This window comes from Erwinia aphidicola (genome assembly GCF_024169515.1).
Taxonomy (GTDB): Bacteria; Pseudomonadota; Gammaproteobacteria; order Enterobacterales; family Enterobacteriaceae; genus Erwinia; species Erwinia aphidicola.
Genome location: NZ_JAMKCQ010000001.1, coordinates 3493916 through 3720290 on the forward strand (window position 1 = coordinate 3493916; position 226375 = coordinate 3720290).

Below are 226375 nucleotides of genomic sequence, written 5' to 3' on the forward strand. Positions count from 1 at the left end.
ATTCCGGCGCGGCGAGCCGTTACGTGCAGACATGGACCCGCAGAACGCTCTACCAACTCAATACCGATCCTGGCTATGACACGGATGAGAATCGTCTGCTGTTAGACGATGACATCCGAGCCGCGATGCTGCTGCTTATCGGTCACTGGTACTCAAACCGTGAAGCGGTAGTCATAGGCCAGGCGCCTTCTTCAGTGCCCCTTGCTGTAGAAGCACTTCTACAACCATACAAAATTTATGGAGTCTGACGTGGCATGCTCAGGCTGTCAGCGCCGCCGCGAGTGGCTCAAAAATTGGATGAGGATTGCACATGAACGAGCAACAGGTAAACGCACTGCTGGAAGCGATGCAGAAGCAGACGCAAGCGCAGATCGACCAGACAGCAGCGCTAAGTCGCCTGGCAGAGTCGAATGAGTCTCTGGCTGCTGTTCTGTATCAGACCTTTGCCGATGAAATTGAAGCCACTTCGCCAGATTCTCCTGTACCAACGTATCTGAGTGGTAAGGTCAGGGGGTAGCGATGCAGGCAGGAAAACTACGGCACCGGATCACGCTGCAGCACAAAGTTAACGTTCAGGATCAGTTATCAGGCGCAGTCAATCCTGAGTGGCGCGACCTAGCTACGGTGTGGGCTGACGTGGTGCCATTGTCTGCGCGGGAGTTTATCGCGGCTCAGGCCACCCAGGGTGAAATAACTACCCGAATTACAATCCGGTATCGCGCCGGGCTGACGAACGCGAACCGGATTGTTTTCCGTGACCGGATTTATAACGTTGAAGGTGTTCTTCCTGATGCAGTAAGCGGCAGGGAATATCTGACCCTGCCATGTTCGGAGGGGGTTAATGATGGCTGATGGCGTGAGCTTTAAGCTGACTGGTATCGATACGCTGCTGGGTCGGCTGGATACCCTTAGCGATGACATGCGGAACAAGGGCGGACGTGCCGCGCTGCGTAAGGCGGGCAATGTCATTGTCGCCAGAGCGAAAGCGAACGCTGCGAGAATCGACGACCCAGGCACCGGGCGCAGCATCGCGGATAACATCGCTCAGCGCTGGGACGGCAGGCGATTTAAGCGCACTGGTGACCTCGGGTTCAGGGTCGGCGTGATGTACGGCGCGAAACTTAAAAACCATCCTTCGCTCAGCAAAAATTCACCCACTCCGCACTGGAGGCTTATCGAGTTCGGAACCGAGAACATGAGGGCCCAGCCGATTATGCGCCCGGCGGGTGATTCCAGCATTAATGAAGTTGTGGCCACATTTGTCAGCGAGTATGACCGGGCGCTTGACCGGGCGATCGCCAGAGCTAAAAAGAAAGCGGGGGGCGGATGATTGCACCAATTTTCACAACCTGCGCAGCGAGCGCTGATGTCCGGGCGCTGCTGGGCGACACCACAGTGAGACTTTACCCATTCGGGAAAAACCCCGAAACACCCACCTATCCCTACGCGGTGTGGCAGAACATAACCGGCGGACCAGAGAATTACCTTGGAACGCGCCCTGACGCGGACAATTACACGCTGCAGGTTGATATCTATGCCAACACCGACAGTGAAGTGATCGCCGTGGCGCGCGCGCTGCGTGATGCCATTGAACCCCGCGCCTATATCACCCGATGGGGGGAGCAGGAGCAGGACAGTGAAACCAAACGGTACCGCTATTCATTCGATGTCGACTGGATAGTGTTGCGATAACAAAAACCCTTAACAACAGACCCGCTCCGGCGGGTTTTTTATTACCTGGAGAAAACTATGTCAGTCGTGACACAAGGTACTCAGCTCTATGTTCTCGCCGCGGGCGTGGTCAGAGAGGTCGAATGCATTACCGCGTTCTCACCGGGCGGGAACCCCGCCGATCAGATTGAGGACACCTGCCTGAGCGAGCGAAGCACGCGCACTTACAAAAAGGGCCTCCGCACTCCCGCACAGGCTTCCGCAACGCTCAACGCTGATCCGGCAAACGCCAGCCACCTGATGCTCAGTAACCTGGCTGAATCTTCCGATCAGGATGATTTGACCTTTGCTATCGGCTGGGCGGATGGCGAGGACGAGCCAACCGTTGGCGCTGCTGGCGCATCTGGCGCAGTTGATGGCCTTATTCTGCCGGATACGCGCACCTGGTATGTCTTCAAAGGCTATGTTGCTGACTTCCCGTTTGACTTCCAGGCCAATACGGTTGTGCAGACGACCGCCACTATTCAGCGCTCAGGTGCTGGCGTGTGGATTCCGAAGGCTGGCGCAGGCAGCTAAACAACAATCGGGCGTGACATGTCACGCCTAATCTTATCTCGCAGGAAGGCACATGAAACTGACCCTCGATTCACTGAAAAAATCCGGCGCATTCACAGGTCGTCCGGTGGAAAAACAAATCACCTGGAAGCAGCGTGATGAAGAATTTACAGCCACGGTGTTCATCCGACCGCTGGGTTACCACAGCGCCACATCTGACGTACTGGCCCATGTGGGCAAGGTTGACGGCATTGCCGGGCGTATTGCAGCCAGTATCTGTGATGAAGATGGTCACCCGGTCTTCACGCCTCAGGATATTACTGGCGAGGCTGACCCCGATCGCGGCGCGCTTGATGGCGCACTGACTATCGCGCTCCTGGTTGCCATTCAGGAGGTGAACGATCTGGGAAAGACCACCAACTCAGCGCCGAAGATGAATTCTGGTGCGAGCTCGTCCTCAATGGAATCGGCGGAAGAACCATCGCCGAAGCCAGAGAAAACCTCAGCTTCCGGGAGTACCAGCTCTGGGTTAAGTACCGAGCCGCCTACGGCAATCTAAACCCGATGATGCGTACTGAGTGGGGGGCGGCGCTGGTGGCCAGTACGCTGGCTAATGCCAATCGGGACCCAGAAAAAAGTGAGCCTTTCAGTATTGCTGACTTCGCACCTCACATGCAGAAAGAGGCAATAAGCTTGAAAGAGGCTATGGAAACCTGGGTCTAAATGCGGATTTTTTTGCTAGCATATTATCTCTATTTGCCTTCAAGGATGGTTAATGTGAAAAAGTCCATTTTATTTGGAATATTGTGCCTTACATCTCAGGTTTCGATGGCTGCTATAAATCCAGTATACCTGCAGTGCCCAAATTTTGACGAAAGAGCTTCAGACCTCATAATTGTATTAAATGAAGCCAACGGTACCGCTGCACTTCAGTCTAAGTTAGGAGGTTCCGGGTTCAATTTCTCAGAGCCCGCCTCCTTTGGACCAAATGAGGTGGTTTGGAGTAAGAAGTCTGGCAATTTTAAGCATACATATTCAGTTAACAGGTCATCGCTAACATTTGAAAGAAAGACTTTCAGTGGCATGACAGGAGAAACGTACTCTACAAAAACTGAGTGCAAAATTTCCAAAGCAAAAGCATCTAATAAATTCTAAAGCCAAACTATATCAATAGCCCCATCCGTGGGGCTTTTTTTCGCCCGGAGAACAGAAAGTGGCAAGCAAATCTCTCGGAACATTGACTCTAGACTTGGTCGCAAAAGTTGGCGGTTTTGTCTCCGGTATGGACAAAGCCGAAAGAGCATCAGCTAAATGGGGTAAGCAGGTTCAGGATGATGCACAGAAAACATCTGTTGCTCTGGCGGGAATTGGTGCAGCAGCCGCAGCAACCGCTGCAGCTGTGGGTGTTGCTGGCTTTAACCTTCTGAAATCCACTTCACAGCAGATTGCATCAACGGATCAGTGGGCGAAATCCCTTAAGATGTCCACTCAGGAGTTGCTGGCTTGGCAGTTCGCCGCAGAGCGCGCGGGAGTAGCTGGCGATAACATGGCTGACGTCTTCAAAGATCTTAGCGACAAAATTGGGGACGCGGTACTGAATAAGTCAGGTGAGGCCGTTGGTGCGCTTGATTCCCTTGGCTTATCAGCTGAAAAACTGTCTAAGGTCTCTCCTGATAAGCAGATGCTCGCAATCGGCGAGGCACTGGGGAAAATTAGCACAAATGCCGGAAAGGTCACCATCCTTGAAAGCTTAGGCAATGATCTATCAAAACTCCTGCCGCTGTTTGACAATAACAATGAAAAGCTGAAAAACTTTATCCGTATAGCCAAGGATTATGGAGTTGCGCCTGATCCTGCTTCTATTGATGACTTGGTCAAAGTAAACGACATTTTCTTGGATATGGAGGCTCAGGTTAAGGGTCTTAAAATGGAGATTGCTGCCGGGCTGGCGAAAGCCGACCTTTCACCGCTTCAGTCTTCCCTTAATGAGGTAAGAAAGGTTCTGACGGATCCGTCGGTAATACAAGGTATCGTTTCGCTCGTAGGGGGCGTGGCAGAACTAGCCGCCTGGCTGGCAAAAGCGGCTGCAGAAGCTGGCAAACTTGCAACAAATTCCAGTAATAGGATGGCCGCACTGGGTGGCAATATTGATATAAATAACGTTGGTCAGGTTCAGGAGCGTATTAACTGGCTGGAAAAGAACCAAAGTAGCCGTTCCAAAGATATGTATGGCTCCGGCCAGTCAATGTTCGGGTGGATCGTAGGTAAAGACGACAGCATCAAAGCCGTGAACGCTGAGTTGGACACGCTTTATCAGCAGCGCGATAAATTAAGCAAGCAGAAGCCGTTAAAAATTGCGGACTCTGTTGGCAGTGGCACTGCCGATAGCCTGATGAACTTCAGCCTTCCAGCCGGAGGAACTAACGGCAAAACCACGGTCAAGCCTGATGCAGCAGCAAAAAAACTGGAGAGCGCCTTTAATTCTCTTGAGCTCAGTTATCAGAGACAAATCGCGCTAATTGATACTACTGGAAAAAAGACGACTGAACTAACTGAGGCTCAAAAGCTGCAATTCGATATTGCTGAAGGAAAGCTGGCAGGAATCAACGAGAAACAGAAAACCCGCTTAGCAGGGCTGGCGGCCGAGGTAGATCGCCTCAACGCGGTAAAAAAAGCCAACATTGAGATGGCTAAGGTAGCAGAGTTCATCGCCAACCTTAAAGCCGGCAACCAGAACGCAAGAGAAGACCTCAGTGTTGATTTTGAAGGTGCGGGGCTCGGGGAAAAAGAACGTGACAGAATGAAGGAACGGCTGAGTATTGAACGCAGCTTCCTTGAACAGCAGCGGCAGCTTCAACTTTCCTACCAGTCTGGCGATATCGATAAATCTCTCTACGACTCAGAATCCAGCGCGCTTAAGAGCGCTATGGGCGAGCGACTCAGCATTCAGGAAGATTATTACAAAAGCGTCGATGCGATGCAGTCAGACTGGATGAGCGGTATGAGTGATGGCCTGGCCAACTGGATGGATGAATCATCCAACTACTCAGCATCAGCAGCCAGTGCAGTAAGCAATGGTCTGGGCAGCGCCCTGGATAATGTCGCGGACATGCTGATCGGCAACAAAGCCAGCTGGAAGGATTGGATGACCTCAGTGCTGTCGATGATTGTGAAAATCGGTCTTCAGATGGCAGCTGTAAATCTTATCAGTGGGTTCGTGAGCTCCGTGGGCGGTGCAGCGGGAGGTGCGGCGGCGGGGGGAGCAGCTGCGGGGGCCGGTTCTACCGGGGCGTTAGGCATGAGCACCGGCTATCAGGCTTATGCTGGCGGATTCGATGGAGGCGGCTACACCGGGCAGGGGGGCAAATTCGACCCGGCGGGCATTGTGCATAAAGGGGAATTTGTCTTCACCAAAGAAGCGACTGAGCGAATCGGCGTGGAAAACCTTTACGACATGATGCGCGGCTATGCCAGCGGTGGCCTGGTGGGGGCAATGCGCACCGGGAGCAATCCCAACACTGCCATCAACCGCAGTTCCAGCAGCAGCCCGAGCATTTCAGTTAGCGTTCCTATCACAATCGAGGGAGGCGGCGCTGGAGAAACCAGCACGGCAAATACCACGAATGCAGCCAAGCAACTGGAAGGAATGATGAAAAAAACCATCAATGACTGGGCACGCACACAAATGTCGCCCGGCGGCCTGCTCTACAAGGGGTAAGTATGGCAATTGACGAATTTGGGTGGTGCGTAAGAACAGGGGCTTCGGAAGAACTGACGGTTTCCACTTTGGAGGCGCAGTTCGGTGATGGCTATAAGCAAGTCGCCGGAACGGGCATCAACAGTGCCCGCGAGTCCTGGCCAGTAACATGCAGCGGCAGAAAGTCGGAGATGGCTAAAATCAGGGCATTCCTGAAATCACACGTCACCGTGTCGTGCTGGTGGGTTAATCCGTGGGGAGAGAAAAAGCTCTATCGCGTTAAATCTGACTCCATCCGGCCAATCTTCACCAACGGAAACTTTGTGGAAATCGCCTTCACCTTTGAACAGTCTTTCGCACCGTGACACGTCACGATAACTAACAGGGCGCTTAGCGCCCTTTTTTATTGGGTGAAATATGCCTTTTTTACAGGATATACAGCAGCTGGAGCCTGGTAGCCTGGTACAACTGATAGAGGTCGATGGTACCGAATTTGGCATGGATAACGTCCTCAGGTTTCATGCTTACAACATCCCCTCAGGCGGGTGGAAATCCTTCGCAGCGGATAACCTTCCTTCCATCGTGTGGCAGGGGAAAGAGTACGATCCTCACCCTTACGAATTGTTCGGTATGGAGATGAGCAGCGCTGGTGCTCAGCCAACCCCCAGGCTGTCTGTCAGTAATGTGGGGAATTTCGTCGCGGCACTCTGCCTTCAGTTCGACGATCTGGTGAAGGCCAAAGTGAAAATTCACACCACGATGGCTAAGTATCTTGATGCAGCAAACTGGATTGATGGCAACCCTAACGCGAACCCCCAGGAGGAACGCGTCCAGCTTTTTCTGGTCAATGCCAAAACTGCAGAGACGCGCTCCGTTGTTGAGTTCGAATTGTGCTCACCTTTTGATATTCAGAGCCTGCAACTGCCATCCCGGCAGATTACGCCAGTATGCACCTGGTGCATACGAGGCTGGTACCGCACCGGAACAGGGTGCGACTACGCCGGGACCCGGTATTTTACCAAAGACGGAACGGCAATCAGTGACCCGTCAAAAGACGAGTGTGGAGGGCGCATGGCTGATTGCAAGGCACGGTTTGGGGAAGAAAACCCGCTACCTTTCGGGGGATTCCCAGCGGCAAATTTACAGGGGAAATAGCGATGCGAGAAAAACTACTGGCCGCCATACGTAAACACGTTGCCTCGGAATACCCGAAAGAGGCGTGTGGGCTGATTATCCAGTCAGGCAGGACCCAGACCTATATGCCTTGCAGGAATATTGCAGACGATCCCATGCAGGACTTCACCTTGTCACAGGAGGACAAGCGAGCAGCTGAGGCGCAGGGCGATATTCTGATGGTGATTCATTCGCACCCCGATGTGCCGCAGCTTATCCCGACAGAATTTGACCGGGTGCAGTGCGATCATTCTGGCGTTGAGTGGGGGATTATGTCATGGCCTGACGGTGATTTCTGCACAATCAGCCCGCGCGGTGAGCGGGATTTTGTCGGGCGGCAGTGGGTGCTGGGCTATGCGGACTGCTGGACGCTCATCATGGATTACTACCGCCAGGAGTACGGCATTACCCTGAACAACTGGTCTGTCGATTATGAGTGGTGGCATGACGGCAAAGAGAGCCGCTACGACGACAACTGGGAGGCTGAAGGATTCGTGCAGATAGACCCGGCGGAGATGCGGCCGGGCGACATGATCATGATGCGCGTGCAGTCTCCGGTAACCAATCACGCAGCCATCTATGTCGGTGAAAACCTGATGCTGCATCACAACTCAGAGAGTCTGTCCACGCGCGCCCCGTATGGGGATTACTGGCGCAACCGAACCGTGCGCGTTGTGCGCCGCAGGGAGCTGATGAATGCTTAAAACGATGCGATTAAAAGGCGTCATGGCTAAGAAGTTCGGATCCTTACATCGATATCACGCCGCAGACCTGCGCGAGCTTATCCGCGCGATGTGTTCTCAGGTGCCGGGATTCAAAAAATATGTGTCCAACGCCCATCTAAACGGCGTGCGCTTCGCCTTTTTCAGCGGTAAAGAAAATATCGGCCTGCAGGAATTCGACATGTCCTCAGCGTCCACTGAGTTTTGCATGGAGCCGATTATCGAGGGGTCCAAGCGCGGCGGCATGCTTCAGATAGTGATCGGTGCAGTAGCTTTGGTAGCGGCTTATTTTACCGCCGGTGCATCGTTTGCTGTCCTCGGGGTTACAGCATCCACCGTGACTACGGCGCTAACCGGATTGGGTTTAAGTATGGCACTGGGTGGTGTTATTCAGATGCTTACCCCTCAGCCAAATTACAACATCGGCGTATCATCAAGCACAGATAACAAGCCGAACTATGCATTCGGTTCACCTGTAAACACGGTTGCGATGGGATATCCGGTGCCCGTTCTGTATGGCCAGCGGGAAGTTGGCGGCGCGGTTATTAGTGCAGGCAGCTTTACCAGCGATCAGCAGTAACAGCATTCAGGCAGACAAGCCACCTTATGGTGGCTTTTTTTATGGGTGATATATGCGACTTCTTGACGGTGAAATGATTTATCAGGGAAGCAAGGGCGGCGGTGGAAATCCGCGAACTCCAACCGAACAGGCTGATGACCTGCTTTCCGTAGCAAAACTGAAGCTACTGTTGGCAATCTCAGAGGGCGAGATACAGGGCGACCTGACTGCTCAGGAGATTTACCTAAACGATACACAGCTCGCCAACGACGATGGCACTTATAACTTCACTGGCGTGGTGTGGGATTACCGGAAGGGTACCCAGGACCAGACTTATATTCAGGGCATGCCCGAGGTCGATAACGAGCTGTCGGTGGGTGTAACGGTAACTCAGCCCGTCCCCTGGACTCGCCAGTATACCAATTTGTCCCTTGATGCCGTGCGCATCAAACTCAGCCTGCCAATTCAGTATCAGTACAAAGATAACGGGGATATGGTGGGCACGGTTACGCAGTATGCTATTGACCTGTCTACTGATGGCAGTTCATGGGTGCAGGTTGTGGACGGGCGATTTAACGGGAAAACCACGTCAGAATACCAGCGCGATCATCGTATTGATTTGCCGAAAGCGACCACAGGATGGACGATCCGGGTCCGCCGTATTACTGCAGACTCTAACTCGTCCCGCCTGATTAATGCCTTCAAGGTTTTTTCATTCGCTGAAGTTATCGACAGTAAACTGCGTTATCCAAATACTGCTCTACTTTATGTCGAAGTGGATGCATCGCAATTTAATGGCCAGGCACCAAAGATCACATGCAAGCCGAAAGGCAAGCTGGTACGCGTTCCGACGAATTACGAACCTATCAGCAGAACTTACAGCGGCACTTGGCAGGGCGACTTTAAATACGCTTACACCAATAATCCGGCATGGATTTTTTACGATCTGGTGCTGGATAAAATCTGTGGTATGGGCACGCGCGTTGATGCTTCCATGATTGACAGGTGGGAGCTGTACTCAATCGCGCAGTACTGCGATCAGATGGTGCCAAACGGCGCTGGCGGCACTGAGCCGCGCTTTACCTGCAATGTGTTTATCCAGAGCCAGCAGGATGCCTATACAGTCCTGAAGGACATTGCGGCGATATTCCGGGGAATCACGTTCTGGGGTAACAGTCAGATTTTTGTGAACGCTGACGTGCCGCAGGTTGATTCTAACGGCAACGTGGACGTGGACTTTGTGTACCACGCGGCTAACGTGGTAGAGGGTTTATTCACGTATGCCGGGGGAAGTTACAAAAACCGCTATTCATCGTGCCAGACCAGCTACTCCGATCCCGCCAATCACTATTCCGACACCGTTGAAAGCGTTTACGATTCAGAGCTGGTGGCGCGGTATGGCGTCCGGGAGTTGACATTAACGGCGATAGGTTGCACGTCGCAGAGCGAAGCACACAGGCGCGGGCGCTGGGCGCTGCTGTCTAATGCTAAAGATGGAACCGTGTCATTCGGTGTGGGGCTGGACGGCTACATCCCGGTACCAACTGAGATTATCGGCGTGGCTGATCCGTTCCGCAGCGGCAAGCAGAACGGCGGCCGCATCAGCGCAGTGAATGGTCGCAGCGTGAAGCTGGACCGCGCCATCGAATATTCAGCAGGGGATCGGCTGGTGGTTAACCTTCCAGACGGAACGGCTCAGACGCGCACTATAGCCACTGTCAGCAGTGACAAGCTCACCGTGACAGTCTCGACCAGTTTCCGAATGGACCCTGTAGCGGGAGCGGTATGGGCCATCGATAGCGATAATTTGGCCATTCAGTACTTCCGTATTACCTCGATTTCGTCTAACGATGACGGCACGTTTACTGTCGCTGGTGTGCAGCACGACCCGAATAAGTACCGCTATATCGATGATGGCGTGCGCATTGAACCGGCACCGATCACCGTCACGCCAATCAGTGTACTGAAGCCGCCTGCCAACATCAGCATTGAGGAGCTCAGTTATGTTGAGCAGGGGCTGTCCGTGGCCAGCATGCAGGTTAAGTGGGGCAAGGTCGAAGGTGCGATAAGCTACGTTGCGCAGTGGCGCAAGGATAAAGGCGACTGGATTAACGTCAGCCAGACCAGCGCACAGGGCTTCAGCATCAGCGGGATTTACACGGGCGTTTACGATGTCCGCGTGCGGGCCGTCAATGCTGCTGAGGTTTCGTCCCCATGGGGCTATTCCGACTCAACGCCGCTTAAGGGTAAAGTCGGCAAGCCGGGCACGCCTGTCAGCCTGTTCGCCACCACTAACGTTGTGTGGAACATCGATCTCACCTGGGCTTTCCCAGCTGGCTCCGGTGATACGGCGTATACAGAACTGCAGGTGGCCACTACGGCAGACGGGCAGAACCCGCAATTTCTGACATATGTCCCATACCCCGGCGTCAGCTATCAGCACGGGCCTATGCCTGCTGGCGTTCGCCGCTGGTATCGCGCGCGGCTGGTGGACAAAATCGGTAACGTGGGTGACTGGACTGCATTTGTGGGCGGCGCAACAAACTCCAGCGCAAGCGAGCTGATTGATGATGTTGTCGAAGAGTTTTTGACCTCACCGGACGGCCAGGCGTTGCTTGACCCGCTCATTACTGACCCGGAAGCCGCCATGAAGGATATTCTGGCGGGCTACGACAACGTGAATCAGCAGTGGTCGCAGTATGGTGAGAACCGCGCTGGCATCATTGAGGCGAGCAAGGTGGCAACGGATGCGCAGTCATCTGTCGCCAATCTGGCCACGGTTGTAACTGCCAACTACAACGACCAGCAGGCTGCAATCCAGCAGAAGTTCGACGCATACGCGGATGTCAGCAACCCCTCAGCCATTTACACGCTGAAGACTGGCATCAGATACAACGGCACAAATTACGATGCTGGGCTGTCTGTGGCTGCAACAGTCAATGGCACCAGTGTTGATACCCGCGTGGCTGTGAATGCTAATCAGTTCGTTGTCATCAGTGGTTCGGAGGGTAATTATTATTCCCCGTTTATTATTAAAGACGGGCAGGTACTGATTAACCAGGCGTTCATTGGCACCGCTTGGATCGGGCGCGGAAATATCACTGACGTTCTTCAGTCAGATAATTACGTGGCGGGCCAGTCCGGTCTTTCTCTCAACTTTAAAACCGGGGTCATTGAGAACTATGGTTCAGTGGCAGGAGAAGGAAAGATGAAACAGACCAATACTACAATCAGTATCGCTGACGGCAGTAATGTATTACGTGTTCAGATCGGACGCCTTACGGGGTCATTCTGATGGCGCAGTGGGGCTTCAGAACGTGGGATGCAAACGGTGTTGATAACAATACCGGGATTGTCAGGGTGCTGGTAGTTGGCTCCCTGGCTATGACCAGCGGGCAGCAATCCGCGTCTGCGACCTTTACCGTGCCATCTGGTTTTACGCTGGATTACTTATTTCAGTCGACGCAGGGTGAGTATGTTTATAAACGGCGAAAGGTTGTGGTGTCAGGAGGGAGAGTAACAATAAGCGCGGTTGCTGATGGCGATTACAGCACAGGAACAGCATCGTCTGCTGCCGGATATTACCTATTTTATTTAAGGAAATAGTATGGCTTTTGGTGCCATTGTTTCGGACCCCGCAGGCAATCCATTTTACATTGATGGGACTTTGCCCTTAAGGCTCGTGAATAAAGTGACAAAAAGCGTTGACGGCTCTACGTTCGTGCCCGTTCACAAGACTGATAATGTTATGCGTTTTATATTTTGTGAAATAAGCGCAACTGGTACGGGTAGCGATAACGCTTATGTCTATTACGAGAAGCTATTCAACACTGATGATTGGGGTATCACCGCAGGTTACTATTCTCCAAACGGCCCCGGATTAGTTACTGTTTATGTATTCGAGTACCAGTATGAAACGGTTATCCCCAAGTGGGGCGTTGCGTTCTGGGACTCAGCTGGACGCTGCGTACTGACCAATGAGACCAAGGTGTTGAGAGGTGTCACGGCCTTTGGTGTTGAAGGGCAGGACTCAGCCGGATACAACATCAACACCACCCTTAACGGGCGCTGGGCTGTACTTCCTGTCTCGACCGGAATCATTACAGGAGTAATCAACTCAGGTGGTACGCGACCATTCATGTCAACATTTTATGCGAATGCTTATTACAACGGCTCCACTACGCGAATCAGCTCAGGAGGAACCGGGGGGTATCCAGGCGGCGGCGTTAGTAACGTTACTTACACTAATGCAAAAAACAGGATTATGGCTATTGATGTAAGCATGTACTAATTCGATCGAAACGATCGAACATTCAAATCATTCACCAACATAAAATTGATTAATCTGTATGAAACATATTTAGAGGTTTCATAATGTATAAGTTATCAATTATTCTCGGAGTTATTTTGGTGTCCGGCTGTAGCGGATTACTTGAAAAGCAGGAGCCAGTTTGTGAAGGTGTAGCTTTGCTTTCTGGTAAAGAAACTACTGTACAAATTTATGCTGTACGCCATCAGGCAAATCAGACCCAGTACAAAGCCGGATACCCATTTAACTGGCAGTGGGTCAGTAAAAACAATTTCAGCAGAACATCCTGCGACAAATAACTCGCTTTAATATCAATGACCCGGCCACCGTGCCGGGTTTTTTATTGCCCGGAGATAACTATGCCAGCAGGCACTATTGCGTTAACCAATAACTCAACCACCGTTGGTGGCACCGGAACTGCGTTCACCACAGAGCTGAAAGCAGGTGACTTCATTGGCGTTACTGTCGGCGGTGCGCCCTATACCATGATTGTCGCGTCGATCGCTTCAAACACGCAGCTCACCATTGCGCAGGCGTACAACGGACCAACGGCCAGCGGATTGGCCTGGTACGGCGTTCCGGCAACACTGAAGTATGCAATTACTCAGCAGGTGCTGAATGACATGGCAACGAACCAGCGCGGTATGATTGCGCAGTTGGCGAACTGGCAGAAGATTTACAGTGACGCCGCATCGGTTACCGTAGAGCGACCTGACCGCAGTTCGTTCACCGGCCCGAGCTGGGGCTACATGTCGGCGCAGTACGCGAACAAGGCGGCAAAAGGGGCTAACTCTGATATCACCTCGCTAACAGGCCTGACCACGGCGCTTAGCGTGGCTCAGGGTGGTACAGGGGGAAAAACGCAGGCTGATGCGAGGAGCGGTTTAGGGTTGGCGGATAGCGCCACACGTCCCTTGGTTACAGGTTATGTTGATGCTCTACCTAACGCTGTTATGGTCGTTGGATCATATGGCGTTGGTTCAACAACAGGCCCTGGTGGATTATTTTCTCGCATTGATGGTGGTAATGGATTTTACAACGGGAATGGGAATACGTGGGGAAATCCAGGCGGCCTGACGACAACCGGATGCGGGGTTATACAAATGCCAGGTAACAGTGCCGCCTTCAGAACGCAGCTACTAACCTCTGACTCGCTGGGAGGACGAATATTTGTGCGTTCTTTTGATGGCTCTGCACCGACAACGTGGAAAGAAGCCTACACCACTGCGAACACAACTGTGGACACAAACAACTTTATTAAAAAGGCGTCGCCAATAGCCCGCCTGACAAATGATGCCACTCAAATGCAGCCAGATTTTGCTGTTGATGACATGCATGAAATTGCGGGGCTGGTTTCTGTAAATGATGAGGCTGAAGGTGTTAGTGCGGAGAAATTATCCACTGGTGTTTATCAGGTTACGGGTGCGGTCGGCCTTGCAGATGAGGGCTGGACGCTGGAAGTGCCACAGGACATCAACGGTAACCGCCTGTGCTTCGTCGAGCTGGCCACAGACAAAGAAGGCGTTATAACGGTGTCGGTGTTTAAGCGCCGCTTTGACGTCGACAGCGCGATGATTGTAGCCGGTGAGCCAATGGATATACCTGATGGCCGCTGGATTGACCTTCGCCTGCAGATGCCCGAAGACTCAGCTTGGAACACTCGCATGCGAGAAATGGAACAGGCAGCAGAGGGCGATGAAGCAACAAGCTAAATATCCCGGCAGATCATCATACTGACAAATATCTTCACTCCAGCCAGTTGATCATTCACGCCACATGATCAAATAATACTGTATATAAAAACAGTGTATAGGTGAGTCATGGGCAGAAGAGACGACATCCCGGCAGCGTTCCGGGCGAGCATACAGATAGCGGCAAACGGGCGGCGCACAGTGAAAACGGTCGACTTCGTAGACGCACTGGCGCAGGTCAACTATGAATGGACACTGGCTGAGGCTAATCGTTGGATTGAGCACTACCAGAGCACGTTCAAAGACGTGTCGACTGCGGAAGGTGAGCGCCGTACGTTCCTGCTGTTTAATCCAAATAACGGAGGCTTCTGATATGGGGTTCCCATCTCCGGCAACGGATTACATCGAAGACAGCATATGCCTGAACCGCCTGTTCATCCCGCATCCGTCATCAACTTCGCTCGTCGAGTTCGGCGGGCTGCAGTATGTTGTTGACTCGTCCATGGCACCTGCCAACGGATCGGAAATTTACTATGAAATATTTGGCGAAATAGGCATCGGAAAACTGATGGGTAAGTCGATCATCACGCCGGAGGGTGAGGCACTGGAAGGTCAGGTTATGGAAGAGGTAATAGTGCTTGGGACGGTGGTATTAACCATTACCTCTCATTACGATTGGAACGGTCCGACGATATGATATAAAGCTCATATAATAAGCTAAAATCCATCATAATATTCAAAGATATCTGTTTCTAACATACTGATATTTCTAGGCATGCAAAGTTGAATATATTATGAAATTAATGGATAAGTGTTTGTAGTTATAGGTAATGACGCAGGATTTAAAATCCCTCGGCTTATGGCTGTGTGGGTTCAAGTCCCACCCCGGGCACCATCTTCGAACTACCGATTAAAACGAATAAAAACAAGCTGTAAGCAATGTCGTAACCGCCCCTGAAAGGCGGTTTTTTTATGCCTGAAATTCCTCTTCCCCACTATTTCTGCTTTGCCCACGTTAATAACGGGCGACTGGCGCAGTGGCTAAGAATTATCTAAACTCTCTGGCAGTAGCTTCCATTCTTTATCTGAGCGTGCTTATAATTGCCGGATAATTTTAGTTAGACCTCTAATCATCAGGCATCGATACATTGAACTCTCAGGAACTAAACTTTTCCCGTTTACTGCATCTGACGGCTCATGCCTGGCGTCAGGCGATCGACCGTCGTATGAAAGACAATGGGTTGAGCATGAGTAGCTGGATGGCCGTTGCCACCATTGCTATTCAGGATCAACCCATGAGTCAAAAAGAGCTGGCGCAGGCGCTGGGGCTGGAAGATGCCAGCGTAGTCCCGCTGATCGATCGGCTGGTGAAGCAGCAGCTGGTTGAGCGCGTTCAGCCTGCGGAAGATCGGCGTAAGCGGCTGCTGCACGTCACCCCGAAAGGGGAGCTGCTCTATCAGCGTTTAAAAACACAAGCCGACGCGCTGCGTAATGAACTGCTGTCAGGGGTTAATCCCGCCGAGCTGGCGGTCACCCAGCGCGTACTGCAACAACTGCTGGCGGCAACTGAGGTGAAGTAGGGTGCGTCGCAATAAATCCAATCCTTATGCACCGGTTGAGTGGGCGCCCGGTGAAAAACCGATGCTGCCTGGCTCCCCCTCCACGCCAGTTCATCCCACGCATAAACGTATTGCTTTTGGTATTGTTGGCCTGCTGATCTGTATCACCGGGGCGTTGAGTAATGCGCTGGTAACGGCGAATCTGACCAATTTACAGGGCGTATTCGGTGCTTATAACAACGAAATTGCCTGGCTTCCCGCCGTCTATGTGATGGGCAATATTTCGATCAACCTGCTACTGGTCAAGTTTCGCCAGCAGTTCGGCCTGCGCGTGTTTACCGAAGCCTTCCTTGTCCTGTATGTGCTGGTGGCGTTTTTCCATCTGCTGGTCAACGATCTCAGCTCGGCCATTATCGTGCGTGCCGCGCACGGCATGGTGGGCGCGGCGCTCAGCTCGCTGGGAATTTACTATCAGGTGCAGGCATGGCCCGCAAAGCACCGGCTGAAAGCGCTGGCGATTGGCCTTGGCGCATCCCAACTGGCGATCCCCCTGGCGCGCCTGTTCTCCACCGAGCTGCTGCAGCTTGACGAGTGGCGCGGACTCTACCTGTTTGAGCTTGGCCTGGCTCTGATGGCGCTGGGCGCGGTATTAATCCTTAAGCTACCGCCCGGTGAGCGGACCAAAGTTTTTGAGAAAAAAGATTTTCTCACCTTCTTCCTGATGGCGCCCGGCATGGCACTGTTCTGCGGCGTGCTGTCGCTCGGGCGTATCGAATGGTGGACCAGCACGCCGTGGCTGGGGATCTGTCTGGCGCTGGGGCTGGTGCTGGTCACCGCCGCGGTGCTGGTGGAGCACAACCGCAGCAACCCGCTTATTAATACGCGCTGGCTGGGCAGCGGGGCGATATTCCGTCTCGGCATTGTGATGATCCTGCTGCGTATCATGCTGGCTGAACAGAACACCGGGGCGATTGGCTATCTGCAGCAGCTGGGGATCCAGAATGACCAGATGCAGGGGCTGGCGCTGGCGATCCTCGCCGGTGTCGCCGCCGGGATCGTCTGCAGCGCGCTGACCATCAATCCGCAGCATCTTAGCTGGCCGATTGTCATGTCGCTAATTATTGTGATGGTCGCCTCGTTGATGGATGCGCAGTCCAGCCCGCTGACCCGTGCCAATAATATGTACTTCAGCCAGTTTCTGCTGGGTTTCAGCACCTCATTCTTTATTGCACCGGCCATGCTGCTGGGCGTTGGTAGCGTGGTGACGCAGCCGAAAAATTTGGTCAGTTTTGTGGTGCTGTTCGGCATGAGCCAGAACCTGGGTGGCCTGATGGGTTCCGCGCTGTTAGGGACCTTCCAGACGTGGCGTGAGAAATATCACTCCAGCCTGCTGGGCGATCAGCTCTCCCTGCTCGACCCGAATGTCACCGATCGGCTGGCGCAGTACAGCAATCTGTTCACCAGCCTGCTGGGCGACAGTACGCTGCGCGGCGCAGAAGGCACCTTGCAGCTGCAAACCGTTGCCACCCTGCAGGCCAATGTGCTGGCGTATAACGATGTTTACATTCTGACCGCTGTGATGGCAGGGGTCACTTTACTCTGGGTGTTATGGCGGCTGTCGCGCCTGCGCTACCTCAACTGGCAGCAGGCGAAACGCGAAGCGGAAGCGGAACAGCGAGCTATGCAAAATACTAATATTGCGAACGTAGGTAACTAATGAGTCAACAGGACCAGCAGCTCCAGGAGCGCCAACGAAATAACAAGCTGCGTATTGTCTCCATTGCCCTTGGCTCCGGCATCGCGCTGGTCGGGGTGCTGGTAATCCTTTATGCCTGGCAATTGCCGCCTTTCACCAGTGAGACGCAGTCAACGGAAAACGCCTACGTGCGCGGCCAGGTGACCTTTATCAGTCCGCAGGTGAGCGGCTATATCACCTCGGTGGACGTGCTGGACTTCCAGCCGGTACATCGCGGTGACGTGCTGATGACCATTGATGACCGCATCTATAAGCAGCATGTGCATCAGTCTCTCGCCCAACTGGAGATGAAAAAGGCCGCGCTGGCCAACAACCTGCAGCAGCGTCGCAGTGCTGAAGCGGTGATCAAACGCAATGAAGCGGCACTGATCAATGCCAAAGCTCAGGCGGTGAAAGGCGGGCTGGATCTTAAGCGGGTAGAGAACCTGGTGGCGGATGGTTCGCTGTCGCTGCGCGAGCGTGATGCATCGCGCGCCAGCAACAGCCAGACGCTGGCCGATGTGCAGCAGGCGCAGGCTACGCTGGAAGTGTCGAAGCAGGATCTGCAAACGGTGATTGTTAACCGCGCCTCGCTGGAGGCGGACGTCGCCAGCGCCCAGGCGGCGCTGGAACTGGCGCAGATCGACCTGGACAACACCAAAATTATTGCCCCACGCGACGGGCAGCTGGGGCAGATTGCCGTGCGCGAGGGCGCATATGTCTCCGCCGGGACGCGCCTGACGTCGCTGGTTCCGCAGCAGATGTGGGTGATCGCCAATATGAAAGAGACGCAGATGGCGCGGGTTAAACCGGGCCTGCCGGTGGTGTTTACCGTTGATGCTCTCGATGGCGAGCGCTTCAGCGGCGAGGTTGAGTTTATCTCACCGGCGGCAGGTTCCGAATTCAGCGCGATCTCACCGGATAACGCTACCGGTAACTTTGTCAAAATCGCCCAGCGTATTCCGGTGCGTATCAAAATCACCAGCGATAACGCGACCCACCTGCGACCGGGCATGTCGGTGGAGGTGAATATCGATACCGCAGCCAAACCACGCGACGGGGAGCAGCAATGATGGCGGCCAGACAAACGCTGCTGGTGGTCATGATGACGGCAGCCCTGGCCGGGTGCGCCACCCAGGTGGAAAAAGCGCCTTCCTCGTTGCCCATTCCCGCGCAGTGGCGCAGCCAGGTCGGGCCGGGTGCAGCGGTGGAAGCCAGCTGGTGGCGGGCGTTTAACGATCCCTCTCTCAATCAGCTGGTTGAGCAGGCGCTGCGCAACAACCCGGATATTCTCACCGCCCGCTCGCGTGTCGATCAGTACCGCGCCCAGCTGCGCGGAGCAGAGGGGGATGACTTCCCGACGCTGGATGCTGGCGTGGCGGCGACGCGCGCGCGTGCTATCTCAGCGGTGACCGGTCAGCCTTATCAATATTCGGTATTCCAGGGGCTGCTGCAGGCTAACTACAATGTCGATTTGTGGGGTGAGCGCAGCAGCAGCGTCGATGCGGCGAAAGCCTCGCTGGCGGCACAGCAGGCAGCGGCCAGCGCCGCAGAGCTGACGATTGCCAGCTCGGTGGCATCCGGCTATATGACGCTGGTGTCGCTGGATGAGCAGCTGCGCGTGACCGAGGCGACGCTGGCCACGCGTGCCAACTCGCTGAAGCTGGCGCAGCGCCAGTATGAAACCGGCTATACCTCTAAACTGGAGTGGGTGCAGTCGCAGTCTGAATACCAGACGGCGAAAGCGCAGATCCCGCTACTGCAGCATCAGATCGCCCAGCAGGAGAATGCGCTCAGCATCCTCGTTGGCATGAACCCGCGCCAGATCGCGCGGCAGAACCACTTCGAGCACCTGGCGCCGCAGACGCTGCCGTCGGTGATGCCATCGCAGCTGCTGCAGCGCCGCCCGGATATTGTGCAGGCCGAGCGCCAGCTGCTGGCCGCCGATGCCTCACTGCAATCCTCGCGCGCCGCGCTGCTGCCATCGCTTAACCTGACGGCGAGCGGCACCCTGCAGAGTTCCATCCTGCACGATCTGGTCAGCGATCCGTTCCGCCTGTGGAGTATTGGCGGCAGCGTGCTGGCCCCGATACTCAATCGCGAAGCGCTGACGGCGCAGGTCGATGTTTCGATGGCAACGCGCAATCAGGCGCTGTACAGCTATGAGAAAGTGGTGCGTAGCGCGTTTAGCGAAGTGAATGACGATCTGGATGCCATCGCCCGTTACCGCGAGCAGCTTGGCGAACTGCAGGCGCAGGAGAAGGTGGTGCAGGAAGCACTGCGCATTGCCAGCAACCGCTACCAGAATGGTTACGCTTCCTATCTTGATGAGCTGGACGCACAGCGCACGCTGTTCAGTACCCAGCTCAGCGTGGTGCAGGCAAAAAACAACCTGCTGCTGGCGCAGATCGATCTGTATCGCGCACTGGGCGGCGGCTGGCAGCCTGAATGATTGCCGGGTCGGGCATGCCCGACCCGCTTTACCCGCCTCTGATAACCAACAGCTTTAGCTTGCCCGTGAGCTTGCGCCGCGCGTTTGCTGGTCAATGAGAGCTGCTATTACTTAGGATTTACCGGGGGAAGTATAAGTGAAAGTTGATAATCATTTGCTCTGACTGTTCACGGGCTAAAGCACTGTTTTGCCTGATTCTGCATACCAATACGCTATATCTTATTCCCTTTTCAGCAGCCTGAAATCAATTTATTACGTTAAACAACTGCGCCATTGTGCTACTCTTTAGCGCGATAATCAGACAGTTTCTTTCTGCTGGCAAGGTCACCCTTGTGCCTGCGACAAGCTGAGTTTTCGTTAGTATTCCTTATTTTTATTCATGAAATGGATGTCTTTCATATTTTTACTGGCGCCTTTACAGGAACGTTTTGCCGGTATGCTGTGGCTGATAATGAAAAACCGTTCTAAACCCGACCCTGAAAAAGAGAGCCGGGTCCCATTAGATGATGCACAGTTTGCGATTGTCGTGCTGGCAATCACCTCTTTTACCCTGATCATTTTCGTGCTGACTATCACGCTGTGGATGTCCTGACAGGCTCCTGCTTCAGTTTGATCTGCTGGCTGCGTAACGCCAGGGCAAACGGCTCATTAACGGTGCGGTTGCCGTTGGCATCCGGCAGGCCAAACAGCCCGGCGGGTGAACGGCGGTCATCGTCCCAGGCGGGATAGTCGACCAGCGGATAGATCGATACCCCCTCCAGCGCTACCCCGGCCTCCAGTGCCAGCGCAGCCTCCTGACTGACCCGATTAAACCAGTCCGTACATTTACCGATCTCTGCCCCGGTTTCAGCTATCAGCAATGGGCGTTGATAACGTTGCCAAACTTGCTGTAAAAGATGATGCAGCGGCAGGTAGTCGGGGTGATGGGGTTCCAGCGGGTCACCATTGTGGAACCACTCATTGTCCGGGTACCAGGTGAATCCGATAATATCCAGTAACTCCTCTGAACCTCCCAACTCCGCCGCGCTGCGTCCACTGATCCAGTCCCAGACTTCAAACTGTGCCTGATGCTGCTGCAGTGCCTGCTGCTTTGCGCTGCTGGAGTAACCGGAAGCCGCAACATGGACCAGCGGGTCGGTAATGACGAAACGCACTCCGGGCAGCTCTTCACGCATTGCGCGCATGGCGGCGATACTGGCTGCGACCAGCTGACGCTTCAGTTCAATACGGCGCCCGGTAACAAAGGGGTTAAACCAGGCAATATCGGCGCCTGCCCACGACCAGAAAGAGATTTGATTCATCGGGCTGATAAAGGGGGCGGCCTGTCCTCGCGCGCGCAGCAGGCAGGCAAAAGCGCGGGCGAAGGCGGCAAAGCGCTCAACAAATTCTGGCTGCCAGATATCCAGCCAGTCCGGCCAGCCAAAGTGCGCCAGCTCCCAGATCATTTCGATATGGTATTTTTCGGCTGCTTCCAGCTGCGGCAAGAAACTTTGCCAGTTATATTCACCTGCCTGTTTTTCAACCAGATACCAGCGTGCGCCATCGCGCGCTGTCAGTAGCTGATGCTGCTGTAACAGGGCATAATCTTTCTCCAGCAGGGTATCATGTCCGCTGCTGAGCATCAGATCCGCACGTTTCCCCGGGGTGCGGCAGGCGGTGGAGCAGGCAAAACTGCCCTGATAAAAGCTGTTAAACAGGCTGGCCTGGTGGCGTTTCTGATTGTGCTGGCTGCCAACATGCATGATGCTCTCCTGGTCACTGGGACTGTCGCAGGGCGATGGGCTAAGTCTAGACTATATGTCTGGTCAGACGGGGAGAGATCGTCGGAAGATACCGGATGAACAACCGTAAACCTGTTAAGGATAGTTGATGACCGACACGCTTCACTCGCCGCAGGAAGAGAGCCTGGCCGGCACGCGACTGGCTCATGCCATTACGCCTCTGGTTGAACAACATCCTGAGCACAGCGGGGTCTATCCGCTGGCGGAGGGGCTGGATGCCTTTGCAGCACGCTATCTGCTGATTTCTCTGGCGGAGTGCACGCTGGATATCCAGTACTACATCTGGCAGAACGATATGTCAGGCCGGCTGCTGTTCAGCGCCCTGCTGGAGGCGGCCGCACGCGGGGTAAAAGTGCGCCTGCTGCTGGACGACAACAACACCATGGGGCTGGATAAGACGCTGAGCGAGCTGAATCGCCATGAGAATATTGAAGTGCGTCTGTTTAACCCGTTCTCATTTCGCAGCCTGCGCATGCTCGGCTATCTGACCGATTTTGCCCGCCTTAATCGCCGCATGCACAACAAGAGTTTTACCGTGGATGGCATGGCGACTATTGTGGGCGGGCGCAATGTCGGCGACGAATATTTCGGTGCCGGTGACGAACCGCTGTTCTCCGATCTCGACGTGCTGGCCGTCGGCCCGGTCGTGCATGATGTGGCGCTGGATTTCGACCGCTACTGGCAGAGCCGCGCCGTGGCTCCCCTTAACAGCGTGGTGGAGGATGAGCAGAGCAGCCCTTCAGCCGTGGTGCTGCCCGAGGAGTGGCGCGCCAGCGAGCAGGTGGTGCGCTATCTCGATCGGGTGGAAGCCTCCAGCTTCGTTAGCCAGCTGGAGAGCCGCAGCCTGCCGTTTACCTGGGCTGATACCCGCCTGCTGAGTGATGACCCGTGCAAAGGGCTGGGCCGTGCCCGCAGCAGTACGCTGCTGCCTCAGCGCTTGCTGGAGGTTATTGGCCAGCCGCAGCAGCAGTTCGATATCATCTCGGCCTATTTTGTACCGACCCGGGCAGGGGTGGCGCAGCTGCTGCGGCTGGTGCGCAAAGGCGTCAAAATCTCGATTTTGACCAACTCGCTGGCGGCGAACGATGTCTCTATCGTGCACGCGGGCTATGCTAAATGGCGCAAGAAGCTGCTGCGCCACGGCATTCACCTGTATGAGCTGAAGCCGCACATGGCTGCACGTGAACCGAGCCACGACCGTGGCCTGACGGGGAATTCCGGTTCCAGCCTGCACGCCAAAACGTTCAGCGTCGATAATCAAAAAGTCTTTATCGGATCGTTTAACTTCGACCCGCGCTCCGCCGTGCTGAACACCGAAATGGGGCTGGTGATTGAGAATGAGGGCCTGGCAACGCGAATTCATCAGCGCTTTATCAGCAGCATGCGCGAACGGGCCTGGACGCTGCGTCTGGATAAGTGGGGGCGGGTAAACTGGGTGGAATACCCGGGGGAGGGGGCGAATGAGGTGGTACACAAGCACGAGCCGCGCACCCGGCTGATGCAGCGGATCCTGGTGCGGCTGGTGTGGCGTTTACCGATTGAGTGGCTGCTGTAGGGGCCGGTCAGGCCCAATCCGGGGCGAGCCGGGCCATCGGCCCGACCACACCCGATGGCTCAGTTTGCTATGTGCGCTGTGGCTTGCCAGAAAACAGGAAGCGCAGCAGCGGAATGCGCAGGTGGATCTCATACAGCAGGAAAGAAATCCCGAAGACAAATAGCAGCCCGGCGAAAAAGCCCAGCGTGTTACTGCCAATCACCGGCACAAAAAGGATGCCGTAGATAATGGTTAACGGATGGTGGACCAGATAAATAAACAGCGATGCATTCACCAGGTAGGTGACGCGCGGCGAGTGGGAGTTCAGCAGGCGATGCCCAAGGGAGAACACCACGTTAACCATCCACAGCCCCATCAGCATCGATACCAGGGTATCAATCTCATACAGCCAGCCTTCACCCTTGTTCCAGGTTTGGTTAGCAACATAGGCAGCGAAGGCCAGTGCCGAACCGACAAAGGTCCAGGGCACCGGGCGCACAAACAGCGCTTTAATCGCCGGGTACTTAAAGGCCATCCCACCCAGCATAAAGAACGGCAGGTAAACCAGGGTTTGCATCACGGCCATATTGAACAGGGCATCACCCAGGATCTGCGGCGCAAAGATAAACATCAGGCGGCGGAAAATACCCCAGGCGAGGCCGCAAAGCAGGATCCACAGCGTTAATTTCCCCCAGGTTAGCTCGGAATAGTCTGTTTTTTCCCGCTGGCTATCGCGCAAAATACGGAACAGCCAATAGCCCGCCACAGTCAGTATTACCAGAACCAGCAGAAACCACAGGTGTGAAATCAGATCCCAAACCAGCGCGTTGTACTTTTGATAGGGCGTTAATTTGCTCCAGTCGCCAATCTTACTGGTCCACTCCTTCAGCAGGAAAAACTGCGGCAGGGTGATGAGCGGGATCGCGGTCAGCATTGGGATGCCAACCCGCTCCAGGCGCACCTTCAGCCAGTCTGACGGGCGGTAGCGCAGGAATAGCATGTAGGAGAAATAGCCTGAAATGACGAAGAACACTTGCATGCGAAACGCATGGATAAAATCATTAAACAGGGTGAGCCATTCAGAAGGGTGCAGGCTGTTTACTGACCACGTCTGAGTGGAATAAATGAGCGAAACATGGAATGGCACGCCTAATAACATCAGATAGGCGCGAATAGAGTCGAGAAAATATTCTCTTGGCTGCGTTTTTTTAGTCATAAATGTCCGATATTCAACATGTTAATGTCTTGATTCACCCTGAACCAGACTAAAGTTTAGCGCTTACTTTAATAGTTGAAACCCGGGTATACTATCAGCCAAATCTGTTTCCGTTAACCGCTTGAGAATAGGGCGCTTAACACGATCGGATTCATGGAACAAAAACGTGGTCAGGCTGTCGGAATGCTGGATTATCCTTTAAGATGGATGCAATTGATTTAAGCACCCGAAAGGGGGGGAAGTGCGGAATAAAATGAACAATAAACCAGAACTGATGAAATTGCGCTGGCTTGGCGCAGCAGTTTTGCTTTCAATGTATGCCAACACCAGTTGGGCGTTTAACATTGATGATGTGGCAAAACAGGCGCAGGAGTTAGCCGGGAAAGGCTTCGAAGCGCCTAAGAGTAACCTGCCATCACAGCTGCGTGATATGAAATATGCTGACTATCAGCAGATCCAGTTCAATCACGATAAAGCGTACTGGAGCAATCTTAAGACCCCTTTCAAACTTGAGTTCTACCATCAGGGAATGTATTTCGATACCCCGGTGAAACTCAATGAAGTCACGGCGACCAGCGTGCGTGAGATCAAGTACTCCCCGGACTATTTCAACTTCGGCAACGTTAAGCACGACCCTGATACCGTCAAAAACCTCGGGTTTGCTGGCTTCAAGGTGCTTTACCCGCTGAACAGTAAAGATAAGAAAGACGAAATCACCAGCTTCCTCGGCGCGAGCTACTTCCGCGTTATCGGTGCCGGACAGGTTTACGGTCTCTCTGCCCGCGGCCTGGCCATTGATACTGCGCTGCCGTCCGGGGAAGAGTTCCCGCGCTTTAAGCAGTTCTGGATTGAACGCCCTAAACCCCAGGATAAACATCTGGTCATTTATGCGCTGCTGGATTCACCACGTGCGACCGGTGCTTACCGTTTCCTGATCACCCCGGGTAAAGACAGCACGGTCGACGTGCAGTCTAAAGTTTACCTGCGTGACAAAGTGGGCAAGCTGGGCGTGGCCCCACTGACCAGCATGTACCTGTTTGGCGCCAACCAGCCATCGCCAGTGCCAAACTATCGTCCGGCGCTGCATGATTCTAACGGTCTGTCGATTCACGCCGGAAACGGTGAGTGGATCTGGCGTCCGCTGAACAATCCAAAACACCTGGCTGTCAGCACCTTCACCGTGGAAAACCCACGTGGTTTCGGTCTGCTGCAGCGGGGGCGCGATTTCGATAAATATCAGGATCTCGACGATCGCTACGATATGCGTCCAAGCGGCTGGATTGAGCCGAAAGGCGACTGGGGCAAAGGCCGCGTAGAGCTGGTTGAGATCCCAACGTCCGACGAGACCAACGATAACATCGTGGCCTTCTGGACCCCGGAAAGTCTGCCAGAGCCAGGAAAAGTGATGAACTTCTCCTACCGCCTGCACTTCACGCGTGACGAAAGCGCGCTGCATTCACCGGAAACGGCGTATGTGAAAAGCACCCTGCGTTCAACCGGTGATGTGAAGCAGTCGAACCTGGTGCGTCAGCCTGATGGCACCGTGGCATTTATCGTCGACTTCGTTGGCCCGGAAATGAGCAAGCTGCCGCAAAACACCCCAGTGACCCCTCAGGTCAGCATCGGTAACAACGGTGAGCTGGTGGAAAACAGCGTGCGCTATAACCCGGTCACCAAAGGCTGGCGTCTGGTGCTGCGCGTGCGCGTAAAAGACAACAAACAGCCGACGGAAATGCGTGCTGCACTGGTTAACGGTGACAAAACGCTGACTGAAACCTGGAGCAATCAGCTGCCTGCCAATGAATAAGTCTACCGTAATACCCGATGAGTATATCGACGCGCTGCCCCTCTCCGCTGAGCGGAAAGGGGAGCTGCGCTCGGCACTGCCGCCTGAATCTGACGACGCCTTTGGCCAGCTGCATCACCTGCTGGCCGAAGAGGGTCCGGTTGAAACGCGTGCCGATGACGCACCGCAGGAGTCGGTAAAAACACGCGTCGAACAGAGCTGGCCGGATTCCGTTGATGACGGCAAGCAGTTCGATAAAGATGCGCTGGACCGCACCACGCTGAAAGCGATGCCGAAGCATACCCGCTCTTCCATGTACCCGGAAGAGTGGCGTACCAACCCGGTGGCGCGCGCGTGGGATTCCGTGCGTGGCCGTAAAACCACCCCGCGTTTTGCCAGCCGCGAAGAGCAGAAAAGTGAAGATAAGTGGCGCCATGTCGGCTCCATCCGTCGTTATATTCTGCTGTTCCTCTCTGTTTTCCAGACGGTTGTCGCCACCTGGTATATGAAGACCATTCTGCCTTACCAGGGCTGGGCGCTGATCGACCCAATGGAGATGATCAACCAGAACTGGCAGCAGTCGGTGCTGCAGATCCTGCCTTACGTGCTGCAGACCGGGATCCTGTTCCTGTTTGCCGTGCTGTTCCTGTGGGTCTCCGCCGGTTTCTGGACTGCGCTGATGGGCTTCCTGCAGCTGTTGATCGGTAAGGATAAGTACAGCATCTCCTACCTGACCAACGGTGACGAGCCGATCAACCCGGATCACCGAACCGCGCTGATCATGCCGATCTGTAATGAAGACGTTGAGCGCGTGTTCGCCGGCCTGCGTGCGACCTGGGAATCCGTGGTGCGTACCGGCGAGCAGGACAATTATGACGTCTACATCCTTAGCGACAGTTACAACCCTGATATCTGCATGGCCGAGCAAAAGGCGTGGATGGAGCTGGTACGTGATGTCGGCGGGGAAGGGCGCATTTTCTACCGCCGCCGCCGCCGTCGCGTAAAACGTAAATCCGGTAACATCGATGACTTCTGCCGCCGCTGGGGTAGCCAGTACAGCTACATGGTGGTGCTGGATGCGGATAGCGTAATGAGCGGCGAGTGTCTCAACGGGCTGGTGCGTATGATGGAAGCGAACCCGAAAGCGGGTATCATTCAGTCTTCGCCGAAAGCATCCGGGATGGATACGCTGTATGCGCGCTGCCAGCAGTTTGCTACCCGCGTTTACGGCCCGCTGTTTACCGCTGGTCTGCACTTCTGGCAGCTGGGCGAGTCGCACTACTGGGGCCATAACGCCATTATCCGCGTTAAGCCGTTCATTGAGCACTGTGCGCTGGCACCGCTGCCAGGTGAAGGCTCATTCGCCGGTTCAATCCTGTCGCATGACTTTGTGGAAGCTGCACTGATGCGTCGTGCGGGCTGGGGCGTGTGGATCGCTTACGATCTGCCGGGTTCTTATGAAGAGCTGCCGCCAAACCTGCTGGATGAACTGAAGCGTGACCGTCGCTGGTGCCACGGTAACCTGATGAACTTCCGTCTGTTCCTGGTAAAAGGCATGCACCCGGTGCACCGTGCGGTGTTCCTGACCGGCGTGATGTCTTACCTGTCTGCTCCGCTGTGGTTTATGTTCCTGGCGCTGTCGACCGCGCTGCAGGTGGTGCATACGCTGATGGAGCCGCAGTACTTCCTGCAGCCGCGCCAATTGTTCCCGGTGTGGCCGCAGTGGCGCCCTGAACTGGCGATAGCGCTGTTCTCAACCACCTTAGTGCTGCTGTTCCTGCCGAAGCTGCTGAGCATCGTGCTGGTGTGGTGCAAAGGGGCGAAGCCTTACGGCGGAGCGCTGCGCGTGCTGGCCTCCCTGTTCCTGGAGATGCTGTTCTCGGTGCTGCTGGCGCCGGTGCGCATGCTGTTCCACACCGTATTCGTGGTCAGCGCGTTTCTTGGCTGGGAAGTGGTGTGGAACTCGCCACAGCGTGATGATGATGCCACACCGTGGAGCGAAGCGTTCAAACGCCACGGCTCGCAGATGCTGCTGGGCCTGGTGTGGGCGGGCGGTATGGGCTGGCTGGACCTGAACTTCCTGTGGTGGCTGTCGCCAATCGTGTTCTCGCTGATCCTGTCGCCGTTTGTCTCGGTGTGGTCAAGCCGTCGCACGCTGGGTCAGGCTTCGAAACGCGGCAAACTGTTCCTGATCCCGGAAGAGTACGATCCGCCGAAGGAGCTGCTGGATACCGACCGTTACGTTGAGCTGAATCGTGAACGTGCGCTGGAAAATGGCTTTATGCACGCCATGTTCCATCCGTCGTTCAACGCACTGGCCAGCGCAATGGCGACCTCGCGTCACCTTAACAGCGATATTCTCGACTATGCCCGCGACCGCCGCATTGAGCAGGCGCTCAGCGAGTCACCCTCTAAACTGGATCGCGATCAGCGCCTGGCGCTGTTCAGTGACCCGGTGACGCTGGCGCGTATGCACTACCGCCTGTGGCAGAATGCGGATAAGTACCACGACTGGTTAGATTATTACCATTCGCTGGAACTGAACCCGAAGGCGCTGAATAACGCCAACTAGTTTGCGGGGCGGGCATGCCGCCCCCGACGACGCGATAAGCCGGAACTCAGGTTCCGGCTTTTTTTTACGTTTAATTTGCAGTTGCCGCTCTGGTCAAAACTGGACCAGACTGTAGAATAGTGCGTTTTTTACTCTGGGGCAGCGATGGTGACAATGATAGTGCGGGGATTAGCGGTGGGGCTGTGCGTGCTGGTGCTGAGCGGCTGCGGCAGTATTATCAGCAGAGCCGTGCCCGGACAGGGGCACGGCAATCAATACTACCCCGGCGTACAGTGGGATATTCGCGACAAGCCGTGGCGTTTTCTCGCCATTATTGACCTGCCGCTGTCGCTGGTGGTGGACACATTACTGCTGCCGGTTGATGCCAGCCACGGGCCTTACGAGTAATTATTGTCGGCGTCGGTGTTATCGTCTTCCCACTCTCCCGCTGCCGCGTCGGCCTCTTCGCTGCCGGCAGGCGGTTCCAGCTGGAATTCGCCCTCATCCCACTCGTACAGCGTCTTCTCCGGCAGCCACTCCTGACGCAGTTCAACCTCATCGAAATCATCTTCAAAGATGGCCTGCGCCGCATCTCCACTGCGGAAGGCCAGTAGCTCTCCTTCATCACTGTCATCGGTGAGAAACTCCGCCTGCCACATGATATCCCCATCCTGCATCACAAACTTCTGCAGATTGAACTGGTTAACAGAGGCTTCACCCTCGTCCAGCTCCGGGTTATCGGCAAGGTACTCTTCACGTGCCATCTCAATCGCTTCTTCCAGCGTGGCATACATGCTCATGGCATCTCCTCAGGTCAAAAATGACTAAAGAGTAATTGTTGTCGCTATGGGCAAAGATGCAAGGCGGGGGAGGAGAAATATTTTCGTGGTGATTTATTGCACGGGTATTGTCAGGGTTTATCCCTGAACCCCCATCCACTGCTTCAGCTTGGCCACCGAGGCAGGGGCCTGATAAACCAATCCACGCCCATCTTTGAGCGAACGCAATAAACCGCGAGCGGCCAGTGTCTTCAGGCGACTTCTGGCGGTGTTATCCGAGAGTGACAGACGCTGGCTGACGCCGGCGGCGCTCAGCAGAGAGCCGGGAGCGTTTAGCGCGAGTGCCAGAATATCCTGCGCGGTTTTATCCAGCATGAAGATATTTACTGTCGCTGGCGCTATGCTGCGCCAGTAGTGCAATAAGCTCCTCAGCGCTAAGTTCAGCCTCAGCCACTGAGGGCGGCGTTTTGATTCTCATCTCAGACAATCTCAAAAAGGCTATTATTTGAGATTACTTGAGATGAGCCGCCACCGCAATTCCCTTTACTCTGCTTCCGATAGCGGGCGCTGTTCTTCTTCCCGCACCACCATTCTTTCGGTTCGTTTTCTCAGCGTGTACCAGGTGTACCCCACGTTGAACAGCACGATGCAGGCGGTGACCAGAAACACCGCACGGAAACCGTAATGGGCCGACACCGCGGCGCCCATCAACGGGCCACTGACGTTGCCGATGTCGCGGAAAGACTGGTTATAGCTGAAGATGCGCCCGGCGACCTGATTGCTGGCGTTGTAGATCAGCAGCGACTGCACCGCTGGCAGTAATGCACCGTCGGCGGCGCCGAGCAGAAAGCGCAGGATCCCCAGCTGCCACGCACTCTGCACAAAAGCCATCGGGATCAGTAGCACGACTGAAATCAGCAGCATGGCAACGAGGATTCGCTCCGGGCCGATGCGATCCCCCAGCCTGCCAAGGCGTGGCGCACTCATCAGCGCCGCCACGCCAGGCACCGAGGCAATCATGCCGCTAATAAAGGCCAGATTCGCCACGTTGCCCGCCAGCTCGCGCACGTACAGCGTCAGAATGGGGGCAATCGAACCGGTAGCGACCTGGATTATCAGCGTGGTGACGAACAGTGCCAGCACCAGCCGGGGATTTTTCAGCGAGGAGAACACCTGGCGGGCGTGCAGCAGATCTTTTTTCTGCACCGGGGTGAAGCTCTCACGGATGCAGAACAGGGTCATCAGGAAGCAGGAGAACAGCACCGCCGCAGTAATATAGAACACCGGGCGCAGGCCAAAGCTGTCGGCCAGCAGGCCGCCGATTAGCGGGCCGATCAGCGCGCCGCTGACCGCCCCGGTTGACAGCCAGCCCATCGCCCAGCCGGTTTTATTACGCGGCACCTGGGTGGCGATCAGCGCGTTGGCATTGGGCACAAACCCCCCGAGCAGGCCGAGCAGTGCACGCAGCGCCAGAAACTGCCAGACGGAAGTGGCCATACCCATCAGCATCATCACAATTGCCATGCCCAGGGCGGAGCGCAGCAGCATGATTTTGCGGCCTTTACGGTCGGCAAGTCCGCCCCAGAAAGGGGATGCAATAGCAGAGAACAGGAAAGTGATGCTAAAAACCAGCCCGGACCAGATGTTCAGCGCCTGGGGATCGGTAATGCCCAGCTGCTCGACATACAGTGGCAGAAAGGGCATAACCAGGCTGAAACCGGCGCCGGTGAGGAAACATCCCACCCAGGCGACAAAGAGATTTCTCTGCCAGTTGATGACAGTTGAGGGCGTATCGGCCGTAGACATAGCGTGTGCAGTAACCTTAGAAGTTAACGTCGCAAATTAACCATTAGCTGGCTAAGTATGCGCCTTTAAATGCTCACTGCCTAGCCACTGCAGAAATAAATGAAAAACGGTTTCAAATAGTGGAACAGGCCGGATAACCGGCCTGTGGAGAGGGATCAGTAAAGGGAAGGTTGACCTTCCGGGCGGGTCTTAAAGCGGCGATGCAGCCACATATACTGATCTGGCGCCATCAGTACGCCGTGCTCGACCACGCGGTTCATCGCGGCGGCTGTGGCGACTTCATTGTCCAGTGGGATATCCTGAACTTCCGGCAGGATCACCATCTCATAGCCTTTACCCGACGGCAGGCGGCGTGGCACAAAAGGGATCACTGCCGGATTGCCGCTGCGGATCAGCAGGTAGCTGCCTTTAGTGGTTGCCGCCTGGTCAACGCCGAAAAACGGTACAAATACGCTGCTGCGCGGACCGTAGTCGTGGTCCGGAGCGTACCAGATAATATCGCCGTTTTTCAGGGCGCGGATCATGCCTTTCAGATCCTTGCGGTCCAGCATGCTTTTATTGGAACGCATACGGCCCCAGGTTTGCAGCCAGTCAATCAGCGCGTTGTCGTTGGGGCGGTAAACGCCAATACCCGGGTTGTGGATGCCGAAAATACGCGCGCCCAGTTCCAGGGTTAAAAAGTGCATGCCAATCAGCAATACGCCTTTACCGTCGGCAGCTGCTTTGCTGATGTGCTCCAGGCCGCTGACGCTGAACCATTTTTTGATGCGCCAGTCAGGCCAGAACCATGCCATGCCGGTTTCTATCAGGCCCATGCCGAGCGATTCGAAGTTGCGTGTTACCAGAGCTTCACGCTCGGCGGCAGGCATCTGCGGGAAACAGACTTCCAGGTTGCGCCGGGCAACCTCCACACGGCGCTTCAGAAAGTGCATTGACAGCCGACCCAGCCCGCAACCAATGTAGCGGAGCAGGGGGTAGGGCAGCATCACCAACAGGTAAAGCAGGGCAATACCCAACCAGGTAAACCAATAACGGGGATGCAGCAATGCGCGACGAAATTGAGGCAGCTGAGTCATGATTTTCCAGATCGCAAAAAAAGGGGGAACATTATAGTGCCCGTTTAAAATGAGTTATGGCCTATTGTGCCATTTTATTCGCATCAGATGAAATAAGCGCCTGTTCAGATTAGGTTTTCACGGGCAGGTAGGTCAGGTGTGCTGCTAATAGCATAGTCATAATGCGCATATTGCGCATCGCTTTTTGCGCCGACTGCTGCTATTTACAGCGTTCATGCACGACAAACCCCGGGTCTCTCAGGTATGATAGCGCCGCAAAATTTTCCCTCTCTTTAGAATTCAGGAACGTACACCATGCCAGTGTTACATAACCTTGTTTCCAATGAAGAGCTGAAGGCACGCATGCTGGCCGAAACCGAGCCGCGTACCACAGTCTCTTTTTATAAATACTTCACTATTGACGATCCGCGTGCGTTTCGCGACGCGCTCTACGTTACCCTCACCAAACTAAACGTGTTTGGCCGCGTCTACGTCGCCGCCGAGGGAATTAACGCGCAGGTCAGCGTTCCCGCCAGCCAGTACGAGCAGATGAAAGCCGCGCTGTACGCTTTCCACCCGGCGCTGAATAACCTGCGCATGAACATCGCGCTGGATGATGACGGTAAATCTTTCTGGGTACTGCGTCTGAAAGTACGTGAGCGCATTGTGGCTGACGGTATTACCGACGACAGCTTTGATGCCAGCGATGTCGGCGCCTATCTGAAAGCGGCGGAAGTGAACGCCATGCTAGACGATCCGCAAGCGGTGTTTGTCGATATGCGTAACCACTATGAGTATGAAGTGGGCCATTTTGAAAACGCGCTGGAGATCCCGGCGGATACTTTCCGCGACCAGCTGCCGATGGCAGTTGATATGCTGCAGCAGGATAAAGACAAAAAAATCGTCATGTACTGCACCGGGGGGATCCGCTGTGAGAAAGCCAGCGCCTGGATGCGTCATAACGGTTATGAGAATGTCTACCACATCGAAGGCGGAATTATTGAGTATGCCCGCCGCGCGCGCGAGCAGGGCTTACCGGTGCGCTTTAAAGGCAAAAACTTTGTCTTCGATGAGCGAATGGGCGAGCGGATTTCAGACGATGTGATTGCCAACTGCCACCAGTGCGGAGCGCCCTGTGACACCCATGTAAACTGCCTGAATGACGGCTGCCATCTGCTGTTCATCCAGTGCCCAAGCTGCGCCGAGAAGTTTCATAACTGCTGCAGCCCGCTCTGTATGGAAGAGCTGGCACTGCCGCCGGAAGAGCAGCGTGCGCGTCGTGCGGGCCGTGAAAACGGCAATAAGATTTTCAACAAGTCGCGCGGCCTGCTGAGCACCACCATGCATATTCCTGAAGAGTAACAGGCTGAACTCACCGGGCTCAGGCCCGGTGAGTGTGATGGCTACTGGCGCACGCCTTCCACCGAGATCATCAGCTCCACTTGCTGCGATGCCGGGCCCAAATCCTTATCAATGTTGAACTCTTTCAGCGCGATAGTTCCCGTTGCTTCAAAGCCAGCACGGTAGCCACCCCACGGATCTTTACCTTCCCCCGTCAGTTTTGCCGCCAGTTTTACCGGTTTAGTCACGCCGTTCAGCGTCAGGTCACCGTCTACGATCAGACCATCGCCCTGTTTGCTGACCTTGGTGGAAACAAACGTTGCCTGGGGGAACTTCCCGGCATTGAGGAAATCAGCGCTGCGCAGGTGCTTGTCACGCTCGGCGTGGTTAGTGTCGACGCTGCCGGTATTGATAGTCACGTTAACTTTGTCTTTGCCAGGGTCGGCCTGGTCAAAGGTAAAGCTGCCGTCGAAATCTTTAAACGTGCCGTAAAGCCAGCTGTAGCCCAGGTGCTTGATGCGGAACTGCACGAAAGCATGCTGCCCCTCTTTATCAATTTTGTAGTCGGCTGCGGCGGCTGTCCCCGCCGTCATCAGCAGGGCGGCGGTAGTGATGGCCAGAATACTTTTCTTCAACATGGTGTTCTCCATTCCAGAGGTTAATGGATGCGGCGGCCCAGCATCCTTTTCAAGGTAATATCACGATCGATAAAGTGGTGTTTTAGCGCGGCCAGGGCGTGCAGCCCGGAGAGGATCACCACGCTCCACGCCAGCCAAAGATGGACTTCCCCCGCCAGATCCGCCTGCTCGCCCAGCCCGGAAAACAGCGCAGGAACCGGCAGGATACCGAAGACATTGATCGGTTTGCCCTCTGCGGTAGAGATCAGATAACCGGTAATCAGAATGGCGAACAGCACGCCGTACAGCAGCAGATGCGCGGTGATGGCGCTATAGCGTACTAGCGGGGAATAGCTGCTGAGCGGTTTCGGCGGCGGCGAAACAAAGCGCCACACCACGCGTACAATCATGACCGCGAACAGCGTGATGCCGATGCTTTTGTGCAGTTCGGGAGCTTTGTGATACCAGGTATCATAATAACCGAGGGTGACCATCCACAGTCCGAGGGCAAACATTCCGTAGACCGCAGCCGCGACCAGCCAGTGCAGGGTGATGCTCAGTGAGCCATATTTTGCAGCGCTATTTTTTAACGGCATCCTGGGTTCCGCCAATAAGAATTTTAAGTCAGACTGACGGCGACAAGGGTGAAAATCAACAAATAAATTAACTGATTACTAAATTAAATCTCATCATGAAATATTTTGAATAAAATAATGGCTTATCACCAGTAAATCAGAAAGCGGGTGGCCTGATATGGCTCTGTGCTCGATTTTGTCGAGAAGATTTGCCATGGTGAGGGCAGGATCATGTTCTGTATTTTTGTCTTTAATTTCAATAAATGTCATTTTTATGTCACGTTATGTCAATAATACCTGCGGTGTAATAGTTATTTTGCTTAATGAATAGGGCGGGCGTGATAGCCGCCGGGGGCCGCCTGCCAGTGGACTCTATTAACCAGGGCGGAGAGGGTGGCGAATACGGCAGGTTTGCTCGCCAATGGCAGCGATTAGTATGGTTAACTTGAAAAATCACCGAATCTTGTATAGATTAAATTTGTGTAAGCAGCGGCAGTCTAAGATTTACCGTTCATTACCATCCGCATTTTCGCTGCGTTATAGCTTTCTTCCCCTCTGTTATTCCCCACTATTTTTCAGGCGACGAAAGCTATAAGGCTGCTCACTCACTACTAAAGGGAGCTGCTATGAGCAATACATCTGAAGGGCAACAGCCGCAGAAGAAGCATTTCTGGAACAAGAACAAAAGCGCGAAGAAGGAGCTGAGCGTCGATGATATTACTATCGTCGATAAAGACATGCTCAAGCGTGCGGTCGGCGCGGCCGCGCTGGGTAACGCCATGGAGTGGTTCGACTTCGGGGTTTACAGCTACCTGGCTGTGACTATCGGTAAAGTCTTCTTCCCCGGTGGCAGCCCGGCAGCGCAGCTGCTGGCGACCTTTGGGGCATTTGCCGCCGCCTTCCTGGTTCGCCCGGTGGGTGGACTGGTGTTTGGCCCGCTTGGCGACCGCATCGGACGCCAGAAGGTGCTGGCGATTACCATGATTATGATGTCGATCGGCACCTTCTGTATCGGGATTATTCCTGGCTATCACTCCATCGGGATTATGGCGCCCGTGCTGCTGCTGGCAGCGCGTCTGCTGCAGGGGTTCTCCACCGGCGGTGAATACGGCGGTGCAGCCACGTTTATTGCTGAGTATTCAACCGATGAGCGCCGCGGCTTTATGGGCAGCTGGCTGGAGTTCGGCACGCTCGGCGGCTATCTGCTGGGGGCGGGGCTGGTAACGGGCCTGACGGCGGCGATGCCGGAACAGGTCCTGCTTGACTGGGGCTGGCGTATTCCGTTCTTTATCGCGGCGCCGCTCGGCCTGTTTGGCCTCTATATTCGACTGAAGCTGGAAGAGACGCCGGCATTCCAGAAGCATATGGAAAAGCAGGAAGCGCTGGAGCACAGCAAACCGCGCCTTGGGTTGTGGCAGATGCTGAAGAAGTACCGTGCCTCAATGCTGAAATGTATTGGTCTGGTGCTGCTGTTTAACGTCTCCAACTATATGCTCACCTCGTATATGCCAAGCTACCTGACCGGGATCCTGGGTCTGAGCGAGCTGAGCAGCCTGCTGCTGATTCTGGTGGTGATGTTTGTCATGATGCCGCTGACCCTGTTCTGGGGCCACTGGAATGACCGTTTGGGCCGTCGTCCGGTGATCTGGGCCGGTGCCATCGGCCTGATCGTTATGGCAGTGCCGTGTATGATGCTGATTGGTACGGGCAACCTGTGGCTGGTGTTCCTGGGGCTGATTATTCTCGGGGTGATCCACACCTGCTTCAGCGGCTCAATGCCGGCGACATTACCGGCGCTGTTTGCCACCGATATTCGCTACAGCGCGCTGGCAATCGGCTTTAACCTGTCGGTTTCACTGTTCGGCGGCACCACGCCGCTGGTGACCACCTGGCTGGTGGAGAGCACCGGCAATCTGCTGATGCCGGCTTATTATCTGATGGGGGCGGGCGTTATCGGGGTGATTACGGTGTTCACGCTGCGTGAAACGGCGCGTAAGCCGCTGCGCGGCTCTGCACCCTCGGTCGGTAGCCGTGCCGAAGCACACCGCCTGGTCAATAAGCTGCGTCTGCGTCGTAAGAAAGAAGACGATGCCGCCAAAGCCGAAACGCTGACCAACAAATAACGGCCACTGACTGCCATTTAAAAAGGCTCACAGTTGAACTGTGAGCCTTTTTTTATCGTTTAATATTGCTGACGAACGTCAGGCGAAGCGCGATAAAGAGAACGGGGTTAAGTCGAACTCGCTGCTTTTACCCTGAGCAAACTGTGCGGCGATCTCACCCAGCACGCTGGCGAATTTAAACCCGTGCCCGCTCAGGCCGGTAATGATCATGCGATCGGTTTCACCAGGGAAGCGGTCGATAATAAAGTCTTCATCCGGTGAGTTATCGTAGGTACAGGCTTCACCGCGCAGGCAGACGCCGACCCCGGGTAAGAACTGACGCAGGAAGCCAAACAGTTCGTTGCCGTCCGCCGCCACGCTACCAAACGGCTTGCGGCCTGCCGGGGAGTCGATCGGCTGTCCGCCTTCATGCTTTCCGATTTTAATGGCGTTATTATCCGCCGGGAAGCCGTAATAGTGGGTGCCGTCCGGCATCTGCGCGGTAAATGCCGGAAATGTGTTGTTCTCGCTGTAGCGGCCGTCAGCCTGATGCCAGGCAAAGACCTTGCGCACCGGCGCGACCGGCAGAGCAGGGTAGAGCGTTTTCACCCAGGTGCCGGCACTCAGCAGCAGCTTGCGCCCCTGGTAAATCCCGTCTGCCGTGGTGACGGTTTGCAGGCCGTCCAGCGTGTCGATCTGGCTGACCGGGCAGTTAAACAGCTGCGCGCAGCCGGCTTCTTTCGCCAGACGGATCCAGCTTTTAATCGCCACTTCGGATTTCAGATAGCCGGAGCCGGGTTCAAAAACGCCGATATAGCCCTGCGGCACGCTGATTTGCGGCCAGCGCTGCACGATCTCGTCGCTGTTGAGGATCTGCACTTCAAGCTGGTACTGCTGCGCGCTTTGCATCACGTTCTGAATAAATTCGGACTCCTGCGGCGCGAAGTTGAGCACGCCGCTGCGCTGCATGATGCGTTCACCGCTCTGCTGCTCCAGCTCATCCCACAGCTGCTGGGCACGCAGCACCATCGGTACGTAGCGCGCACCTTCACCGTAAGCGTGACGAATTAAGCGGCTTTCACCATGATGGCTGCCTTCGCGGTGCGGCGGATGGTGACCGTCGATCATCAGTACCTTCAGGCCGGCCTGGGTGGCATACCATCCGGCGGCAGCCCCTACGGAACCACTGCCGACCACAATTAAATCGTAAACCATTTGCAGCACTCTTTTTTTTCAGGAGAGGGCAGCAGAATAGCAAATTATTGCGGGCATGAAAAAGGCACCCTGTTGTGGGTGCCCTTAGGCGAAACGTTGAGCGAATTAGTGCTTCTTGTAATCACGATCCTGGTAATCGGTCGCTTCAATCTTGGCAATGCCAGCTTCGAGAATGGAGATAAATTGTCTGGCAACATCAGTGGTCAGCCAGTAAGTCTGGCCTACATCGGCATCTTCGGCTTGCTGCTGATTAGAAGAGAGCGAATGCAGACGGATCATCATGGCATCATAGCTGTCTACAGTACTGATATCCCATCCGATGAGGGGATGTGTCTGGATGACTTCTTTGCTTCTGTCCATTAAAACCCCCTATAACTCGTGAATAATGACGATACCGGTCATACTTCAAGCTGCAGGTGCCTTGGCTTCTCTGGCTCACCCGAATCACTGACTGATGCAGGCTCATCGGGATTTGCTCATTTTCCGCCTTACTGCAACTCGAATTATTTAGGGTAACCAAGTGATTTTTCGAGGTTCAATGCGGCTTTTTTTCCATGGAGCACTGTCATTATAACAGCAATTCTCTCTTTCGCAGGATTAAATTTTAGCCTGGGTTAATATCGGGTGTTATTGGCACGCTTATTAAGCCGGGAGCCTGGGAAATAATCAACGTTAAGAGTAAAAGAAGGATTATTCAGGGCTGACTATCAGATTGTACTGATGGTGAACCCAAACGTTTTTCCAGCTCCTGCGCCAGCCGAATGAAATGCTGCTGTAGCTGTTCATCACGATTCTGGTTTTGCCCTTCAAGGCGTAAGCTGTGGATTAACAGCTGGTTAGCTTTGTCATCAAGGCAAAATGACAGCGTAGAAAACGCGTTTTCTAATACGGTCAGGCGGCGCTGTTGCTCGGCGATCATTGCCAGCAGCTCACCAAATGTCATTGCCTCTTCTGGATTATCGGCAGCCATGAAAAAAACCTCAGTAATTAATCACCGCCTCAGAATAGGTTATTCTGCCTGCGCCGTCTATCGGTGTTGCGGGGTAATAATTGGGCATAAAAAAGCCGGATAGCGTATCCGGCAAAAACGGCACAAGCGGTCGAAAGCGCAGCGCTTAATCGGTAATAAACCAGTCGTCGGCGCTTTCCCAGGTTTCCTGCAATATATCGGTGATGCGATCTTTGGCTTCTTTACCACCGCCCATCACCGTCAGGTTATTAGCGCTGGCGTAGCGTACCGAAATGGTATTGCTGCCATCCGGAAAATGCTGATCGATTCGTTTGCTAAGCTCCTGCGTCAGCGCGTCAATCGCGCCCGCAGGCAGGGATGTGGTTTTTGCTACAGTGACTTCAATACGCATGATAGCCTCCGGTTGAATTACTGTAAATATATACAGTAATACCAGCGTAAGCAAACATTATTACTGGAGCAGTGAAATGCCGGGGACGCCCGCTGAGGGATCGCCATAAACATCGATCTGAATATCATCGCGGGATGACAGGCGTCAGGTTTCATGAGGGAGGGCTGCTTTCCGCACCGGCATGAATACATCCCTGTAGCCTGGCTCACGGCCATCCCTGGCCGTAGGCCTGCTGCAATCAGCCCTCCCTCCTGCCACCCAAAGCCTCAGCGTCGCGGTTTAGAACCCACAGCGAGCACGATGATAGTGGGGGATGAGCCTGGCCTGAGGTAAGCCGGACGTCACGCGGCAGGGATGCCGCGTGCCGAGGCCCGCAGGGAGCGTCTTTTGCCGTTCCGGCGTGCTCAGGTTGAGCTCAGACCGGTTAGCGATAGCAGTCATTTCAGGGGATCCCCAGAGGACGACTGCTTTTCTGGTCGTCCCGCTGGACAGGTTAACTCTCGACGCGCCAGTTCAGCGTCTCGCCGGCCAGGAACGGCACCAGCGTATGGCCATCGTTACCGACCTGCACGCTTTCCGGCACGGTCCACGGCTGGCGCACCAGCTTGAGGGTGCCTTCATTCAGCGGCAGCCCGTAGAAGTTAGGGCCATTTTCGGAGCAGAAGGCGGCAAAATGCGCCAGCGCGTCGATCTCTTCAAACACCGTGGCATAAGCGCTCAGCATAGACGGGGCGTTGAACACGCCGGCACAGCCACAGCTGGTCTCTTTACGGTCGCGGGTATGAGGTGCGGTATCCGTACCGAGGAAAAAGCGTGAGTGCCCGCTGGCAACCGCATCGCGCAGCGCCTGCTGATGGATGTTGCGCTTAAGGATTGGCAGGCAGTAAAGATGCGGGCGAATGCCGCCAACCAGCATGTGGTTGCGGTTAAACATCAGGTGCTGAGGGGTAATAGTGGCCGCAAGAAAACGATTGCCTTCCAGCACATAAGCAGCGGCTTCTTTGGTGGTGATGTGCTCGCACACCACCTTCAGCTCCGGAAACTGCTGGCGTAGCGGGTCAAGCACGCTTTCAATGAAACGCGCCTCACGGTCAAAGATATCGATATGGGCATCGGTCACCTCGCCGTGGATCAGCAGCGGCATACCGATCTTCTGCATGCGTTCCAGCACCGGAGCAATCGCCGCGATGCTGGTAACGCCATGCGCGGAGTTGGTAGTGGCATGCGCCGGGTAGAGTTTCGCCGCGGTAAACACCCCTTCATGAAAGCCCGTTTCGATTTCGTTCGGATCCAGGCCGTCGGTCAGGTAGCAGGTCATCAGCGGCGTAAAGGCGTGCGCGGCCGGAACGGCAGCCATGATGCGCTCGCGGTAGGCGCGGGCAGTGGCCACGCTGGTCACCGGCGGAACGAGGTTAGGCATCACAATGGCGCGGCCACAGACCTCACTGGTAAACGGCACCACGGCCTCCAGCATCTCACCATCGCGCAGATGGATATGCCAGTCATCAGGGCGGCGAATAATCAATTCTTGAGGTTGTGCGGTCATGCGATCTGCTCCGGCAAAGGGGTGGAATAGCTGTTTTTAGCCGGGTATAAAGATTAATGATAAAGCGCGGTGAATGCACCTGCTTTATACGCAGCGGGGAAAAAAACGCTGCGCGCAAGCCGCAGCGTTATCAGACGATCAGTCAGTAAATGGGATAATCAGCTCGCCCGGCTTCACTTCCAGCCCTTTGGCGAACCGTTTGGCCAGCGACTCGGCCTTACTGCGGTCGGTACTCAGCACGTAAGCGGGTTTCTGGTTGAAGTAACTTTTCAGCGACTCATTAAGATACGGCGTCAGGGTTTTCAGCACGCCCTGCATTTTTTCCGGCTGCACTTGCACATCCACCAGCTCCATATCTTTCAGATAGATAGCCCCTTCCTGCTGGTTAAACACCGGCTGTGCTTTCATTGTCAGCTTCATATCCGCTTTTTGCGGGCCAAACAGGGAAGTGATATTCACTTTGGCATTGCCGATCAGCGTGACTTTATTCGGCTCCTCGCGGCCAATCTGGCTGCTGAGGTCCGTCAGGGTGATATGGGCATCGGCCAGCCCGGCCACGCCAATCTGCTTCTCATAATTGTTGTGTTTCGCCAGCGCCTGATTAATTTCCTGCTCGCTGATGGTGTATTGGGCAATCTGATTACAGCCGGTGACTAAGCCTGCTAACAGCAGCGCACCAAGACCAAAAAGTGTCTTCTTCATGTTATTCCTCTGTTTTATTCACCGGTCGACCCTACCGGGCAGCGAATAGCATGCACCACCGGGCGGCATTCGTCACCAGGACAACGCTTAACCGGCAGGGGGAAAGCACAACGGAATGTGTCGGGCCAGCAAAAACTGGCCCGGCAATATCAGGAAGCGACAGAGGATAACAGGTTGATTTGCGTCTGTTTAGCCATGTTATCGCGGTAATCCGCCACGCGGGAAGGGTACTCAATACCGGCTACCAGCGACAGCGAACGCAGCAGTGGGAACAGATGGATGTCGTCCAGCGACAGCTCGCCGCTGACGGCATTCGGCTTAACGATCAGCTTATCCAGCTTGCGCAGGTCATCATTGACGTTTTTAATCCAGCCCGCCGAGTGTTCGCGCAGCTCGGAAAAATCACCATAAGTGCCCTGCTTTTTGTTTTTGAAGTAGTCGCGCGCTTCCGGCGTGGCGAACTCGGCAAACGGCGCTTCCGCCACGCGCGGGATCAGCAGCTTGTTAACATAGCTGTTGATATGGCGCAGCCAGTCGGTGATGGCCGGATTGGTTTTTCCGGTCAGCAGCGGCTCGCGATCGATACGATCGATATAGTGCACGATATCCAGACTTTCCGGCATGCAGCTGCCGTCTTCCTTCATCAGAATCGGCGCCATTTTCTGACCAATCAGGCGGGTGGGCGTCGCTTCGTCATCGTTCAACATCACCACCAGCTCAACCGGAAGGTTTTTCAGGCCGAAGATCATGCGGGCTTTTACACAGAACGGGCAGTGTTCATAGATATAGAGTTTCACTATCAATTCCTTCTTTTGCGATATCGATGAATTAACATCAATTATCTGAATGTATTATGAAAGTATGGAAGAGAACCCGCAGAAGGGCAACCGCAGGGGCGGGTATGGCGAGGTTTTAAGCTTAATTTCGTGGATTATGCCATTTTTTATGCGGCAGCGTATTACCGGCAAACGGGATGGCGGTTATAGTGAAACGAGTAGAGTGACGCGCCGTGGTGCGCGGTCTCACTCCCCAACTCACAATGCTTTCCAGACACGTGTTTCAGGAGAAATGATGTTTGGCTATCGTACTGCTGCACCTAAAGTGCGCCTGACTACCGATCGTTTGGTGATTCGTCTGGTCAACGAACGTGATGCCTGGCGGCTGGCTGATTACTATGCTGAAAACCGTGCTTTTCTTAAACCGTGGGAACCGGTGCGCGATGAGAGCCACTGCTATCCCTCCGGCTGGCAGGCGCGGCTGGGGCTGATTGCTGAGATGCAGAAGCAGGGCAGTGCCTTCTACTTTGCGGTGATGGACTCGGACGAGAATGAAGTGCGCGGCGTAGCGAACTTTAGCAACGTGCTGCGCGGTTCGTTTCACGCCTGCTACCTCGGCTATTCGCTGGGGGAGAAGTGGCAGGGGCAGGGGATGATGTTCGAAGCGCTGCAAAGCGCAATTCGCTATATGCAGCGGCAGCAGCGCATGCACCGCATTATGGCTAACTATATGCCGCATAATCAGCGCAGCGGCAATTTACTGGCGCGCCTCGGTTTCGAAAAAGAGGGTTATGCCAAAGAGTACCTGCTGATCGATGGACGCTGGCAGGATCATGTCCTGACGGCACTGACCTCCCACGAATGGACGCCGGACCGGCGCGGAGTGTAATTTCACATGATCAAATCCCCTTTTACCGCCGTTGAAGCGCGGGTGATCGGCTGCCTGCTGGAAAAGCAGGTCACCACCCCGGACCAGTATCCCATGTCGCTGAACGGCGTAGTGACCGCCTGTAACCAGAAGTCTAACCGCGAGCCGGTAATGTCGCTGAGCGACAGCGAGGTGCAAAACACACTCGACCTGCTGGTAAAAAAACATCAGCTCACCGCGCTAAACGGCTTTGGTAGCCGGGTGGTGAAATATGAGCAGCGTTTCTGCAACTCGGAGTTTGGTCAGCTGAAGTTCACTCCTGCAGAGGTGGCGGTGATCGCCACGCTGCTGCTGCGCGGCGCCCAGACGCCGGGCGAGCTGCGCACGCGCAGTTCGCGCATGCATGACTTTGCCGATATGAACGAAGTGGAGCAGACGCTGGAGCGACTGACGCAGCGCGAAGACGGTGCGCTGGTCGTGCGGCTGGCGCGCGAGCCGGGCAAGCGTGAAAGCCGCTATATGCACCTGTTCAGCGGAGAGGTGGATGAGAGCCTGGCCGCCAGCCCGCAGCCGGAAACGGACAGCGGGCTGGAAGCGCGGGTACAGCTGCTGGAGCAGCAGGTCGCCACGCTGCAACAGCAGCTATCCGCGCTGCTGGCAGAGGGGGAGGGCACATGAGCGGCTTGAAAGTGGGCATCGTCGGGCTGGGCGGCATTGCGCAGAAAGCCTGGCTGCCGGTGGTGACCCGCACCGACGGCTGGCAGATTGCCGGGGCATTTTCGCCCAATCAGCAAAAAGCGCGCCCGGTCTGCGACAGCTACCGCATTCCGCTGCACGCATCGCTGGACGATCTCGCCGCCGCCAGCGATGCGGTGTTTGTCCACAGCAGCACCGCCAGCCACTATGAGATCGTTAATCGCCTGCTGCGCGCGGGCATCGATGTCTGCGTTGATAAGCCGCTCGCCGCTACGCTAAGCGAGGCCGAGCGGCTGGTGGCGCTGGCGGAAAAGCGCGGGCGCAAGCTGATGGTGGCGTTTAACCGCCGCTTTGCCCCGCGTTATCTGCAGCTGCAGGCGGCACTGCAACAGCCTGCGTCACTGCGCATGGATAAACATCGCAGCGACAGCGTCGGGCCCAACGATCTGCTGTTTACCCTGCTGGATGATTATCTGCACGTGGTGGATAGCGCGCTGTGGCTGTGCGGCGGGGAGGGTAAGCTGCAAAGCGGCACGATCCAGACTAACGACAGCGGGCAGATGCTCTACGCCGAACACCATTTTAGCGTGGGGGGGACGCAGGTGACCACCTGTATGCATCGCCGCGCCGGAAGCCAGATGGAGCGAGTGATGGCGGTCGATGATGGCGCAGTCTACCAGCTGAGCGAGATGCGTGACTGGCAGCAGGAGCAGGCGGGCGTCGTGACCATCGACCCGATCCCCGGCTGGCAAACCACGCTGGAGCAGCGCGGATTTGTCGGCGCGGCGCACCATTTCATCCGCTGCGCAGAAAATCAGACAATGCCGCAAACCAGCGGCGAGCAGGCGCTGATGGCGCAGCGGCTGGTGGAGAAATTATGGCGTGAAGCCGAGCGGGAATAGGGTACAGGGGCGGAGGGCGGACCGAAAAAGAGGGTCCGCCCCTACAACATCCTGTAGGGGGCGACCGCTTTTTGGGTCGCCCCGCGTTCATCGGGGATATACCCGGTAACAAACCGCTATGGTTATTTCCTTTTACTTCAGTAGACTATCCGCATCAAAAAACGATCGGGGTTCCCCGGTCCGTTATCCAGAACCAGGAAAGACATGAACCTGTTGAAATCACTGGCAGCGGTCAGCTCAATGACCCTGTTTTCACGCGTGCTGGGATTTGCCCGCGACGCGATTGTCGCGCGCGTATTTGGCGCCGGGATGGCAACCGATGCCTTTTTCGTCGCGTTTAAGCTGCCTAACCTGCTGCGACGCATCTTTGCCGAAGGGGCGTTCTCCCAGGCGTTTGTTCCTATTCTCGCCGAATACAAAAGTAAACAGGGTGAAGAAGCCACGCGCGTCTTTGTGGCTTATGTTTCCGGCTTGCTGACGCTGGCGCTGGCGATTGTCACGATTTTGGGGATGTTTGCTGCCCCGTGGGTGATCCTCGTCACTGCCCCCGGCTTTGCAGATACCGCCGATAAGTTCGCACTGACCTCATCGCTGCTGCGCGTGACCTTCCCGTATATCATGCTGATTTCACTGGCTTCGCTGGCCGGGGCGATCCTCAACACGTGGAACCGTTTTTCGGTCCCGGCGTTTGCCCCGACGCTGCTCAACGTCAGCATGATTGGTTTTGCGCTGTTTGCCGCACCGCACTTCCACCCGCCGGTGATGGCGCTGGCCTGGGCGGTCGTCGCCGGCGGCGTATTACAGCTTGGCTATCAGCTGCCGCATCTGAAAAAAATCGGCATGCTGGTGCTGCCGCGCCTTAACCTGAAGGATGCGGGCGTGTGGCGCGTGATGCGCCAGATGGGGCCGGCGATCCTTGGCGTGTCGGTCAGCCAGATCTCGCTGATCATTAATACCATTTTCGCCTCGTTCCTTGTTTCCGGCTCGGTGTCGTGGATGTACTACGCTGACCGCCTGATGGAGTTTCCCTCCGGGGTGCTGGGCGTGGCGCTGGGCACTATTTTGCTGCCGTCGCTGGCGAAGAGTTTTGCCAGCGGCGACCAGGCAGAGTATTCGCGCCTGATGGACTGGGGCCTGCGCCTCTGTTTCCTGCTGGCGCTGCCGAGCGCCGTGGCGTTAGGGATTCTGGCAAAACCGCTGACCGTTGCGCTATTTCAGTACGGCAAATTTACCGCCTTTGATGCCGCAATGACCCAGCGTGCGCTGGTGGCCTATTCGGTCGGTTTGATGGGGCTGATCGTGGTGAAGGTTCTGGCTCCGGGCTTCTACTCGCGGCAGAACATCAAGACGCCGGTGAAGATTGCTCTCTTCACGCTGCTGGCAACCCAGGCGATGAATCTGGCATTTATTGGTCCACTGAAGCATGCCGGTCTGTCGCTGTCGATCGGTCTGGCGGCCTGCCTGAATGCCGCGCTGCTTTACTGGCAGCTGCGCAAGCAGGATATTTTCCAGCCGCAGCCGGGCTGGGCGAGTTTCCTGGTGCGTCTGTTCTTCGCCGTTGTGGCGATGGCGGCGGCGCTGGTCGGCGTGCTCTATCTGATGCCCGACTGGGCTACCGGCAACATGCTGTGGCGGTTAATCCGTCTGGCAGCGGTCTGTGCGGTGGGTGGCGGCGTCTACTTTGCCGTGCTGGGCCTGTTAGGTTTCCGCCCGCGTGATTTTGCCCGCCGCACCGTGGCATAAACAGAAAAACCCCGCAGCGCAGGCGCGGCGGGGTAAAGTCTGACAATAATTACGCTTTACGGCTGACGGGCGCGCTGTGGATCGCCTGGCCGTCGGGGCCATAAAATTTTTGTGACTGATAAGGCTTCAGTACCTGCAACGCATGCTCGTTATGACTGATTTGATGATTGAGCAGCATACCGTTGTGTAGATTGGTATCGCGTAATTTTACCGTGTGATCCTGAATCGATGACCAGCGTCTCGCCAGTTCCGCGTAGCGGCTGTAGGGCACGTGCAGCCCGGCCGCTTTTTCTTCATCGCGGCGCATTTTTTCCAGGAAGTCCAGGGTCGCAAGCAGCGAGCTTTTATCCTCGGTAATTCGCTGCAATAAGCTGCTGTTGACCTGACCCGCCGAGAGCTGTTCTTGCTCCGCATTCATCACATCGGCCAGCGACGAAAGAACTTCCAGCATTTTATCAAGCGTGTTGAGCAGCTTATCCATTGAGTTAATTACCTTGCAGTGAGTCTTTAGCTTCCTGAATCAGTGCGTCGGCGATTTTGCCGCTGTCCATCTTCAGTTCGCCGTTACGAATAGCGGTTTTCAGCTCTTCCACGCGGGCAGTATTAATGTCCTGTGAGCTGGCCTTGGTCAGCTGTGACTGTGCGCCACTCAGTACCACCTGGGTGCCGGCGGTTTCAGTGGTTTTGCTTTCCGCTGCGCGAGCCTTCGGCTGGGCAACATCATTAGTATCGCGTTGTTGAACGGTGCTGGCCGGGTTCAGTGGCTGGGTTCTGTCGATGCTCATATCTGGCTCCTGTTAACTCAGGTGTGACTACGCCTGATGCTCAATATTCTAATAGTACTACGGCTGTTATTAACACTATCGGCAGAACTGATGCCTTCTTTAGTGGTTTATAGCGATATCAGAATATTCCCATCCGAGTCGACTTTGCCCATCACAATCTGGCCGGAGCTCATGCGTACCCTGACCGACTGCAGGGCCGTTGCGTTGTTCATTGCTTTGCCTTCGCTGCTGATATTGAAGCCGTCGCCGCTGGCGGTCACGGTGACCATCTGCCCGGCTTTTACGCGCCACGGCTGGCGCATCATCATCTGGGTTACCGGCTGGCCGGGATTGATATCGCGCAGGGTGATGGCACCTACCGCATCTTCAGCTTTCATCAGCGTGCGGGCGGGCAGAGTATCTAAGCGGCCCTGCTGCATACGCAGATCGCCAGCGGCGATAGCGGTTCCGCGCGGCACCTGGCGGGTGGCCACCAGATAACTGCCGCTGACCTGCACCTGCACCTGAATATAGCGGCGGTTCTGATCGCAGTTGGCCGCGACGCTGATATTGCCCCACATGCGGCTGTTGCCCGGCAGGGAGAACTGCGGCGCATCACAGGCAGGCCACATATTCTGCGGTGTCTTCACCACCACGCTCAGGTTATCGGCACCCTGGCCGTTTTCCCCATAGCGGTTTTTAAAAAACTGGTTGAGCTGTGCGTTGAGATCGCCAGCAGTGGCGGTGACGCTCGCCAGGCTCAGCAGCGCGCTTAACAGCAGTGTGGCTCCACGCATGGCGCCCCCTCTTTTTTATCAACATGGCAGCGATTCTACCCTCGCGGGTGCGATGTCAAGGCGCAAATTAGCGACCATTTTTAGCGCTATTCAAACGATAGGCCTTCCCACCCCGAGATTATGCTGTCAGCTCTAAATTCTCACTTGCGGAGGACGCATGCTCGACAAACTGGACGCAGCACTACGGTTTAACACCGAAGCTCTGAACCTGCGCGCACAGCGGCAGGAGATCCTGGCATCCAACATCGCGAACGCAGACACGCCAGGCTATCAGGCGCGCGATATCGATTTCGCCAGCCAGATGAACAAGGTGATGGAACAGGGGCGGGCGCAGGGTTCCGGGCTACAGCTTGCGGTCACGTCGGCACGCCATATTCCTGCAGAAACGCTTCAACCCCCATCCATGGATTTGATGTACCGCATTCCTGACCAGCCTGCACTGGACGGAAACACGGTTGACATGGACCGGGAGCGTACCGAGTTTGCAGATAACAGCCTGAAATATCAGACCGATCTCACCATGATCAGCAGTCAGATCAAAGGCATGATGTCCGTGCTACAGGGGCAATAAGTTATGGCACTTTTGAACATTTTTGATATTGCCGGTTCGGCAATGGCTGCACAGTCACAGCGTCTGAACGTCAGCGCCAGTAACCTGGCCAACGCCGACAGCGTCACCGGGCCGGATGGTCAGCCCTACGTCGCGAAGCAGGTGGTTTTCCAGACTAACGCGATGCCGGGTTCACCGACCGGTGGCGTGAAGGTCGCTCAGGTGATCGACGACCCGGCGCCCGCGCGCCTGGTGTACGAGCCGGGTAACCCGATGGCGGATGCCAAAGGCTACGTGAAGATGCCGAACGTGGATGTCGTAGGGGAAACGGTGAACACCATGTCAGCTTCGCGCAGCTACCAGGCCAACGTTGAGGTTTTAAACACCGTTAAACAGATGATGATGAAAACCTTAACGCTGGGCCAATAAGGAGCTTCCCAATGAGTATTGCTGTAGGCGTAAACGAAAAACAGGCGACCACCACGCTAACGAACTCTTCATCCAGCTCTGATACCTCAGCAGCGGATCTCCAGAGTAACTTCCTGACGCTGCTGGTCACCCAGCTGCAGAACCAGGATCCGACCAATCCAATGGATAACAGTCAGCTGACCTCTCAGCTGGCGCAGATCAATACCCTGAGCGGGATTGAGAAGCTGAACACCACGCTGGGTTCCATTTCCGGGCAGATCACCAGCGGCCAGTCGCTGCAGGCATCGACCCTGATTGGCCACGGTGTGATGGTAGACGGTTCGCAGATCCTGGTCGGCAGCAGCACCACCACGCCGTTTGGGGTGGAACTGACTCAGGCCTCAACCAGCACCACCGCCACCATTAAAGATGCCAGCGGCGCAGTGGTTCAGACCATTGACCTTGGCGCACAGACTGCAGGGGTTCATACCTTCCAGTGGGATGGCAAAGCGGCAGATGGCACCACCGCGGCAGACGGCAAATATACCGTGTCTATCGCTGCCAGCAACGCCACCGGCCAGCTGGTCGCACAGCCGTTGAACTACGCCTACGTCAGCGGTGTAACCACAAATTCTACCGGTGCGGTGCTCGACCTCGGCACCATGGGCACGACAACCCTGGCTAACGTTCGTCAGATCGTTTAATCCACTAATTTTGCTTCAGGAGTGACAACATGGGCTTTTCACAGGCGGTCAGTGGCTTAAACGCTGCGTCCAGCAACCTCGACGTTATTGGTAACAATATCTCCAACTCCGCCACCGCGGGCTTTAAATCCAGCACTATCGCGTTTGCCGATATGTTTGCCGGTTCTAAAGTCGGCCTCGGCACCAAAGTGGCTGCTGTGGTGCAGGACTTTGGTGACGGTACCACCACCACCACCAGCCGCGGTCTTGACGTGGCGATCAGCTCTGCAGGCTTCTTCCGTATGGCCGACACCAGCGGCGCGGTCTATTACAGCCGTAACGGCCAGTTCACGCTGGACGCGGATCGCAACATCGTGAACATGCAGGGCCTGAAGCTGACCGGCTACCCGGCATCCGGCAACCCGGCCACCGTGCAGACCGGTGCTAACCCGGTGGCGCTGACCATTCCTGAAGCGTCCATGCCGGCCAAGATGACCAGCACCGCGTCACTGACTGCCACGCTGAACTCTTCCTCTGCCGCGACCACCGGTGCGTTTAACGCCTCCGACACGTCGACCTATGACAAAAAAACCTCGCTGACCGCGTATGACTCGCAGGGCAACGAGCACACCATCAACATGTACTTCGTCAAAACTGCGGACAACAGCTGGACCGTTCACGCGCAGGATGCCTCTGCTACTGACCCGTCCACCACCGACACCACCACTAACCTGGTGTTCGATACCAGCGGCGCCCTGACCACCGCCAGCGCCAAAGCGATTAGCGTGACCATGGACAACAAAGGTGGCAGCGTCACCGCCAGCCCGTTCAGTGTGGATATCACCGGCAGCCTGCAGCAGAACAACGGTGGGTCCACTTTTGGTAACCCAACGCAGAATGGTTATGCCCCGGGTGACCTGACCAGCTACCAGATCAATGACGACGGTACGCTGGTCGGTAACTACTCGAACGAAAAAACCCAGGTACTGGGTCAGATCGTGCTGGCGAACTTTGCTAACCCGGAAGGGCTGAAGTCGGAAGGCGACAACGTCTGGTCTGCCAGTGCTTCCTCTGGCCAGGCGCTGACCGGTATCGCCGGTACCGGTAACCTCGGTACGCTGACGGCGGGTGCGCTGGAGTCCTCCAACGTCGACCTGAGTAAAGAGCTGGTGAACATGATCGTGGCGCAGCGTAACTACCAGTCGAACGCGCAGACCATCAAAACTCAGGACCAGATCCTCAACACGCTGGTCAACCTGCGTTAATACGGTTAACAGGGGAGTTCAATGGATCACGCGATATATACCGCAATGGGGGCTGCCAGTCAGACCCTCGATCAGCAGGCAGTGACGGCGGCCAACCTCGCCAACGCCTCTACGCCGGGCTTTCGCGCACAGCTAAATGCCGCGCGCGCGGTGCCGGTGGAAGGCTTATCTCTGCCTACCCGTACGCTGGTCACGGCTTCAACGCCGGGATCGGATATGAGCCAGGGCGCGCTGGATTATACCGAGCGCCCGCTGGATGTGGCGATGCAGGGTGACGGCTGGCTGGCGGTGCAGACCGCTGACGGCACTGAAGCCTACACCCGCAACGGCAATATGGAAGTCAGCCCGGCCGGGCAGCTTACCGTGCAGGGCAACGTGGTGATGGGCGACGGCGGGCCGATTGCGGTGCCGCAGGGTTCGGAAATCACCATCGCGGCTGACGGTACCATTACCGCGTTGAATCCGGGCGATGCACCAAATGCCACGGTACAGCTGGGCAAGTTGAAGCTGGTGAAAGCCAGCGGTAGCGAACTTCAGCGCGGTGATGACGGCATGTTCCGTCTCACTGCCGCTGCCCAGACTACCCGCGGCGCAACGCTGCCGCTGGACGCGACGATGAAAGTGATGCCTGGCGTGCTGGAAGGTAGCAACGTCAGCACCACCCAGACCATGGTCGATATGATCGCCAACGCCCGTCGCTTTGAGATGCAGATGAAAGTGATCTCAAGCGTTGACGAGAACGAACAAAAAGCCAACCAGCTGCTGTCAATGGGCTGATCAGAGGAATAAACAGATGATCCGTTCTTTATGGATTGCCAAGACCGGCCTTGACGCTCAGCAGACCAATATGGACGTTATCGCCAACAACCTGGCCAACGTCAGTACCAACGGTTTCAAACGTCAGCGTGCGGTCTTTGAAGACCTGATGTACCAGACCATGCGTCAGCCGGGTGCGCAGTCATCCGATCAGACCACGCTGCCTTCCGGCTTGCAGATTGGTACCGGTACGCGTCCGGTTGCCACCGAGCGCCTGCACAATCAGGGCAACCTGTCGCAGACCGACTCGTCTAAAGACGTGGCGATTAACGGTCAGGGCTTCTTCTCGGTCCTGATGCCGGACGGCACCACGGCGTATACCCGCGATGGCTCTTTCCAGACTGACCAGAATGGCCAGCTGGTGACCAACGCCGGATTCCCGGTGCAGCCAGCCATCACCATCCCGGCTAACTCGCTGAGCATGACCGTCAGCCGTGACGGCGTAGTGAGCGTCACGCAGCAGGGCCAGACGAACCCGGTGCAGGTCGGTCAGCTGACCCTGAGCACCTTTGTCAACGATGCCGGCCTGGAAAGTATGGGTGAGAACCTGTACCAGGAAACTCAGGCCTCCGGTGCGCCAACCGAAAGTAACCCGGGCAACAACGGGGCCGGTACGCTGTATCAGGGCTACGTTGAAACCTCAAACGTTAACGTCGCAGAAGAGCTGGTAAGCATGATCCAGACCCAGCGCGCCTACGAAATTAACAGTAAGGCCGTCAGTACTTCCGACCAGATGCTGGCGAAGCTGACCCAGCTGTAATACGACGGAGAGCTTGACCGTCGCAGGTGCCGGGCTTTACTGCCCGGCCCGTTAATAAAATATTCACGTAATGAAAGGTTCATTTCCATGGCGCAGCAGATCTCATTGCCTGGACGTTTGTTAGTAGCCGCGATGCTGCTGACGCTTAACGGTTGTGCGTTAGTTCCCCGTAAGCCTCTGGTAGAAGGTTCGACAACGGCTCAGCCGCTGCCTGCTTCTCCGCCGGTGGTCAACGGCTCTATTTTTCAGGGTGTGATGCCAATGAACTACGGCTACCAGCCGCTGTTTGAGGATCGACGCCCGCGTAATATTGGCGACACATTAACCATCACGCTGCAGGAAAACGTCAGCGCGAGTAAGAGTTCTTCTGCCAATGCCGGACGTGACGGCAGCAGCAGCTTCGGGCTGACTGCCACGCCGAACGCGCTGGCTGGCCTGCTGGGCGGTGACAAAACCACCTTCGCCGGGGCCGGTAAAAATGATTTCGCCGGTAAGGGGGGCGCAACGGCCAATAACACCTTTACCGGTACGATTACCGTTACCGTCAATCAGGTACTGCCAAACGGCAACCTGAGCGTGGTCGGTGAGAAACAGATTGAGATTAATCAGGGAACTGAATTTATCCGCTTCTCCGGGGTGGTTAACCCACGCACGATTAGCGCCAGCAACAGCGTAGTATCAACCCAGGTGGCGGATGCGCGCATTGAGTACGTCGGTAACGGCTACATCAATGAAGCACAAACCATGGGCTGGCTGCAGCGGTTCTTCCTGAACATATCACCGATGTAAGAGGTTTTCATGCGTAATGTACTGATTCGATTTGCTTTGCTGCTGACGGTGGGGATCAGCGCCCTGGCGCAGGCCGATCGTATTCGCGATCTCACTACCGTTGGCGGAGTGCGCGATAACTCCCTGATCGGCTACGGCCTGGTGGTGGGGCTGGACGGCACCGGTGACCAGACTACCCAGACTCCGTTTACCACTCAGAGCCTGAGCAACATGCTGTCGCAGTTGGGGATCACCGTCCCCGCCGGCACCAATATGCAGCTGAAAAACGTCGCGGCGGTGATGGTTACCGCCAAGCTGCCGGCCTTTGGTCGCCAGGGGCAGGTGGTGGACGTGGTGGTTTCCTCTATGGGTAACGCCAAAAGCCTGCGCGGCGGTACGCTGCTGATGACTCCGCTGAAAGGCGTGGATAACCAGGTGTATGCGCTGGCGCAGGGTAACGTGCTGATCGGCGGAGCCAGTGCCGCCGCCGGTGGCAGCAGCGTGCAGGTCAACCAGGTGAACGGCGGGCGCATTACCGGTGGCGCCACCATTGAACGTGAGCTGCCAAACAACTTCGGCAGCACCAACGTGATTAACCTGTTCCTTAATCAGGAAGATTTCAGCATGGCGCAGCGCATCAGCGACGCCATCAACAGCCGCGGCGGCTATGGCATGGCGCAGGCGCTGGATGGCCGCACCATTCAGATCCGCAGCAGCGCTAACAGCACCTCGCAGGTGCGCCAGCTGGCCGATATCCAGAATATCGACGTCTCCGTGCCGATTCAGGATGCCAAAGTGATCATCAACTCGCGCACCGGCTCGGTGGTGATGAACCGCGAAGTGATGCTGAGCCAGTGTGCAGTGGCGCAGGGCAACCTGTCGGTGACGGTGAATCAGACTCAGAACGTCAGCCAGCCGAACACGCCGTTTGGCGGCGGTCAGACGGTGGTGACGCCACAGACGCAGATCGATCTGCGCCAGAGCGGCGGAGCGTTGCAGAGCGTGAATGCCAGCGCCAATCTCAACAGCGTGGTGCGCGCCCTGAATGCGCTGGGTGCAACGCCAATCGATCTTATGTCCATTCTACAGTCGATGCAGAGCGCCGGTTGCCTGCACGCCAAACTGGAAATTATCTGATGAGTGACAACAGCCAGTCGATGATGGGCGCGGCGTATGACAGCCGCTCGCTCAACAACCTGAAGCGCCTTGCCAGCAGCGATCCGAAAGCGCATGCGCTGCAGGTTGCTAAGCAGGTGGAAGGGATGTTCGTGCAGATGATGCTGAAAAGCATGCGTCAGGCGCTGCCGCAGGACGGCATGCTGAGCACCGAACAGACGCGGCTGTACACCTCAATGTATGACCAGCAGATCGGCCAGCAGATCGCCTCGAAGGGGTTAGGGCTGGCCGATATGATCGTCAAGCAGATGGAAACGCAGAAAGCCCCGGACGAAAAAGCCGGAACGGTGCCTATGCCGTTGGATAAAGCCTTTATCAACACGCTGCCGCCGCTGGCGATGGAACAGATGGTGCGTAAAGCGGTTCCGCGCTTCAACGCCAGCGAAATGCCGCTTTCCGGCGATAACAGCGACTTTATCGCCCAGCTGTCGCAGCCGGCAAAAGCCGCCAGCGAGCAGAGCGGAATTCCGCATCACCTGATCCTCGCCCAGGCGGCGCTGGAATCCGGCTGGGGGCAGCGCCAGATCCTGACGCGTGACGGTAAGCCGAGCTATAACGTCTTTGGCATCAAAGCTACGGGCAGCTGGCAGGGCAAAACCACCGACGTAATGACCACCGAATATGAGAACGGCGAAGCGAAGAAGGTGAAGCAGAAGTTCCGCGTTTATGACTCCTACTTCGACGCGCTGACCGACTACGTCAAGCTGCTGAGCAACAACCCGCGCTACGCCGCCGTCACCACGGCAGCGTCACCGGAGCAGGGCGCCCAGGCCTTGCAGGCGGCGGGTTACGCGACCGATCCGAAATATGCACAGAAGCTGGTGGGGATGATCCAGCAGTTCAAAAACATGGGTGAAAAAGTGGTGAAAGCCTATGGTCAGGATATAAAAGATATCTCCACGTTATTCTGATTTTTTTGGCTTTTGGTCTCAAGTTTACCCCGGTTGTACCGATAACCTTTTCAGGCCGGATTTGAGTTAACCCAACTTACCGGCAAACGATTCGTCAATGCTGGCTCTGCAGTTGCCGGTTAACAAGGACCCGAAATGGCAAACTTAATTAATACCGCGATGAGCGGATTGAGCGCCGCCTCCGCCGCGCTGAATACCACCAGTAATAACATCACTAACTATGCCGTTAGCGGTTATTCACGCCAGACCACGGTCCTTGCCCAGACCGCCAGCACCCTGAGCGGCAACAACTACTACGGCAACGGGGCCAGCGTCTCGGCGGTGTATCGCGAATATGACCAGTTCATCACCAATCAGCTGCGTGCCGCCAGCACTCAGGCCAGCAGCATCAGCACGCAGTACAGCCAGATGTCGAATATCGACGATATGCTGTCCAGCACCACCAATACCCTGTCGAGCAACATCCAGGACTTCTTCAGCTCGCTGCAGAGTCTGGTCAGCAATGCCAGCGACTCCTCGTCGCGTACTGCCGTGCTGGGTAAAGCGGAAGGGCTGGTAAACCAGTTCAAGGTCACCGATACCTATCTGTCCAATCTGGACAGCAGCGTCAATACCTCTGTCACCTCGACCGTTGATCAGATCAATAACTACGCTAAGCAGATCGCGAACGTTAACCAGCAGATCGGCAAGCTGAAGGGTGCAGGAGCGGGCAGCGAACCGAATGACCTGCTGGATCAGCGCGATCAGCTGGTGAGCGAGTTGAATAAGCTGGTGGGTGTTACCGTCAATCAGCAGGATGGCGGCAGTTACAACATCTCCATCGGCAGCGGCGTCTCGCTGGTGCAGGGCAGCAGCTACAGCCAGCTGGCGGCCGTGCCGTCCAGCGCCGATCCGTCGCGTACCACTATCGCTACCGTGGATGCCACCACCGGCGCAAAAAGCGAACTGCCTGAATCACAGGTGACCAGCGGTTCACTCGGGGGCCTGCTGGCGTTCCGTAAAGAGCTCGACGGTGTGCGTAACCAGATTGGCCAGCTGGCAATGGCGCTCGGCACCAGCCTGAACACCCAGCACCAGGAAGGTGTGGATGCCAACGGCGATGCGGGCGGCGCGCTGTTCAGCCTCGGCAGCCCGGCGGTGGTCTCGAACACCAAAAACAGCGGTGGGGCATCGTTAAGCGCCACCTGGGCGGACACCACGAAGGTACAGGCCTCCAACTACACCGTCAGCTATGACGGCACTAACTGGACGGCAACACGCCTTTCCGACAACAGCAAAGCCGCTATCACCGTTGACAGCACCGCGCAGACGCTCTCTTTTGATGGTCTGACGCTCAGCTACGATAAGCTGCCTGCTGCCAAAGACAGCTTCACGGTCAAGCCGGTTGCCGACACCATTACCGGAATGAGCGTGCTGATCTCCGATGAAGGCAAACTGGCTGCCGCCAGTGCTGTCGGTGGCGCAAGTAACAACGAGAATGCGCAGAAGCTGCTGAATATCCAGACCGCCGGTGTGATTAACGGCAAAAGTACCCTGACTCAGGCCTATGCCAGCCTGGTGGCGGATGTGGGAAACAAAACCAGCACGCTGAAAACCACCAGTACCACGCAGACCGCTGTGGTGACGCAGCTGACCAATCAGCAGCAGTCGGTTTCCGGCGTCAACCTTGATGAAGAGTATGCCAATCTGACGCGTTACCAGCAGTACTACATGGCGAATGCCCAGGTACTGCAGACCGCTTCCACCATTTTCCAGTCGCTGATGTCCGCAGTCAGCTGATTTTGCAGAGGAATTAAACCATGCGTCTCAGTACCAGCATGATCTATGACCAGCAGGCCCGCGGCATTGCCAACTCGCAGCAGAGCTGGTTGAAAGTCGGTGAGCAGCTGTCCAGCGGTAAACGCGTCGTCAATCCGTCGGATGACCCGGTAGCAGCCGCGCAGGCGGTAGTGGTTTCCCAGGCTCAGGCCCAGACTGCGCAATTTTCCACGGCGCGCGTGTTTGCCACGCAAAACCAGTCAACCGAAGACACCACGCTGAAGCAGGTTGCCGATGTGGTGATCAGTGCCCAGACTACTCTGGTGGCGGCATCGACCGGCACGCTGTCTGATGATGACCGCGCCTCTTACGCTACTCAGCTGGAGGGCCTTCGTGCACAGCTGCTGAACCTGGCTAACAGCACTGACGGTAATGGCCGCTATGTGTTTGCCGGCTACAAAAGCGATACTGCCCCGTTTGTCACGGACGCCACTACGGGTGAAACGACTTATGCAGGTGGCACCACGCCTATTACTCAAAAGGTAGATGCCAGCCGTACGCTGACGACCAACCACACCGGTGCACAGATTTTCGACTCCTTGACCAGTAACGCCACGAAAGAGCCGGATGGTTCGACCGGTGAAAGCAACATTTTCACGACGCTGGACACCGCGATTAAAGCGCTGAAAACGCCGCTGGCTGACGCCGATCAGACCACCGTCGATTCCGCCTCCGCCGATATGGAAAAATCGATCCGCGGCCTTAAGAACTCGCTGAATAATGTCTCTACCGTGCGCGCCGAGGTGGGGACCAACCTGCAGGAGCTGACAAACCTCGACTCCAAAGGGGATGACACTACTCTTAACCTGAAAACTCAGCTGAGCGGGCTGGTAGATGCCGATACTACCGAAACTATCTCCAGCTACACCATGCAGCAGGCCGCTTTGCAGGCTTCCTATACCGTGTTCCAGCAGATGTCCAAGCTGTCGCTGTTCAAGCTGAATTCCTGATCCCATATTAAATTTTGAGCATGCTTAAACCGGGTGTGCTCAGTTTCCCCCGCTGTCGGTATTTACCTGCCGACAGCGGGATTTTTTTTGCCTGCCATTTACGCCCGGTGGCGACCTCCCCGAGTGTACCTTGCGCGCGCACCGGGGCAGGTTTTGTCGCCTGGGTTGAGCGGGCGGTTGCCGCCGGTGTGCGAGCAGGCAATAGACGACATTGTGCGGGTGTGGGATTCACTGGCCGTTCAGGCATAAAAAAAGCCCCGGTCATCAGACCGGGGCTTTTTACTCAGCGGGACAGTTACGGACGCGTTGCCGGTGCCGTCGCCTGATGAGTGGCAGCATGACCGCCTGCGGAGCCTTTACCTTCAAAGTTGAAGTCAGGGCGCACCCAGTCGCTTTGGCGAGCAGGTTCTGGCTGGTAAGCCGGAGCCGGCGCTTTAGTCATTGGCGCGGTAGCATGGTGCTTGAAGCTGCTCTGCGCTGGCGCAGCAACGGCGGCAACGGCCGGCTCGTCACGTGCCGGAACCGGTGCGTGCGGCTCGCTGATGGCAGCTGGCTGCTCAGCGGCAGCTTCTGGTGCGTGCAGCACTTCGGCAACCTGCTGTTCAACTTCCGGGCTAACGTCAGCGACAGTTTCATGCGCCAGTTCGCTGGCCGCTTCAGTAACCTGAGGCTGTTCAGCGTGCTGGGCTTCTTCCACCATTTCTGCCACGGCATCAACCGCTTCGAAAGCTGGCGCAGGCTGCGCCGGGACCGCTTCGGCTGCCGTTTCCTGTGCAACAACTTCGTCAGCGCTGGAGATCACCGCCGGCTCTTCGTTCACCGCAGCATCGATAGCTGAAGTGTCCGCCGCTTCCACCGGAGCAATCTCCGGCTGCATTTCCGGCTGTGGTTCTGCGATATGCACAGGTTCAGCTTCTGATATCGGCGCCGCTGGCGTTTCCGCAACCGGGGCTTCTGCCACGGCTGCCGGTGCAGTCACTTCCGCCGGAGCCGATACTTCAGCGGGGGCCTCAACCGCAGCAGGGGCCTCAACCGCAGCAGGGGCCTCAACCGCAGCAGGGGCTTCGATAGCCGCAACGGTTTCAACAGCGGCAACGGCGGCAGCGGTTTCCACGGCGGCAGGTTCTGCCACATCGGCGTGACCGTAAGCGGGAACCACAGACTGATGCTCAGCATGAGTTTCGTGATCGTTAGCCTGCGCAACCGGATAGGAGACCCACACTTTCCCGGATGCCATCTCTGGCGATGCAGCAGCGTTAGCCAGCGGCATTGGGGATTGTGTTGGGTAACGCTCATCACGGTAACGACGACGACGCTGACCGCTGACGCGCAGGTGGCGCGGCGAACGGCGTGAACGGCGCGGCATGTTGTTGCTTTCGCGATCTTCGCTGTCATCGGCTTCAGCTGCAGCTGGCTCATTCACCGCAGCTGCTGGTGCAGCGGCTTGCGGTTCGAATGAACGCGCGGCAGTCTGCTCGGCGGTTTCGATACGCACTTTCTGATTCAGCTGGCGCGGTTTACGGCGCGGCATCACCTGTACGTTCTCTTCCTGCGCATCCTGATTTTCATCTACCGCGGCGACGATCGGTTCAACAATTGCCTCTTCCTGCACAACCGGGCGTTTTTCTTCCTGGTTCTGAGCCGGGCGACGACGCTGACGTTCCTGACGCGGCTGCGGCTGTGAAGGCTCGCTGCGCTCGAATTCGTCCGGCACCATGCGCTCGCTGCGTGAGTCGTTCTGCTGCGAGTTGCGCTTGTTATTGTTGCGACGGTTGTTATCACGGCCTTCACGCGCTTCATTGTTACGCTCGCGCGGGGCACGATCGTTACGTTCAGTACGCTCGCCATTGCGATCCGCATTACGATCGTTACGCTCTGCGTTACGGTCGTTATTACGCTCACCACCGCGCTCGTTGCGCTCACCGCTACGTTCGTTGCGGTCACCGTAACGCTCATTGCGCTCGCCGTTGCGGTCACCATTACGGTCGCGACGGTTATTCTGGCGGCGATTGTTGCGGCGTTCACCACGCGGTGCAGCGGCTTCTGGCGCTTTCTCTTCTACTACCGGCTGTACTGGCTGCGCTGGCTGTTTCTCTTCAGCGGCAAACATTTTCTTCAGCCCGCTGAAGAAGCGGCTCATCAGGCCCGGCTGAGCGGGGGCCGCAGGGGCTTTCGCTTCCGGTTTTGCAGGGGCGGCAGGGGCAACAGCTGCGGTAACTTCTTCTACCGGCGCCGGTGGTGCATCTGGCATCACGAAGGCGGCCAGAGCGGGCTGTTCAGGGCGCTTACGCTCGGAATGCTCTTCTTCAGACGGCAGGGCCATTTCGGCTTCGTGCAGCTTCGGCAGATGGTAGCTCAGGGTCTGAGTCTCTTCGCCGTTACGCACGCGCAGCACGGAGTAGTGCGGAGTCTGCATCTGATCGTTTGGCACGATGATAGCTTTGACGCCACCCTGACGCTTCTCGATGGCGCTGACCGCTTCGCGCTTCTCGTTCAGCAGGTATGACGCTACCTGGACTGGAACAATGGCGTGAACTTCTTTGGTGTTCTCTTTCAGCGCTTCTTCTTCAATCAGACGCAGGATAGAGAGCGCCAGCGATTCGTTATCACGGATGGTGCCGGTACCGCTACAGCGTGGGCACACGTGATGGCTGGATTCACCCAGTGACGGGCTGAGACGCTGACGCGACATTTCCAGCAGGCCGAAGCGTGAAATATGGCTAATCTGAATACGCGCACGATCCTGGCGAACCGCTTCACGCAGGCGGTTTTCAACCGCACGCTGGTGACGTACCGGGGTCATATCGATAAAGTCGATAACGATCAGGCCGCCGAGGTCGCGCAGGCGCAGCTGGCGGGCGATTTCGTCAGCCGCTTCCAGGTTGGTGTTGAAGGCGGTCTCTTCGATGTCGCCGCCGCGGGTTGCGCGCGCGGAGTTGATATCGATAGCGGTCAGGGCTTCAGTGGTGTCGATAACAATCGAGCCGCCGGAAGGCAGACGCACTTCACGCTGGAAAGCGGACTCGATCTGCGACTCAATCTGATAGTGGCTGAACAGCGGGATTTCACCGGTGTACAGTTTAATTTTGCTGCTGAAATCCGGGCGGCCCAGTGCGGCGATATGCTGGCGCGCCAGTTCGAGCACTTTCGGGTTGTCGATCAGGATTTCGCCGATGTCCTGGCGCAGATAGTCACGGAAAGCACGCACAATCACGTTGCTCTCCTGGTGGATCAGGAACGGGGCAGGGCGACTGTCAGCGGCTTTCTTAATGGCGTCCCAGTGCTTCAGGCGGAAACTGAGATCCCACTGTAGCGCATCGGCCTGCTTGCCAACGCCCGCGGTGCGTACGATCAGGCCCATGCCGTCTGGCAACTCAAGTGCCGAAAGGGCTTCTTTCAGTTCGGTGCGGTCGTCACCCTCGATGCGGCGTGAAATTCCGCCTGCACGTGGGTTATTCGGCATCAGAACCAGATAGCTGCCTGCCAGGCTGATAAAGGTGGTCAGGGCAGCACCCTTGTTACCACGTTCTTCTTTATCAATCTGTACGATCACTTCCTGGCCTTCACGCAGTACGTCCTTAATATTCGGGCGGCCGTGTGCGTTGTAGTTAGCAGGGAAGTATTCGCGGGAGATTTCTTTCAGAGGTAGGAAACCGTGTCTTTCAGCGCCGTAGTCAACAAATGCGGCTTCCAGACTGGGTTCAATGCGGGTGATCTTGCCTTTATAGATGTTGGCTTTTTTCTGTTCGTGTCCAGGGCTTTCAATATCCAGATCGTACAGACGTTGTCCGTCCACGAGGGCAACACGCAACTCTTCCTGCTGAGTTGCGTTTATCAGCATTCTTTTCATCGTAACTTACTCATTATTCTTACATTAGTGACAAAGCTGCGGGCAAAGTAACGCTGGACGTGAAAGACCGATGACCCCGTGTCTCATCGCAAAGCCGTCAACCTCACGGATGTCGGCTGCTCTTGGGGCGCAAATACTCGGTAGCCTGTTTTACATATGGAAAAACAGCGCTTTGATAGGGAGAACCGCCAGTATAATACCAGGTGAACCAATCCCGTTTTCGTCCAGGCTGCAACCCGCAGCCCGCTAAATGCCTGATTGCACAATACGTCTTACGCCATTGCTGCGTGTATGGGCTATCCGGCAAAATTTCGTATTACACCCTTATCTTTCAACTGCCATATAAAGGAAGGCTGAAAGCTATCGGGTAAACGCTTTTTTCTCGCATTCACAAGTCTTAGCGTCAAAACGGAAACATTATTCCATTGCTAAGCGGGTGATCGCAAGATGACTTTCTCCGCGTTGAGAAGTTTCTCTCAGCTTTTAGAGCGAATTGCAGTGCTTTTCAGCAGATCGTCTAAAAACCGATCATAACCTTCTGCGAAACCGTCCAACTCAGTTAAGCACAGAAAAAGAGGTGGCGCTATCACAGCGCACTATTTAGAATCGCCAACCATGAAAACCAATACTCCAGCCGTACATTTTATTGCTATTTCTGCCGATGAGGCAGGACAGCGCATCGATAACTTTTTGCGCACCCAACTAAAAGGGGTGCCGAAGAGCATGATTTATCGCATTTTGCGTAAGGGCGAAGTGCGGGTGAACAAAAAACGCATCAAGCCTGAATACAAGCTTGAGGCCGGGGATGAGGTGCGTATTCCGCCGGTGCGCGTGGCTGAACGTGAAGAAGAGAACGTGTCGCCGAAGCTGACCAAGGTGGCTGCGCTGGAAGGCGCGATTGTTTATGAAGATGACCATATTCTGGTGATGAACAAGCCTTCCGGTACCGCGGTTCACGGCGGCAGCGGTCTGAGCTTTGGCGTGATTGAAGGCCTGCGCGCGCTGCGCCCGCAGGCCCGCTTCCTTGAATTGGTGCACCGCCTGGACCGCGATACGTCCGGCATTCTGCTGGTGGCGAAGAAGCGCTCGGCGCTGCGCTCGCTGCACGAGCAGCTGCGGGAAAAGGGCATGCAGAAAGATTATCTGGCGCTGGTACGCGGGCAGTGGCCTTCGCACGTGAAGGCGGTGCGTGCGCCATTGATGAAAAATATTCTGCAAAGCGGCGAGCGCATCGTCAAAGTGAACAGCGAAGGTAAGCCGTCCGAGACGCTGTTTAAAGTGGAAGAGCGCTACGCAATAGCCACGCTGGTGAAAGCCAGCCCGGTTACCGGGCGTACTCATCAGATCCGTGTGCATACGCTCCATGCCGGGCATCCGATTGCGTTTGACGATCGCTATGGTGAGGCCGAGTTTGACATGCAGCTGAGCGGCACCGGGCTTAAACGCCTGTTTCTGCATGCTGCAGCGCTGCGCTTCACCCATCCAGCAAGCGGCGAAGTGATGCGCGTGGAAGCACCACTGGACGACCAGCTCAAGCGCTGCCTGGATATCCTGCGGAAGCAGTACCCGGCAACGTAACCTGTTATTTAACGGGGTCAGGCATGCCTGACCCGCATCACCGTCGCGCTATCATCCTAGCGGATCCACCCCTGCCTTTCTTAACATCTCACACAGCGCTATCAGCGGCAGCCCGACCAGCGTATTGGGGTCGCGCCCCGATAAACGGTCAAATAGCGTGATGCCCAGCCCCTCACTTTTAAAACTGCCTGCGCAGTTTAGCGGCTGTTCTTTGCCAACATATGCCGCAATTTCACTGTCGCTTAATTCACGGAAATCAACGCTGAATGGCTCACAGATAAGTTGCGTTGTTCCTTCGCGGCTGTCGTGCAGTGCCAGGCCGGTGTAAAACACCACGCTGTGCCCGCTGGCGGCACGCAGCTGGGCGCGGGCATTCTCCTCGGTATGCGGTTTGCCGCAAATTTTGCCCGCGACCACGCAGACCTGATCTGAGCCGATAATCAGGTGATCGGGGTATGCAGCCGCCAGTGCCAGAGCTTTCGCTGCCGCAAGGCGGGCCACCAAATCTGTCGCGGATTCCCCGGCGAGCGGGGTTTCATCAACCTGCGGTGCCGCAGTGATAAACGGCAGCTGAAGCTTGGTGAGCAGCGCCTTTCGGTAGGTGGACGTAGAGGCTAAAACCAGTTGGCGCATAATTTTTTCCAGAATATATAGCGAATCGGTGGCAGGCATTTTAAACTATGCGCCGCACAGGATGCGAATCATGGCTGAAAGATGCCGTTTTACGGCCTTTTTCTTTGACTCTATGTCGTTACAAAGTTAATATGCGCGCCCTATGCAAAAGGTAAAATTACCCCTGACTCTCGATGCGGTCCGAACCGCTCAAAAACGCCTGGACTACCAGGGTGTTTACACCCCTGAACAGGTTGAGCGTATCGCCGACTCGGTGGTTAGCGTGGACAGTGATGTTGAATGTGTGATGTCGTTTGCGATTGACGAACAGCGCCTGGCGGTACTGAAAGGTACGGCTGAAGTTTCTGTGACGCTGTGCTGCCAACGCTGCAATCAGACATTCCCGCATCATGTCCACGTATCGTACTGTTTCAGCCCGGTCGTCACTGACGAACAGGCCGAAGCATTGCCGGAAGCGTACGAGCCGATCAACGTCAACGAGTTTGGCGAAACCGATCTGCTGGCATTGGTTGAGGATGAAATCATTCTCGCCCTGCCTGTCGTTCCGGTGCATGATTCTGAACACTGTGAAGTGTCCGAGGCGGACATGGTCTTTGGCAAGTTGCCTGCAGAGGCAGAAAAACCAAACCCATTTGCCGTATTAGCCAGTTTAAAGCGTAAGTAATAGGAGTAAGGTCCATGGCCGTACAACAGAATAAACCAACCCGTTCCAAGCGTGGCATGCGTCGTTCACACGATGCCCTGACCACTGCAGCTCTTTCCGTAGACAAAGTTTCTGGCGAAACTCATCTGCGTCACCACATCACTGCGGATGGTTACTACCGCGGTCGCAAGGTCATCGTTAAGTAATTCCGCGGCTAGCGGAGCTATTTTGACACGATTGACCCTGGCGATAGATGCCATGGGCGGGGACTTCGGTCCCTGCGTGACAGTGCCTGCATCACTGCAGGCACTGGCATCTAACCCACATCTGCATCTTCTATTAGTCGGCGATCCCGACAAAATCACGTCATTACTTACCACAGCTGATTCTGCCCTCAGGGCGCGTCTGCAGATTATTGCTGCCGAATCGGTTATTGCCAGTGATGACAGCCCTTCAAAGGCGATTCGCGCCAGCCGCGGGTCATCCATGCGAATGGCGCTGGAGCAGGTGAAAGAAGGGCAGGCTCAGGCCTGCATCAGCGCGGGCAATACCGGGGCGCTGATGGGGCTGGCCAAACTATTATTAAAACCGCTGGACGGCATTGACCGCCCGGCGTTAGTGACCGTGTTACCGCATCAGCAGCACGGCAAGACCGTGGTTCTGGATTTAGGCGCTAACGTCGATTCTGACAGTGCTATGCTGGTGCAGTTTGCTGTTATGGGTGCGGTAATGGCGGAAGAAGTGTTAGCCATTACGCGCCCAAGAGTGGCACTACTTAATATTGGTCAGGAAGAGACCAAAGGGTTGATTTCGATTCGCGATGCGTCAGCCAGGCTGCGTGAAACGCCAGAAATTAACTATATTGGATACCTCGAAGGCAACGATCTTCTTACCGGTAAGACAGACGTGCTTGTCTGCGACGGTTTCGTGGGCAATGTCACGCTGAAAACGATGGAAGGCGTGGTAAGAATGTTCCTTTCGCTGTTGAAATCACAGGGCGAAGGTAAAAAGACGGTCTGGTGGTTGCGAGTGCTGGGGCGCGTTCTACAAAAGCGCCTGGCGAAGAAATTCGGCCATCTCAACCCCGACCAGTACAATGGCGCCTGTCTGTTAGGATTACGCGGCACCGTGATTAAGAGTCACGGTGCCGCGAATGAACGCGCATTTGCGGTGGCTATCCAACAGGCAGAGCAGGCGGTGCGGCGGCAAGTACCCGAGCGGATTGCTGCCCGCCTTCAAGCTGTATTACCTAAGAGTGACTGAGCGTACATGCATACGAAAATTATCGGTACGGGCAGCTATTTGCCCGAACAGGTGCGGACTAACGCCGATCTGGAAAAAATGGTGGATACGTCAGACGAGTGGATTGTCACTCGTACCGGTATCCGTGAACGTCGTATCGCCAGCCCGGATGAAACCGTGGCAACCATGGGTTTCCACGCCGCAGAACGTGCGCTGTCCATGGCCGGAATTGATAAGAACGACATTGGCCTGATCGTGGTTGCGACCACCTCCTCAAGTCACGCATTCCCAAGTTCCGCCTGCATGATCCAGCAAATGCTGGAGATTGATGATGCGGCATCTTTCGATCTGGCTGCCGCCTGCGCGGGTTTCACCTATGCGCTTAGCGTGGCCGACCAGTACATCAAAAACGGCGCAGTAAAACATGCCCTGGTGATCGGCGCTGACGTGCTGGCGCGCATGCTTGACCCTGAGGATCGCAGCACGATCATTCTGTTTGGTGATGGCGCAGGCGCAGTGGTACTGGGTGCCAGCGAAGAGCCGGGTATTATCTCGACTCACCTGCATGCCGATGGCCGCTATGGCCAGCTGCTGACCCTGTCAAATCAGGATCGTGAGCATCAGGATCAACCGTCCTATGTGACCATGGCGGGTAACGAAGTCTTTAAAGTCGCCGTGACTGAGCTGGCACATATCGTTGACGAAACCCTTCAGGCCAATAATCTTGACCGCAGCGCCATCGACTGGCTGGTGCCGCATCAGGCTAACCTGCGTATCATCAGCGCCACCGCCCGCAAGCTGGGTATGGATATGGATAAAGTGGTGGTGACGCTCGATCGTCATGGCAACACCTCGGCGGCCTCGGTGCCGACGGCGCTGGATGAAGCGGTGCGCGATGGTCGTATTCAACGCGGCCAGTTAATCCTGCTGGAAGCCTTTGGCGGCGGGTTCACCTGGGGTTCGGCGCTGGTGCGCTTCTGATTATCTTTTTTGATTAATAAGAATTTTATTAATAAGTCATCGCGACTAACAGGAAATCACAATGACGCAATTTGCAATGGTTTTCCCTGGACAGGGATCTCAGGCGCTGGGCATGCTGGCCGATTTGGCGAGCGAAAACAAGCTTGTGGAAGAAACCTTTAGTGAAGCCTCTGCTGTGCTCGGTTATGACCTCTGGCAGCTGGTTCAACAAGGACCTGCTGAAGAGTTGAACAAAACCTGGCAAACTCAGCCCGCTTTACTGGCCGCATCTGTTGCCATTTTCCGCGTTTGGCAGGAAAAAGGCGGAAAAGCGCCGTCAATGCTTGCAGGCCACAGCCTGGGTGAGTACAGTGCGCTGGTTTGTGCAGGTGTCATTGCTTTTGCCGATGCGATCAAGCTGGTTGAGCTGCGTGGCAGACTGATGCAGGAAGCCGTTCCTGAAGGAACGGGCGCGATGCAGGCCATTATTGGTCTGGACGATGCGTCTATCGCCAAAGCCTGTGAAGACGCTGCGCAGGGGCAGGTTGTTTCTCCGGTAAACTTTAACTCCCCTGGCCAGGTCGTGATTGCCGGCAACAAAGAAGCCGTTGAGCGTGCGGGTGCTGCCTGTAAGGCCGCCGGCGCTAAACGCGCGTTGCCACTGCCAGTGAGCGTTCCGTCGCACTGCGCGCTGATGAAGCCCGCTGCGGATAAGCTGGCGGTAGCGCTGGAGCAACTTACCTTCAACGCCCCCGCCTTCCCGGTGGTGAATAACGTTGATGTGAAGTGCGAAACATCAGGCGAAGCGATTCGCAGTGCGCTGGTTCGCCAGCTGTACAGTCCGGTACGCTGGACAGAATGTGTAGAATTTATGGCTCAGCAGGGCGTCACTTCGCTGCTGGAAGTGGGCCCGGGTAAGGTTTTGACCGGGCTGACTAAACGTATTGTTGACACTCTGACGGCGGCGGCGGTAAACGACCAGGCCAGCCTGTCAGCGGCGCTTGAACAATAAACGAGGATGAACATGAACTTCGAAGGTAAAATCGCGCTGGTCACCGGTGCAAGCCGTGGAATTGGCCGTGCTATTGCAGAAACTCTGGTAGCTCGCGGTGCCAAAGTTGTGGGTACTGCAACCAGCCAAAGCGGTGCCGATGCTATCAGCGCCTATCTGGGTGATAACGGTAAAGGCCTGCTCCTGAACGTTACCGACTCAGCCTCGATTGAGAGCGTGTTGGAAAATATTCGTGCCGAATTTGGCGAAGTTGACATTTTAGTCAATAATGCAGGCATCACGCGTGATAATCTTCTGATGCGCATGAAGGACGATGAGTGGCAGGATATTCTGGACACCAATCTGACTTCCGTATTCCGCCTGTCGAAAGCGGTAATGCGTGCCATGATGAAAAAACGCGCGGGCCGAATTATTACCATTGGCTCCGTAGTTGGAACAATGGGTAATGCGGGCCAGGCAAACTACGCGGCAGCAAAAGCGGGTTTGATTGGCTTTAGCAAGTCACTGGCGCGTGAAATCGCGTCACGTGGCATTACCGTTAACGTCGTGGCACCCGGTTTCATTGAAACCGACATGACGCGTGCGCTGAGCGAAGATCAGCGTGCGGGCATTCTGGCGGAAGTGCCTGCAGGTCGCCTCGGCGGCGCGCAGGAAATCGCCAATGCCGTTGCATTTTTAGCCTCTGACGAGGCTGCGTACATCACTGGTGAAACGCTGCACGTCAACGGCGGAATGTATATGGTCTGATCATCACGAAAGTATTTGCGTTATTTGGGGTAAAAGCCGCAAAATAGCGTAAATCGTGGTCATACCAGCCGGGATTTAGTTGCATCTTTTTCAACATTTTATACACTACGAAAACCATCGCGAAAGCGAGTTTTGATAGGAAATTTAATAGTATGAGCACTATCGAAGAACGCGTTAAGAAAATCATTGGCGAGCAGCTGGGCGTTAAACAGGAAGAAGTTGTTAATACTGCCTCTTTTGTAGATGATCTGGGTGCTGATTCTCTTGATACCGTTGAGCTGGTAATGGCTCTGGAAGAAGAGTTCGATACCGAGATTCCGGACGAAGAAGCTGAGAAAATCACTACCGTTCAGGCTGCCATTGATTATATCAATTCAGCTCAGGCATAAGTGAACATCTCCAGGCGGTCATTCGACCGCCTGAGTTTTATCTGAACTTCCCACACAGTGTCAACTTTTCCCTCCCTGGAGGACGAACGTGTCTAAGCGTCGTGTAGTTGTGACTGGTCTTGGCATGTTATCTCCTGTCGGCAATACCGTAGAGTCCACCTGGAATGCTCTTGTTGCCGGTCAGAGTGGCATCAGCCTTATCGACCATTTTGATACTAGTGCCTACGCAACGCGTTTTGCTGGCTTAGTAAAAGATTTCAATTGTGATGAATTTATCTCGCGCAAAGATCAGCGCAAGATGGATGCTTTCATCCAATATGGCGTCGTCGCTGGCATTCAGGCCATGCACGATTCCGGCCTGGAGATCACCGAAGAGAACGCCGACCGTATTGGTGCCGCTATTGGTTCCGGTATCGGCGGGTTAGGTCTGATTGAAGAAAACCATGCCTCTCTGGTGAATGGTGGCCCGCGTAAAATCAGCCCGTTCTTTGTGCCTTCGACCATTGTGAACATGATTGCGGGTCATCTGACCATCATGTTTGGTATGAAAGGTCCTAGCATCTCTATCGCTACCGCCTGTACTTCCGGTGTGCATAACATCGGTCACGCTGCCCGTATCATCGCGTATAACGACGCGGATGTGATGCTGGCAGGCGGTGCTGAGAAAGCCAGTACCCCGCTCGGCGTCGGTGGATTCGGGGCGGCACGTGCGCTCTCAACCCGCAACGAAAACCCGCAGGCGGCAAGCCGCCCGTGGGATAAAGACCGTGACGGTTTCGTCCTCGGCGACGGAGCAGGGTTAGTGGTGCTGGAAGAGTATGAGCACGCGAAAAAACGCGGCGCGAAAATCTATGCAGAAGTCGTTGGTTTCGGCATGAGCAGCGATGCTTATCATATGACTTCGCCACCTGAAAATGGTGCAGGTGCCGCCCTGGCGATGGTTAATGCGTTGAAAGATGCACAGCTGTCTGCGGAGCAGATTGGTTATATCAACGCGCACGGTACTTCGACGCCGGCCGGTGATAAAGCCGAAGCTCAGGCGGTGAAATCCGTGTTTGGTGCTTCAGCGCACAGCGTTATGGTCAGCTCGACCAAATCCATGACCGGGCATCTGCTCGGCGCGGCGGGGGCGGTGGAGTCTATCTTCACTATCCTTGCGCTGCGCGATCAGGTTATCCCACCCACCATCAATCTGGATAATCCGGATGAGGGTTGTGACCTGGATTTTGTCCCGCATACCGCACGTCAGGTGAAAGGTATGGAGTACAGCCTGTGTAACTCCTTCGGCTTTGGCGGAACTAACGGCTCGCTGATCTTCCGTAAAATCTGATCCTGCACGTACTTATCTAAGGCCCGCACCCAGCGGGCCTTTTTTATTTGTGGCCGTTGCGGGCCGGTTCTATACGCTTCATTACCTGGAATCAGATGATTCTGGCGCGCCGGACAGGTAATCTGTTCGGGTGAAAATTACGGAGAGCAAGCATGATGTGGGTGAATGGCCTGGCGCAGGAGAGCATTGACGCACGCGACCGTGCCGTGCAGTTTGGGGACGGCTGCTTTACGACCGCCCGTGTTCTGCACGGCAGTATGCTACGACCGCAAGCCCACCTCCAGCGGTTGCAACAGGCCTGCGAGCGCCTGAGGATCGCCGGGGTTGACTGGCAGCTCCTTGCGCAGGAAATCACGGCTATCGCCAGCACGATAGATGATGGCGTGCTGAAAGTGATTATTACGCGCGGTAGCGGCGGGCGTGGCTACAGCGCCAGCGGCTGCCAGCAGCCTGCTCGAATTATTTCACTCTCCGCCTGGCCCGCGCACTACCTCAGGTTGCGCCAGACCGGGGTGCGTCTGGCGCTCAGCACGGTCCGGTTGGGGAAAAATCCGCTACTGGCCGGGATAAAACACCTCAACCGCCTTGAGCAGGTGATGATCCGCACAGAGCTTGAGCAGACCGCCGCGGATGAGGCGCTGGTGCTTGACAGTGACGGCATGCTGGTGGAATGCTGTGCGGCAAATTTATTCTGGCGCGTGGGAAAACAGGTATTTACCCCCGATCTCAGCGCCTCCGGGGTGAATGGCATCCAGCGCCAGCAGGTGATGCAACAGGTCATCGCACTTGGTTATACCCTGAGCGAAGTGCGCCAGGGCTATGAGGTGTTGGCCGATGCGGAAGAAGTGCTGATTACCAACGCGCTGATGCCGATATTGCCGGTCAGCCAGATTGAGGCGTGGCGCTATACGTCACGCGACCTGTTCAGCCAGCTCAACCCTGATAATGAATGATGTGGAAACTTCATGACTAAAATCCGAAAGATACTCGTCGCGCTGCTGGCTATCGCCGTGCTGGCTGCCGCATTCAGCTACTGGAAAACGCGTCAGTTTGCCGATTCCGCCCTGACTATTGACAGTGAAACTCTCTTTACGCTGCCGGCCGGTTCCGGGCGAGTGGTACTGGAAGCGCAGCTGGAATCAAAACACATTATCAGCAGCACGCCGTGGTTTGGGATGTTGTTGAAGCTGGAACCGGAGCTGTCGAAATTCAAAGCCGGGACCTACCGCTTTACGCCAGAAATGACCGTGCGTGAGATGCTGCAACTGCTGGCCAGCGGTAAAGAAGCGCAGTTCCCGCTGCGTTTTGTTGAAGGTACGCGCATGCAGGAGTGGCTGAGCCAGCTACGCAGCGCGCCCTACATCAAGCACACGCTGAGCGACGATAAGCTGGCGACGGTGGCCGCTGCGCTCAAGTTAGAGGGCGAGCAGCAGGGCGTGGAAGGCTGGTTCTATCCGGATACTTACCTGTATACCGCAAACACCACCGATGTGGCGCTGCTGAACCGCGCCCATGAGCGCATGGAAAAACTGGTGGATAGCGTCTGGCAGGGCAAAATGGATGATCTGCCGTATAAAAGCAAAAATGATATGCTGACCATGGCCTCAATTGTTGAGAAAGAGACGGCGGTGAGTGAAGAACGCAGTAAAGTGGCCTCGGTGTTTATTAACCGCCTGCGCCTTGGTATGCGTCTGCAAACCGACCCAACCGTGATCTACGGGATGGGCGACAGCTATAAAGGCACTCTGACGCGTAAAGATCTGGAAACGCCGACCGCCTATAATACTTACACCATCAGCGGCCTGCCGCCAGGCCCGATTGCGATGCCGGGTAAGGCCTCCCTGGAAGCAGCAGCCCACCCAGAAAAGACCAACTTCCTCTATTTTGTCGCCGATGGGAAAGGGGGGCACACCTTTACTACCAACCTGGCGAGCCATAACAAAGCCGTGCAGGTGTATCGCCTCGCGCTGAAGGAAAAAAATGAACAGTAAATTTATCGTTATCGAAGGGCTGGAAGGCGCAGGAAAAACCACGGCACGCGATGCGATAGTCAGTGAACTGCAGCGCCACGGCATTAACGATATTGTTTTCACCCGCGAACCGGGCGGCACGCCGCTGGCCGAGAAACTGCGCGATTTAATCAAACAGGGCATTGAGGGGGAGCAGGTTACTGACCAGGCCGAGCTGCTGATGCTCTACGCCGCACGCGTGCAGCTGGTGGAAAACGTGATTAAACCTGCGCTGGCACGCGGTGCATGGGTGGTGGGCGATCGTCACGATCTCTCTTCTCAAGCCTACCAGGGGGGCGGACGCGGTATGGACAGCAACCTGATGAGCAGCCTGAAGCAGGCCGTGCTGGGCGATTTCGCACCGGATTTGACCCTGTACCTTGACGTGACCCCGGAGATTGGCCTGCAGCGCGCGCGCGCGCGCGGTGAGCTCGACCGTATCGAACAGGAGTCGCTGAACTTCTTTACCCGCACGCGTGAGCGCTATCTTGCTCTGGCCGCCGCCGATAGCCGTATCCGCAGCGTGGATGCCACCCAGCCGCTGGAACAGGTCAGCGCCGCGCTGAAGGCCACGCTCAACCAGTGGCTACAGGAACAGCAATGAACTGGTATCCGTGGCTGAACCACAGCTATCGCCAGATCCTCAGCCAGCACCAGGCACAGCGCGGGCATCATGCCCTGCTGATTCAGGCGCTGCCCGGTATGGGGGATGATGCGCTGGCCTGGGGCATCAGCCGCTGGCTGATGTGCAAACAGCCGGACGGACTGAAAAGCTGCGGCGAGTGCCACCCCTGCCAGCTAATGCAGGCGGGGACGCATCCGGACTGGTATCGGCTGGAAGCGGAGAAGGGCAAAAGTTCGCTCGGCATTGATGCGGTACGTAACGTGACCGAGAAGCTCTGGCACCACGCGCAGCAGGGCGGGGCAAAAGTCGTCTGGCTACCGGATGCCGGGCAGCTGACCGAAGCGGCGGCCAATGCTTTACTGAAAACGCTGGAGGAGCCGCCGAAGAATACCTGGTTTCTTCTCAGCAGCCGTGAACCGTCGCGCCTGCTGCCAACGCTGCGCAGCCGCTGCCTGTTGTGGCACCTCGCGCCGCCGGATGAAGCACAAAGCCTGCAGTGGCTGCATAAGCAGTGTGCCGCCGGGCTGAATGAGCGCACCGCTGCGCTGCGCCTTGCCTCCGGGGCACCGGCGGCCGCGCTTGAACTGCTGCAAGAAAAAACCTGGCAGCAGCGCCAGCAGGTTTGTCAGGCGTTGCCTGCCGCCCTGCAGGGCGATACGCTGGGCCTGCTGCCTGCACTCAACCATGATGACGCTGCACGGCGCATCGGCTGGCTCTGTTCGCTGCTGGTGGATGCCGTCAAGTGGCAACAGGGCGGCGGGCAATATATCAGCAATGTTGACCGCCAGGCTGAAGTGATTCACCTTGCCAGCCTGCTGCCCTCGGCGGCGATCGATGCCAGCCTGCGCCAGTGGATGCAGTGCCGCGATCGTCTGCTCAATGTGGTCGCGGTTAACCGCGAGCTGCTGCTAACCGAACAGCTGCTGAGCTGGGAAGCTATTGTTAAACCGGCTGCGGCCGCTTCACCGAATTAGAGAGTAATGCGATGTTTTTAGTCGATTCCCACTGCCATCTTGATGGCCTGAATTATGAAACCCTGCATCAGGACGTGTCCGACGTGCTGGCCAAGGCCGCCGCGCGCGATGTGAAATTTATGCTGGCAGTGGCGACCACGCTGCCAGGGTACAAGGCCATGGTTGACCTGATTGGCGAGCGGCCAAACGTGGCCTACTCCTGCGGTGTGCATCCGCTGAATCAGGAAGAGGAGTACGACTTCGCCGAGCTGCGCGCCCTGGCAGCCCATCCGCGCGTGGTGGCGATGGGGGAAACCGGGCTGGACTACTTTTACCAGAAAGAGACCAAAGCGCGTCAGCAGGCCTCCTTCCGCGAGCATATCCGCGTAGGGCGCGATCTGAACAAACCGGTGATCGTCCACACCCGCGATGCGCGTGAAGACACGCTGGCGATCCTGCAGGAAGAGAAGGCCGACGAGTGCGGTGGCGTGCTGCACTGCTTTACCGAAGATCGTGAGACGGCCGAAAAGCTGTTGGATATGGGCTTTTACATCTCGTTCTCCGGCATTGCCACTTTCCGTAACGCGGAGCAGATCCGTGACGCGGCGCGCTACGTTCCGCTCGACCGCATGCTGGTCGAAACCGACTCGCCTTATCTGGCCCCGGTGCCGCATCGTGGTAAAGAAAACCAGCCGGCTTACACGCGCGATGTGGCGGAATATATGGCGGTGGTCAAAGGGGTGAGTATTGAAGAGATGGCCCAGGCCACTACGGAAAACTTCTCACGCCTGTTCCACGTCCCGATGTCGCGCCTCGCCGATTAATGATTGAGCAGCTATTTCTTTTATAGCTCGTAATTAATAGGCAGAAGTCGTAAAGTGCAGCGCCATTAAAGGCTGCTGCACTTTTTTTGTGCCGGAAAACGGCCCTTTTTTGCCGGAATCTTCTAAAGAAATGGCCCACGTTCAACGAAACGTGATAGCCATCAAACAAATTTTAACGGATTTATTTTACTCTTCGTAATAAATACCGAGAGCGCAAAGCGCTCCACCCGCAGCGGGTCCTCCCCCCTCTGCAACGCAGGCCGATCTCTCAGCCTGCGATAAAAAAAGCACTCATACTCAGGAGCTTTACACTATGTTCAAAAATGCATTTGCGAACCTGCAAAAGGTCGGTAAATCGCTGATGTTGCCCGTATCGGTTCTGCCGATCGCGGGTATTCTGCTGGGCGTTGGTTCTGCCAACTTCAGCTGGCTGCCTCTGGTAGTTTCACACGTTATGGCGGAAGCCGGTGGTTCGGTGTTCGCCAACATGCCGCTGATTTTTGCTATTGGTGTGGCGCTGGGCTTCACCAATAACGACGGCGTTTCAGCACTGGCGGCCGTAGTGGCCTACGGTATTATGGTGAAAACCATGGCCGTGGTCGCCCCGCTGGTATTACATCTGCCAGCCGAAGAAATTGCGGCGAAACACCTGGCGGACACCGGGGTACTGGGCGGTATTATTGCCGGTTCCATCGCCGCGTATATGTTTAACCGCTTCTACCGCATCAAGCTGCCTGAGTATCTGGGCTTCTTCGCCGGTAAACGCTTTGTGCCGATTATCTCCGGTTTCACCGCCATCTTCCTCGGCGTGATCCTCTCCTTTATCTGGCCACCGGTCGGTACCGCCATCCAGACGTTCTCACAGTGGGCGGCTTATCAGAACCCCGTTGTGGCCTTTGGTATCTATGGGGTGGTTGAGCGCTCGCTGGTGCCGTTTGGTCTGCATCATATCTGGAACGTACCTTTCCAGATGCAGATCGGTGAATACACCAACGCCGCGGGCCAGGTGTTCCATGGCGATATCCCTCGCTACATGGCGGGTGACCCGACTGCGGGCATGCTGTCCGGCGGCTTCCTGTTCAAAATGTATGGTCTGCCAGCGGCGGCTATCGCCATCTGGCACTCAGCGAAGCCTGAGAACCGCGCAAAAGTGGGCGGCATCATGATCTCCGCTGCGCTGACCTCGTTCCTGACCGGGATTACCGAACCGATCGAGTTCTCGTTCATGTTCGTTGCGCCAATCCTGTATGCCATCCACGCTATCCTGGCGGGCCTGGCCTTCCCAATCGCTATCCTGTTAGGCATGCGTGACGGCACCAGCTTCTCACACGGTCTGATCGACTTTATCGTGCTGAGCGGCAACAGCAGCCGCATCTGGCTGTTCCCTATTGTCGGGGTGGTTTACGCGCTGGTTTACTACACCGTGTTCCGCGTGCTGATTGTCAAACTGAACCTGAAAACCCCTGGCCGTGAAGATACCGCCAGCGAGCAGAGCACCAGTTCAGCCAGCGAAATGGCCGGTAACCTGGTGGCGGCATTTGGTGGCAAAGAGAACATCACCAACCTCGATGCCTGCATCACCCGTCTGCGCGTGAGCGTTGCCGACGTGGCAAAAGTTGACCAGGCTGGCCTGAAGAAACTGGGCGCTGCAGGGGTGGTTGTGGCAGGCTCCGGCGTTCAGGCAATTTTCGGCACAAAGTCCGATAACCTGAAAACCGAAATGGATGACTACATCCGTAACATGTAATTCATGACGTGAGTCGGGGACGGGCAATGCCCGTCCCTTTTTTTTATCTACAGCTCGATGAAGCGACTACAAATAGACCCGCAGATACTCCGTCAGGCACAGCAGCGCCATCGCCTGGCCGTAAGGCATCGAGGTCAGCGGTACCTGGCGATAGTAGTCGAGGTCATTGCCCATCGCGGTGCCGAATGAGACCTGCGTCAGCTCGCCTGCATCATTAATGCGCTCAATCACTCCCTGTAACGCCCGTTCCGCCACCGGCGTATAGTCGCGGCTGATATAGCGTTTGCGTATCGCTTTCAGTATCCCGTAGGCAAACCCGGCGGTAGCGGAGGCTTCCAGATACGAGTCGCTGTCGTCGAGCAGCGTATGCCACAGCCCGCTTTCATGCTGGCACTGCGCCAGCGCCCTGACCTGAGTCTCCAGCACCTGCAACAGATAGCGGCGCGTGGCGTGCTGTTCCGGCCAGTTCATCAGCTCGATAAAATCGGGGATGGCAATCGTCAGCCAGCTATTGCCACGCGCCCAGCGCGCTTCGGCAAAATTGTGCTGGCCGTCGAAGGTCCAGCCGTGGAACCACAGGCCGCTCTTACGATCCATCAGATACTGGGTGTGCAGCAGGAACTGATAGGTGGCTTCCTCGACGAATTCGGGGCGGTTCAGCAGCTGGCCGATCTTTGCCAGCGGCATCACGCTCATCATCAGCGTGTCATCCCACATCTGCTGGTGGTTCTCATTGTTATAAACCAGGTGCTGAATACCGTGATGTTCGGTGCGCGGCATCTCATACATCACCCACTCCGCCCAGCGCTCCAGCACCGGCAGCAGCGTCGGGTCGCGCGTCTCCTCATAGCGGCAGGCCAGCGTCAGAAACGGGCAGGCGGTGTTGACGTTTTTGGTCGGCGTGCCTTCTGCCAGCCGGGCGCGGAACCAGTCGTCAATACGTTGCAGCGTCAGCGGGTCCCCGGTCTGCTGGTAATAGTGATACATGCCGTACAGCCCGATGCCATGCGTCCACTCCCAGCCCGCCCAGCCTTTGGTGTCAATCACCCGGCCATCGTCAAGGCGCAGCAGAAACTCGCCGCTTTCGTCGGTAATGCTCACCAGATTGTCGCTGACGCGGGCAATCAGTTTGCTCAGTTCGGGCTTAGGCAGCAGGAATTCGGGCTGGCGCAGCAGCGCGCTGTACTTAACCGGGTAGACTGTCATCATGGTGCTCCTGAGGTCGGATAGCAGGGAAGGTGGGCGCCTGCGGCAGCATAGCTGCCGCAGGTTTATTACGGTTGAGGTAGCCAATATTGTTATTACCCCACAGATTTTCATAGGCCATGCCGGTCAGCGTCTCGACGGTGGCGCGTGCCTGCGCGCTTAACTGCTGAGGTACCGGCCCATCAGCCGCGCGCATCTTCAGCGTCTCTTCGCGCAGCGTGCGGTGCGTGTGCAGGTTGAGCTTAAAGCGCAGTGAGATAACAAAGCCGCAGGTCAGTATTGCCAGCGTGCCGACGCTGAGGATAAAGATAATCGTATGGCTGACCTGCGGCAGCTGCTCTGACCTGCCGGAGACAAAGCCGGAAAGCTGCAGCACGATGCCCACCACCATCACGGCACCTGCCTGCGAGGCTTTGCGCGTCAGCGTCATGATGCCGGCAAAAATCCCCTCGCGGCGCTGGCCGGTAATCGCCTCATCGACATCGGCAATGTAGGTGTAAATGTTCCACGGGATGTAATTAATGCCGCCGCGACCCAGCCCGGCCACTGCAGAGATCAGCACCAGCAGCGCCAGGCTGTTGCTCATCCCGGCATACCACAGCAGCGCATAGGAGAGGGAGCTGGCGGCGAATAGCGCCACCACCAGGCGGTAAGCCGGGGCCGGGCCGATACGAATGCACAGCGGGATCATGCCGATCACCGCAATAAACTGCAGAACCGCCATGGTGCCCATCAGATTGGCAGCCAGCTGCGCACCCTGCATCAGCACAAACACCACGTACCAGGTAAACACCGCGTTAAACACGTCCTGCGCAATATAGCCGCCGAGATACATCCCCAGATGCTGGCGGAAGATACGAATGCGCAGCGTGGAAGCCAGCTCCACATACAGCCGTTGCAGGCTCTGACGCAGGTTAAGCTGCTGTTTCTCCGCCATGGCGCGCTGCGACTCGGCCGACAGGGCATCTGCCGGGCGCTCCCAGGTGAACGCCCACACCAGCATCAGCACGATGGCGCACAGGGTGGAGAACACCAGGCTGGCATAGAAAAATGACACCGCATTGTCCTTGCCAAAAATCCCCAGCAGAATGCCGGGCAGAAACGCGGCGAGGATGGTTGAGAGCTGGGCCAGTGCGATGCGCGCGCCGGAAAAGCGGGTTTTCTGCTTAAAATCGTCGGTCATTTCCGGTACCAGGGTTTCATACGGCACCAGCACCATGGTGTAGACGATATCAAACGCCAGGTAGGTCAGCAGATACCACAGATAGCTCATCTCTCCGACCCACATCAGGCTGTAGCTGAATACGCCGGGAATACCGAGCAGGATGAAGAATTTACGGCGGCCAAAGCGTTTTCCCAGCCGGGTGGTACCGAAGTTGTCGGTGAGAAACCCCATTAACGGACTGATCGCCGCATCCAGCACGCGGGCAAGGGCAAAGATAAAAGTCGCTTCAATCGGCGTCATGCCGCAGAAGGTGGTATAGAAATAGAGCAGCCAGGCGGCAGTCAGCGCCGTGGTCCCGGCACCGAGGAAATCCCCGGAGCCGTAGGCAAGGTAATTCACCAGTCCGATCTTGCGAGTGTGCATCAGGAAAGCTCCTTTGCTGTAGGGTGGCTTCAACCACGTATTCCGGACAACTCAGACGGATGGTGGAAAAGTAGAGTGTTCCCAACCATTCAACCTTGTCGTTTTTGCCAGCAAATTGAGCAGAGTGACAAAATCACCGTGATTACCTTGCGGGATCTCTAAATTTATAAAACAGTGTTTCGTTTTTATCGAAAATAGCAGTTCATTCTGCGAAGCGTCACGCAAAAATAATTTTTTGACGGGCGGGCGGGGGAATAACGTCGTAAAGCCGTGCGATTAGCGAAAGAAAAGTCAGTTGCAGGTTGAAAGAAAAGGATTCTCTCGCTCATACTGCGGTAACTTATATTACGCTCAAGGACATGCAGCATGGCTGAAGAAACCATTTTCAGTAAAATCATCCGCCGTGAGATCCCGGCCGACATCATTTTTCAGGATGAGCTGATTACCGCATTTCGCGATATCTCCCCGCAGGCACCGACGCATATTCTGATTGTGCCGAATATCTTAATCCCTACCGCCAATGATGTTGGCGCCGCGCATGAAGCTGCGCTGGGGCGCATGATGACGGTTGCGGCGAAAATCGCTAAAGATCAGGGCATCGCCGATGATGGCTATCGCCTGATCATGAACTGCAATAAGCACGGGGGTCAGGAGGTGTATCACATCCACCTGCACCTGCTCGGCGGCCGTCCTTTAGGCCCAATGCTGGCGTCCTGAACGCCAACGACTACGGACACAAATCTATGCGGGCAAGCGTAACGGCACTCACGTTACTGGTAGCGTTAGCCGGATGCAGCAGCGAGCGCACCACCATCAATACCTCACAGTCGTTAGTGATGGAGTCGGCCGTGCTGTCGGCGGGCATTACCACCGATGAACCGAATATTGGCGAAAGGGAAGGGCAGCAGCGCGCCACCACCGTGCTGTTTAATCAGCAGGAAAAGCCGGTTCAGGTCACTTATCGCTTCTACTGGTATGATGATAAAGGGTTAGAGATCTTACCTTTTGAGCGCCCGCGCACGGTGACAGTCCCCGCGCATGGTAAAGCCGACATCTCATCCCAAACCGGTAATTTGACGGCGAGCAAAGTTCGTCTCTACCTGTATCTGTAAGGAGTTAAGCGTGAACAGGAATATCTTTAAGCTCTCAGGCGTGCTGCTACTGGCGCTGATTCTGAGCGGCTGTATCAATAATCAACAGCAGCAGCAGCCTGAGCAACCCGCCAAGGTTGAGCCCGTGCAGCCGCCGGTAACCGTGCCGGAGCAGCCAAAACCGGAACCGGGCCAGAACGTACCGCAGCCGCCAAAAATGCAGACCATCAACTGGCCTGCCAGCGTATCACCGCTGGTGGCGCAGATGCTGAAAGCAGACGGCGTCACGGCGGGCAGCGTACTGCTGGTGGATAACGTGAAGAACAGCACTAACGGCAGCCTGCAGAGCGCGAAAGCGACCGCGGCGCTGCAAAGCTCGCTGGCGAACAACGCGCAGTTTACCCTCGTCACCTCGCAGCAGCTGGCAGTAGCGAAACAGACGCTGGGGCTCTCCGCAGAGGACAGTCTGGTGTCGCGCAGCAAAGCGATTGGCCTGGCGCGCTATGTCGGCGCCCAGTACGTGCTGTACAGCAATGCCGAAGGTGACGTGAAGTCACCGACGCTGCAGATGCAGCTGATGCTGGTGCAGACCGGCGAAATCATCTGGTCAGGCAGCGGTGCCGTCCAGCACTGATCCCGCGCTCGACAGGCTGATCGGGCAACAGTTTCCGGCGGCGAGTGCCGCCGGTTCCTTTTCTGCGCTCAGCGGATTGAGCGGCTACAGCGTGCAGGTCTCGCTGGGCGATCGCAAATTTCTGGCACGGCGGGCAGCCAGCGGGCAGACCATGCCGGGGGTTGACCGCCAGCGCGAATATCGTCTGCTGCGTAAACTGGCCGCCAGTGGCCTGACGCCTGGCGTACACGGCAGGAATAGCGACTGGCTGCTGCTGGGGTGGCAGCCAGGCGACGTACTGAGCGCCGGGCAGCTGGACAGCTGGCTGGAGGGGCTGGTGGATGAGGTTGTCAGCTTACATCACCAGCCGCTGAGCGGTTATCGCCTGCAGCTGATGCCGCTGCTGATGGATTACTGGCAGCGCAGCCAGCCGCAGCGCCGCACCGTTCAGTGGCTGCGCGCGCTGCGGCAGCTGCAGCGTCAGGGTCAACCGCATCCGCTGCGGCTGGCGGTGCTGCATATGGATCTCCACTGCGGAAATCTGGTCGCCGAAGGCAGCCGGCTGCGCTTTATTGACTGGGAGTACGCAGCGGATGGCGATGTGGCGCTGGAGCTGGCCGCCATCATCAGCGCCAATGGGCTGGACGGCGCGCAGCAACAGCGGCTTATTACCCGTTATGCCAAGCGTCAGCAGCTGAACATTGACGCGCTGAGCGGCCAGATCCAGCGCTGGCAGCCGTGGCTGTCTCTGCTGGCGACCAGCTGGTACGAGCTGCGGGCGCAGCAGAGCGGTGAACAACATTTTTATACGCTGGCAGCAGAAGGCTGGCAGCAACGACAGAACAAGAGGTGAAGTGTGGGACCGGTAATGTTAGATGTGCTCGGCTGCGAGCTGGATGCGGAAGAGCGTGAGATTTTACAGCATCCGCTGGTAGGGGGGCTGATCCTGTTTAGCCGCAACTATCATGACCCGGCGCAGCTGCGTGAGCTGGTACGGCAGATCCGCAGCGCTTCGCGCAACCGGCTGGTGGTGGCAGTGGACCAGGAAGGCGGCCGCGTGCAGCGTTTCCGCGACGGCTTTACCCGTCTGCCGGCGATGCAGGCGTTTGCTGCGCTGAATGATGCGGCCAGCGCGGAACAGCTGGCGCAGCAGGCAGGCTGGCTGATGGCCTCGGAGATGATCGCCATGGACATCGACATCAGTTTTGCCCCGGTGCTGGATATCGGCCACGGTAGCGCGGCGATTGGCGAGCGCTCTTTCCACGAAGACCCGGCAATTGCCCTGCAAATGGCGCGCTGTTTTATTCGCGGCATGCATGATGCCGGCATGAAGACCACCGGAAAACATTTTCCCGGACATGGTGCCGTCAGTGCGGACTCGCATAAAGAGACACCGCGAGATACGCGCAGCGAGGCGGAGATCCGCCATCATGATATGCCGATCTTTCAGCAGCTGATCGCCGAGCAGGCGCTGGACGCTATTATGCCTGCCCATGTTATCTATACTGAAGTCGATCCGCGCCCGGCCAGCGGCTCATCACACTGGCTGAAAACGGTACTGCGTAAGGAGCTGGGCTTTAACGGGGTGATCTTCTCTGACGATTTGTCGATGGAAGGCGCGGCGATTATGGGCAGCTACGCAGAGCGTGGCCAGGCGGCGCTGGATGCCGGTTGCGATATGATCCTGGTGTGTAATAACCGCGCAGGCGCGGTCAGCGTGCTGGATAACCTGTCGCCGATCAATGCAGAAAGGGTCGCTCAGCTCTACCATCGGGGAACCTTTACCCGTCAGCAACTGCAGGAATCGTCGCGCTGGAAGGAGACGAGCAACGCGTTAAATACGCTGCAGGAGCGCTGGCTGGCCCATAAAGCGGCTGCGGGCATCTGACAACAGGCTGCCCGTGGCGAATCACAATGAGGATGACGATGATTATCTATCTGCATGGTTTTGATTCAAACAGCCCGGGCAATCACGAAAAAGTGTTGCAGCTTCAGTTCATCGACCCGGACGTGCGCCTGCTCAGCTACAGCACCCGCCATCCTAAACATGATATGCAGCATCTGCTCAAAGAAACCGACAAGATGCTGCGTCAGAGCGATGACGATCGCCCGCTGATTTGCGGCGTGGGGCTGGGCGGTTATTGGGCCGAGCGTATTGGCTTTCTCTGCAATGTGCGCCAGGTGATGTTTAACCCCAATCTGTGGCCGAATGAAGTGATGGACGGCAAGATTGATCGTCCGGAAGAGTACCTGGATATTGACACCAAGTGCGTCAACCACTTTCGCGAACAGAATCGTCAGCGCGGGCTGGTGTTTCTCTCCCGCCATGACGATGCGCTCGACAGCACCCGCAGCGCGCAGGCCTTACACCACTATTACGAAGTGGTGTGGGATGAAGTTGAGGGCCACAAGTTCCGTAACATCTCCCACCATCTGCCGCGCATTAACGCCTTCAAAACACTCGGTTAAACCGCCGCACCCGGCGTCACATCCAGCCGCTGAAGCCCGCTAAAGTGCGGGCTGATTTTGTGGTCTTTATTCGTACTATTCTTAGTTTTGCTAATAACATTGACCAGGATCAATTTTCTTATAGCAGATGATTTCCTCCGTGTTATTCTGACCCCAGCTCGCGAATTAATATCGCCAACCCTATGTTAATTAAGGTTATTTATTTAACTTTTAATTAACGATTGGTTCACTTTTACAGGGGGTCGTTTGACAACACCTATGAAGAAAATTGTGATTATCGGCGGAGGTGCCGGGGGACTTGAACTGGCTACTCAGCTCGGCCATAAGCTGGGCCGCAAGAAGAAAGCCCAGATTACCCTGGTCGACCGCAACCATAGCCATTTATGGAAGCCGTTGCTGCATGAAGTCGCCACCGGATCGCTGGATGAAGGCATCGACGGTCTGAGCTATCTGGCTCATGCCCACAAGCATGGCTTCAGCTTCCAGCTTGGCACCTTGACCAACCTCGACCGCGAAAATAGCCGCCTGCAGCTGGCGGAAATCCGCGATGCGCAGGGTGAAGTGCTGGTACCGGAACGCGAGCTGGCCTACGACACGCTGGTGATGGCGCTGGGCAGTACCTCCAACGACTTCGGTACGCCGGGCGTGAAGGATAACTGTATCTTCCTCGATAACCCGCACCAGGCGCGCCGTTTCCACAACGAAATGCTGAACCTGTTCCTGAAGTTCTCTGCCAGCGAAGGCACGCAGGAGAAGGTCAATATCGCTATCGTTGGCGGCGGTGCCACCGGCGTAGAGCTGTCAGCCGAGCTGCACAACGCGGTTAAGCAGCTGCACAGCTATGGCTATAAAGGTCTGGATAACCAGGCGCTGAACGTCACGCTGGTGGAAGCCGGTGAGCGCATTCTGCCTGCGCTGCCGCCGCGTATCTCCAGCGCCGCCCACCAGGAGCTGAGCAAAATCGGCGTGCGCGTTCTGACGCAAACCATGGTGACCAGCGCAGACAAGAAAGGCCTGAACACCAAGTCCGGCGAATTTATCGAAGCTGATCTGATGGTCTGGGCTGCAGGCATCAAAGCACCGGACTTTATGAAAGATCTGGGCGGTCTGGAAACCAACCGCATCAACCAGCTGGTGGTTGAGCCAACGCTGCAAACCACGCGCGACCCGAATATCTACGCGATTGGCGACTGCGCTTCCTGCGCGCTGCCGTCCGGGGGTTTTGTACCGCCGCGTGCGCAGTCCGCGCACCAGATGGCTTCCCGCGTGCTGGCCAACATTCTGGCAGAGATGAAAGGGCAGCCGCAGAAGCCCTACGTCTATAAAGATCATGGCTCGCTGGTCTCCCTGTCCCGTTTCAGCACCGTGGGCAGCCTGATGGGTAACCTGATGCGCGGTTCAATGATGGTCGAAGGGCGCATTGCGCGTTTCGTTTACATCTCACTGTATCGTATGCACCAGGTGGCGCTGCACGGCTACTTTAAAACCGGTCTGATGATGCTGGTGGGCAGTATTAACCGTGTGATCCGTCCACGAATGAAGCTGCATTAATCCCGCCGCTTTCTGTAAAATAAACGGCTTATAGTGCCACTAGCTATAAGCCGTTGTTCTGATAGCGCCGTCTGAACCCCCCGTTAAGAACTCTCTTAAAAGCTTTCTCTTATCATGCGCTGGCCCTTTTTCTTCCAGTATTCTTATTGTCACATTCGCTCACACAACGCAAACTCAAGACTCATTACCACGGCGCGTCGCGCACGCCGGGAATGCCGTAGCTGTTACAGGACGTCTCAGCAGGCAATCATGCGCGGTAACAATTTCAGGAGGTTTTCCTGTGAATAAATCAATGTTAGCGGGTATTGGCATCGGTGTAGCAGCCGCCCTGGGTGTGGCCGCTGTGGCAAGTATGAACGTGTTCGATCGCGGACCGCAGTACGCGCAGGTGCTCTCTGCAACGCCAATCAAAGAGACTCTGAAGAACCCTCGTCAGGAGTGCCGCAACGTTACGCTGACGCATCGTCGCGCCGTGCAGGATGAAAATCGCATTGCCGGTTCAGTGCTGGGCGCGGTAGCGGGCGGGGTACTGGGTCACCAGTTTGGTGGCGGTCGTGGTCGCGATGTGGCAACGGTAGCGGGTGCGCTGGCCGGCGGCTACGGTGGTAATCAGGTGCAGGGCGCCCTGCAGGATCGCGATACTTACACCACTTCCGAGCAGCGTTGCAAAACCGTTTACGACAAGCAGGAAAAGATGCTGGGCTATGACGTCACCTATAAAATTGGTGACCAGCAGGGTAAAATCCGCATGGAAAACGACCCAGGCACGCGCATCCCGCTCGATAATAACGGTCAGCTGGTGCTGAGCGACAAAGCGTAATAGCATCCTGGCGCGATGTTTTGTAGGGGCGGACCTTCTTTTACGGTCCGCCCCTAATATTTGGGCCGACCCGAAAAGCGGTCGGCCCCTACAATATTCAGGTTATCGGCATCACCTGTAGGGGCGGACCCTTTTTTTCGGTCCGCCCTTGTTGTTTGCGTTATGAGTTACGCTGCCGCGTTCTCCAGCATCTTATCCATGAACTCCCGCACCCAGCCCATACGCACTTTGCGCTCGCCGAGGTCGCGCATAAACTTAATGCGCGTCGGGCCGTCCAGCCGCCACTGCTGCGGATCTTTCTGCAACAGGCCAATCAGCCAGGCCGGGTCGACCTTATTTTTCTCGGCGAACTCAACGAAGCCGCCTTTCTCGCTGGCTTCCACCTTACGCACGCCCAGCTTCTTCGCCACCAGACGCAGCCCGGCGATATCCAGCAGGTTACGCGCTGCATCCGGCAGCAGGCCAAAGCGGTCGATCAGCTCAACCTTGAGGTCATCCAGCTCGCCGGACTCCTGCGCGCTGGCAATCCGCTTATAGAAGGAGAGGCGGGTATTAACATCCGGGATAAAGTCATCCGGCAGCAGCGCAGGCATGCGCAGCTCGATCTCCGTCTGGCTGTTGGTGAGATCCTCCAGCGAGGGTTCACGGCCCTCCTTCAGCGCATCCACGGCATTTTCCAGCAGCTCCATATACAGCGAGAAGCCGATCGTCTCCATCTGGCCGCTCTGACCTTCTCCCAGCAGCTCACCGGCACCACGGATTTCCAGATCGTGCGTTGCCAGCGCGAAGCCCGCGCCCAAATCTTCCAGCGAAGCCAGAGCCTCCAGGCGTTTGTGCGCGTCGGTGGTCATCGCTTTCGGGTGTGGCGTCAACAGCCAGGCGTAGGCCTGGTGGTGAGAACGGCCCACGCGGCCACGCAGCTGGTGAAGCTGCGCCAGACCAAAGTGATCGGCACGTTCGATAATAATGGTATTCGCGGTCGGGATATCGATGCCGGTTTCGATGATGGTGGTACACACCAGCACGTTAAACCGCTGGTGGTGGAAATCGTTCATCACCCGTTCCAGCTCGCGCTCGCGCATCTGACCATGGCCGATAGCGACACGCGCTTCAGGCACCAGTTCGGAGAGACGCTGTGCGGCCTTCTCGATATTTTCGACGTCGTTGTAGAGGTAATAAACCTGGCCGCCGCGCAGCACTTCACGCAGGATCGCCTCGCGCACCACCAGCTCATCGTACTGGCGCACAAAGGTTTTTACCGCCAGGCGGCGGGCCGGTGGCGTGGCAATAATCGACAGATCGCGCATCCCACTCATCGCCATATTCAGCGTGCGTGGGATCGGCGTGGCGGTCAGCGTCAGAATATCCACATCGGCACGCATCGCTTTGATGCGCTCTTTATGCCGTACGCCGAAGCGGTGCTCTTCATCGACGATCAGCAGGCCGAGATCGCGCCATTTGATCTCACTCTGCAACAGCTTGTGTGTGCCGATCAGAATATCAACCTTGCCTTCCTGCGCCTCGCTCAGCACCTGCACCTGCTCTTTGGCGGTACGGAAGCGGGACAGCATCTCAATGCGCACCGGCCAGTTGGCGAAGCGGTCGCGGAAGTTATCGTAATGCTGCTGGGCCAGCAGGGTGGTCGGCACCAGCACCGCCACCTGCTTGTGGTTTTCCACCGCGAGGAAGGCGGCACGCATTGCCACTTCGGTTTTACCAAAGCCCACGTCGCCACACACCAGGCGGTCCATCGCCAGCGGCTGGCACATATCGCTCAGCACGGCATTAATAGCAGCGGACTGGTCAGGGGTGGTTTCGAACGGGAAGCTCTCGCAAAACAGCTGATACTGTTCCCGGTCATGCTTAAAGGCAAAGCCGGTTTTGGCGGCACGCTGGGCATAGATATCCAGCAGTTCGGCGGCCACATCGCGCACTTTTTCTGCCGCTTTCTGGCGCGCGCGCGACCAGGCATCGCTGCCCAGCTTGTGCAGCGGCGCGTTCTCTTCGGCACCGCCCGCGTAGCGGCTGATCAGATGCAGAGACGACACCGGTACATACAGCTTGGCATCGCCGGCATACGCCAGCATCAGATACTCCGCCTGGATACCGCCGGTTTCCAGCGTGGTCAGGCCGATATAGCGCCCGACGCCGTGCTCCAGATGCACCACCGGCTGGCCCGGATGCAGTTCCGCGAGGTTGCGGATCAGCACGTCCGGGTTGATGGTGCGGCGGCTGTCCTGGCGACGACGGCTAACGCGCTCGCCCAGCAGATCGCTTTCGCAGATCAGCGCGCGGTTACGCAGGCCGTCGATAAAACCGTGTTCGCTGGCGCCGATCAGCAGATAGTGGCCTGGCGCCTGCGCATCCGGCAGCGAGTGGATCGCCGTCGGCTTCAGCTTGATGCGCGCCAGCAGCTCCTGCAATGCTTCGCGGCGGCCTTCGCTCTCTACCGAGAACACCACCGGGCCGCTGAAACTCTCCAGAAAACGGCGCAGGGCATCAAGCGGTGCTTTGGCCTGGGCCTGCACCGCCAGATCCGGCAGCGTTTCATAATGCAGATTGGTATTGGCGGCTTTATCGGCCAACAGTTCGGTTTTCAGCTGCACGCGCGGCCACTGCTTCAGTTCGCCAAACAGCTCATCACTGCGCAGCCACAGGGTTGGCGGCGGCAGCAGTGGACGCATCGGGTCGACGCGGCGGTTCTCATAGCGGGCGTTAACATCCTGCCAGAAACGTTCGGCGCTGGCTTCCAGGTCGCCGGAAATGATCAGCAGCGTATTGGCCGGCAGATAGCTGAATAACGGCTGCAGCGGCTGCTCGAAGAACAGCGGCTGCCAGTATTCGATCCCGGCGGGCAGGGTGCCTTTGCTCACCTGCTGATAGATATGCTCGGCTTCACGACGCACGTCAAAATGTTCGCGCCACTGGGTGCGGAACAGCTCAATCGCGGCTTTATCGGTCGGGAACTCATGCGCGGGCAGCAGATTAATCGCCGCGACCTCTTCCTGAGTGCGCTGGCTGTCGACGTCAAACAGCCGCAGGCTGTCGATGTCATCATCGAAAAAGTCAATGCGGTAGGGGCGGTCGCTGCCCATCGGGTAAAGGTCAAGCAGTGCGCCACGGGTGGCAAACTCACCGTGTTCCATCACCTGATCCACGCTGCGATAGCCCGCCTGTTCCAGCTGGGCGCGCAGCTTGTCGCGCGACAGCTTTTGCCCTTTTTGCATCACCAGCGCATGGCCGTGCAGGAAGCTGTGCGGGCAGACACGCTGCATCAGCGTGTTAACCGGCAGGATCAGCACGCCGCGCTCAAGCGTCGGCAGTTGATACAGGGTGGAGAGTCGCGAGGAGATAATTTCCTGATGCGGCGAAAAACTGTCAAAAGGCAGCGTTTCCCAGTCCGCCAGCGCCATCACCGGCTGATCGGTAAACTGTTTAATTTCATCCTGCAGGCGCAGTGCATTCTGCATATCCGGTGCAATCAATACCACCGGGCCTTGATGACGTTCAACCATTTCGGCACATTCAACGGCACAGGCTGCACCGGTTAATTGCCCCAGCTGGCGCTGGTCGCCTGCTCTGGTCGGCAGGTCGTAGCGGTAGAGTTCTGGCATAATCAGTTAGACGGTCTCTTGGCAAAGGGGAGATCGGAAAACCGCTGTGGTGCCGGGCGGTCCCGATTCAGCTACGCGGAGTATACCTTGATTTTAGCGGCAGTTGGGCATCCCGGCCTATTTTGGTGATTGCTGCGTATAGTGCATGCGCGGGCGGTCAATATTCGCCCAGATCAGCTCATTCTCACCATGATAGCTATGGTTGCCATCGTCCCACTTGACGTAGTAACCGGCGGGCTGGTCACCCTGTTCGAAAACATTCAGCACCACGCCTTTAATCTGTCCGGTTTTATGGCGCACGATACTGCCTTGTGGATATCTGGACATCGTTAACCCCCGCAGATACCGCCAGTAATGGATGCCATCATAGTCGCAGGGTTAACCGTCGATCATTGTCATTGAGATCAAAAAACCGACAATTAACCCCTTAATTTTGTTCAGACGTCACCGGTATTATCATCCTCAACGGCCTGATAGATACGCTGCAGGATATCCGGGAAGGCTGACTGCACGCGGCTCCAGCTGGGGATAAAGGGTTTCTCATTCGGGCGTTCAATAAACGACTGCCCGGCGTCGAGAATGGCCTGAGTAAACATCTCCACGGCGGCTTCCTCCGCATGCTGGTCGAACTTCAGGCCATTCATCGTCGCTTCATGGTTATAGATCTCCATCATATCCAGCGCGTTACGATAGTAGGTGGCTTTCAGCACGCGGAAGGAGTCGCTGGTGATATTAACGCCCATGGTGGCCATTTTACGCAGCAGCGACTGCACAATGTCGTTACTCATGCGCTTCAGTCCCCCGGTGCCATCCTCTTCGGCCAGCGGCTGATGCTTATGGTCGTAGTTATCGGCAATCTCCACCTGGCAACTCTGCCGCGTGGTGTAGTTGCGATAGATCTCGGACAGCACGCCAATCTCCAACCCCCAGTCGCCGGGAATTTTAATGCCGTTCAGTACATGGGTGCGCATGGCGAACTCGCCGGAGAGCGGGTAGCGGAAGCTGGAGAGATAGTCGAGATACTCCGAATGGCCGTACACCTTTTGCAGCGAGCGCAGCAGTGGGCCAACCAGCAGGCGGCCAACGCGGCCATTCAGCTTGCCATCCGCGACGCGGGCATAGAACCCTTTGCAGAACTCATACTGGAAGCTGGGGTTCGCCAGCGGGTAGAGCAGGCGGGCCAGCATGCCGCGCTCATAGGTGACGATATCGCAATCGTGCAGCGCCACGCAGGCGGTTTTATCGGAAGCAAGGGTGTAGCCGGTGCAGAACCAGACGTTACGCCCTTTACCCGGCTGCGCAGGGGAAAGCCCCTCTTTATCCAGTTCGGCATCCAGCGCTTTCAGGCGCGGGCCGTCGTTCCACAAAATACGATGGCGCTGAGGCAGGCGCGAAAAGAACTCGCGGGCATGCAGGAACTGATCGCGGTCGGCGCGATCCAGCCCAATCACGATCTCGGCCAGGTAAGGGACTTTCGCCAGCTCATCGACGATATGGCTGAGGGCCGGACCTTCCAGTTCCGAATAAAGGGAAGGGAGGATCAGCCCCATTTTGCGCTTGCGTGAGAAGCGCGTAAGCTCTTTTTCCAGCTCCTCCACGCTGCGCCCCGTCAGGTTATGAAAGTTAGTAATGACGCCGTTCTGGTAAAAATCGCTCATCGCTTACCTCGTAAAGGTGACCTCAGCTTACTGAGTGATAAAATGCTCAAGCCCTTCGCACCAGCCTTGCGGGCCAAAATGTTCGGTGTGATAGATATGGTGCTTATCCTGACGCTGCAAAATGACCGGATTTTTACTGTAGCCGTTAATCACTACCGCATAATCAACGGCGTCCAGCATCTCCGCATCGTTAGGGCCGTCCCCCAGGCCAATGGTGAGCGGTGGCCCCGCCGGGTGAGGGTAGTGCTGGAGCAACCAGCGCAGCGCCGCGCCTTTACCACATCCACTGCGCACCACGGACCAGAAGCGCCCGCCCTGGATCAGGGTGAGATCCTGCTGCGCCAGATGCTGGCGGAACTCGGTGAAACGCTCCTCGCTGTCGCGCCAGATAAGGCTTTCCGAGGCCTCGCGCTGGCGTGCTAAAGCCGCCTGATGCGGGGCCAGCCCGGTCCAGTCGGAGACCTCCTTTTCACTGACTTCGGCAAAGCCGATGAACCTGAAGCCGTGCTGCTGTTTCAGGCGCTGCAGCGTGCGGCACAGCGTGGCGTAATCGGTGCCGCCCGACTCCCTGAAAGGGCCAGCGCCGCTGCCGTCATCCCACTGCACCAGCGCGCCATTTTCAGCTATAAACGGCGCACCGGCGATCCCCAGCTGATCTTGCAGCGGGACGATCTCTGCTGCAGTCTTACTGGAGCAGATAACCAGCGGGATGTGCTGCGCATGCAGGCGTGCCAGCCAGGGTTCGGCGGGTTGCCAGCTATAGGTATGATGGTCCAGTAGCGAACCGTCGAGATCGGTGATAATCATCACCGGGTCCTGCAACGTCGGCATTGGCAATACCTCATAAGTGACGGTGAGCATTGAGTATAGTCCAGAGTTTCACAGGCGCAGGGAGGGCGTAAAGCGCTCGATAGCGGTTCGACAACTCCAGGAATTATCTTAAAAGCGAGTAAGAAAAGTGACGCGAGTGACAGTCGCGGGCGGTGCGAAAGATCAGCAGTGGCGCAGGCTGTAGCCGAGAAGCTTGTACAGGCTGTGGATTTTTGTACAAATTAAACGGAAGTTAGGAGTTGTCTTAGTCAGACAATGCGTTACTCTGATGACGTCAATGAATTACCCAAGTAACGAATTCATTTCCTGTGAGAATACTTTATCCCGGCCAGTCACTGGCTGGGATTTTTTTTGCTCAGGCAGAAATCGCAGGCAAAAAAAAAGCCCGCGCTGCGCGGGCAAAATCCTTGTTACTTTTGGTAGGCGGTCTCCACTCACGCTAACATCCAGGGGTGGAGACAGCCTTTCTGCGCCTTTGGGGTTGGTGCAGTGAGCAGATTCTAAGATTAACCCCTGTCAGGAGTCTCACCGCGAAACGTAAAGAAAGCGAAAAAGTGAGACAACAGAAGACTTTACGCAGCTTTACGCGCTAACGACGCGATGATTTTTTTGGCTAGCTATACTGATCAACGGGTTAACCCCTGACAAAAACAGAAAACGGAGAGTGTATGGACTTTTTACGCATTGTGATTGCGATTCTTTTACCCCCACTGGGCGTGTTTATGCAGGTTGGTTTTGGCGGAGCATTCTGGCTGAATATCCTGCTGACGCTGTGCGGCTACATCCCCGGTATCATCCACGCGGTGTGGGTGATTGCACGTCGCTAACTGACCAGACTGCTGCGCGCCATAAAATACTCGGTTAAACTGAAGCAAATCAGGCTTGGGAGAGACCATGAAAGTTAATGAGCGCGTAACGGTAAAAACTGACGGCGGACCACGCCGTCCGGGGACGGTTCTGGCAGTGGAAGAGTTTAGCGAAGGCACCATGTTCCTGGTGGCGCTGGAGGATTATCCACTGGGGATCTGGTTCTTTAATGAATCTGGCCACGAAGACGGCATTTTCGTCGAACCGCACCCGTAACCAAAGAGGGGACAGTCATCGCTGTCACGTCGTGGCGAGGCACGCCTCGCCCGCTTCAGGCCAGCCCTGAATGCGCCGGCACAAAATTTCCTCGCCCGCCCGCAATTCCCCACAAAACGCCGTACCGACCCTTATCAACCCAAAAACTCTCGCCAGCATTGGCCTTACACTGTTTTTAACCGCCGAAAACAGTCAGGGATCCCTATGCTAATGCCGCTTGTGCCTGCCGTTGCCGAATGGCAGCGCGATGACTACCTGTTAAGCAGCGACCCGCAAAAAATCGATATCGCCTGGGTCCACCACCACATCTCCGAACACAGCTACTGGGCGCAGGGGCAAACGCTGGAAATGACCGAGCGCTCCCTCGCGGCCTCAATGCCCTTCGGCATCTATTACCAGCAGCAGCAGGTAGGTTTTGGCCGCCTGATCACCGACTACAGCCGCTTTGCCTATCTCAGCGACGTGATGATCGACGAAGCGCACCGTGGTAAAGGCTTAGGGCGCTGGTTTGCCGCCGCTATTGTCCATCACCCTGAACTGAAAACCATCAAACGCTGGATGCTGGCGACCGATGACGCGCACGACGTATACCGTCGGGCGGGCTGGAAGCCGGTGGCACAGCCGCAACGCTTGATGGAATTTATTCCTACCCCACCAGAGGATCGCACTCCATGACCTACCGCGTTGGCGTCGATATCGGCGGCTCGTTTACTGACTTTGCGCTGCTTGACGAGCGTGATAACAGCATCCGTACCCTGAAAGTCTTGTCGCGGCCCGACAGCCCCGGCAGTGAAATTACCACCGGGCTGGCGGCGTTTCAGCAGCGCGATGGCATCAATCCGGCTGATATCCACTACTTCACCCACGGCACCACCGTTGGCGTGAATGCGGTGATCCAGCGCAAAGGCGTCAAGCTGGCGCTGTTCGCCACCGAGGGGTTCTGCGACGTGCTGGAGCTGGCCCGCCTGAAAATCCCTCATATCCACGACCTGTTCTCACGCCGCCCGGCCCCGCTGATCGCCCGCGACCGCGTCTTCGCCATCAAAGAGCGCAGCGACCGCGACGGCAACGTGCTGCAGCCGGTCGAGCGCCAGAGCGTGGTAGACGCGGTAGACAGGGCGCGCGCTGCGGGGTGCCAGGGGATAGTCGTCTCGCTGCTGCATAGCTATCGCAACGGCAGTAACGAAGCGCAGGTGCGCGCGATCGTCGCCGAAATTGCACCCGATCTGCTGACCTCCTGCTCGGCCGAGATCTGGCCGATTATCCGTGAATACGAACGCACCATCACTGCGGTGATCAACGCCTATGTACAGCCAAAAGTGATCCACTACCTTGACGCGTTCGAACGCGCCCTGAAAGAGATGGGCGTGCCGGTGCCGCCGCGCATCACCAAATCCAACGGCGGAGTGATGGCGCTGGCGCAGGCCAAAGCCGAGTGCGTACAGATGGTGCTATCCGGCACCGCTTCCGGCGTGATGGGTGCCAGCTATATTGCCGAAAGCTGCGGCTTTGACCGCCTGCTCAGCCTCGATATCGGCGGCACCAGCGCCGATGTGGCGGTGATTATCGATGGCCGCCCGGAGTACGGCAGTGGCGAAATTATCGGGGATTTCCCCATCTACATTCCGTCAGTGTCGGTCACCTCGGTGGGTCAGGGCGGCGGGTCGATCGCCTGGATCGACAGTCTCGGCGTCCTGCAGGTCGGGCCGGACAGCGCCGGTTCGCTGCCGGGGCCAGTCTGCTTCCGGCGCGGCGGCAGCGAAGCCACCGCCACCGATGCCTTTGCCGCCTGCGGGCTCATTGGTCACGGCGACCTCGGCTATAACGCGGTGCAGGTCGACGTGGCCGGGGCGCGCGCGGCGGTGGCAAAACTGGCGGCACCGCTCGGTATCACTATTGAGGAGACGGCGGAAAATATTATCGCGCTGGCGATCTCCAGCATGTACAGCGACACCAGTGGGCTGATTTCACGCTTCGGCCTCGATCCCCGTGAGTTCTACTTCCTCGCCTTCGGCGGCGCCGGGCCGATGATGGGCTGCTTCCTGGCGCGTAAGCTGAAGCTGAAAGGCGTCGTGGTTCCCCCTACGCCTGGGGTGCTGTCGGCGCTTGGCGGGCTGGTGGCCGACATAAAAAATGACTTTATCCGCACGCTGTACTGCGAGCTGACGCTGGCGGTTACGGACGACTTGCAGGTCAACGCGAGCGAACTCCGTCGCGACGCTGAAGGCTGGCTGACGCGGGAATACGGTGCCGATCTGCCGTATCAGCTGAGCTTCTCCGCCGATATGCGCTACCGCGGGCAGTCGTTTGAAATTGACGTGGCGCTGCAGGAAGCCTGGCTACTGGCGGGCGATCTCGCCGCCGTGCGTGCGGCATTTGATGCCCACCACACGCGCCTGTTCGGTCACCACGACCAGCACGCGGCGGTACAGCTGATCAACCTGCGGCTGGTGCTCTCCTCACCGACGCCGAAACCTCGCCTTAGTACGCTGGCGCAGGCCACTGACCCGGTGGCCGTAGTGCGTGAAGTGGAGGCGTGGATCGACGGCCAGTGGTGGCAGGTTGGCGTGGTCGCCCGCAGCGCGCTATTGGCCGGGCACCAGCTGGATGGCCCGGTGATTATCACCCAGGACGACTGTACCACCTGTGTTCCACCGCAGATGCAGGTCGACGTCGACCGCTTTGGCAACCTGATTATTACCCCGCAAACCGGAGCGCATCATGGCAATTGATGGTCGTAACCTGCAAATCCTCGCTAACTACTGCGCGGCCGCCGCCGATGCGATGGCGTTTACCCTGATGCGCACCGCCCACTCGACCTTTGTTAAAGAGACGGAGGACTTCTCCTGCCAGATCGTCAGCCGCAGCGGAATGGCGTTTGCCTCACCGCGCAGCTTCGGCGCGCCGTGGTACAGCGGTATCGACTACGGCCCGGTACTGGAACTGATCGACGGCTACCGGGAAGGGGACATCTGCATCACTAACGACGCCTACGCGGGCAATGTGGCCACCCATTCGCCGGATATCCATATCTGGAAGCCGGTGTTTTATCAAGGTGAGGTCGCGTGCTTTGTGGTCGGGCATATCCACAATACCGACGTCGGCGGCGCTGTTCCGGCCTCGCTGTCGCGCTCGCTGAGTGAAATTGTGCAGGAGGGGATCCGCATTCCGCCGCTAAAAATCATCAGCGCTGGGGTGCTGAACGAAGAGGTGGCGCGCATAATGCGCCTCAACGTCCGTGCGCCGGATCAGAACTGGGGCGACTTCAACGCGCAGATCGCCTCGGTCAACATCGGCGAACGCAAGGTGCAGGAGATTATCGCCCGCTTCGGCATTGACGATTTCCTCAGCGGTATTGAGGGGATTCTCGACTATGCCGAGCAGCAGGCACGCAGCATAATCAGCACCATTCCCGACGGCGACTATTTTTACGCCGACTATGCCGATGAAGACGGTGAGGGCGGCTATCCGTGCCGCATCGCCGTCACGCTGCGGGTAACGGGCGAGCGGCTGGAGCTGGATTATACCGGCAGCGATCCGCAGCTGATGTCGTCGCTGAATATGCCCACCGGCGGGCGCGAGCGTCATCCGCTGGCGCTGGTCGGCGTCACCTATGTGCTCTCTACCCTTGACCGTTCGCTGCTGCTCAATGCCGGAACGCTGCGCCCGACGCGGGCTATTCTGCCGCCTGGCACCATTATGAACTGCGAAGCGCCAGCGGCGGTGGGAATGCGCTCACTGACCTGCGCGATGTCGCAGATCGCCACCGTGGGGGCTTTCTCGCTGGCGATGCCGGAGCGCCTGCCGGCCAATTCGCCGGGCGGCAATTCCATTATTAATATTCGCACCGTTGACGGGCAGAACCGCAGCGTGGTGGCCTCGCTCGGCCCGGTAGGCGGCGGCGCGGGTGGCACGCCCAGGCACGATGGCCCGGACGGTTCGGGCGGCCTCTCGGCGTTCCTGAAAAATACTCCCATCGAGATTAACGAAGCGGAGGTGCCGGTACGCTTTCATCGCTACGGTTTGGCCGCCGACAGCGCCGGGGCCGGGGAGTTTCGCGGCGGGCTGGCAACGGAGATGGCGTTTGAGGTGTTCGCACCCAATACCACCATTACGGCGCGAAACCGTAACCGCTCGGTGTTCTCTTCGGCGGGCGCCGCCGGTGGCCGGGCGGGCAGCACTTCGTGGTTCCGCACCGAACACGCCGACGGGCGCGTCACTGAACACGGCAATACCGATGTGATCCACTGCGGGCCGGGGGATGTGGTGGCGATCAAAGGGCCGGGCGCGGGCGGCTACGGGCTGGCGAAGAACCGCAGCCCGCAGGCGGTATTGCAGGATGTGCAGTGCGGTTTTGTCAGCGAACAGGCGGCGCGCGAGCAGTACGGCGTGGCGCTGCAGAACGGAGAGATTGACGAGGTCGGCAGCGCCCGTCTGCGCAGCGCGATGGCGGATGCCAGCGGGGAACACTTTGACGTGGGCAGCGCCCGACGCGAGTTTGAAAGCCTGTGGACGCCGCAGCGCTATCAGCTGCTCACCAACTTCCTCGCGCAGCGCCCGGTCGTGTGGCGTCACTTCCTCAAGCACCAGGTGTTTGCGGCGGTGCAGGCAGGTGAAGGCCGTGAATTAGCGCTCGATCAGCAGATGTCTCAGCTATTTGCGCGCTTATTGCAACGCTTCCCGGCGCTGAACGTCCCGCAATCAATGTAACGCTGATGTAGGGCCCTGCTTTATTTGACCAGCGCCAGCGAAAAGCCATCCCAGCCTTTGGCGCCCACGGTTTGAATCGCGGTGGCGTCAAGGCGCGGATGGCTGCCCATCATCGACAAAAAATCACGCACGCCCTGCAGGTTCCAGTCGCTGGTGTCGCCGTCGGCCACGCGCCCGTTGCGGATCACGTTATCGCCAATAATTAACGTTCCGGAACGGGAATAGGTAATCGCCCATTCAAGGTAAGCCGGGTTATTACGCTTGTCGGCATCGATGAAAATCATATCGAACGGCGCGGACCCGGCGAGAGTGGGCAGGGTATCCAGCGCTGCGCCGACGCGGATAGTTACCTTACTCTCCAGCCCGGCATGACGAATGTTTTTCGCCGCAATTTCGGCATGATGCGCTTCATATTCCAGGGTGATCACTTTGCCATCCTCCGGCAGCGCACGAGCCAGCCAGATGGTGCTGTAGCCGCCCAGCGTGCCAATCTCCAGAATGCGTTTTGCCCCGACCATTCTGGCGAACAGCTGCAGCAGCTTGCCCTGGTTGGGGGCGACATCAATTGCCGGTAAACCCGCCGCCTGGTTCGCCTCCAGCGCCGCAAGCAGTGCCTCATCCTGCACCACCAGCTGCTCCACCAGATAGTCGTCGACCTGCGCCCAGCGTTGTTGATTCATCGTTTGTCCCTGCTGAATGGTAAATCGCTAATTATAGATGGGTTGAGGCGGGCGAGATGCCACAGCAGGGGGATATTTTTGATGTATGCAGGTCTACTGTAGTGGCCGACCTTCTTTTCCGGTCGGCCTTCAGCAAAATAGTGCGGGTTGACCGAAAAAGAGGGTCAACCCCTACGCCGTCACCCTGGCAACAAATTGCGGGTCGGCCTTCAGTTAGCGATATCAGTTGCGGCAGGTTTCCTGCTGCGGCGATCGCGCATCGGGGATAAGGGTTAACAGCCCGCAGAACGCCATGCCAACGCCAATCCACAGCGGGGCGCTCAGGCCAAAGCCGTACTCAATGCCCAGCCCGCCGAGCAGCGACCCCAGCATCAGGCCGAGGGTGATCATCGAAGCGTGCAGCGTATTCACCAGCTGACGGTTGCCGGCCGCGCCCATCACCCGCGTCACCATCGCCGGGTTCATCGTTACCCCGGTCAAGCCGACGCCGACCACCGCCGCCACGGCAATCACCGGCTGCGCAATGTAAAGCGCAAACAGCGTCATAAACAGCATCAGGCACAGCAGGCCAAAGATAATCACCGGCAGCGCAAAGCGCTGTGCCAGCCTGCCGACCACCGCATTGCCCAGTACCGTAGCGGCGCCGTAAATCACCAGTAGCCAGGTAATGCTCCCGGCGCTAAAGCCAGTCTCGTTGCTCAGGATCGGCGTGAAGTAGCTGAAGCCAGCAAAGGTCGCGCCGATGATCATCATGCTGGTACTGTAGGTGCGCCACAGCAGCGGGTTTTTCAGCGCCCGCAGCTCGTCGCCCAGACTGATATCTTCCGCTTGCAACGATTTTGGCAACGTCAGCCGCGTCAGCCACAGCGCCAGCAGCGTAATCCCCACCACCGACCAGAAACTGACGCGCCAGCCCGCGAGGTTACCAATAAAGCTCGCCAGCGGCAGACCGATAACGGTGCCGATCATCAGCCCACCCAGCACCACGGTGATCGCGCGTGAGATCAGCTCCGGCTTCACCAGCCTGACGCCAGTACTCACCGCGCAGCCAATGAATGCCCCGGCAACCGCCCCGGTCATAATGCGCGCCGCCATCAGCAGCGGGTAGTTGCTGGCAATGGCACCGAGCGCCTGGCTGGTAATAAACAGCCCGAGGAGAATAAACAGCCCGCGGCGCGGCGGCTGCTTCAGCAGCAGCAGGGTCAGCAGCGGGCCGCCGAGCGCCATCGCCAGCGCATACACGGTGATCAAATAGCCCGCCATCGGCAGGCTGATGTTCAGGTCGGCCGTCATGATATTCATCATCGCCGCCACCTGGAATTCGCTGGTTACCATGGCAAAAACGCCGAATCCCAGCGTATACACGGCCGCAGGCAGAGAAGTGGAAGTTGCAGACATAACGTTTCCCAGAGAAGAAGAAGCAAAGAGGCAAAGTGTAGACGTTGTTCTGTGTTTGCTAGTTAGCGCACCATGCTCACCCACTCGCGGCGCTTTTTAAAAACCTTCATCACTCCTTAACCGCACTGTCACACAACCCGGCCATCTTAGTGTGCAACCTGGTGGGGAGCGTTAAGGCAAATTGCTACCCCCGCTGAACGGACGGCTTCGCGGAGATTTTTTACATGCTCAACTTATCCAGACATCCGACCACTTTGTATCAGGCCATCGCCGCCCAGCTGGAGGAGGAGCTGCGCAACCGCTATCGCTGCGGGGAGTATCTGCCCTCCGAAAAACAGCTGGCCGCAAACTATGCCGTCAATCGCCACACCCTGCGCCGTGCGGTGGATGAGCTGGTGGATAAAGGGCTGGTTCAGCGCCGCCAGGGCGTGGGTATTCTGGTGCTGATGCGCCCGTATAACTACCCGCTGCATGCCCAGGCGCGCTTCAGCCAGAACCTGCTGGAGCAGGGTAGCCACCCGACCAGCGAGCGTCTGCTGGCGGTACTGCGCCCGTGCAATGCGGAAGTCGCCAGCGCTCTGGCGTGCAAAGAGGGCGACACGGTTGTCCACCTGCGCACGCTGCGCCGGGTCAACGGCGTGCCGGTCTGCGTGATTAATCACTACCTGCCCGATCTGAGCTGGTGGCCGCAGCTACAGCAGTTTAACAGCGGCTCACTGCACGATTTCATTCAGCAGCACCTCACCGCCGGGCTGACGCGCAAGCAGACGCGCATCACTGCCCGCCGCGCCCAGGCAAAAGAGAGTGGCCTGCTGGAAGTGGCCCTGCACGCGCCGCTGCTGTGCGTGCGCACCCTGAACACCTGTACCGACAGCGGCAGCATGGCGGAATACTCCGTCAGCCTGACGCGTGCCGATATGATCGAACTGACGCTGGAGCACTAAATGGAAGCAAACAAGGCACGTCAGCACTGGCTCTCCGTGCTGGCTCACAGCCAGCCTGCAGAGTTGCTGGCGCACTGGCCGCAGGATCTGAAGGCGGATTATCAGCTGCTGCGCCCGGCAGAAACCGGCCTGACTCGCCTGCAGGCGCGCATGGGTGGCACCGGTAAACGCTTTATTCTGGGCGATACCACCGTGACCCGTGCCGTGGTGCGGCTGGCAAACGGGCTGTGCGGATACAGCTACATTCTTGGCCGCGATAAAGATCATGCCGAACGCTGTGCGCTGCTGGATGCCCTGCTGCAAAGCGACGGTATGCAGCATCTGCATCAGCACATTATTGCGCCGCTGGCGGCCCTGCGTCAGGAGCAGCAGACGCTGCGCTCACGCGAAGTGGCCAGCAGCCGCGTTGACTTCTTTACCCTTGTCCGGGGAGATAACTGATGACCTTACTTGCCAGCTTTAGCCATCCTGTTGCTGATGCCCAGCGCGCCTTTCGCCGCATTCTGAAAGCGATGAGCGAGCCGGGCGTAATGGTGTCGTTGCCCGCGCTGCCGGCCTGGGGGCGTGCTTCTCCGGCCGCCACGGCGGTATTAATGACGCTGGTCGACCGCGAAACGCCGCTGTGGATCGACCAGGCGCTGAACGATGATGCGCTGCTCAGCAACCTGCGTTTCCATACCGGGGCGCCGGTCACCGCGCGTACCGACGCCCCCTTTGCCCTGCTGCACGCCGCTGACGGCACGGAGATAAGCCAGTTCTCTGCGGGGGATAACGTCGCGCCGGAGAAAAGCACCACGCTGATTATCGACGTGCCTGCCCTGAGCGGCGGACTGACGTTACGCCTGCGCGGGCCGGGCCTGATGGAGCGCCGCGCCATTGCGCCGCAGCTGCCGGAAAGCGTGCTCAGCTACCTGCGTAACCGCGCGCATCACTTCCCGCAGGGCATCGACCTGATCTTTACCTGCGGTGAAAACATGATGGCGCTGCCGCGCAGCACCGTTGTGGAGGTGTGCTGATGTACGTTGCCGTTAAAGGGGGCGAGAAGGCGATAGCCGCCGCCCATCAGCTGCAGGAGAGCCTGCGCCGTGGCGATGCGAACCGGGCTGAAATCCGCTGTGAACAGATTGATCAGCAGCTGGGTCTGGCCGTGGATCGCGTGATGACCGAAGGCGGCATTCACGACCGCCAACTGGCGGCGCTGGCGATCAAACAGGCGAGCGGCGATCTGGTGGAAGCCATCTTCCTGCTGCGTGCCTACCGCACCACGCTGCCGCGCCTGGCGGACAGCCTGCCGCTCGACAGTGCGGCGATGCGCGTCGAGCGCCGCATCTCGGCGGTGTATAAGGATCTGCCTGGGGGGCAGCTGCTCGGGCCGACCTACGACTACACCCATCGCCTGCTCGATTTCACCCTGCTGGCAGAGGGCAAAACGCCGCCCACGCCGCGTGCCGAACAGCCGCTACAGGCAGAGTGCCCGCATATGTTTGACCTGATGACGCGCGAAGGGCTGGCGCTGCGTGAGGAAGATGACGGCAGTGAACCTGTCGATATCACCCAGGATGCGCCATCCTACCCGATGCCGCGCTCGGCGCGCCTGCAGCAGCTGGTGCGCGGTGACGAAGGTTTCCTGCTGGCGCTCGGCTACTCCACCCAGCGCGGCTACGGGCGTACCCACCCGTTTGCCGGGGAGATCCGTACCGGCTATGTCACGGTGGAGATCTGCCCGGAAGAGCTGGGCTTCCCGCTGGAAATTGGCGAAGTGCTGCTGACCGAGTGCGAGATGGTCAACGGCTTTACCACCCCGGCAGATCGGGCGCCGCACTTCACCCGGGGTTACGGGCTGGTGTTTGGCCGCGCCGAGCGCAAGGCGATGGCGATGGCGCTGGTGGACCGTGCGCTACAAACCGATGAGCACGGCGAGCGCATTACCAGCCCGGCGCAGGACGAAGAGTTTGTGCTGTCGCACGCCGATAACGTCGAGGCAGCGGGTTTTGTCTCGCACCTGAAACTTCCCCACTACGTTGATTTCCAGGCCGAGCTTGAACTGCTCAAGCGCCTGCGTGCTGAATACCAGGAGAAACACCGTGACTGAACTCAGCGGTTACAACCCCGGCTACCTTGATGAGCAGAGCAAGCGCACCATCCGGCGCGCCATCCTCAAGGCGGTGGCGATCCCCGGCTATCAGGTGCCGTTTGGCGGGCGTGAAATGCCGATGCCTTACGGCTGGGGCACCGGCGGGATCCAGCTGACCGCCAGCGTGATTGGCGAAAATGACGTGCTGAAGGTGATCGACCAGGGCGCGGACGACACCACCAACGCCGTGTCAATCCGCCGCTTCTTCCAGCGCGTCAGCGGGGCAGCCACCACGGAGCGCACCGTGGATGCCACGCTGATCCAGACGCGTCACCGCATCCCGGAAACGCCGCTGGTCGAGGATCAAATCCTGATTTATCAGGTGCCGATCCCGGAACCGCTGCGCTTTATTGAACCGCGTGAGACGGAAACCCGCACCATGCACGCGCTGGAGGAGTACGGCATCATGCAGGTGAAGCTGTATGAAGATATCGCCCGCTACGGCCATATCGCCACCACCTACGCCTACCCGGTGAAGGTCAACGATCGCTACGTGATGGACCCGTCGCCAATCCCGAAATTCGACAACCCGAAGATGGATATGATGCCTGCGCTCCAGCTGTTCGGCGCCGGGCGCGAAAAGCGTATCTACGCGCTGCCGCCGTATACCAAAGTGGAGAGCCTCGATTTCGACGACCATCCGTTCAGCGTGCAGCAGTGGTCTGAACCCTGCGCGCTGTGCGGCTCGCGCGACAGCTATCTGGATGAAGTGGTGATGGATGATGCCGGCACGCGCATGTTTGTCTGTTCGGATACCGATTACTGCCATCAGCAACAAGAGAATCAGCCATGAACCGTGAATCTCCGCTGCTGGCGGTCAATCAGTTAACCCATCTTTATGCGCCGGGCAAAGGCTTTAGCGACGTGTCGTTTGAGCTCTATCCGGGGGAAGTATTAGGCATCGTCGGCGAGTCCGGCTCCGGTAAAACCACGCTGCTGAAGGCCATCTCGGCGCGGCTGACGCCGCAGCAGGGCGAGATTATCTACCAGGGCCAGGATCTCTACGCGATGAGCGAGAGCGAGCGCCGCCGTCTGCTGCGCACCGAGTGGGGCGTGGTGCATCAATACCCGATGGACGGCCTGCGCGCGCAGGTCTCTGCCGGGGGCAATATCGGCGAGCGCCTGATGGCGGTGGGGCAGCGTCATTATGGTGAGATCCGCCACACCGCAGGCAAATGGCTGCAGGACGTGGAGATCCCACTGGCGCGTATTGATGACCTGCCGGGCACCTTCTCCGGCGGTATGCAGCAGCGTTTGCAGATTGCGCGCAACCTGGTGACCCATCCTAAACTGGTGTTTATGGACGAGCCAACCGGTGGGCTGGATGTTTCGGTGCAGGCGCGCCTGCTCGATTTGCTGCGCAGCCTGGTGCGTGATTTGAATCTCGCGGTGGTGATTGTCACGCACGACCTCGGCGTGGCCCGCCTGCTGGCGCATCGCCTGCTGGTGATGAAGCAGGGCGCGGTGGTCGAGAGCGGCCTGACCGACCGGGTGCTGGACGATCCGCATCATCCGTATACCCAGCTGCTGGTGTCATCCATTTTATAATTCATCCTGTAGGGGGCGACCTTCTTTTCCGGTCGCCCCGGCAGGAGGCACGGGAATCACTATGAACCTGAAACTGCGCGTCGAAAATCTGTCGAAAACATTTGTGATGCATAACCAGCACGGCGCGGAACTGCCGGTGTTACGCAACGCCTCACTGCAGGTGGCGGCGGGGGAGTGCGTGGTGCTGCACGGCCATTCCGGCAGCGGCAAATCAACCCTGCTGCGCTCGCTGTATGCCAACTACCTGCCGGATAGCGGCCATATCTGGGTGGATCATCAGCAGCAGTGGGTTGATCTGGTCAGCGCCCCGGCGCGCCAGATCCTCAGCATCCGCCGCGATACGCTGGGCTGGGTCAGCCAGTTTCTGCGCGTCATCCCGCGTATCTCCACGCTGGAAGTGGTGATGCAGCCGCTGCTGGAGCGCGGCGTGGATCGTGCCGAGAGCGCCGCGCGCGCGAGCGATCTGCTGGGGCGCCTCAACGTACCGCAACGCCTGTGGGCGCTGGCGCCGTCAACCTTCTCCGGCGGTGAGCAGCAGCGCGTTAACATTGCGCGCGGCTTTATTGCCGAGTCGCCGATCCTGCTGCTGGATGAGCCGACCGCCTCGCTCGACAGCGTTAACAGTGCGGCGGTGGTCGGGCTGATTGAACAGGCGCGCCAGCGCGGTGCCGCCATCGTCGGAATTTTTCATGATAACGCGGTGCGCGATCGCATCGCTGACCGTCTGCATGTGATGCAACCCGCTGCTGTGGAGCACGCCGTATGATTATCAACAACGTTAAGCTAATTCTGGAAAATGAAGTCGTGGCAGGATCGCTGGCCTGCGAGAACGGCATCATCTCCGCCTTCTCCGATACGCCAAGCCAGCTGCCCTGCGCGATTGACGGCGAGGGCGGCTGGCTGATGCCGGGCATGGTCGAGCTGCATACGGATAATCTCGACAAGTTTTTTACCCCGCGCCCCAAGGTTGACTGGCCGGCGCACTCGGCGATGAGCGGCCACGACGCGCTGATTATTGCCAGCGGCATTACCACGGTGCTGGATGCGATTGGCGTGGGCGACGTGCGCGACGGCGGCCACCGTATGGAAAATCTTAACAAAATGATCGATGCGATACGGCACAGCCAGAAGCATGGCCTGAACCGCGCCGAGCACCGCCTGCACCTGCGCTGCGAGCTGCCTCACGACTCCACGCTGCCGCTGTTCGAGCAGCTGATGTGTAACCCGGCGCTGTCGCTGGTGTCGCTGATGGACCATTCGCCGGGCCAGCGTCAGTATGTGTCACTCGACGCCTGGCGCACCTACTTTGGCGGCAAGTACCAGCTCAGCGATGCGAAGCTGGATCAATATCAGGCCGATCAGCTGCGCCTGGCCGCCCGCTGGTCGCAGCCGAACCGTGAAGCGATCGCCGCATGGTGCCGCCAGTACCATATTCCGCTGGCCAGCCACGACGACGCGACTGACCAACACGTGGTGGAGTCGAAAGGGGTGGGCAGTACCATCGCCGAATTCCCGACCACGGTCGAAGCGGCACGCGCTTCCCATGAGATGGGTTTGCAGGTGCTGATGGGCGCGCCGAACATCGTGCGCGGCGGCTCGCACTCCGGCAACGTCTCGGCGGCGGAACTGGCTTCCCTCGGGCTGCTGGATATTCTCTCCTCCGACTATTACCCCGGCAGCCTGCTGGATGCCGCGTTCCGCATTGCCCGCGATGAGCAGAACGGCATTGCGCTGCCTGCGGCCGTTGCGCTGGTCACGCGCAATCCGGCCCAGTCCATTGGCCTGCACGATCGCGGAGTCATCGCCGAAGGCAAGCGTGCGGATATGGTGCTGGTGCGCCAGCATCGCGAGCAGGTGTATGTGAAAAGCGTTTGGGCGCAGGGGCGGACGGTGTTCTGATGGGGCGGCTGATCTGGCTGATGGGGCCATCCGGATCCGGCAAGGACAGCCTGCTGCTGGCGCTGCGCGAGTGTGCGCCGCCGCAGGTGGTCGTGGCGCATCGCTATATTACCCGCAGCGCGACGGCAGGGGGCGAGAATCACGTCGCCCTCAGCGAGCATGAGTTTATGCGGCGGCGCGAGTATGGTCTGTTTGCCCTCGACTGGCAGGCGCACCAGTTTTACTACGCGCTGGGTATCGAGATCGACCAGTGGCTGGCAAGCGGGCTGGACGTGGTGGTTAACGGTTCGCGGCTGCATCTGGCCGCCGCGCAGCAGCGCTACGGCGAGCGGCTGCTGGCGGTCTGTTTGCAGGTGTCGCCCGACGTGCTGGCGGCGCGCCTGCGGCTGCGCGGGCGCGAAGATGAAGCGGAGATCGCGCAGCGCCTGCGCCGGGCCGCGGAGCCGGTTGGCGCAGGCTGCCTGACGCTGAACAACGACGGTGAGCCGGGCAGGACATTGCAGGGGCTGTTATGCCTGCTGGATGGTGATAACCCTGGCCATCAGCGCTCTGGATCGTCGCTGACGTAGCCGAAAAACAGATTATGCGGATCCCAGGCGGCTCTCAGTTCATTGAGCCGCTGCCACTTTTGTTCGGAAAAGCAGAGCTGTGCCAGTTCCGGTGCCAGCGAGAGGTCTGTTTCGTTGATGTAGTAGCCGCTGACCCAGGGCTTAACCGCGGCATTCATTTTTTTCATCAGCCGCTGGTTAGCGGCGATCTCCTGCTGGTTTTCACCAATCAGATACCATGAAACGTAGTGGGGGGCCCACCAGGTAAAACTGCAGGGTTCTGGCACGGTAGGGTTGGTATCAATGACTGAAAATCCGAACGAGCGTGAGTCGGGCGCCTCCTGTTCCAGCAGCTGCGCGATAACCGGCAGCACTTCCTCAGGATGCTCAGTAAAAAATGCGCTTTCACTGGTGCGGCTGGTGCTGTAAGCGTCAGTGGCACCCAGCGCGTCGAACAGCTCCAGGTAGTTAAGGGTGCGGTTGTGAGTACTTTGTAATGAGCAGATCTGGGGCAATCTGCTGTGGTTAAAAATTTCAGCCACCTCAGTGGCGGAACTGAGGTTCTCGCCAAAGGAGACAACGTTCAGAACATAGTGCCAGCGCTGTTCTGCCGGGGGAGTACCAGCAGGGGAAAACTTGCCCAGAGCACCAAGAATTTCTGAACGCTGGTTATTTGCGGGTAACAGCCTCAGAATCTCTTCCAGCGCCGGACGCAGCTTTTCCAGTGGAAAATAGAAGGTGTTCATCACGGCGGCCGGTGCCGGGTGTAGCTGCAGCTTATAGCGCAGCACCACGGCAAAAAAACCGGGCCCCACGCCGCGCATCGCCCAGTATAAATCGGGATTTTCTGTCGCAGAGGTGGTGACGATACGGCCGTCTGCCAGCATCAGCTCTGCCGCCAGCACGGAGGCACAGCCCATACCATAAGCCGGCATGTTCCAGCCCATTCCGCCCCCCAACAGGAAGCCACCCAGCGCGACAAAACCCGTGTGCGCGCCGGGGAAAACCAGCCCGTACTGGAAGGTAGCCTGATTAAGCTGCTGGCTGAACACGCCCGGACCTGCCCAGGCCGTTTTGGCCCCGGCATCAATGGCGATAGCGCTGAATAATGATAAATCGACGGTGACGGCATTATGGCGTAACGGTGCCAGAGTGATGTTGTGGCCGGAACTGCGCAGTGCAACCTGATGCCCGGACTGAGCTGCCCAGCCCAGCAGCAGCTTAAGATCGTCACTGTCCTGCGGCTGGGCGATAAGCGCGGGGAAACGCTGCGGCTTTTTACTGTACCAGGTCATTGCCCAGAACCAGCGTAACCACTCTGGATCGGTCTGCCATACCAACACGCCTTTGAATGACTGCAGCAGCAGCGTTTTGCTCTCTCTGGCAAAGCCCGCTGCGGGGCGGATCCATCCCGGCAATATCACGCTCAATGCCGTTAACGCTTTAATCAGGCGGCGGCGCAAAAGTGAATGATTGTTCATACCATCCTCAGCTTAACCATCAGTGATTATTAACAGGCAACTTGCTGAAATAGTTCGCCAGCCGTTTCATATCTTCCGCAGTCAGATTTTGGCTAATGTTTTCCATCATTCCGTTTTTACGGCGGCCGGCGCGAAATGCCTGGAGTTGACTCTCCAGATAAGGTGCCTTTTGGCCGGCCAGATTTGGCCATTGCGGCGACTGACTGATACCGCCGGGTCCATGGCAGCTCATGCAACCACTGGCTTTGGCCAGCTGTTCAATCGTCCCGGCGGGGTAAGTCATATCACTGTCAGTCAGGTGGGCTTCTGCGGATAAAGTGGCGGCGGTAAGGGCGGCAAACAGCAGGCAGTTAAGCTGGCGGGTTATTCTGACTCTCATAAAAGTTCCTTTTTCGCGATAATCCTGATTCAGGGTTGCGCAGCGGGGAGTTGTTTACGCAATACGGATACGGCCGTTTCTGGGACCGCTGCCGACTGATTGCCCCAGGATGAACGAATAAAGCTCAGTACGTCGGCAATCTGTCGGTCGTTTAATCTGCCGGCAAAACCCGGCATCGAATAATAAGGGCCGGGCGATGCGCTTGCAGGCTGAGTCGCGCCGTTCAGAACAATGCTGATTAACCCTGCCGGATCTGCCGAGTTAACCGCAGAATTAACAGCCAGTGCGGGGAATTTTTTACGGTAGCCAAGGCCGTTAGTTAAATGACACCCTGAGCAGTTTTTTAAATAGACTTCCGCACCCGCTTTTGACAGATCCCCACGGCTAAATGCCGTAAAAGTGCGGGTACTATAGAAAAGTTGAGGTTGTTGAATCGCGGGGGACAATGAGCGCAGATAGTCAGCCATCGCCTGAAGATCCGGCTGAGTCATATATTGGGTTGAGTGGCTCACCACATCAGACATCGGGCCAAAGGTTGCCGCGTTGTCCGTAACGCCGGTCTTTAACAGCTCAACCAGTTCATCCCGCTGCCAGTTTCCCAGCCCGCTGCGCAGCTCTGCACGTAACGAAGGGGCCGCATAGCCGTCAATAACCTGCGCACCGGACAGGTAATGGCGATCGCTGTCGTCATAAGCGACTTCCTGTAAGGTGGCTGCCCGTGGTGTATGGCAGGCTCCGCAATGTCCTAATCCCTCAACATAATAGGCACCCAGTTTTACCGGATCTTCTGGCGCATTCTGTGGGACTGGCCCCGTTTTTGGCGCAAACAGCCAGCGCCACCATGTCACTGGCCAGCGCAACGATAATGGCCAGGGGATGCTATTTTTCGCGCTGGCGCAAGGCACAGCGTCAATGCCGTGGATGAAATAAGCGTAGAGCGCCTGCATATCGTGGTGGGAAATACGACGGTAAGAAGGCCAGGGCATCGCCGGGTAGAGTGTGGTGCCATCCTTGCGAATACCCTGTCTGACGGCGTTGTCAAAATCAGCATAGCTCAGGGTGCCGATGCCAAACTGTTTATCCGGGGTGATATTTGGCGGCACCATGCCGCCAATCGGTGAGGGGATAGGCGCGCCACCGCTGAAAGGGGGCTTACCTGGCTGGCTATGGCAGGCTACACAGTCACCCACGCGAGCCAGATAAGCACCGCGCTGGATCAGTTCAGGCGTTGCGCTGATGGACTGCTTTACTGCAGCAGTTTGGGGGGGCGGAATGACAAGGGTGATACCCCAGGCAATAACGATCAGCGTCAATGGCAGCGCAATCGCGATCTCTTTCCAACCCATTTTATACCAGCGGCCCTGACTGACTAATTCTCGGCGACCGGCAGTCAACATCCTGTTTTTTCTGCACATAATCTTCCTTAATAATGACAAACCTGGCTACCAGATGAGGCGGAGTAGGCCGCTGTTTTTTGCCCGTAAAGATTATTCGCTGTTGCGCCGTCGGGTTAGCCACAATGTGCCTGGAAAATGTACGATTGTGCTATTTTCGTGACTCGCCGGAAGAATTGTTGTATTAGTTCAGGCTCCAGGGGGAGCCCGGCAACGGGCTGAGAAATCGCAAGCGCAAGCGGCGCGATGACCCTTAACACCTGATCCGGATAATGCCGGCGAAGGGATGGGGCAATTTACCTGACTTTTGCCGGTAGTCTTTCCTCAAGGACTACCCGATGACCGAACGTTTTACCGAAACACTGCGCAGTTTAAGCCAGCCACGCTGGTCACAGGCCGTCTCGCATCGCTTTGTGCACGAGCTGTATCATGGCACCGTCGACCGCCAGGTGATGATCACCTACCTGGTTCAGGATCACCGTTTTCTCGACAGCTTTCTCACCTTAGTCGGTGCCGCTATTGCCAGCGCCGACAGCGTTGACGCGCGGCTGCGCTTTGGCCGCTGCGCTGGAATGGTCTCCTCCGAGGAGAATACCTATTTCCTGCGCGCTTTCGACGCGCTGGACGTCAGCGCGGCGCAGCGTCACAACACGCCCGATAGCGCACCCACCGCCGGGTTTAAGGCACTGATGCTGGAAGCGGCGGAAACCCGCAGCTATGCGGCGATCCTCACCGTGCTTAACGTCGCCGAATGGCTCTACCTTGACTGGGCCGCGCAGGCACCACAGCCGCTGCCAACGAGTTTTGTTCATGCCGAGTGGATTACGCTGCACGATAACCCCGACTTCCGCGAATTCGTGGCTTTCCTGCGGCGTGAACTCGATCGCGTCGGGCCAGCCCAGCGTGCGCAGTGCGAGGCGTTTTTCCAGCGCGCAGTCACGCTGGAGCTGGCATTTTTCGACGCGGCTTACGCCTAATCGCTTTTTAACGCTTCGGTGACGTGGCCAATGGCGCGAACGACGTCGTCGGAGCTGTCGCGGATATCGGCAATCACGCCGCCGGCTTCCTGCACCAGCGCCAGGCCGCGGTCGGCACGCTGCAGATTTGAGGTGATGCCTTTCTGCGCCTTGCTCGCCAGCAGGTGATTCTGCTGCACCCTCTGTTCGATTTCGCTGGTGGCGCGATTGATGTTTTGCGCCAGCGTGCGCACTTCATTGGCGACCACGGCAAAGCTGCGGCCGTGCGTGCCTGCGCGCGCGGCCTCTACCGCCGCATTGAGTGCCAGCAGGTTGGTCTGGTCGGCGATGCGGCGAATGCTGCTGACAATCTGCCCGATACTGTCCGAGGAGTCGCCCAGCCCGGTGATATCACCGGAAATGCCGTGCAGTTCACCCGCCAGCTCGTTCATGGTCTGCACGCTGTTGGCAATGACGCTGGCGCCGCGCATGCTGCTCTCGCTGGTTTGCAGGGCGGTTTGATAAGCCTGCTGGGCGGCATCGCGCTCCAGCTGGTTTTTCTCCACCTGGGCGGTGACGTCGGTGGCGAATTTCACCACTTTATACAGCTCACCGCTGTCATCGAACACCGGGTTATAGGTGGCGCGCAGCCAGATAGTGGCACCTTGCTTATTCACACGCTGGAACTGGCCGGAAATAAACTCACCGCGGTTAAGCTTCTGCCAGAACAGTGTGTAATCCGGGCTGCTGCGCAGCTCGGCAGAGCAGAACTGGCTGTGGTGCGTGCCGATAACTTCGCTGGCGCGATATCCCATGGTTTTGAGAAAGTTGTCGTTGGCTTTCAGCACTTCACCCTTCAGGTTAAAGGCAATCACCGCCATCGAGCGTTCAATCGCATTGGTCATTGCCCGCTGCTCCTGGGCGTCGATAATGCGTGAGGTAATGTCGGTAGCGAGCTTGACGATTTTGAACACGCGACCGTGACGATCCCGCACCGGAACATAGTTGGCTTCGAGCCACACCGGTCGATTGTCTTTCGCCACGCGCAGAAACTTATCGCTGAAGCTTTCCCCCCGATTCAGGCGCATCCAGAACTGCTGATACTGGCGCGACCGCAGCAGATCCGGCGTACAGAACATGCTGTGATGCTGGCCAACTATCTCATCTGATTTATAACCCATCTTCTCCAGAAACAGGGCATTAGCGGTGATAATGGTGCCATCGGCCATGAATTCAATCATGGCGATAGAGTCGTTTAACGAGTCGAGCGTGGCAGAAGAGTGTGAGCGTTTCTGCCACGCAAGGCGTGACGTGATTCCTGATGCAATAGTAGAAAACATGGTGAACCTTATTATTAGATTGGGTCTCGTCAGGATTATCGGCGCGACGCGTTAAAGATTCAGTCAATGCGTGCGCTTTGCAGGCCTTTTTTGGCCCTGTCATGTTTTCATCACTCCCGCGTCATTAAACCTTCATCCGCCACATGGTTAATAGGGCGCACAAGCAAAAGCGCTAACCCGATACGGTAAAAAATATGGCACAGGCACTGTTAAAAATTGCCCCCACGCAGCATACGGTTCCGCAAACGGCGCTCCGCCCGAAAGTGCTGGCGGTGAGTGGCCTTGGCAAGTCCTACGGCACGCAGAATCCTGTCCTGCACGATATCAATTTCGACCTGTATGGCGGTGAGCTGGTGGCGGTAATTGGGCGTTCCGGTGCCGGGAAGTCCACGCTGCTACACGTGCTGAACGGCACTATTCCGGCCAGCGAAGGGGAGATCATTAACTTCCGCAATAATGGACAGCAGCAGAACATCGTTGAGCTGAACTCCCGTCAGATGCGCCAGTGGCGCAGCGACTGCGGCATGATCTTCCAGGACTTCTGCCTGGTGCCGCGCCTGGATGTGCTGACCAATGTCCTGCTGGGCCGCCTGAGCCAGACCTCGACGCTGAAATCATTCTTTAAGGTGTTTCCCGATGCCGATCGCGCTCGTGCGATTGGCCTGCTGGAGTGGCTGAATATGCTGCCGCAGGCGCTGCAGCGCGCCGAAAATCTTTCCGGTGGGCAGATGCAGCGCGTGGCGATCTGCCGGGCGCTGATGCAGAACCCTAAAATTCTGCTGGCCGATGAGCCGGTCGCCTCGCTCGACCCGAAAAATACCCGCCGCATTATGGACGTGCTGCGCCAGGTAAGCGACAACGGCATCAGCGTGATGGTCAACCTGCACTCGGTTGAGCTGGTGAAAGAGTACTGTACGCGCGCCATTGGCATTGCTAAGGGGCGCATTGTGTTTGACGGGCATCCGGGCGATTTGACCGACGATCTGCTCTATACCCTGTATGGCGACGACAACCAGCAACGTAATTAACCTTCACTTTGGGATACGGAACTCAGCAATGAAAAAAATCATTCTTACCGCAGCGATTGCGACAGTTTTTGCCGCTAATGTTTCAGCTGCCGATGCACCAAAGGAACTGAATTTAGGCATCCTCGGCGGCCAGAACGCCACGCAGCAGATTGGTGATAACCAGTGCGTGAAGGCGTTCTTCGATAAAGAGCTGAACGTGGATACCAAACTGCGCAACTCTTCAGACTACTCTGGGGTGATTCAGGGGCTGCTGGGTGGCAAAGTGGATATGGTGTTGAGCATGTCACCCTCGTCTTATGCCTCGGTGTACATCAACGATCCGAAAGCGGTCGACGTGGTGGGCATCGTGGTTGACGACGCCGACAAATCACGCGGTTACCATTCGGTGGTGGTGGTGAAAGCGGACAGCCCGTACAAAACGCTGGCCGATCTGAAAGGGAAATCTTTTGGCATGGCAGACCCGGACTCGACCTCCGGCTTCCTGATCCCCAACCAGAGCTTTAAGAAAGATTTTGGCGGCTCGGTGGATGACAAATATAACGGCCACTTCTCCAGCGTCACCTTCTCCGGCGGCCACGAGCAGGATGTGCTCGGCGTGCTGAACGGCCAGTTTGACGGCGCGGTAACCTGGGCTTCAATGATCGGCGACTACAACACCGGCTACACCAGCGGCGCATTCACCCGCATGATCCGTGCCGGTCAGCCTGACCTGATGAAGAAAATTCGTATTATCTGGCAATCGCCGCTGATCCCGAACGGCCCGATTCTGGTCAGCAACAAGCTGCCGGCTGATTTTAAAGCGAAGCTGATTACCGCCATCAAAAAACTGGATAAAGAGCAGCACAGCTGCTTCGTGAAGGCCGTGGGCGGCGCACAGCACATTGGTCCGGCGACCGTGGCTGACTACCAGGCGATTATCGATATGAAACGCGAGCTGACCAAAGCCCGCTAATTGCCCGCCATTTTCCGCATCTGAGGGCCGGTTTCGCCGGCCCTTCACTCAGGTATCCGCATGACCAATCCCGACTTTGAACGTTACTATCAGCAGATCCGCGGCAGGCAAAAGCGCGACACCCTGCTGTGGTCGCTGACGCTGGCCGCGCTCTATCTGGCCTCCGGCAATATGGCGGAATTTAATCTGCACACCGTATGGGTGTCGATGCCGCACTTCTTTGATTACCTCGGCGAAACCATACCGGTGCTGCACCCGGACAAGCTGTTTGCCGACAGCCATACCGAAGGGTCGTTCGCTTACTGGGGTTACCGTCTGCACATCCAGCTGCCGCTGATTTGGGAAACCCTGCAGCTGGCGCTGGCGGCGACGCTGGTCTCGGTGCTTATCGCCGGGATGCTGGCCTTCCTTGCCGCCAGCAATACCCAGACTCCGCGCGGATTGAGCTTTGCCATCCGCAGCAGCGTGGCTTTTCTGCGCACCATGCCCGAGCTGGCGTGGGCGGTAATGTTTGTGATGGCGTTTGGTATTGGGGTAATCCCCGGCTTCCTGGCGCTGGCGCTGCACACCATTGGCAGCCTGACCAAGCTGTTCTATGAGGCGATAGAAAGCGCTTCCGATAAGCCGGTACGCGGGCTGGCCGCCTGCGGTGCCTCGTCGCTGCAGCGCATGCGTTTTGCCCTGTGGCCGCAGGTGAAACCGGTATTTCTCTCCTACGGATTTATGCGCCTGGAGGTCAACTTCCGTCAGTCAACCATTCTCGGGCTGGTGGGCGCGGGGGGGATCGGCCAGGAGCTGATGACCAATATTAAACTCGACCGCTACGACCAGGTGAGCATGACGCTGCTGCTGATTATCGTGGTGGTGTCGCTGCTGGATACTTTCTCCGGCAAGATCCGCCAGCGCGTGGTAGAGGGGAAAAACGCATGATTGGACTGATTGGTAATGAACAGCTGGACGGCATGAAGCAGCAGCATCAGGCGCTGTTTGCCGTACAGAAGCGCTACCTGCGCAAAACCGCGCTGATTGCCGCCGCCATTTTGCTCTATTACGTTTTCTTTTTTGCTGCGTTCGGTATCAGCTGGCAGCAGCTGACTGTTGGCATGGGGCAGCTGGGGCACTATTTCCTGCGCATGTTTGTCTGGCATGACGTGGCAAACTGGCCGTTTGCCTACTACTTCGGCCAGATCTTTATCACCATTGCCATTGTGTTTGCCGGCACCATCACCGCGACGGTGATTGCGCTTCCGCTGTCGTTCCTGGCGGCGCGTAACGTGATGCATTCGCCCGTGCTGCGCCCGGTGGCGCTGCTGATGCGGCGGCTGCTGGATATTCTGCGCGGGATTGATATGGCGATCTGGGGGTTGATTTTCGTGCGGGCAGTGGGCATGGGGCCGCTGGCCGGGGTACTGGCAATTATCATGCAGGACGTGGGCCTGCTGGGGAAGCTGTACGCGGAGGGGCACGAAGCGGTGGAGCGCTCACCGGGGCGCGGGCTGACGGCGGTGGGCGCCAACAGCCTGCAAAAACACCGTTACGGTATCTTTACCCAGTCGTTTCCGGCGTTTCTGGCGCTCAGCCTGTATCAGATTGAGTCAAACACCCGCTCAGCGGCAGTGCTCGGCTTTGTCGGCGCGGGTGGAGTGGGGCTGGTGTATGCCGAGAATATGCGACTGTGGAACTGGGATGTGGTGATGTTTATCACCCTGATTATGGTGGTGATTGTGATGGCGATGGACCACCTGTCCGCGAAGCTGCGTAAGCGCTATATCCGCGGCCAGGCAGTACCATTGTTTGGCCAGGAATAACGTTTCAACGGGTCGACCGAAAAAAAAGGTCGACCCCTACGTGTAAGGCAGCCTGGGTTTTGTAGGGGCGGACCCTCTTTTTCGGTCCGCCCGGCATCAATCGCGCACCCGGTCCCACCATAGCTGATGCAGCTCGTAATAACGGTCGCCCGGCTCGGGCTGTTTATCCCAGGGTTTATCGATGATGTAATGGATATTCTTCACCCGCGCCAGATCCCAGATTTTCGGGTGCTGGTGCGGCAACGTTTTCAGCGCGTTGTAAAGGTAAGGCAGCGGCTGCCAGCGGCCGTGATAAAACTGATTGAGGAAGTCCTGCTCGGCAAACAGAAAACCGGACAGGTCGTCCAGCGCCGCCAGCTGGGCCAGCATCTCGTCAAATACCGCGCGGTCCGGCTTCAGCAGCAGGAAACCGCCATTCAGATAGTTATCCACCTTGTCCAGCTGCTCAACATGGTCCACGCCTTCACACCAGCTGTAGAAGCAGTTTTCCGGCACCCAGTCGGCCGGATAGCTGGCAATACGGTTGGGATTGCAGCGGCAGGCGTGGCACGCCGCGATAGTGTCGGGCGCCAGCGGCTGGGTGAACAGCTCATCCATGTTCTGCGTCACCAGCATATCCGCATCCAGAAACGCCACGCGCTCAAACTCCGTCAGCGTCCACGCCGCCAGCTTGGTCCACACCTCGGCGAAACGCGCGTTGGCATAGCTGTTGGCGAGTGAGGGATTGGGGCTAAGCGGGGCGACATCACGCAGCAGGCAGCCTTGCTGTTCCAGCACCTGACGGGCGGCGGCATCAATATTTTCCGTCACCATCACCACCAGCGGATAGCGGCTCTCCACGGCGCGCAACGATTTCTGCAGCGCCTCTACGCCAACCACATAGCCCGGCTGCGTCAGCAGGGTAACCCATGCCATCATAGTGAATCTCCCTGATCCAGCAGCTGCTGGCTGAATGCATTACTGAATTTGTGCTGCGGGTCCAGCGCTTCACGCACTTCGCGGAATGCGGCCATCTGCGGGTAAATCTCATCCCAGTGATACAGTGATGCATCGAAGTATTTGCCCCAGTGCGGCCTGCCGCCTTCTTCCGCCAGCAGTTTTTCAACTTCACGCAGGAAAGCCACGCCGTCGGCAGAGAGCGAGCCATCTTCCGCGTAATAGACCACAAAGCCAAAGTAGCAGCTGGGCTGCTGCCAGGCGGGGCTGAGCCAGCTCTGCGAGGCGCCGGTACAGCGCAGGATCACCGGGTAGTGCATATGGGGATTGGTGTCGCTGTGCCACTGCTTGATGCGGGCAATCACAGCCGCCGTGCGCGCCAGCGGAATGGCGATCTCCACGTTAATCTGCGGCGTGGCGATGCCGCGACAGAACACCTGATAAACATCGCCGGTCACGTCGGAGAAGTCCTTGAAGCGCGTGACGGTGCGGAACGGTTTGCCGTTATCATCAACGATCTGCGTGTCGTTGCGCATATGTTCCAGCGTCTGGTCAATGGTCTGATTCATCGCGTCGCTGGTCTCTTCCTGCTTCACCAGGTCGCCATGATTCTCACGGTACTGCGCACGCTCTTCATTGGTGGCGCTGCGGGCGGCCCAGACATGAACCTGATTCTCACCGGGGAACCACCAGGCTTTACTCAGCGCGTAGTCGTTGTTCCACGTCAGCAGGTCTTGTTCCAGCGTGTCGGCACTGACGGCATTTTTAAAACAGGTGTAAATCTCACTGGGGCAGGTACGCAGCGTGACCGCCGTGACCACGCCCAGGCTGCCCAGACCCAGCTGCACCGCCGGGAACCACGGGTGCTGACGATCGAAAGTCTGCACGCTGCCGTCGGCCAGCACCATGCGAATACTCAGCGCTTCATCGCCGATGGAGCTCTGCTGTAGCCCCTGGCCGTGGGTGCCGGTAGCCAGCGCACCGGCCAGGGTCTGCGCAGCGATCACGCCGGGGGAGGCGGGCAGCATACGGCCCATCGCAGACAGCAGTTCATAGACCTCATGCAGCGGCGTACCGCCGGCAAAGGTGGCGCTGTCGGCATCGCTGCTAATCAGCCCGCGCAGGGCGGAGGTATCAATCAGGCGGTCGCCGCGCTGCTGCAGCTCCAGCATGCGCCCGGGCGACATACGGCTGCCCATTACGCGCACTTTGCCGGTAGATTTGGCCAGCATCGCCTGCAGCTCACTTTCACTGGCGGGGGTGGCCACGCTGCTGGTGTCGGCAAGGGTGGCATTTTGCGCCCAGTTCCACAGTTTGCTTTCCTGCGGCGATATCTGCGGCTGCCGGCGTGGATAACCAGCGGATTCACGTGTCATTGACGGCTCCTGTTCAGGACAATCACGGTGTGGTGATAAAATGGCGAGGATACTTACTGAGATTAAGCGTAGACGAAAAGCCCCGTTATTGCTGCATAGCGGGGCGAAAAAATTGTACGTTAATTTTATTGTTGTACAGATTTAGCTGGCGGGACGCAGGTAGCGCAGCGTGGCATCAACCACCAGCTTGCGGTTGCGGGTGAGGCTCTGCTCCTCACTTTCGTTACCGCCGAACAGGGTTTTAAACGTGTAGTGGTTGGCAACGTTGTGAAAGCTGATGCTGCTAATCAGGCGGTGAACGTCCACCGTGGTGACGTGCGGGTCAAACTCGCCGCTCTGCTTGCCGCGCTGTAGCACGCTGTCCAGTACCGCCAGCGCGCTCTGGTTCAGCGTAATGATGGTGGCCGACTGGCTAATATAGCGGCCGCGCATCAGGTTTTCGCTGCAGATTAAGCGCATAAAATCCGGGTGGCTGATGTGGTAGTCGAAGCTGGCTTCCGCGAGGCGCGCTATCGCCAGCGAGGGCGTCATCTCGGCCAGATTAAGCCCGGTTTCATGCTGGCGAATTTCCCGGTAGACATGGTGCAGGACATCAACGTACAGCTGCTCTTTATTGCTGAAGTGATACACCACCATGCGCTTGGTGGTTTGCGCGTTTTCGGCGATCTGCTCCATACGTGCCCCCTGCAGGCCAAATTCGGCAAAGGTGGCCAGCGCGCTGGCGAGGATACGTTTTTTTAACCCTTCGGGATCGTTCTTGCGTTTGGCGGGGGCTGGCATAACGGCTAAATATCCATTTAATTTCAGTGGAAACCACCGCCAGATTAACGTCAGCGCGCGCGATTTACAAATCGCGCCGGGTTACATCGCAGAAAACCACGGGTGGGTGCGCTCAATCACGCTGGTCTGATGCTGCCTGATGCGTTTCGCCAGCTTGGCGCTGTCGGGCAGATCGTGGCCGCGCAGCACGGTTTCCGCCGTGGCGCCAAAGGTGATAATGCCGCGGGTGGCAATATCAGCCGCCGCGATATAATCGGTGAGCCGATCCGGATTATCGCGGCTGGCTGCCGCTTTTTCCCGACAGTTGGCCAGCAGTTCCTGCAGCACGCAGTAAAGTTCATGCGTCTCCCCCAGCAGCGCCACGCGGCCGCTGGATTTCTTCAACACCTGCTTCACGCGGGTAAACGCCAGCTGAGTATCCTGGGCGCTGAACAGGGCTTCCAGCGTTTGCTGCCAGCGCTGATAGGTGCGCAGGAACAGGGCGTTTTTCACCAGCGCCGGGCTGGCGTGCTGCCAGTCAAAGCGCTTACTCAGCTTTGCCACCTTGTGCTGAAGCTTGTCGAACTGGCCTTCATCGATCGGCTTTTCTGGCATCAGCGGCGTGAGCTGGTCAATGAACGCCTCGATCTCCGCCTGTGCGTCCGGCGACAGCTTGGGTAGCGTTTTGCGCTGCTGCAACAGCTTCAGCAGGGTGAGATCGTAAAAGGCGGCGCTCACCATTTCACCCGCCAGCAGCGCGCGGTTTACGGCGTGGATCACCTGTTCCGACTGCACGCTGGAGCGCTGTGCCAGCAGGGAGGCGTGCAGTTGACTATAAGCCGGAGAGGGGCTGAGCACTGTATTCATGGTGAGCCTCGCGCTGTCAGGTAGCCCGGCCGATGCCGGAGAGTGCCACAGAGTATGGCAGATTATCACCCGCAGTTCAGTTTGCATGCGCATTGTCGCGGCGCCACTCGGTGGGCGAGCAGTGAAAGTGCTGCTGGAACACTTTGGCAAACTGCATCTGGCTGGCATAACCCAATGAATAAGCGATGATTTTAATCGGCAGGCTGCGATCCATCAGCAGCGAGGTTGCCGCATTCATGCGCAGTAGCAGCAGATACTGTTTCGGACCATAGCCAAACTGTTGCTGAAACAGGCGGCTAAGATAGCTGCGGTCAATATTACAATAATCAGCTACCGCGCCAATGGTGAAGTGATGATGGTGGTGGCGCTCAATAAACTGGATGGCATTATCCAGATGACGGTTGCCGCTGCTGACCTCTTCGCTGGCCGTAATACGTGCATTGGCGATGAGCGCATCGAGAAACAGGCAGGTCATCCCGGCAATACGCAGCGAGTGTACCGGATCGAGCGCCACCAGCTGCTGCAAATACTGCCCCTCCACGCTGGGAAAACGTGCCTCTTTCGGCCGCCAGAGCGGCATGTCCCGCCGTAATCCGCATTTCTCCAGGCTGCGTTGGGCGATCAACCCGTCAAGCTCAATCCACATATACTCCCACGGCTGCTTTTTGTCGGCGGTGTAGGTAGTGATTTCATGCGGATGAATCAGAAACGCTTCTCCTTTTCCGACCGGCCAGCTCTGTTCGCCGCTGTACAACGTGCCGCTGCCTGCTATCACATAATGTAAAAGGTAGTGCTGGCGTACCGCCGGGCCATAGCTGTGCTGACGTGCGCAGACTTCGTGACCGTACTGATAGATATTCAGGCCGAACTGGGCGATATCATCGGGGTGGATATCTTTTTGCATCTTTTTTTCTCATTGAATTTCAGCTGAGTACAGCATGTTTCCGTTCTCATCGTTTCGCCACGTATCAGTTATTGTGACCACCTGTCTGTTTTACCTGGCCGTATAACGCTAATTAGCGAGCCAGATCACAGTTCAATTTCGCGGTCATTTTTCACCATATCAATGTCAAAAAATGACATATCAAGCTTTGCCGTACCTGCCTAAAGTGGGTTCACTTCACCTCACAACTGACAGGAATACAGCAATGAAAATTACGTTTCTCGGTGCGGGCAGTACGGTGTTTGCCAAGAATGTGCTTGGCGATATTCTGGCGACCCCGGCGCTACAGCAGGTTGATATTGCGCTGTACGACATTGATGCCGGGCGGCTGGAGGATTCGTGGCAGATGCTGAATAACCTCAACGCCAATCTCTGCCAGGGGAAAGCGCGCATTGAAAAATTTGTCGGTGCTGAGCAACGGCGCCGGGCGCTGGACGGGGCGCGCTATGTGATCAATGCCATTCAGGTGGGCGGCTACGATCCTTGTACCATCACTGATTTTGAAGTAGCGAAGAAATATGGGCTGCGTCAGACCATCGCCGATACGCTGGGCATTGGCGGCATTTTTCGCGCGCTGCGCACCATTCCGGTGATGCTGGAGTTTGCCCGTGAAATGGAGGAGGTGTGCCCTGACGCCTGGCTGTTCAACTACACCAACCCGATGGCATCGCTGACCGGTGCAATGCTGCAACATACCGGCATTAAGACCGTCGGGCTGTGCCACAGCGTGCAGGTCTGTGCGGAGACGCTGCTGAAGTCGGTGGATATCAGCACCGAGGGGGTGCAGTGGCAAATTGCCGGGATCAACCATATGGCCTGGCTGCTGAATATTACCCGCGATGGCGAAGACCTCTACCCGGAAATTAAGCGCCGCGCCGCCGCGCTCACCCACAAGCACGACGATATGGTGCGCCATGAAATTATGCGGGTGTTCGGCTATTACGTTACCGAATCCTCCGAGCACAATGCGGAATATATGCCGTACTGGATCAAGCGTCATTACCCCGAACTGATCGAACGTTTTAACATTCCTCTCGACGAATACCCGCGCCGCTGCATTGAGCAGATCGACCGCTGGCATCAGCAGCGCGACAGGCTGACGCAAAATGAAAATCTCAGCCACGCGCGCAGCCATGAATATGCCTCATGGATGATTGAAGCGATGGAAACCAACGCGCCGTATAAAATCGGTGGCAACGTGATGAACCACGGGCTAATTACTAACCTGCCGCGTGAAGCCTGCGTGGAGGTGCCTTGCCTGGTGGACGGGCAGGGGATTACTCCGTGCTACATCGGCGACCTGCCGCCGCAGCTGGCGGCGCTAAACCGCACCAACATCAACACCCAGCTGTTAACCATTGAAGCGGCGATTAGCGGCAAAAAAGAGCATATCTATCACGCCGCGCTGCTTGACCCGCACACCTCTGCCGAGCTGTCGATTGATGACACGGTACGCCTGTGCGACGAGCTGATCGCCGCCCATGGCGCCTGGCTGCCAGCCTACCGTTAATCGCCGGAGCGGCCCGGTAAGGGGGCTGCTCTTAACTGCACTATTGATACGGGCCGCAAACGATGAGTGTTTCGCTTAAAACCAAAGTCAGTTACGGACTGGGTGCCTTCGGAAAAGACTTTGCCATCGGCATTATCTATATGTACCTGATGTACTACTACACCGACGTGGTGGGTGTCTCGGTCAGCATGGTGGCTTCGCTGTTTCTGGTGGCGCGCATCCTCGATGCTTTTTTTGACCCGGTCATGGGCTGGATTGTCGAGCGCACCCGCACGCGCTGGGGCAAGTTCAAACCGTGGATTTTGATTGGCACGCTGAGTAACTCGGTGGTGCTGGTATCGGTATTCTGCGCGCACCATTTTGAGGGCGGGGCGCTGATTGCCTGGATCTGGGCCACCTATCTGCTGTGGGGCTTCACTTACACCCTGATGGACGTACCGTTCTGGTCGCTGGTGCCCTGCATTACCCTCGACAAGCGCGAGCGCGAGGCGCTGATCCCGTGGCCGCGCTTCTTTGCCAGCCTCGCCGGGTACACCACCGGGGTGATTGGCCTGCCGCTGGTGAACTATCTGGGGAACGGCAATAAAGGTGAGGGGTTTATGCTGTTCTCGCTGATCCTCGTGGTGTTCTTTATCCTCTCGGCCATCATTACGCTGCGCAATATCGAAGAGAAATACTCCTCCTCGGCGCTGCCAAATGCGCCGGAGCAGACCACCATCAAAGCGGTGCTTGGCATGATTTTCCGCAACCGCCCGCTGTTTGCCCTGCTGCTGATGGCGCTGGCGTGGAATCTCGCGCACAACATCATCACCGCGTTTGCCATCTATTACTTTACCTATGTGGTGGGCAAGGCCGAGCTGTTCCCGTGGTACATGATGTACGCCGGGATAGCTAGCCTGATCACCATTCTCTGCTTCCCGAAGCTGGTGGCACGCTTCTCACGGCGGGCTATCTGGATCAGCGCATCAGTGCTGCCGGTGCTCAGCTGCGTGCTGCTGCTGTTTGTCGGGCTGTATGCGCCGCAGAGCGCCACGCTGATCTCGCTATCGGGGATCCTGGTGAATATTGGCAGTGGCTTCTTCTGGGTGATGCTGGTGATCATGGTGGCGGACACCGTGGATTATGGCGATTACGCGCTCGGCGTGCGCATTGAGAGTATCGCCTTCTCGGTGCAGACCATGGTGGTGAAAGCCGGGGCGGCCTTTGCCGGGCTGCTGATTGGCGTGATGCTGGGCCTGGTGGGCTATGTGCCCGGCGTGCAGCAGTCCGCCAGCACCATTATGGGCATGCAGGGCATTATGGTTGGCCTGCCGCTGCTGTTCTTCGTTCTCACCCTGTGGATCTACCTGCGTCACTACAAGCTGGACGGTGAGATCCTTCATCAGATGCAGCGCGCGCTGCAGCTGAAATATCATCCTCAAGCGGGGGAGAGGAGCAAGGTCGCGCCGATGCCGCTGCCGGAAAGCGAACCGCAGTTCAGCGTACGTCAGGCCGCCGACCCGCGCGGCTCCTGAAGCGGTATCCGCATTAAATAAGCGGAAATGTAAGCGCTGATTGCTAATTGTAATGTTATAAAGTAACAGTTATCATCCGCAGCGCGGGCGTAAGCCTGCGCTGTTCCATTTTCTGGATAAAGGACTGATACCTGATGCGCATTTCTGTTTTCTCCCCGCTGCTGGCGCTAATGCTGAGTGCCGCCGCCATCGCCGCACCTGAGCGCGTGGCCTCGCTGGTCGCACCGTTCGAAATCAAAGGCACTGACCCGACGCTCTCCGGCGATATCTTCTTAAAAATGTCGATTGTTGAAACCCTGGTCAATGCTGACTCTGCCGGGCAGCCACTGCCCGGCCTGGCAACCCGCTGGACGGTTGCCGACGATGGCCTGCTGTGGCGCTTTACCCTACGGCCGGGGGTGAAGTTTCACGACGGCAGCCCGCTGACCGCCGCCAGCGTGGTGAATGCGCTGGAGGTGGCGCGCAGCAAGCCGGGCCTGCTGGATAAAGCGCCGATTACGGCGATCCGCGCCGAGGGCGAGCAGGTCGTGATTGCCCTGAGCCAGCCATTTACCCCGCTGCTGAGCATGCTGGCGGAAAACCGCGCGCAGATCCTCGCGCCGGCTTCCTATGATGCACAGCACAAAGTTGTGCAGGTAATCGGCAGCGGGCCGTACCGCCTGACCTCTCTGCAGGCGCCGCAGAAACTCAGCGTGGCGCGCTTTAGCGGCTACTGGGGGGCGCAGCCTGCCATTGCTGAAGCCAGCTATATGGCGGTGGGGCGGGCAGAAACGCGCGCGCTGCTGGCGGAGAGCGGCAGTGCCGATATGGTGCTGAATCTCGATCCGGCCAGCCGCAGCCGCCTGAAAAACAGTGCCAAAATTCAGCTGCTGGCGGTGTCGATCCCCCGCAGCGTGCTGCTGAAGGTGAATGCCGGCAACCCGCTGCTGAGCGAGGTGCGCGTGCGGCAGGCGCTGAGCCTCGCCATTGACCGTGCCGCGATTGCCCGTGCCATCCTGCGCTACCCGGCCGCCGCCGGGCAGCTGTTCCCGCCGTCTGTCACGCAGTGGCACAACGCCAGCCTGATGCCGCTGGCGTGCGATCCCGCGCGGGCCCAGGCGCTGTTAAGCCAGCTGGGCTGGCAGCCGGGAGCCGATGGCGTGCTGCAGCGCGACGGCAAACCGTTCACGCTGACGCTCACGACCTATCCCGACCGCCCGGAGCTGCCGCTGATCGCCGCCGCGATTCAGCAGCAGCTGCGAGAAATCGGTCTACAGGTGGCGATCAACGCCACCAACTCCGGGGAGATCGCGGCGAAGCACCATGACGGCTCGCTGGAACTGGCGCTGGTGGCGCGCAACTTTGCGCTGACCCCCGATCCGCTCGGCACGCTGCTGCAGGACTACCCGCCGCAGGGCGGCGACTGGGGCGCGATGAACTGGAGCAACGCCACCTTTAATCAGACGCTGGCCGATCTGGTACAGGGGCGTGACCCGGCACGGGCAGCGGCCGAACGCCAGCAGCTGACGCGCATTCTGCACAGCGAGCTGCCGACCATTCCGGTGGCGTGGTATCAGCAGACCGCCGCGGTCTCCACCCGCCTGAGCGGCGCGGCGCTGGATCCGTTCGAGCGCAGCTTCGGGCTGGAGAAAATGAGGTGGGCTGAATGATGCGTATGCTGGGCTATCGCCTGTTACAGGCCGGCTTTGTTGCCCTGCTGGTGGGCGGCCTGACGTTTGTGCTGATGCGCTCGCTGCCGGGTGATATGGCTTACCGCATCGCCGCCGGGCGCTACGGCTACGACCGCGTTGATGCCGCCGCTGCCCGCGCGGTGCAGCAGGAGCTGGGGCTGGATCGCCCTGCCTGGCAGGCACTGGTCGACTGGTTTATCCAGCTGCTGCATTTTAATCCCGGCAATTCGCTGGTCTCCGGCGAGCCGGTGATGGCCGAGATTGGTCATCAGCTGGGGCAGACCCTGCTGCTGGCGGCCGTGGCGCTGGTGATGTCGCTGCTGCTCGGGCCGCCGCTTGGTATCTTTGCCGCACTCAATCCGGGGGGCAGGCTGGATCGTCTGCTGCTGGCGCTCTCCACCATCCTGCGCGCGCTGCCGCACTTCGTGCTGGGGCTGATTCTGGTGCTGATTTTTGCCCTGACGCTCGGGCTGCTGCCCGCTGCCGGATACGGTGACGTGCAGCATGTGCTGCTGCCCGCTTTAACGCTGGCGCTTGGGCTGGCGGCGGTGTCGAGCCGCGTGGCGCGCAACGCCATGCGTCAGGTCGCTGGCTCGGCCTGGTACAGCTTTGGCCGCACCAAAGGGCTGAAGGAGGGCATGCTGTTCTGGCGTCACGGCCTGCGCAACGTCAGCGTGCCGCTGGTGACTTATCTCAGCGTGCAGTTTATCTATCTGATTGAGGGCGTGATTGTGGTGGAAACCCTGTTTGCCTGGCCGGGGATTGGTCATGCACTGGTGCATGCCATTTTTGCCCGCGATGTGCCAATGATCCAGGGCAGCGCGCTGGTGATGGGGCTGCTGTTTGTCCTGCTTAACGCGGCCAGCGACGCGCTGTGCTGGTGGCTCGACCCACGGAGGAAAACCGCATGATGAAGCTGTTACGCCGCACTTCGGGCGCACAGCGCACCGGGGCCGGACTGCTGGCACTGCTGCTTATTTTCGCCTTTGTACTGCCGCTGCTCTGGCCGCAGGACCCGCTACGCCAGAAGCTGACGCTGGCCCTGCAGTGGCCGACTTTTGACGCACCGCTCGGATATGACCATCTGGGCCGTTCGCTGTTTGCCCGCCTGACGGCGGCGATCCGCCTGTCGCTCGGGCTGGCGCTGGTGAGCGTGCTGAGTGCGATGCTCCCCGGCGTGCTGCTGGGGGTGCTGGCCGCCTGGCGCGGCGGCATCGTCGAGCGCAGCGTGTCGCTGCTGGCCGATGCCTTTCTGGCGCTGCCGGGGCTGCTGCTGGTGCTGCTGCTGACGGCCGTGGTGCCGGACTCCGCGGTGATGCTGTACGTCGGCATTTCGCTGCTGCTGTGGGTGGAGTATTTCCGCATCAGCCGCGCCATTGCCCGCCCGCTGTTGAGCTCTCCGGCGGTACAGGCCTCCCGCCTGCTGGGTTTTGGTCCCTGGCTGATTTTCCGTCGTCACCTGTGGCCGGAGATGGCCCCGGTGGTGCTGACCGTCGCCGCTTTTGGCGCGGCCAGCGCGGTGATGGCTATTGCCGCGCTGGGTTTTGTCAGCGTCGGCGTGCGTCCTCCCACGCCTGAACTCGGGCTGATGATGACCGAACTGTTGCCATATTACCAGGAAGCCCCCTATGCGCTGCTGCAGCCGGTAATGGTGGTGTTCCTGCTGGTGTTAAGCCTGCTGCTGCTGGCAGGGAAGGAGAAAGCATGATGCTGATGGAAGTAAAACAGGCCGCGGTCAGCGGCGGCGATCTCGCCGTGCTGCCTGTCTCGTTCAGCCTGGCCGCCGGGCAGCCGTTCACGCTGCTGGGGGAGACCGGGTCGGGCAAGAGCCTGCTGGCGCAGGCGGTGACCGGCCTGCTGCCGCGCGAGTTCACCGCCAGCGGAACGCTGCATTTTGAGGGTCAGCAGCTGCCGCTCGCCAGCCGCCCGGCGCGCGCGCTGTGGGGGCATACGCTCGGCATTCTGCCGCAGGAGCCGTGGCTGGCGCTCGACCCGACCATGCGCGCCGGTGAGCAGGTGGCGGAGAGCTATCGCCTGGTGCGCGCCATGAGCAAAACACGGGCGCGCCAGGCGGCACAGGCGGATTTGGCGGCGCTGGGTGTGGCGCATGCGGCCGACCGCCTGCCGCAGGCGCTGTCCGGAGGCATGGCCCAGCGGGTAGCCTTTGCCGCTGCCCGTGCCGGGGGCGCAAAGATTATCGTCGCCGATGAGCCGACCAAAGGGCTCGACGTGGCGCGGCGCGATGAGGTGATTGCGCTGCTGCTGGCGGAGGTTAACGCGGGCGGCGCCCTGTTGACGGTGACGCACGATATCGAACTGGCGCGGCAAATCGGTGGCGACGTGGCGGTAATGCTTAAAGGCGAGATCGTCGAGCGCGGCAGCGCACAGCAGGTGCTGAGCGCGCCACAGCACCCTTATACGCAGGCACTGCTGGCGGCGGACCCGTCACGCTGGGCGCCACGGCAGAGCGCTGAGCATCTGGGCAAAGTGGTGCTGGAGGCGCGCAATCTCAGCAAAAGCCGCGCCGGGCGTCAGCTGTTCAGCGGCCAGTCGCTGTGCATCCACGCCGGAGAGGTTATCGGCATCACCGGGCCCAGCGGCTGCGGCAAAAGCAGCTTCGGCGATATCCTGCTTGACCTGCTGAGCGCCGACAGTGGAGAGGTGCTGCGCGATGCCACGCTGGCTGCGGTGAAGTATCAGAAAATCTTTCAGGATCCGCCATCCGCTTTTGCGCCGCGCGTGACGCTGCGCCAGGCGCTGATGGATGTGGTGAAACTCCACGGGCTGGATGAAGGGCGGATTGCGCCGCTGATGCAGCGGCTAAAGCTGCGCCCGGCGCTGCTGCACCGCTATCCCGGGGAGATCTCAGGCGGGGAGCTGCAGCGTTTTGCCCTGCTGCGCGCGCTGCTGCCTGAACCGGTATTTTTGTTCGCCGATGAGCCGACTTCACGCCTCGATCTGCTCACCCAGCAGCAGACCATTGAACTGCTGGTGGAGGTCGCAACGGAACAGAACTGCGCGCTGCTGGTGGTCAGCCACGACGAGGCGCTGATTGAGCATATCAGCCACCGCCGCATACGGCTGGGGTAGAGAGGAGGTCACCATTAAAAAGGGCCAGGTATTTACCTGGCCGGTCCGTTTACTGCTCAGGGTGATATTCGAGATTGATCGGCTCATCCGGCAGTTTGGTGAAGTTGCGGATTATGGTGTGATAATCCGCCGTGGGATTGACGTCCTTAAACTGCTGCGGATAGAAGTCCTTCGCCAGCATTTCCATGCCGATAATATTGTACGGATGGTTGTAGAAGTGGTGATAGACCGCCGCGACCTTGCCCGCTTTCACCGCCGGAATATCCTTCACGCCGGTGCGATTGCGCAGGTGGTCAAAGCTGGCTTTGATCTCGCTGACGTCGGTGTTGTAGCCCAGTGGGATCACCGCGTTACCTTTGCCGCCGCGCTTTGAGCCGCTCATCACGTAGTAATCGGGGTTCATGCTGATCACCTTCTCAACGGCTACCGTGCCGCTGGTGCCGGGCAGCAGCTCAGAACCGATGTTTTTCGCGCCGGTTGCCTCAATCAGGCCGCCCCAGCCGTTGTGACCGTGAGTAAAGCAGCAGGACTCGCCGCCGCCGCCCACGCCAGCGATGGGCTCAACGAACACGGTCGGCTTAGGGGTAACATCTTTCACCGCGGCCTGCATGGCGCTCAGCTTGTGCTGATACCAGTCGGTGTAGGCTTTGGCGTTGGCTTCCTTGTTCAGCACCTGGCCGAGCAGAGTGACGCTGGCGGCAGTGTGCTCAACCGGGTGCAGTTCATCATCCACGAATAGCACCGGGATGTTCAGGGCGCTGAGCTGGGCCAGCACGCCGGTCTGCTTCAGGGCGGGTTTGGCGCGCAGCTGGGCAATCATCAGGTCCGGCTGCTTAGCGATCACCGTTTCAAGATTCACTTCGCCCTGGTCAGAGAAGCCCATGTCGAGGATCTCCTGCGCCTGCGGCCACTTCTGCTTCAGCATATTCCAGCTGCCGGTATCCTGCTTTTTCATCAGGTTGTTCCACGCCACCACGCGCTGGAACGGATTATCACGGTCCAGCAGCGCCAGGCTGAGGATCTCACGGCCATCCTGCAAAATGACGCGCTTTGGCTCCTGCTTAATGACCACTTTCTGCCCGTCCATATCGGTGACGGTCAGCGGGTAAGTCGTAGCAAAAGCCAGCGAGGGCAGGGTGCAGAGTAGCAGGGCAGGTACAGCGCCTATCTTGGAGCGGATTTTCATGGTGATACGGTCCCGTATGAAATGAGATGATAATCGTTATCATTTTTATTCAGCGCATCTTAAACCAAAGTTCAAGGCGTTTCGAGGCATCAACAATATTCTGTTACCGGGTTTCACAATTGGTTTCTGAGTTGCGTGCCGCTTTCCAAAATCGCCCCAACAATCTGATTTTAAAATCCAGCTCAATTACCCTTATCCGCATCTCAGGCAATCAGGCCTGGAACGTGGGTTTAGCAACGCGTGCTTAACGAAATTTCAGGGATTGTGAATATCGCAATTTGCGATAATATCAGGAGGCAGCAATGAGAGTGATCACGGCACGAGCCATCGTTGAGGCAATGAAAAAGCATGGGCAGTGGAAGGCAGGTCTGAAGCTCTGGCTGGATGTGTTCAACACCCCTTCCTTACGCTTCGAGTCTTTACTTCAGCTGCGCGCGACCAGACCCGCTCAAAGAGGTAAATCATGAGAACAATGACGTTAAACGCCAGCCAGCTTGATGGCCTGATCGCCAGCCTGCCGCTGCTGCTGCAAACCGCTGCCGCACAGCTGGAGCCGCTGTCGGTACTCTTACGCGCCTGCACGCTGCCGGTTGAGAACGAAGCGGATTTACAGGGGCGGATGGCGCTGATTGATGAACTGTACTCGCACGCCAGTGACGTAGAGCACTTTGCCGCTCAGTGCGCCGAACGGGTCAGCGACCGGGTGTACGAGTATGAGATGAAGCAGCTGCAGGTTCCCAATGTTACGCCCGGCGAAGCGCTCTCAATGCTGATGAAAGCACGCAAAATCCGCCAGGCTGACCTGCGCCAGATTGCCACGCAGAGCGTTATTTCAGAGGTGATCCACGGCAAACGATCTCTCACCGTTGAGCAGATCAAAGCACTGGCAAGATTCTTCCGCGTGCCGCTGGAAACCTTTATGGGGCAGCCCTGAAGCGGCGCGGTTTTTCACGGCGGAACCCCAGCCCGATGATCCAGCCAAACACGTAGGGCAGAAACGGGTAGCGTCTAATGATGCGCGGCAGCGGACTGGTTTGCCCCGCCGGGCGCTGCTTGCCGCTCATTTTTATCTGGATAAACTGCGTGGCGCTGGTTGGGAACTGACGGCGTTTTTGCACCTTATTGAGCTGGCGCAGGCTGACGCTGCCTTTTAGCAGGCTGGCGGTAAGCAGCCTGGCGCTGGCGACCGCGTCCTGAATCGCCAGGTTGACGCCGACCCCACCGATTGGCGACATCGCATGGGCGGCGTCGCCGATGCACAGCAGGCCCGGTTTGGCCCAGCTGTCCAGCCGGTCAATGCGAATGTCGAGCAGCCTGAACTGCTGCCAGTCGGTCAGATCGGACATTCGCGTGATGGGGAAGGGCGCGACGTCGGCAATCTGCTGCTTAAACGGCTCCAGACCGTTCTCCCGGATGGCAGCAAATTGCCCTTTGGTAATCGAGTAGCCGCACTGCCAGAAGCTGCCGCGATCGAGCATGATAAAGTTCTGTCGCGGCCCCTTGTGGCCGGTATTCCACTCCGGATCGTCCTCACGTTTATCAAGCTGGAACCACAGCACGTCGCGCGGTGAGCCGAACGATCGTCCGCTCAGGCCAGCCTGCTGCCGCACCGCAGAGTGCCGCCCGTCACAGCCCACCACCAGCTGCGCGCGAATTTCCAGCTTGCCGTCAGGTCCGCTGGCCGTGACGCCGCGCACGACGCCGTCCTCAGTGATTAATTCCTCAAGGGCGGTCGACTGGCGCAGCTGGAAGCCGGGCAGGGCAGAAGCTTTGCCGGCAAGAAAATTCAGAAAGTCCCACTGCGGCATAAACGCCATAAAACGGCACTTCACCGGCAGGCGGGTGAAATTCGCCAGCGTGACCTCTTCGCCGCCCAGCTCCGCCTGCAGGCGCGGCACGCGCTGGTGCGGCAGGCTCAGCAGCTGGTCCAGCAGGCCAAGGTGGTGCATGATTTGCAGCGTGGAGGGGTGGATAGTGTCACCGCGAAAATCACGCAAAAAATCCGCGTGCTTCTCAATCACTACCACCTGCACACCGGCACGCGCCAGCAGATAGCCGAGCATCAACCCGGCCGGGCCGCCGCCGACGATGCAGCAGTCGGTGGTTAATCGTTCAGGTGCCAAAGAGTGCATGAAAACCTCGCGCCAAAAAAACAGATGATAATAATTATCATTATCTGACCGTTTGCGCCAGCGCGGGAGGAATTAATGCACCTCGACCGCGTACTTTTCCACCGGGGTGATCTTCTTGATTAGCTGGTTATCAAACAGGAACTGCTCGTAGGCCTGATAGCGCTGGTCGTCGAGCTGCGCCGGATTTTTGGCAAACAGCGGCAGCGTTTTCTGCCATGCAACGTGGTTCAGCTCGGTGTTCAGTTCGGGATGCGCTTTGGCAAACGCCTGCCAGCTCTCTTCCGGATGCGCCAGCAGGTAGTCGGTGCCTTTCTGCAGCGCGGCGAGGAATTTCTTCACCTTCGGCGCATTCACCGCGTCGCGATTGGCAACAATCACCAGCTCGTCATAGGCCGGAACGCCATAATCCTCAACGTTAAACACCACCGGATTTTTCCCCTGTAGCCTCAGCTCCTGCGCTTCAATATTGCGGTAGCCGCCAATCACCGCATCCACCTGGCCTGCCAGCAGCGCGCTGGTCAGCTGGAAGTTGACATTAATCAGCTTAATGTCCTGCGGATTAACGTTTTCATGCTTCAGCATAGTACCTAGCGTTGCCTGCTCTATGCCGCTGACCGAGTAGCCGATCTTCTTGCCTTTCAGCCCGGCGGGCGAGGTGATGCTTTTATCCAGTGTCATCACCGTGTTCAGCGGTGAGTCGATCAGCGTGCCGACGCGCACCAGCGGCAGGCCTTCATCGGCAAAGAAGTGTAATTGCGGCTGATAGGTGATGGCGAGATCGGCCTGTTTAGCCGCCACCAGGCGCGGCGGCAGTGACGGATCCGAAGGCGGGACGATCTTCACGTCCAGCCCCTCCGCTTTAAATGCGCCAATCTGTTCGGCCACCATAATCGGCGCGTGATCGGGGTTAATGTACCAGTCGAGGATCAGCGTCAGCTTTTCAGTAGCCTGGGCGCTGCACGCGGCGCCCAGCAGCAGTGCACAGAGGGTTTTTTTGAACATGGTTATGACCTTTTATAGTGTGTTAGTGGTTTTCAGGTGCCCAGTTAACCAGGCGCTGCAGCAGCGCATCGACCGCCAGCCACAGCAGAACCGTCATCAGGACCAGGATAAACAGCGCGGCAAAGCACTGAGCGGTCTGCATGCGGGCATTGGCATTCAGCATCACGTAGCCCAGTCCTTCGGCGGAACCGACCCACTCACCGATAATGGCACCGATAGGGGCTACCGCCGCGGCCATGCGCAGGCCGGAAGCGAACGCGGGCAGCGCGGCCATCAGGCGGATGTGGCGCAGCTGCGCCCAGCGTGAAGCGCCCATGGTGCGGGCCAGGTCGAGCCAGTCACGGTTAACGCGCCGCAGCCCGTCATAAAATGCAGAGGTGACCGGGAAGAAGATCACCAGTACCGCCATCGCCACCTTGGCGCTGATGCCGAAGCCGAACCACAGCACCAGCAGCGGAGCAAGCGCAAAGACCGGGATTGCCTGGCTGGTCAGCACCAGCGGCATCATCCAGCGCTGTAAACGCGGCGAGAAGGTCATCGCCAGCGCCAGCAGTGAACCGAGTAGTACGCCGATCGCCAGCCCGCTGAGCACTTCCGACGCGGTGATCAGGCTGTGCCAGGCCAGAAACGCCCGGTCATCCCACAGCGCCCTCGCCACCGCAACCGGCGACGGCAGCAGAAAGGCCGGGATATCGGTCAGCGTCGCCAGCCACCACAGCAGCATCAGCCCGGCGAAGATCGCCAGCCCGCGCAGGCTGCGGGCGCGTTTTCCTGTGCAGTGCATCATCATCCTGCCGCCCTCAGCAGCTGTTGCAGCAGTTCACCCTGGCTTTTCAGCAGGTCAGGATCGTCCGGCGCGCGCGGTGGCTGCCCACCGATGGCGTGGCCGTCATCAATTCCCGCCGGGTAGCCGGAGAGGACCAGCAGCTGGTGGCTGAGGCGACAGGCTTCCATCGGGTCGTGAGTGATCAGCAGTACGGTATGGTCGCTGAGCAGGTCGGCGGCCAGCGTCTGGATCCTGGCACGCGTCAGGGTGTCCAGCGCTGAAAACGGTTCATCCATCAGCACTACCGGGCGCCGCTCGTACAGCGTGCGGGCAATCGCCGCGCGCTGGCGCATGCCGCCGGAGAGCGCCGCCGGACGCTCGGTTGCCTGCTCAGCCAGCCCGACCCGCTCCAGCAGATGCTGCGCCCAGGGCAGGTCGGCTTTTTCGCCGCGCAGGCGCGCGCCGAGCGTGATGTTGTCTATCACCGACAGCCACGGAAGCAGCAGATCCTTCTGGCCCATATACGCAATGCGCCCCGCCAGCGGCAGGCCATCGCTGCCGCACACCTGGCCCGCATCTGCGGTAGCCAGACCGGCGATGACCTTCAGCAGGCTGGTTTTGCCACAGCCGCTGGCGCCCAGCAGCGCCGCAAAGCTGCCGCCTTTGATGTCAAAATTGAGGTGTTGAAAGATAGTGCGCCGGCCAAAACTCAGGCTGAGGTCGCGCACGGCAATACCAGGGGGCATCATGGTGCGGGCACCGCATTCAGCCCCATCTGCCAGAAGGCCGCTTCCAGCCGGGTGGCGGTGGTGAAGATCTCGCTGAGGCTGGCGATGCGGCTCTCTGCTGCGCGCTGCTGACCCACCGTTTCCAGCAGCCCAATCGCCGCCTGCACGCCGCAAAGATAATCGGCATCGCCGTAGTTACGGATCCACGAGGCATACGGGCTGCCGTCGAGCCGGGTTTGCGGGTCGTTGAGCAGGCGCAGGCCGATTTCGGCATAGCCCGCCACGCAGGGTAGCAGAGCGGCCAGCAGCTCCAGCGCATCGCCGGAGTGGCCGATATCCAGCACGTAGCGGGTGTAGTTCATGGTCTCCGCCGCTTCCGGCTCGGCTGCCATCTGTGCTTCACTCAGCCCCCAGCTTGCGCAGTAGCCAACGTGCAGCGGCAGTTCATTGACGATAGCGTTGAGTGAGGCGGTGGCGGCGCGCATTTCCGGCAGGGTACGCAGCTTGGAAACCAGCAGGGCATAGGCGCGGGCAAAGTGGATCAGGAACAGATAGTCCTGGGTCAGGTAACGACGAAACGCAACGTCGGGCAGGGTAGCGTCAGCCAGCTGCTGCAAAAACGGGTGATCGACGTAGTGGTGCCATTCAGGGCCCGCCTGCTGGCGTAAACGGCCGTACAAACCCTGGCTGAAATCGATGTGGGAAACGGGGTGAGACACGGGACCTCCATAAATTCAGTGGAGATCCGGGCACGCAGAGGTATGAACAGGCACATGATCGATGCCAACCCGTCCCTTCGCTGGCATGACCCAGATCAGGTTCAAAGGGTTCGGCTTACGCCATCTCAGCCCATTACAGGACACCCCTCGGAGCAGCCTGTTATACGATATTTCATTTTTGATTACAATCCTTGCTTAGTCAGGCACGGCGAGTTAGGAATAGTATTATCTCCACGCAATTTCCACTCAGGAAAACCTTATGAAAAGTATTGGATTTCTGTCGTTTGGTCACTGGACACCTTCGCCGCAGTCCGGCACGCGTTCTGCTGCCGACGCGCTGTTGCAATCCATCGATCTGGCGGTCGCGGCCGAAGAGCTGGGCGCGGACGGCGCTTACTTTCGCGTGCATCACTTCGCCCGCCAGCTCAGCTCTCCGTTCCCGCTGCTGGCCGCCGTGGGCGCCAAAACCCGCCGTATTGAGATCGGCACGGGCGTCATCGATATGCGCTATGAGAACCCGCTGTACATGGCTGAAGATGCCGGTTCCGCCGATCTGATCTCCGGCGGGCGCCTGCAGCTCGGCATCAGCCGCGGTTCGCCGGAGCAGGTGATCGACGGCTGGCGCTATTTCGGCTATCAGCCCGCCGAAGGTGAGAACGAGTCGGATATGGCGCGTCATCACACCGAAGTGCTGCTCGACGTGCTGCGCGGCGAAGGCTTCGCTAAGCCGAACCCGCAGCCGATGTTCCCTAATCCACCGGGCATGCTGCGCGTGGAGCCTTACTCGGAAGGGCTGCGCGAGCGTATCTGGTGGGGCGCAGGCTCCAATGCCACGGCGGTGTGGGCGGCGAAGCTGGGAATGAACCTGCAAAGCTCAACGCTGAAGGATGATGAAACCGGCGAGCCGTTCCATATTCAGCAGGCGAAGCAGATCCGCGCCTACCGTGAAGCCTGGAAAGCGGCCGGACACGCCCGCACGCCGCGCGTCTCCGTTAGCCGCAGTATTTTCGCGCTGGTGAATCAGCAGGACCGTATGTACTTCGGCAACAGCGGTAAGGACGCGGATCAGGTCGGCTACCTCGACGAGAAAACCCGCGCCATTTTTGGCCGCAGCTACGCCGCCGAGCCGGATGTGCTGATTAAACAGCTGGCAGAGGATGAAGCGATTGCCGAAGCCGACACGCTGCTGCTGACCGTTCCGAATCAGCTGGGCGTGGATTACTGCGCGCACACCATCGAGGCGATACTGAAGCACGTTGCTCCAGGGCTGGGCTGGCGAAAATAGTCAGACGGATAAAGATGCCAGGTCTCTTCAATCCCCTGCGCCCGATAAGATATTCATCCGGCGTGAGGGGTTGTTCTGGAAAAGATTATCCAACATCCAGTGACACAGAGACCTACCAGTAAAAATGGCAGCATAATGATATTGAGTTGATGCCATCCAAAGTACTCCAGAGCTGCAGCGGACAGCAGCGAAGCAGCTGACGAGAAGAGATAACGTAATGTTTCACTGGCCGTTTGGGCTGCTTTGCGCATGCTGGAATCATTTCCTAGCGAAAGAAGAATGGAGCTGGTGACGAAACTCAGATTCCAACCCACTCCGAGCAGGGCAAGTGACCAGTAGAATGTAGCCAGCTGAGTCCCTTGCATGCCAACCAAAGCAGCAAGTACTGTCAAACTGATCCCAATCATAAGGCTCATGCCGGCACCCAATTTGCGGAAAGTATAACCCGCCACTAGAGAGGGGGCATACATGCCGACTAAATGCCATTGCATGACGGCAGCACCCTCCTTCATCGTTAGGCCGGCCTTTACAATTGCCAGAGGTGCAGAACTCATCATTAACATCATGACGCTGGTAATCAGCACACCATTTATTGTGGCAACCAGATAAACGGGTTTCTTGAGGGCAGCATAATTGCCAGCCCACTCAGCCTTTGAGGCTTCTGCAAGTGCAGGCTTACCATCTGTCTTATAAAAACAGACTAACAGTAGTGCTGAGACCAGTATCAGAATACTCACAGTCAGATAGGAACCGGTAAAAAGTGAAGAGGGGTAGAGAGATGCGCTCCATACCGCCAGGCCCGGCCCGAGAAAGGCAGCAATCACTCCCCCTGCCAGCACCAGCGATACTGCAAACTGTTTCAATTCCTGTCTCACCAGATCACCTGCTGCCAGCCGGTAAAACTGTGCTGAGGCCTGAAAAGCGCCAACCAGTAAGCAACCCAGGCACAACCCCCAGAAGTGAGGTATTAATGTCGATATCGTTGAGATGAGTGCTCCAGCCACACCGATACAGCACCCTGTTAACAGTGCGTTACGTCTACCATGATAACGAATCTGCCATCCCAAAATGGGCATGATTAACGCACCACCCACGGTCAGTAAGGCAAAAGGAATGGTTGCTAGTTCAGGATGCAGTGTTAAAGACTGTCCAGCCAGACTGGTAATGGTAAGGTCTATTGAAATAGCTGCAGTAAACAGCACCTGGCAAAGAGTCAGGATCCAGACTTCTTTTGGCATGGAGGTCATCTTACCTCCAGACGTGCTGCTGCCCTTAGGGTTGCAGCCAGCCGGAGCAGCTGACGCTGTTCGGCATGGTGTTGCAGGCGCTCAACGCGCTCAGGAGTTTCCAGTTCTGTAAGCGTATAAAGTGGTTCAGGACCGTATTCAATTCCTAACTGGATATCCTTTACCGTCTCAGTTCCCAGCAGTCGCTCCATCACCGTCAAGGCGAGATCGATTCCAGCAGAAATCCCGGCACCGGTGATGCGGTTACCATCTACGACTACCCGCTGTTTAACCGGAATTGCTCTGAGGTATTCCAGCTGCAGCAGCGACATCCAGTGGCTGGTTGCACGGAAACCTTCGAGAAGACCAGCAGCGCCCAGCACCAGAGAACCGGTACAGACAGAAGCGATAACTGAAGCACTCGCAGCCTGACGGCGGATAAAATCCAGGGTCAGTTCATCATCCATCAGGGCTATCTGACCACTACCACCGGGGATGCAGATCACATCCAGCACCGGTGATGTTGCAAATGTTTGGGTGGGTAGAATTGACCATCCTGAACCGGTCTTTACGGGAAGGAGCGTTTTCCAAATCAGATGAACGTCGCAGCGGCTGCTGGCTGCAAATACTTCTGCCGGCCCGGTGAGGTCGAGTTGAGTTACCTGCGGGAAAAGTAACAGACCGACTTGCAAAGGCTTATTGATCATATCCGATACTCCGTTGTCAGAGATTGCCAGTGAAGAGGTGAGTGGCTGAGGAATCCCCAGAAATGACTTCAATCGCTAAACGTCCGCTAACCGGTCTGAGCTCAGCCTGAGCACGCCGGAACGGCAAAAGACGCTCCCTGCGGGCCTCGGCATGCGGCATCCCTGCCGCGTGACGTCCGGCTTACCTCAGGCTGAGCCCATCCCCCGCTATCATCGTGCTCGCTGTGGCTTTCAAACCGCGACGCTGCGGCTTTGGGTGCAAGGGGGGAGGGCTGATTGCAGCAGGCCCACGGCCAGGGATGGCCGTGAGCCAGGCTACAGGGATGTATTCATGCCGGTGCGGAAAGCAGCCCTCCCTCCTGAAACCGGGCACCTGTCATCCCGCAACAATATTCAATCAATTTTTGTGGGGATACCTCAGAGGCGAGTGGTGATATCGAACTGCACATGCCTCCCTTTCTGGTGCTCTCTAAATATCTCTCTACCCTGATTAATAAATGTTTCATGTTCAGGCGTCGCTTCGGAAGGAGCATAGGACAGTGATAAAAGTTTCCCTTTCATCTGATCTTCCTCAACAGAGATGTTTTTGTATTAGATGCTTAGTTCCAGATTCATAGTATTTTCATTAGGGTGTTAAAAGATAAATTACTTTCTTTTTTTTACCTCAAGTGTGAATGATCTAATTTGGCATCAATGATTCATAAAATTATAAATGATGCACTTAACATGTTTTAAAATAACGGTGATGTCTACTGAGAGCAATGACTAATATCGGGGTATTACTGCCATGACACGTAAGATAGGACTGTATGTTTTTGAAGGATTTCAACTGCTTGATATGTCAGGGCCTGCAACCGCCTTTGAGGTCGCCAGCCAGGTTATTCCTGGAAGTTATGAGTTGAGTGTTATTTCTCATCAGCAGGGGATAATATCGAGTTCTGGTGGGGTTGGAACGGTAGCTAATTCTTGTCATCCCCTTGATTATGATACGTTAATGATTGTGGGTGGACCCGGTATCTCGACTATGGTGGAGAATGTGCCACTTCAACAATATATCCGCAAAGCTGCGGCGAAAGTTCGCCGTCTGGCAAGCGTATGCTCAGGTGCGTTTCTGCTTGCCTCCTCCGGTGTCCTTAATGGACACCGGGCGACAACTCACTGGTGTCGGGCGGAGCAACTGGCCAGAGATTATCCTAAAGTCAGGGTGGAATTTGACAGTATCTATGTCTGTGATGGAAAGATTTGGACATCGGCGGGAATTACCGCTGGCATTGACCTGGCACTGGCATTAATTGCAGAGGATCTGGGACGTTCGGTGGCTACTCAGGTCGCCAGACAGCTGGTGGTATATTATCGCCGCCCTGGTCGTTATTCACAAAAGTCCGTCTTGCTGGAGATCGCACCCAGTGCTGGATTATTTAGCGAACTGATGGGCTGGGTTCGGGAACATCTTGATGAAGTCCTGGTGGTTGAGTGTCTTGCCGACCGTATGGCGATGAGCCCCAGAAACTTTTCCCGAGCCTTCCGCAGGGAAACGGGTATAACACCGGCGAAAGCAGTGGAACAGTTACGCCTTGAAGTTGCCAGCGCTCGAATAGAGCAGGGGCACGATAATTTTGACAATATTGCAGCAAGTGTTGGTTTTATATCGGCAGAGAGGATGCGCAAGGCATTTTTGCGTACCTCCGGGGAGTCGCCGCAAACCCTACGTCATCGTGCACAGAATGACTAACTGTAGAACAACCAGGGGAAGGTCGCGTTGAATTATAAAGTCCGCTCAGGATCCCCTTCACGGACTTTTAATCAGGCAGCGTTATTTAGCCAGTAGCTCTTTACGGATGATCTCGGCACCCGCGCTCAAGGCATCGAGCTTGCCTCTTGCCACGCCACGCGGCAGCGGGATCATGCCGCAGTTGGTGCAAGGGTAGAGCTTGTCGGCATCGACGAACTGCAGCGCTTTGCGCAGCGTCGCGGCGACCTCTTCGGGGGTTTCAATATTGTTAGTTGCCACGTCAATGGCGCCCACCATCACTTTTTTCCCGCGGATCAGCTCCAGCAGCTCCATAGGAACATGCGAGTTCTGACATTCGAGTGAAATAATGTCGATATTCGATTTTTGCAGCTTCGGAAAAATCTCTTCGTACTGGCGCCACTCGGAACCCAGCGTCTTTTTCCAGTCGGTATTCGCTTTGATGCCGTAGCCGTAGCAAATATGCACAGCCGTTTCGCACTTCAGCCCTTCGATGGCCCTTTCCAGAGTGGCGATACCCCAGTCATTCACCTCATCAAAGAAGACGTTAAACGCTGGCTCATCGAACTGGATAATATCCACACCCACCGCTTCCAGCTCTTTCGCTTCTTCATTCAGGATCTTAGCGAATTCCCACGCCAGTTTTTCACGGCTTTTATAGTGATTATCATACAGGGTATCGATCATCGTCATCGGACCCGGCAGGGCCCACTTAATTGGCTTGTCAGTCTGCTGACGCAGGAACTTAGCGTCCTCGACAAAGACCGACTTTTTGCGGCTTACCGGACCCACGACGGTCGGCACGCTGGCGTCGTAACGGTCGCGAATCTTAACGATTTCACGCTGCGCGAAATCCACGCCTTCGAGATGCTCAATAAAGGTGGTGACGAAATGTTGGCGTGTCTGTTCGCCATCGCTGACAATATCAATGCCCGCCTGCTGCTGGTCTTCCAGGCAGAGACGCAGAGCGTCTTTCTTGCCGTCAATCAGTTCCTGATCCTGCAATTTCCACGGCGACCATAAAACTTCAGGCTGTGCCAGCCAGGAGGGTTTAGGCAAGCTGCCAGCAGAGGAAGTGGGTAATAACTTTTTCATAATAGGTGACCTTGTAATTTCTGAATCAAAGAACGGTATCTGCAGACCATTGCTTAAGAACATTCTGGTAAGGCTTAATGAATTTCTCTTCAGTCAATTTGCCCTGCTCAACGGCCAGCTGGCTGCGTTCTTCGCGATCGTAAACAATTTTAGTTAATGCATAGTCCTGACTGTTCAGGCTTGGCTGATACTCTTGTCCCGCGACTGAATTCGCGTTGTAAATTTCAGGACGGTAAATTCTCTGGAACGTTTCCATCGTACTGATGGTGCTGATCAGCTCAAGATCCGTATAGTCGTTAATTAAGTCACCGGAGAAATAGAAGGCCAGAGGCGCGACTGCATTTGGCGGCATAAAGTAGCGCGCCTCCAAACCCATTTTCTTGAAATAGTGATCGGTCATGGACAGCGCATTCTGCCGATATTCAACGCCCAGTACCGGATGCTGATAGTCGGTGCGGTGATAGGTATTTTTGCTGGACACGCTCAGGCAGATAACCGGCTGCTTCTTGAAGTTTTCTTTGTAGGTGCTTGAGTTAACGAAAGTTTTAAACAGATTCCCGTGCAGCGCACCAAAATTATCCGGCGTGCTGAAGCTGGACCGTTTTTTGTTATGCTCTAACAGCACCACGCTGAAGTCATAATCACGCACGTAAGAAGAGAAATTATTGCCGACAATCCCCTCAATGCGCTGATTGTTTTTACGATCGACGATATGGGTTTTCAATATTTCAATCACCGGGAAGGGAACGCCTTTGCCTTCCACATCCATCTCAACAGAGACGATCTCAAGCTCCACGGCGTAACGATCGCCGTTGGGATTATCCTCGCGCGCTAGGCTATTAAAACGATCGTCAATCATCGTCAGGGCATTACGCAAGTTTTCCTGACGCATCTCACCGCGCGCTAAATTAGCGAAGTTGGTGGTAATACGAGTATTCTCAGAGGGGTTATAATTCTCATCGAAAGTGAGGCTTTTAAGCGTAAATTTTAATTTATTATTCATGGCGATGAAGTATCCTGATTTCTGATATAAAACCTGAATTATTTATTCAGTGCTTTCAAATTTTCTTTTCTGGTTTTATTATTCAGATGGTCTAAATAAAATAGCAGTAGGTACTTTATGCCAGAGTCACTGATTGAGGAAAAGTGATTTAATTTCATTGCTGCATGAGCCATCTTCATGATCGCACGAAGGGCAGAAGGCGCATGAGGTAACTGTATGAATTTATTGTTATTATGATAACATCTGGCACAGGATCTGCGCCAGAAGCGGGTATCGCAGCGATTACTTCTTCTTATCCAGCCGCGACTTTAAATCGGCAAACGGATTATAGGTGGCTGCGCCTACATCATTCTGCGCATCTTCCCCGGCGACCACGCGGGTGCCGTACTGGTCGGCTTCCGTATATTTCTCATGTTCGTGGTCGTGGCAATAGAGGCACAGCAACTCCCAGTTACTGCCGTCTTCCGGATTGTTGGTATGATCGTGGTCGATATGGTGAACCGTTAATTCACGCAGGTTTGAATAAACAAACTCGCGCGCGCAGCGTCCACAAACCCAGGGATAGATTTTCAGGGCTTTTTCACGATAGCCGGGTTCCAGCCGCGCATAGTTGTTGGGGATCAGAGCCATTGCTGAGGTTACCTGCATCTAATGTTCATTTACGATAGTGCTGCCAATATATCCCACAATGGTGCAGAACCAGAAACAGGAAGTGACTTTTGCAAAATTAATGCCGCAAAGTGCGCGGGTTATACTCGGCCCTCCAGCCACAGCCTCAGAAGCCCTCTCAGGAATTCCTGCTCCATGGCATTTTTAACAAAATGTTTGCCATTCCACAAAACCCCGTTAAGCCGGCAAAAAGTAGTCCTGCACCGACAAAGCCTGATAAAAGAAACAGCCTGCTGTCAACGGCGTATCCCAAAACAACACCGGTAAGAACAAGCGTGCCCGCAGCAATCTGGACTTGCCTCATAACAGGCAGTGGTTGCTTTTTGTCTTCGATTGTCGGAAGGCCGACGCGCTTCCACGCGTTAATGCCACCTGACATCAGTAAAACCGACGCAGGGCTTGCGGCATGGGTCAGCGCGTTAGCATTTTGAACCGTGCGCATTCCTGCCTGGCAGTGGAAAATGACAGGCTGTCGCGCCGCATTTTCCACCGTTTTACCTGCCGTAATCTCAGTGAGCGGAAGCGAGTTCGCATGGGGTATATGCTCACGCAAGTATTCAGCGCGTTCCCGGATATCAATGAGCACAGCGCCTGCTTCAATAAGCTTTTGGGCTTCTTGCGGTGAGACTGATTCTGGTGTCATTTTAACAATCCTCAGGACAGTAAATGTCTTTTAAGGTGGATATAACTTTTTTCACCGCATCGTTTTTGATGAAATAGTTGACTTTTTGCGCGACCCTTTTTGACTCAATCAAACCCTCGTCTTTCATTTTCGCAAGGTGTTGAGAGGTTGCAGAAGGTGTTAAGCCGGTCAGTTGCCCCAGTTCACCCGAAGAGGTGCCGGGTTTATCAATGAGAATACAGAGGATTAACAGACGACTGCTGTTACTCATCGACTTAAGCAGCGTGGTTGCCCGCAAGGCCCCCTCTTGTATGTGAAGTAGACTCGTTTCTTTCATTCTTATTTTAGTTTTTTCTAAATTTAGTAAAATCTAAATCAAATGATGCTCACGTGCAATCAAAGATTCTAAGTGCAGCAGGATATCTGCCGTTGTTGATTGCAGGCGGTGTTCAACTTAGCTGTCCGCTTCGTGCCCAGGCTGTGTGAAAACTACTGATCACTTTTTGGTCTAAGTAGTGGCTTTATATGATCAACCATTCTTGATAAACCCATGCGGAAATCTACTTTATTTAATAAAATTATAATCATACGATTAGATAAAGCGGTTGCAGGTATGACTCACCATATTAAAGGTCAAGGCAGACATCAGGTGACGTTGCTCCCTGAAGTGCTGGATGATTTTGTCACAGAAGACAACCCTGTCAGGGTTATTGACGTCTTTGTTGATGGACTACATCTTGATGCACTTGGCTTTGAGCGCGTTAATGCAAAACAAACCGGGCGGCCTGGATATCACCCCGCAACCATGCTGAAGCTGTACATTTATGGGTACCTGAACCGCATCCAGTCATCCCGCCGGTAGAGAAAGAAGCCCATCGTAACGTTGAATTGATGTGGTTACTTGAGCGATTAACGCCTGATTTTAAAACCATTGCAGACTTCAGAAAAAACAATGGTAAAGGCATCAAAAACGCTTGCCGCGCTTTCATTGATCTATGTCGGCAGATGCAGATATTCACCGATGTGGTGGTTGCCATTGACGGTAGTAAGTTCAAGGCGGTAAACAGCAAATCGAACAATTTCACGCCCCAGAAAACAAAAGGCCACATTGAAAGGGTTGAGCAAAGTATCTCTCTTTACCTGAATAAGCTCGAAGAAGCTGACAAGGCTGCGGAGCCCGAAAAAAATGCATGTTTAACAACTGCGAAAGTGGCATGGCTGCAAAAGCGTCTGAAAGAACTCAGGAAAATCCAGCAGGCTGTTGCGCAGCACCCAGATAAGCAGCTGTCACTGACAGATCCTGATGCCCGGCTAATGAAGATAAACAATGTTAACCGCCAGGTGAGCTATAACGTTCAGACTGCCGTTGATGCTAAATATCACCTGATTATTGCGCATGAAGTAACGAATACTCCAGACCGTGGGCAGCTAACAGCGGTGACCAAATTAGCGCAGAACGCTGTTGGCAAAGCGGATATTACCGTACTGGCTGATAAAGGTTATTACAGCCGGGGAGATATTAAAGCAACGCAGGACTTAGGTGCCGTAGCCTTAGTACCAAAAGGCGATACCTCTGGCGCTGACCGTAAAGGTCTTTTCAATCGTTCATTGTTCAAATATGACCAGGAAAAAGATATTTATATTTGCCCGATGGGTAACGAGCTTCAGAACCGATTTACGATGGTTGAGGATGGTTTAGAACAGCAAATGTACTTTAACAATATTGCCTGTCGCGATTGCAGTCAGCGGTCAAGGTGCACCACATCAAAACGCGATCCAAGACGTATAAGGCGTTGGGTTCATGAAGCAGAAATGGAAGACATGCAAGCCAGGCTTAATGCATCGCCACAAACAGCTGTCGTGCGAAAGCAAACGGTAGAGCATCCGTTCGGGACAATTAAAATGTGGATGGGAGCGACTCACTTCCTGACGCAACGGTTTAAAAACGTCAGCACAGAAATCAGTCTGCATGTACTGGCTTATAACCTGAAAAGGATGATGTCCATCTGGGGTACCGAAGGATTGGCCATTAAGCTGCGAGAACGATGCAACTAGCGGCAGTGGCCGCTTTTCCCCCCTAATAACAGGTCATTAGCACTCAATATTCAGCACATAGCCTCGTTTTGCCTCTACATACAAATCACTGCGAATACAGTCCATATCAGGAATATCTTGCATCCCTGGCTAGTGTTAGTCCTCGGATACTGCAAAAACCGGGTTTATACACAGCCTGTGCCAGAAGCGGACGTTTTCTTTGAGCCTGAACTGCCAAATTTCTATCAGTATCAAAACCATTAAACTGTGTGTGCCGCAAAGCGGTTTTCAGGTAATCCGGGACTGAGATCAGATTTAGCTTTGAGCAATGCACCGTCATATTCAGACAGCGCAGTGAGTCCCACTGTAGCCGTGGTGCAATAGAGATGGGTAAAACCCTCACCGGCCAGTGTCGGACAGGTGCTCTGGATTCCAGGTGACGTCAGAATAGCGTCTGTGGTCCCATCCGGGCGGTAACGGACAACACGGTTCCCCCCCCATTCAGCATTCCATAGATAGCCCATCTCATCCACGCAGGAGCCGTCAGGCGCGCCGCTGCCTTCGCTTTCGGCGAACACGCGCTGGTTCTGCAGCGAGGGGTAATCACAGCACATTATCCGACCCTGCATCGAGTCACAGTAATAGAGCGTGCCATCATCGGGGCTGAAACAGATGCTGTTCGGTATAGCGACATCGGGCAGTGCAAGCGTCTCAACAGTCAGCGTTGCCGCGTTGAGTCGATGAAACTTACCGATGACTTTAACGGGATAACCATCATCCATCGTCCCGAAGACAAAATTACCGGCACGGTCACATCGTCCATCACCTATGCGGGTATCGGTGCCTCCCGGTGAAGCGGCCACTGGGGTAATTAACCCGCTGTTGAGATCATAGAAAGCCAGTCTTGACGCGAATCCCATCAGCAGAATGTGACTTTTTTCAGTCAGTGCAAAGGAGCCAAGGCGTTCCGGCAGCGACCAGCGCATCACAGCATCATTGCCTTCTTCTATTGCGAGCAGTTCACTGGCTTCAATGTCAGTCCAGTAGAGCCTGCGGGTTCTTTCACACCACAGCGGGCACTCTCCGAGCGTATTCCTGACCTCAGCTGCAATTGAAAACATGATAATCCTCCGGAGATAAAAGGTCGTACTGCACGATGGCAAAAGTGGATAACGCAGCTACTGCAGAAAACGTGCAGAGAGCCTATCGCCGAAAAGCATGACGGCAAGTCCGATCAGCATGACAACCATTCCCCCCAGCCTGAGTAACGAAACCGGACGCCGCACAGCGCCCAGCAAGCCAAAATGGTCAATCATCTGCGAGGAAAGTAACTGTCCGACAATCGCCAGCCCGAGCAGCGCTGAAAACCCAATTTTCGGCGCAAGCACGACGTAGCTGAACAGTGCACATGCGCCTATCATTCCGCCCGCCAGACTCCAGAGGGGTTGCGACGGGATCGCCGCTAGCGATGTCATCAACCCACCCCGCAGCAGCGCGTAAATCCCCAGGCTGAACGCGCCTGCCGTAAATGAAAACAGCGCCGCAGTGACCGGATCGCCGCCCAGTCCCTTTGCCAGCTGGCTGTTCAGGGTCGTCTGCAGGGTGATCCCCAGACCTGCGGCAAAAGCGATTACGTAATAGATCATGCCCATGCTTTTCATCCTGGTCAGTCGGCCTGCACCAGCGGTAGGAAGGTGTCAGCAAAAATGTCAGGCTGGTAACCAGAGGCTGCAAAAAGGTGCTCACGCGACTCATCAATCGCCGCACGTAGTCGCGCGCTGTCTACGCCCAGCACCTTACCGTTCTGTTTAACGATGCGTCCGCCGATCATGACGGTGTCGATGTTGCTGCGCTCGGCGGCATGAACCACCGTGCCAAAGGCATTGCCGGAAGGGTAAAGATTGAGATCACTGACGCTAATCAGCACCAGGTCGGCTTGTTTGCCTGGCGTCAGGCTGCCCACTTTGTTCTGCAGCCCCGCACAGACAGCGCCATCAAGAGTCGCGGCTTTAAGGAGTTGCGCCGCCGGAAGCGTTTTCAGCGCATGTTCTGAATCGCAGCACTGCTGCTGATGCATGCCCATCACGCGCTGCAGGTAAAAGGCGACGCGCATCTCCATAAACATATCGGTGCTGTACGACGTTTCATTGTCTACGCTCAGGCCAGGGTTGATGCCATGACGCTGCGCGGCCTCAATGGCGAACATCCCGCTTTCGATGCCATAGTGCGAATCTGAGCGTGGGCAGACGTTCACCCTGACACCGGCCTCCCGCAGAATTTTCCATCCCCGGTCCGGCAGCGCCGTGCAGTGATTGAAAATATTGTCCGGACCCAGCAGCCCCTGCTGATGCAGCGACTCAAGTTCAGACCCCATCTCAGCGCCAAAGAACTCAGTGACAATCGACAGTCCCAGCCTGCGGGCCTCGGTCCACAACTCCGGCTCCAGCTGGGCCATGACGGCGAGAGAGACCAGGCTTTCAGGGGTGTCGGTGAAATACTTATCCTGCAGACGCTGCCAGTTTCCCGGCCAGTGCGCTTTATCCCATTCGCCAGCTACCGGTGCGCCGGAAGCATGAATGGCGCGAATGCCGGTATCAAGTAAGGCCTCGACGGCGGCATCGGAATGCGCTGCAGTTCGGCTGTTGTGCGAGTTATCGATCATCGTGGTGATGCCCGCGTCAATAGCGCCCAGCGCCGTCAGCAGGTTGCCAACATAGATATCGGCAGGACGGTAATATTTAGCGAAGGAGAAGTGCGTGGCGTTGCTGTAGTCGTCCAGGCAGGTGGCGTTTGGGTTAATTCGGCGCAGCTGTCCTTCCCATGCGTGACGATGAGAATCGACCATTCCCGGCATGGCGATCATGTTGGTGGCATCAATGACATGCGCATCCGGCACATCAAGGTTCTGGCCGACGGCGGTAATCGTTGAGCCGTTGATGAGAATATCGCCGCGCTCAATGTTACCGACGTTCCCGTCCATACTCAGTATCGTCGCGCCACGAATCAACGTAGCCAGTGAAGTGACATTCTGATTGTTAACAATATTTCGGATGTAGTCGGTCATTAAACCTGCCTCTTTTGTGATTAATGGGGAAACGATACGCCACGTCATTAGCCTGAAAAAGATGCATAAAGCGTTTTCATAATTCATAATTCGCGAATAATCAGGCTCACTTTTATCCAGGAGCAGGACGATGGATCGGATTCAGGCTATGCAGGTTTTTATAAGGGTTGCTGAAGCCGGAAGCTTTGTGCGCGCGGCAGAGACACTGTCTCTGCCAGCTTCCACCGTCACCAGCACGATTAAAAATCTGGAGAAATACCTGCAGGTGCGTCTGCTTAACCGGACGACGAGGCGGGTCAGACTCACTCCTGAAGGCCTGCAGTATCTTGCGCAGTGCCGGGAAATCCTTTCACTGATTGAACACACGGAATCCAGCCTGACCGATTCCGTCAGGCGGCCCCAGGGGCGACTGCGGATAGATATGCCCGGTGGGATCGCCCATTTTATCGTCATGCCGAATCTGAAAGATTTTTACCGGCTCTATCCGGATATTTATCTGATGATTGGCGTCAGCGACCGGCAGGTTGATCTTGTTCAGGAAGGTGTGGATTGCGTGATCCGAACCGGAGAATTAACCGACTCCACGCTGGTTGCCCGTCCCCTTGGCCGGTTTCGCTGGGTGACCTGTGCCTCGCCGGACTATCTCAGGGAGTACGGTATCCCTGAGACGCCGGAAGCGTTGTCGCAGCATCGGGCAATTCATTACTTTTCCGGTTCGGGAAGACGGACCAATGAACTACGTTTTACGCGTGGCACTGAGATGCTTTCCGTTCCGGTAGAAGGAGAAGCAGCCGTTAACGAAACGGGACTCTATATCAGACTGTGTCTTGAGGGTTTTGGGCTGGCGCAGCTTGCTGAGAATGTCATTTCGGAGAATCTGCAGCAAGGCAAGCTGGTCGAGGTTCTGGCGGACTGGCAGCCACCTTCAGTGCCGGTGACGATGCTCTATCCGCATCAGCGTTTTCTCTCTCCCGCAGTGCGTGCTTTTGCTGACTGGGTCGCCGGGCTTTTTAACGATGGCGCAGGTCAAAAACGGTCTTCTCTGTAAAAGGTCGCCTTAAGTAGCAGGGATATTTATCGGAACGATAATGGAGAGTATCCGCAGCAGGAGAACAGAGCGCTCTCCTGCTGTTTCGGCAAATTCAGCCCGGCTGCTGTGCCGGTTCCAGGTGTGCATTTCGTCCGGCAGCCATTCCTGTGCAGGCACCAGCGACCGCGATTGCTGCGGTCATCAGTAATGGCAATGTCCAGCCTCCGGACAACTCCTGTACTTTGCCCAGCAGCAGCGGACCCATCGCCGCCATCAGATAACCGACGCTCTGCGCCATGCCTGACAGCGCGGCGGCGTCACCGGCATTTTTGGTACGCAGCCCGATGAAGGTCAGGCCCAGCATCATACTGGCACCCGAGCCGAAGCCGAGAAGAGCAGCCCACAGCATCGCCAGACTCGGCAGGTACAGGATGCCGATAAAGGACGCAGCGGTTAACAGGCTGACGCCGACAGCGGCTGCTTTCTGATCGTTGAGGCGACGCAGCGTGGCCGCCAGAATCAGGCCTGGAATGGCGGTGGTCAGCTGAAGAATGCCGTGTACTTCACCGGCCTGGGCTGAGGAGAGTCCACTGTCCGTTAGAATGGCGGGGAGCCAGCCGACAGCAACATAAAACGGCATCGCATTCAGGCCCATAAACAAGGTGACCTGCCATGCCAGAGGCGAGCGCCAGACCGCGACGGTCGCCGCTTTTTTCTCGCCCTCTCCCGGCAACTGATGCTTCATCTTTAACCGGGGCAGCCATAAAATCAACGCAAGCAGCGGTGCAATAACCAGCATGCCTAACGCGATGTTCCAGCCCCAGCTCTGCGTCAGAGGAATGACAATGGCTGAACCAATAGCACCAGCCGCGCCCATGGTGATGGAATATGCCCCCGTCACGGAAGCCACGTTGCCAGAAAAGTCACGTTTGATAAGGCCAGGGAGCAGGACATTGCCGAGGGCAATCCCGATACCTATCAATAGGGTTCCGCCATAAAGCGCCCAGACACTGCCTGTAGAGCGAAGCAGGATGCCCGCTGAAATCACGGTCAGGGCACCAAAAAGAGTGCGTTCAAGACCGTACTTGTGTGAGATGGATGCGCTCAGCGGTGAAAAGGCGGCAAAGGCCAGCAAAGGCAGCGAGTTAAGTAACCCAACGGCAGTAATACTTAGCCCAAAATCATGGCGAATAGACTCTAAAACGGGTGCGATAGCGGTAAAAGGAACACGCAGGTTGATAGCTATAAAAAGGATGCCGGTCACAAGTATGATTGAAGACCACTTGTTCGTAGTGTGGGACATAAATTTTGCTTTCTCTGGTAAAAAGAAAGACTTTAAAGTACTCATGAGTTACAGAATATAGATAACCTGACAACATATAACTAAATCATGCCAGTTAATAAAAAACCGGTGACCTCACCGGATGAGTTTAATGCCGATGCTTTCAGTCAGGCTGCTATCGCGCTGCATGTGTCATCGTCAGGCGAGTATGCAGGTCAGAGTCCGCACGCTCACCGTAAGGGACAACTTATTATCTCTTTACGCGGTGCAGTGAGCTGTGAGGTTGAGGATGCGCTGTGGCTTGTTCCACCGGGACATGCTGTCTGGGTTCCGGGTGAAATCCCCCACAGTTGCCGGGTCACGAAGAATGCAGATACCTGCTTTCTGTTTATCGAACCCGGCGCGGCAGCGATGCCGGAAATCTGCTGTACGCTGGCGATGACTTCTCTGGTCCGCGAGCTTGTTCTGTATCTGGCAGAGCAGGGACAGGCTTATTCTCCTGACAGTAAAACTGCCAGGCTCGCAGCGGTGCTGCTGGAGCATATTCCGGATGTGCCGGTTGAAGCGCTCCATCTTCCCGTATCCGATCATCCTAAAATCCGGAATATGGCGGAGGCACTTTTTAATGAGCCTGATGATCGGCGAACGTTAAAGCAGTGGGCTGCACATCTGGTCACCAGCGAACGATCGCTGGCCAGGCTGATAAAAGAGGCGACTGGAATGAGCTTTGGTCGCTGGCGTCAGCAACTGCATTTGATGATTGCCCTGAGCCATCTGGCTGAAGGTCAGTCCGTGCAGCGCGTAGCCGGAACGCTGGGATATGATTCGGTCAGCGCGTTTATTACGATGTTCAGAAAAGCGCTGGGTAAATCACCGACGCAATATTTTTCGTCTCTAAACTAATGCAAAACAACACAAACCGAATTTTTATCAAGAACGCCAGCGTCCGCTCCTGGCTCAAAGCTGCCTCTCAGCGCTTATCTGCTTAAAAACAGACCTGGTGTGATTTAACAGACGGATCCCTTAAACTACACCGCACAGGGTGGTTAGCCGTTAATACCAGGGAAGTAAAAATGCTTTTGTCAGCGTTGAGTTTTACCAAAACAGTATGCCAACCGTTGTTTCAGCGATGAGCCGTCAGCTGTTTGTCTCTCTGGATGGCCCCAAGGGCGCGGGTAAAACCACCTTGTTGGAAGCCATGACCACCGTACTCAGGGCGGACAACAAGAAGGTGATCCGGCTTTGCGAGAAAAAAAGCGATCCCTGGAGAGGGGAAACCATGGCTCTGGTCAACAAGCTGGCCAGAAATCCCAGCCTGGATTTGGAACGAGAGGTTTGTCAGCGACTTGCGGACAGCCGGGCATGGATTTCCCGGCATGTACTGACGAAACAGCCAGCGGACTGCATTATCCTGATGGATCGCTGGTACCCCTCTGATGCCGCGTTTCGCCGCATGATGCCATTCGACGACATTCTGAAGCTTAATCTTGAGCGAAACGTACGCGCGCCAGACCTGCATGTCGGCGTGGTTACCGCGCCAGAAATTTCATGGGCGAGAGCCGCGGCCCGGGCGCGTGGGTTGAGCAGTACGGTGATTTCTAAGCTGGCAGAGCATGTCTGCTGTACCGAGGCGTTCGAGCGGGAAATTGCCAATCGCGGCTGGGTTTTATGCCGCAATGAAGGAACGATAGAGGAGGCAACGATGCAGCTGATTGCTGAGATTAACAACGTGCTGGGATCCGTAAGATGACAACCTTTTATCAACATAGTGCCATTAGCCTGGGCGGCCAGCTCATCCCGATGGCCGACTACGCGGGCAAGCTGGTGCTGGTGGTCAATACCGCCAGCCATTGTGGATTCACGCCACAATACGCAGGCCTGGAAGCGCTTTACAGGAAATACGCCGCCCAGGGGCTGGTGGTGCTGGGTTTCCCCTGCAACCAGTTTGGTAAGCAGGAACCCGGCGGTACTGACGACATTATGCAGACCTGTCATATCAACTACGGCGTGAGCTTCCCGATGTTCGAGAAAGTGGCGGTCAACGGCAACGCCGCTCATCCGCTGTTTCGTTATCTGAAGGATGAGTTGCCAGGCGTGCTGGGCGGGCGCATCAAATGGAACTTCACTAAGTTCCTGATTGGACGGGACGGCAAACCGCTCAAGCGTTTTGCACCGATCTCTACGCCGGAGAAAATAGAAGCCGCCATCGTAGCTGCTCTGGAAAGCTAAGAGTCCCTGTCATTCAACCCCTCTACTTCCAGAGATCGTCCTACTCATTGATCTGTTCGTATAACAGGTTATGACGATAACTATTTTGTGGTTTTCATGATTAAAAAATCAATCAGTGCTTTCACTCGCTTTGCATGACCGGTGCTCTTTAAGTAGTAGAGATAAACCGGTGGGTAGGTTTTCCAGTAAGGCATCATTACCGGGATAAATTGCGCTTTATCGGGCTGCAATTCATACACCGGCTCAAACAATCTGCCAATTCCAAGACCGCTGCGTATTCCATCTGCCATGACATCAATATCATTGCTGATGATTTGCCCTGGCATCTCAACGGTTAATTGCTCACCGTTATCCTCCAGCATCAGAGGCAGGATGCGGTTATTGGTGATAAAGCGGTAGCCAATGAGCTGATGCTGATGCAGGTCCGTCGGCAGTTCTGGCGTACCGTACTTTGCAAGATAGGCCGCTGAAGCATACAGACCCTCACGAAACGGTTTCATCAACTGGCGAGCCACAACACTCTCTTCCAGGATATCGCCAAAACGTATGCCCAAATCAAAGCGCTCATCGATCATGTTCACGGTTCCGTCATACACGGATATCTCAAGCTGTATTCCGGGGTAGCTTTGGCAGAACTCCGCCATCAAGGGCTTCAGAATAAGCAGGTAAGCAAAGCGTGACAGCGTAATTCTGACCAGCCCGGAGGGGTCCTGATTCAGGTCTTTAATGCTTTCCACCGCGCTTTCCAGTGAGGCCACCGCCCGGGATGTCTGTTGCAACAACTGTTCTCCGGCGTCCGTTAGCTCAATGCGCCGCGTGGTGCGCACAAAAAGCGGGTGGCCAATATGTTGCTCAAGCAGTTTTAGCGCTTTGCTCACGGAAGGTGGCGTTATCTCAAGTTTCCTGGCCGCAGCAGTAATGCTGCCTTCACCGGCGATGCTCTGGAAAATACGGATTTGGTTGTAAATGACATTGTTCATGGCGTCATCCTGAAGAGTAAACACAATCAGATTGTTAGCTGTTGGCTAAGAGTGTATGAGCTATTGCTGCTCTAAAAAACAGAATCAGGGTGGTTTATACTCACTTCCCGTTTAACAATCCACCGTTAGGGAAGCCAAATTCTGTGTCCTGATGACCAAATTAACGTGGTGAGGAGATGATTATGCAGTATGTAAACCTGGGGCGAAGTGGCCTGAAAGTATCGCGATTGTGTCTGGGATGCATGAGTTACGGCGAACCAGAACGTCTTCCTCAGCCGTGGTCGCTTGATGAACGCGCTTCGCGGCCGCTGATTCGTCAGGCACTTGAGTCGGGAATTAATTTTTTTGATACGGCTAATATTTATTCAGGTGGAAGCTCAGAAGAAATTGTCGGTCGGGCGCTACGCGATATGGCGTATCGGGATGAAATCGTCGTCGCCACCAAGGCTTTTTTCCCATGGCGTAACTCGCCAAACACAGGTTTTCTCTCGCGAAAATCGCTGTTTCAGGCCATCGATGACAGCCTTACCCGGTTGGGTATGGATTATGTGGATCTGTATCAGATCCACCGTTTTGATCACGGCACACCCGTTGAAGAAACCATGGAAGCGCTTCACGATTTGGTGAAAGCCGGGAAAGTTCGCTATATCGGTGCATCCTCAATGGAAGCCTGGCGTTTTGCCAAGATGCAGCATGTCGCTGAGCGTTACGGCTGGACGCGCTTTGTATCTATGCAACCGCAATACAATTTACTGTATCGGGAAGAAGAGCGGGAGATGCTGCCGCAATGTGAAGATCAGGGGGTGGGGGTTATCCCCTGGAGCCCGATGGCGCGCGGCAGACTGACACGCGACTGGAATGAAACCACTCCCCGAACGCAGAACGACGCCTTTGCGCTGAAAATGTATCAAAATGCCGCGCAGCAGGACCGGAAAGTGGTTGAGGTTGTGGCGCAGATTGCCGCTGAGCAGGGTGTGCCTCGCGCACATGTTGCGCTTGCATGGCTGCTGTCTAAATCTGTGATTACTGCCCCTATCATCGGTGCGACAAAAGCCGAACATCTTGCAACTGCAGTTGACGCGCTGACGCTAACATTGTCGCCAGAAGAGATCGCAGCGCTGGAGGCACCCTACGTACCTCATGTTGTTGATGGCATCGTACCGCCGCTGTCTGAACAAGCGCCACGGCTCTCACCCTTGCGAAGCCACCAGGGAGTGGAGCGCAATGAAAATGGATTATGATGCTGGCGCGGTTAATACGCCTTATCAATAATAGTGGCACAAAATTTAATGCATCCGAAAAGAGGGACATTTATGAAAGCCGGGATTTCTTTATCACTTTTGTTGACTCTGGGCTGTTCCGCTGCTGCTCAGGAACAAAAAGGAACTGTTCCACCGGTGTTCAATATGTTTGAATTCGTCATCCAGCAAAATAAAGATAATGCATACGACAGCCTGGCTGAAAAGAATATTACTGCTTCGGTAACCGGCGAATCTGGCACCCTGGCGATCTATTCAGCCAGACAAAAGTTAAACCCGTCAGCTGTTTATGTCTTTGAAATCTACGCTGATAGCAATGCCTATGAAAAACACCTGAATTCATTGAGCTATAAAGAATTTTTGCGCAATTCACCTGATATTCTGGTGGCGAACCAAACGCGTAGAATTGAGGTGAACCCGCAACTCCTGGCAGATAAACCGATTTTGCAAAGCGATAACACCATAAACAACTTTGTCATCGTTGATGTTAAACCAGAGTTCGGTTCAGATTTTCGCCATATCGTGTTGCCCGAAATGACACAGTCCATTGAGCTGGAAGAGGGCGTTCTGGCCATGTATGCCGTTATCGATAAAGCCAATCCTGACCGCTGGTATTTCTATGAAATATACGCCAGCGAAGAGGCTTATCAGGCCCATCGCATGACACCTCATTTTAAAAAATACATCGAGCAGACGGCAGAAATGACCACTTATAAAGAAGCTATCCCAATCAAACCCGGCAAGCTGATGAATAAGGGTGGCCTGAGATATGAAATTGAGTGATGAACTGCATCGTTGCTGCACTTGTAAGCTAAGTGTCTCTGTCATCTGACCACTAAACGCAAAAAGCCCGCTCGGGTTTCCCCGAGCGGGCTTCTCTAAATATGGCTCCTCTGACTGGACTCGAACCAGTGACATACGGATTAACAGTCCGCCGTTCTACCGACTGAACTACAGAGGAATCGTGTGAACGGGGCGGATAATAAACATGCCCTGGCGATGTGTCAATGCTAAAAATCATCCTCTGCGGTTCGCTTGCTGATGTTTGCAACAACCTGATGATTTGTTAAGCATTTCATGGCGTTTTATACGGCGCCGGGCCGTTTTTTATTAAGCAGATAAACCCCTACGCTTTGGCTGGCTACTCTATACTCAGTAATCTCTGGCTCCACACAAGCGGGCGTGCCGACTGCAGTTCCCGAAGAGAAAGCCTATCAAATGCATAGGGTGAGACAGGTTTGTGCGGGTGAGTTCCGCGTATAGAGTGTCTGTAATCAAGCGAAAAGGAGAAAGACCGTGAGCAATTCTGTTGATAACGAAGCGAATAGTGCCGAGCCCATTGTTGAAGCGGACAGGGAAGCTTCTGCCGGTAAGTGTCCATTCCATGCGGGCAAATCTAACGAAGTCTCTGGCGGCGGTACCAGCAACCGCGAATGGTGGCCGCAGCAGCTGAGAGTCGACCTGCTGAACCAGCACTCAAGCCGTTCAAACCCGCTGGGAGAATCCTTCGACTACCGTCAGGAGTTCGCCAAGCTTGATTATTCCGCACTGAAAGGCGACCTACGCGCGCTGCTGACCGAATCACAGGCCTGGTGGCCAGCCGACTGGGGCAGCTATATTGGTCTGTTTATCCGTATGGCGTGGCACAGCGCCGGTACCTATCGCTCTGTTGACGGGCGCGGTGGTTCCGGTCGTGGTCAGCAGCGTTTTGCTCCGCTTAACTCCTGGCCGGATAACGTCAGCCTGGATAAAGCCCGCCGCCTGCTGTGGCCGGTGAAGCAAAAGTACGGTCAGAAAATTTCCTGGGCCGACCTCTATATTCTGGCGGGCAACGTCGCGCTGGAAAACTCCGGCTTCCGCACCTTTGGCTTTGGTGCCGGGCGTGAAGACGTCTGGGAACCGGATCTTGACGTTAACTGGGGCGATGAGACCACCTGGCTGGAGCATCGCCATCCGGAATCGCTGGCTAATTCACCGCTCGGCGCCACCGAAATGGGGCTGATTTACGTCAACCCGGAAGGCCCGGAACACAGCGGTGACCCGGCTTCTGCTGCCCCGGCTATCCGCGCCACCTTTGGCAACATGGGCATGAACGACGAGGAGATCGTGGCGCTGATCGCCGGTGGCCATACCTTGGGTAAAACTCACGGTGCCGCCGATGCCAAACATGTCGGCGTCGACCCGGAAACCGCCCCGATTGAAGCGCAGGGCCTGGGCTGGGCCAGCAGTCACGGCAGCGGCGTCGGCGCCGATGCCATTACTTCCGGTCTGGAAGTGATCTGGTCGCAGACGCCAACCCAGTGGAGCCACTACTTCTTCGAGAACCTGTTTAAGTACGAGTGGGTGCAGACGCGCAGCCCGGCAGGGGCGATTCAGTTTGAAGCTTCGAATGCAGAGGAGATTATTCCCGATGCCTTTGACAGTGCGAAGAAGCATAAGCCGACCATGCTGGTCACCGACCTGACGCTGCGCTTCGACCCGGAGTTCGAGAAGATCTCGCGCCGCTTCCTGAACGACCCGCAGGCGTTTAACGAAGCGTTTGCCCGGGCCTGGTACAAGCTGACCCACCGCGATATGGGGCCTAAAGCACGCTATATCGGGCCGGAAGTGCCGAAAGAAGACCTGATCTGGCAGGATCCGCTGCCGCAGCCGAGCTATCATCCAACCGCCTATGACATCGCGCTGCTGAAAGAGAAAATTGCCGCGTCGGGCCTGTCGGTGGCGGAGCTGACCTCGGTCGCCTGGGCTTCTGCCTCAACCTTCCGCGGCGGTGACAAGCGCGGAGGGGCCAACGGTGCCCGCCTGGCGCTGCTGCCGCAGCGCGAGTGGGAAGTGAACGCCGTGGCTGCACGCGTACTGCCGGTGCTGGAGGCAATTCAGAAGAGCGAGCAGAAGGCGTCGCTGGCGGATATCATCGTGCTGGCCGGTGTCGTCGGTGTTGAGCAGGCGGCAAAAGCGGTTAACGTCGACATTGAAGTGCCGTTCACCCCGGGCCGCGTGGATGCGCGTCAGGATCAGACGGATATTGAGTCGTTTGAGCTGCTGAAGCCGAGAGCGGATGGTTTCCGTAACTATCGCGCCGCACCGGGCCGCACCTCGACTGAGAATCTGCTGATCGACAAGGCGCAGCAGCTGACGCTGACCGTGCCGGAGTTGACGGTGCTGGTAGGTGGCCTGCGTGCGCTGGGGGCCAACTTCGACGGCAGCCAGCATGGGGTCTTCAGCGATAAAGTCGGCGAACTTAACACCGACTTCTTCAGCAATCTGCTGGATATGCGTACCGAGTGGAAAGCCACCGATGCCAGCGGCGAACGCTTTGAAGGGCGCGACCGTCTGAGCGGCCAGGTGCGCTTCAGCGCGACCCGTGCCGACCTGGTGTTTGGTTCCAACGCGATTTTACGCGCGTCAGCCGAGGTTTACGCCAGCAGCGATGCTAAGCAGAAGTTTGTCAAAGACTTCGTTGCCGCGTGGACCAAAGTGATGAACCTCGACCGTTTCGATATCTGAAACTAGCCTGAGTCTGCAACCAGCCCGCCCGGGAAACCCGGTGCGGGCTTTTTTTTATTCTCAGCGGGCCGTGATAGCGTGGCGATCGCGCCTGGCCGAGAAGATAAACGCGGCGATAAACAGCACCGCGAACAGCAGCACAATGGTCGGGCCGGGCGCGCTGTCGAGGAAGAATGACAGGTAAGTGCCGCTAAAACAGACCACCACCGACAGCAGTACCGAGCAGATCATCACCGAGGAGAAGCGGCGCATCAGCAGAATGGCAATCGCCCCGGGCGCGATCAGCAGCGCAATCGACAGCACAATGCCGACCGCCTTCAGCGTGGCAACGATAGTCAGGGCAATCATACTTAGCAGCCCGTAGTGCAGCAGCGCGGTATTCAGCCCGCAGGCTTTGGCCTGCTGCGCGTCAAACGCGTGCAGGACCAGATCGCGCCACTTGATGCCGATAATCATGGCAATCACACCGGCAATGGCACCGCTCTGCCAGATATCCGCAGGCGAGATGCCGAGCATGTCGCCAAACAGGATGTGGTCGAGGTGCACCTCTGACTTGACGGAGATATAGATAATCAGGCCGACGGCAAACATCCCCGAGAAGACGATCCCCATCACCGTATCCTGCTTGATGCGGCTGTTCTCCTTCAGGTAGCCGGTCGCCAGCGCGCAGAACAGCCCGGCGCAGAATGCGCCAATAGCCAGCGGGATGCCGACGATCCACGCAATCACCACGCCGGGAAATACCGCGTGGCTCATCGCATCGCCCATCAGCGACCAGCCCTTGATCACCATAAAGCTGGAGAGCAGGGCGCAGGGAATAGCGACAATCACCGAGATGGTCAGCGCGGCATGCATGAAATCAAACTCAAACGGGCTGAGCAGCAGCTCTGTCAGGTTCATAGTACCTCCTCTCCCTGGCTGACGCGGCGGCGGCGTGCCAGCAGCCCGTGTTTCGGGGCGAAGACAAAGGCGATAAGAAACACCAGCGTCTGCGCCACCACGATAATGCCGCCGGTCGCGCCGTCGAGATAGTAGCTCACCCAGGCGCCAAAGAAGCTGGTGACGCTGCCAATCACCACCGCAATCAGCAGCAGCCGCTGGAAGCGGTCGGTCAGCAGATACGCCGTCGCCCCCGGCGTGACCACCAGGCAGATCACCAGAAAGGCGCCGACGGTTTGCAGCGCGGCGATGGTGCAGGCCGCCAGCAGGGTGAAGAACAGCAGCTTCAGGCGGGTGGGGTTGAGGCCGACCGAGCGCGCGTGGTTCTCGTCGAAGAAGGTCACCATCAGGTCTTTCCACTTCACCAGCAAAATCAGCAGCGAGGTGAAGCCGATAATCGCCAGCTGCAGGATATCTTCCGGGGCAATCGCCAGAATATTGCCCAGTACGATGGTCTGAATATTTACCGAGGTGGGGTTAAGCGACACCATAAACAGCCCGAGGCCGAAGAAGGAGGAGAAGATCAGCCCGATAATCGCATCCTCCTTCAGCCGGGTACGCTGATTGAGAAACAGCATGCTGCCCGCCGCCAGCCCGCCGGAGAGAAAGGCACCCAGCGCGAACGGCAGGCCCAGCATATAGGCTCCCGCCACGCCGGGCACAATCGAGTGCGACAGCGCATCACCAATCAGCGACCAGCCCTTAAGCATCAGATAGCAGGAGAGAAACGCGCACACGCCGCCAACCAGCGCCGAAACCCACATGGCGTTCAGCATATACTGGTAGTGAAAGGGTTCCGCCAGCCACGCCATCAGCGCTGCCCCCCAACCACCGTCAGGCCCGGCTGCGGCAGCTCATCGCTAAACTCGACGCCGCGCAGCGCGCCGCTGAAGGCATTTTCCAGATTCTCACGCGTGAAGGTGGTGGCCGTTGGCCCGCAGGCCAGCACCGTGCCTTTGACGATGGCGGTATGATCGCAGTAGTCGCTGACGGTGGCGAGATTATGGGTAGAGACCAGCATGGTGCGGCCCTCGGCGCGCAGCTCATGCAGCAGGCTGATAATTTGCCTTTCGGTGTTAACGTCCACCCCGGTAAAGGGTTCATCCAGCAGGATCACCTGCCCGCGCTGAGCAATGGCGCGGGCGAGGAACACGCGTTTTTTCTGCCCGCCGGAGAGTTCACCAATCTGGCGCTGGCGGAAATCAGCCATGCCGACGCGCTCCAGCGCCTCAGCCACCAGCCGTTTGTCCTCCGCCCGCGCGATGCGCAGCATCCCCATGTGCCCGTAGCGGCCCATCATCACCACATCCTCCACCAGCACCGGGAACGACCAGTCGACGTCTTCGGACTGCGGTACGTAGGCGACCAGGTTACTTTTCAGGGCGCGTTTTTCGCTCATGCCAAGCAGGGTGATTGACCCGCTGGAGAGCGGCACAAAGCCCATAATCGCCTTAAACAACGTCGACTTTCCGGAGCCGTTGATGCCGAGCAGCGCGGCAATGCTGCCGGCCGGGATCTGTAAGGTAGCGTCGCGCAGGGCCGTGTGCCCGTTACGGTAAGTGACCGTCAGCTGGCTGACGTCGATACCGGGCTGCTGGTTCATTTTGCTAACCCCTCGTTGATGCCGTTGACCACGGTTTCGCTGGTGACGCGCAGCAGGTCGAGATAGGTCGGCACCGGGCCGTCTGCCGCACTCAGCGAGTCGACATACAGCACGCCGCCATAGTGGCTGCCGGTTTCCCGCGCCACCTGACGCGCCGCTTTATCGGACACGGTGCTCTCGCTGAACACCGTCGGGATCTGCTGCTGTTTCACCGTGTCGATCACTTTACGCACCTGCTGCGGCGTGCCCTGCTGGTCGGCGTTAATCGGCCACAGGTACAGCTCCTTCAGGCCGAAGTCGCGCGTCAGGTAGGAGAATGCGCCCTCGCTAGTCACCAGCCAGCGCTTGTCGGCGGGGATCTGCGCCAGCGCCTGCTCGACCGGGGCAACGGCCGCATTGATTTTGGCTTTGTAGGCTTCAGCATTCTGGCGATAGGTTGCCGCGTTGTCCGGGTCATACTTCACCAGCGCATCGCGGATGTTATCGACGTAGATCAGCGCATTTTTCGGCGACATCCACGCGTGTGGATTCGGTTTGCCGCTGTACGGCCCTTCGCTGATGCCCATCGGCGCGATCCCGTCAGAGACCACGACCTCCGGCACCCCGGAGAGATGACGGTAAAAGCGCTGGAACCAGAGCTCGAGATTGAGGCCGTTGGCAAGGATCAGCTGCGCCCCCTGAGCGCGCTTGATATCGCCCGGCGTCGGCTGATATTCATGGATCTCCGCCCCCGGTTTGGTGATCGAGGCGACATCGGCGGCATCCCCGGCGACGTTTTTCGCCATATCGGCGATCACGGTGAAGGTGGTGATCACCTTGAATTTTTCTGCGGCGCTGGCAGGGGCCAGCGGTAACAGAGCAACCAGCAGGGCGCACAGCCCGCGTTTAATCCAAAGCCGTTCAGGCATTACAACCCCCATAGAGTATAAAAAATCGGCATAGTTAGCTGTTGCTATAAGGTATAGCACAGGCTATATCGCAGGGTGAATCATTTTTACAGGGGATGACAATTCAATATTCACGACTCTGAGGGTTTTCATCAACTATTGTTGATCCAGAGCCAGAAGTGAACTGAGTTAAGATGTGACTATAAACGCGAGTGCGGTGAATCGACCCGCTGCTCAACAGGCTGTGCAAAAAAACAGATAATGGTGATGATATGATTAAGAAAGCAGTTTTGGCAGCGTTAGCAATAACGGTATTTATTCAGTCTCCTGCGCACGCAATTTCTGAAAAGTACCGTCAGCAGCTCGAGCGTTCCGGCTGTACTCAGCAGTCGGAGCTGCAGGGGTGTGATATACACAAATCTAAGCAGCAGAACGCCCGCGCGGGGTTTTCTGACAAAACCATGCAGGGCGCAGCAAACGGGTTAACTGCTTTTGCCGGGAACTATATTGCCAGCCAAAAAAATGGTGGGAAAGTCGCTGAGATTCATATTGAGGGGGATAGCGTCTATGTCGACGGCAAAGAAGTTGCCGATGTAAACCATGTCGGCGATGTGCTGACCTTTCAGCAGGATGACACCGTCTATACCCTCTATTTAAATAACAAAGGCAACAACAGCTGGAAAAACAGTGATTCAGAGACCAGCGGTCCAGTAAGCGCCGAATAAAGCAAAAAGCCCGCTCAGGTTTCCCTGAGCGGGCTTCTTAAATATGGCTCCTCTGACTGGGATCGCCTTTGCCAGTAATTGGCTGATAAATAGGCTAAAATTGAATCCACTGTCTGTCAAGACCAGCAGAATGACCACCTTATGCTATACATGCCATCCATCTTGATCATACAAATCTATTGTAAGCCAGTGCAGTTTATCATCTAAGGCCTACTTAATGATTTACCTATTAGTCTCATTGAGATACGTTTAATGTAGGGGGGCACTTTGATCGTTATATTGAATCGCCACGGGTTTAACAGACACCTCAGAGTCATTTAAGATGGCTTAAAGAGAGGTGCCCATGAGCGGTAAGCGTTATCCCGAAGAGTTTAAAATTGAAGCAGTCAAACAGGTTGTTGATCGCGGTTATTCTGTTGCCAGCGTTGCAACACGTCTCGATATCACCACCCACAGCCTTTACGCCTGGATAAAGAAGTACGGTCCGGATTCTTCCACTAATAAAGAAGAGTCAGATGCTCAGGCCGAGATCCGCCGTCTCCAGAAAGAGCTGAAGCGGGTTACCGACGAACGGGACATATTAAAAAAAGCCGCGGCGTACTTCGCAAAGCTGTCCGACTGAGGTACGCCTTTATCCGTGACAACACCTGTTGCTGGCCTGTTCGCCTGCTCTGTCGGGTGCTGGATGTTCATCCCAGTGGTTTTTACGCCTGGCTTCAGCAGCCGCATTCACAACGCCATCAGGCAGACCTGAGACTGACAGGACAGATTAAACAGTTCTGGCTGGAATCGGGATGCGTCTATGGTTATCGCAAAATCCATCTGGATCTGCGGGACAGCGGGCAACAGTGCGGAGTGAACAGAGTCTGGCGACTGATGAAACGTGTCGGGATAAAGGCTCAGGTCGGATACCGGAGCCCGCGGGCACGTAAAGGCGAGGCCAGTATCGTGTCGCCCAACAGGCTCCAGCGACAGTTCAGCCCGGATGCTCCGGATGAGCGTTGGGTAACGGACATAACCTACATCAGGACCCACGAAGGCTGGCTGTATCTTGCCGTGGTTGTTGATCTGTTCTCACGCAAAATTATCGGCTGGTCCATGCAATCCCGGATGACAAAGGATATTGTCCTGAACGCACTGCTGATGGCTGTATGGCGGCGTAATCCCCAAAAACAGGTGCTGGTTCATTCGGATCAGGGCAGTCAGTACACAAGCCATGAGTGGCAGTCGTTCCTGAAATCACACGGCCTGGAGGGCAGCATGAGCCGTCGCGGTAACTGCCATGATAATGCGGTTGCAGAAAGCTTTTTCCAGTTGTTGAAACGCGAACGGATAAAGAAAAAGATCTACGGAACGCGGGAAGAAGCCCGCAGCGATATTTTTGATTACATCGAAATGTTTTATAACAGTAAGCGTCGGCATGGTTCTAGCGATCAGATGTCACCGACAGAATATGAAAACCAGTATTATCAACGGCTCGGAAGTGTCTAGATTATCCGTGGCGATTCAGGTTTAACATAGGCTGTTACCTTGTATTCTTTTTCAGGATCATAAATACCGTCGTTATAAGACAAAAATTGACACTGAGATATATATTTGTCCAGCAAGAAAATAAGCTGTATTACTATGTGTCGTTCTTCTCTTTTTCTTTTTTTCCTCTCCCAGAATGCTTCTTTTACTGTGTTAAAAATCAGCGGTCCTGCGATGGCTGCTGCTGCTCCAACTAATGCCCATGTTTCCTTTTCCACATGAATTCCTAACTGAGCTAATCACTGATGATTGAAATCTTATACCGTATGCTCACGTAGGGGGATATCTGGCGCTCCGAAGCAGGATGGGGGGCGTCACGATTCGGTAAAACCCGTATTCTACCGAATTGCGCGCCGCTGCTGCCGCAGACACAATATGTTGTGGTTTTCTCAGTTGCTGCCGATATTACATATAGTGGACGCGGGGAGCCGGACGGCCAACACCATGGCAGAACGCGCCGGTTTCACTGCTGCGCCATTCGGTAAAACTCCTGTGAGGGCGGATTTAACCGAATACGATTTACCGCCAGCGGAGTTTTTATTCTTGCTTTTTACATACTTCACAATGGCGAAGCTCAATCACAAAACGTCATTTCTGACATTAAACCAATGTCCGCTTCACGCCCTGAGACATTCGACAAGCTTTTTATGGCTTCAGTAAGGGCGAGTGTCGCGCTTCGAGAGCCAGCAAATACTTCGCTTCATCGTAGTGGGTTCTGGTCTTCCAGCAGCGGTAAATGATCCTTATCCATTTGAATGCCAGAGCCCGGATTGCAGACTGGTGAGATTTTCCTTTTTCTCGCAGTCCCTGATAATAAAGTCTGGCCCAGTATGATGAGTTAACCGTTTTGGCAGCCCATTCAACGAAGGTCTGCCCGACGAACTTGGCACACTGCCATCTCCAGTGAACCCAGCATTTCTGGCCACTTCTTTCTGTCACCGGTGCAATACCTGCGTAGTTTTGAATTTCTTCAGCGCTATTAAACCTGTCACGGTTATCACCAAGTGCAGCAAGCATTCTTGGGCCCATACACGGCCCCATGCCTGGAAGTGATTTGAACAGCCCCGCATCTGGCAATGTGTCAAACAGCGCTTCGATTCGTTCGTCATAGGTTTTTATGATTTCACTCACGACTTTAATTTGTGTCGCCAGTGCTGTTGCCATCAAAGCATTAGCCTCTATAACACTCGAGTCTGTCGTCAATGGGATCGCGTTATCAATACTTACAACACGCTGCTCGGTAAGGGCCATTGCGCGACCGCCTTTGGCATTCAGAAAGTTGCGGATCGTCTCGCGCCTGGCTCGTTTAAGTTGTTGCAGACTGGGCCATCGTATAATCAGTTCACAAAACAGTAAGCTACCCCGATGTGAGAACCACTCCAGGGGTTGAGGATAATACTGTTTAAGCGTGTTGATTATCCGGTTCACAAAACGGCGTTTATCTTCAACCAACTGACGACGCTGCTCAACCAGTTGCTGGAGTAACCGGATATCCGCATTGTCGGGTTCAATAGCTTTTATCTTTTGGGGATAACGCAGCATTAACTCTAATGCGAGCTCGGCATCCTGCGGGTCATCTTTAGCGCCGCTGGGCGAGAAGGCTTGCCGGTAACGAGCCAGTGACAAAGCGTGGACGGGGAAAACGGTGATAAAGGGATATTTTTGAAGAGCATATACCACGGGGCCCTTCTTCAGCTCGAGAGCTATGGCGATTCTACCTTTTACCTTCTGGTGTAACTCAGTAAGCCAGGCATCAAGCGCTTCTGCTGTATGTTCAATCACATGGAATACGCGTTCGCCGTTTTTAAACTGAACACAGACATCGTGTTTTTTATCTGCCCAGTCCAGACCAACGTGCGCAGCAAACTGATTAGTCACAGTCATCACCAACTCCTTTTTATCGGGGATTGGTATGCATTCCACGCTTTTCGAAAGAAATATAGCCAGCAGTTTATCTGCATGCCCTGAGTATTCGTTAGCGAACGTGGAGCACCTACTGGCTCGAAAGAAAAGCAGCGATCATCACGTGATTCTCGCTCAATATTCGTAACCAGTAAGCGCATACCCTGAATCACTTAAAAGTGTAATTCTCAGGGTGCGAATGACTATACTTCGCTCACAGCGGACCTTCAGCGCGTCACGTGTTTGTCTGCTGTGTACCAAGAGCAGACGTTGGTCACATCATTGCCCATCAATCAATTGACAGTTATTAACTTTATATATCTGTAAGATACAGACGGTGGGTAACTTTATCGACATCTACTAGCGGAATAAAGCCAGCACGTTCATAGAAGATGAACGCTGATTGAGGCGCGTTAGTGTTGATAAAATCAAACCAGCGGCCAGAACCCTCCAGTATCGCCCTGAGCAAAGCAATGGCAACTTGCCTTCTTCTCCATTCAATTCCTACATAGAGATGACGGAGTCGTCCAGTCCGAACTGAAGGCGTGTAGGGGTCTTGGTTTAATCCACACACGCCAATGAGTAGCCCGTCGGCATAAAAACCTAACAGGTCCTCACCTGCCTTATCAAAGCGGTTTTGCCCGTTCAGCCAGTTTTCTTCCAGTCTGTGTAGCATGTTAAATCCAGCAGCCATGCTCTCTGCTTTTAACGCAAAAAAGCCTTTGTTATCCGGGGTAATGCTCTCGATAAGAATATTCATGAGTAGTCCCTTTGCATTTAAAGTATTAAGTATCCCGAATAGCTGACTGTGCGCCAGGAGCGGCAGTTAGATCCGATAAATGCAATCAGTACAATGACTTTGAGAAACAGACGGCTTCTTCTCTGCCTATGTATGGGCCATAATTATCAATACGAACATATCCATTTTTCTCGTAAAAATTGACAGCCCGAAGGTTGATATGTCGGGTTTCCAGCTTAAGTTCTCGATATCCCATTTGCTTTGCAGAGGTTTCCAGAAAAGTAAGTAATGCACTACCCACGCCTGGCTCGCTTCGGTCCGAAAACATTCTTTTAAGCTCAGCTATGTTTTGTGTTAATGGGCGGATTGCACCGCATCCTATCGCGTCGCCATGTGCATTTTTTGCCAATACCCATAATGCTTTGTCATTGTTCATAGTTTCAACGGTGAAGTTGGTTTTGCCATTCTCGCCAGTAATAGCGGCAAGTTCAGCTGACAGCATTTCGATTAAGCGATGGGATTCTGAAGAAAATGGATCTGATTTCTCTACTGTTATCATGGTTATATCCTGCAAAGGGAGTTTAACCAGAATAAAGTATGCTGCCTGAAAAATCACCATATTGGAACAGATAATGGGACAACCCTGATCCTTGGCTTTATCGGGGATGCAATGTCCGTTCCTCGCTCATAACTGACCCAATCCGTTTCCGTGGATAGATCTAAATGATAAGCGAACCTCACACTTTCGATTCACGCAGGTCAATTCGGTTGAAGATGCTCATAAACGGCTTAACAATTTCTCCGAGTTGAAGCCAGAAAAATGCCGTACCAGTACAGACTGATACGGCTATCTCTGTGGTTTATTTGGTCAGAGGGGTTATCCCATTGCGCAACTGATTTCCTTCCCACAAATATAAGGTGGAGCATACGCTTTCCGGCACATATCCAGATAATCCGACCACCATTGCAACATCGCTTTACGGGCATCGAGATATTCTGCTTTATGGAGGTAAGCCGCTCGAACGCTGTTACGCTCCTGGTGACTCATCTGCCGTTCAACCGCATCCTGTGCCCATAGGCCAGACTCCATCAGGGCACTACAGGCCATTGCCCGAAACCCGTGGCCGCAGATTTCATCTTTTGTGTCATAACCCATCAGACGTAGCGCCTTGTTGACCGTGTTTTCACACATCGGTTTATACGGATTGTGATCGCCGGGGAATATCAACACCTGATGCCCGGATATTTCCCGTATCTGTTTCAGAATAGCAATAGCCTGACAGGAAAGTGGAACGATATGTGGAGTACGCATTTTTGCACCACGCCCAGAGTAGCGGACGCCGGGGATGGACTCGCGAGTGGCAGGAATGGTCCAGATTCTATTTTTGAAATCGATCTCAAACCAACGGGCGAAACGCAGTTCGCTGGAACGGATGAATAGGTGAAGGGTGAGTGATACTGCCAGGCGGGTTAGTTCTCGTCCTTGCTGGTAGTCCTCAATACGAATCAACAGCTCCGGCTGTCGCTCCAGCGGAAGGGCAGGGTAGTGGCGTTTAACGGGAGGAGCGATGATACCGTCCAGATTTGCAGCCGGATTGTGCTCTATTAACTCCTGATGTACGGCATGGCGCATGATGTTGCATATATGCTGCCGGGTACGTGCTGCGACTTCCAGCAGACCTTTTTGCTCAATGCCTTTCAGCAGGTCGATAAAGTGACGAGGTTTCAGTTCAGCTACCGGCACGTGTCCAATCACAGGAAATAAATGATTGTTCATGCTGGCAAGCAGACGGGAGGCGTGGTTCTCTGACCACGTTCGGTTGCTTTTATGCCAGTCCAGTGCCACATACTTGAAGGTTTTTTCTGGCGAGGAAGTGGCTCTTTCAGCAGAGCGCTGTTGTGCTGGATTGATATTCTGCGCCAGCAGTTTACGGATGCCGTCACGTTGTTGGCGGGCATCAGCCAAAGACACTTCAGGGTAGGCACCTAAGCCGAGGCGTGATTCTTTTCTGTTGATACGATATTTGAGATACCAGAGACGTGAACCGCCGGGATTGACCAACAGGTACAGTCCATGAGAATCGGAAACTTTGAAGGGTTTTGCGGATGGTTTTAAGCTGCGGATTTTTGTGTCGTTAAGAGACATTTGGGGGTCACTCCGTCATCGAACCAACATGACCCCAAATCTGACCACCAAATTCTCCCGATGCAGAGGGAAAACTAAAAATGCATCGGGAAGATTTTTCACGCTAACTCGTTGAATCTAAAACGCCTAAAGATTCGTGAAGATGCATGAAAACATAAATATGGCTCCTCTGACTGGACTCGAACCAGTGACATACGGATTAACAGTCCGCCGTTCTACCGACTGAACTACAGAGGAATCGTGTGAACGAGGCGAATATTAGCGGTCCGCCCCGTGGCTGTCAACTGCAAAAAAAAGTTTAGCTTTCAACTGGCTGCGTTTAAATCAACCCGGGCGATTAGTGTACAGTTCCGCCGGGATTGTGGTGTAACTGCTGCTGCTCCAGTCGCTGATTAGGATCCTGACGATAGAACTGGCGAAATCGCTGGTAGAGTGACGGGAAGCGGGCAATCAGTAGCTCCGGCGCGCTGAAGAAATACTCCGACAGCACGGCGAAGCACTCGGCCGGTTCGCTGGCAGCATAGGCATCAATACTGGCGGCGTTTTCACCCACCAGGTCAATCTCATCCTGAATGTGGTTCATTGCCGCCATCAGCTCGCGTTCCCAGCTTGCGACGTCGCGCATGGCCATGGCCGGTACGCCGTTCGCTTCGCCGCTGCCGCGTGCGTCCAGCTTGTGCGCCACTTCATGGATCACCAGGTTGTAGCCGGAGCAGTCAAAGGAGTCCTGAATATCCAGCCAGTTCAGCACAATCGGCCCCTGTTGCCAGCTCTGCCCGGCGTGGACCATGCGTTCACGATGCACCAGGCCAAATTCATCCTGCCACTCGTCGTCCACCGTAAACGGAGAAGGGTAGAGCAGCACCTCATGAAAGCCGTCCAGCCAGTCATAGCCCAGGCTCAGCACCGGCAGGCAGAACAGCAGCGCAATGCGGCAGCTTTTCAGCTCATCCAGCTCAAAGCCCTGTAACGCCACCAGCCGCTTCTGGCGCAGAAAGCGGTCGGCAAGCTGGATCAGGGTTTTGCGTTCGTCACTGCTCAGCGCAGACAGTAATGGAATGTCCAGCGCCTGTTGCCAGGGAAGCCCGCTATTTATCGCGTCGTCATCGCTTTTCCATGGCCACTTGATCATGCAGTTGACACTCCACAAAAGTAAATAAAGGGAATATTCAATCAGTTATCGGGAAGTCTGTCTGTGACTGAACGCAAACAGCGCCGAAAAAAATCAGCGCTGCGAAGGTACCTGCTGGCCTCAGATGCGGTCGAAATCGATTACCCACACCCAGGGATTCACTTCCCAACTGGTGCCGCCGTACTGAATAGCCCACTGCTTGCGGTAGGCATCTTTCGCCGAAACGGCTTCGCTGTGCATGGTGAAAAAATTATTAAGGAAGTGCGAATCAACCTGCACCCCTTCGGCCATAACGTCGTCGTCGCTGATATCCTGGATTCTCTCCACGCGCACGCCGGTGACAAGCAGGTTAATACGGCTGGCCCAGCGCGGCATATGAATCCCTGCCTGCCAACCGAACTGGTCGTCCTCTTCATCGGTACTGTAAATGCTGGAGTCAGCGCGGTACTGGCAGTAATCGATATTTTTGAACTGTAATGGGGAGTGCTGGTACTGAGCCATTTCCTGCGGGGGCACGACCGGCCCACGCCAGGTTTCTCGCACCCACAGACGGTCGCCGGGTTGACCATACGGGCAGTGGTAGCTGAGATTTTCCATTCCCAGTACGCGGTTTCCCTGCAGGTTATTGCTTAATACATCAATGCCGTAGCAGCCTTCGTGGTTATCCTGAACCGACCCAAACAGCTGGGACTTCATGATGCGCCTTGTCTGCCGTTGCTGACCGGAGAGCAGGGCGCGCACCCGTTGATCGCTAAATAAAATCGGGCGTTCTTTCATGGCTTGACCTCTAATATGACTTTCTTGACCAGTGCCTGGCTCATAAGCAAAGTAAAAATACAATACAGACAATTCCTAACTTTAGCTTAAAAAAACAAACAGGTGGGTATTTTCACTAATCATCAGCAAGTCTTATAAAAAAAATGGCGCGAAAAATTTGCACCGGGAAAGTGTGCCGCCTTCCGTCTTTGCGGTGTGGCTTAAACCTGGCTGTCGTGCGGTAACACAAATGACATTTTACCATAATACAATATGTTACTGCGACTAAAGCTTGTACGATCGCGGCCATTGATAATGGGTATCAGTTCACTTCACTGGCGGGTCAAAAGTCGTTTAAACCGTGCCAGCGTATAATTTATTGCGCAGCGCATGACTTCGGATCATAACATTTATTTATCTTTTGATCGAAAATTAGTCACACGCTAACGCATTGGTAAAAAGCTGAAAATGCAAAAAATGTTGTGAGAAGGTTAAAACAACCGCTATAAGTTTGATGTGGATCTCATTTATGCTGATATGGCCGTCCCGTTACAGTGGGCAACCACCACTGACATCTCAAAAAGTCCAAAAAATAAGGAGAAGTCTATGAACCTGACCCATTGGCAATCCCGCTTTGACGCTTTTCTTTTCGAAACCTGGCAGCATGGCGATAAAGCCCATGATATCGCGCACCTTAAGCGCGTCTGGCAAAGCGCGCAGCGCATCATGCAGGGGACAGAGGCTGACGAACTGGTGGTGCTCACCGGTTGCTACTTCCACGACATCGTAAACCTGCCAAAAAACCATCCCGAGCGTCATCTGGCCTCGAAACAGGCCGCAGATGAAACCCGGCGCATTTTGCGTGAGGTGTTTCCTGATTTTCCCGCAGACAAAATCGAGGCGGTGGCGCATGCGGTGCACGCCCACAGCTTCAGCGCTGGCGTGACGGCAGAAACGCTGGAGGCGAAAATTGTGCAGGATGCTGACCGCCTTGAATCGCTGGGGGCGATTGGCCTGGCGCGCGTGTTCTACGTTTCGGGCGCGCTGGGGCGTTCGCTATTTGACAGTAATGACCCGCTGGGGCGCGACCGTTCGCTGGATGATGCCGAATGGGCGCTGGACCATTTCCAGAAAAAATTGTTGAAGCTGCCTGAAACCATGCAGACCGCTGAAGGAAAAAGAGTGGCCGAATTTAACGCCAGCTTCCTGGTAACCTATATGGCGAAGCTATGCGCTGAATTAAAAGGGGATTTCTGTGCCCTCGATCAAAGCGTGCTGGAGGAGTTCAGCCCGCTAGCAGAGAAATATTAAATTTTTGTGACAGTATGGTTAAGTCGCACATTACGGGTTAGCTTGTTGAGACAATTCTCAGGAGAATCAGGTATGACCGACAAAGTCAGTTTAACTATCAAGATCGATCCTTCCCTTAAGGAAACGATCAAAGCCGTTGCTCTGGAAAACCAGCTTTCGTTGAGTGAAGTTGTGACGACTCACCTGGTGAAAAGCCTCTCTGCGCAGCCGGCGGCTGTTGACAGTCTCGATACTGAAGAAGCCGTCACTGAACAGCTCAGCGCTGCAGAACTCAAGCAGATCCGCAGCCTGCTGAAGAAATCGAAAAAGAAAAAATAAACCGCTTCTCAGCGTCCCTTATTTCAGGGACGCCATTTAATCCTCTACAACACAAACTGACTGACGCTATGCGACAGCCGTTGCGCATGATCGACCAGCGCTTCTGAGGTGTCAGCACTGCGGCGCGTCAGCTGCTCGCTCTCTTTTACCTGCTGATTCAGGCGACCAATCTCCATGGCGATGCTGTTAACACGCTTACTCTGCGCGTCGGCGTTGTGCTGCAGCTCGCTCAGCAGCGTCACCACGCCGGAGACGGCAGAGGCGATCTCCTGATACAGGCCGTCCAGCGCCTGCACCTGATTGAAGCCGCTGTCGATGTGCTGGTGGGTGCTACCGATCAGCCCGTCGATGGTGCGGGTGGAGGCGCTGCTTTTCTCCGACAGCAGGCCGATCTCCTTCGCCACGATAGAGAAGCTGCGGCCATACACGCCCGCATGAGCCGATTCGATGGCGGCATTGAGCGCCACCAGTTTGGTTTGCAGGGATATCCCCTCCAGCAGCGTCACGATCCCGGCAATCTCGCCGGAGGCATCGACGATCTGGCGCATCTGCGACTCGACGGCAATCACCACTTCGCCACAGCGCTGGGTCAGGCTGTCGGTAGCCTGGACCTGCTGCGTGGCGTGGCGGGTGAACGCTACGCTGTGGCCGACCTCTTCCGCCACGCGGTTGAGGCGCTGGCTGATATGATCAAACGCAGCCGTCTGCTGCTGATTGTGGGCGCTAAACTCGTCGCTCTGCTGCGCCATGCGGTCAGCGCTGTCGCGCACCGCGCTGGAGATGGCATTGATCTCACCAACGATATGCTGCAAGCCGTGCTGCATCGCGCTGATGCTATCGGTCAGCTGGCGTATCTCTGCCGACTGAAAAGCGCTGAGCTGCGGCTGTCGGGAGATGTCCCCGGTGGCGATCTGCGCCAGCCAGCTGGATACGCGGTCTAACGGTTGGATCACCCCGCGCAGCAGCAGGCCACCGCCGAGCAGCAGCAGCCCGCCCAGCAGTGCGGAGATTGCCAGCGACAGGTTGCGGCTATTGGTCAGGGAGGAGAGCGTGGACTGATTCAGTTCGCCGGACCGCTGGTTTTCCTGCGTCAGCACCTGATAGTAAGCGTCATTGAACTGCTGCTGAAACGCCTGCATCGGTACCATAAAGAAGGTATCGATATCTCTGGCATTCAGCCCTTTCAGCTGCTCCTGCAGCCCGTCGGCCAGCAAAGTGAAATTCTGCCGCAGCGGGCTCTCTTTGCTGGCGGGGTACTGCCCGAACAGCTTACGCGCCTCATCCAGCGAAGCCTGGGCGGTCTCTGCCAGGCTTTTCCAGCTGTCGACCGATCCGGTCTGGTTATCCTGCATCAGATAGATGCCGGCCCGGTGGCTGTTATCACTGGCGGTCAGCAGTTCCATGCGCGCTTTGTCCAGCAGCGCCTGGCGGTTGGAGAGGGCGTGGGTTGCCGCCACGTTATCGCCAGTGCTGCTCACCAGCCGGGTCAGCAGCAGCACGCCAGCGCACTGCAGCAGCGAAAAAATGATTAAAAACAGGATAAAGCTACCGCGCAGGCTTTTCAGCCAGCCGGGTGGCGCGGTAAAGCAAAAACGAGGGCGACGTAACAGGCGCAGCGGTAGAACGGTCAGCAGTGACATAGTGGGTCCCGTAAAATAAAACGGAGTATTCGCCGCTTTTATGTCACCCGTGTTACAGCGCACCCACCGCGGCGGCAAACAGAAAGCTGTGCGTGACAAAGGCAAATTAGTACCAGTAAAAACTGCTGGCGCGATACTGCCCTGAGCGAGTTTTGTACATCCCCATGCAGTGTTAACGATTTGCGCCTGGCGCTGGGTCAATGAGGTGATAGACTGGCACCCGTTTATCCCTTTTATTGAGTGATTATGAGCGATTTTGACCGCGTGGCAGCTGAACTGGCCGAACAGGCACGCGCACAGGCGCAGCAGAAAGAGGACCAGGACCGTCAGCTGCTGCTGCGCGTGCTGGAAATTTACGATCAGAAAACCGTTGCGGCAACGCTGCGTAAGGTCAGCCAGCAGGAGTGGACGCGCGAGTCGGTGAATCGCTGGGTGAAAGGCAACAGCCGTAAAATGCTGAGCGAAGCCGAAGTCAGCATGCTGCACGGCATGTTGCCCGCGCCACCCGCCCATCATCCTCACTATGCGTTTCGCTTTGTCGATCTGTTTGCCGGGATTGGCGGCATCCGCAGCGGCTTTGAAGCGATAGGCGGCCAGTGCGTGTTTACCAGCGAATGGAATAAGCACGCGGTGCGCACTTACAAAGCTAACTGGTACTGCGATGAACAGCAGCATCGCTTTAATCAGGATATCCGCGATGTGACGCTGAGCGGCAAGCCGGAGATTAACGAACAGCAGGCCTATCAGCACATCAGCCAGCAGGTGCCGGACCACGATGTGCTGCTGGCCGGTTTCCCCTGTCAGCCGTTTTCGCTGGCGGGCGTATCGAAGAAAAATGCGCTCGGGCGCGCGCACGGTTTTGAGTGCGAAGCCCAGGGCACGCTGTTTTTTGACGTGGCGCGGATTATCACCGCCAAAAAGCCGGCGATATTCGTGCTGGAAAACGTTAAAAACTTAAAAAGCCACGATAAGGGCAATACCTTCCGCATCATCATGCAGACCCTCGACGAGCTGGGCTATGACGTTGCCGATGCCGATACTTCCGGCCCGCAGGACCCGAAGATTGTAGATGGTCAGCACTTCCTGCCGCAGCACCGCGAGCGTATTGTGCTGGTCGGCCTGCGCCGTGACCTGAAGCTGCCGACCTTCAGCCTGAGTCATCTCTCTTCTCTCTACCCGCCTAAACGCACGCCGCTAAAAGCGCTGCTCGACCCGGTGGTAGAGGCGAAATATATCCTGACCCCGACGCTGTGGAAATACCTGTATCAGTATGCGAAAAAGCACCAGGCACGCGGCAATGGCTTTGGCTATGGGCTGGTGGACCCGGAGCGCGAACAGGGCGTGGTGCGCACGCTGTCGGCGCGCTACTACAAGGACGGCTCGGAGATCCTTATCGATCGCGGCTGGGATAAAGCGCTGGGTGAGCAGGATTTCGATAATGCCAGTAACCAGAACAACCGGCCGCGCCGCCTGACGCCGCGCGAGTGTGCGCGCCTGATGGGCTTTGAGCAGCCGGGCAGCGCTGATTTTCGCATACCGGTTTCGGATACTCAGGCCTATCGCCAGTTTGGCAACTCGGTGGTGGTACCGGCGTTTGCCGCCGTGGCACGGCTGCTGCTGCCGTGGATCGAGCAGGCGGTGCGTCAGCGCCAGATTTAGCTAAACTTAAGGTCTTGATGAAAGGAATATCACCATGGCCGACGTTCACACCTCCGAGGTGCGCAGTAAGAATATGCGCGCCATCCGCACCCGCGATACCGCGATTGAAAAGCGGCTGGCCGAGCTGTTGGTTGAGCTTGGCCTGAGCTACCGGGTACAGGATAAATCCCTGCCCGGGCGCCCCGACTTTGTGCTGCCCGATCATCAGGCCATTATTTTCGTTCACGGCTGTTTCTGGCACCGCCATCACTGCCACCTGTTTAAGCTGCCCGCCACGCGCACCGCGTTCTGGATGGGTAAAATCGACAGCAATGTGGCGCGCGATAAGCGCTACGTTGAGGAGCTGACGGCCAGCGGCTGGCGCGTTTTGCTGGTGTGGGAGTGCGCACTGCGCGGTAAAACGCGCCTGCAGGAGCAGGAGTTAAGCGCGCGTCTGGAAGAGTGGGTGTGCGCTGCCGAAAGAAACGCGGAAATTGACGAGAACGGTATTCGCCAGCTGTAGGGGCCGATCCTCTTTTCGATCGGCCCGCACCCCCGATTAAGGCTCGCAGGATTTTACGATCGGCTTTGCCGGGAACAGATATTTCCCCAACGTCACCAGAATCACCGCCAGCACGATAATCGCCAGCGCCAGCCATTCGCGGGCTGACAGGCTCTCCCCTGCGAAGGCTATACCCAGCAGCACCGCCACCACCGGATTGACGTAGGCGTAGCTGGTGGCGATAGCCGGGGTGACGTTGCGGATCAGGAACATATAGGCGTTAATCGCAATCACCGATCCAAACAGGCTGAGATAGCCGAGCGAGAAGAAGCCCGCCAACGAGGGTTTCTGCACCAGGTGTTCGCCGCTCAGCGTGCTGGCAATCAGCAATACTGCGCCTGCTGCCAGCATCTCCACTGCGCCCGCCATCATGCCGTTGGGCAGCGTAATGCGTGACCCCCATACCGAACCAAAGGCCCAGCTCAGAGAGCCGCCGAGGATCATCAGCGCACCCCACGGGTTGCCCGCCAGATGGCCGCCGCTGTTGAGCAGGATAATCCCCACCAGCCCAACGGCGATGCCCAGCCACTCGATCCAGCGCGTAGCAATGCCAAACAGGCGGCTGAAACACATGGCAAACAGCGGCACGGTCGCTACCATCACCGCTGCCAGCCCGGACGGCACCTGCTGATGCTCCGCCACGGTGACAGCGCCGTTGCCGAGCGCCAGCAGCATAATGCCAACCAGCGCGGCATTACCGGCCGCGCGCAGCGACGGCAGCTTTTCACCTCTTAGCAGCAGAAAAGTCAGCAGCACCACGCCAGCCAGCAAAAAGCGCAGCCCGGCCAGCATCATTGGCGGCCAGCTCTCGACGCCAATGCGGATCACCAGATAGGTGGAGCCCCAGATAAAATAGAGGCAGAACAGCGCGGCCAGCAGCGGCAGCAGGGCGGGGGCACGGCGTAACGTCATGTTAAAGTCGTCCTGGTTATATCAAGTTATTAAAATGTTATAAGTGGCTAATTCTGCCACTAATTATCACGGTCGGAAGGATTTTTTTTACAAAATTTGCACTCTTTGCGCATAATTGTTTAGATCATCCTCCTCTTAAATACAGCAAAGCCAGGTGGGCCATGGCCAGTGTCAAACTGACGGTAAGACGGTTGTATAAACTTAGCGGCGAACGCATGGTCAATACCCAGGCAACGGCGCGTATTTTTGTCGGCGATCGTCTCATCGCCACGGAAGAGATTAGCGGGATGACCGAAAGCCCGGTGAGTAAATATCTGCACCACGCTGAGCCGCAGGGCCAGCCGGTGCGCGTTGAGTGGGACTGTGATGGCGTTGCCGATATGGCGGTCGCCGAAATGGAGCTGTGCCCCTGTTGTCAACATGACGAACATGAATAAGGAATACGACTTTGGCAGGAACCAGCTTACTAACCTTACTGGATGATATTGCGACACTGCTTGATGACATAGCCGTGATGGGCAAAGTGGCAGCGAAAAAAACCGCCGGGGTGTTAGGCGACGATCTCTCCCTTAACGCTCAGCAGGTCAGCGGGGTAAAAGCCAATCGTGAACTGCCGGTGGTGTGGAGCGTGGCAAAAGGCTCCTTCCTCAACAAGTTGATCCTGGTGCCGCTGGCGCTGCTGATCAGTGCGTTTGCGCCCTGGGCAATCACGCCGCTGCTGATGGTGGGCGGGGCTTACCTGAGCTATGAAGGCGTGGAGAAGGTGCTGCACAGCCTGCATAAAAACAAAAGTGAGGAGACGCCGGAAGCGCGCGAAAAGCGCCTGCTGAAGGCGGCGCAGCAGGATGCCGGTGAGTTTGAGAAGAAGAAGGTAAAAGGGGCGGTGCGCACCGACTTTATCCTGTCGGCCGAAATTGTGGCGATTACCCTCGGCATCGTCTCTGAATCCCCGCTGCTGAATCAGGTACTGATCCTCTCCGGGATTGCCATTCTGGTTACGATTGGCGTGTACGGCATTGTGGCGGGCATCGTCAAAATTGACGATCTCGGCTTCTGGCTGCAGAAGAAAACCTCGGCGCTGGCTAAAGGGCTGGGTAATGTGCTGGTGGCGGCCGCGCCATGGCTGATGAAGATCCTGACCCTGGTTGGCACCATTGCGATGTTCCTGGTGGGGGGCGGCATTATCGTGCACGGCATTCCGCAGCTGCATCATCTGGTGACGGAATACAGCAGCGAGATGAGCGGCCTGATGAGCAGCGTTGTAAGCAATATGGCGAACCTGGTGGTCGGGTTCATCGTGGGGTCGATTGTGCTGTTGGTGGTCAATGGGGTTGCCAAAATGCGTCAAAAATCAGTATAAAGACGCCTGAAGTTAGTGAGTAAAACGGGAGTAATGATGAAAGACGATATTTTTGAGTTCGATATTGATGCGCAGTTAGAGCAGGCAGAAGCGAACGCCGAGAAAAAAGCCGCCGAAGTTCCGGCTGATTTAGGTGACGAAGCCGACTGCGAAGGCTGTAAAATCTAAGCGCAAACTGCGACGGATTTCACATAAAAAGCGAGTAATAAGTTTACTCGCTTTTTTTATATCCAGCGTTTTTAACTGCTTATTTGTATTTAACAAATGTTTTACCTGTCGTTAACAGCGGTGATAAGGCTCAGATGCTATAACTATTTGGTGATTTTAACCGGATAGGGAGGTGCTTTATGAGCTTTATAATCAGTGATGAAGTGCAGCATAAGGACGGTGGGCCTGCGATGATTGTCACAGGTGTTGCCAGTGGAATGGTGGAGTGCCGCTGGTATGACGGTTTTAGCGTGCGGCGTGAAGCGTTTAGTGAGCAAGAGCTTTGCGTTCTGGCTGATGCAACGCCTTTGGCGGGTTAGTTTTGTCGGTGCATGCCAGATCCCGTAGGGGCCGACCCTTTTTTCCGGTCGGCCCTTGATGTCTGGCGGCCGATCTTCTTTTTCGATCGGCCCGCAGCGTCTGTTTTACAGCTCGTTCTTAATACAGAACTCTTCCCAGCTCATGCCCAGCGCTTCGGCGTGGCTATGCAGATAGGCCTCAATCGCATCGACCATCACCGCTTTATCCGGCTCTGCCAGCTGAATAGCAAACAGCACGCCGTCCAGTTTCTTCTCGCGCACATATGCCGCATAAGCCCGCTCTTTCTGCAACTCGCGCAGCTGCTCAACGCTCATGCCCATGGTGGACGCTTGCTCAGCGGTCAGATTTTCAATGCCGGTCTTCAAATCCGGGTGCGCCTCAAGAAACAGATCTTTGGCGATGGCGTAATACTCTTCAACGGTTTTCATAACGGTCCTGCGGGGTGACGGTCTGGATAATGGCGGCTAGTGTACACAAGGTGCAGGGCAGGTGAAAGCCGGGCGAGATGCGGGCCGACGGCAGCTTATCTCAGCGTTTAATCTATCATTTTAGCTGCAGGCTGCGCTTGGTGCTTGCGGCGGGGCAGGTAAAAATTATAACGTAGCGCGTAATTGATTAGCTCAGGATGAAAAAATGAATAAGTGGATGATGGCGGCAGTGACGGCCGTTACGCTCAGCGGCTGTGCGCAGCTACCAAATTATGAAGCGGCGGTCAAAACCGCCCCTCCGGCAGCGCTGGTCGGTAACTGGCAGACGGTTGGCCCGCAGAGTGGGCTGGTGAGTGACCAGGCGATGGCCAGCCTGATTATCACCCAGGAAGGGGATACCCTGGACTGCCGTCAGTGGCAGCGCGTTATTGCCAAGCCGGGCAAAGTCACCTTTTTCGATGACGAGTGGGTTAACGTGAACAAGCAGATGCGCGTGATGACGCTGGATCTGGAAGGTAACGAGCTGCATTACGATAAGCTGAAGATGCGTAAAGTGGATAAACCGACCGTCGAGTGCCAGCAGGCGCTGGATAAGCAGGCGCAGCCTGACGCCAGCCTGCAGCCGCAGCCGTCAACCGTGCCAGCAGCCAGCACCACCATTGCCGCCCCTCAGCCGTAATTCCCAGGTCGTGGCCGCCCGGCCACGACCTGATATCTAGCTAATAATCCACACGCTAACCGATCCTGGCGCACAGCGGAACGTGGCAGTGCCCTGCTCGTCGCTGCTCACCGTCTCGCCGATATGGCCCAGCAGGTCGCGCCAGTTTTTCCCGCCGTAGTTTTCCCCCAGCGCCAGGGTTTTCTCACCCGCTTCACCGTTCGACATAATCACCACGCAACCGGAGTGATGATCGGTGCCGCTGCGCGCAAAGGCGATGCAGTTAGGGTGATCGAACCATTCGGTCTGCACTCCGTGGGCATACAGCTGGCGTGCCCGGATCAGCGCTTCCAGTTCGGGGATCGCCGGCATCTCTATCTGATACTGCCCGCCGTCGTCACCCTCATCCTCATAGCTGGCGCCGAACAGGTCCGGGTAGAACACCGCCGGAACACCGTTTTCACGCAGCAGGATCAGCGCATACGCCAGTGGTTTGAACCAGGGGTCCACCGGGGCTTCCAGCGCCTGCAGCGGCTGGGTGTCGTGGTTGGCGACAATGGTCACCGCGTGCCACGGATCGGTGGTGACCAGCGTGTCGTTGAAGATCTGGCTAAGGTCGTAGTCAGCCCCCTGTTTCGACGCATTATGGAAGTTCATCTGCAGTGGGGCGTCAAACAGCATGGTTTTACCGTCCACCTGCTGGATATACTGCTGGAGTTTATCAACCTCATGCGACCAGTATTCGGCGACGATGAACAGCGGCTGCTCCGCCACCTCCTGCACGTGTTCGATCCACTCTTTATAGAACCAGGCGGGAATATGCTTCACCGCGTCGAGGCGAAAGCCGCTGCAGTGCACTTCCTCCATCACCCAGCGCGCCCAGTATTTCAGCTCTTCGGTTACCGCGCGGTTGCGGAAGTCGATATTGGCGCCCATCAGATAGTCGAAATTGCCCAGCTCGTTATCGACCTGATCGTTCCAGCCTTCGCCGGTGTAGTCGTTAACGATTTTGAACACGCCGTTCTCATCGGGGTTTTCAATGTGGTCGACGCCGCTGAAGCACTTGTGGTCCCAGATAAACTGCGAATACTGCCCGGCGCGCACCGGGAAGGTGAAGCGGGTCCAGGCTTCGACCTCAATCACTTCCTCGTCGATCTCCTCGCGGTTATCCGGGTTGACGCGGTTAACCTGAATGCGCTCTTTCTCGTCGGCACCCATTTTGTGGTTGAGCACCACGTCAAGGATCACGCCAACGCCGTTAGCCTTTAGCGCCTCCACTGCTGCCAGCAGCTGCTGCTTATCGCCGTATTTGGTGGCGCGTGAGCCTTTCTGCTCAAATTCGCCAAGGTCAAACAGGTCATAGCTATCGTAACCGACCGAATAGCCGCCGGATTCACCCTTATAAACCGGCGGTAGCCAGACGTCGCTGATGCCAATTTCAGCCAGCCATGCGGCACGTTCGGCCGCTTCCGGCCACAGTTTGCCGCCTGTGGGGTAGTACCAGTGAAAGAACTGCAACAGCGTGGGGTTGTGCATATCCGTGCTCCATTTTTCGCCAGACGGGAAAATGAAGTATGGAGTAAGCGCAGCGAAAGGGTGGGCCAGGACGAAATTAATTATTCCGCGCTGGCCCCGGAAAGGTGTTGTATAAAGTCATACTGAGTAAACGTGAGGTTTATCCGTTCGATCCGGTAGGGAACAGCACCACGCCGGCGACATTGGTATAGGCACGATTGACGGACTTCTGGCGGCCGGCCTGCTGGATCAGCAAGGAGATTTCATCCTGGCGTGACTTCAGCAGCTTTTTGACTTCGGCTTCATTATCAAGAATGTGGCGCAGTATCGGGCGCAGCTGCTCCTGAGTACGAGCCGGAACCGGCTCATTCTGCGTAGCCTTAGCCAGCTTTTCCACGGCGCTGAGGTAGTCAACTTCCATATCGATCAGGTCGTCCCACTGGCCTTCACCCGCAAGACGCAGCATCGACTGGCTGTGGGTCAAAATTTCCTGATATATCGCGAGCAGATGTGGGGCAATGTTCATTTATACAGAGTCCTAAACCAGAGCGGTTGTGCCGGAAACCTCTTTCCAGGCATCGGCGATATTGCGCAACAGCGCTTCAACTTCTTCAATTCCGTCGGCATCGTTATCGATATTCGCGCGCAGCAGGCGGTGCACCATATAGCGGTACAAACCCAGCAGATTTTGCGTTAACTCGTCTTCAGAGGACTCATCCAGACCCTGCTTCAGACCGTTGTCGATAATGTTAATGGCTTTGGAGAGCGACTCCCCTTTTTTAACCGTATTGCCGTCCTGCAAAAACAGGCGTGCGCGAACCAGGGCGCTGAGCGCCCCGTCGAACAGCAGAGTGATCAGCTGGTCATTGCTGGCACTCATCACTGCACTTTCCACGCCGACTTTTGCATAGGCCTGGGTACCGCTTGCGCTATACATCATGGCTCCTTACTTGGTTGTACTGCTTGAAGTCTCAAACTGCGACGTCAGATAGCTACTGGTGTTGTTGAGCTTGCTGATCGTCACGTCCAACGCGGTGAACTGGGTTTTTAAGCGCGCAATAGTGGCATCGATATTGTCGCTGACCTTGTTGTACTGTTGGGTCAGATTGTTCAGCGTTTTGCTGACGCCGTCGGTGGCCGCCTGCACCATGCCGGTGCTGGAGAGCCAGCTGGTCAGGTTGTTAGAGAGCTTAGTCGCGATGCCGGTGGTTTTACCGTCGCCAACGATCATTGCCTTAATGCCGTCCGGGTCTTTTGCCAGGGCCGCATCCAGTTTAGTCTGGTCGGTATTCAGCTTGCCGCTGGTTGGATCGGTCGTAATGCCAATCTGTGACAGGGTTTTGTAAGTCGAGGTGCTGCTGGTATTGGTCAGCATATCTTTCATCTGCGACTGTATAGTACGCAGAGTGCTGTCGCCAAGCAGGGCACCATTGGTGGTGTCCTGCGCATCTGTCCCGGCATCCACTTTGGTGTATTTGGTCAGAGAGGCAAAGGCATCCTGCAGGGTGTTATAAGCTGTCACCCAGGCGGCAATCGTGCTGGACGCGCTGCTGGTATCTTTAGTCACGGTCAGCGTCTGGGTGCCGGTGGTTTCCCCGCTCAGGTTCAGCGTGATCCCTTCCAGCGCATCGCTGATAGTGTTGCTGCTGTTCTCAATCTCGACATTGTTGACTGACAGCTTGGCATTCTGCGCCGCGATGCTCTGCGTCATATTGCTGCTGCTGGTGCCGTCATAATTGAGCATGCTTTGCAGCGCGCTGTCACCGCTGACGCTGATCGTGGCCGCATTGTCTACGCCGGTTTCGTTCGACGTCATGGAGAGACGATAGCTGCCATCGCCCGTTTTAATAATGCTGGCGGTGACGCCGGCATCGGCTTTATTGATCGCATCACGAATGCCGGTCAGCGAAGAGTTCGCGGCGCTTACCGTCACGTCTACTGCTTTATCACTGCCCGCCAGCTTAATTGAGATAGTGCTGTCAGCCGTCGCCAGCGCGGTGCTGTTACTGCTTTGGGTCGCCGAGGTCAGCGTCTGGGCTGACGCCAGCTGGGTGACGGCAATGGTATATTTACCTGCTACCGCACCCGTAGTGCTGGTGGCGCTGAAAGCGGTAGAGCTGCTGACTATTTTATTGGCGCTGAACAGCGTGGCGTCATTCAGCTTGGTGTTTGCCGTCTGAAAGGTGGTCAGCGCGCTTTTCATGGTGCTGTAGGCGCTCAGCTTTGAGGTGTAAGCCGTCTGCTGTGTTGAGATCGGCTTTAGCGCTGCTTTTTCCGCCGCCTGCATGCTGTCGAGAATCGAGCTTAAATCCAGGCCGGAGCCGATACCCAGGGTAGAGATGCTAGCCATGATATTTCCTTTATAGAGTCAACACGGAGAGTGAATACCGTGGTTATCGGCCATTGATGCACAAAGTTTACGATTAATTATCCGGCGGCAATAAAACGAATAGCGGTAATAAAGAGGGGTATTTCAGCGAGTAGGGGGAAGTGAAAAAAAATCGGCGCGGAACTAAAAAAATTCTAAAGGTTACCGTGGGGCAGACGATAACAACTTTGACGGCGATGAAGCCGGGGGGCAAACAAGCCCAACCACTTAACCCGAAATGATTTAACAGGAAACTTTATCATGGCACAAGTAATCAATACCAACAGCCTCTCGCTGATCACTCAGAACAACATCAACAAAAACCAGAATGCTCTGTCTACCTCTATCGAGCGCCTGTCTTCTGGCCTGCGTATCAACAGCGCGAAAGATGACGCTGCGGGCCAGGCGATTGCTAACCGCTTCACCTCTAACATCAAGGGCCTGACTCAGGCTGCGCGTAACGCTAACGACGGTATCTCTGTTGCACAGACTACTGAAGGCGCACTGTCAGAAATCAACAACAACTTACAGCGCGTTCGTGAACTGACCGTTCAGGCTTCTACCGGTACTAACTCATCTTCAGACCTGTCTTCCATCCAGGACGAAATCAAATCCCGCCTGTCTGAAATTGACCGCGTATCGGGTCAGACTCAGTTCAACGGCGTGAACGTTCTGGCTAAAGACGGCAAAATGTCTATCCAGGTTGGCGCCAACGATGGCGAAACTATCGATATCGACCTGAAGAAAATCGACTCTAAGACTCTGGGTCTGGACAGCTTCAACGTGAACGGTCCTAAAGGTGCAATGACAGAAATGTCAGGAACTGCAGCCTTTAAAGCTTACTTCGGTGAGACCACTCAGGTGTCAGGTGCAACTGTTTCTGAGAAATCTGCTGGTGACCTCGCTACTCGTCTGGGTGTTGCTTCAGGAAGTGTTTCTGTTGAAGGTGCTAAGATCTATAAAGATGAAAATGGCAACGTATTTGCAAAAGTTACTGTAACCGCATCTGGTGCTGCTGAAGTTAACAATCTGAAGAATAATGGTATCGAAAGCACCAGCGGTACTCCTCAGTCCTTCTACATTGCACTTGATCCGCAGGCGGCAGATGTCACTACACCGACAACAGCCAAATTTACAATCGATACCTCTAATTTTGACCCATCATCACTGACTAAGGGTTCTTCCACTAACCCGTTGGCCAAACTGGATGAAGCGATTGCATCTGTGGATAAATTCCGTTCATCTCTGGGTGCCATTCAGAACCGTCTGGGTTCTGCGGTAACCAACCTGAACAACACTACCACTAACCTGTCTGAAGCACAGTCCCGCATTCAGGATGCTGACTACGCGGTTGAAGTATCAAACCTGTCTAAAGCGCAGATTGTACAGCAGGCGGGTAACTCTGTGTTGGCTAAATCTAATCAGGTTCCACAGCAGGTTCTCTCTCTGCTGCAGGGCTAATAACCTAATAAGACTAAATATTGACCCCGCCTTTGCGGGGTTTTTTTTCATCTATATGATTTATAGCTTGTAATTACACTTAGCCCTTTAACTCCCACAGGCACAATCCAGTCTGACTCTGCAAGATATCTTTATTTAAAGTTATCTGCTAATTGTCTGACCTTTTTACATTGATGATATTGACAAATTGACAATTTCAAATCTCTAGAATTTTCACTGAAAAATTTTCAACATATTGTAATTATTGGTTTTATACTAATCCAATTAGCATTGCTGGTTAGGAAAGTTACTGACTCTGCTGGGTATGAATGTGCGATCTCCACTCTTCAAATGATTCCCTCCCTAAAAACGTATCTTATTGTTTTATCTCATGAAAAATACTATATTTAGGCATCACAGTCGATCAGATAACAAATTTTTGAAAGTATAAAACTACTTTCAGAGTGGCTAAAGTGACATTTGTAGTCGACTAATGAGGGTAATTAAACCCAAATTGAGGCCTTAATCAACCCATTGTGTGACTGATAGGATCGTAAAATCTTAGTATTATTGATCTATTGGTGAAATCGTCCATGGCGAAAGGTGAGAGAGTTTGGAAACGTTCAGTTGAAATTGATTATCAGTCAACACAGGCGTTTTTTGATGCGCGTGGGAATGGAAAATATGAAAATCCATTAAGTGCAACAATGTATCAAGATCACGAGCCTGAACTCGTGGCTAAAAGGGACTTAGCAGAGAGAAAGGTAGTGACTTCATTACTTCCTCTGCATCAGGTTAAAAAAGTCTTCGACATGGGATGCGGTATCGGAAGATGGGCTGGATTTTTTTGTAACACGCCACATGCTGCAAGCTATCTGGGGATTGATTTTTCATCGTCACTTATTCAGCAGGCACAGCGCCTTGCAGTTGAAAAAGACTGGAAAAATGCAAAATTTCAGATTATGTCTGTAACAGAAGTAAATAATGCAGAGCTTTCGTTATCTCCACCTTACGACTTCATAATGATTTCTGGCGTCCTCATATATCTTAATGATACTGACTGCTTAAAAGTGTTAAAAACAGCATTGAGCCTTTGTGCCCCAAATGGAATCATCTATCTTAGAGAACCTTTGGCTAAAGAGACAAGATTAACATTGCAGGATGTATATTCAGAGGAATTAAAAAACACTTATTCAGCAATATATCGAACAGAAACCGAGATGGCTGAACTTATCGAGAAAGTGTTTGATGAAAAAAAATTCATATCTCATGGTTGGCAAGAGCTTTTTATAGATGAATTAGAAAAAAGAAAAGAAACCCGGCAGTATTTTTCTATGTTAAAAAGGTGGGCATGAAATGAAAACAGCCTATTGCTTTGACCTTGATGGAACCTTAACTAGGCAAGAGTTATTGCCTTTGATTGCTGCATCTATTGGACTGGATGATGAAATATCAGTATTAACACAGGCTACCATTGCCGGAATTCTTCCTTTCGAAAAATCTTTTAAGTTGCGAGTGCGTCTTCTTAAAGAAGCTAAAATCGAATTAATCCATAGAATTCTGGAAACTGAGGTTGATTTTCGGCACAACATTCTTGAGTTTATACAAAAAAACCGGAGCAATTGCTTCGTGGTGACCGGGAACCTTGACGTTTGGGTTAAACCTTTATTAAATAAATTAGGTGTTGAAAGCTTTACATCGTTAGCGTCATTGGATCAGGAAGGGCGTCTGAACGGAGTTAGTCATATTCTTAATAAATCAGATGCAGTCAAAAGCTTGAGGAAAAGATTTGACAGGATTGTAACGATCGGGGAAGGAATGAACGATGTACCCATGTTTGAAGTAGCTGACTGGCGGATTGCATTTGGGGCTACTCATGAACCTAACGGCACGTTATGTAAACTAAGCGACTTTATTGTTTATGATGAGGGTTCCTTATGTCGTCTGTTAAAAATGCTGTAATAAGTGCTGCAGGTATAGGTTCTCGCCTTGGATTGAACCTTCCGAAATGTTTGATTGAGATAGCAGGTAAGAGTCTACTTCAATACCATTTTGAAAGGCTAACTGATATTGAAAATGTCTGGCTTGTGGTTGGTTTCCAGGAAGAAGCTGTAATCAATGAAGCAAAAAAAATCCGCCCCGATTGCATTATTGTTCGTAACCCAGACTACATGAATACAAACACCTTGCAAAGTATATGGCGTGTTGCTCGTCATTTGAAAGATAAGTTTTTGATAATAGATGCAGATACTTTAATACAAAATGAAAGTTTTGAAGATTTCATTTCTAAAGCTAAAGACTCAAATCATCTCATCGGGGTATCATCTTGGACGACCCATGATGGAGTTCGGACTAATCTTGATAAAGAAGAGGGGCAGGTAATTTCTTTTACTCGTGAATTAATTTCAGATTATGAATGGACGGGCATAGCTATTGTAAGTCCATTCATGATTATTAATGAGAAGAAATATGTTTATGAAGCTTTAGAAAATTTCCTTCCTATTTCTTCTTTTAAAATTAATGCGTTTGATATCGATACCATTGAAGATCTTGATATGGCCAAGAAAGTTATGACATTAGGTTGGAAATAAAATGAAAAATTCTCATCATGAATTGAATGCAAAGCCGGATTTTGGTGTTGTGGATTTAACAGATATCCATGATTCGACGGCTAAAATAAATTTTGAAATGGCCAAAAAAAAAGATAAGATTGTTATATTTGGTTCAAATTATGGTGACGAGGTTATTGAAAGTGCCACTGAGTTCAAAAATGTTATGGTGCTTGATAGTCGTATTCCTTGCCTGAATCATGCCAAATTGAAAACCGATCTAAAAGGATTGAGAAATGTAGATTTTTTCAATCAACATTTCATGGACTTTCAAAGCTCTGAGGTATTTGATTGTATTTTGTTAGCTTCTTGTTTAAATGATTATCAGGATGAATTCTTTCACCTAAGAGGGTTGTTAAAAGCCGCTACACTATTGGCGCATGGTGGTGTATTAATGATTGTTGTTCCCGTTAAGGAACAGGAATTTTATATATCTTTAGCTCTGCGATTGGGATTTTCCCAATGTTCTAAGTTAGGCGAATACAATAATTTAAACACAAAAAACATTTGTCTCACTTTTAATCTAGATACTTTTTCCACATCAAAAGAAATTAATAGTACACTCAAGGTTGCTGGATTTGGCAGTATGCACTTTCATTTCCGCTCTCTTAAGCCATTGGTCAAATTATTTAAAAATCATTTAGTTACCCTTTCTAAAGAAGATGTGATTTCATGGCGCCCTGATGTTATTGTAGTGGCCGATGGTTGGTCAGTTGAATACTGGCGCGATTATTGTGATGCGAATAATGTTTTGCTGATAGGCATGCGTCACGGATCAGTTACTCGATATGGATTTGCCGAAAGCCAATACAACTACGCAGATTATATGTGTGGAAGCCCATGGGATATTGAAGATACATTGTTATCAAAAGTTCAACCACGGAAGGGATTTTTAATTACTGGGAATTCATGGGTCGATGAAGTTTTCAAAATTGAAAAATCTATTCTGAACAAAAATAATCCCACTATTCTCTTTGCTCCAACCTATAATCCAGAAATAAGTTCTGCTGTTTACTTTGGTGAGCGTGTTGTTTCTCTAATACGCAGCGTATACCCCTCTTCGAAAATTATTATAAAACCTCACCCAGCAATTGTTGAGCATGAACATGGATTTGTGGTAGATAAAAATATTTTCCGTGAACTTATGTCAATATGGCGTCAACAAAGTATTGACGATCCCTTGGTAGAATTGATTGATAATCCTGAAGCTAGCATTGCTGAAAGTTTTGCACAAGCAGATATTCTCTTGGCTGATGCTTCCTCCTTGATTTATGAGTTTATGGTGCTAGATAGACCTATTATCCTTTATTCTACAGAGAAGAAAGTTGAACACTGGGAGTATAACCCAGACGCGCCAGGCAATGCATGGCGTGATATAGGATTAGAATTTAATGAAGATCAACAGTGTGTTGAATATTTGCGCAATGCATTCTCACTTCACGATAAGTACTGTCGAGTTGCACAATATGCACGTACTCAGTTTCTTCATGGGATTTACCAAGACGGTGAATCAACCAATCGTGTAGCTAATGCGATAATAAATCAATCCAAACTTGAAATACTAGTTTATGGGGATTCAACCACTTGGGAAGAAAGGGTTGCTATAGCTGAAAAATTGTGTCAGACATTCGCGTTTAGTCGTATTTCTATTTTGAATGATGTTGCCTTTAATATTGAGAATTTTTCAACTTATTGTGACTGGAAAAAATGGTCTCTTTCCTTGAATCCCTCTTGTTCTAGGCATCAAGATGTTTTATTGGTGAATGCCGATCATGGACTAATACCTTCCAGCGCCCATCAGGTCACAAAGGGGCGTCGGGATCTGGCTCGGAATGAACTCCATAGCCTCGTTATCAGATCAAAAGGAAGTTGTGCTTTAGCGCTAATATCATCTGCAAACCTGACATCTTTCATTGCTTGCTCGTTACATGAAGAGGATGAGCGAGAAAAAGATTGGCCAAAAGAAGAGCTAAATATTACACTTGGGAAAGGGATAGTACGTAACCCTGGAAAATCACTTTTTTTTGTAAGTGATGTAGCGGAATTAGAAGTAAATTCCGCAATAACTGGTGTAAAACCCAAAAAAAATCACATCCAATTACATATTAGTCTTCTTGAAAAAAGTAAGTATAATAAATTCCCCCTGAAAACTAAAATCTTTGTAAATGGTGAACTATTAAAAGAGGTTACGTTTGATGGTGTCAATGACCAAATCCTGACCATTCCATTTATTGTAGGGTTAGACAATAGGTCGGTAATTAAATTAGTAAGTGATGCCAGGGCTGAAGGCATGTTAGGTGTTATTGATAATATTTCCTTCATCATGCGAACATCATACATAGACATCGATTCTGTTATTAAAATAGACAATGGTATCAGTGCGTGGTTGAATAAAAGAAAATTGAATGCTGCTCAGGAGGAATTCGTAAAAAAATATAGAGAAAGCATGTCGATCGTAACCACTAATGTTTTATGTCTTGTTATAAACAATGGGCATGAGCGAAAGTTACAAAATACACTAAATAACCTCAATGACATCAACGGTTCAGGTGTAAATATTAACCTTTCTCCTGTCGTTATAAATAGTATCATTGAACCCATTAATGGATCAGTTTATGAGCATTGTGCATCAGGTCTTAGTGAACTGACGCTTAATCTTAATCAAGAGATTTCTTCCAGTACCTGTGACTGGTTTATCCTGCTTAAAGCGGGGGAAACCTTTACGCAAAGTGGTTCAATCGTAGCAAGTCTACAATTACCATTGGCCAAAAATTGTGCTGCTATTTATACCGATTCATTATTCGAAAGTGATGATGGAATAAGTAGCGTCGTACTCCACCCTGACTTTAATCTCGATTTGATTTTGAGCTTACCTTCTGTCATGACGGAAAACTGGATTTTCAATCGTGAAACATTCATTCAGCTTGGTGGTTTCAGTTCAGATTACCCTCGTGCAACAGAATTTGAGTACATAACACGAATCATAGAAGAGAGAGGTATTGGTGTTATTGGTCATTTAAATGAACCTGCAATCCTCAGGGAACCTTTCAAATTAAGCTATGTTGAAGATCAAAAACTTGTTATTGAAAAGCATCTTAGAAATAGGGGTTATGTAAACGCCGAAGTTACTTCGGAAATTATAGGCGTATGGCGGTTAAAATATAATGTTGATTATGAACCACTTGTTTCAATAATCATACCTACTAAAGATCAACTTCCATTGTTAGTAGCTTGTGTTACTACTATTTTGGAAAAGTCATCGTATCATAATTACGAAATTCTGATTGTTGATAATAACAGCGAGCTGAATGAAACAAAAACATGGTTAGATGGTATAGCACAGGTTGACCCAGAAAGGATTCGCGTTATTTCTTACCCTTATCCTTTTAATTATTCAGCAATGAACAATATGGCTGCACGCGAAGCTAAAGGGGAATACCTGGTTCTGTTGAATAATGATACGGCTATCATTCAAAATGAGTGGTTGAACAATATGCTTAACCATGCATTACGTCCAGAAGTGGGGATAGTGGGTGCCAAACTTTACTACCCCAACAGTTGTATTCAACACGCTGGAGTGGTCCTTGGGTTGCGTGGGCCTGCAGACCATCCATTTATTGGAAAAAATAATGATGATCGCGGTTATCTTTACAGGTTAGTTGCCGATCAAAACTATACCGCTGTCACTGCTGCCTGTTTGATGGTGCGTAAAGAGGTATATGATGCTGTAGGCGGTCTGGATGAAGAAAACTTCAAAGTTTCTTACAATGATATCGATTTCTGTCTTAAAGTACGTGAAGCGGGCTACATGACTGTGTGGACACCTTATGCCAAAGTGATGCATGAAGGGAGTGTCAGTCAAAGCAAAATAGATTTAACAAAACAGCATGAAAAGATTATACGTTTCCAGAACGAACAGGATGCAATGTATAAAAAATGGTCGCCACTTATTGCTAACGATCCTGCTTATAATTCCAGCCTGACTAAAAATGGAGAAGGCTTCGAGCTAATTGAAAACAGTACGTTAACTTGGCAGCCAGTTTTTTGGAAACCAGCACCAAACGTTCTCGCCCATATGGCAGATGAAAATGGATGCGGAAATTATCGTATTATAAAACCATTTGAAGCAATGCAGCATTCTGGTTTGATTCAGGGTACGCTTTCAAATTTACTTCTTAGTTACCCTCAACTAATGCAGTTAGAAACTGATAGTATTGTTTTTCAGCGAGAGATTTCACCTGAGTTTCATGAATGGATACGTAGGGCGTCAAAATTCTTATCGGTATTCAAAGTTTATGAATTGGATGATTATTTGCCAAATGTGCCGATTAAAAATATGCATCGTGCGCATATGCCAAAGGATATTTTGAAGTCTTTAAGAAAGAGTTTATCATTAGTTGATAGATTTGTTGTTTCTACGGCAGCTTTAGCCAACCGTTTTGATGGTCTACACAATGATATTCAAATTTCTGAAAATCGTTTACCTGTGAAAGAGTGGGGTAACTTAATCAGTCTTCGTGGACAAGGAAGAAAGCCGAGAGTAGGTTGGGCTGGTGGGTCAAGCCATACTGGAGATTTGGAAATGATTTACGATGTTATTCGTGCGTTAAGCGATCGGGTAGAATGGGTTTTCATGGGGATGTGCCCGCCTAAACTCCGTCCTTACTTATACGAATATCACCACGGTGTTGACTTCGCAAGCTATCCAGAGAAATTGGCAAGTCTTAACCTCGATCTAGCTCTTGCCCCGGTTGAAGACAATGAATTTAACCGATGCAAAAGTAATTTACGGCTTTTGGAATATGGTGCTTGCGGCTATCCGGTCATTTGCAGTGATGTTGAGTGCTATCGGAATGACTTACCAGTCACTCGCGTCAAAAATCGTTACAAGGATTGGATCGAAGCTATTGAAATGCATCTTGCTGATCCAAGCACGTCTCTGAAAACAGGTGATGCCTTAAGAAAAGTTGTGCTTGAACATTGGATGTTAAAAGGCGAGCCTTTGAAGCGCTGGAGTGAACTTTGGTTGCCATAATTTTTTAATATTAATCAATTTCTAAACGCTCCTGTTCGCAGGAGCGTTATGCATTAAGAATGCTCTAGAAAATATCATTCTAATTGGATTTCTATATTCTGGTGAATTTTATAGGGTGTTTTTGGTGATTAATTAACACTACCGATAATCATTGGAATTATATTTATTGATTTATTTTAATGCGAGTTTGGTGTTTTGATAACCAATGCTGAGCGTTTCCTAAGGATTCTTTAAGCTCCGAGGGCGTGGTGACTATTTTAATGAAAAATTTGATTTTAGCATTTTTTTAGATTTGTGAAGCGAGCTTGTTAGAATTCCACTTTGGAAGTAATCTCTTTAAGTAATTATCAGAAATATCCGGTGCTTTATCACAAGTACATCTAACTTTTTATCTTACTTTGTTGAAACTGTTGCATGGTCACGGTTAATCAATGGTAAGGTCTATAGCGTAAAGAACCATTGCACCCTAACATCATGCCCTTTGGTCGTCTGGTTTTAAAATATGAATAAAAACGATTTATCTTGTGATTTTAGGGAGAGGATTTACGTTAGCGTCCATTTTGACATGGTTCCTGGTTCAGAAGAATGAAAGTCTTACAGTTCATCAAAGCATGGGCGTCTAATTTCTCTTTACCCTGCATCAAACGGGTACATTACAGAATTTTAACCTGCTGCCGATAACTACAACCAATGTCACTTTGCGAGTTGTCCTGTAGATGATTAACACGCATTAATTTCATGGGGTTCAACAATGCGCTTCAATTATGACTTGTTACCTGGGGAACTGCTGCCGTTTGAGGAGATAAACGACCGCTACAGCAAAAAGTACCCTGACGATAAATCGTTGACTACCCGGGGGTTGCTTAGCCCGTCGACCTCCAGCAAGAACTGGACTATCCGCGCGATATTCGCCAGCAAGGATAGCCATATTCCGCTGGAAGACCTGCTGTTTATCAGCAACGATAACGAACGCAAAAATTACCTGCAGCGCTTTGAACACTATTTGCAGCGCCAGGAGAGCTTCCTCTATTTTCGTCGTCCGCTGGAAGCCGCGCCGTGGAACAGCTGGAAGGTGATGGGTGAGAGCAGGGTGCTGGCAATGTTGGATCCGGCATCCATTATGGCGCAAAGCCTGCTGCAACAGCGTGGCTATACCTTAACCCTGCTGCGCAGTGATGAAGAGGATGAGTACTGGCAGCTGTACGACCGCCAGTCGCAGCCGTGCTTCGAATACTCGCGCCAGCTGCAGTTTATTGTGGTGCTGACCTCGCCGCTGCTGCCGCCGCCTGCCGGGGTGATCCAGGGGACGCAGGTCGGGCGCCGTGTAAAAGCCCGGCTGTGGCATCGTGCCAGTCATCATGAGTTCAGCAATGCGGTACGCGCGCGCTACGGCGCCTGCGTCATCACCGGCACGCTGCTAACCGACGAGCAGGCGTGGCCGTGGGTGGAAGCCTGCCACATCGATACGCGGGAAAATGAGCAGGGCTTCCTGCTGGATAACAGCGCGGATAACGGCCTGTTTCTGCGCAGCGACCTGCAACGACTGTTTGCCAGTAAACGGCTGTCGATTGACCCGTTGAGTGGTTCGGTGCATTTTCGCCGCACGTTACAGGAAGATAACACCCTGCTGCCGTTTTATCAGCAGCTGGAAGGGAAAGTCTGCGCCCTGTGGTCACAGGTGCCGGAGAGCACGCGCCAGCGTTTATCACTGAAAGCCTGATTACCGGGATCCCCGCGTCCTCTTTTTGTGACGCCGGGGATCTTTCAGGGCGACAAAAATGAAATAACCCGCCTTTTTTACCGCTATTCCCCCAATCAAAATGCCCTACAGAAACAGATAATCGTGCCGATAACTTAATTAACGCAGGGTAGGTCAGAGTGAACGATCTATATACCGCCGATGGCGTGATGGACAAACATTCGCTGTGGCAGCGATACATACCGCTGGTTCGCCATGAAGCGTTGCGCCTGCAGGTCCGTCTGCCGGCCAGCGTGGAGCTGGACGATCTGCTTCAGGCTGGGGGTATCGGGCTGCTGAATGCCGTAGAGCGCTACGACGCCCTTCAGGGCACCGCATTTACCACCTACGCCGTTCAACGCATTCGTGGCGCGATGCTCGACGAATTACGCAGCCGCGACTGGGCACCACGCAGCGTGCGCCGCAATGCGCGCGAAGTGGCGGGTGCCATGCATCGGGTTGAACAGGCGCTGGGGCGCACGGCATCCGAGCAGGAAGTGGCTGCGCAGCTTGATGTGTCGCTGGAGGAGTACCGGCAGATCCTGCTGGATACCAATAACAGCCAGCTGTTCTCTTACGACGAATATCGTGAGGAACACGGTGACAGCGCCGAGCTGGTGACGGATGGCCACGAAGAGGCTAATCCGCTGCACCAGCTAATGGAAGGGAATCTGCGCGAACGCGTCATTGAAGCGATCGAAGCGTTACCCGATCGCGAAAAAATGGTGCTGACGCTCTATTACCAGGAAGAACTGAATTTGAAAGAGATTGGCGCCGTGCTGGAAGTGGGGGAATCCCGCGTCAGCCAGCTGCACAGTCAGGCGATCAAACGCCTGCGCGCCCGGTTATCGGGAGCGCGCTGACAAAGTCAGTTTTGCACTCTCAACACCAACCGGGGAATCTCGCATGGGATCCAAAATTAAAATGAGGCCGTTGAGCCGTTATTTGAAAGACTACAAACACAGCCAGAGTAACTGTTCCCACTGCGGTAAGGTACTGGACAGAATGGCGCTGGTTTTTCGTGGTCAGATCATTAACAAAGAGGCCATCGCCCGGATGGATCAGCTGATCGACGATCAGGTCTGGTTAAAATTACAGAATGAGCTTACGGCGCTGTGCCGTTTTTGTAGCGATATCTTTTGCAACACGCATCCGACTTACTTTGACATCATGGCGTTCAAGCAGTACCTGTTTGAGCAGACCGAAATGAGCCACAGCACCATTCGCGAATACGTTGTTCGCCTGCGCCGCCTCGACGATATGCTGTCAGCGCGTAATTTTCCGGCGGAAAAACTCAAAGGCCCGAGCTGGCATGAGTGCCTGGAAAATGACCTGCCGGATGCCGGCAACAATAACTACCGTATTGCCCTGCGGAAATACGATCAGTTTCTTGGCTGGCAGCGTAATTAGTTATCACTAAAAGGAAGATGACCAACCGGTCATCTTCTGTAACACTGTAGGGATAATATTTAACGCCTGCTGCGGAGGCTGCGTTGTCCTTACTGAATATCAATAATTTCCCCCGTCTCGAACTACTGGGTGCGCCCACGCCGTTGGAGCATCTTCCCCGCCTGTCCGAATATCTGGGCCGCGATATCTTTATCAAACGTGACGATGTCACGCCGGTTGCCCTGGGCGGCAACAAGCTGCGTAAGCTTGAATTCCTCGCGGCGGATGCCCTGCGTAACGGTGCCGACGTGCTGCTGACGGCCGGAGCGATCCAGTCTAACCACGTGCGCCAGACGGCGGCGGTGGCGGCGAAGCTTGGCCTGAAGTGCGTGGCGCTGCTGGAAAACCCGATTGGAACCACCTCTGCCAACTACCTCAGCAACGGTAACCGCCTGTTGCTGGAGCTGATGGGCAGCGAAATCATTATGGTCGATGCGCTGCACGCGCCGGATGCGCAGTTAGAAGAGCAGGCCACGCTGCTGGAAGCCCAGGGCTTCCGCCCGTATGTGGTGCCGGTCGGCGGCTCGAACGCGCTGGGTGCGCTGGGCTACGTCGAGTGCGCGCAGGAGATCGCCCATCAGAGCGAAGGCGTGGTCGATTTTGCCGCCGTGGTGGTTGCCTCCGGCAGTGCCGGGACGCATGCCGGGTTGGCGGTGGGGCTGGAGCTGCTGCTGCCGGACACCGAACTGGTGGGCGTCACCGTGTCGCGCAACGTGGCGGATCAGCTGCCAAAAGTGGAGAAGATCCGCGCCGAGCTGGCGCACTCATTAGCCGTGACCAGCAGCGCGCCAATTACGCTGTGGGATGACTATTTCGCGCCGCGCTACGGCGAGCCGAATGAAGAAGGCATGGAAGCGATTAAACTGCTGGCGCGTCTGGAAGGTATCTTCCTTGATCCGGTCTACACCGGCAAGGCGATGGCCGGGCTGATCGACGGTATTGCGCAACAGCGCTTCCGTCGTGAAGGGCCGATTGTGTTTGTTCATACCGGTGGTTCACCGGCGTTGTTTGCATATCATCAATAATAATGGGGTTGCTATGAAATTTTCGAAAGTTCGTCGCCAGTTGGTGATGGGAACCATGGCGCTGGCGCTGGTCGGCGGTATGACTATGCAGGCACAGGCAGCGGATGAAAACCTGCTGGCAAAAGTGAAGGAGCGCGGTTCGCTGCAGGTGGGGCTGGAAGGCACCTATCCGCCGTTCAGCTTCCAGGATGAGAATGGCAAGCTGGCCGGCTTCGAAGTCGACTTCGCCGAGGCGCTGGCGCAGCATCTGGGCGTTAAGGCCAGCCTGAAGCCGACCAAGTGGGACGGCATGCTAGCCTCCCTCGACTCTAAGCGCATCGATGTGGTGATCAACCAGGTCACTATCTCCGACGAGCGCAAGAAGAAGTATGACTTCTCCACGCCTTACACCATTTCCGGTATCCAGGCGCTGACCAAAAAAGCCAACGCGGGCAGCATCACCAAGCCGGAAGATCTGAGCGGCAAGAAAGTCGGCGTGGGTCTTGGCTCGAACTACGAGCAGTGGCTGCGCGAGAACGTCAAGGGCGTCGACATCCGTACCTACGATGATGACCCAACCAAATACCAGGATCTGCGCGTAGGCCGTACCGATGCCATTCTGGTCGATCGCCTGGCGGCGCTGGATCTGGTGAAGAAAACCGGGGATACCATGGCGGCAGCAGGCCCGGCATTCTCCCGTCAGGAATCGGGCGTGGCGCTGCGTAAAGGTAACGCTCAGCTGCTGGAGGCTATCAACAAGGCGATTGCTGACATGCAGAAAGACGGCACCATGAAGAAGATTTCTGAAAAATGGTTTGGTACGGACGTAACTAAATAATGCAAGAAAGTCTGCAACTGGTGCTGGATTCAGCACCATTTTTACTTAAGGGCGCACTGTTCACGCTGCAGCTGAGTATTGGTGGGATGTTCTTCGGCCTGCTGCTCGGCTTTTTGCTGGCGATGATGCGCCTTTCCCATTTCTGGCCGATTGCCTGGCTGTCGCGTTTTTACGTTTCAATTTTTCGCGGCACGCCGCTGATCGCCCAACTGTTTATGATCTACTACGGCCTGCCGCAGTTCGGCATTGAGCTGGACCCGATCCCGTCGGCGATGATTGGCCTGTCGCTGAATACGGCGGCGTATGCTTCTGAATCCCTGCGCGGGGCGATTGCCGCCATCGAGCGCGGGCAGTGGGAAGCGGCGGCCAGTATCGGCATGTCGCGCTGGCAGACCATGAAGCGGGTGATCCTGCCGCAGGCCGCACGCACCGCGCTGCCGCCGCTCGGCAACAGCTTTATCAGCCTGGTTAAAGATACCTCGCTGGCGGCCACCATTCAGGTGCCGGAGCTGTTCCGTCAGGCGCAGCTGGTCACCTCGCGCACGCTGGAGGTGTTCACCATGTATCTGGCGGCATCGCTGATTTACTGGGTGATGGCGACGCTCCTCTCCTTCCTGCAAAGCCGGCTGGAAGATCGTGTTAACCGCCAGGATCGGGAGTCAAAATGAGTACCATTGAAGTCAGTCAGCTGGTAAAGAAATTTAACGGCCAGACGGTGCTGCACGGCATCGACCTGACGGTAAATGCCGGGGAAGTGGTGGCGATTATCGGGCCAAGTGGCTCCGGCAAAACCACGCTGCTGCGCAGTATTAACCTGCTGGAAGTGCCGGATAGCGGCACCATTCAGGTCGGGGCGATCCGCGTAGACGCCGCGCAGTCGATGTCGAAGCAGAAAGAGCGCGTGCGCCAGCTGCGTCAGCAGGTCGGTTTTGTCTTCCAGAACTTTAATCTGTTTCCACACCGCACGGTGCTGGAGAATATTATTGAAGGGCCAACCATTGTTAAAGGTGAGCCAAAGGCAGAAGCAATAGCGCGCGCCCGTCAGCTGCTCGAACGGGTGGGGTTGCAGGGCAAGGAAGAGAGTTATCCGCGCAAGCTTTCCGGCGGCCAGCAGCAGCGCGTGGCGATTGCCCGTGCACTGGCGATGCGCCCGGAGGTGATCCTGTTTGATGAGCCGACCTCGGCACTGGATCCGGAGCTGGTGGGAGAAGTACTGAACACCATCCGTTCGCTGGCGCAGGAGAGGCGCACCATGGTGATCGTCACTCATGAGATGAGCTTCGCCCGCGATGTGGCCGACCGCGCCATTTTTATGGACCAGGGTAAAATTGTGGAGCAGGGTGCCGCCCGCGAGTTGTTCTCTAATCCGCAGCAGCCGCGCACGCGCCAGTTCCTCGATAAATTCCTCAATCATTAAGTCTTCAGCGGGTCGACCAGAAAAGAAGGTCGACCCCTGAGGTATTCCCATAAAAATTGATCCGAATATTATCGCGGTATGACAAGCGTCAGGTTTCAGGAGGGAGGGCTGCTTCCGCACCGGCATGAATACATCCCTGTAGCCTGGCTCACGGCCATCCCTGGCCGTGGGCCTGCTGCAATCAGCCCTCCCTCCTTGCACCCAAAGCCGCAGCGTCGCGGTTTAAAACCCACAGCGAGCACGATGATACTGGGGGATGAGCTCGGCCTGAGGTAAGCCGGACGTCACGCGGCAGGGATGCCGCGTGCCGAGGCCCGCAGGGAGCGTCTTTTGCCGTTCCGGCGTGCTCAGGCTGAGCTCAGACCGGTTAACGGACGTTTAGCGATAGAAGTCATTTCTGGGATATTTCAGGGATCGCCCACTGAAAGTCATTAAGGTTATTCTTAAAAGCCCACAGCAAACACCCGGAATAACCGTGGCTTGTTCCCGCAACGGCTGGGATAACGGTCAATTAGGACGATCCTCATAGTGATTAGCAGGCTAACGAGAGATACTTATCCAGTTAAAATAATTTTACTGGATTTTTATTATGTCTGTCTCTGGCAAGCAAGAAGTATTATGGATTAATACATTAAAAGGTGGCTGTATACTGCTGGTGGTTTTACATCACACCATCATCACGACGTTTATTCCATCACTGCAGTATTTAACGGCGGGGTTGTTACCGGCTGATATGTGGGTAGTGTTTAATAAATATCTCTCGCCGCTGCGTATGCCAGCGTTCTTTTTTGTTTCAGGCTTGCTGGCGGCTAGTGCCATCAGCAAAAAGAGCTGGAGCGAGGTATTTACTAAAAAATTCACCAACATCATTTATCTTTACATTCTGTGGGGCATTATCCAGTGGGCCAGTATTTATAATATCTCCACTCATCTGATTGGTCAGAAACTTTCCTCTTCGGTCAATGCCGCCTATGCAGGATCGCCGCTGGAGTTTATTAAATTACTGACGCTATCGATGACCAGCCTGTGGTATCTGTACGCGCTGGCGGGCTATTTCCTCGCGGCGAAACTGTTCCACCGCCAGAAAGTGGCACTGCTGGTGGTGGCGATTTTAGTTAATTATGCCACCCAGTTTAATCTGGTTCCTGGCTGGGGCCCGAACAGCGTGGCGCAGAACTTTGTCTACTTCCTGCTGGGCGCCTTCTTTAGCCATACCCTGATTGAGATCAGTCAGCTGTCGCGCCGTCATCTGGCGCTGCTGGCCGGGATGCTGGTGATTGGCGTGGCCCACCACGCCGCCGGCATGATGAAGAACCCGTTCTACTGCATGGTGGCGATTGTGTTTGGCATCGTACTGTGCCGGGCGCTGAACAACCGCTTCAATATGGGGTGGCTGAACTGGATTGGCCGCAACACGCTGCAAATCTACGTGCTGCACCGTATCTTTATTGAACTGCTGGGTTTAACCATGCTGACGCTGGCAGTGAAGTACAGCCTGTTCGACAACCAGGCCTTCTCACTGGCGTGGGCGCTGGTACTGCCAGTGTTTGCAGTGAGTGTGACAACCTGCGTTTCGCTGATGGCCTGGACGCTACTTAATCGTGGTCCTGGAAAGGCGCTGTTTATCTATCCGCGGCTGTTGCGTAAGCCGCAGGCGGCGGAAAAAATGGCCAGCAATGGCTGACCCTGTTCTCTCTGGCCGATTTATTCGGCCATTTTTTTACCGATAAATAACTATAAAAAATAATTAATCAGTATCCATTCTGGCATGACGGAGGATGTACCAGAACCCTTTACCAACATCGGACCACTACAGCTGGAGTATTTAATGAATACACCTCAGAAGAAAGAGATCGCCTGGGTAAATACCCTGAAAGGCGCTTGTATTTTGCTTGTTGTGCTTTACCACGTGGTTTTACCCGGTTATGCCGAAATGGTTTCACACCTTACTGCCGGGCTGTTACCGGCTAAATTATGGGTGGCTTTTAATAACACCTTATCTCCGTTACGAATGCCGGCATTTTTCTTTGTCTCCGGCCTGCTGGCGGCAAATGCTATTTCTAACCGGCCCTGGAAACAGGTGTTCACTTCACGCGTCACCAATCTTTTTTATCTCTATTTCCTCTGGGGCGTGATCCAGTGGCTGATGATCAATGGCGTATCCAACAATCTCATGGGCGATCATCTGTCGGATAATATCAACGCCGCCTGGGCCGAAACCCCGTGGCAGTTTATCAAGCTGATGCTGCTGGCGATGAGCTCCTCCTGGTATCTGTATGCGCTTGGGTTGTTCTTCCTCGCTGCCAAGCTGTTCCGCCAGCAAAAAACGCTGGTGATGCTGGCGGCGGTGCTGCTGAACTATGCGGCAGTTACCAAAGTGATCCCAGGCTGGGGCCCGGAAAGCCTGTCGCAATACTTTATCTTCTTCCTGTTCGGCTCATTTTACAGTGCGATCCTGATCCGCTGGAGCGAATGGCGGCGGGATAACGTGCTGCCGTGGATGGTGCTGCTGGCGCTGTCGCTGGCGCACATCTGGCTGGGGCTGGATAAGAGCCTGTTCCTGTGCGTGCTGGCAATTCTCGGCTGCATCGCGGCCTGCCGCATCCTCAATCAGCACTTCAGCATGAAGTGGCTCAACTGGGTGGGGAAAAACACGCTGCAAATCTACGTGCTGCACCGCATCTTTATTGAGTTCTTTGGTATGTCGGCGATCCTGTTTGCCGTCAGCCATCAGCTGTTTGCCAGTAAAGCCTTTTCCATGCTGTGGGCAATCGCTTTCCCGCCGTTGATGGTGGGGCTGTGCGTCGCCTGTTCGGTGGGGATCTGGACGCTGCTGAACCGCGGCTGGGGTAAATCGCTGTTTATCTACCCGAAGCTGCTGCGCATGAAGTTTGATAGCTAAGTCGCGAATGGAGCATGCCTGGAGAGGGTCGGGCATGCCCGACCTCTGCGGCCCGCTCGTCAGGTATGCAGGAAACTGATTACGCTCTCGTTAAATTTCTGAGGGCAGGCGATGTTGGACAGATGCGCCGCGGGTAGCACCCCCAGCTGAGCCCTGGGGATATTTTGATGCAGCCATTGGGCCTCGGCCAGCGGGGTAATGGTGTCAAATTCTCCGGCGATAACCAGCAGCGGCAGGTTAATCCGCCCGGCTTCAGCATGCAGGTCAGCCTGAGCCAGCACATCGCAGCACGCGGCATAGCCGACGGCACTGGCGTGTGACAGCTGCATCACCAGCCGGCTGACTTGCGGATGGGCATGGCGGATATATTCTGGGGTAAACCAGCGAGCGGAAGAGCCGGCAGCCACCGCTGACAGGCCCTGTTCGCGTACCTGGCGCGCCCGCTGCAGCCAGGCCTCCTCACTGCCAATACGCGCGGCCGTATTGGCCACCACCATTTTTCGGAAACGCGCAGGGTAATGACGCGCCAGCCATAATCCGCTTAATCCCCCCATTGAGATACCGCAGTAGCAGGCATTTTCCACGTCGAGATGATCGAGCAGGGCGATAACGTCGCGCCCGAGGATCTCCAGATTCAGCTCACAGGCGGGCAGCGGTGTGCTGCCGTGCCCGCGTGGGTTATAGCGCAGCACGTTAAAGTCACGGGTGAGGGCCGCCATTTGCGGCTGCCACATATCCCAGGTGGTGCCTAATGAGTTGGCCAGCACCAGCACCGGAGCTTCTTTCGGGCCATCCAGGCGATATTCAATATTCATCTCAACTCCTTTCAATAATCAGCGCAATGCCCTGGCCAACGCCAATGCACATTGCGCAAAGTCCAAAGCGTGCGCCGCTTTTTTGTAGTTGCCAGGCGGCATTCATCACCAGCCGGGCGCCGGATGCGCCCAGCGGGTGGCCGAGGGCGATGGCTCCGCCGTTTGGATTGACGTGCGCAGCGTCATCAGGCAAGCCAAGGTCGCGCATCACCGCCAGCACCTGGGCGGCAAAGGCTTCATTCAGTTCGATCACATCCATCTGCTCCAGCTTCAGTTTTGCCTGGCTCAGGACCTTGCGAATGGCTGCGGCTGGGCCAAAGCCCATCAGCGCGGGTTCAATGCCGCTCACCGCGCTGGAAACAATCCGCGCCAGCGGCTGCAGCTGATGCTGCAGCGCGGCGCGCTCGCTGGCCAGCAGCAGGGCGCAGGCGCCGTCATTCAGACCCGAAGCATTTCCGGCGGTGATGCTGCCCTGCGGATGTACCACCGGTTTGAGCCTTGCCAGCATTTCCAGCGTGGTGTGACGCGGATGCTCATCGCGCACCATGTGCAGGGCAGCCCCTTTGCGCTGAGGAATGGTCACGTCCATCAGCTGCGGTTGATAAAATCCGCTCTCCTGAGCGTCGACCGTGCGCTGCTGGCTACGCAGGGCGTAAGCATCCTGATCGGCGCGGCTAATAGTAAACTTCAGCGCGACATTTTCTGCCGTTTGCGGCATTGATTCGACACCGTAAAGGGCGTCCATTTGCGGATTAATCAAGCGCCAGCCCATGGTCGTGTCCTCCAGCTTCATACTGCGGCTGAAGGGGTGCTCTGCTTTGCCCATCACAAAAGGAGCGCGTGACATGCTTTCCACCCCGCCCGCGATCGCCAGTGAGGCTTCGCCGCTTTTGATCGCCCGCGCGGCTATAGCGACCGCATCAAGACTGGACCCGCATAAGCGGTTAATGGTGCAGCCGGGCACAGAAGCGGGTAGCCCGGCCAGCAGCAGCGCCATGCGTGCGACATTGCGGTTATCTTCCCCGGCCTGATTCGCACAGCCGTAAAGCACATCATCCAGCGCCTGCCAGTCCAGACGCGGGTAACGCTCGAACAGGGCTTTCAGCGGCAGGGCAGCAAGATCGTCGGTGCGAACCGTTGCCAGGCTGCCGTTGAGCTTGCCGAACGGGGTACGAACGGCATCACACAGCCATGCACTATTCATCAGTTCCTCCTGGGGCAAACGTCAGCGCCACCGGGGTAATTGCCTGCAGCTGCTGCGGGGTGATATCGGTTAATATCTCCCGCACCCTCAGTCCCTGCGGGCTGACATCCATAACGGCCAGATCGCTGTAAATCCGGCTGATGCAGCCAATGCCGGTCAGCGGATAGCTGCACTGCGCCACGATCTTGCACTGCCCTTTTTTCGTCAGATGTTCAGTCATTACAAACACCTGACGCGCCCCGCTGGCCAGATCCATCGCGCCGCCGACCGCCGGAATCGCGCCGGGTTTACCGGTGCTCCAGTTGGCCAGATCGCCATATTGCGACACCTGGTAAGCGCCAAGCACGCAAATGTCGAGGTGCCCCCCGCGCATCATGGCAAACGAATCCCCGTGATGAAAATAACAGCCGCCTGGCAGCAGCGTGACGGGCTGCTTACCCGCGTTGATCAGCTCTGGGTCCTCATTGCCACTGGCAGGTGCCGGGCCCATGCCAAGGATGCCGTTCTCGCTGTGCAGGAAAATATCTTTATTGGCGGGAAGATAGTTGGCGATTTGCGTTGGCAGGCCGATGCCAAGATTGACGTAGGCTCCGTCCGGGATATCGCGGGCGATGCGCTGCGCCAGCTGGTTATGCGTGAGGCGGATGAGTTGCATTGTGTCACGCTCCTGAGGCGATCGTTGCGGGGCTGAGATTGGCTGAACAGACCACGCGCTGCACAAAAATACCGGGAGTCACCACCGCCTCCGGGTCCAGCGTGCCCAGCGCGACGTGGCGGGAGACTTCAGCGATGGTGCAGCGGGCAGCCATCGCCATAATCGGGTTGAAGTTGCGTGCCGCTTTGCGATAGACCAGGTTACCCCAGCGATCACCGCACTGTGCTTTGATCAGGGCAAAGTCTGCCTTCAGCGCCAGTTCCAGCACGTACTGCCGCCCCTCAATTTCGCGCGTCTCTTTGCCCGCAGCCAGCTCAGTACCGAAACCCGTTGGGGTAAAAATGGCCCCCAGCCCGCTGCCACCCGCCTGAATACGCGCCACAAGATTGCCCTGCGGCACCAGCTCCAGCTCAATCTCTCCGCGGCGGTAGAGGTCGTCAAATACCCATGAGTCACTCTGGCGCGGAAAGGAACAGATCATCTTGCGCACGCACCCCGCTTTGAGCAGTAGCGCCAGACCCGAATCAGCGTTGCCAGCGTTGTTGCTGACCAGCGTGAGGTTCTGCGGCCGCCGCCGAATCAGTGCGTCCAGCAGCGCATAGGGCTGTCCTGCCGGGCCAAATCCGCCAATCATCAGCGTGGCACCATCGTGAATGTCAGCCACGGCTTCATCGGCCAAAAACAGACTTTTGTCGATCATCTCGCTCCTCCTGAGTTGAGTCATCAGGGTGCTGACTTCACCGGTGAAAAAATAACCTAAAAGTGTCATTGGCACTAAAAGACGGTTTTATCGCAAGTTATGTGAGCTGGGGCGAACAGGTGCGATCTGCGCATCCTGATACCGTGGGTCAATCATTTTCAGCAGGATTTGGCTATCCCCGATCGGCAGGGTTCTATAGCGTAAAGCGATGATCAAAACTATTGAAACGCTGCTTCTTGATGTTCCTGCTATCCGTCCACATCGCCTGGCAATGGCCACGCTTCAGGTGCAAACGCTGGTGCTGGTCCGTCTGGTGTGTGAGGACGGGTTTGAGGGCTGGGGAGAAGCCACCACCATTGGTGGCCTGAGCTACGGCGACGAAAGCCCCGAGAGCGTCAAAGTCAATATTGACCGCTGGATGACGCCGTTACTGATCGGTCAGGATGCGCGCCGCATCGCCCAGCTGATGGCGCGCCTGAATAAATCAGTGCAGGGCAACCGCTTTGCTAAATGCGCAATTGAAACCGCCTTGCTGGACGCTCAGGCACGGCGCCTGAATATTGCGCTCAGTGAACTGCTGGGAGGACGGGTGCGCGATGCGCTACCGGTGGCCTGGACGTTGGCCAGCGGCAGCACCGACAAAGATATTGCCGAAGCCCGGCAGATGTTAGCCCTGCGCCGTCACCGTATTTTTAAACTCAAAATCGGCCTGCGCGATGTCGATGCGGACGTAGCGCACGCGCTGGCCATCAGGCATGCGTTGGGGGATGAGGTCAGCGTGCGCGTCGACGTCAACCAGGCCTGGAGCGAGCGACAGGCCGAGCGCGCAATGGCAGCACTGGAAGCCGGCGGCATTGAGGCGGTTGAGCAGCCGATTGCGGCAGAAAATCGTGCCGGGCTGGCGCGACTGGCGCGGCGTTTCAGCCTGCCGGTCATCGCTGACGAAGCGCTGAAAGGGCCGCACGATGCCTTCGAGCTTGCCCGCCATGCTGCCGCTGATGTGTTCTCGATAAAAATTACCCAGTCCGGCGGGCTGACGCAGGCGCGCCGGGTTGCCGATATTGCCCAGCTGGCAGATATCGCGCTTTACGGGGGCACTATGCTGGAAGGCGCCGTAGGCACGGCCGCCACGGCGCATCTCTGCTCCACTTTCAACGATTTGAGTTTCGGCACTGAGCTGTTTGGCCCGCTGCTGCTGACCGAAGATATTCTCAGTGAACCGCTAGTTTATCGTGATTTTATGCTGCAGGTCCCGACCGGGCCTGGGCTGGGCATTGCCCTCGATCGCGACAAAATCGCGGCGCTGCGGCGCCCTTAACAGGAGGACATATCACCATGCTGTTTCACGTAACCATGGATGTGAATTTGCCGCAGACGATGGCGGAAAATGTCGCCAGCGAACTTAAGGCACGGGAAAAAGCTTACTCTCAGGCGCTTCAGCGTTGCGGCAAGTGGCGACATATCTGGCGCATTGCCGGGCACTACTCCAACGTCAGCGTATTTGACGTCGACAGCGTTGAGGAGTTGCACAAGCTGCTGAGTGAGCTGCCGCTTTACCCCTTTATGACGATGCAGATAGTGCCACTGTGCCGCCACCCTTCAGCGGTCCGCGTGGATGACCGTTAAAACTTTTCTCTGCCTGAGCTGTACCTGAAATGGAGCATCAATATGAACAGCAAAGAGATCGACAACCTGGTTAACCGCTTTATCGTCAAAACCGCGAAAGGCACGGTGAACCCACGTATTCAGCAGGTCACCGTTCGTCTCCTGAGCGATCTGTTTAAGACGATTGAGGATCTGGACCTGCAGCAAACAGAGATCTGGAAAGGGCTGGAATATCTGGCCGATACCGGTATCGCTCAGGAAATGGGGCTGCTGGCGGCGGGAACCGGACTGGAGCGTTTTATGGATATCCGGGCGGATGAGGCCGAAATCAAGGCGGGGCTGCACGGCGGGACACCGCGCACCATCGAAGGCCCACTCTATGTGGCCGGGGCGCCAGTCTGTCAGGCCTGGGCGCGACTGGACGATGGTTCTGAAGATAACCAGGGCGAAGTGCTGTTTATGCAGGGCACGGTATGGAACGAAAAGGGTCAACCGCTACCCGGTGCCAGCGTTGAAGTCTGGCATGCCAATACCCTCGGTAATTACTCGTTCTTCGATAAAAGTCAGAGCGCGTTTAACCTGCGTCGTACCCTTATTACCGATCGACAAGGGCGCTATCAGTTCCGCAGCATTGTGCCGTCAGGCTATGGCTGCCCCCCTGACGGGCCGGTGCAGTATCTGCTTAATCAGCTGGGGCGGCACGGTCGGCGTCCGGCACATATTCACTTTTTCGTGACTGCCGCCGGCTACCGTAAGTTAACCACCCAGATCAACATTGATGGTGACGAATACCTGTGGGACGACTTTGCTTTTGCCAGCCGCGAAGGCCTGGTGCCTGAAGTCCATAAAGTGAACTCGCCAGAACAGATAGCCAGTAAAAATCTGAGTAAACCCTTCACCTCAATCGACTTCGACTTCACGCTCTATCAGGAACGCGCTGCCGTGCCTGACTCGGTCGTTGAACGCCGACATGCGCAGGGCTAGATGAGACGGGGCGACCGCAGTAACCGGTCGACCCGGACGGACGATGTCCTGATTAACCAATCGTCATCAGACTGGCATTTCCCCCCGCCGCAGCGGTATTGACGCTCAGCGAACGCTCCAGCAGCAGGCGCTCCAGCAGCAGATTGGTTTCGCCGCGGGCAAAGCCCTGCACCGAAACAATTGCGCCGTCGCGGGCTGCTACGGCTTCACACAGGCTGCGCAGCTGATCGGCATCGCCATGATAGATCACCGCATCAAAGGTGGTGCTCTCCAGCGGCTTTGCGGCCAGCGAAATGCGCTGCTGCACAATCGCAGGGAGCTGCTGGCGCAGAGTGCGATGCAGATCGTCGTCCGCCCACAGCGCCTGACTACCGACTGCCGTCACGGCCGCCAGCTGCACCAGCGCGTCCTGCTCGTTATCCGCCAGGCACAGCACCTGTTCGCGCGGCAGCAGGGCAAAGGTGTTGCGCTCGCCGGTTGGGCCAGGCAGCAGGCGCACGGTTCCACCCTGGCCCAGTACCTCGTAGCGCGCACAGCAGGCGGCGAGTTCCGGACGATCTTTCGCCCATTCGCTTAGCGCCTGATGCGGCGCCAGCAGAGCAGGGCGCAGAACGGCATCGACCGGGCGCTCTTTATCCTGACGATCGAGCGTCACGCGCAGTGCGCCGTCCGGGCGGTGCGACAGCAGGCGGTAAAGATAGAGCGGGCCACCGGCTTTCGGACCGGTACCGGAGAGACCCTCGCCGCCAAACGGCTGCACCCCGACCACGGCACCGACCATGTTGCGGTTAACGTACAGGTTGCCAACGTGGGCTTTCTGCGTCACCTGAGCAATGGTCTCATCAATACGCGTGTGCACGCCGAGCGTCAGACCGTAACCGGAGGCATTAATATGCTCAATAATCTGCGGCAGCGCGTTACGCGCATAGCGCACCACGTGCAGTACCGGGCCAAACACCTCTTTGGTCAGGTCCGTCACGCTGTTCAGCTCAATCAGCGTTGGCATCACAAAGGTACCGGACTGCCATTCGTGGCGATCTGCTGCCTGCGGCTGTGCGGCCTGGAACACGCTAAAGCCCTTGCTGCGCATGGTCTGGATATGCTCATCAATATTGCTTTTGGCCTCGGCATCAATCACCGGGCCGATATCGGTTGAGAAGCGCTCCGGGTTGCCCATGCGGCACTCGGCCATGGCACCGCGCAGCATCTGCAGCGTGTGCTCCGCCACGTCATCCTGAATACACAGCAGGCGCAGCGCCGAGCAGCGCTGGCCTGCGCTGTCGAACGCCGAAGCGACGATATCCGTCACCACCTGCTCGGTCAGCGCCGAGGAGTCGACGATCATCGCGTTCATGCCGCCGGTCTCTGCGATCAGCGGAGTCGGGCGGCCCTGCGGATCGAGGCGCCCGGCAAGGTTACGCTGCAGCAGGGTGGCAACGGCGGTAGAGCCGGTAAACATCACGCCGCGCACGCGCTCGTCCTGTACCAGCTGGGCGCCAACGGTTTCGCCGGCGCCCGGCAGCAGTTGTAACGCGCCAACCGGCACGCCAGCCTCATGCATAATGGCCACGGCCTGCGCGGCGATCAGCGGAGTCTGCTCGGCCGGCTTCGCCAGCACGCTGTTACCCGCCGCCAGCGCGGCAGCCACCTGGCCGCTGAAGATCGCCAGCGGGAAGTTCCACGGGCTGATGCAGACCACCGGGCCTAGCGGACGGTGGGTTTCGTTATCAAAATCGTCGCGCACCTGGCCCGCATAGTAGTGCAGGAAGTCTACGGCTTCACGTACTTCGGAGATGGCATTGCTGAAGGTTTTACCGGCTTCACGCACCAGGATGCCGATCAGTTGCTGCATCTGGCCTTCCATCATTACTGCGGCGCGTTCGAGTATCGCGGCGCGCTCCTGCGGCGGGGTGGCAAACCAAATCGCTCCTTCGCTGACGGCGGCATTGAGCGCGGCGGAGACTTCTGCGCGGGTGGCGCTGCGCACATAGCCCACCACATCTTTCGGCTCGGCGGGGTTAACCACCGCCACGCTTTCACCGCTTTCCAGTTCGGCATCAATCAGCGGCTCTACCTGCCAGCTCTGGCTGGCGCTGTTCAGCAACGCGCTGGAGAGCGAGGCAAGGCGATGCTCGTTAGCGAGATCCAGACCGGCGGAGTTCTGACGTTTCTCACCGTACAGATCGCGCGGCAGCGGGATTTTCGGATGCGGCAGGCCCAGAGCGCCTTCAGCGTGCGCCAGCTTCTCGACCGCTTCCACCGGATCGGCGACCAGCTCGTCAAGCGGCAGCGTGGCGTCGGCGATACGGTTAACGAACGAGGTGTTAGCGCCGTTTTCCAGCAGGCGGCGCACCAGGTAGGCCAGCAGGGTTTCATGCGTGCCGACCGGAGCATAGATGCGGCAAGGGCGGTTGAGTTTGCCGTCCGCCACTTTACCGACCACCTGCTCGTACAGCGGTTCACCCATGCCGTGCAGGCACTGGAACTCATACTGGCCAGGATAGTAGTTGTTGCCCGCCAGCTGGTAGATGGCTGCCAGCGTGTGGGCATTATGGGTGGCGAACTGCGGATAGATCAGGTTTGGCACCGCCAGCAGCTTGCGTGCGCAGGCCAGGTAAGAGATGTCGGTGTAGACCTTGCGGGTGTAGACCGGGTAGCCTTCCAGGCCGTCCATTTGGGCGCGTTTGATTTCGCTGTCCCAGTAGGCGCCTTTCACCAGACGGATCATCAGGCGGCGACGGCTGCGCTGGGCGAGGTCGGTCAGGTAGTCGATCACCATCGGGCAGCGTTTTTGATACGCCTGAATCACGAAGCCGATACCGTTCCAGCCTTCCAGCTCCGGTTCGAAGCACAGTTTTTCCAGCAGATCGAGCGACAGCTCAAGGCGGTCGGCCTCTTCAGCATCGATATTAATGCCGATGTCGTAGGAGCGTGCCAGCAGCGTCAGCGATTTAAGGATTGGGTACAGCTCCTCCATCACGCGCTCGTACTGGGCACGGCTGTAGCGCGGGTGCAGTGCGGAGAGCTTGATTGAAATGCCCGGCCCCTCATAAATGCCGCGCCCGTTAGAGGCTTTACCAATCGCGTTGATCGCCTGCTGATAGGAGAGCAGGTAGGCTTTCGCATCCTGCGCCGTCAGCGCCGCTTCGCCCAGCATATCGTAGGAGTAGCGGAAGCCTTTCTCTTCCAGCTTGCGTGCGTTAGCCAGCGCCTCGGCAATGGTCTCCCCGGTGACGAACTGTTCGCCCATCAGACGCATCGCCATATCCACGCCTTTGCGGATCAGCGGTTCGCCGCTCTTGCCGATAATGCGGTTCAGGGAACGCGACAGGTTCGCTTCGTTGTGGGTAGAGACCAGGCGGCCGGTAAACAGCAGGCCCCAGGTGGCGGCGTTGACGAACATTGACGGGCTGCGGCCAAGGTGGGAGTGCCAGTTACCGTTGCTGATTTTGTCGCGGATCAGCGCATCGCGCGTGGGCTTGTCGGGAATACGCAGCAGGGCCTCCGCGAGGCACATCAGCGCCACGCCTTCCTGAGAGGATAAAGAGAACTCCTGCAGCAGGCTTTGCACCATTCCGGCGCGCCCCGTTGCACCTTTCTGGTGCCGCAGCTTGTCGGCCAGCTGGTAACCGAGGCGATGCGTGGCTTCCGCCAGCGGCTTAGGTAAACGCGCCTGCTCCAGCAGCATCGGTACTGCTTCGGTCTCCGGGCGGCGCCAGGCGGAAGTGATCGCGGCACGGGCGACGGACTGCGGCAGGATCTGCTCGGCGAAGTCGAGGAACGGCTGGTGCTGCGGCTCTTCCGGCGGGCGCTCATCGCCCTCTGCCTGCTGGCCGTTTGACGGGATCTCCGGCAGCGCGCTGCCCTGTTCCACCTGCTGCAGATAGTTAAATATTGCCTGCTTGATCAGCCAGTGGGGCGTGCGGTCAATCTGCTGCGCTGCCAGTTTAATGCGCTCGCGCGTTGCGTCGTCCAGCTTCACGCCCATAGTGGTTGTGCCCATGCCTTACAGCTCCTGAATCAGTAATAAACATTTGATGAGGTGCAATATCACTGATGTTGCAACTTTGTGCAACCCGGTTAAATGTGACCTCGCCCTCATTCCTGAAAACCGCCATTTTGTTAACGAGCAAAAAGCGGCATGGATATTGCTGCAAGAATCCGGCCAGTTATGAAATGTGACGTATTACCTGGTTTTTGTCAGGTTGTTACCGAGGTGCAACCCGATTAAATGTGACGCAGTGCAACCTGCTGACATTTGAACGTAACTAGCAGGTGAAATGGCTGTGGAGGATGTGTTAAATCGTTTGTGCGTCAACGCCGATTACGGCAGGATACCGCCCCCGGCAGAAAGCCCCCTGTAAAACGTGCCCCGTTCCGGCCGTTTCACGAGCGTCTTTCGCCTGAGGATACTGATAATAAGTGGAGAATCTGAATGACTGTAAGTACGCCAATGATGGTGACATTTTGTATTTATATTCTCGGCATGGTTTTGATCGGTTTTATTGCTTACCGCTCAACGAAAAACTTTGACGACTATATTCTGGGCGGCCGCAGCCTGGGCAGCGTGGTCACCGCGCTGTCAGCCGGGGCATCTGATATGAGTGGCTGGCTGCTGATGGGCCTGCCTGGGGCCATTTTCCTGTCCGGCATTTCCGAAAGCTGGATCGCTATTGGTCTGACGATCGGCGCTTACCTTAACTGGAAGATTGTTGCTGGCCGTCTGCGCGTGCAGACCGAGCACCATGACAATGCTCTGACGCTGCCGGACTACTTCTCCAGCCGCTTCGAGGATAAGAGCAAAGTTCTGCGGGTGATTTCCGCCCTGATCATTCTGGTGTTCTTCACCATCTATTGTGCCTCTGGCGTGGTGGCTGGTGCGCGTTTGTTCGAAAGTACTTTCGGTATGAGCTATGAAACGGCCCTGTGGGCCGGTGCCGCAGCGACTATCGTTTACACCTTTGTTGGCGGCTTCCTCGCGGTGAGCTGGACCGATACCGTGCAGGCCAGCCTGATGATTTTCGCGCTGATCCTGACGCCGGTCATGGTTATTCTGGCAGTCGGTGGGCTGGGTGATTCACTGGAGGTGATCCGTGCGAAAAGCGTTGAGAACCTCGACATGCTGAAGAACCTCAACGTTATCGCTATCGTCTCCCTGCTGGGCTGGGGCCTGGGCTATTTTGGCCAGCCGCACATCCTGGCGCGCTTCATGGCCGCAGACTCTCACCGTTCGATTCGTAGCGCACGTCGTATCGGCATGACCTGGATGATCCTGTGCCTCGGCGGCGCCGTGGCGGTGGGCTTTTTCGGGATTGCTTACTTCCAGAACCATCCGGATCAGGCTTCCGGCGTGTCTGAAAACGGTGAGCGTATCTTTATCGAACTGACGCGTATTCTGTTCAACCCGTGGATTGCCGGGATCCTGCTGTCGGCCATTCTGGCGGCGGTGATGTCGACGCTGAGCTGCCAGCTGCTGGTCTGTTCCAGCGCGCTGACGGAAGATCTGTATAAAAACTTCCTGCGCAAAAATGCCACTCAGCGCGAGCTGGTGTGGGTAGGGCGCCTGATGGTGCTGCTGGTGGCGGTGATTGCTATTGCCCTGGCGTCTGACCCGAACAACCGCGTGCTGGGCCTGGTGAGCTACGCCTGGGCGGGCTTTGGTGCTGCTTTTGGCCCGGTGGTGCTGCTGTCGCTGATCTGGAAACGCATGACGCGTAACGGCGCGCTGGCGGGGATGATCGTCGGTGCGGCAACCGTGCTTATCTGGAAGCAGTACGCCTGGTTTGGCCTCTACGAAATTATTCCGGGCTTCCTGTTCGCCTGCATCGCGATTGTGGTGTTCAGCCTGCTGGGCAAAGGCCCGTCGGCGGCGGCGCAGCAGCGCTTTGATGCTGCGGAAGCGGAGTATCAGTCAGACTAAGCTTTACCTCTTCGCTGGTGCCGCCTGGCATCAGCGAACTTTCCAGTTTCGCGATACTTCACTCTGTTTATCCCGCCGTTCAGCACCACCTTTCGTTTATTGCCAGTAGAGCTGGTTTGATGGCAAAAAAGCTAAGGTGACACCTGCTGAGAGTTGCTTAGACTTCGTTGGCAATCTTCTGTCCCCAAAACGGAGTTTAATCATGAAAAATGGATTTATGTTGTTCATCAGCAGAGTGCTGCTGCTCGCTGTGCCGCTGGTAGCCAGTGCCGCCACATCTTCAGACTCGCAGGACCCGGTACTGCGTTTCTATCTGGTGCGCCACGGGCAAACGCTTTCTAACATCAAACAGATGACCATCGGCGGCGGAGGGAATGCCGAGCTGACGGCAAAAGGTCGCTATGATGCCAGCAGCCTCGGCCTTGGACTGTCTGAAGTGCCGTTTATTGCCGCTTACAGCAGTACGCTGGGGCGGGCATATCAGACGGCAACCCTGATACTGCGCGGCCGCGATTTAAGCGTCACGCAGATCGATGACCTGAAGGATATCTCCTGGGGTGATGCCGAAGGCGGCCGGATTGACGATTTGACCGCGCAATTTGGTCATTCCGGCAACGACTTTAGCTACTATTTTGGCCGCTATGACGACCCCGGCTTCGTCTCTCCGGTCCATGCCGAAAACATGGCAGATTTTTCCCAACGATTTGACGGTGCGCTGCGTAAGATTGCCCGTCAGCACCAGGGGCAGAGTGGCAACATTCTGGTTGCGGCGCACTCGTCGATGGCATTTTACCTGCAAAAATACCGCAGTAAGCAGCCTCTCTCCGGGTTGTCTAACACCAGCGTCTCGGTGCTGGAGTGGAAAAATGGCCAGTTTCATCTGATCGATTTTAACAATACCAATTATCTGCAAGCCGGTTATGCCAAAGAGAAGGCGCTGCCACCGCTGGAGATCAGTATCGTGGTGAATCCGTTGACCCATCTCAGGAAGATTGGGGTGATGGAAGGCACCAGCGACTCAGACTTTACCCCGGCGGGAGTAAAGGCCAACCAGCAGATTGCCAGCAGCCTGAGCCACGCGACGCTGATTGCCGCTTACAGCAGCCAGCTGGGGCGCGCCGTTAAAACCGCGCAGATTGTTACTCAGGCGCATCATATGCCGGTGATACAGGACAGGCGTTTAAACGAGCTGTTCCTCGGTACCTGGGAGGCCGAAAAGGTTGCCACCTTAAAAACTCACCCGGCATCTGCCTTTCTGTTTTCGCCAGCCAGGGTGATTGACTTTGTGCCTGAGGTCGCCGCTGAACGTGGAGAGATTGCAGCTGCACGGCTGGACGACTTTCTTTCCTCGCTGGCACATCGTTATGAATTCACGCCGGGAAGGGTGGTGGTGTTTACCCATCCGCTGGTGTTGGCCGCTTTTCTGAGCCTGCGCGTACCTGACTATCAACAGCCACAGCAGCAGGGCGCACAAGTGGTCGATCTGACTTATAAAAACGAAACCTTCAGGGTAAAACAGGTCAGGGCCTTATAAACCGGAGAAATACTGCGGGCTACACCAAGTGATGCCCGCAGCACCGTTACATCTGCTTAATGTTTTTCCCCCTCGCAAAACTCGAAAATATCCCTTGCCCGGCTTGTATTTCTTTGTCCGATAATGATAATCGATATCGTTCGTATTTTACTTATCTTTACTGGATTTGACTGAAGTTAACAGTTAGAGGGTTTTGGCATGTTTGTCCCGTTTCTCATCATGTTACGCGAAGGGCTCGAGGCGGCGCTGATTGTCAGCCTGATCGCCAGCTATCTGAAGCGTACTCAGCGCAGTCAGTGGTTCCCCGCCATGTGGATTGGTGTGTTTGCCGCTGCCGCGCTCTGCCTTGCCCTTGGCTGGTTTATCAATGAAACCACCGGTGAATTTCCGCAGAAACAGCAGGAGCTGTTTGAGGGTATCGTCGCCGTGGTCGCGGTGGTGGTGCTCACCTGGATGGTATTCTGGATGCGTAAAGTGTCACGCAACGTAAAGGCACAGCTGGAAGATGCCGTCGACAGCGCACTGCAGAAGGGCAACAGCAGCGGCTGGGCATTAGTATTTATGGTCTTTCTTGCCGTGGCGCGTGAAGGGCTGGAGTCGGTATTCTTCCTGCTGGCCGCCTTTCAGCAGGACGTGGGCTACGCGCCACCGCTCGGCGCGATGCTCGGCCTCGGCACCGCCGTGGTGCTCGGCATGCTGATCTACTGGGGCGGTGTGCGCCTCAACCTGGGCAGTTTCTTCAAATGGACCAGCCTGTTTATCATTTTTGTCGCGGCTGGCCTGGCGGCGGGGGCGATCCGCGCCTTCCATGAAGCCGGTTTGTGGAATCACTTCCAGGACGTGGCATTTGATTTCAGTAATACCCTCACGACGCACAGCGTGTTTGGCACTCTGCTGGAAGGCCTGCTGGGCTACCAGGAAGCGCCGAGCGTCAGCGAAGTGGCGATGTGGTTTATCTACCTTATTCCGGCTCTGCTGCTGTTTGTTATGCCGGGACGTGTTGCAACCTCCACAGCGCCTGGCGTGCGCTGATTCCGCCGGACGGGCCTGGCCCGCCGGTGCTATTACTTTGACAGGGATTACCTCTATGACCATGCATTTTCGCCGTCATGCGCTGAACGCCGCGCTGCTGGCTGCTCTAACGACTTCCGGCGCGGCGCTGGCGGCTGATATTCCCCAGGTTAAGGTCAGCGTTAACGACAAGCAGTGTACCCCGATGACGCTGACGGTGGACGCGGGTAAAACCCAGTTCATCATCAAGAACGACAGCCAGAAAGCGCTGGAGTGGGAGATCCTGAAAGGGGTGATGGTGGTGGAAGAGCGTGAAAACATCGCGCCGTCCTTTACCCAGAAGCTGACCGCCAACCTGGAAGCCGGAGAGTACGATATTACCTGTGGCCTGCTGAGCAACCCGAAAGGCAAGCTGATTGTCAAAGCCAGCGGCAGCCAAGCCAATGATGGTAAGCCGGACGTGCTGCAGCTGGTCGGGCCGATTGCCGAGTACAAAGTGTACGTGACCAAAGAAGTCGAGCAGCTGGTTGCCAGCACCAAAGCCTTTACCGATGCGGTGAAAGCCGGCGATCTGGCAAAAGCCAAAGCCCTGTTTGCACCAACCCGCCAGCACTACGAGCGCATCGAGCCGATCGCCGAGCTGTTCTCCGATCTCGACGGTGCCATTGACGCCCGTGAAGATGACTTCGAGAAGAAAGCGGAAGACCCGAATTTCACCGGTTTCCACCGCCTGGAGAAAGTGTTATTTGCTGATAACACCACCAAAGGGATGGATAAGTTTGCCGACCAGCTGTACAAAAATGTGCTGGATCTGCAGACCCGCATCAACGAACTGGCCTTCCCGCCGGGTAAAGTGGTGGGCGGGGCTGCCGGTCTGATTGAGGAAGTCGCGTCCAGCAAGATTTCGGGTGAAGAAGATCGCTACAGCCGTACCGACCTGTGGGATTTCCAGGCCAACGTTGATGGCGCGCAGAAAATCGTTAACCTGCTGCGCCCGCTGGTGCAGAAACAGAACCCGCAGCTGCTGGCGAAGGTGGACGGTAACTTTAACAAGGTGGATACCATTCTCGCCAGGTACCGTACCAAAGACGGCTATGAATCCTACGACAAACTGACCGATGCGGACCGTACCGCACTGAAAGGCCCAATCACGGCGCTGGCCGAAGACCTTTCTCTGCTGCGCGGCACGCTTGGCCTGGACTAATCAGAAATGGCAAAATCCGTTGACGACGTGGCGCTGACGTCACGCCGTCGTTTACTGAAAGGAATGGGCATCCTCAGCGGTGCCCTGGCCGTGGCGGGCGGTTGCCCGGTTCATGCCGCCGCTGAGGGGGACTCTTTCTCACCGGGGGCGTTATCGCCAAATGCCCGTCAGGAAAGCCAGCCGTTTTACGGCAGGCATCAGGCCGGGATCGTCACCCCGCAGCAGGCGTCGATGATGCTGGTGGCCTTCGACGTGCTGGCGACGGATAAGACGAGCCTGCAGCAGCTGTTCAAGCTGCTGACGGCGCGCATCGCGTTTCTCACCCACGGCGGGAAAGCGCCGCGGGTGACCAACCCGCAGCTGCCGCCGATGGACTCCGGCATTCTCGGTGAGGAGATCTACCCGGATAACCTGACGATTACCGTTTCCGTGGGGCATTCGCTGTTCGATGAGCGCTTTGGGCTGCAGGCGCTGACTCCGCTTAAGCTGCAGCGTATGACCCGGTTCCCCAACGACGCGCTGGATGCCAGCCTGTGTCACGGCGACCTGCTATTACAGATCTGCGCCAATACCAATGACACGGTGATCCACGCGCTGCGCGATATCATCAAGTACACCCCGGACTTGCTCAGCGTACGCTGGCGGCGCGAGGGGTTTATCTCCGACCACGCCGCGCGCAGCAAAGGTAAAGAGACGCCGATTAACCTGCTGGGCTTTAAGGATGGCACGGCGAACCCTGATACGGCAGATACCAGCCTGATGGATTCGATTCTGTGGGTGGGCAAAGGGCAGGGTGAACCGGCATGGACGCTGGGCGGCAGTTATCAGGCGGCACGCATTATTCAGTTCCGCGTGGAGTTCTGGGACCGCACGCCGCTGCGTGAACAGCAGACCATCTTCGGCCGTGAAAAGCACAGCGGCGCACCGCTGGGTATGCACAACGAGCATGATGTGCCGGACTACAGCCAGGATCCGGATGGCGACATTATCCCGCTGGATGCGCATATTCGCCTGGCCAACCCGCGCACGCCGGAAACGCAAAACAACCTGATGCTGCGCCGTGGTTACAGTTATTCGCTGGGCGTTTCCCGTTCCGGCCAGCTGGAAATGGGGCTGCTATTTGTTTGTTATCAGCACGATCTGGAAAAAGGATTTTTGACCGTGCAGAAACGATTAAATGGCGAAGCGCTGGAAGAGTATATAAAACCGATCGGCGGGGGCTATTACTTTGTCCTGCCGGGCGTACCTGATGCACAACACTATCTGGCACAGGGATTGCTGGAAGCCTGACCTAATTAGCGGATTTGACTTAAATCCGCTAATTTTCCTTTTAACTTACGCTCCCTTAAAATGACATCAGACAATCTTAACTGATTATAAAACACCCAGTCGCTGTTTTTACTGACGCCATTGTTAATAAAGTGATATTTATAACCTGATGATTAATAGAGTATTATCGAAAGTTTCATTATACTCGTAAAAAAAGTGTTGCATTTTTTTGGTAAACTGCTGAATATGAAATTGCTGTTGATTTTCGCATATAGTTTCCCACTACGGAGATAGCGAATGCTGAAGTCCTTTAACGGACCACAAGTGAAAAAGTCATACATCGCCTTGATTCGCGAGGAGCTCATTTCCTCGGTAGCTTTCTCTTCTTTTACAATCCAACTGCTGTTCCAACACTCCTTTAAACCTTTTTTGGTGCATAGCCTGCAAGCGTATCGCTATGCATTTTTACCAACGGCTAGACCAGGCTTAAAAGGAAGCCATGACCTCTAAAGCGTTCACGTAATCGCATCGATAATAGGGATGCGGGAAATGAAACCAACTGTAAGGTGCCACTATGGGAAGACAGAAAGCAGTGATCAAAGCTCGTCGTGAAGCAAAACGTGTGCTTCGTAGCGATTCACGCAGTCACCGTCAGCGTGAAGAAGAATCGGTCACCTCGCTGGTGCAGATGGGTGGGCTGGATTCGATTGGCATGGCACGCGATAGCCGCGACCATTCACCGATTGAAGCCAGAAATGAAGCTCAGGCGCACTATCTCAACGCCATAGAAACCAAGCAACTGATCTTCGCTACGGGCGAAGCAGGTTGTGGTAAAACCTGGATCAGCGCCGCAAAAGCGGCCGAGGCCCTGATTCATAAGGATGTTGACAGGATTATAGTGACTCGCCCGGTACTTCAGGCGGATGAGGATTTGGGATTCCTTCCAGGGGATATCTCAGAAAAATTCGCCCCGTATTTCCGGCCGGTATATGACGTTCTGGTTAAACGTCTTGGCTCTTCCTTTATGCAGTACTGCCTGCGTCCCGAAATTGGCAAAGTGGAAATTGCGCCGTTTGCCTATATGCGAGGCCGCACGTTTGAAAACGCCGTGGTGATTCTGGATGAGGCGCAGAACGTCACCGCCGCCCAAATGAAGATGTTCCTGACTCGCCTTGGGGAAAACGTGACCGTCATTGTTAACGGCGATATCACCCAGTGTGATTTACCGTCCCATGTTCAGTCCGGCCTGGCCGACGCGCTGTCGCGCTTCCAGGACGACGAGATGGTGAGCGTGGTCCGTTTCGGAAAAGAGGACTGCGTGCGTTCTCAGCTCTGTCAGCGCACGCTGCTGGCTTACGGTTAATCGCTTAAGCCCTGATGAAAGCCCGGCCAGTTGGCCGGGCTTTTTTATGGCTACTCGTCAGTGCCAAAGCCCTGTTTCAGCACGGCTGGCTGCACCTGCGGGAAATAAATATGGTCGTAATAGCTGGCGGTATTGTTACCCCAGTTATCGCCATCGGTTCGCCCGGTCTGCTGCCAGTGCGCGACCAGCACCTCGTTATACGCTTTGATCACCTCAGGCAGCATCGCGCTGTTATAGCGCTCCTCGTGGCGGAAGCCCGCCAGCGACATACGCGGTTTCTGAACGGCAGGTTGATCAACATACCCCAGCACCACCCCCGCTACCGGGAAGGTCAGCTCAGGCAGGTTAAGCAGCTCAATCATCGCCTGCGGCTCGCGGCGGATCCCGCCAATTGGCACCACGCCCAGCCCGTGAGAGCGGGCAGCGGTCATCACGGTCGCCAGCGCGATTCCAATATCGGTCGCACCGGAGATCAGGCTTTCCAGGCTCTCATGCGCGATCTGCTGTTTGCCTTCCGCCTCAATTGCCAGCTGGCTTTTGTGCATATCCAGCACAAAGGTGATAAACACCGGGGCTTTCGCGATCCACGGCTGTCCACCGGCAATTTCCGCGATTTTTGCGCGGGTGGCAGCATCACGCACCACCACCAGCGATACCTGTTGGGAATTTACCGAAGTTGGCGCACGCCAGGCCGTTTCGACAATGTCATCAATAATCGTGTCGGCAATGGGGGTGTCAAGATAGCTGCGATCGCTGCGGTGGCTTTTCAGCAGTTGAGTGATTTCGTTCATGTGATACCTGGTGTTCTGAATATGTAGAGTGTGAAGGTAGTGAAGATCCAGGGGTAACGGCTACGCATTTTGTGCGGCAGATCACATTTTTTGCTGTAGGGGGCGACCGCTTCTCTGGTCGCCCCGCAAAACCTTCAAAGCGGCGCTGGATATTAAATAACATCGCGTTGGTCGCGCAGGTGTAGGGGCGGGGCATGCCTCGCCCTCCGCGAATGCGGGTCGGGCATGCCCGACTCCTACGCAAAATGCAAAAAAAAAAGTCTGAACATGAGTTCAGACTTTCTCTTTGAATATGGTGGTGAGAGAGGGGGATCACTCGCGCCATCCCTGGCGCTCGCCCTGCGGGCAGCCTGCGGCTGTGCAAAACGGCTTTCCTGCCGTTTTGTCGAACCCTGGCGAGGGTTCTCACTCCCTCTCTCCGTGCAAAATGCAAAAAAATGCCTGAACTTTCGCTCAGGCATTTCTTTTAGAATATGGTGGTGAGAGAGGGGTTCGAACCCTCGATACGTTGCCGTATACACACTTTCCAGGCGTGCTCCTTCAGCCACTCGGACACCTCACCATATTTTACTGCCGCTACCCGCAGGGGGTAACGGGGCGCTACTATAGGCAGTCGCGGGTAATGGGTCAAGCAGTATTTTTCCCTGTGCTTCTATTCGCTTAAGTGATGAGCAACCAAGGATAATCTGGTGCAGCCGGTGCGCAATTCGCCATAAACGGCGAAGCTCGCCTTTTATGCCGTTAGAACGGCAGGCCGGGCTTTAAGCCGGGCTGATATCAGCAGCTAAACCCTGTGAAGCGATCGGCCAGCCATAAGGTAAATTGACATTAATCTGTCACAAAAAAGTCGCAAAGCTGAAATAGTTGTATCGCAGACTGACTCCCTGAAATCTTTAGCAAAACTTATTCATGGAGATCGCCGTTTAATGAAACATAAAGCTTTCGCACTTTCCCTGCTGACCTCACTTATCTGCTCCTCTGCCGTCGCCGATATCGCCACTTACCAGCGGGCCGCGCAGGGTGATATTACTCAGCCGGGCGGAGCACGTCGCCTGAGCGGTGACCAGACCGAGGCGATTAAAGCGTCGTTGAGCAACAGCACGGCGAAAAACGTTATTCTGCTGATCGGCGACGGCATGGGCGACTCCGAAATTACGGCGGCGCGAAACTATGCGCAAGGGGCGGGCGGTTTCTTTGAAGGGATTGATGCGCTGCCGCTAACCGGACAGTACACCCACTATGCGCTGGATAAGAAAACCCACAAGCCTGACTATGTGACCGATTCAGCAGCATCTGCCACCGCCTGGGCAACCGGCGTGAAGTCCTATAACGGCGCAATTGGCGTTGATGTAACGGGTAAAGATCATCCCTCGCTGCTGGAGTTGGCGAAAGCCGCCGGTAAAGCGACCGGCAATGTTTCAACCGCAGAGCTGGAAGATGCCACCCCGGCGGCGCAGATTGCCCACGTCACCTCGCGTAAGTGCTACGGCCCGGTCAAAACCAGCGAGCTGTGCGCCAGCAATGCGCTGGAGCAGGGCGGTAAAGGCTCGATTGCTGAGCAGTTGCTAAATGCGCGCGCCGACGTCACCTTTGGCGGCGGCGGGAAGACCTTCAGCGAAACGGCAAAAGCCGGCGAGTGGCAGGGCAAAACGCTGGAAGAGCAGGCGAAGCTACGCGGCTATCAGCTGGTGAACGATCTCGACGGCATGAATGCGCTTACCTCTGCCAGCGACGCGCAGCCGGTGCTGGGGCTGTTCGCTGCCGGGAATATGCCGGTGCGCTGGAAAGGCCCCCAAGCCACTTACCACGGTAATCTTGATGGCAAACCGATTACCTGCGAAGTAAACGCGGAGCGACCGGCATCGACGCCGACGCTGGCGCAGATGACCGATAAGGCTATTGCGCTGCTGAGCAGTAAACCGGAGGGTTTCTTCCTGCAGGTGGAAGGCGCTTCTATTGATAAGCAGGATCACGCGGCCAATCCGTGCGGGCAGATTGGTGAAACCGTCGATCTGGACGAAGCGGTGCAGAAGGCGCTGGAGTTTGCGCGCAAAGAGGGCAATACCCTGGTGATTGTCACTGCCGATCATGCGCACTCCAGCCAGATTATCGCCAACGACAGCAAAGCCCCGGGCCTGACGCAGACGCTGATCACCAAAGATGGCAGCCCGATGACCCTCAGCTACGGTAATTCAGAAGAGGATTCGCAGGGCCACACCGGCACCCAGCTGCGCATCGCTGCCTTTGGCCCGCACGCGGCCAATGTCGTCGGCCTGACCGATCAGACCGATCTGTTCTATACCATTAAAGCGGCGCTGGATATTAAATAATCACGCATTTTACGGGCCGATCGAAAAAAAGGATCGGCCCCTACAGCACACAGGAAGATGTAGGGGGCGACCGCTTTTCTGGTCGCCCCGCAAATGCAAAAAAAAGTCTGAACGTGAGTTCAGACTTTCTCTTTAAATATGGTGGTGAGAGAGGGGGATCACTCGCGCCATCCCTGGCGCTCGCCCTGTACCTTTAAAGCGGCGCTGGATATTAAATAACATCCCGTTGGTCGCGCAGGTGTAGGGGCGGGGCATGCCTCGCCCTCCGTTAATGCGGGTCGGGCATGCCCGACCCCTACGAAAAATGCAAAAAAAGTCTGAACGTGAGTTCAGACTTTCTCTTTAAATATGGTGGTGAGAGAGGGGTTCGAACCCTCGATACGTTGCCGTATACACACTTTCCAGGCGTGCTCCTTCAGCCACTCGGACACCTCACCATATTGTTGCCGCAACCCGGTTGCTGACGGGCGCTAATGTAGGGAAAAGTGCGGTTGCGGTCAACTGCCTTTCGACTATTTTGAGTGCGTTTAGTCAGTTTTAACGCACTTTGCTGGTTTAAACGCCAGCCAGGTTCAGATTAGGCCGCTAAAGCCAAATCGGCGCGCATCGCCAGGCGCAAAAGGTGCATAATAACCGACTTATTTTGGCAGGAAAAACAGAGGTTAGTTGTGGATCACACCAACCGTATCCCCCAACAGCAGGTGCCGGGGGGAACCGGCGCGCTGTTCTTTATTCAAATTTTCGCCACCATGGGCTTCGCGGTGCTTTACTCCAGCCTGGTGCTGTACGCCACCAAAAAACTCGGCTTCAGCGAAGGGCAGGCCAACACCATGATGGGCGTGTTCGGCGCCTTTAACTACGGTCTGCACCTGTTCGGTGGCTACCTTGGCGGTCGCTTCCTCAGCAACCGTAATCTTTTCGTGCTGGGAATGGTGCTGCAGGTTGCTGGCTGCTGGACGCTCTCCGGCCAGAGCGCGGAAGGCCTTTACTGGGGGCTGGCGATGTTCCTGACCGG

Annotated in this window: 223 protein-coding genes, 4 tRNA genes, 1 pseudogene and 2 riboswitches (2 of these 230 cut by a window edge); of the genes and pseudogenes, 144 read left to right on the forward strand and 84 right to left on the reverse strand. The window is 55.7% G+C overall.

Annotated features, from left to right (window positions below; all coding sequences use genetic code 11):
* The 26 genes from J2Y91_RS16415 to J2Y91_RS16535 all read left to right on the forward strand — a co-directional run.
* A protein-coding gene (locus J2Y91_RS16415) for a head-tail connector protein (protein WP_253538863.1) crosses the window boundary here: on the forward strand, nucleotides 1-248 show its 3' portion. 79 nt of this gene lie to the left of the window's left edge; 248 of the gene's 327 nt are visible here — the last part of the coding sequence; its start codon lies off the left edge, out of view; its stop codon occupies nucleotides 246-248.
* Between the two features lie 62 nt (nucleotides 249-310).
* Nucleotides 311-517: a hypothetical protein gene (locus J2Y91_RS16420; RefSeq protein ID WP_253538866.1), complete on the forward strand. Its 207-nt coding sequence runs from the start codon at nucleotides 311-313 to the stop codon at nucleotides 515-517.
* Between the two features lie 2 nt (nucleotides 518-519).
* Nucleotides 520-852, forward strand: coding sequence for a phage head closure protein (locus tag J2Y91_RS16425; RefSeq protein WP_253538869.1), 333 nt, complete (start codon nucleotides 520-522; stop codon nucleotides 850-852).
* Nucleotides 845-1330: an HK97-gp10 family putative phage morphogenesis protein gene (locus tag J2Y91_RS16430; protein WP_253539521.1), complete on the forward strand. Its 486-nt coding sequence runs from the start codon at nucleotides 845-847 to the stop codon at nucleotides 1328-1330. Before J2Y91_RS16425 ends, J2Y91_RS16430 begins: the two co-directional genes overlap by 8 nt.
* Complete coding sequence (locus J2Y91_RS16435; RefSeq protein WP_253538873.1) at nucleotides 1327-1692, forward strand: DUF3168 domain-containing protein; 366 nt, start codon at nucleotides 1327-1329, stop codon at nucleotides 1690-1692. The genes J2Y91_RS16430 and J2Y91_RS16435 overlap by 4 nt, the downstream gene beginning before the upstream one ends.
* Nucleotides 1693-1749: 57 nt before the next feature.
* Complete coding sequence (locus J2Y91_RS16440) at nucleotides 1750-2247, forward strand: phage tail tube protein (RefSeq protein WP_253538876.1); 498 nt, start codon at nucleotides 1750-1752, stop codon at nucleotides 2245-2247.
* Nucleotides 2248-2299: 52 nt separating this feature from the next.
* Nucleotides 2300-2785: a phage tail assembly chaperone family protein, TAC gene (locus J2Y91_RS16445; protein ID WP_253538880.1), complete on the forward strand. Its 486-nt coding sequence runs from the start codon at nucleotides 2300-2302 to the stop codon at nucleotides 2783-2785.
* Between the two features lie 5 nt (nucleotides 2786-2790).
* Nucleotides 2791-2949 carry a phage tail assembly protein T gene (locus J2Y91_RS23120; protein WP_436232197.1) on the forward strand — a complete coding sequence of 53 codons (159 nt, stop codon included), beginning with the start codon at nucleotides 2791-2793 and terminating at the stop codon, nucleotides 2947-2949.
* Nucleotides 2950-3003: 54 nt separating this feature from the next.
* Complete coding sequence (locus tag J2Y91_RS16450; RefSeq protein WP_253538883.1) at nucleotides 3004-3381, forward strand: hypothetical protein; 378 nt, start codon at nucleotides 3004-3006, stop codon at nucleotides 3379-3381.
* A 58-nt stretch (nucleotides 3382-3439) separates the two neighbouring features.
* Entirely contained in the window at nucleotides 3440-5944 is a 2505-nt protein-coding gene (locus J2Y91_RS16455) for a phage tail tape measure protein (protein ID WP_253538886.1), read from the forward strand.
* 2 nt (nucleotides 5945-5946) lie between these two features.
* Nucleotides 5947-6288, forward strand: a complete 342-nt coding sequence (locus J2Y91_RS16460) for a phage tail protein (RefSeq protein WP_253538891.1) — start codon at nucleotides 5947-5949, stop codon at nucleotides 6286-6288.
* 52 nt (nucleotides 6289-6340) lie between these two features.
* A complete protein-coding gene (locus J2Y91_RS16465; protein ID WP_253538895.1) occupies nucleotides 6341-7078 on the forward strand; it encodes a phage minor tail protein L in 738 nt (245 codons plus the stop codon).
* Between the two features lie 2 nt (nucleotides 7079-7080).
* The gene (locus tag J2Y91_RS16470; RefSeq protein ID WP_253538898.1) at nucleotides 7081-7800 is read left to right on the forward strand and encodes a C40 family peptidase; all 720 of its coding nucleotides are present in this window, start codon (nucleotides 7081-7083) and stop codon (nucleotides 7798-7800) included.
* Entirely contained in the window at nucleotides 7793-8398 is a 606-nt protein-coding gene (locus J2Y91_RS16475) for a tail assembly protein (protein ID WP_253538901.1), read from the forward strand. Before J2Y91_RS16470 ends, J2Y91_RS16475 begins: the two co-directional genes overlap by 8 nt.
* A gap of 52 nt (nucleotides 8399-8450) precedes the next feature.
* On the forward strand, nucleotides 8451-11672 hold the full coding sequence (locus tag J2Y91_RS16480; RefSeq protein WP_253538904.1) for a TipJ family phage tail tip protein: 3222 nt from the start codon (nucleotides 8451-8453) through the stop codon (nucleotides 11670-11672).
* Entirely contained in the window at nucleotides 11672-11983 is a 312-nt protein-coding gene (locus J2Y91_RS16485; RefSeq protein ID WP_253538907.1) for a hypothetical protein, read from the forward strand. The genes J2Y91_RS16480 and J2Y91_RS16485 overlap by 1 nt, the downstream gene beginning before the upstream one ends.
* A 1-nt stretch (nucleotide 11984) precedes the next feature.
* On the forward strand, nucleotides 11985-12668 hold the full coding sequence (locus J2Y91_RS16490) for a hypothetical protein (protein ID WP_253538910.1): 684 nt from the start codon (nucleotides 11985-11987) through the stop codon (nucleotides 12666-12668).
* Between the two features lie 83 nt (nucleotides 12669-12751).
* Nucleotides 12752-12985 carry a phage exclusion lipoprotein Cor gene (gene cor / locus J2Y91_RS16495; protein WP_253538912.1) on the forward strand — a complete coding sequence of 78 codons (234 nt, stop codon included), beginning with the start codon at nucleotides 12752-12754 and terminating at the stop codon, nucleotides 12983-12985.
* A gap of 60 nt (nucleotides 12986-13045) precedes the next feature.
* Nucleotides 13046-14398, forward strand: coding sequence for a phage tail fiber protein (locus J2Y91_RS16500; RefSeq protein ID WP_253538916.1), 1353 nt, complete (start codon nucleotides 13046-13048; stop codon nucleotides 14396-14398).
* A gap of 108 nt (nucleotides 14399-14506) precedes the next feature.
* A complete protein-coding gene (locus J2Y91_RS16505; protein ID WP_253538919.1) occupies nucleotides 14507-14749 on the forward strand; it encodes a DNA polymerase V in 243 nt (80 codons plus the stop codon).
* Nucleotide 14750: 1 nt separating this feature from the next.
* A complete protein-coding gene (locus tag J2Y91_RS16510; RefSeq protein WP_253538922.1) occupies nucleotides 14751-15074 on the forward strand; it encodes a S24/S26 family peptidase in 324 nt (107 codons plus the stop codon).
* Between the two features lie 451 nt (nucleotides 15075-15525).
* Nucleotides 15526-15957: a MarR family winged helix-turn-helix transcriptional regulator gene (locus tag J2Y91_RS16515; RefSeq protein ID WP_133623974.1), complete on the forward strand. Its 432-nt coding sequence runs from the start codon at nucleotides 15526-15528 to the stop codon at nucleotides 15955-15957.
* A gap of 61 nt (nucleotides 15958-16018) precedes the next feature.
* Complete coding sequence (locus J2Y91_RS16520; RefSeq protein WP_048916448.1) at nucleotides 16019-17653, forward strand: MFS transporter; 1635 nt, start codon at nucleotides 16019-16021, stop codon at nucleotides 17651-17653.
* Nucleotides 17653-18744 (forward strand): HlyD family secretion protein, encoded by a 1092-nt coding sequence (locus tag J2Y91_RS16525; RefSeq protein ID WP_099753384.1) that lies wholly within the window; start codon nucleotides 17653-17655, stop codon nucleotides 18742-18744. The genes J2Y91_RS16520 and J2Y91_RS16525 overlap by 1 nt, the downstream gene beginning before the upstream one ends.
* Nucleotides 18744-20123 carry an efflux transporter outer membrane subunit gene (locus J2Y91_RS16530; RefSeq protein ID WP_413449802.1) on the forward strand — a complete coding sequence of 460 codons (1380 nt, stop codon included), beginning with the start codon at nucleotides 18744-18746 and terminating at the stop codon, nucleotides 20121-20123. The genes J2Y91_RS16525 and J2Y91_RS16530 overlap by 1 nt, the downstream gene beginning before the upstream one ends.
* 388 nt (nucleotides 20124-20511) lie before the next feature.
* Entirely contained in the window at nucleotides 20512-20715 is a 204-nt protein-coding gene (locus J2Y91_RS16535; protein ID WP_062818133.1) for a hypothetical protein, read from the forward strand.
* Here J2Y91_RS16535 and J2Y91_RS16540 read toward each other — a convergent pair.
* Nucleotides 20696-21865 carry a beta-glucosidase gene (locus tag J2Y91_RS16540; protein WP_253538926.1) on the reverse strand — a complete coding sequence of 390 codons (1170 nt, stop codon included), beginning with the start codon at nucleotides 21863-21865 and terminating at the stop codon, nucleotides 20696-20698. The genes J2Y91_RS16535 and J2Y91_RS16540 overlap by 20 nt on opposite strands.
* Before the next feature lie 127 nt (nucleotides 21866-21992).
* On the opposite strand from J2Y91_RS16540, the gene J2Y91_RS16545 reads away from it, so the two are divergent.
* Entirely contained in the window at nucleotides 21993-23459 is a 1467-nt protein-coding gene (locus J2Y91_RS16545) for a phospholipase D family protein (protein WP_253538929.1), read from the forward strand.
* A gap of 67 nt (nucleotides 23460-23526) precedes the next feature.
* Here J2Y91_RS16545 and mdoC read toward each other — a convergent pair whose 3' ends face one another.
* On the reverse strand, nucleotides 23527-24654 hold the full coding sequence (mdoC, locus tag J2Y91_RS16550) for a glucans biosynthesis protein MdoC (RefSeq protein WP_048916437.1): 1128 nt from the start codon (nucleotides 24652-24654) through the stop codon (nucleotides 23527-23529).
* Nucleotides 24655-24925: 271 nt separating this feature from the next.
* On the opposite strand from mdoC, the gene mdoG reads away from it, so the two are divergent.
* The 3 genes from mdoG to J2Y91_RS16565 all read left to right on the forward strand — a co-directional run bounded on the left by mdoG (nucleotide 24926) and on the right by J2Y91_RS16565 (nucleotide 29399).
* Complete coding sequence (gene mdoG / locus J2Y91_RS16555; protein WP_180276706.1) at nucleotides 24926-26461, forward strand: glucans biosynthesis protein MdoG; 1536 nt, start codon at nucleotides 24926-24928, stop codon at nucleotides 26459-26461.
* Nucleotides 26454-29012, forward strand: a complete 2559-nt coding sequence (gene mdoH, locus J2Y91_RS16560) for a glucans biosynthesis glucosyltransferase MdoH (RefSeq protein ID WP_048916435.1) — start codon at nucleotides 26454-26456, stop codon at nucleotides 29010-29012. The genes mdoG and mdoH overlap by 8 nt, the downstream gene beginning before the upstream one ends.
* A gap of 144 nt (nucleotides 29013-29156) precedes the next feature.
* A complete protein-coding gene (locus tag J2Y91_RS16565; RefSeq protein ID WP_048916434.1) occupies nucleotides 29157-29399 on the forward strand; it encodes a YceK/YidQ family lipoprotein in 243 nt (80 codons plus the stop codon).
* Here J2Y91_RS16565 and J2Y91_RS16570 read toward each other — a convergent pair.
* The 4 genes from J2Y91_RS16570 to J2Y91_RS16585 form a co-directional block, all read right to left on the reverse strand.
* On the reverse strand, nucleotides 29390-29791 hold the full coding sequence (locus J2Y91_RS16570; RefSeq protein WP_048916433.1) for a MysB family protein: 402 nt from the start codon (nucleotides 29789-29791) through the stop codon (nucleotides 29390-29392). The two genes, J2Y91_RS16565 and J2Y91_RS16570, sit on opposite strands and share 10 nt — an antisense overlap.
* A gap of 117 nt (nucleotides 29792-29908) precedes the next feature.
* On the reverse strand, nucleotides 29909-30145 hold the full coding sequence (locus J2Y91_RS16575; RefSeq protein WP_133623969.1) for a helix-turn-helix transcriptional regulator: 237 nt from the start codon (nucleotides 30143-30145) through the stop codon (nucleotides 29909-29911).
* Between the two features lie 168 nt (nucleotides 30146-30313).
* A complete protein-coding gene (mdtG, locus tag J2Y91_RS16580; RefSeq protein ID WP_253538932.1) occupies nucleotides 30314-31576 on the reverse strand; it encodes a multidrug efflux MFS transporter MdtG in 1263 nt (420 codons plus the stop codon).
* 155 nt (nucleotides 31577-31731) lie between these two features.
* Nucleotides 31732-32652, reverse strand: a complete 921-nt coding sequence (locus J2Y91_RS16585) for a Kdo(2)-lipid IV(A) acyltransferase (RefSeq protein WP_133623967.1) — start codon at nucleotides 32650-32652, stop codon at nucleotides 31732-31734.
* 294 nt (nucleotides 32653-32946) lie between these two features.
* Here J2Y91_RS16585 and trhO point away from each other — a divergent pair, with 294 nt between their 5' ends.
* Nucleotides 32947-33993: an oxygen-dependent tRNA uridine(34) hydroxylase TrhO gene (trhO, locus tag J2Y91_RS16590; RefSeq protein ID WP_048916429.1), complete on the forward strand. Its 1047-nt coding sequence runs from the start codon at nucleotides 32947-32949 to the stop codon at nucleotides 33991-33993.
* Nucleotides 33994-34034: 41 nt separating this feature from the next.
* On the opposite strand, the gene J2Y91_RS16595 is transcribed toward trhO, so the two are convergent.
* From J2Y91_RS16595 to J2Y91_RS16605, 3 genes are all read right to left on the reverse strand, one after another.
* Nucleotides 34035-34610, reverse strand: a complete 576-nt coding sequence (locus J2Y91_RS16595) for a YceI family protein (protein WP_133623966.1) — start codon at nucleotides 34608-34610, stop codon at nucleotides 34035-34037.
* Between the two features lie 20 nt (nucleotides 34611-34630).
* A complete protein-coding gene (locus J2Y91_RS16600; RefSeq protein ID WP_048916428.1) occupies nucleotides 34631-35185 on the reverse strand; it encodes a cytochrome b in 555 nt (184 codons plus the stop codon).
* 93 nt (nucleotides 35186-35278) lie between these two features.
* Entirely contained in the window at nucleotides 35279-35434 is a 156-nt protein-coding gene (locus J2Y91_RS16605) for a hypothetical protein (protein ID WP_166643185.1), read from the reverse strand.
* Nucleotides 35435-35790: 356 nt separating this feature from the next.
* On the opposite strand from J2Y91_RS16605, the gene proP reads away from it, so the two are divergent.
* Nucleotides 35791-37287, forward strand: a complete 1497-nt coding sequence (proP, locus tag J2Y91_RS16610; RefSeq protein ID WP_062818134.1) for a glycine betaine/L-proline transporter ProP — start codon at nucleotides 35791-35793, stop codon at nucleotides 37285-37287.
* 78 nt (nucleotides 37288-37365) lie between these two features.
* Here the strand turns inward: proP and solA are convergent, their stop codons facing one another.
* From solA to grxB, 7 genes are all read right to left on the reverse strand, one after another.
* Nucleotides 37366-38481 carry an N-methyl-L-tryptophan oxidase gene (gene solA, locus J2Y91_RS16615; RefSeq protein ID WP_048916426.1) on the reverse strand — a complete coding sequence of 372 codons (1116 nt, stop codon included), beginning with the start codon at nucleotides 38479-38481 and terminating at the stop codon, nucleotides 37366-37368.
* Nucleotides 38482-38586: 105 nt separating this feature from the next.
* On the reverse strand, nucleotides 38587-38841 hold the full coding sequence (bssS, locus tag J2Y91_RS16620) for a biofilm formation regulator BssS (protein WP_048916424.1): 255 nt from the start codon (nucleotides 38839-38841) through the stop codon (nucleotides 38587-38589).
* 334 nt (nucleotides 38842-39175) lie between these two features.
* On the reverse strand, nucleotides 39176-39451 hold the full coding sequence (locus tag J2Y91_RS16625) for a hypothetical protein (protein WP_133623965.1): 276 nt from the start codon (nucleotides 39449-39451) through the stop codon (nucleotides 39176-39178).
* A 145-nt stretch (nucleotides 39452-39596) separates the two neighbouring features.
* Nucleotides 39597-39842 (reverse strand): DNA damage-inducible protein I, encoded by a 246-nt coding sequence (gene dinI, locus J2Y91_RS16630; RefSeq protein ID WP_048916422.1) that lies wholly within the window; start codon nucleotides 39840-39842, stop codon nucleotides 39597-39599.
* A gap of 493 nt (nucleotides 39843-40335) precedes the next feature.
* Nucleotides 40336-41388 (reverse strand): dihydroorotase, encoded by a 1053-nt coding sequence (pyrC, locus tag J2Y91_RS16635; RefSeq protein WP_133623964.1) that lies wholly within the window; start codon nucleotides 41386-41388, stop codon nucleotides 40336-40338.
* Nucleotides 41389-41526: 138 nt separating this feature from the next.
* Nucleotides 41527-42090 (reverse strand): lipoprotein, encoded by a 564-nt coding sequence (locus J2Y91_RS16640; RefSeq protein ID WP_253538936.1) that lies wholly within the window; start codon nucleotides 42088-42090, stop codon nucleotides 41527-41529.
* Nucleotides 42091-42239: 149 nt separating this feature from the next.
* Entirely contained in the window at nucleotides 42240-42887 is a 648-nt protein-coding gene (gene grxB, locus J2Y91_RS16645; protein WP_048916419.1) for a glutaredoxin 2, read from the reverse strand.
* 274 nt (nucleotides 42888-43161) lie between these two features.
* On the opposite strand from grxB, the gene rimJ reads away from it, so the two are divergent.
* The 4 genes from rimJ (at nucleotide 43162) to murJ (ending at nucleotide 47075) form a co-directional block, all read left to right on the forward strand.
* On the forward strand, nucleotides 43162-43755 hold the full coding sequence (gene rimJ / locus J2Y91_RS16650; protein WP_133625089.1) for a ribosomal protein S5-alanine N-acetyltransferase: 594 nt from the start codon (nucleotides 43162-43164) through the stop codon (nucleotides 43753-43755).
* 6 nt (nucleotides 43756-43761) lie between these two features.
* Nucleotides 43762-44412, forward strand: a complete 651-nt coding sequence (locus J2Y91_RS16655) for a DUF480 domain-containing protein (protein ID WP_133623962.1) — start codon at nucleotides 43762-43764, stop codon at nucleotides 44410-44412.
* Nucleotides 44409-45332, forward strand: a complete 924-nt coding sequence (locus J2Y91_RS16660) for a Gfo/Idh/MocA family protein (protein WP_133623961.1) — start codon at nucleotides 44409-44411, stop codon at nucleotides 45330-45332. The genes J2Y91_RS16655 and J2Y91_RS16660 overlap by 4 nt, the downstream gene beginning before the upstream one ends.
* 204 nt (nucleotides 45333-45536) lie before the next feature.
* Complete coding sequence (murJ, locus tag J2Y91_RS16665; protein WP_133623960.1) at nucleotides 45537-47075, forward strand: murein biosynthesis integral membrane protein MurJ; 1539 nt, start codon at nucleotides 45537-45539, stop codon at nucleotides 47073-47075.
* Between the two features lie 49 nt (nucleotides 47076-47124).
* On the opposite strand, the gene flgN is transcribed toward murJ, so the two are convergent.
* From flgN to flgA, 3 genes are all read right to left on the reverse strand, one after another.
* Nucleotides 47125-47556, reverse strand: a complete 432-nt coding sequence (gene flgN, locus J2Y91_RS16670; RefSeq protein WP_253538939.1) for a flagellar export chaperone FlgN — start codon at nucleotides 47554-47556, stop codon at nucleotides 47125-47127.
* A 4-nt stretch (nucleotides 47557-47560) separates the two neighbouring features.
* Entirely contained in the window at nucleotides 47561-47860 is a 300-nt protein-coding gene (gene flgM / locus J2Y91_RS16675) for a flagellar biosynthesis anti-sigma factor FlgM (RefSeq protein ID WP_048916413.1), read from the reverse strand.
* A gap of 107 nt (nucleotides 47861-47967) precedes the next feature.
* A complete protein-coding gene (gene flgA, locus J2Y91_RS16680; protein WP_048916412.1) occupies nucleotides 47968-48636 on the reverse strand; it encodes a flagellar basal body P-ring formation chaperone FlgA in 669 nt (222 codons plus the stop codon).
* 157 nt (nucleotides 48637-48793) lie between these two features.
* Here flgA and flgB point away from each other — a divergent pair, with 157 nt between their 5' ends.
* From flgB to flgL, 11 genes are all read left to right on the forward strand, one after another.
* Nucleotides 48794-49207, forward strand: a complete 414-nt coding sequence (gene flgB, locus J2Y91_RS16685; protein ID WP_048916411.1) for a flagellar basal body rod protein FlgB — start codon at nucleotides 48794-48796, stop codon at nucleotides 49205-49207.
* A gap of 3 nt (nucleotides 49208-49210) precedes the next feature.
* Entirely contained in the window at nucleotides 49211-49615 is a 405-nt protein-coding gene (flgC, locus tag J2Y91_RS16690; RefSeq protein WP_048916410.1) for a flagellar basal body rod protein FlgC, read from the forward strand.
* Nucleotides 49616-49626: 11 nt separating this feature from the next.
* The gene (gene flgD, locus J2Y91_RS16695) at nucleotides 49627-50298 is read left to right on the forward strand and encodes a flagellar hook assembly protein FlgD (protein WP_133623959.1); all 672 of its coding nucleotides are present in this window, start codon (nucleotides 49627-49629) and stop codon (nucleotides 50296-50298) included.
* A gap of 29 nt (nucleotides 50299-50327) precedes the next feature.
* A complete protein-coding gene (gene flgE / locus J2Y91_RS16700; protein ID WP_133623958.1) occupies nucleotides 50328-51542 on the forward strand; it encodes a flagellar hook protein FlgE in 1215 nt (404 codons plus the stop codon).
* A gap of 21 nt (nucleotides 51543-51563) precedes the next feature.
* Nucleotides 51564-52319 carry a flagellar basal body rod protein FlgF gene (locus tag J2Y91_RS16705; RefSeq protein WP_048916407.1) on the forward strand — a complete coding sequence of 252 codons (756 nt, stop codon included), beginning with the start codon at nucleotides 51564-51566 and terminating at the stop codon, nucleotides 52317-52319.
* A gap of 16 nt (nucleotides 52320-52335) precedes the next feature.
* Complete coding sequence (gene flgG, locus J2Y91_RS16710; RefSeq protein ID WP_048916406.1) at nucleotides 52336-53118, forward strand: flagellar basal-body rod protein FlgG; 783 nt, start codon at nucleotides 52336-52338, stop codon at nucleotides 53116-53118.
* A gap of 87 nt (nucleotides 53119-53205) precedes the next feature.
* Complete coding sequence (locus tag J2Y91_RS16715; protein WP_048916405.1) at nucleotides 53206-53907, forward strand: flagellar basal body L-ring protein FlgH; 702 nt, start codon at nucleotides 53206-53208, stop codon at nucleotides 53905-53907.
* Between the two features lie 9 nt (nucleotides 53908-53916).
* On the forward strand, nucleotides 53917-55023 hold the full coding sequence (locus tag J2Y91_RS16720) for a flagellar basal body P-ring protein FlgI (protein WP_301292157.1): 1107 nt from the start codon (nucleotides 53917-53919) through the stop codon (nucleotides 55021-55023).
* A complete protein-coding gene (flgJ, locus tag J2Y91_RS16725; protein ID WP_253538942.1) occupies nucleotides 55023-55973 on the forward strand; it encodes a flagellar assembly peptidoglycan hydrolase FlgJ in 951 nt (316 codons plus the stop codon). Before J2Y91_RS16720 ends, flgJ begins: the two co-directional genes overlap by 1 nt.
* Nucleotides 55974-56108: 135 nt before the next feature.
* Nucleotides 56109-57752: a flagellar hook-associated protein FlgK gene (gene flgK / locus J2Y91_RS16730; RefSeq protein ID WP_048916402.1), complete on the forward strand. Its 1644-nt coding sequence runs from the start codon at nucleotides 56109-56111 to the stop codon at nucleotides 57750-57752.
* 20 nt (nucleotides 57753-57772) lie between these two features.
* Complete coding sequence (gene flgL / locus J2Y91_RS16735; protein ID WP_253538945.1) at nucleotides 57773-58741, forward strand: flagellar hook-associated protein FlgL; 969 nt, start codon at nucleotides 57773-57775, stop codon at nucleotides 58739-58741.
* 295 nt (nucleotides 58742-59036) lie between these two features.
* On the opposite strand, the gene rne is transcribed toward flgL, so the two are convergent.
* Nucleotides 59037-62591, reverse strand: a complete 3555-nt coding sequence (rne, locus tag J2Y91_RS16740) for a ribonuclease E (protein WP_253538948.1) — start codon at nucleotides 62589-62591, stop codon at nucleotides 59037-59039.
* A 615-nt stretch (nucleotides 62592-63206) separates the two neighbouring features.
* Between rne and rluC the strand changes: the two genes are divergently transcribed.
* Nucleotides 63207-64169 (forward strand): 23S rRNA pseudouridine(955/2504/2580) synthase RluC, encoded by a 963-nt coding sequence (gene rluC / locus J2Y91_RS16745; protein WP_253538951.1) that lies wholly within the window; start codon nucleotides 63207-63209, stop codon nucleotides 64167-64169.
* Nucleotides 64170-64220: 51 nt separating this feature from the next.
* Here the strand turns inward: rluC and J2Y91_RS16750 are convergent, their stop codons facing one another.
* On the reverse strand, nucleotides 64221-64802 hold the full coding sequence (locus J2Y91_RS16750) for a Maf family protein (protein ID WP_253538953.1): 582 nt from the start codon (nucleotides 64800-64802) through the stop codon (nucleotides 64221-64223).
* A 142-nt stretch (nucleotides 64803-64944) separates the two neighbouring features.
* On the opposite strand from J2Y91_RS16750, the gene yceD reads away from it, so the two are divergent.
* The 14 genes from yceD to ptsG all read left to right on the forward strand — a co-directional run bounded on the left by yceD (nucleotide 64945) and on the right by ptsG (nucleotide 77283).
* Nucleotides 64945-65466 carry a 23S rRNA accumulation protein YceD gene (gene yceD / locus J2Y91_RS16755; RefSeq protein ID WP_133623949.1) on the forward strand — a complete coding sequence of 174 codons (522 nt, stop codon included), beginning with the start codon at nucleotides 64945-64947 and terminating at the stop codon, nucleotides 65464-65466.
* Between the two features lie 14 nt (nucleotides 65467-65480).
* Nucleotides 65481-65651, forward strand: a complete 171-nt coding sequence (gene rpmF / locus J2Y91_RS16760) for a 50S ribosomal protein L32 (protein ID WP_003849870.1) — start codon at nucleotides 65481-65483, stop codon at nucleotides 65649-65651.
* Nucleotides 65652-65673: 22 nt separating this feature from the next.
* Nucleotides 65674-66708, forward strand: coding sequence for a phosphate acyltransferase PlsX (gene plsX, locus J2Y91_RS16765; protein WP_099753394.1), 1035 nt, complete (start codon nucleotides 65674-65676; stop codon nucleotides 66706-66708).
* 6 nt (nucleotides 66709-66714) lie between these two features.
* Complete coding sequence (locus J2Y91_RS16770; RefSeq protein WP_048916395.1) at nucleotides 66715-67668, forward strand: beta-ketoacyl-ACP synthase III; 954 nt, start codon at nucleotides 66715-66717, stop codon at nucleotides 67666-67668.
* Nucleotides 67669-67729: 61 nt separating this feature from the next.
* Nucleotides 67730-68659, forward strand: coding sequence for an ACP S-malonyltransferase (fabD, locus tag J2Y91_RS16775; RefSeq protein ID WP_048916393.1), 930 nt, complete (start codon nucleotides 67730-67732; stop codon nucleotides 68657-68659).
* A gap of 12 nt (nucleotides 68660-68671) precedes the next feature.
* The gene (gene fabG, locus J2Y91_RS16780) at nucleotides 68672-69406 is read left to right on the forward strand and encodes a 3-oxoacyl-ACP reductase FabG (protein ID WP_048916392.1); all 735 of its coding nucleotides are present in this window, start codon (nucleotides 68672-68674) and stop codon (nucleotides 69404-69406) included.
* A 152-nt stretch (nucleotides 69407-69558) separates the two neighbouring features.
* Nucleotides 69559-69795 (forward strand): acyl carrier protein, encoded by a 237-nt coding sequence (acpP, locus tag J2Y91_RS16785; RefSeq protein ID WP_048916391.1) that lies wholly within the window; start codon nucleotides 69559-69561, stop codon nucleotides 69793-69795.
* Nucleotides 69796-69883: 88 nt separating this feature from the next.
* Entirely contained in the window at nucleotides 69884-71125 is a 1242-nt protein-coding gene (gene fabF / locus J2Y91_RS16790) for a beta-ketoacyl-ACP synthase II (protein WP_048916390.1), read from the forward strand.
* Between the two features lie 152 nt (nucleotides 71126-71277).
* Nucleotides 71278-72078, forward strand: a complete 801-nt coding sequence (gene pabC / locus J2Y91_RS16795; protein ID WP_230049067.1) for an aminodeoxychorismate lyase — start codon at nucleotides 71278-71280, stop codon at nucleotides 72076-72078.
* 12 nt (nucleotides 72079-72090) lie between these two features.
* Nucleotides 72091-73116 carry a cell division protein YceG gene (yceG, locus tag J2Y91_RS16800; RefSeq protein WP_133623947.1) on the forward strand — a complete coding sequence of 342 codons (1026 nt, stop codon included), beginning with the start codon at nucleotides 72091-72093 and terminating at the stop codon, nucleotides 73114-73116.
* Nucleotides 73106-73738: a dTMP kinase gene (gene tmk / locus J2Y91_RS16805; RefSeq protein ID WP_133623946.1), complete on the forward strand. Its 633-nt coding sequence runs from the start codon at nucleotides 73106-73108 to the stop codon at nucleotides 73736-73738. Before yceG ends, tmk begins: the two co-directional genes overlap by 11 nt.
* Complete coding sequence (gene holB, locus J2Y91_RS16810) at nucleotides 73735-74733, forward strand: DNA polymerase III subunit delta' (protein WP_048916386.1); 999 nt, start codon at nucleotides 73735-73737, stop codon at nucleotides 74731-74733. Before tmk ends, holB begins: the two co-directional genes overlap by 4 nt.
* Before the next feature lie 11 nt (nucleotides 74734-74744).
* A complete protein-coding gene (locus tag J2Y91_RS16815) occupies nucleotides 74745-75536 on the forward strand; it encodes a metal-dependent hydrolase (protein ID WP_099753398.1) in 792 nt (263 codons plus the stop codon).
* Nucleotides 75537-75849: 313 nt separating this feature from the next.
* Nucleotides 75850-77283, forward strand: a complete 1434-nt coding sequence (gene ptsG, locus J2Y91_RS16820; protein WP_048916384.1) for a PTS glucose transporter subunit IIBC — start codon at nucleotides 75850-75852, stop codon at nucleotides 77281-77283.
* 66 nt (nucleotides 77284-77349) lie between these two features.
* Here ptsG and bglB read toward each other — a convergent pair whose 3' ends face one another.
* Nucleotides 77350-78489: a beta-galactosidase BglB gene (gene bglB / locus J2Y91_RS16825; protein ID WP_133625088.1), complete on the reverse strand. Its 1140-nt coding sequence runs from the start codon at nucleotides 78487-78489 to the stop codon at nucleotides 77350-77352.
* On the reverse strand, nucleotides 78470-80077 hold the full coding sequence (locus tag J2Y91_RS16830; RefSeq protein ID WP_253538955.1) for an MFS transporter: 1608 nt from the start codon (nucleotides 80075-80077) through the stop codon (nucleotides 78470-78472). The genes bglB and J2Y91_RS16830 overlap by 20 nt, the downstream gene beginning before the upstream one ends.
* A 366-nt stretch (nucleotides 80078-80443) precedes the next feature.
* On the opposite strand from J2Y91_RS16830, the gene hinT reads away from it, so the two are divergent.
* The 8 genes from hinT to J2Y91_RS16870 all read left to right on the forward strand — a co-directional run bounded on the left by hinT (nucleotide 80444) and on the right by J2Y91_RS16870 (nucleotide 86621).
* A complete protein-coding gene (gene hinT / locus J2Y91_RS16835) occupies nucleotides 80444-80794 on the forward strand; it encodes a purine nucleoside phosphoramidase (protein WP_253538958.1) in 351 nt (116 codons plus the stop codon).
* 26 nt (nucleotides 80795-80820) lie between these two features.
* Nucleotides 80821-81189, forward strand: a complete 369-nt coding sequence (locus J2Y91_RS16840) for a YcfL family putative periplasmic lipoprotein (RefSeq protein WP_099753402.1) — start codon at nucleotides 80821-80823, stop codon at nucleotides 81187-81189.
* Nucleotides 81190-81211: 22 nt separating this feature from the next.
* The gene (lpoB, locus tag J2Y91_RS16845) at nucleotides 81212-81802 is read left to right on the forward strand and encodes a penicillin-binding protein activator LpoB (protein WP_099753418.1); all 591 of its coding nucleotides are present in this window, start codon (nucleotides 81212-81214) and stop codon (nucleotides 81800-81802) included.
* On the forward strand, nucleotides 81786-82634 hold the full coding sequence (thiK, locus tag J2Y91_RS16850) for a thiamine kinase (protein WP_133623943.1): 849 nt from the start codon (nucleotides 81786-81788) through the stop codon (nucleotides 82632-82634). Before lpoB ends, thiK begins: the two co-directional genes overlap by 17 nt.
* Before the next feature lie 15 nt (nucleotides 82635-82649).
* Nucleotides 82650-83669 carry a beta-N-acetylhexosaminidase gene (gene nagZ / locus J2Y91_RS16855; protein WP_180276708.1) on the forward strand — a complete coding sequence of 340 codons (1020 nt, stop codon included), beginning with the start codon at nucleotides 82650-82652 and terminating at the stop codon, nucleotides 83667-83669.
* 38 nt (nucleotides 83670-83707) lie between these two features.
* A complete protein-coding gene (gene ycfP, locus J2Y91_RS16860; RefSeq protein ID WP_133623942.1) occupies nucleotides 83708-84250 on the forward strand; it encodes an alpha/beta hydrolase YcfP in 543 nt (180 codons plus the stop codon).
* Nucleotides 84251-84496: 246 nt separating this feature from the next.
* Nucleotides 84497-85801: an NAD(P)/FAD-dependent oxidoreductase gene (locus J2Y91_RS16865; RefSeq protein WP_048916376.1), complete on the forward strand. Its 1305-nt coding sequence runs from the start codon at nucleotides 84497-84499 to the stop codon at nucleotides 85799-85801.
* Nucleotides 85802-86081: 280 nt separating this feature from the next.
* Nucleotides 86082-86621 (forward strand): glycine zipper 2TM domain-containing protein, encoded by a 540-nt coding sequence (locus J2Y91_RS16870; protein WP_048916375.1) that lies wholly within the window; start codon nucleotides 86082-86084, stop codon nucleotides 86619-86621.
* 167 nt (nucleotides 86622-86788) lie between these two features.
* On the opposite strand, the gene mfd is transcribed toward J2Y91_RS16870, so the two are convergent.
* The 4 genes from mfd to J2Y91_RS16890 form a co-directional block, all read right to left on the reverse strand.
* Nucleotides 86789-90235 (reverse strand): transcription-repair coupling factor, encoded by a 3447-nt coding sequence (gene mfd / locus J2Y91_RS16875; RefSeq protein WP_133623941.1) that lies wholly within the window; start codon nucleotides 90233-90235, stop codon nucleotides 86789-86791.
* A 117-nt stretch (nucleotides 90236-90352) separates the two neighbouring features.
* The gene (locus J2Y91_RS16880) at nucleotides 90353-90562 is read right to left on the reverse strand and encodes a hypothetical protein (RefSeq protein WP_048916373.1); all 210 of its coding nucleotides are present in this window, start codon (nucleotides 90560-90562) and stop codon (nucleotides 90353-90355) included.
* Between the two features lie 110 nt (nucleotides 90563-90672).
* Complete coding sequence (locus tag J2Y91_RS16885) at nucleotides 90673-91893, reverse strand: glycosyltransferase family protein (protein WP_048916372.1); 1221 nt, start codon at nucleotides 91891-91893, stop codon at nucleotides 90673-90675.
* Nucleotides 91894-91920: 27 nt separating this feature from the next.
* Entirely contained in the window at nucleotides 91921-92724 is an 804-nt protein-coding gene (locus tag J2Y91_RS16890) for a mannosyl-3-phosphoglycerate phosphatase-related protein (RefSeq protein ID WP_133625087.1), read from the reverse strand.
* Nucleotides 92725-93392: 668 nt separating this feature from the next.
* Here J2Y91_RS16890 and J2Y91_RS16895 point away from each other — a divergent pair.
* The 5 genes from J2Y91_RS16895 (at nucleotide 93393) to J2Y91_RS16915 (ending at nucleotide 98517) form a co-directional block, all read left to right on the forward strand.
* Nucleotides 93393-93551: a YqaE/Pmp3 family membrane protein gene (locus tag J2Y91_RS16895; protein WP_048916370.1), complete on the forward strand. Its 159-nt coding sequence runs from the start codon at nucleotides 93393-93395 to the stop codon at nucleotides 93549-93551.
* Nucleotides 93552-93618: 67 nt separating this feature from the next.
* Nucleotides 93619-93807, forward strand: a complete 189-nt coding sequence (gene dsrB / locus J2Y91_RS16900) for a protein DsrB (protein ID WP_133623940.1) — start codon at nucleotides 93619-93621, stop codon at nucleotides 93805-93807.
* Between the two features lie 204 nt (nucleotides 93808-94011).
* On the forward strand, nucleotides 94012-94482 hold the full coding sequence (locus J2Y91_RS16905; RefSeq protein WP_099753407.1) for a GNAT family N-acetyltransferase: 471 nt from the start codon (nucleotides 94012-94014) through the stop codon (nucleotides 94480-94482).
* Nucleotides 94479-96539, forward strand: a complete 2061-nt coding sequence (locus tag J2Y91_RS16910) for a hydantoinase/oxoprolinase family protein (protein WP_133623939.1) — start codon at nucleotides 94479-94481, stop codon at nucleotides 96537-96539. Before J2Y91_RS16905 ends, J2Y91_RS16910 begins: the two co-directional genes overlap by 4 nt.
* Entirely contained in the window at nucleotides 96529-98517 is a 1989-nt protein-coding gene (locus tag J2Y91_RS16915; RefSeq protein ID WP_133623938.1) for a hydantoinase B/oxoprolinase family protein, read from the forward strand. The genes J2Y91_RS16910 and J2Y91_RS16915 overlap by 11 nt, the downstream gene beginning before the upstream one ends.
* A 20-nt stretch (nucleotides 98518-98537) precedes the next feature.
* On the opposite strand, the gene J2Y91_RS16920 is transcribed toward J2Y91_RS16915, so the two are convergent.
* On the reverse strand, nucleotides 98538-99197 hold the full coding sequence (locus J2Y91_RS16920; protein WP_048918507.1) for an O-methyltransferase: 660 nt from the start codon (nucleotides 99195-99197) through the stop codon (nucleotides 98538-98540).
* A 222-nt stretch (nucleotides 99198-99419) separates the two neighbouring features.
* The gene (locus J2Y91_RS16925) at nucleotides 99420-100595 is read right to left on the reverse strand and encodes an MFS transporter (RefSeq protein WP_133623937.1); all 1176 of its coding nucleotides are present in this window, start codon (nucleotides 100593-100595) and stop codon (nucleotides 99420-99422) included.
* A 224-nt stretch (nucleotides 100596-100819) separates the two neighbouring features.
* Between J2Y91_RS16925 and phnF the strand changes: the two genes are divergently transcribed.
* From phnF to phnN, 9 genes are all read left to right on the forward strand, one after another.
* Nucleotides 100820-101539 carry a phosphonate metabolism transcriptional regulator PhnF gene (gene phnF / locus J2Y91_RS16930; protein WP_048918505.1) on the forward strand — a complete coding sequence of 240 codons (720 nt, stop codon included), beginning with the start codon at nucleotides 100820-100822 and terminating at the stop codon, nucleotides 101537-101539.
* Nucleotides 101540-101980 (forward strand): phosphonate C-P lyase system protein PhnG, encoded by a 441-nt coding sequence (gene phnG / locus J2Y91_RS16935; protein WP_133623936.1) that lies wholly within the window; start codon nucleotides 101540-101542, stop codon nucleotides 101978-101980.
* Nucleotides 101980-102555: a phosphonate C-P lyase system protein PhnH gene (phnH, locus tag J2Y91_RS16940; protein WP_048918503.1), complete on the forward strand. Its 576-nt coding sequence runs from the start codon at nucleotides 101980-101982 to the stop codon at nucleotides 102553-102555. The genes phnG and phnH overlap by 1 nt, the downstream gene beginning before the upstream one ends.
* Nucleotides 102555-103631: a carbon-phosphorus lyase complex subunit gene (locus J2Y91_RS16945; RefSeq protein ID WP_048918502.1), complete on the forward strand. Its 1077-nt coding sequence runs from the start codon at nucleotides 102555-102557 to the stop codon at nucleotides 103629-103631. The genes phnH and J2Y91_RS16945 overlap by 1 nt, the downstream gene beginning before the upstream one ends.
* Entirely contained in the window at nucleotides 103624-104466 is an 843-nt protein-coding gene (locus J2Y91_RS16950) for an alpha-D-ribose 1-methylphosphonate 5-phosphate C-P-lyase PhnJ (RefSeq protein WP_048918501.1), read from the forward strand. Before J2Y91_RS16945 ends, J2Y91_RS16950 begins: the two co-directional genes overlap by 8 nt.
* Nucleotides 104463-105221, forward strand: coding sequence for a phosphonate C-P lyase system protein PhnK (gene phnK, locus J2Y91_RS16955; RefSeq protein WP_133623935.1), 759 nt, complete (start codon nucleotides 104463-104465; stop codon nucleotides 105219-105221). The genes J2Y91_RS16950 and phnK overlap by 4 nt, the downstream gene beginning before the upstream one ends.
* A gap of 61 nt (nucleotides 105222-105282) precedes the next feature.
* Entirely contained in the window at nucleotides 105283-105987 is a 705-nt protein-coding gene (gene phnL / locus J2Y91_RS16960) for a phosphonate C-P lyase system protein PhnL (RefSeq protein WP_133623934.1), read from the forward strand.
* Nucleotides 105984-107120: an alpha-D-ribose 1-methylphosphonate 5-triphosphate diphosphatase gene (phnM, locus tag J2Y91_RS16965; protein ID WP_253538961.1), complete on the forward strand. Its 1137-nt coding sequence runs from the start codon at nucleotides 105984-105986 to the stop codon at nucleotides 107118-107120. Before phnL ends, phnM begins: the two co-directional genes overlap by 4 nt.
* Nucleotides 107120-107689 carry a ribose 1,5-bisphosphokinase gene (phnN, locus tag J2Y91_RS16970; RefSeq protein ID WP_133623932.1) on the forward strand — a complete coding sequence of 190 codons (570 nt, stop codon included), beginning with the start codon at nucleotides 107120-107122 and terminating at the stop codon, nucleotides 107687-107689. The genes phnM and phnN overlap by 1 nt, the downstream gene beginning before the upstream one ends.
* Here phnN and J2Y91_RS16975 read toward each other — a convergent pair.
* Genes J2Y91_RS16975 through J2Y91_RS16985 form a run of 3 tightly spaced genes read right to left on the reverse strand, consistent with a single transcriptional unit; the run spans nucleotide 107662 to nucleotide 110925 of the window.
* Nucleotides 107662-109149, reverse strand: a complete 1488-nt coding sequence (locus J2Y91_RS16975) for an FAD-binding oxidoreductase (protein ID WP_133623931.1) — start codon at nucleotides 109147-109149, stop codon at nucleotides 107662-107664. The two genes, phnN and J2Y91_RS16975, sit on opposite strands and share 28 nt — an antisense overlap.
* A 19-nt stretch (nucleotides 109150-109168) precedes the next feature.
* On the reverse strand, nucleotides 109169-109528 hold the full coding sequence (locus J2Y91_RS16980) for a c-type cytochrome (protein WP_053110492.1): 360 nt from the start codon (nucleotides 109526-109528) through the stop codon (nucleotides 109169-109171).
* A 29-nt stretch (nucleotides 109529-109557) separates the two neighbouring features.
* Nucleotides 109558-110925 carry a cytochrome c gene (locus tag J2Y91_RS16985; protein ID WP_253538963.1) on the reverse strand — a complete coding sequence of 456 codons (1368 nt, stop codon included), beginning with the start codon at nucleotides 110923-110925 and terminating at the stop codon, nucleotides 109558-109560.
* 186 nt (nucleotides 110926-111111) lie between these two features.
* Nucleotides 111112-111226, forward strand: a riboswitch (TPP riboswitch).
* A 34-nt stretch (nucleotides 111227-111260) separates the two neighbouring features.
* On the opposite strand from J2Y91_RS16985, the gene J2Y91_RS16990 reads away from it, so the two are divergent.
* Entirely contained in the window at nucleotides 111261-111899 is a 639-nt protein-coding gene (locus J2Y91_RS16990) for a TenA family protein (protein ID WP_133623929.1), read from the forward strand.
* Here J2Y91_RS16990 and J2Y91_RS16995 read toward each other — a convergent pair.
* Nucleotides 111896-113218 (reverse strand): methyl-accepting chemotaxis protein, encoded by a 1323-nt coding sequence (locus J2Y91_RS16995; RefSeq protein ID WP_133623928.1) that lies wholly within the window; start codon nucleotides 113216-113218, stop codon nucleotides 111896-111898. The genes J2Y91_RS16990 and J2Y91_RS16995 overlap by 4 nt on opposite strands.
* A 194-nt stretch (nucleotides 113219-113412) precedes the next feature.
* Between J2Y91_RS16995 and phnC the strand changes: the two genes are divergently transcribed.
* From phnC to phnE (J2Y91_RS17015), 4 genes are read left to right on the forward strand one after another with little or no spacing between them, the layout of a single operon-like run.
* On the forward strand, nucleotides 113413-114246 hold the full coding sequence (gene phnC, locus J2Y91_RS17000) for a phosphonate ABC transporter ATP-binding protein (protein WP_133623927.1): 834 nt from the start codon (nucleotides 113413-113415) through the stop codon (nucleotides 114244-114246).
* Nucleotides 114247-114274: 28 nt separating this feature from the next.
* Nucleotides 114275-115198, forward strand: a complete 924-nt coding sequence (phnD, locus tag J2Y91_RS17005; RefSeq protein ID WP_062818139.1) for a phosphonate ABC transporter substrate-binding protein — start codon at nucleotides 114275-114277, stop codon at nucleotides 115196-115198.
* 60 nt (nucleotides 115199-115258) lie between these two features.
* Nucleotides 115259-116128 carry a phosphonate ABC transporter, permease protein PhnE gene (gene phnE / locus J2Y91_RS17010; protein ID WP_099755054.1) on the forward strand — a complete coding sequence of 290 codons (870 nt, stop codon included), beginning with the start codon at nucleotides 115259-115261 and terminating at the stop codon, nucleotides 116126-116128.
* A complete protein-coding gene (gene phnE, locus J2Y91_RS17015) occupies nucleotides 116125-117006 on the forward strand; it encodes a phosphonate ABC transporter, permease protein PhnE (protein WP_133623925.1) in 882 nt (293 codons plus the stop codon). Before phnE (J2Y91_RS17010) ends, phnE (J2Y91_RS17015) begins: the two co-directional genes overlap by 4 nt.
* A 96-nt stretch (nucleotides 117007-117102) precedes the next feature.
* Here the strand turns inward: phnE (J2Y91_RS17015) and J2Y91_RS17020 are convergent, their stop codons facing one another.
* The 5 genes from J2Y91_RS17020 to J2Y91_RS17040 form a co-directional block, all read right to left on the reverse strand.
* On the reverse strand, nucleotides 117103-117924 hold the full coding sequence (locus tag J2Y91_RS17020; RefSeq protein WP_133623924.1) for a glycosyltransferase family 8 protein: 822 nt from the start codon (nucleotides 117922-117924) through the stop codon (nucleotides 117103-117105).
* Nucleotides 117921-119318: a D-arabinono-1,4-lactone oxidase gene (locus J2Y91_RS17025; RefSeq protein ID WP_133623923.1), complete on the reverse strand. Its 1398-nt coding sequence runs from the start codon at nucleotides 119316-119318 to the stop codon at nucleotides 117921-117923. Before J2Y91_RS17025 ends, J2Y91_RS17020 begins: the two co-directional genes overlap by 4 nt.
* A 141-nt stretch (nucleotides 119319-119459) precedes the next feature.
* Nucleotides 119460-120098, reverse strand: coding sequence for a TetR/AcrR family transcriptional regulator (locus J2Y91_RS17030; RefSeq protein WP_133623922.1), 639 nt, complete (start codon nucleotides 120096-120098; stop codon nucleotides 119460-119462).
* Nucleotides 120099-120179: 81 nt separating this feature from the next.
* A complete protein-coding gene (locus tag J2Y91_RS17035; RefSeq protein WP_048915669.1) occupies nucleotides 120180-120944 on the reverse strand; it encodes a hypothetical protein in 765 nt (254 codons plus the stop codon).
* Between the two features lie 76 nt (nucleotides 120945-121020).
* The gene (locus J2Y91_RS17040; protein WP_133623921.1) at nucleotides 121021-121848 is read right to left on the reverse strand and encodes an AraC family transcriptional regulator; all 828 of its coding nucleotides are present in this window, start codon (nucleotides 121846-121848) and stop codon (nucleotides 121021-121023) included.
* Between the two features lie 244 nt (nucleotides 121849-122092).
* On the opposite strand from J2Y91_RS17040, the gene J2Y91_RS17045 reads away from it, so the two are divergent.
* From J2Y91_RS17045 to J2Y91_RS17070, 6 genes are all read left to right on the forward strand, one after another.
* Complete coding sequence (locus J2Y91_RS17045) at nucleotides 122093-123397, forward strand: alpha-glucosidase/alpha-galactosidase (protein WP_133623920.1); 1305 nt, start codon at nucleotides 122093-122095, stop codon at nucleotides 123395-123397.
* A 62-nt stretch (nucleotides 123398-123459) separates the two neighbouring features.
* Nucleotides 123460-124911, forward strand: coding sequence for a melibiose:sodium transporter MelB (gene melB / locus J2Y91_RS17050; RefSeq protein ID WP_133623919.1), 1452 nt, complete (start codon nucleotides 123460-123462; stop codon nucleotides 124909-124911).
* A gap of 134 nt (nucleotides 124912-125045) precedes the next feature.
* Nucleotides 125046-126560 carry an ABC transporter substrate-binding protein gene (locus tag J2Y91_RS17055; protein ID WP_133623918.1) on the forward strand — a complete coding sequence of 505 codons (1515 nt, stop codon included), beginning with the start codon at nucleotides 125046-125048 and terminating at the stop codon, nucleotides 126558-126560.
* Complete coding sequence (locus J2Y91_RS17060) at nucleotides 126557-127492, forward strand: ABC transporter permease (protein ID WP_133623917.1); 936 nt, start codon at nucleotides 126557-126559, stop codon at nucleotides 127490-127492. Before J2Y91_RS17055 ends, J2Y91_RS17060 begins: the two co-directional genes overlap by 4 nt.
* On the forward strand, nucleotides 127489-128289 hold the full coding sequence (locus J2Y91_RS17065) for an ABC transporter permease (protein ID WP_048915675.1): 801 nt from the start codon (nucleotides 127489-127491) through the stop codon (nucleotides 128287-128289). The genes J2Y91_RS17060 and J2Y91_RS17065 overlap by 4 nt, the downstream gene beginning before the upstream one ends.
* Nucleotides 128286-129671, forward strand: coding sequence for an ABC transporter ATP-binding protein (locus J2Y91_RS17070; RefSeq protein ID WP_133623916.1), 1386 nt, complete (start codon nucleotides 128286-128288; stop codon nucleotides 129669-129671). The genes J2Y91_RS17065 and J2Y91_RS17070 overlap by 4 nt, the downstream gene beginning before the upstream one ends.
* A 49-nt stretch (nucleotides 129672-129720) precedes the next feature.
* Here the strand turns inward: J2Y91_RS17070 and J2Y91_RS17075 are convergent, their stop codons facing one another.
* Nucleotides 129721-130857, reverse strand: a complete 1137-nt coding sequence (locus J2Y91_RS17075) for an ABC transporter substrate-binding protein (RefSeq protein ID WP_133623915.1) — start codon at nucleotides 130855-130857, stop codon at nucleotides 129721-129723.
* Between the two features lie 302 nt (nucleotides 130858-131159).
* Between J2Y91_RS17075 and J2Y91_RS17080 the strand changes: the two genes are divergently transcribed.
* On the forward strand, nucleotides 131160-131324 hold the full coding sequence (locus J2Y91_RS17080; protein ID WP_253538967.1) for a type II toxin-antitoxin system HigB family toxin: 165 nt from the start codon (nucleotides 131160-131162) through the stop codon (nucleotides 131322-131324).
* The gene (locus J2Y91_RS17085; RefSeq protein WP_133623914.1) at nucleotides 131321-131791 is read left to right on the forward strand and encodes a helix-turn-helix domain-containing protein; all 471 of its coding nucleotides are present in this window, start codon (nucleotides 131321-131323) and stop codon (nucleotides 131789-131791) included. Before J2Y91_RS17080 ends, J2Y91_RS17085 begins: the two co-directional genes overlap by 4 nt.
* On the opposite strand, the gene J2Y91_RS17090 is transcribed toward J2Y91_RS17085, so the two are convergent.
* The 5 genes from J2Y91_RS17090 to J2Y91_RS17110 form a co-directional block, all read right to left on the reverse strand.
* Nucleotides 131775-132989: an FAD-dependent oxidoreductase gene (locus J2Y91_RS17090; RefSeq protein WP_133623913.1), complete on the reverse strand. Its 1215-nt coding sequence runs from the start codon at nucleotides 132987-132989 to the stop codon at nucleotides 131775-131777. The genes J2Y91_RS17085 and J2Y91_RS17090 overlap by 17 nt on opposite strands.
* Nucleotides 132990-133061: 72 nt before the next feature.
* Nucleotides 133062-133991 (reverse strand): ABC transporter substrate-binding protein, encoded by a 930-nt coding sequence (locus tag J2Y91_RS17095; protein ID WP_133623912.1) that lies wholly within the window; start codon nucleotides 133989-133991, stop codon nucleotides 133062-133064.
* A gap of 22 nt (nucleotides 133992-134013) precedes the next feature.
* Nucleotides 134014-134781: an ABC transporter permease gene (locus J2Y91_RS17100; RefSeq protein WP_253538970.1), complete on the reverse strand. Its 768-nt coding sequence runs from the start codon at nucleotides 134779-134781 to the stop codon at nucleotides 134014-134016.
* Entirely contained in the window at nucleotides 134778-135506 is a 729-nt protein-coding gene (locus J2Y91_RS17105; RefSeq protein WP_133623910.1) for an ABC transporter ATP-binding protein, read from the reverse strand. The genes J2Y91_RS17100 and J2Y91_RS17105 overlap by 4 nt, the downstream gene beginning before the upstream one ends.
* Nucleotides 135503-136183 carry a TenA family protein gene (locus J2Y91_RS17110; RefSeq protein WP_133625086.1) on the reverse strand — a complete coding sequence of 227 codons (681 nt, stop codon included), beginning with the start codon at nucleotides 136181-136183 and terminating at the stop codon, nucleotides 135503-135505. Before J2Y91_RS17110 ends, J2Y91_RS17105 begins: the two co-directional genes overlap by 4 nt.
* 76 nt (nucleotides 136184-136259) lie before the next feature.
* Nucleotides 136260-136362, reverse strand: a riboswitch (TPP riboswitch).
* A gap of 101 nt (nucleotides 136363-136463) precedes the next feature.
* Here J2Y91_RS17110 and J2Y91_RS17115 point away from each other — a divergent pair.
* Complete coding sequence (locus tag J2Y91_RS17115) at nucleotides 136464-137489, forward strand: LLM class flavin-dependent oxidoreductase (protein ID WP_133623909.1); 1026 nt, start codon at nucleotides 136464-136466, stop codon at nucleotides 137487-137489.
* 53 nt (nucleotides 137490-137542) lie between these two features.
* Here the strand turns inward: J2Y91_RS17115 and J2Y91_RS17120 are convergent, their stop codons facing one another.
* Both J2Y91_RS17120 and J2Y91_RS17125 read right to left on the reverse strand, forming a co-directional pair.
* The gene (locus J2Y91_RS17120; RefSeq protein ID WP_133623908.1) at nucleotides 137543-138736 is read right to left on the reverse strand and encodes an MFS transporter; all 1194 of its coding nucleotides are present in this window, start codon (nucleotides 138734-138736) and stop codon (nucleotides 137543-137545) included.
* A complete protein-coding gene (locus J2Y91_RS17125; RefSeq protein WP_133623907.1) occupies nucleotides 138733-139422 on the reverse strand; it encodes a DJ-1/PfpI family protein in 690 nt (229 codons plus the stop codon). The genes J2Y91_RS17120 and J2Y91_RS17125 overlap by 4 nt, the downstream gene beginning before the upstream one ends.
* A gap of 787 nt (nucleotides 139423-140209) precedes the next feature.
* On the opposite strand from J2Y91_RS17125, the gene J2Y91_RS17130 reads away from it, so the two are divergent.
* On the forward strand, nucleotides 140210-141154 hold the full coding sequence (locus J2Y91_RS17130; RefSeq protein WP_133623906.1) for a GlxA family transcriptional regulator: 945 nt from the start codon (nucleotides 140210-140212) through the stop codon (nucleotides 141152-141154).
* A gap of 81 nt (nucleotides 141155-141235) precedes the next feature.
* Here J2Y91_RS17130 and J2Y91_RS17135 read toward each other — a convergent pair whose 3' ends face one another.
* From J2Y91_RS17135 to J2Y91_RS17155, 5 genes are all read right to left on the reverse strand, one after another.
* The gene (locus tag J2Y91_RS17135) at nucleotides 141236-142267 is read right to left on the reverse strand and encodes a methionine synthase (RefSeq protein WP_048915684.1); all 1032 of its coding nucleotides are present in this window, start codon (nucleotides 142265-142267) and stop codon (nucleotides 141236-141238) included.
* Nucleotides 142268-142292: 25 nt separating this feature from the next.
* Nucleotides 142293-143270, reverse strand: a complete 978-nt coding sequence (locus J2Y91_RS17140; protein ID WP_133623905.1) for a DUF1852 domain-containing protein — start codon at nucleotides 143268-143270, stop codon at nucleotides 142293-142295.
* A gap of 282 nt (nucleotides 143271-143552) precedes the next feature.
* The gene (gene yajD / locus J2Y91_RS17145; RefSeq protein ID WP_133623904.1) at nucleotides 143553-143900 is read right to left on the reverse strand and encodes an HNH nuclease YajD; all 348 of its coding nucleotides are present in this window, start codon (nucleotides 143898-143900) and stop codon (nucleotides 143553-143555) included.
* Between the two features lie 157 nt (nucleotides 143901-144057).
* Nucleotides 144058-144582: a rhodanese family protein gene (locus J2Y91_RS17150; RefSeq protein WP_133623903.1), complete on the reverse strand. Its 525-nt coding sequence runs from the start codon at nucleotides 144580-144582 to the stop codon at nucleotides 144058-144060.
* Nucleotide 144583: 1 nt separating this feature from the next.
* The gene (locus J2Y91_RS17155) at nucleotides 144584-144898 is read right to left on the reverse strand and encodes an ArsR/SmtB family transcription factor (protein ID WP_062818141.1); all 315 of its coding nucleotides are present in this window, start codon (nucleotides 144896-144898) and stop codon (nucleotides 144584-144586) included.
* Nucleotides 144899-145174: 276 nt separating this feature from the next.
* Between J2Y91_RS17155 and J2Y91_RS17160 the strand changes: the two are divergent.
* A pseudogene (locus J2Y91_RS17160) lies at nucleotides 145175-146616 on the forward strand (IS1182 family transposase).
* Between the two features lie 239 nt (nucleotides 146617-146855).
* On the opposite strand, the gene J2Y91_RS17165 reads toward J2Y91_RS17160, so the two are convergent.
* Genes J2Y91_RS17165 through J2Y91_RS17175 form a run of 3 tightly spaced genes read right to left on the reverse strand, consistent with a single transcriptional unit; the run spans nucleotide 146856 to nucleotide 149659 of the window.
* A complete protein-coding gene (locus J2Y91_RS17165) occupies nucleotides 146856-147716 on the reverse strand; it encodes an SMP-30/gluconolactonase/LRE family protein (RefSeq protein WP_253538973.1) in 861 nt (286 codons plus the stop codon).
* A 57-nt stretch (nucleotides 147717-147773) separates the two neighbouring features.
* Entirely contained in the window at nucleotides 147774-148247 is a 474-nt protein-coding gene (locus J2Y91_RS17170) for a DMT family transporter (protein WP_004958554.1), read from the reverse strand.
* A 14-nt stretch (nucleotides 148248-148261) separates the two neighbouring features.
* Nucleotides 148262-149659: an amidohydrolase family protein gene (locus J2Y91_RS17175; RefSeq protein WP_133623901.1), complete on the reverse strand. Its 1398-nt coding sequence runs from the start codon at nucleotides 149657-149659 to the stop codon at nucleotides 148262-148264.
* Nucleotides 149660-149789: 130 nt separating this feature from the next.
* Here J2Y91_RS17175 and J2Y91_RS17180 point away from each other — a divergent pair, with 130 nt between their 5' ends.
* On the forward strand, nucleotides 149790-150707 hold the full coding sequence (locus tag J2Y91_RS17180) for a LysR family transcriptional regulator (protein ID WP_133623900.1): 918 nt from the start codon (nucleotides 149790-149792) through the stop codon (nucleotides 150705-150707).
* Nucleotides 150708-150801: 94 nt separating this feature from the next.
* Here the strand turns inward: J2Y91_RS17180 and J2Y91_RS17185 are convergent, their stop codons facing one another.
* Nucleotides 150802-151992 (reverse strand): CynX/NimT family MFS transporter, encoded by a 1191-nt coding sequence (locus J2Y91_RS17185; protein ID WP_253539526.1) that lies wholly within the window; start codon nucleotides 151990-151992, stop codon nucleotides 150802-150804.
* Nucleotides 151993-152079: 87 nt separating this feature from the next.
* Here J2Y91_RS17185 and J2Y91_RS17190 point away from each other — a divergent pair, with 87 nt between their 5' ends.
* From J2Y91_RS17190 to J2Y91_RS17200, 3 genes are all read left to right on the forward strand, one after another.
* The gene (locus tag J2Y91_RS17190) at nucleotides 152080-152874 is read left to right on the forward strand and encodes an AraC family transcriptional regulator (protein WP_133623899.1); all 795 of its coding nucleotides are present in this window, start codon (nucleotides 152080-152082) and stop codon (nucleotides 152872-152874) included.
* Nucleotides 152875-153100: 226 nt separating this feature from the next.
* Nucleotides 153101-153721 carry a dTMP kinase gene (locus J2Y91_RS17195; RefSeq protein ID WP_253539529.1) on the forward strand — a complete coding sequence of 207 codons (621 nt, stop codon included), beginning with the start codon at nucleotides 153101-153103 and terminating at the stop codon, nucleotides 153719-153721.
* On the forward strand, nucleotides 153718-154200 hold the full coding sequence (locus tag J2Y91_RS17200) for a glutathione peroxidase (RefSeq protein ID WP_253538976.1): 483 nt from the start codon (nucleotides 153718-153720) through the stop codon (nucleotides 154198-154200). Before J2Y91_RS17195 ends, J2Y91_RS17200 begins: the two co-directional genes overlap by 4 nt.
* An 80-nt stretch (nucleotides 154201-154280) precedes the next feature.
* Here the strand turns inward: J2Y91_RS17200 and J2Y91_RS17205 are convergent, their stop codons facing one another.
* A complete protein-coding gene (locus tag J2Y91_RS17205) occupies nucleotides 154281-155180 on the reverse strand; it encodes a LysR family transcriptional regulator (protein ID WP_133623897.1) in 900 nt (299 codons plus the stop codon).
* 182 nt (nucleotides 155181-155362) lie between these two features.
* Here J2Y91_RS17205 and J2Y91_RS17210 point away from each other — a divergent pair, with 182 nt between their 5' ends.
* Both J2Y91_RS17210 and J2Y91_RS17215 read left to right on the forward strand, forming a co-directional pair.
* Nucleotides 155363-156421, forward strand: coding sequence for an aldo/keto reductase (locus J2Y91_RS17210; RefSeq protein WP_133623896.1), 1059 nt, complete (start codon nucleotides 155363-155365; stop codon nucleotides 156419-156421).
* 72 nt (nucleotides 156422-156493) lie between these two features.
* The gene (locus J2Y91_RS17215) at nucleotides 156494-157222 is read left to right on the forward strand and encodes a putative quinol monooxygenase (protein WP_253538980.1); all 729 of its coding nucleotides are present in this window, start codon (nucleotides 156494-156496) and stop codon (nucleotides 157220-157222) included.
* A 102-nt stretch (nucleotides 157223-157324) separates the two neighbouring features.
* Here J2Y91_RS17215 and J2Y91_RS17220 read toward each other — a convergent pair.
* Nucleotides 157325-157400 (reverse strand) — tRNA-Asn (locus tag J2Y91_RS17220).
* Nucleotides 157401-157777: 377 nt separating this feature from the next.
* Between J2Y91_RS17220 and katG the strand changes: the two genes are divergently transcribed.
* A complete protein-coding gene (katG, locus tag J2Y91_RS17225) occupies nucleotides 157778-159946 on the forward strand; it encodes a catalase/peroxidase HPI (RefSeq protein ID WP_253539531.1) in 2169 nt (722 codons plus the stop codon).
* A 60-nt stretch (nucleotides 159947-160006) separates the two neighbouring features.
* Here the strand turns inward: katG and J2Y91_RS17230 are convergent, their stop codons facing one another.
* Genes J2Y91_RS17230 through J2Y91_RS17245 form a run of 4 tightly spaced genes read right to left on the reverse strand, consistent with a single transcriptional unit; the run spans nucleotide 160007 to nucleotide 163396 of the window.
* Entirely contained in the window at nucleotides 160007-160846 is an 840-nt protein-coding gene (locus tag J2Y91_RS17230) for a metal ABC transporter permease (RefSeq protein ID WP_253538983.1), read from the reverse strand.
* On the reverse strand, nucleotides 160843-161697 hold the full coding sequence (sitC, locus tag J2Y91_RS17235) for an iron/manganese ABC transporter permease subunit SitC (RefSeq protein WP_253538986.1): 855 nt from the start codon (nucleotides 161695-161697) through the stop codon (nucleotides 160843-160845). Before sitC ends, J2Y91_RS17230 begins: the two co-directional genes overlap by 4 nt.
* Nucleotides 161697-162488, reverse strand: coding sequence for a manganese/iron ABC transporter ATP-binding protein (locus tag J2Y91_RS17240; protein ID WP_253538990.1), 792 nt, complete (start codon nucleotides 162486-162488; stop codon nucleotides 161697-161699). The genes sitC and J2Y91_RS17240 overlap by 1 nt, the downstream gene beginning before the upstream one ends.
* On the reverse strand, nucleotides 162485-163396 hold the full coding sequence (locus J2Y91_RS17245) for a metal ABC transporter substrate-binding protein (RefSeq protein ID WP_253538993.1): 912 nt from the start codon (nucleotides 163394-163396) through the stop codon (nucleotides 162485-162487). The genes J2Y91_RS17240 and J2Y91_RS17245 overlap by 4 nt, the downstream gene beginning before the upstream one ends.
* Nucleotides 163397-163647: 251 nt before the next feature.
* Here J2Y91_RS17245 and J2Y91_RS17250 point away from each other — a divergent pair, with 251 nt between their 5' ends.
* Entirely contained in the window at nucleotides 163648-164100 is a 453-nt protein-coding gene (locus J2Y91_RS17250; RefSeq protein WP_133623889.1) for a hypothetical protein, read from the forward strand.
* 343 nt (nucleotides 164101-164443) lie between these two features.
* A protein-coding gene (locus J2Y91_RS17255) for an IS3 family transposase (RefSeq protein WP_133623360.1) occupies nucleotides 164444-165591 on the forward strand; the annotation gives its coding sequence in 2 pieces (ribosomal slippage) (nucleotides 164444-164681 and nucleotides 164681-165591; 1149 coding nt in all).
* Here J2Y91_RS17255 and J2Y91_RS17260 read toward each other — a convergent pair.
* From J2Y91_RS17260 to J2Y91_RS17295, 8 genes are all read right to left on the reverse strand, one after another.
* Nucleotides 165588-165848 (reverse strand): hypothetical protein, encoded by a 261-nt coding sequence (locus J2Y91_RS17260; RefSeq protein WP_133623888.1) that lies wholly within the window; start codon nucleotides 165846-165848, stop codon nucleotides 165588-165590. The two genes, J2Y91_RS17255 and J2Y91_RS17260, sit on opposite strands and share 4 nt — an antisense overlap.
* A 427-nt stretch (nucleotides 165849-166275) precedes the next feature.
* Entirely contained in the window at nucleotides 166276-167514 is a 1239-nt protein-coding gene (locus tag J2Y91_RS17265) for an IS110 family RNA-guided transposase (RefSeq protein ID WP_133623887.1), read from the reverse strand.
* A gap of 331 nt (nucleotides 167515-167845) precedes the next feature.
* Nucleotides 167846-168292, reverse strand: a complete 447-nt coding sequence (locus J2Y91_RS17270) for a GNAT family N-acetyltransferase (protein ID WP_133623886.1) — start codon at nucleotides 168290-168292, stop codon at nucleotides 167846-167848.
* 85 nt (nucleotides 168293-168377) lie between these two features.
* Entirely contained in the window at nucleotides 168378-168830 is a 453-nt protein-coding gene (locus J2Y91_RS17275; protein ID WP_112348986.1) for a GNAT family N-acetyltransferase, read from the reverse strand.
* A gap of 318 nt (nucleotides 168831-169148) precedes the next feature.
* Entirely contained in the window at nucleotides 169149-170417 is a 1269-nt protein-coding gene (locus J2Y91_RS17280; RefSeq protein ID WP_133623885.1) for a tyrosine-type recombinase/integrase, read from the reverse strand.
* A 161-nt stretch (nucleotides 170418-170578) separates the two neighbouring features.
* Nucleotides 170579-170654: transfer RNA gene (locus tag J2Y91_RS17285), tRNA-Asn, on the reverse strand.
* Nucleotides 170655-170754: 100 nt separating this feature from the next.
* A complete protein-coding gene (gene mtfA / locus J2Y91_RS17290) occupies nucleotides 170755-171549 on the reverse strand; it encodes a DgsA anti-repressor MtfA (protein ID WP_099754819.1) in 795 nt (264 codons plus the stop codon).
* A gap of 120 nt (nucleotides 171550-171669) precedes the next feature.
* Complete coding sequence (locus J2Y91_RS17295) at nucleotides 171670-172326, reverse strand: hypothetical protein (RefSeq protein WP_062818142.1); 657 nt, start codon at nucleotides 172324-172326, stop codon at nucleotides 171670-171672.
* Between the two features lie 585 nt (nucleotides 172327-172911).
* On the opposite strand from J2Y91_RS17295, the gene J2Y91_RS17300 reads away from it, so the two are divergent.
* Both J2Y91_RS17300 and J2Y91_RS17305 read left to right on the forward strand, forming a co-directional pair.
* The gene (locus J2Y91_RS17300) at nucleotides 172912-173616 is read left to right on the forward strand and encodes a phosphohydrolase (RefSeq protein ID WP_048915759.1); all 705 of its coding nucleotides are present in this window, start codon (nucleotides 172912-172914) and stop codon (nucleotides 173614-173616) included.
* Between the two features lie 72 nt (nucleotides 173617-173688).
* A complete protein-coding gene (locus J2Y91_RS17305; protein ID WP_048915708.1) occupies nucleotides 173689-173934 on the forward strand; it encodes a hypothetical protein in 246 nt (81 codons plus the stop codon).
* Nucleotides 173935-173978: 44 nt separating this feature from the next.
* On the opposite strand, the gene J2Y91_RS17310 is transcribed toward J2Y91_RS17305, so the two are convergent.
* A complete protein-coding gene (locus tag J2Y91_RS17310; protein WP_133623884.1) occupies nucleotides 173979-175574 on the reverse strand; it encodes a methyl-accepting chemotaxis protein in 1596 nt (531 codons plus the stop codon).
* Between the two features lie 246 nt (nucleotides 175575-175820).
* Here J2Y91_RS17310 and J2Y91_RS17315 point away from each other — a divergent pair, with 246 nt between their 5' ends.
* Both J2Y91_RS17315 and J2Y91_RS17320 read left to right on the forward strand, forming a co-directional pair.
* Nucleotides 175821-177233, forward strand: a complete 1413-nt coding sequence (locus J2Y91_RS17315; protein ID WP_048915710.1) for a DNA cytosine methyltransferase — start codon at nucleotides 175821-175823, stop codon at nucleotides 177231-177233.
* 34 nt (nucleotides 177234-177267) lie between these two features.
* On the forward strand, nucleotides 177268-177735 hold the full coding sequence (locus J2Y91_RS17320; RefSeq protein ID WP_133623883.1) for a very short patch repair endonuclease: 468 nt from the start codon (nucleotides 177268-177270) through the stop codon (nucleotides 177733-177735).
* A gap of 36 nt (nucleotides 177736-177771) precedes the next feature.
* On the opposite strand, the gene yedA is transcribed toward J2Y91_RS17320, so the two are convergent.
* The gene (yedA, locus tag J2Y91_RS17325) at nucleotides 177772-178686 is read right to left on the reverse strand and encodes a drug/metabolite exporter YedA (protein WP_133623882.1); all 915 of its coding nucleotides are present in this window, start codon (nucleotides 178684-178686) and stop codon (nucleotides 177772-177774) included.
* A gap of 161 nt (nucleotides 178687-178847) precedes the next feature.
* On the opposite strand from yedA, the gene J2Y91_RS17330 reads away from it, so the two are divergent.
* From J2Y91_RS17330 to J2Y91_RS17340, 4 genes are all read left to right on the forward strand, one after another.
* Nucleotides 178848-179123 (forward strand): hypothetical protein, encoded by a 276-nt coding sequence (locus J2Y91_RS17330; RefSeq protein ID WP_253538996.1) that lies wholly within the window; start codon nucleotides 178848-178850, stop codon nucleotides 179121-179123.
* An 11-nt stretch (nucleotides 179124-179134) separates the two neighbouring features.
* Nucleotides 179135-180046: a DUF808 domain-containing protein gene (locus J2Y91_RS17335; RefSeq protein ID WP_253539000.1), complete on the forward strand. Its 912-nt coding sequence runs from the start codon at nucleotides 179135-179137 to the stop codon at nucleotides 180044-180046.
* A gap of 36 nt (nucleotides 180047-180082) precedes the next feature.
* The gene (locus J2Y91_RS23005) at nucleotides 180083-180214 is read left to right on the forward strand and encodes a hypothetical protein (protein WP_263575950.1); all 132 of its coding nucleotides are present in this window, start codon (nucleotides 180083-180085) and stop codon (nucleotides 180212-180214) included.
* A gap of 179 nt (nucleotides 180215-180393) precedes the next feature.
* On the forward strand, nucleotides 180394-180573 hold the full coding sequence (locus J2Y91_RS17340) for a YodC family protein (protein WP_048915715.1): 180 nt from the start codon (nucleotides 180394-180396) through the stop codon (nucleotides 180571-180573).
* A gap of 105 nt (nucleotides 180574-180678) precedes the next feature.
* On the opposite strand, the gene J2Y91_RS17345 is transcribed toward J2Y91_RS17340, so the two are convergent.
* Nucleotides 180679-181002 carry a DUF6388 family protein gene (locus J2Y91_RS17345; protein WP_253539002.1) on the reverse strand — a complete coding sequence of 108 codons (324 nt, stop codon included), beginning with the start codon at nucleotides 181000-181002 and terminating at the stop codon, nucleotides 180679-180681.
* A gap of 205 nt (nucleotides 181003-181207) precedes the next feature.
* On the opposite strand from J2Y91_RS17345, the gene yedD reads away from it, so the two are divergent.
* A complete protein-coding gene (gene yedD, locus J2Y91_RS17350; RefSeq protein WP_253539005.1) occupies nucleotides 181208-181681 on the forward strand; it encodes a lipoprotein YedD in 474 nt (157 codons plus the stop codon).
* A 36-nt stretch (nucleotides 181682-181717) separates the two neighbouring features.
* Here yedD and amyA read toward each other — a convergent pair whose 3' ends face one another.
* The 4 genes from amyA to fliD all read right to left on the reverse strand — a co-directional run bounded on the left by amyA (nucleotide 181718) and on the right by fliD (nucleotide 185525).
* A complete protein-coding gene (amyA, locus tag J2Y91_RS17355; protein WP_253539008.1) occupies nucleotides 181718-183196 on the reverse strand; it encodes an alpha-amylase in 1479 nt (492 codons plus the stop codon).
* Nucleotides 183197-183335: 139 nt separating this feature from the next.
* Nucleotides 183336-183701 carry a flagella biosynthesis regulatory protein FliT gene (fliT, locus tag J2Y91_RS17360; RefSeq protein WP_048915719.1) on the reverse strand — a complete coding sequence of 122 codons (366 nt, stop codon included), beginning with the start codon at nucleotides 183699-183701 and terminating at the stop codon, nucleotides 183336-183338.
* 12 nt (nucleotides 183702-183713) lie between these two features.
* Nucleotides 183714-184112, reverse strand: coding sequence for a flagellar export chaperone FliS (gene fliS / locus J2Y91_RS17365; RefSeq protein ID WP_048915720.1), 399 nt, complete (start codon nucleotides 184110-184112; stop codon nucleotides 183714-183716).
* Nucleotides 184113-184121: 9 nt separating this feature from the next.
* Nucleotides 184122-185525 (reverse strand): flagellar filament capping protein FliD, encoded by a 1404-nt coding sequence (gene fliD / locus J2Y91_RS17370; protein WP_048915721.1) that lies wholly within the window; start codon nucleotides 185523-185525, stop codon nucleotides 184122-184124.
* Nucleotides 185526-185804: 279 nt separating this feature from the next.
* Between fliD and J2Y91_RS17375 the strand changes: the two genes are divergently transcribed.
* The 14 genes from J2Y91_RS17375 (at nucleotide 185805) to J2Y91_RS17440 (ending at nucleotide 203975) form a co-directional block, all read left to right on the forward strand.
* Nucleotides 185805-187004 (forward strand): FliC/FljB family flagellin, encoded by a 1200-nt coding sequence (locus J2Y91_RS17375; protein WP_253539012.1) that lies wholly within the window; start codon nucleotides 185805-185807, stop codon nucleotides 187002-187004.
* A gap of 572 nt (nucleotides 187005-187576) precedes the next feature.
* The gene (locus tag J2Y91_RS17380; RefSeq protein ID WP_253539016.1) at nucleotides 187577-188338 is read left to right on the forward strand and encodes a class I SAM-dependent methyltransferase; all 762 of its coding nucleotides are present in this window, start codon (nucleotides 187577-187579) and stop codon (nucleotides 188336-188338) included.
* Nucleotide 188339: 1 nt separating this feature from the next.
* Entirely contained in the window at nucleotides 188340-188945 is a 606-nt protein-coding gene (locus tag J2Y91_RS17385; protein ID WP_253539020.1) for an HAD family hydrolase, read from the forward strand.
* Nucleotides 188921-189574, forward strand: a complete 654-nt coding sequence (locus J2Y91_RS17390) for an NTP transferase domain-containing protein (protein WP_253539023.1) — start codon at nucleotides 188921-188923, stop codon at nucleotides 189572-189574. The genes J2Y91_RS17385 and J2Y91_RS17390 overlap by 25 nt, the downstream gene beginning before the upstream one ends.
* A 1-nt stretch (nucleotide 189575) precedes the next feature.
* Entirely contained in the window at nucleotides 189576-194627 is a 5052-nt protein-coding gene (locus J2Y91_RS17395; protein ID WP_253539026.1) for a glycosyltransferase, read from the forward strand.
* 751 nt (nucleotides 194628-195378) lie between these two features.
* Nucleotides 195379-196347, forward strand: coding sequence for an HNH endonuclease signature motif containing protein (locus tag J2Y91_RS17400; RefSeq protein WP_253539029.1), 969 nt, complete (start codon nucleotides 195379-195381; stop codon nucleotides 196345-196347).
* A 158-nt stretch (nucleotides 196348-196505) separates the two neighbouring features.
* Nucleotides 196506-197228: an RNA polymerase sigma factor FliA gene (locus J2Y91_RS17405; RefSeq protein ID WP_048915728.1), complete on the forward strand. Its 723-nt coding sequence runs from the start codon at nucleotides 196506-196508 to the stop codon at nucleotides 197226-197228.
* A 43-nt stretch (nucleotides 197229-197271) separates the two neighbouring features.
* Nucleotides 197272-197775 carry a flagella biosynthesis regulatory protein FliZ gene (fliZ, locus tag J2Y91_RS17410; RefSeq protein WP_099753916.1) on the forward strand — a complete coding sequence of 168 codons (504 nt, stop codon included), beginning with the start codon at nucleotides 197272-197274 and terminating at the stop codon, nucleotides 197773-197775.
* 83 nt (nucleotides 197776-197858) lie between these two features.
* On the forward strand, nucleotides 197859-198839 hold the full coding sequence (locus J2Y91_RS17415; protein WP_253539031.1) for a D-cysteine desulfhydrase: 981 nt from the start codon (nucleotides 197859-197861) through the stop codon (nucleotides 198837-198839).
* A 13-nt stretch (nucleotides 198840-198852) separates the two neighbouring features.
* A complete protein-coding gene (gene tcyJ / locus J2Y91_RS17420; RefSeq protein WP_133623873.1) occupies nucleotides 198853-199656 on the forward strand; it encodes a cystine ABC transporter substrate-binding protein in 804 nt (267 codons plus the stop codon).
* Nucleotides 199656-200324, forward strand: a complete 669-nt coding sequence (gene tcyL / locus J2Y91_RS17425) for a cystine ABC transporter permease (RefSeq protein ID WP_133623872.1) — start codon at nucleotides 199656-199658, stop codon at nucleotides 200322-200324. The genes tcyJ and tcyL overlap by 1 nt, the downstream gene beginning before the upstream one ends.
* The gene (tcyN, locus tag J2Y91_RS17430) at nucleotides 200321-201073 is read left to right on the forward strand and encodes an L-cystine ABC transporter ATP-binding protein TcyN (RefSeq protein WP_133623871.1); all 753 of its coding nucleotides are present in this window, start codon (nucleotides 200321-200323) and stop codon (nucleotides 201071-201073) included. Before tcyL ends, tcyN begins: the two co-directional genes overlap by 4 nt.
* Nucleotides 201074-201662: 589 nt before the next feature.
* Nucleotides 201663-202757 (forward strand): acyltransferase family protein, encoded by a 1095-nt coding sequence (locus J2Y91_RS17435; protein WP_253539032.1) that lies wholly within the window; start codon nucleotides 201663-201665, stop codon nucleotides 202755-202757.
* A 144-nt stretch (nucleotides 202758-202901) separates the two neighbouring features.
* Nucleotides 202902-203975 (forward strand): acyltransferase family protein, encoded by a 1074-nt coding sequence (locus tag J2Y91_RS17440; RefSeq protein WP_253539034.1) that lies wholly within the window; start codon nucleotides 202902-202904, stop codon nucleotides 203973-203975.
* 59 nt (nucleotides 203976-204034) lie between these two features.
* Here the strand turns inward: J2Y91_RS17440 and pcaD are convergent, their stop codons facing one another.
* From pcaD to J2Y91_RS17460, 4 genes are read right to left on the reverse strand one after another with little or no spacing between them, the layout of a single operon-like run.
* Nucleotides 204035-204790 (reverse strand): 3-oxoadipate enol-lactonase, encoded by a 756-nt coding sequence (gene pcaD / locus J2Y91_RS17445; RefSeq protein WP_253539036.1) that lies wholly within the window; start codon nucleotides 204788-204790, stop codon nucleotides 204035-204037.
* A 1-nt stretch (nucleotide 204791) separates the two neighbouring features.
* Nucleotides 204792-205994, reverse strand: coding sequence for a 3-oxoadipyl-CoA thiolase (gene pcaF / locus J2Y91_RS17450; protein ID WP_253539037.1), 1203 nt, complete (start codon nucleotides 205992-205994; stop codon nucleotides 204792-204794).
* The gene (locus J2Y91_RS17455; RefSeq protein WP_253539038.1) at nucleotides 205987-206649 is read right to left on the reverse strand and encodes a 3-oxoacid CoA-transferase subunit B; all 663 of its coding nucleotides are present in this window, start codon (nucleotides 206647-206649) and stop codon (nucleotides 205987-205989) included. The genes pcaF and J2Y91_RS17455 overlap by 8 nt, the downstream gene beginning before the upstream one ends.
* A gap of 4 nt (nucleotides 206650-206653) precedes the next feature.
* A complete protein-coding gene (locus tag J2Y91_RS17460) occupies nucleotides 206654-207349 on the reverse strand; it encodes a 3-oxoacid CoA-transferase subunit A (RefSeq protein ID WP_253539039.1) in 696 nt (231 codons plus the stop codon).
* A gap of 208 nt (nucleotides 207350-207557) precedes the next feature.
* Between J2Y91_RS17460 and J2Y91_RS17465 the strand changes: the two genes are divergently transcribed.
* The 3 genes from J2Y91_RS17465 to catA are packed head-to-tail and all read left to right on the forward strand — an operon-like array spanning nucleotide 207558 to nucleotide 209938.
* Nucleotides 207558-208667, forward strand: coding sequence for a muconate/chloromuconate family cycloisomerase (locus J2Y91_RS17465; protein WP_253539041.1), 1110 nt, complete (start codon nucleotides 207558-207560; stop codon nucleotides 208665-208667).
* A gap of 17 nt (nucleotides 208668-208684) precedes the next feature.
* A complete protein-coding gene (catC, locus tag J2Y91_RS17470; protein WP_253539043.1) occupies nucleotides 208685-208975 on the forward strand; it encodes a muconolactone Delta-isomerase in 291 nt (96 codons plus the stop codon).
* Between the two features lie 42 nt (nucleotides 208976-209017).
* The gene (gene catA / locus J2Y91_RS17475) at nucleotides 209018-209938 is read left to right on the forward strand and encodes a catechol 1,2-dioxygenase (protein ID WP_253539045.1); all 921 of its coding nucleotides are present in this window, start codon (nucleotides 209018-209020) and stop codon (nucleotides 209936-209938) included.
* 52 nt (nucleotides 209939-209990) lie between these two features.
* Here catA and putA read toward each other — a convergent pair whose 3' ends face one another.
* Nucleotides 209991-213941 (reverse strand): trifunctional transcriptional regulator/proline dehydrogenase/L-glutamate gamma-semialdehyde dehydrogenase, encoded by a 3951-nt coding sequence (putA, locus tag J2Y91_RS17480; RefSeq protein ID WP_253539048.1) that lies wholly within the window; start codon nucleotides 213939-213941, stop codon nucleotides 209991-209993.
* Between the two features lie 432 nt (nucleotides 213942-214373).
* Here putA and putP point away from each other — a divergent pair, with 432 nt between their 5' ends.
* The 7 genes from putP (at nucleotide 214374) to phoH (ending at nucleotide 222239) form a co-directional block, all read left to right on the forward strand.
* Nucleotides 214374-215858 carry a sodium/proline symporter PutP gene (putP, locus tag J2Y91_RS17485; RefSeq protein ID WP_253539051.1) on the forward strand — a complete coding sequence of 495 codons (1485 nt, stop codon included), beginning with the start codon at nucleotides 214374-214376 and terminating at the stop codon, nucleotides 215856-215858.
* A gap of 202 nt (nucleotides 215859-216060) precedes the next feature.
* Nucleotides 216061-217392, forward strand: a complete 1332-nt coding sequence (locus tag J2Y91_RS17490; protein WP_253539054.1) for a histidine phosphatase family protein — start codon at nucleotides 216061-216063, stop codon at nucleotides 217390-217392.
* Nucleotides 217393-217590: 198 nt separating this feature from the next.
* Nucleotides 217591-218424, forward strand: coding sequence for an iron uptake transporter permease EfeU (gene efeU / locus J2Y91_RS17495; protein ID WP_253539057.1), 834 nt, complete (start codon nucleotides 217591-217593; stop codon nucleotides 218422-218424).
* Between the two features lie 55 nt (nucleotides 218425-218479).
* The gene (efeO, locus tag J2Y91_RS17500) at nucleotides 218480-219607 is read left to right on the forward strand and encodes an iron uptake system protein EfeO (protein WP_253539059.1); all 1128 of its coding nucleotides are present in this window, start codon (nucleotides 218480-218482) and stop codon (nucleotides 219605-219607) included.
* Between the two features lie 6 nt (nucleotides 219608-219613).
* Nucleotides 219614-220897, forward strand: coding sequence for an iron uptake transporter deferrochelatase/peroxidase subunit (gene efeB, locus J2Y91_RS17505; protein ID WP_253539062.1), 1284 nt, complete (start codon nucleotides 219614-219616; stop codon nucleotides 220895-220897).
* A 276-nt stretch (nucleotides 220898-221173) separates the two neighbouring features.
* On the forward strand, nucleotides 221174-221386 hold the full coding sequence (locus J2Y91_RS17510; RefSeq protein WP_048915748.1) for a hypothetical protein: 213 nt from the start codon (nucleotides 221174-221176) through the stop codon (nucleotides 221384-221386).
* Nucleotides 221387-221450: 64 nt separating this feature from the next.
* The gene (gene phoH / locus J2Y91_RS17515) at nucleotides 221451-222239 is read left to right on the forward strand and encodes a phosphate starvation-inducible protein PhoH (protein ID WP_048915749.1); all 789 of its coding nucleotides are present in this window, start codon (nucleotides 221451-221453) and stop codon (nucleotides 222237-222239) included.
* A 50-nt stretch (nucleotides 222240-222289) separates the two neighbouring features.
* On the opposite strand, the gene J2Y91_RS17520 is transcribed toward phoH, so the two are convergent.
* Together J2Y91_RS17520 and J2Y91_RS17525 are read right to left on the reverse strand one after the other, a co-directional pair.
* Nucleotides 222290-223030 carry an NADPH-dependent oxidoreductase gene (locus J2Y91_RS17520; protein WP_048915750.1) on the reverse strand — a complete coding sequence of 247 codons (741 nt, stop codon included), beginning with the start codon at nucleotides 223028-223030 and terminating at the stop codon, nucleotides 222290-222292.
* A 474-nt stretch (nucleotides 223031-223504) separates the two neighbouring features.
* A tRNA-Ser gene (locus J2Y91_RS17525) sits at nucleotides 223505-223592 on the reverse strand.
* 364 nt (nucleotides 223593-223956) lie between these two features.
* On the opposite strand from J2Y91_RS17525, the gene phoA reads away from it, so the two are divergent.
* On the forward strand, nucleotides 223957-225360 hold the full coding sequence (phoA, locus tag J2Y91_RS17530) for an alkaline phosphatase (RefSeq protein ID WP_253539064.1): 1404 nt from the start codon (nucleotides 223957-223959) through the stop codon (nucleotides 225358-225360).
* A gap of 349 nt (nucleotides 225361-225709) precedes the next feature.
* Here phoA and J2Y91_RS17535 read toward each other — a convergent pair.
* Nucleotides 225710-225797 (reverse strand) — tRNA-Ser (locus J2Y91_RS17535).
* 231 nt (nucleotides 225798-226028) lie between these two features.
* Here J2Y91_RS17535 and J2Y91_RS17540 point away from each other — a divergent pair.
* Nucleotides 226029-226375, forward strand: the 5' portion of a protein-coding gene (locus tag J2Y91_RS17540) for a peptide MFS transporter (RefSeq protein WP_253539066.1). Its footprint extends 1120 nt past the window's final position; 347 of the gene's 1467 nt are visible here — the first part of the coding sequence; it begins with the start codon at nucleotides 226029-226031; its stop codon lies beyond the right edge, outside the window.

Excerpts from the sequence above, each read along its gene's own strand:
- J2Y91_RS17460 (WP_253539039.1), bottom strand. The coding sequence starts at position 207,349 with ATGATCGACAAAAGTCTGTTTTTGGCCGATGAAGCCGTGGCTGACATT.
- mtfA (WP_099754819.1), bottom strand. The coding sequence starts at position 171,549 with ATGATCAAGTGGCCATGGAAAAGCGATGACGACGCGATAAATAGCGGG.
- dsrB (WP_133623940.1), top strand. The coding sequence starts at position 93,619 with ATGAAAGTTAATGAGCGCGTAACGGTAAAAACTGACGGCGGACCACGC.
- J2Y91_RS16445 (WP_253538880.1), top strand. The coding sequence starts at position 2,300 with ATGAAACTGACCCTCGATTCACTGAAAAAATCCGGCGCATTCACAGGT.
- J2Y91_RS17190 (WP_133623899.1), top strand. The coding sequence starts at position 152,080 with ATGCCAGTTAATAAAAAACCGGTGACCTCACCGGATGAGTTTAATGCC.
- J2Y91_RS16585 (WP_133623967.1), bottom strand. The coding sequence starts at position 32,652 with ATGACTCAGCTGCCTCAATTTCGTCGCGCATTGCTGCATCCCCGTTAT.
- J2Y91_RS16905 (WP_099753407.1), top strand. The coding sequence starts at position 94,012 with ATGCTAATGCCGCTTGTGCCTGCCGTTGCCGAATGGCAGCGCGATGAC.
- fabD (WP_048916393.1), top strand. The coding sequence starts at position 67,730 with ATGACGCAATTTGCAATGGTTTTCCCTGGACAGGGATCTCAGGCGCTG.
- pyrC (WP_133623964.1), bottom strand. The coding sequence starts at position 41,388 with ATGACCGCACAACCTCAAGAATTGATTATTCGCCGCCCTGATGACTGG.
- efeB (WP_253539062.1), top strand. The coding sequence starts at position 219,614 with ATGGCAAAATCCGTTGACGACGTGGCGCTGACGTCACGCCGTCGTTTA.
- J2Y91_RS17330 (WP_253538996.1), top strand. The coding sequence starts at position 178,848 with ATGGCCAGTGTCAAACTGACGGTAAGACGGTTGTATAAACTTAGCGGC.
- phoH (WP_048915749.1), top strand. The coding sequence starts at position 221,451 with ATGGGAAGACAGAAAGCAGTGATCAAAGCTCGTCGTGAAGCAAAACGT.
- phnC (WP_133623927.1), top strand. The coding sequence starts at position 113,413 with ATGGCACAGGCACTGTTAAAAATTGCCCCCACGCAGCATACGGTTCCG.
- J2Y91_RS16535 (WP_062818133.1), top strand. The coding sequence starts at position 20,512 with ATGTCTTTCATATTTTTACTGGCGCCTTTACAGGAACGTTTTGCCGGT.
- J2Y91_RS17195 (WP_253539529.1), top strand. The coding sequence starts at position 153,101 with ATGAGCCGTCAGCTGTTTGTCTCTCTGGATGGCCCCAAGGGCGCGGGT.
- mdoH (WP_048916435.1), top strand. The coding sequence starts at position 26,454 with ATGAATAAGTCTACCGTAATACCCGATGAGTATATCGACGCGCTGCCC.
- J2Y91_RS16420 (WP_253538866.1), top strand. The coding sequence starts at position 311 with ATGAACGAGCAACAGGTAAACGCACTGCTGGAAGCGATGCAGAAGCAG.
- J2Y91_RS17310 (WP_133623884.1), bottom strand. The coding sequence starts at position 175,574 with ATGTCACTGCTGACCGTTCTACCGCTGCGCCTGTTACGTCGCCCTCGT.
- phnF (WP_048918505.1), top strand. The coding sequence starts at position 100,820 with ATGCTCAACTTATCCAGACATCCGACCACTTTGTATCAGGCCATCGCC.
- J2Y91_RS17020 (WP_133623924.1), bottom strand. The coding sequence starts at position 117,924 with ATGATGGCATGGGTTACCCTGCTGACGCAGCCGGGCTATGTGGTTGGC.
- J2Y91_RS16540 (WP_253538926.1), bottom strand. The coding sequence starts at position 21,865 with ATGCATGTTGGCAGCCAGCACAATCAGAAACGCCACCAGGCCAGCCTG.
- J2Y91_RS23120 (WP_436232197.1), top strand. The coding sequence starts at position 2,791 with ATGATGCGTACTGAGTGGGGGGCGGCGCTGGTGGCCAGTACGCTGGCT.
- J2Y91_RS17155 (WP_062818141.1), bottom strand. The coding sequence starts at position 144,898 with ATGAAAGAAACGAGTCTACTTCACATACAAGAGGGGGCCTTGCGGGCA.
- phnK (WP_133623935.1), top strand. The coding sequence starts at position 104,463 with ATGAACCGTGAATCTCCGCTGCTGGCGGTCAATCAGTTAACCCATCTT.
- efeO (WP_253539059.1), top strand. The coding sequence starts at position 218,480 with ATGACCATGCATTTTCGCCGTCATGCGCTGAACGCCGCGCTGCTGGCT.
- holB (WP_048916386.1), top strand. The coding sequence starts at position 73,735 with ATGAACTGGTATCCGTGGCTGAACCACAGCTATCGCCAGATCCTCAGC.
- J2Y91_RS17510 (WP_048915748.1), top strand. The coding sequence starts at position 221,174 with ATGCTGAAGTCCTTTAACGGACCACAAGTGAAAAAGTCATACATCGCC.
- J2Y91_RS16815 (WP_099753398.1), top strand. The coding sequence starts at position 74,745 with ATGTTTTTAGTCGATTCCCACTGCCATCTTGATGGCCTGAATTATGAA.
- J2Y91_RS16660 (WP_133623961.1), top strand. The coding sequence starts at position 44,409 with ATGAGCGGCTTGAAAGTGGGCATCGTCGGGCTGGGCGGCATTGCGCAG.
- J2Y91_RS17315 (WP_048915710.1), top strand. The coding sequence starts at position 175,821 with ATGAGCGATTTTGACCGCGTGGCAGCTGAACTGGCCGAACAGGCACGC.
- J2Y91_RS16925 (WP_133623937.1), bottom strand. The coding sequence starts at position 100,595 with ATGTCTGCAACTTCCACTTCTCTGCCTGCGGCCGTGTATACGCTGGGA.
- J2Y91_RS17120 (WP_133623908.1), bottom strand. The coding sequence starts at position 138,736 with ATGACCTCCATGCCAAAAGAAGTCTGGATCCTGACTCTTTGCCAGGTG.
- J2Y91_RS17090 (WP_133623913.1), bottom strand. The coding sequence starts at position 132,989 with ATGCACTCTTTGGCACCTGAACGATTAACCACCGACTGCTGCATCGTC.
- J2Y91_RS16605 (WP_166643185.1), bottom strand. The coding sequence starts at position 35,434 with ATGACATTTATTGAAATTAAAGACAAAAATACAGAACATGATCCTGCC.
- tcyN (WP_133623871.1), top strand. The coding sequence starts at position 200,321 with ATGAGTACCATTGAAGTCAGTCAGCTGGTAAAGAAATTTAACGGCCAG.
- yajD (WP_133623904.1), bottom strand. The coding sequence starts at position 143,900 with ATGGCTCTGATCCCCAACAACTATGCGCGGCTGGAACCCGGCTATCGT.
- tmk (WP_133623946.1), top strand. The coding sequence starts at position 73,106 with ATGAACAGTAAATTTATCGTTATCGAAGGGCTGGAAGGCGCAGGAAAA.
- J2Y91_RS16430 (WP_253539521.1), top strand. The coding sequence starts at position 845 with ATGGCTGATGGCGTGAGCTTTAAGCTGACTGGTATCGATACGCTGCTG.
- catC (WP_253539043.1), top strand. The coding sequence starts at position 208,685 with ATGCTGTTTCACGTAACCATGGATGTGAATTTGCCGCAGACGATGGCG.
- mdtG (WP_253538932.1), bottom strand. The coding sequence starts at position 31,576 with ATGTCTACGGCCGATACGCCCTCAACTGTCATCAACTGGCAGAGAAAT.
- J2Y91_RS16705 (WP_048916407.1), top strand. The coding sequence starts at position 51,564 with ATGGATCACGCGATATATACCGCAATGGGGGCTGCCAGTCAGACCCTC.
- J2Y91_RS16460 (WP_253538891.1), top strand. The coding sequence starts at position 5,947 with ATGGCAATTGACGAATTTGGGTGGTGCGTAAGAACAGGGGCTTCGGAA.
- J2Y91_RS17100 (WP_253538970.1), bottom strand. The coding sequence starts at position 134,781 with ATGATGATGCACTGCACAGGAAAACGCGCCCGCAGCCTGCGCGGGCTG.
- J2Y91_RS17130 (WP_133623906.1), top strand. The coding sequence starts at position 140,210 with ATGACACGTAAGATAGGACTGTATGTTTTTGAAGGATTTCAACTGCTT.
- J2Y91_RS17250 (WP_133623889.1), top strand. The coding sequence starts at position 163,648 with ATGATTAAGAAAGCAGTTTTGGCAGCGTTAGCAATAACGGTATTTATT.
- J2Y91_RS16470 (WP_253538898.1), top strand. The coding sequence starts at position 7,081 with ATGCGAGAAAAACTACTGGCCGCCATACGTAAACACGTTGCCTCGGAA.
- J2Y91_RS16530 (WP_413449802.1), top strand. The coding sequence starts at position 18,744 with ATGGCGGCCAGACAAACGCTGCTGGTGGTCATGATGACGGCAGCCCTG.
- J2Y91_RS17215 (WP_253538980.1), top strand. The coding sequence starts at position 156,494 with ATGAAAGCCGGGATTTCTTTATCACTTTTGTTGACTCTGGGCTGTTCC.
- flgE (WP_133623958.1), top strand. The coding sequence starts at position 50,328 with ATGGGCTTTTCACAGGCGGTCAGTGGCTTAAACGCTGCGTCCAGCAAC.
- J2Y91_RS16920 (WP_048918507.1), bottom strand. The coding sequence starts at position 99,197 with ATGAATCAACAACGCTGGGCGCAGGTCGACGACTATCTGGTGGAGCAG.
- J2Y91_RS16640 (WP_253538936.1), bottom strand. The coding sequence starts at position 42,090 with ATGAAGAAGACACTTTTTGGTCTTGGTGCGCTGCTGTTAGCAGGCTTA.
- J2Y91_RS16995 (WP_133623928.1), bottom strand. The coding sequence starts at position 113,218 with ATGTTTTCTACTATTGCATCAGGAATCACGTCACGCCTTGCGTGGCAG.
- flgA (WP_048916412.1), bottom strand. The coding sequence starts at position 48,636 with ATGCGTGGAGCCACACTGCTGTTAAGCGCGCTGCTGAGCCTGGCGAGC.
- J2Y91_RS17055 (WP_133623918.1), top strand. The coding sequence starts at position 125,046 with ATGCGCATTTCTGTTTTCTCCCCGCTGCTGGCGCTAATGCTGAGTGCC.
- J2Y91_RS17455 (WP_253539038.1), bottom strand. The coding sequence starts at position 206,649 with ATGCAACTCATCCGCCTCACGCATAACCAGCTGGCGCAGCGCATCGCC.
- J2Y91_RS17095 (WP_133623912.1), bottom strand. The coding sequence starts at position 133,991 with ATGTTCAAAAAAACCCTCTGTGCACTGCTGCTGGGCGCCGCGTGCAGC.
- J2Y91_RS17065 (WP_048915675.1), top strand. The coding sequence starts at position 127,489 with ATGATGAAGCTGTTACGCCGCACTTCGGGCGCACAGCGCACCGGGGCC.
- J2Y91_RS17175 (WP_133623901.1), bottom strand. The coding sequence starts at position 149,659 with ATGACCGACTACATCCGAAATATTGTTAACAATCAGAATGTCACTTCA.
- J2Y91_RS16525 (WP_099753384.1), top strand. The coding sequence starts at position 17,653 with ATGAGTCAACAGGACCAGCAGCTCCAGGAGCGCCAACGAAATAACAAG.
- acpP (WP_048916391.1), top strand. The coding sequence starts at position 69,559 with ATGAGCACTATCGAAGAACGCGTTAAGAAAATCATTGGCGAGCAGCTG.
- flgB (WP_048916411.1), top strand. The coding sequence starts at position 48,794 with ATGCTCGACAAACTGGACGCAGCACTACGGTTTAACACCGAAGCTCTG.
- J2Y91_RS16980 (WP_053110492.1), bottom strand. The coding sequence starts at position 109,528 with ATGAGAGTCAGAATAACCCGCCAGCTTAACTGCCTGCTGTTTGCCGCC.
- mfd (WP_133623941.1), bottom strand. The coding sequence starts at position 90,235 with ATGCCAGAACTCTACCGCTACGACCTGCCGACCAGAGCAGGCGACCAG.
- J2Y91_RS16910 (WP_133623939.1), top strand. The coding sequence starts at position 94,479 with ATGACCTACCGCGTTGGCGTCGATATCGGCGGCTCGTTTACTGACTTT.
- J2Y91_RS17305 (WP_048915708.1), top strand. The coding sequence starts at position 173,689 with ATGACCGACAAAGTCAGTTTAACTATCAAGATCGATCCTTCCCTTAAG.
- cor (WP_253538912.1), top strand. The coding sequence starts at position 12,752 with ATGTATAAGTTATCAATTATTCTCGGAGTTATTTTGGTGTCCGGCTGT.
- trhO (WP_048916429.1), top strand. The coding sequence starts at position 32,947 with ATGCCAGTGTTACATAACCTTGTTTCCAATGAAGAGCTGAAGGCACGC.
- phnN (WP_133623932.1), top strand. The coding sequence starts at position 107,120 with ATGGGGCGGCTGATCTGGCTGATGGGGCCATCCGGATCCGGCAAGGAC.
- fliS (WP_048915720.1), bottom strand. The coding sequence starts at position 184,112 with ATGTATAGCGCAAGCGGTACCCAGGCCTATGCAAAAGTCGGCGTGGAA.
- yceG (WP_133623947.1), top strand. The coding sequence starts at position 72,091 with ATGACTAAAATCCGAAAGATACTCGTCGCGCTGCTGGCTATCGCCGTG.
- J2Y91_RS16975 (WP_133623931.1), bottom strand. The coding sequence starts at position 109,149 with ATGAACAATCATTCACTTTTGCGCCGCCGCCTGATTAAAGCGTTAACG.
- J2Y91_RS17140 (WP_133623905.1), bottom strand. The coding sequence starts at position 143,270 with ATGAATAATAAATTAAAATTTACGCTTAAAAGCCTCACTTTCGATGAG.
- J2Y91_RS16565 (WP_048916434.1), top strand. The coding sequence starts at position 29,157 with ATGGTGACAATGATAGTGCGGGGATTAGCGGTGGGGCTGTGCGTGCTG.
- yedA (WP_133623882.1), bottom strand. The coding sequence starts at position 178,686 with ATGACGTTACGCCGTGCCCCCGCCCTGCTGCCGCTGCTGGCCGCGCTG.
- sitC (WP_253538986.1), bottom strand. The coding sequence starts at position 161,697 with ATGGCGTGGCTGGCGGAACCCTTTCACTACCAGTATATGCTGAACGCC.
- J2Y91_RS17375 (WP_253539012.1), top strand. The coding sequence starts at position 185,805 with ATGGCACAAGTAATCAATACCAACAGCCTCTCGCTGATCACTCAGAAC.
- J2Y91_RS16895 (WP_048916370.1), top strand. The coding sequence starts at position 93,393 with ATGGACTTTTTACGCATTGTGATTGCGATTCTTTTACCCCCACTGGGC.
- J2Y91_RS16915 (WP_133623938.1), top strand. The coding sequence starts at position 96,529 with ATGGCAATTGATGGTCGTAACCTGCAAATCCTCGCTAACTACTGCGCG.
- J2Y91_RS16715 (WP_048916405.1), top strand. The coding sequence starts at position 53,206 with ATGGCGCAGCAGATCTCATTGCCTGGACGTTTGTTAGTAGCCGCGATG.
- yceD (WP_133623949.1), top strand. The coding sequence starts at position 64,945 with ATGCAAAAGGTAAAATTACCCCTGACTCTCGATGCGGTCCGAACCGCT.
- J2Y91_RS17060 (WP_133623917.1), top strand. The coding sequence starts at position 126,557 with ATGATGCGTATGCTGGGCTATCGCCTGTTACAGGCCGGCTTTGTTGCC.
- tcyJ (WP_133623873.1), top strand. The coding sequence starts at position 198,853 with ATGAAATTTTCGAAAGTTCGTCGCCAGTTGGTGATGGGAACCATGGCG.
- tcyL (WP_133623872.1), top strand. The coding sequence starts at position 199,656 with ATGCAAGAAAGTCTGCAACTGGTGCTGGATTCAGCACCATTTTTACTT.
- J2Y91_RS17265 (WP_133623887.1), bottom strand. The coding sequence starts at position 167,514 with ATGACTGTGACTAATCAGTTTGCTGCGCACGTTGGTCTGGACTGGGCA.
- J2Y91_RS17465 (WP_253539041.1), top strand. The coding sequence starts at position 207,558 with ATGATCAAAACTATTGAAACGCTGCTTCTTGATGTTCCTGCTATCCGT.
- flgN (WP_253538939.1), bottom strand. The coding sequence starts at position 47,556 with ATGGATAAGCTGCTCAACACGCTTGATAAAATGCTGGAAGTTCTTTCG.
- J2Y91_RS16770 (WP_048916395.1), top strand. The coding sequence starts at position 66,715 with ATGCATACGAAAATTATCGGTACGGGCAGCTATTTGCCCGAACAGGTG.
- proP (WP_062818134.1), top strand. The coding sequence starts at position 35,791 with ATGAGCAATACATCTGAAGGGCAACAGCCGCAGAAGAAGCATTTCTGG.
- J2Y91_RS17205 (WP_133623897.1), bottom strand. The coding sequence starts at position 155,180 with ATGAACAATGTCATTTACAACCAAATCCGTATTTTCCAGAGCATCGCC.
- J2Y91_RS16425 (WP_253538869.1), top strand. The coding sequence starts at position 520 with ATGCAGGCAGGAAAACTACGGCACCGGATCACGCTGCAGCACAAAGTT.
- flgD (WP_133623959.1), top strand. The coding sequence starts at position 49,627 with ATGAGTATTGCTGTAGGCGTAAACGAAAAACAGGCGACCACCACGCTA.
- phoA (WP_253539064.1), top strand. The coding sequence starts at position 223,957 with ATGAAACATAAAGCTTTCGCACTTTCCCTGCTGACCTCACTTATCTGC.
- J2Y91_RS17400 (WP_253539029.1), top strand. The coding sequence starts at position 195,379 with ATGCGCTTCAATTATGACTTGTTACCTGGGGAACTGCTGCCGTTTGAG.
- J2Y91_RS17280 (WP_133623885.1), bottom strand. The coding sequence starts at position 170,417 with ATGTCTCTTAACGACACAAAAATCCGCAGCTTAAAACCATCCGCAAAA.
- rluC (WP_253538951.1), top strand. The coding sequence starts at position 63,207 with ATGAAAACCAATACTCCAGCCGTACATTTTATTGCTATTTCTGCCGAT.
- J2Y91_RS17340 (WP_048915715.1), top strand. The coding sequence starts at position 180,394 with ATGAGCTTTATAATCAGTGATGAAGTGCAGCATAAGGACGGTGGGCCT.
- J2Y91_RS17180 (WP_133623900.1), top strand. The coding sequence starts at position 149,790 with ATGGATCGGATTCAGGCTATGCAGGTTTTTATAAGGGTTGCTGAAGCC.
- J2Y91_RS17490 (WP_253539054.1), top strand. The coding sequence starts at position 216,061 with ATGAAAAATGGATTTATGTTGTTCATCAGCAGAGTGCTGCTGCTCGCT.
- J2Y91_RS16520 (WP_048916448.1), top strand. The coding sequence starts at position 16,019 with ATGCTGCCTGGCTCCCCCTCCACGCCAGTTCATCCCACGCATAAACGT.
- J2Y91_RS17320 (WP_133623883.1), top strand. The coding sequence starts at position 177,268 with ATGGCCGACGTTCACACCTCCGAGGTGCGCAGTAAGAATATGCGCGCC.
- J2Y91_RS16490 (WP_253538910.1), top strand. The coding sequence starts at position 11,985 with ATGGCTTTTGGTGCCATTGTTTCGGACCCCGCAGGCAATCCATTTTAC.
- J2Y91_RS17380 (WP_253539016.1), top strand. The coding sequence starts at position 187,577 with ATGGCGAAAGGTGAGAGAGTTTGGAAACGTTCAGTTGAAATTGATTAT.
- J2Y91_RS16500 (WP_253538916.1), top strand. The coding sequence starts at position 13,046 with ATGCCAGCAGGCACTATTGCGTTAACCAATAACTCAACCACCGTTGGT.
- pcaF (WP_253539037.1), bottom strand. The coding sequence starts at position 205,994 with ATGAATAGTGCATGGCTGTGTGATGCCGTTCGTACCCCGTTCGGCAAG.
- J2Y91_RS17385 (WP_253539020.1), top strand. The coding sequence starts at position 188,340 with ATGAAAACAGCCTATTGCTTTGACCTTGATGGAACCTTAACTAGGCAA.
- bglB (WP_133625088.1), bottom strand. The coding sequence starts at position 78,489 with ATGACAGTCTACCCGGTTAAGTACAGCGCGCTGCTGCGCCAGCCCGAA.
- phnH (WP_048918503.1), top strand. The coding sequence starts at position 101,980 with ATGACCTTACTTGCCAGCTTTAGCCATCCTGTTGCTGATGCCCAGCGC.
- J2Y91_RS16545 (WP_253538929.1), top strand. The coding sequence starts at position 21,993 with ATGACCGACACGCTTCACTCGCCGCAGGAAGAGAGCCTGGCCGGCACG.
- J2Y91_RS17240 (WP_253538990.1), bottom strand. The coding sequence starts at position 162,488 with ATGAACCAGCAGCCCGGTATCGACGTCAGCCAGCTGACGGTCACTTAC.
- J2Y91_RS17185 (WP_253539526.1), bottom strand. The coding sequence starts at position 151,992 with ATGTCCCACACTACGAACAAGTGGTCTTCAATCATACTTGTGACCGGC.
- hinT (WP_253538958.1), top strand. The coding sequence starts at position 80,444 with ATGGCTGAAGAAACCATTTTCAGTAAAATCATCCGCCGTGAGATCCCG.
- rne (WP_253538948.1), bottom strand. The coding sequence starts at position 62,591 with ATGAAAAGAATGCTGATAAACGCAACTCAGCAGGAAGAGTTGCGTGTT.
- J2Y91_RS16595 (WP_133623966.1), bottom strand. The coding sequence starts at position 34,610 with ATGTTGAAGAAAAGTATTCTGGCCATCACTACCGCCGCCCTGCTGATG.
- J2Y91_RS16485 (WP_253538907.1), top strand. The coding sequence starts at position 11,672 with ATGGCGCAGTGGGGCTTCAGAACGTGGGATGCAAACGGTGTTGATAAC.
- J2Y91_RS17115 (WP_133623909.1), top strand. The coding sequence starts at position 136,464 with ATGAAAAGTATTGGATTTCTGTCGTTTGGTCACTGGACACCTTCGCCG.
- J2Y91_RS16440 (WP_253538876.1), top strand. The coding sequence starts at position 1,750 with ATGTCAGTCGTGACACAAGGTACTCAGCTCTATGTTCTCGCCGCGGGC.
- J2Y91_RS17435 (WP_253539032.1), top strand. The coding sequence starts at position 201,663 with ATGTCTGTCTCTGGCAAGCAAGAAGTATTATGGATTAATACATTAAAA.
- phnG (WP_133623936.1), top strand. The coding sequence starts at position 101,540 with ATGGAAGCAAACAAGGCACGTCAGCACTGGCTCTCCGTGCTGGCTCAC.
- J2Y91_RS16885 (WP_048916372.1), bottom strand. The coding sequence starts at position 91,893 with ATGAGCGATTTTTACCAGAACGGCGTCATTACTAACTTTCATAACCTG.
- J2Y91_RS17070 (WP_133623916.1), top strand. The coding sequence starts at position 128,286 with ATGATGCTGATGGAAGTAAAACAGGCCGCGGTCAGCGGCGGCGATCTC.
- flgC (WP_048916410.1), top strand. The coding sequence starts at position 49,211 with ATGGCACTTTTGAACATTTTTGATATTGCCGGTTCGGCAATGGCTGCA.
- catA (WP_253539045.1), top strand. The coding sequence starts at position 209,018 with ATGAACAGCAAAGAGATCGACAACCTGGTTAACCGCTTTATCGTCAAA.
- phnE (WP_133623925.1), top strand. The coding sequence starts at position 116,125 with ATGATTGGACTGATTGGTAATGAACAGCTGGACGGCATGAAGCAGCAG.
- fabG (WP_048916392.1), top strand. The coding sequence starts at position 68,672 with ATGAACTTCGAAGGTAAAATCGCGCTGGTCACCGGTGCAAGCCGTGGA.
- phnM (WP_253538961.1), top strand. The coding sequence starts at position 105,984 with ATGATTATCAACAACGTTAAGCTAATTCTGGAAAATGAAGTCGTGGCA.
- J2Y91_RS16570 (WP_048916433.1), bottom strand. The coding sequence starts at position 29,791 with ATGAGCATGTATGCCACGCTGGAAGAAGCGATTGAGATGGCACGTGAA.
- flgK (WP_048916402.1), top strand. The coding sequence starts at position 56,109 with ATGGCAAACTTAATTAATACCGCGATGAGCGGATTGAGCGCCGCCTCC.
- J2Y91_RS16625 (WP_133623965.1), bottom strand. The coding sequence starts at position 39,451 with ATGGCTGCCGATAATCCAGAAGAGGCAATGACATTTGGTGAGCTGCTG.
- melB (WP_133623919.1), top strand. The coding sequence starts at position 123,460 with ATGAGTGTTTCGCTTAAAACCAAAGTCAGTTACGGACTGGGTGCCTTC.
- amyA (WP_253539008.1), bottom strand. The coding sequence starts at position 183,196 with ATGCACAACCCCACGCTGTTGCAGTTCTTTCACTGGTACTACCCCACA.
- J2Y91_RS17125 (WP_133623907.1), bottom strand. The coding sequence starts at position 139,422 with ATGATCAATAAGCCTTTGCAAGTCGGTCTGTTACTTTTCCCGCAGGTA.
- J2Y91_RS17045 (WP_133623920.1), top strand. The coding sequence starts at position 122,093 with ATGAAAATTACGTTTCTCGGTGCGGGCAGTACGGTGTTTGCCAAGAAT.
- J2Y91_RS16465 (WP_253538895.1), top strand. The coding sequence starts at position 6,341 with ATGCCTTTTTTACAGGATATACAGCAGCTGGAGCCTGGTAGCCTGGTA.
- pcaD (WP_253539036.1), bottom strand. The coding sequence starts at position 204,790 with ATGAATATTGAATATCGCCTGGATGGCCCGAAAGAAGCTCCGGTGCTG.
- J2Y91_RS16830 (WP_253538955.1), bottom strand. The coding sequence starts at position 80,077 with ATGCACACTCGCAAGATCGGACTGGTGAATTACCTTGCCTACGGCTCC.
- J2Y91_RS17345 (WP_253539002.1), bottom strand. The coding sequence starts at position 181,002 with ATGAAAACCGTTGAAGAGTATTACGCCATCGCCAAAGATCTGTTTCTT.
- flgJ (WP_253538942.1), top strand. The coding sequence starts at position 55,023 with ATGAGTGACAACAGCCAGTCGATGATGGGCGCGGCGTATGACAGCCGC.
- J2Y91_RS16840 (WP_099753402.1), top strand. The coding sequence starts at position 80,821 with ATGCGGGCAAGCGTAACGGCACTCACGTTACTGGTAGCGTTAGCCGGA.
- J2Y91_RS17230 (WP_253538983.1), bottom strand. The coding sequence starts at position 160,846 with ATGAACCTGACAGAGCTGCTGCTCAGCCCGTTTGAGTTTGATTTCATG.
- putP (WP_253539051.1), top strand. The coding sequence starts at position 214,374 with ATGACTGTAAGTACGCCAATGATGGTGACATTTTGTATTTATATTCTC.
- J2Y91_RS17085 (WP_133623914.1), top strand. The coding sequence starts at position 131,321 with ATGAGAACAATGACGTTAAACGCCAGCCAGCTTGATGGCCTGATCGCC.
- J2Y91_RS17210 (WP_133623896.1), top strand. The coding sequence starts at position 155,363 with ATGCAGTATGTAAACCTGGGGCGAAGTGGCCTGAAAGTATCGCGATTG.
- J2Y91_RS17520 (WP_048915750.1), bottom strand. The coding sequence starts at position 223,030 with ATGAACGAAATCACTCAACTGCTGAAAAGCCACCGCAGCGATCGCAGC.
- J2Y91_RS16510 (WP_253538922.1), top strand. The coding sequence starts at position 14,751 with ATGGGGTTCCCATCTCCGGCAACGGATTACATCGAAGACAGCATATGC.
- J2Y91_RS16990 (WP_133623929.1), top strand. The coding sequence starts at position 111,261 with ATGACCGAACGTTTTACCGAAACACTGCGCAGTTTAAGCCAGCCACGC.
- phnL (WP_133623934.1), top strand. The coding sequence starts at position 105,283 with ATGAACCTGAAACTGCGCGTCGAAAATCTGTCGAAAACATTTGTGATG.
- fliD (WP_048915721.1), bottom strand. The coding sequence starts at position 185,525 with ATGGCTAGCATCTCTACCCTGGGTATCGGCTCCGGCCTGGATTTAAGC.
- J2Y91_RS16945 (WP_048918502.1), top strand. The coding sequence starts at position 102,555 with ATGTACGTTGCCGTTAAAGGGGGCGAGAAGGCGATAGCCGCCGCCCAT.
- rpmF (WP_003849870.1), top strand. The coding sequence starts at position 65,481 with ATGGCCGTACAACAGAATAAACCAACCCGTTCCAAGCGTGGCATGCGT.
- J2Y91_RS17390 (WP_253539023.1), top strand. The coding sequence starts at position 188,921 with ATGTCGTCTGTTAAAAATGCTGTAATAAGTGCTGCAGGTATAGGTTCT.
- J2Y91_RS16985 (WP_253538963.1), bottom strand. The coding sequence starts at position 110,925 with ATGTTGACTGCCGGTCGCCGAGAATTAGTCAGTCAGGGCCGCTGGTAT.
- J2Y91_RS17080 (WP_253538967.1), top strand. The coding sequence starts at position 131,160 with ATGAGAGTGATCACGGCACGAGCCATCGTTGAGGCAATGAAAAAGCAT.
- phnE (WP_099755054.1), top strand. The coding sequence starts at position 115,259 with ATGACCAATCCCGACTTTGAACGTTACTATCAGCAGATCCGCGGCAGG.
- J2Y91_RS17030 (WP_133623922.1), bottom strand. The coding sequence starts at position 120,098 with ATGCCAGCCCCCGCCAAACGCAAGAACGATCCCGAAGGGTTAAAAAAA.
- J2Y91_RS17300 (WP_048915759.1), top strand. The coding sequence starts at position 172,912 with ATGAACCTGACCCATTGGCAATCCCGCTTTGACGCTTTTCTTTTCGAA.
- J2Y91_RS17035 (WP_048915669.1), bottom strand. The coding sequence starts at position 120,944 with ATGAATACAGTGCTCAGCCCCTCTCCGGCTTATAGTCAACTGCACGCC.
- pabC (WP_230049067.1), top strand. The coding sequence starts at position 71,278 with ATGATGTGGGTGAATGGCCTGGCGCAGGAGAGCATTGACGCACGCGAC.
- J2Y91_RS17295 (WP_062818142.1), bottom strand. The coding sequence starts at position 172,326 with ATGAAAGAACGCCCGATTTTATTTAGCGATCAACGGGTGCGCGCCCTG.
- J2Y91_RS17395 (WP_253539026.1), top strand. The coding sequence starts at position 189,576 with ATGAAAAATTCTCATCATGAATTGAATGCAAAGCCGGATTTTGGTGTT.
- putA (WP_253539048.1), bottom strand. The coding sequence starts at position 213,941 with ATGGGCACAACCACTATGGGCGTGAAGCTGGACGACGCAACGCGCGAG.
- J2Y91_RS16480 (WP_253538904.1), top strand. The coding sequence starts at position 8,451 with ATGCGACTTCTTGACGGTGAAATGATTTATCAGGGAAGCAAGGGCGGC.
- efeU (WP_253539057.1), top strand. The coding sequence starts at position 217,591 with ATGTTTGTCCCGTTTCTCATCATGTTACGCGAAGGGCTCGAGGCGGCG.
- murJ (WP_133623960.1), top strand. The coding sequence starts at position 45,537 with ATGAACCTGTTGAAATCACTGGCAGCGGTCAGCTCAATGACCCTGTTT.
- dinI (WP_048916422.1), bottom strand. The coding sequence starts at position 39,842 with ATGCGTATTGAAGTCACTGTAGCAAAAACCACATCCCTGCCTGCGGGC.
- bssS (WP_048916424.1), bottom strand. The coding sequence starts at position 38,841 with ATGGACAGAAGCAAAGAAGTCATCCAGACACATCCCCTCATCGGATGG.
- solA (WP_048916426.1), bottom strand. The coding sequence starts at position 38,481 with ATGGTTTACGATTTAATTGTGGTCGGCAGTGGTTCCGTAGGGGCTGCC.
- J2Y91_RS16435 (WP_253538873.1), top strand. The coding sequence starts at position 1,327 with ATGATTGCACCAATTTTCACAACCTGCGCAGCGAGCGCTGATGTCCGG.
- J2Y91_RS17135 (WP_048915684.1), bottom strand. The coding sequence starts at position 142,267 with ATGAAAAAGTTATTACCCACTTCCTCTGCTGGCAGCTTGCCTAAACCC.
- fliZ (WP_099753916.1), top strand. The coding sequence starts at position 197,272 with ATGGGATCCAAAATTAAAATGAGGCCGTTGAGCCGTTATTTGAAAGAC.
- J2Y91_RS16655 (WP_133623962.1), top strand. The coding sequence starts at position 43,762 with ATGATCAAATCCCCTTTTACCGCCGTTGAAGCGCGGGTGATCGGCTGC.
- J2Y91_RS17040 (WP_133623921.1), bottom strand. The coding sequence starts at position 121,848 with ATGCAAAAAGATATCCACCCCGATGATATCGCCCAGTTCGGCCTGAAT.
- J2Y91_RS16750 (WP_253538953.1), bottom strand. The coding sequence starts at position 64,802 with ATGCGCCAACTGGTTTTAGCCTCTACGTCCACCTACCGAAAGGCGCTG.
- flgL (WP_253538945.1), top strand. The coding sequence starts at position 57,773 with ATGCGTCTCAGTACCAGCATGATCTATGACCAGCAGGCCCGCGGCATT.
- fliT (WP_048915719.1), bottom strand. The coding sequence starts at position 183,701 with ATGAACATTGCCCCACATCTGCTCGCGATATATCAGGAAATTTTGACC.
- J2Y91_RS16505 (WP_253538919.1), top strand. The coding sequence starts at position 14,507 with ATGGGCAGAAGAGACGACATCCCGGCAGCGTTCCGGGCGAGCATACAG.
- J2Y91_RS17200 (WP_253538976.1), top strand. The coding sequence starts at position 153,718 with ATGACAACCTTTTATCAACATAGTGCCATTAGCCTGGGCGGCCAGCTC.
- J2Y91_RS17275 (WP_112348986.1), bottom strand. The coding sequence starts at position 168,830 with ATGATAACAGTAGAGAAATCAGATCCATTTTCTTCAGAATCCCATCGC.
- J2Y91_RS17165 (WP_253538973.1), bottom strand. The coding sequence starts at position 147,716 with ATGTTTTCAATTGCAGCTGAGGTCAGGAATACGCTCGGAGAGTGCCCG.
- J2Y91_RS17105 (WP_133623910.1), bottom strand. The coding sequence starts at position 135,506 with ATGATGCCCCCTGGTATTGCCGTGCGCGACCTCAGCCTGAGTTTTGGC.
- ycfP (WP_133623942.1), top strand. The coding sequence starts at position 83,708 with ATGATTATCTATCTGCATGGTTTTGATTCAAACAGCCCGGGCAATCAC.
- yedD (WP_253539005.1), top strand. The coding sequence starts at position 181,208 with ATGAATAAGTGGATGATGGCGGCAGTGACGGCCGTTACGCTCAGCGGC.
- rimJ (WP_133625089.1), top strand. The coding sequence starts at position 43,162 with ATGTTTGGCTATCGTACTGCTGCACCTAAAGTGCGCCTGACTACCGAT.
- J2Y91_RS16890 (WP_133625087.1), bottom strand. The coding sequence starts at position 92,724 with ATGCCGACGTTGCAGGACCCGGTGATGATTATCACCGATCTCGACGGT.
- J2Y91_RS16475 (WP_253538901.1), top strand. The coding sequence starts at position 7,793 with ATGCTTAAAACGATGCGATTAAAAGGCGTCATGGCTAAGAAGTTCGGA.
- J2Y91_RS16600 (WP_048916428.1), bottom strand. The coding sequence starts at position 35,185 with ATGCCGTTAAAAAATAGCGCTGCAAAATATGGCTCACTGAGCATCACC.
- ptsG (WP_048916384.1), top strand. The coding sequence starts at position 75,850 with ATGTTCAAAAATGCATTTGCGAACCTGCAAAAGGTCGGTAAATCGCTG.
- J2Y91_RS16720 (WP_301292157.1), top strand. The coding sequence starts at position 53,917 with ATGCGTAATGTACTGATTCGATTTGCTTTGCTGCTGACGGTGGGGATC.
- J2Y91_RS17270 (WP_133623886.1), bottom strand. The coding sequence starts at position 168,292 with ATGAATATTCTTATCGAGAGCATTACCCCGGATAACAAAGGCTTTTTT.
- J2Y91_RS16575 (WP_133623969.1), bottom strand. The coding sequence starts at position 30,145 with ATGCTGGATAAAACCGCGCAGGATATTCTGGCACTCGCGCTAAACGCT.
- phnD (WP_062818139.1), top strand. The coding sequence starts at position 114,275 with ATGAAAAAAATCATTCTTACCGCAGCGATTGCGACAGTTTTTGCCGCT.
- nagZ (WP_180276708.1), top strand. The coding sequence starts at position 82,650 with ATGTTAGATGTGCTCGGCTGCGAGCTGGATGCGGAAGAGCGTGAGATT.
- J2Y91_RS23005 (WP_263575950.1), top strand. The coding sequence starts at position 180,083 with ATGAAAGACGATATTTTTGAGTTCGATATTGATGCGCAGTTAGAGCAG.
- mdoC (WP_048916437.1), bottom strand. The coding sequence starts at position 24,654 with ATGACTAAAAAAACGCAGCCAAGAGAATATTTTCTCGACTCTATTCGC.
- J2Y91_RS17075 (WP_133623915.1), bottom strand. The coding sequence starts at position 130,857 with ATGAAAATCCGCTCCAAGATAGGCGCTGTACCTGCCCTGCTACTCTGC.
- J2Y91_RS17025 (WP_133623923.1), bottom strand. The coding sequence starts at position 119,318 with ATGACACGTGAATCCGCTGGTTATCCACGCCGGCAGCCGCAGATATCG.
- flgG (WP_048916406.1), top strand. The coding sequence starts at position 52,336 with ATGATCCGTTCTTTATGGATTGCCAAGACCGGCCTTGACGCTCAGCAG.
- J2Y91_RS17245 (WP_253538993.1), bottom strand. The coding sequence starts at position 163,396 with ATGCCTGAACGGCTTTGGATTAAACGCGGGCTGTGCGCCCTGCTGGTT.
- flgM (WP_048916413.1), bottom strand. The coding sequence starts at position 47,860 with ATGAGCATCGACAGAACCCAGCCACTGAACCCGGCCAGCACCGTTCAA.
- J2Y91_RS16880 (WP_048916373.1), bottom strand. The coding sequence starts at position 90,562 with ATGTCCAGATATCCACAAGGCAGTATCGTGCGCCATAAAACCGGACAG.
- J2Y91_RS17440 (WP_253539034.1), top strand. The coding sequence starts at position 202,902 with ATGAATACACCTCAGAAGAAAGAGATCGCCTGGGTAAATACCCTGAAA.
- J2Y91_RS17150 (WP_133623903.1), bottom strand. The coding sequence starts at position 144,582 with ATGACACCAGAATCAGTCTCACCGCAAGAAGCCCAAAAGCTTATTGAA.
- J2Y91_RS17170 (WP_004958554.1), bottom strand. The coding sequence starts at position 148,247 with ATGGGCATGATCTATTACGTAATCGCTTTTGCCGCAGGTCTGGGGATC.